A 230009-nucleotide genomic window follows, 5' to 3' on the forward strand; every position below is an offset into this window, starting at 1 on the left:
GGTTTAACCACCACCGCTTGCTCGAACCACTCGGCTATATACCGCCGGCGGAAGCTGAGGCAAACTATTACAAGCAACTGAGCGGTCAAGCCATCCCGGCCTGACTCACACTAACCGGCCTCCACGAAAGCCGGGGCGATTCAACTTTTCGATCCTATCGAGTTGTCCGCGCGGCCGAGCTCATGATAGATGCTAGATAGCGTCGCGGGAGGTTGGCATTCGCTTCTGGCCGACAGCAGATGTTCGAAACGTCTGAGTGTATTCGGAGGTCGCATCCATGGCAACCTCAGGGAATTTAGGGGTGCTAAACGTAGCCAAGGACGCTTAATAGAGTCCCTCTAATCTCAAGGCCGTAACCAGGCGCTCGCCCGCGGCAGAACCCGCCTTGTAAGCGGCCGACGTCAAAGAGGCCATCGTGGCGGCGATGAAGGCGGCGGCGCGTGGACGTGAACTGGACGGAGAACTGGGCAGCAACTAAGGGCGCCTGACAAAGCCGTTCGGCATATCATGCTCGGACCGAGCATGGGTAAGTCCGCAACCGACCCAGTGCGGACCTTTGTGTCTTCTCACCTGCCATTCTCTACGAATAGACGCGCGGTTGCCTGTGTCGGTTCATTGGGCAACACGCCCGGCGCACCGTCCACGAATCGGACGATGGCGTCGCGTGTGAGTTCCTGTCCACGAGCGTTACCCCAGACAATATGTCCAACGCCTGGAATTAGATGCGCGCGTGCCGTTGAATAGACACCGAAGTATTCCATCGCGCGCCCTCGAGGGATATAGCTGCATTCGCCGAGTAGCATCATTACCGGCGCCGCCATGTCGTGCAAGTCGGGTGTCGCTGCCTTACCGGCATCGTTCTTGATGCGGGCGTTCGCGATCAGGTTGAAACGCCCAGGATGGAAGCTGTTCAACAATGCAGTATCCCCTTTACAGAACGAATTGGATACCAGTAAGCGCTGTACGTCCGGCGTGTAATTGTTGATGAGCTCCTCCTGTGACGCCAGGCCGTTCCCCGCCGGCAGGAAGGCCGCAAGCATTGCGCGCGGCGCTAACAGCTTGCCCATGACCGCTACACTTGGCGGAAGCGTTGCGTCGGGCGCATGGGTCGTCTTTTTCGACATGGATTTATCCAACGAGAATGCTGCACCTGGGATGCTGCCGGGTTCGGTGAGGATGAGATGGGTAACCAGCTTGCGTACGTCTAGATTAGCCAGTGCCGACGTGACCAAAGTTGCGCCATACGATTGTGCTACCAGGACGGTCGGCATGTTCACTCTCGCCAGCACAGCGGCCAGATCCTTGACGTTGTTGTCGTGCGTATAGTGCTCGGGACTGAGGAGCGAGGAACGGCCGGCACCGACCTGGTCGTAGAGCACGACGTCGAACCCGGCACGCGCGAAACCGGCGAAGAAGGCGCGATCGATGTCCCTGACATACGCACCTGGACCGCCGTGCACGAACACAAGCGCAGTATGCCTGGCGCGCACTGCATCGGCCGGATAGCGATACACAGCGACGGCACGGCCTGGTCCTGTCGACCACAACTCGGCTGAGGGATCGGTAGAAAGCGGCGCCAGGGACGAAGGTGCGAGCGGCGCGAGGACATAGGCCACCGGAGCCAGGGCCAGTACCATGAGGCTGCCATGCACAATGGCGCGGCGGCGCGATGCGAGACGCGTGGATCGCCACCACAGGATACCGGCAACGGCGATGGCTATGCACAGCGCTGGAACGCCCCCTGCGCCTCCCCGGGTGGCCCACAATACGATTAGAAACGTCAGCCACACCGCCAGCATGTGGATTGGGACAGTAAGAAAGCGCACCACTTTTCTTAACGCGTTTGTCATTGTTTTAATTCCCCTAAGTCTGTGGTCAGGACAAGGAAGCGCATACGACTTCTCACGCGTTGTCACAATGAAATCATTGTAGTGATGCTGAGTTTGTAGTGCGGCGTTTTGCGACAGGCTGCAGCACGAAGGGTTTGAAATGCTTATTCCGAAGTAGTCTAGAGCGCCTAATAGAGGCCTTCCGCTTTCAAGGTCGTGACCAGGCGTTCGCCCGCGGCCGAACCGGCCTTATAGAAGACGGTCGGCTTGCCAAAGGGCGTCGCCACCTCGGTCCAGGCGCCCGCGCCGGCCTCGAAAGGCCGGCCAGTCCAGAGTTCAATCCACGTGCCGGCCGGCAGATACAGCCGCACCGATTGCGCTCCTCGCGTCACCACCGGCGCCACCATGAAGTCCGACCCCAGCATGTACTGGTAGCGCAGCCCGTAGGTAGCCGGATCAGAAGGAAACTCCAGGAACGGATGGCGCACGAGCGGCGCACCGCTGTCCGCCGCCTGCTGCATCAACCCCTGGCGATAGAAACCCAGTGCCCGAAAAATCTTGCTCATGCGCGCGAAGTGGGTGAGGGTTTCAGCATCGCTATCCACCTGCCAGCTGATCGCCGGGTTCAGCCCCTCGTGGGTGCGCAGCACGCCCGTGAACGCATTGAGCTCGACCCAGCGCATCCATAATTCCTTGTTGCGCGCGATGACGGGAACCTGCCGGCCCAGCACCGTCAGGCCGAAGGCGTTGTAGCCGCCGGTATCGCTGTGCAGCAGGCTGAAGCCCGACACGCCGCCCGACAGCATGCCGACGATCGCGGTGCGGATGCCGTCGTAGCCGTCCCAGGTCTGCAGTTGGTCGCCGAGCCAGAACAAGGTTCCCTGACCCGGACTGCGGGTGAAGCCGGAACGGTGAAAAGCGATGACGTCGCCTTCGCGTCCGGCCTCGGCCAACGCTTCACGATTCACGGCCGCCCATTCCTCGGGATAGCGATTGTGCCAAGCGGCGGGATCGTTGCCGTTGGCAAGCACCGCATCGAACGGCAGCGCCTCGCCGAAATCGGCCATCCAGCCGGAAGCGCGGGTGCGGCCGAGGAGCTCGTTCTTGATGACATTCTTGATCCAGGTCCGCGCCTCTGGGTTGCTGAGGTCCACCAGGGCGGCATCGAAATTGGTGTTGCGGATCAGGTAGGGCGTGCCGTCCTGTTTCTTGACGAGGTAGCCGGCCTGGCGCGCCTGCTGGTACAGGCTGTCGTGGCCGGCCTCGGTGCTGAGGAAAGGATTGATGTAGACCAGCATGCGGGCCCCGAGGCGCGCGAGCCGGTCGACCAGTGCGTCCCAGCGCGGATAGTAGCTTTCATCCAGCTCCCAGTTCCACCACAGCTGCTTGCCGGCGTTCGTGATGCGCACGCCCGGCCAATCCTGGATCCATAGTCCCGCGAGCGGAATGCCGGCGCGCTCGAAGGTATCGAGCTTCTTGTTGGCTTCGTCGGTGCCGCCCTGGACCGAGACGATGGCGCCGCGCCCGACCCAGTCCGGCAGGGGCGGCATGCGGCCCGCATAGGCCGTGTACTCGCGGATCAGCTCGAGCGGTGTGCGGCCGTACAGGATGCGGCCCGTCATCGCGCCCGTGAACAGTTTGATGTCCACGCGCTCGGGATGCTGGAAATTGAAGATGCTGTACTCGGTGTTTTCGAGGAATAGCGAATTGAGCTTGCTACTGAGGTAGTGGGGCGCCGGCGCGCCGGTGGACACCTCGCTGCCGCCACCGCCGCCTTCGAGCAGGTCGAACAGCTGGGTGAAGCCGGGCAGGCCGCGGCCGACGCCGTGTTCCTGCACCAGCACCGGGATGGTCTTGCCCTTCTGGTCGAACCAGGTCAGTTGCTGGCCCAGGCCGAAGTAGCGTTCGTCGGCGCTCGAGGCGTGACGCAGGAAGCTGCGGTTCAGCTGCGCCGCCTGGGGGCCGTCGAGTTGCAGGCGGAAGCGCAGCTGGTTGGCGCCGGCGGCGTCGAACGCGAGGCGGTAGCCCACGTCGCAGCCCGGACCGCGCAAGCGGCCACGCACGACCAGCGTGTCGGTCGCGGGCTCGAGCGCATCGATGCTCTGACTAAGGCATTGCGCTAGCAGGCGGTCATCGATGCGGTAGGAGCCGTCGGGCGTGCCGAACTGGCGGATGTCGGCCTGGCCTTGGGCGGCGCCGAGGAAGGCGCGGCCGGGCACGCTGGCCCACAGGATGCGCGCCGGCTCGGCCGCATGGCTGATGCGCAGGCCGTTATTGGAGAAGGACAGGGAAAAGGCGCCGACGCGATAGACGCCGTCCACGCGCGCAGCGAGTGTGTCAGGCGATTGCGCCTGCATGGCTGCCGCCGATAGCGGCAGCAGGAAGGTCAGTGCCAGGAAGGTCAGCGCCAGAACAGGCCGCAGGATTCGTGTGCGCATATCGCCTCCAACCGTGGTCGCTCGTCCGGTTGGACAGCGGCCCGGTTGGCGCGTTCACGCGCACCCGGATCAGTGGATCTCGAACTTTCTCCAGCCCAGCACCGGCAATACCTTCTGCGCCAGCTTGTAGGCGGACAGGGCGCCGGTCACCGCGCCGACTACCCACTTCGGCTTGGTGACCAAAAAGCCCAGTCCCAGGCCGGCGGCGGCCAGGACGGCGGTCTTGTGCTGCGCCACGTAGCCGGGGGCGCCGCCCAGTTCGGACGGATGACGCAGCAGCGCCACGTCATGCGCCATCAGCGCGCGCTGTTCGGCGCACTGGGCTGCCAGCAGGCGGCGGCGCGCCGCCAGGGTTTCATTGCTGCTCATGGACAGGCTCTCCTTTGACGGCTTGTGCATCCTTGCGCAGTTCGGCCAGCGTGGCGGCCATCAGCGGCGGACGCGTCACCAGGTCGCCGCGCACCTTGAAGAAGGCGAGCAGGCCGAGCAACGCGAACAACCCCGTCATGCCGCCGATCGCCAGCAGGCGATGCGTGTCCCAGAACAGGACCAGCACGAACAGGATCGCCAGCAACACCGCGACCACCGCGAAAAAGGCGGCCGCGACGCCCCAGGCCAGATAGCCGATCAGCCGGTGCGTCTCTTCCTGCAGCTCGATCGCTGCCAGTTCCAACCTGGTCCGCACCATGGCGAGCAGGTTGGATCCTATCCTTCCGACGGTCGCGGAGATCGTCATCTTATTTACGCGCGATCAGCATGCCGATCACGACGCCGATGGCGGCGCCCAGGCCGACCGACTTCCATGGGTTGTCCTTGACGTATTCGTCGGTGGCTTTGGCGGCCACCTTGGTGCGCTCGACAACGGTCTCTTCAGCGTGAATCAGGCCGATCTTGGCGGATGCCAGGGTCTGCTCGAACTTGACCTTGGCGGCCTTCAGCTCTTCGCCGGTCAGTTGGCCGCCGTTGCGCAGCCAGGATTCGGCGTCGTGGATCACGGTCTTCAGGTCGCTGACCAGTTGGTCGCGGGTGCCGGTCTGGGTCGGGATTTTTTCGATCATCGTGGGCCTCTTGTGTGTGGTGGGTGAATGCCTTTTGGACAATATTAACCTAATGCATAGTCGAGCGCGACACCAATGAACAGTGCGGCCCCCAACCAGTTGTTGTGGCGGAAGGCTTTGAAGCACTTCATGCGGTCGCGATCGCGGATCAGGGTGTAGTGGTAGAGCGCCATGCAGCCCGCCACCGCCACCCCGCCCACGAACCACCAGCGCAGGCCCAGCGACCAGCCGCACAGCAGCAGGATCGCCAGCGAGGCGCCGTAGCACAGCATGATCGCGGCCACGTCGAAGCGCCCGAAGGTGATGGCCGAGGTGCGCATGCCGAGCTTGAGGTCGTCGTCGCGGTCGACCATGGCGTAGGCGGTGTCATAGGCCACGGCCCAGAACACGTTCGCCACCAGTAGCCACCAGGCCACGGCCGGCACCTGGTTTTGCACGGCGGCGAAGGCCATCGGGATGCCGAAGCCGAAGGCGATGCCGAGATAGGCCTGGGGAATCGCGAAGAAGCGCTTGAAATAGGGATAGGTGCCGGCCACCACCACCGCCACCACCGACAGCTGCTTGGTCAGCGCGTTGAGCGGCAGGATCAGCAGGAAGGACACGATGGCCAGCACCGCCGCCACCATCACCGCTTCCTTGCCGCTGATCTTGCCGCTGGTGAGCGGGCGGTCGACGGTGCGCTTGACGTGGCGGTCGAAGTCGCGGTCGGCGTAGTCGTTGATGGCGCAGCCGGCGGAACGCATCAGCGCCGTGCCGACGACGAAGATCGCCAGCACCTGCAGGTCCGGCACGCCGCCGGACGCCATCCACAGCGCCCACAGGGTAGGCCACAGCAAGAGAAGAATGCCGATCGGCTTGTCGGCCCGGACCAGGCGGAAATAGAGCGCCAGCTTGTTCATGGTGAATCGCGTCTTGTCAGAGAAGCACTGTTGAGCAGGAAGCAGCGATTCTAGCCCCTTTGGCGGCATGGCGGCTATGTCGCCTTGTGCATACGGGCGCTATCGGTTTTGCATGACACGACCGCGTCTTTACTGCATCGCGAATGCATCAATGTTGTCATTTTATCGTCATGGATTTGACATTTTTGTTTGTTTTAATGCATCAGTCCTACCGGGGGTGGTAGGGACAGGACGGGCCTGACGCACGGGCGCCGCCAACGACACCAGACGCCGGACCACCGGCTCGATCCTAATTTGGAGCATCTAATGAACGAACACGATATGTCGCCTTCGCGGCGCAACCTGCTCAAGGGCATGGCCGGCGCCTCCGCGCTGCCTTTCGTCGGCGCCTTCGCCGCGCTGCACGCCCGCGAAGCGCTGGCGGCCAACGGTGCGACCGCCCTGGTCGACAGCCCCTACGGCCCGATCGCCCCGGTCAACGACCTGGCCACCGGCCTGCCGCTGCTGCAACTGCCGCCGGGCTTCAGCTACAAGAGCTATGGCTGGCGCGGCGACACCATGAGCGACGGCCGTCCCTGCCCGGGCGGCCACGACGGCATGGGCGTGATCGTCACGCGCAAGGTGGGTCGCAGTACGGAACAAGTGTTGGTACGCAATCATGAAATCAGCGGCAGTGCCGCTGTCAATTTCATCAATGCCTATGGCCTGTACGACACCGGCAATGTAAGCAGCAACTCGAGCAACCGTTCCTGCGGCGGCACGACCAACCTGGTGTTCCGCGACGGCGACTGGGTCAGCATGACCCCGAGCCTGGGCGGCACCCAGCAGAACTGTGCCGGCGGCATCACTCCCTGGGGCACCTGGCTGACCTGCGAAGAGATCGGCTCGGACACGGTCAGCGCCGGCGGCAAGAAGCACGGCTATGTGTTCGAGGTGACGGCCGATCCGCAGCAGGTCAGCGGCCAGGCTATCGTCAATATGGGCCGCTTCGCGCACGAAGCCGCCGCCGTCGACCCGAACAACAGCAACGTCTACCTGACCGAGGATTCCTCGGGCAAGTCGGGCTTCTACCGCTACATCCCCGACGTCAAGACCGGCGCGCCCGGTTCGCTGGCCATGGGCGGCGTGCTCGAGATGGCCAAGGTCAGGGGCCGCAACAACGTCAACCTGGCGGTGGCCTCGGTCGACGATACCTATGAGCTGGAGTGGGTGCCGATCGCCAATCCGGACGCCAATCGCGGCAGCGGCGTTGGCCTCAACGGCGAGACCATCAACAGCGCCGCCGGCCCCTTCGTGCAGGGTTGGATGAAAGGTGCGCTGCGCATGAACCGCGGCGAAGGCATCTGGTATGCCCAGGGCAAGATGTACGTGATGGACACCTCGGGCGGCCACGTCAACCGCGGCGCGATCTGGGAACTCGACCTGGCGCGCCAGACCCTGAAATGCATCTACTCGAGCCCGAGCCAGCTGGTGGGCAATATGGGCGACAACCTGACGGTCAGCCCGCGCAACGCGATCCTGATCTGCGAAGACTCGTCGAGCGCCATCACCGACCACTTCGGCTACGGCCAGCGCCTGATGGGCCTGACCGGCGCCGGCGACGCCTACATCTTCGCCAAGAACAATATCAACCTGACGGCCGCGCAGCTGCAGGGCGCCGGCAAGCTGCCTTCGCTCGCCGGAGATCAGCGCGGCAACGAATTCGCCGGCGCCTGCTTCGACCCGACCGGCCGCTACCTGTTCGTGAACATCCAGACCCCGGGCGTGACCTTCGCGATCTCGGGCCCGTGGGCCAAGGGCCCGCTGTAATCGTCATTTTTTATAAAAGGAAAACGAACATGAGCATGAACAAATTCGTCGCCGCCACCGCCGTTGCCCTGAGCGCCCTGGCCTTTTCGCACTCCGCCAGCGCCGTCGTCCTGACGAGCAGCAGCGGCGCCAATATCGTGACCGACTACAGCGAAGCCGGCGTCGTGTCCTTCGACCTTGACCTGGTCGACTTCAGCACCACTACGCTGAACTTCGTTCTGGAAGAAGCCGACCTGGCCGGCCCGCTCAGCTTCAACGCCATCATCCGCAACCTCGTGGGCCTGTCGATGCACCAGTTCAACTTCGGCCTGCAGGGCATCGGCTACGCAGCGCCGGGCAGCGTGTCCTCGTTCTCCGGCGCCCAGGCCAGCTATTCGAGCAACTACGCCGTCATCAAGTTCGCCAACGGAGAGACAGCCGATACGCTGTTCGGCAATCCGACCATGCTCGACGGCCGCAGCGACTGGCTGCTCGACACCACCGGCCTGTCGGCGGGCGACACCTTCTCGATCGTGGCGCAGGTGCCGGAACCGTCGACTGTGGCGCTGATGCTGCCGCTGATGGCGGGCCTGCTGCTGGCGCGCCGCCGCAAGCGCGACTGAGCTCCAAGGCAGGGTGTTTGACAGGCTTGTCACTTGGTGACATAGTAAACGTCACTAAGTGACAGGCATGGAGCATCATGGGAGTGCAGGACGAAGCAAGAATGGCGGTTTCACGCCATGCGGCAAGGCTGTTCGTGGAACGCGGCGTGGCCGCCACCAGCGGCGACGACATCGCCGCGGCGGCCGGCCTGTCGAAGCGCACGGTCTGGCGCTACTTCCGCAACAAGGAAAGCTGCGTCGAGCCGCTGTTCGATGCGACCTCGCTGCGCTTCATCGCCATGCTGCGCGACTGGCCGCGCGACGCATCGATCGAGTCCTGGCTACAGGCCTGCCTGGGGAGTGAGCGTGCCCCCGCCGACCTGGCCGACGACGTGCTGGCCGTGCGCCTGCTGGCCATGCTGCCGGACGAGCCGGACCTGCGCGCGTCCTGGCTGATGGCGACCCAGCGCGCCGAAGACGCGCTGGCCGCGATCGTCGCCGAGCGCCTGGAACTCTCACCCAGGGAGCTCGAGGTGCGGCTGTGCGCCGCGACCGTCATGGCCGCCATCCGCGTGGTCGACGAAACCATCAGCATCGCCGCCGTGAAGCAGCGGCAAACCTTCACCAACCAGGACGTGATCGATCGCCTGGCGCGCGCCATCCGCGTGGCCAGCACCCTGCCGATCTGCGATCCCGTCCTTGCCTGATAAGGAGATTCGTCATGCATTCCATCGTCTATCCCTCCACCCGCCGCACCGACGCCTTTGACAACCTGCACGGACAGCGGATCGATGATCCTTACCGCTGGCTGGAAGGCGATGCGCGCAGCGACGGCGAGGTCGCGGCCTGGATCGCGGCGCAGAACGCGGTGACGAGTGCGCACCTGACGAGCCTGCCGGGGCGCGAGGTCTTCCGCGCGCGGCTCGAAGCGTTGCAGAATCACGAGAAATTCACGATCCCGCGCGAACGGGGCGGGCGCTATTTCTACACGCGCAATCCCGGCCTCGAGAACCAGGCGACCCTGTTGGTTCGCGACAGCGTCGATGGCCCGGACCGCGTGCTGATCGACCCCAATACATGGTCGGACCACGGCACCCGGGCCCTGGCCGAGTGGGCGCCGTCGAAAGACGGCGCGCTGCTCGCCTACGCCGTGCAGGAAGACGGCGCCGACTGGCGCACCATCAGGGTAATCGAGGTCGCCTCCGGAAAAGTCCTCGACGATTCACTGGCCTGGGCCCGCTTCACAACCATCGCCTGGGCTTCCGATGGCGCCGGGTTTTTCTACACGCGCTATCCCGAAGCGACGGCGGGCGACGCCGCCCTTGCCAATCACGCGGTCTATTTCCATGCGCTGGGCACGCCGCAGTCGAGCGACCGGTTGCTGTATGCGACGCCCGAGCGGCCCGAGTTGCTGCACTTCGTCGAGGTGACCGACAGCGGACGCTATGCGGTGATCACGTCCACGCCCGGCACCCAGACCAATAACCTCGTCGTCATCGACCTGCACGACGAACGCTGGCAGCCGCGCACCGTGGTCAAAGGCTTCGACGCCGAATGGTCGCCGGTGGGCGACGCCGGCAGCACCTTGTACCTGCTGACCAGCGGGCGCGCCGAACGGCGCCGGATCGCGACCCTCGACCTGGCCGACCCCGGCGCCGTGCCGCAAGACCTGATTGCCGAGGACAGCGCCGTGCTGGGCGACGCGCGCCTGGTCGGCGGCCGCCTGATCGGCACCTACCTGGTCGACGTGAAAACCCAGCTGCGGCGCTTCACGCTGGACGGCCGCGCGGATGGTGTCGTGCCACTGCCCGGCATCGGCAGCGCGGGCGGCTTCCAGGGCCATCCCGACGACAACGAAGCCTTCTTCCTGTTCACCAGTTTTAACGCGCCGACGACGATCTATCGCTATGACGTGGCCGCGAACACGGCCAGCGTGTGGGCGGCGCCAACGGTCGATGCCGACCTGGACAACATCATGGTCGAGCAGCGCTTCTATGCGTCGCGCGATGGCGCCCAAGTGCCGCTATTCCTCATCCGGCGCAGCGACGTCGCGGGACCGGCGCCGACCCTGCTGCACGGTTACGGCGCCTTCGGCATCAGCATGATTTCCTACTACGAACCCAGCCTGCTGGCCTGGATCGAGCAGGGGGGAATCGTGGCGATCGCCAATATCCGCGGCGGCGGCGAGTACGGCAAGGCCTGGCACGAGGCGGCCCGCCTCGACAAGAAGCAGACCAGCTACGACGACTTCATCGCCGCCGCCGAGTACTTGCGCGCGCAAGGCATCGTGACGCCGGACGGCCTGGCCGTGCATGGGGAATCCGGCGGCGGCCTGCTGGTGGGTGCGGTCGTCAACCAGAAACCAGAGCTGTTCGCGGCGGCCTTGCCCGGTGTCGGCGTGATGGACATGCTGCGCTTTCACCGCTTTACGGGCGGGCGCCTGTGGATGGGCGAGTTCGGCAACCCGGACGATGCGGCGCAGTTCCGTACTTTGCTGTCCTATTCTCCTTACCATAACGTGGCCGCCGGCAAACCCTATCCTGCCATCCTGGTGACGACGGCGGACACCGACGACCGGGTCGTCCCGGCGCACAGCTTCAAGTACATCGCGGCGCTCCAGAACATCGATGCCGGGCCGCGTCCGCACCTGGTGCGCATCGAGACCCAGGCCGGGCACGGCGCCGGCAAGCCCACCGCCAAGGCCATCACGGAGATGGCTGATAAATGGGCATTCGCCGCGGTTTGGACGGGGTTGCGGGTGGAATAAGGGTAGAAGCCTGGCAATAGTGCGAGGGGCGGACTCTGCCGGATGCTAGACTTGCCTGAAAGCGGACATAGGATGTCCGTTTTCATTTTGAGCCCTGTTTTTTGTTCCGCATCAGCCAGATGCCCAGTCAGAGGAGTCGACTTGCTTATGCGTGCTTCGTTCAGTTTCCTGTTCCTGTTGTTGATCGCCCTGGCGGCGCCGCTGTCACCGACCGCCTTTGCCGCCGGCCAGGCCGAAGAAGCGGCGCCCGCCGAGGAAGTCATTCCCGATGCGCTCAAGCGCGAGACGCCGCGCTCGATGGTGTCGGGCCTGATCTCCGCCCTGGCCGAGCCCGATTACGATCGCGCCGCCCAGTACCTCGATACGCCCACCGGGACCAACCGGCAGCGCACCAATGCCATCTCCCAGGCGCGCAACTTCCATGCGCTGCTGGACAATGGCGGCTCGCTGTCGCCGTTCGTCGCGCTGTCGAACGAGACCATCGGCAAGATCGACGACGACTTGCCGGCCGAGCAGGAAAATGTCGGCGTCCTGACCATCCAGGACAAGAAGGTGCCGGTCCTGCTGACCCGTGGGCAGGATGGCGACCACCAGGTCTGGCGCGTGTCGCGCGAGACGATCGACCAGGTCGCGCAGGCGGCGCGCCAGGAGCCGGTGGTGCAGGCGCCCGACAAGAATGAACTCGTCGTCGCCGGCGCGCCGCTGAAGGACTGGGCGATGCTGGTCGGGCTCGGGGTGCTGCTCTTTGGCGGACTGTGGACGGTGGCGGCCCTGATCGTCGCCGCCATGCGCAGGTTGGTACCTGATGCGGGCGCCAACGGCCTGGTGCGTTTCATGGAGGCGGCGCTGCCGCCGGCCAGCCTGCTGATCGCGGTTGCCCTGTTCTACAACTGGGCCGAAGAACTGCCAGTGTCGATCGTCGCGCGCACGACCCTGCTGCGCTATACCGACATCATCTCGGTAATCGCCCTGGTATGGTTCGGCCTGCGCCTGATCGATGCGGTCGCCGAGCTGGCCACCGCGCGCATGCAGCGCAGCCAGCGGCGCCAGGTGGTGGCCGTCATCACGCTGGCGCGCCGCGCCGCCAAGATCCTGCTGCTGGCGTTCTCTGGCATCGCCATCCTCGGCACCTTCGGCATCGACGTCACGACCGGTATTGCGGCCCTGGGTATCGGCGGTATCGCGCTGGCGCTGGGCGCCCAGAAGACGGTGGAAAACCTGGTCGGCAGCGTCACCGTGATCGCCGACAAGCCGCTGCAGGTGGGCGACTTCGTCAAGGTCGGCGACGTGGTCGGCACCGTGGAAGACGTGGGCATTCGCTCGACCCGCATCCGCACCGGCGAGCGCACCGTCGTCACCATCCCCAACGGCGACCTGTCGGCGCGCCAGATCGAGAACTTTGCGGCGCGCGACCGCTTCCTGTTCAACCCGACCATCGCGGTGCCGCTCGGCACCCCGTCGGCCAAGCTGAAGGAGGCGATCACCATCGTCCAGCAGGTGCTGACGGAAGAGAAGAACATGGCCGAGGGCCATCGCGCGCGGCTGGGCAGCATCAACGATCGGGCCTTCAACATCGATGTCTGGTCGTACATCAACGTAGGCGAGTTCGACACCCAAGTCATCATCCGCGAGACGCTGCTACTGAAGATCCACGAGCGGCTGGAAGCGGCCGGCATCTCCTTCGCCTTCCCGACCCAGAAGATTGTGTTATCGCGGGAGCAGACCGGCGCCCGGGAACAGCCGGAGGGTCCTGGCGAGGGGGGAGAGGATGCTGGCCTGGTGACGCTGGATAAGACTATGCCGCAGCCTCGAGCATGACCATTTCCACGCCCGGCAGATGGCATTCGCCCACCGCGCGCACCACCGCATCGATCGCGGCGCGGCGGGTGAAGCTCTTGCGCCAGGCGATCACCACGCGGCGCGACGGCGCCGGCGGCAGGAAGGGCACATAGCTCAAGAGGCCGTTCGGGTCGCGCATATCGGCCACCGAGGCGCGCGGCAGCACGGTCAGGCCGATGCCGCTGGCGACCATGTGGCGGATCGTCTCGAGCGACGAGCCTTCGAAGGTGCGCTGCATGCCGTTGCCGGCCGCCGGCGCCGAAAAGCGCGCCATTTCCGGGCACACTTCGAGCACCTGGTCGCGGAAGCAGTGGCCGGCGCCCAGCAGCAGCATGGTTTCGCTTTTGAGGTCTTCGGCCGAGATTTCCTTGCGGCCCGCCCACGGATGGCTGCGCGGCATGGCCACGACGAAGGGCTCGTCGTACAGCGGCTGCACCGACATGCCGTGGTCGGGCAGCGGCAGCGCCATGATGGCGGCGTCCAGCTCGCCCTGGCGCAGCAGCTCCAGCAGTTTATGCGTGTAGTTCTCTTGCAGCACCAGCGGCATTTGCGGCACGGTGTCGATCAGGTTCTTCACCAGCGGTGGCAGCAGGTAGGGCCCGATCGTGTAGATCACGCCCAGCCGCAGCGGGCCGGCCAGCGGATCCTTGTTCTGCTTGGCCAGCTCCTTGATGGCGGCGGTCTGTTCCAGCACCCGCTCGGCCTGGGCCACGATCTGGGCGCCCAGCGGCGTCACGGAGACTTCGGAGCCGCCACGCTCGAACAGGGTCACGCCCAGCTCGTCCTCGAGCTTCTTGATGGCGACGGACAGGGTGGGCTGGGCCACGAAACAGGCCTCGGCGGCATGGCCGAAGTGTTTGGCGCGCGCGACGGCGACAATGTATTTCAGCTCGGTCAGTGTCATGTTTATGTGTTTCGGGTAGCGCACCGTGGCCGGCGCCGGGGCGACGGACCGGGGCGGCAGACCCGTTTTAGCCATGAAATAATAGTTTAACGAGAATCATAGTCGATATAATTGCCCGGCAGGTTAGGTTGCTGCAATTTTTGAAAGGCCCGCATGTCCTCGACGTTCGGCCCGGCACAAGCCCAGGCCTACATCCACAAGCTCCTGACGGTGATGCACCACCAGGGTGGCTCCGACCTCTTCATCTCGGCTGACTTTCCTCCAAGCATCAAACATCAGGGGGCGATGAAGGCGCTCAGCCAGCAGCGCCTGACGGGCGAAGTGACGCGCGCGCTGGCGCTGTCGATCATGAACGAGCGTCAGCGCGCCGAGTTCGAGGCCGAGATGGAGTGCAATTTCGCGATCTCGCTGCCGGGCGTCTGCCGTTTCCGCGTCAACGTCTATGTGCAGCAGCAGAGCGTAGGCATGGTGGTGCGCACGATCGCGTCCGAAATCCCCAACTTCGAAAAGCTCGACCTGCCCGAAGTGCTCAAGGACGTGGTGATGACCAAGCGCGGCCTGGTGCTGGTCGTGGGCGGCACCGGTTCCGGCAAGTCGACCACGCTGGCGGCGATGATCGACTACCGCAACAGCAACTCGGCCGGCCACATCATCACGGTGGAAGACCCGGTCGAGTACGTCCACAAGAACAAGCAGTGCCTGGTGACGCACCGCGAAGTGGGCGTCGATACGCTGTCGTGGCACCACGCGCTCAAGAACACGCTGCGCCAGGCGCCGGACGTGATCCTGATCGGTGAGATCCGCGATACCGAGACGATGGAACACGCGATCGCCTTCGCCGAGACCGGCCACCTGTGCCTGGGCACGCTGCACGCCAATAACGCCAACCAGACGATGGACCGGATCATCAACTTCTTCCCCGAAGAGCGGCGCAATCAGTTGTTGATGGATTTGTCGTCGAACCTGCGCGCCATCGTCTCGCAGCGCCTGGTGCGCACCGAGGATGGCAAGGGCCGCAAGGCGGCCATCGAGATCCTGCTGAACACGCCGACCATCGGCGAGATGATCCTCAAGGGGAACTTCCAGAACATCAAGGAGATCATGCACAAGTCGCGCGAACTGGGCATGTGCACCTTCGACCAGGCCTTGTTTGATCTGTACAACAAGGGCCTGATCGGCTATGACGAGGCGATCCGCAATGCCGACTCGGCCAATGGCCTGCGCCTGCAGATCAAGCTGTCGGGCGAGCGCCGGGAACCGGGTGGCGGCGCAGCGCGGCCTGCCGAGCTGTCGATGGCGATCGACGAAGAACCTGACGACGAACCTCCGAAACACTGACATTCGCTTTATTTTTCGCATTATTCCTGACTCATGCCTTCATTCGAAAACAAGATCTGCACGCGCGCCGAGCTGGCTGCGCGTATCGCCGCATTGCCGAAACCAGTGGTGCTGACCAACGGCGTGTTCGACATCCTGCACCGCGGCCATGTGACCTACCTGGCGCAAGCGCGCGAACTGGGAGGATCGCTGGTGGTGGCGGCGAACACCGATGCCTCGGTCAAGCGCCTGGGCAAGGGCGACGACCGTCCGCACAACACGCTGGCCGACCGCATGGCCGTGCTGGCGGCGTTGGAATCGGTGAGCCTGGTGGTCGAGTTCGACGAGGACACCGCGCTGGAAGTGGTGCAGGAAGGCCGGCCCGACATCTACGCCAAGGGCGGCGATTACGTGATGGACCAGATCCCTGAAGGCAAGGCCGTGCTGGCCTATGGCGGCCGGGCGGTGGCGATCGATTTCGAGCATGACCGCTCGACCACCAAGCTGGTGGCGCGGATTCGCGGCTGACCGGCATGCCGACGCTTCCTGCCTTGCCAACCGATCTCGACGCCCTGTGTCCGCGCGCGCCGGATGCCATCGTCAATCTCGAGCATGGCTATTTCGGGGCGATGGCGCTGCCGGTGCAGCAGGCGCTGGAGGAGGCGATTCGGTATACCAATACTCACCTGAGTCCTTTCCTGCGCGGCGAGTTCGGCCACAAGCACGCCGAAACCCTGCGCGCGCGACTGGCGCAGCTGATCAACGCCGAACCGCACGAGATCCTGCTTACGCGCAGCGCCAGCGAATCGATGCAAGTGCTGATCGGGCAGTATCGCGCGTTGGAGCCGGGCGATGCCGTGCTGTGGTCGAACCTGGACTATCCGGCCATGCGCTACGCGATGGCCTGGCTCGAAGGGCGGCGCGGCGCGCGTCCAGTCGAACTGCAATTCACCTTGCCGCTGGGCCGCGCCGCACTGCTCGACCGTTATGCGGCGGCGATCCGCGACACGCCGGGTCTGAAGCTGATGCTGCTGTCCCAGGTCTATCCGGCCAATGGCCAGCAGGCGCCGGTGCGCGAGATCGTGGCGCTGGCGCGCGAACGCGGCATCGACGTGCTGGTCGACAGCGCGCATGCGCTGGGACAGGTGGCGGTGGACGTGCAGGCGCTTGGCGTCGACTTCGCCGGCTTCAACCTGCATAAATGGATCGGCGCGCCGCCGGGACTGGGCTTCGTCTATATCCGCGCCTCGCAGCTGGACAAGATCGAGCCGCATTTCGGCGACCGCGATTACGCCGGGGACGACATCCGCGGCCGCCTGCATGCGGGCATGCCGCCGGTGAGCGCCATCATGGCGGCCCCAAGCTCGCTCGATGTCCATGAGATGCTCGGCGGAGTGGCGGCGAAGGAAGCGCGCCTGAACTGGCTGCGCTGCTACTGGATGCGGCGTGTAGCCGACTTGCCGGGATTGCGCCTGCTGACGCCGCTTGACGGCGGCACGGCGCTGGCGGCGTTCACGATCGATGGCATGGCGGCGCGCGAAGTACAGGGCGCGCTGCTGGAGCGCTTCGGTATATTCACGGTCGAGCGCCAGGTGGGAGGCACGAGCGTCGTGCGCGTCACGGTAGCGCTGACCACGACGACGGGAGAGCTGGATCGCCTGGTCGACGCCTTGAACGTACTGGCGCGCGAAGCCGCCGCACGGTCCGCTTAGACCGGCCGTTAGCTTGCCGCGGCGGGCGTGCGGTCGTATTGCACCACACCGCCCTCCGACAGCGTGAACACCAGGTCGCACTGCGCGAAGATGTCGGCGCTCACGCCATCGTGGACCGAGTCGTAGAGCCATGCGGCCATCGCGGCGTTCGTCGCCTGCATCTCGATTTCCTGGCCGGGTTTGCCGGCTTGCAGCGCATCGACCAGTTCCTGGACGAAGAAGGGAATGGCGCCCGCGGTCCATTCGGCGCCACGTTCGCGCGCCTCTGCTGCGCGCGGTTGTGCCATCGTCATCAGCGCGGTGGCGTCGACCTGCGTTTCCATGGCCAGGGTGGATTCGGATTGGTCATCGGTCGTGAAGACACGTATCAGCATGATGTTGGCTTTCGTTTCATTGGTTGGATCAGCCGGTATGGTACGCGTCCCACAGCTTGTTGCGGAACCTGTATGCCGGGTCGACCCTGCGCTTGAGCGCGAAGAAGCGTTCGGCATCCGGATAGGCGGCGTGGAATTGCGCCACGGTCGCGTGGATCTGGTAGGGCAGGTAGTAGGAGCCCCCTAGCGCCGTAGCGGCGTCGACCAGCGAGCGGGTCCAGGCGCGCACGGCGTCCCGGTCGCGCGGCGTGGTCTGCTGGCGGTAGTACAGCACGAAGGCGAACACGTCGGTGCGGGCCCAGGCCAGCAGCGTGCCCGGGTCCTTGCGCGCATGGCGGATCGAGACGTTGATCACGTTCACATGGTGCTGACGCAGGATGGCGCGCAGCCGCCCGGCGAAGCGCTCCATCGCCGCGACCGGCACGAAATACTCTTGCAGCGCGTAGGCGGTCCCGGCGCCGGCCAGCGGCGCGAGCGAATGGATGTCAAGGCCGGCCTGGTGGTTGCGCCACTCGACCGCGTCGGTCGAATAGAGGAGCGGTTCGAGGATGCGGCGGCGCAGCTCCTTGCCCCAGTGCGAAGCCGAGATTACTTCCTGCAGCCGGCGTTCGATGCGGTAGTCGCCGCCCGTGGCGGTGAGGCGGTTAGGTAGCGTCACTGCGCGGCTGGTGCGCGAGAAGGTCACGGCGCGCACCAGCGTGTAATCGTCGGGATACAAGGTCGCGTTGTGCATCACGGCGTCCGGATCGGCGCCGATGCGCCCTTCGAAGAAGCGGCGGTAGCTGGACAGCGGCATCACCTGCGAGCGCCGCTCGAGCGGGCCGTTGTCGGCCAGGCGCAGGGTCGCTTCCACGATCACGCCGATGCCGCCATAGCCGCCGATCGCGCCGTAGAAGAGTTCGCTGTTGCGGGTGGGGCTGGCGGCGAGCAGCGTGCCGTCGGCCAGCAACAGGCGGATCGCTTCCACGCTCGACACCAGCGGGCCTTGCCCGACGTAGCGGCCATGGGCGTTGACGCCGAGCGAGCCGCCGACGGTGAAATCGGCATACGACTGCATCACTTGCAGCGCCAGGTCGTGCGGGTCGATGACGGCCTGGATGCGGCGCCAGGTGATGCCCGGCTGGACCGTGATGCTGCGCTCGGCGGGCACGAAGCGCACTACCTGGTCGAAGCCGCGCATGTCCAGATGCAGCGAACGGTCGGCGGCGATCTGGCCGCCCATGCTGTAGCGGGCGCCGCCGATCGAGACCGGGCCGGCGTGAGCGCGCAGCGCGGCCGCGATCTGGTCCACCGTGCGCGGAACCAGGATGCGCTCGACATTCACCGGGTTCAGCTGCGTGGCGTCGTTGACCACCGGCTGGCGGGCAAGGGCGGGCAGGCCGAGCGAGGCGAGGGCGAGCACCAGGCGGCGGCGAGTGGGCATCGGCGATCTGGGCAAGCGCGATCTCCAGGGCAGGGCAATGGATGAGCAAACTACGCATCGACGCCGCCGGTGTCAACGCTGAGGTCCTTATAATGAGCGCTGCAAAAATTCTCCGAGGAATATCGTGATGACGCTGTCCTTCCATTCACCGATCACGCCGGAACTGGTCCATGGCGCCGTCGAACTCGAGCGCACGGAAGCGGGCCTGCTGCCGCACCGCCTGCCGGCCTGGGCACGCGCCCAGTACCAGGATCCGCAACTGGCGATGGTGGAGGCGCAGCCTTCCGGCGTGCGCCTGGCGCTGCACACTGCGGCGACGGTCGTGGAACTGGTCGTCTTGCCGACCAAGCGCCGCTACGGCGCCATGGCGCCGCGCCCGGATGGCATCTATGACCTACTCGTCGACGGCCATCTGGCGCAGCAGGCCAGCGCGCCGGGCGGCAAGATCATGGACATCGACATGCTGTCCGGCGCGGCGACGATGCGGCCGGGCGAACCGCAGCGGCTGCGCTTTGCCGGCCTGCCGCCGGGCGACAAGACCCTCGAGATCTGGCTGCCACATGACGAGACGACCGAGCTGGTGGCGTTGGATGCCGATGCGCCGGTGACCCCGCTTGCTGCATCGGGCAGGCGCCGCTGGCTGCACCATGGCAGCTCCATCAGCCAGGGCTCCAACGCGACCAACCCGACCGGCATCTGGCCGGCCGTGGCCGCGCAGTTGGCCGGCGTCGACGTGCTCAATCTGGGCCTGGGTGGCAGCGCATTGTTGGACCCGTTCACGGCGCGCACGATCCGCGACTTGCCGGCCGACGTGATCAGCCTCAAGCTCGGGATTAACCTCGTCAACACGGATGCGATGCGGCTGCGCGCCTTCGGACCGGCCGTGCACGGTTTTCTCGATACGATCAGGGAAGGGCATCCGACGACGCCTCTGCTGGTGATCTCGCCGACCTGGTGTCCGATCCATGAAACGACGCCCGGCCCGACCATGTTCGATGGCAAGGCGCTGGAAAAGGGCAAGTTGCTGTTCCGGGCAATGGGCAATGATGCCGAGCGCCGGCAGGGCAAGCTGACCCTGGGCGTGATCCGCGAGCAGTTGCAGAAGATCGTCCAGCAGCGGGCGCCGGCCGATGCGAATATCCATTACCTCAACGGCAGTGCGCTTTACGGCCCGGAGGACAATGCGCGTTATCCGCTGCCCGACGAGCTGCATCCCGAGGCAGAGGCGCACCGCCTGATCGGCGAACGCTTTTGCGCGCTGGCGTTTCGTGCCGGTGCCTTTGGCGAAGGCGGGGCCTGAATTTGGGTTTATTCTTTGTTGGAATATACCCTTTCGAGAAACTGCTACCTCTTGACCTGCGAGCCTCCCATGACGCTTGAAACCAGTTCTGACAATCTGATCTCCCTGCTGTCGCTGATGCCGCATCCGGAAGGAGGGCACTTCAGGGAGACTTACCGCAGTCAACACCGTGTGAACAGGGAGGAGGACGCAGCAAGCCGTTCTGCCTCGACTGCAATTTATTACCTTCTTCGCGGAAGGGAGAGGTCGACATGGCATCGGATTCGGTCGGACGAGATGTGGCATTTTTATGAAGGTGTGCCGATTCGAATCTACGTCCTGGAACCACATGGAGGACTCAGTGTTCTCAGGCTCGGTAATCCATTGCGGCACGAGGGCGCACAGTTCCAGGCGCTGGTCCCTGCCGGGCGCTGGTTCGCCGCGCAATGCGAGGAGCACGAGGGCTACAGCCTGGTGGGTTGTACAGTAGCCCCGGGCTTCGAGTTCGAAGAATTCGAGATCGGGGATGTGAGCGTCCTCAAGCGGGATTGGCCCGAGCATTCGGAGTCGATCGCGCGCCTGGCGTAATGCGGAGGGTATGGTGGGACTCTTAACCTTCAGTATCAATATCACCCTGGACGGCTGCGTCGACCACCAGGAAGGAATCGCCGACGACGAGACACATGCGTTCTTCACCCGTCTCATGGACGAGAGTGGGGCGATGCTGTGGGGCCGCGTCACCTACGAGATGATGGAGGGCTACTGGCCAGCGGTCGCCACGGGCGCTATGGAAGCACCGCCAGCGATGCGCGAGTGGGCGCTCAAGCTGGAAGCCAAGCCGAAGTACGTGGTGTCCTCGACACGAAGCGACTTCCCCTGGACCAACAGCCACCACATCGCCGGCAACCTGCGTGCGGGAATACAGCAGCTCAAGGACGCGACGCCAAACGGCGTGCTGCTCGGTAGCGGCAAGCTCGCGACTGAGCTGGACCGGCTGGACTTGATCGACGAGTACAAGCTACTCGTCCATCCCAGGATCGCCGGCCACGGCCCGACCCTGTATGAGAGCGGACTAGGCAGGACGCGACGGCTTGAATTGATCTCGGCGAAACCACTACTTAACGGTGCGGTCGCCATGCACTACCGACGCGCGCGCTGACATCTATGCCCCGCCCTGGTATCCGTTCTGCCGCCAGGCCTCGTACACCACGATCGCCACCGTGTTCGACAGGTTCAGGCTGCGGTTATCGGGCCGCATCGGCAGCCGGATGCGCTGTGCCGCGGGGAAGGTTTCACGAAACGCCGGCGCCAGGCCGCGCGACTCCGGTCCGAACACGAACACGTCTCCCGCCTGGAAGCTGGCTTCGGCGAATGGCGACGAGCCATGCGTGGTCAACGCGAACATGCGCGACTGATCGGGCTTGACCGCCTCCAGGAAGGCATCCCAGTCCTTGTGCACCTTCATATTGGCGTACTCGTGGTAATCCAGTCCGGCGCGGCGCATCTTGGCGTCGTCCAGCGGGAAACCGAGCGGTTCGATCAGGTGCAGCTGGGCGCCGGCGTTGGCGCACAGGCGGATCACATTGCCGGTATTCGGCGGGATTTCTGGTTCGACCAGGACGACGTGAAACAAGGTACTTTCTCCTCAGTGATCTCAGTGGTAGTTCATGCATGCGGCGGCGTGCGCGCAAACACGAAGTTCGTGACGCGCGCGGCGCCGGCCCGCTTCAGGACGGCGGCAACTTCGTCGAGCGTATGCCCACTCGACATGACGTCGTCGACCACGCCCACATGGCGCCCGCGTACGTCGCACATGGCGTCCACCCCGAACGCCCCGCGCACATTCTTCTTGCGTTCTCCCGGCGCGGCATTCGACTGCGCCTGTGTTTCCCGCACCCGCTGCAAGAGCCGCGGCGCTACGGCCACGCGCAAGGCGCGGGCCAGCGGCCGCGCCACCTCGAGCGCCTGGTTGTAGCCGCGCTCGACCAGGCGGGCGGAGCCCAGCGGCACCGGGCACAGCAGGTCGGGCAACCCTGGCGCTGCAAGTGCGACGGCATCCCGTAGCACGCGCGCCATCCACGGCGCCAGCGCCAGCTGGGCCCCGAATTTCAGCTGCAGCACCAGGCTGTCGAGCGGCGCCGCGTAATCGCAGGCGGCCACGGTGGCGTCGAAGGCGGGTTGCGCTGCCAGGCAGGCGCCGCAATGCCGGCCGAGATCGGGCGCGCCGACCGGATTGGCGCAGCACGGGCAGCGCGTCACGGGCAGGACGTAGGCCTGCTCGCAGGCCGCGCACACGGCTCGACCCGAATAGCCTCCGCACAAGGCGCAGGCGGACGGCAGCATGGCGCCCAGCAGGCGGCCGGGCAGTGCGCGAAGGTCCAGCATCGGCTTGACTTCCCACAACCGGTTAAACTGCCAACATTATCTCATCTCGACTTGCATCCCATGGCTTCTCCTCAATCCTCGTCCAGGCTGAGCGCCCCGATCGACCTGTCCCGCGTGCGTGAGCTGTTTGCGCGTCCCGAACGCATCGCGCCATCGGATTTCCTGCGCCGCGAGATCGCCGCACGGATGCATGAGCGCCTGAGTCTCGTCAAACTCGTTCCGAAGCAGGTGCTGGACGCCGGTTGCGGCGCCGGCGCCGACCTGGCCCTGTTGCAGAAGACCTATCCGGCTGCCCAGATCCTGGGCCTCGATGGGGCAGGGGCCATGGCGCGCGCGGCGAAAGGGCCGGTGGCGCAGGGCGGCGCGCTGAATCAGCTGCTGACGCGCCTGATGCCGGCCAAGGCCGGTGTCGACGTGCTGTGCGGCGACTATGGCAACCTGCCGTTCGGACCAAACTCGCTCGACCTGCTGTGGTCGAACCTGGCGCTGCACTGGCACCCGCTGCCCGACCGCGTGTTCGCCGAATGGCGCCGCGTGCTGCGGGTGGAGGGCCTGCTGATGTTTTCCTGCTTCGGCCCGGACACCTTCACCGAGGTGCGCAGCGCCTTCGCCGCGCTCGATGCCTACCCGCACACCTTGCCCTTCGTCGACATGCACGATTTCGGCGACCAGCTGGTCGCGGCCGGGTTCTCGACGCCCGTCATGGACATGGAGCGCATCACCGTCACCTACGACACACCGCAGGCGCTGCTGGCCGACGTGCGGGCACTGGGCGGCAATCCGCTGGAATCGCGCCGCCGCGGCCTGATCGGCCGCGCGGCCTGGCAGCGCATGCTCGACGCCCTCGAGGCGCAACGCCGCCCGGACGGCAAGCTCAGCCTGACGTTCGAAGTCATCTACGGGCACGCCTTCCGCCCGGCGCCGCGCACCACGGCAACCGGCGAATCGATCGTGCGCTTCCAGCCCCGCAAGCCCTGATATCCACCTTGCATGGCTTATATGGCAATAAGCCCGATTTTCCTTGAATAAAAATTAGTGCTTTAGATATAATCAATTGCTATTTTTTTCGTCCGGCCAATAGAATCGCTTAAAAAAGCGGCAGATTCAGACGAAAAGTAGAAAAAAGAATTGCAGCAGTCGTAGAGTCGTCCACCCTGGCAGCAACGTATTGCCAGGTGGGCGAGATGGTTTCCCACCATTCCGCAGCGCAATTTCGCGGGACGACCCGGCAAGCCCTCTGCGATCAGTAGGAGCGGGCACGGTTCGTTCACGAAATTGCTGGGCCCGTTTAAAAATATTCTTATTTTTAGGGTGGTTGGGGACAATACATGACATATGCAACGCGACTTCAGGCCGTGCTGTACGGCCTTGCCGTACTCGCAGTAGCCGGCGCCACGCCAGCCCTGGCGCAGCAACAGCCGATCACAGGCCGGCCTCTCGAGCACCAGCTCAATATGCAGGCCCCCGTCACTGCCGTCGGCGCCGACATCTATAGTTTGCACAACTGGATGATGATCGTCTGCCTGGTGATCTTCGTCGCTGTATTCGGCGTCATGTTCTATTCGGTGTTCAAGCACCGCAAATCGCTGGGCCACAAGCCCGCCACCTTCCACGAATCCACCGCCGTCGAGATCGCCTGGACCGTGGTGCCGTTCCTGATCGTCATCGGCATGGCGCTGCCCGCGACCAAGACCGTGGTCGCCCTGAAGGACACCTCGAACGCCGATCTGACCATCAAGGCCACCGGCATGCAGTGGAAGTGGGGCTACGATTACCTGAAAGGCGAGGGCGAAGGCATCTCGTTCCTGTCGAACCTGTCAACCCCGCGCTCCCAGATCGGCGAGCCGGGCGTCAAGCCCACCGAGGCGCGCACCGAGAACTACCTGCTCGAAGTCGACAACGAGATGGTGGTCCCGGTGAACAAGAAAATCCGCATGGTGTTCACCGCCAACGACGTGATCCACGCCTGGACGGTTCCGGCGTTCGCGATCAAGCAGGACGCCATCCCCGGTTTCGTGCGTGACGGCTGGTTCCGCGCCGAGAAGACCGGCGTCTACCGCGGCAACTGCGTCGAGCTGTGCGGCAAGGACCACGCCTTCATGCCGATCGTGGTGCGCGTCGTGACCGACGCCGAGTACACCGCCTGGGTCGAAGGCAAGCAAAAGGAAATGGCGGCCCTGGCCGACGATCCGACCAAGACCTGGACCATCGACGAACTCAAGGTCCGCGGCGAGCAGGTCTACGCCGCCAACTGCGTGGCCTGCCACCAGGCCAACGGCAAGGGCGTGCCGGCCGCGTTCGCGGCGCTGGACGGTTCGCCGAACGTGCTGGGCGAGAAGGCGCACCAGATCGACATCCTGCTCAACGGCCAGAAGTCCGGCAAGTTCCCGACCGAAATGCCGGCGTGGAAACAGTTGTCCGATACCGAGATCGCCGCCGTGATCACCTATACCCGCAATACCTGGTCGAACAAGGCTGCGGAAAATATCGTTCAACCGGCCGAAGTCCTGGCCGCACGCAAATAATGCAGGGGTAACGACATGAGCACCACGACGATCGACCACGGCCACGATCACGAACACGGCCACGACCACGCCCACGACGAGCACCACGACCATCCACACGGCTGGCGCCGCTGGCTGTTCGCCACCAACCACAAGGACATCGGCACGCTATACCTCTGGTTCTCGTTCATCATGCTGCTCTCGGGCGGCGTGCTGGCGCTGATGATCCGCGCCGAGCTGTTCCAGCCCGGCCTGCAATTCGTGCGTCCCGAATTCTTCAACCAGCTCACCACCATGCACGGCCTGGTGATGGTGTTCGGAGCGATCATGCCGGCCTTTGTCGGCTTTGCCAACTGGATGCTGCCGCTGCAGGTGGGCGCCTCGGACATGGCGTTCGCGCGCATGAACAACTTCTCGTTCTGGCTGCTGCCGCCGGCCGCGCTGCTGCTGGCCGGTTCCTTCCTGGTGCCGGGCGGCGCCACCGCGGCCGGCTGGACCCTGTATGCGCCGCTGTCGACCCAGATGGGCGTCGGCATGGACATGGCGATTTTTGCCATGCACATCATGGGCGCCTCGTCGATCATGGGCTCGATTAACATCATCGTCACCATCCTGAACATGCGCGCGCCGGGCATGACCCTGATGAAGATGCCGATGTTCTGCTGGACCTGGCTGATCACCGCCTACCTGCTCATCGCCGTGATGCCGGTGCTGGCCGGGGCCATCACCATGACCCTGACAGACCGCCACTTCGGCACCTCGTTCTTCAACGCCGCCGGCGGCGGCGACCCTGTGATGTACCAGCACATCTTCTGGTTCTTCGGCCACCCCGAGGTCTACATCATGATCTTGCCGGCGTTCGGCATCGTCTCGCAGATCATCCCGGCCTTCGCAAGGAAGCCCTTGTTCGGCTACGCCTCGATGGTGTACGCCACCGCCTCGATCGCGATCCTGTCGTTCGTCGTCTGGGCCCACCACATGTTCACCACCGGCATGCCGGTGACCTCGCAGCTGTTCTTCATGTACGCCACCATGCTGATCTCGGTGCCGACCGGCGTGAAGGTGTTCAACTGGGTCGCCACCATGTGGAAGGGCTCGATGACCTTCGAGACCCCGATGCTGTTCGCGGTCGGCTTCATCTTCGTGTTCACCATGGGCGGCTTCACCGGCCTGATCCTGGCCGTGACCCCGATCGACATCCAGGTCCACGACACCTATTACGTGGTGGCCCACTTCCACTACGTGCTGGTGGCCGGCTCGCTGTTCGCGCTGTTCGCCGGCTTCTATTACTGGGCGCCGAAATGGACCGGCCATATGTATCCTGAAGGCCGCGGCAAGATCCACTTCTGGCTGTCGCTCATCACCTTCAACATCACCTTCTTCCCGATGCACTTCCTGGGGCTGGCCGGCATGCCGCGCCGCTATGCCGACTACGCGGTACAGTTCACCGACTTCAATATGATCGTGTCGATCGGCGCCTTCGGCTTCGGTTTCAGCCAGGTGTACTTCCTGTTTGCGGTGGTGCTGCCGACCATCCGCGGCGGCGCCAAGGCCCCGGCCAAGCCGTGGGAAGGCGCGGAAGGCCTGGAGTGGACCGTGCCGAGCCCGGCGCCATTCCACACCTTCGAGCATCCACCGCTGGTGAAATGATGAGCGCGCGCAAACCGAACAATCTGCGGACCGCCCTGCTGGTCGGCGGCCTGGCGCTGTTCTTCTTTGTCAGCGTGTTCGTCAAGTTCACCTTGTTGAGCTGAGGCCGGCCATGAGCAGCAAGTTGCTACGCTTGAATCGCACCATGCTCGGCAAGCTGGTGGTGGTGGCGATCGGGATGTTCGGCTTCGGCTATGCGCTGATCCCGGTGTACCGCCAGGTCTGCGAGGTGCTCGGTATTAATGTGCTGACCCAGAAGGGCGAGTTCGTCGCCGCGCCGACCAATACTCAGGTCGACAGGTCGCGCACGATCACGATCGAGCTGGACGGCAATTCGCAGGGCCCGTGGCGCTTCCGCCCGACCACGCGCAGCATCGACGTGCATCCGGGCGAGCTGGCCACCGTCATGTACGAGGTGGTCAACACCCAGGGCAGGGCGGTCAAGGCCCAGGCGATCCCGAGCTATGCGCCGCAATCGGCCACGCCGCATTTCATGAAGGTGGACTGCTTCTGTTTCCAGGAGCAGACCATGGGGCCGAACGAGGCGCGCCAGATGCCGGTGGTGTTCTTCATCGACCCCAAGCTGCCGCGCGAAGTGAAGAACATCACGCTGTCGTACACCTTCTTCGAGATCGGCGGCGCGTTCAAGGCGGCGGCAGCGCCACCCGGATCGGGAAAGAATGGATAAGCCACACCAGCGCAAGGCGAATTTTCTCGCCACCATGAAGGCCGTGTTCTGGTCCTTCTTCGGCGTACGCAAGCGCAAGGACTACGAGAACGATGCCGCCAACCTGAACCCGGTGCACGTCATCATCGCCGGCTTGATCGGCGTCGCGATCTTCATCGGCCTGATCATGCTGGCAGTAAGGTTCGCTGTTTCATCGGTATAGTTTGCACGTCGTCCCCGCGAAGGCGGGGACCCAAGGTAATCAGCACAGACGCACAATAATAGAATCACAGAGGAGATAGACATGAGTTCGTCACCAGTGAGTTCCCCAGGCACCGCGCCTTACTATTACGTCCCCGGCCCATCGCGCTGGCCCCTGCTGGCCGGCATCTCGATGCTGGTGACGATGGCCGGCGCGTCCGGCTGGGTCAACAGCATGTCGTGGGCGCCGGCCGTGTGCCTGGCCGGCATCGCCGCCATGCTGGTGGTGCTGTATTTCTGGTTCGGCGACGCGATCCGCGAATCCGAAGCCGGGCTCTACGGCAAGCGCATCGACCTGTCCTACCGCTGGTCGATGAGCTGGTTTATTTTCTCTGAGGTGATGTTCTTCGGCGCCTTCTTCGGCGCGCTGTTCTATGCGCGCGCGATCTCGATGCCCTGGCTGGCCGACCTCGACCACCAGATCCTGTGGCCCGACTTCTCGGCCCAGTGGGGCAATACCGGCCCGGCCAATATCGTCGACGGTTTCCGCACCATGGGACCATTCCCGATCCCGACCATCAATACCGCGCTGCTGCTGACCTCGGGCGTGACGCTGACCATCGCCCACCACGCGCTGCGCGCCGGGCATCGCAACAAGACCGCGATCTGGCTGGCGGCGACGATCCTGCTGGGCGCCGTGTTCATGGGCTTCCAGGCTTACGAATACATCCACGCCTACCGCGACCTGAACCTCAAGATGACCTCGGGCATCTACGGCTCGACCTTCTTCATGTTGACCGGCTTCCACGGCTTCCACGTGACCATGGGTGCGATCATGCTGGCGGTGATCCTGTATCGTGTCATGAAAGGGCACTTCACTGCGGACAACCACTTCGGCTTCGAAGGCGCCGCATGGTATTGGCACTTCGTCGACGTGGTGTGGCTGGGGCTGTACGTGGTCATCTACTGGTTGTAAGGTTCAACGCAAGCCGGTTGGGGCGATCCACCCCAACTGGTAGGCCGCCAGCAAACACAGAAACAGGACGATCGACAAACCGACCCGCATCGCCAGCGCATTGACGGTGCGGTTGCTGCGCCCCTTGTCGCGCATCAGGAAGAACAGGGCCGACCCAAGGCTGGCCAGGATCAGGACGAAGGCGATGGCGACGAAGATTTTCATGGTGGACCTGCGAAAGGTTGAGGCTTCATTGTAATGCGGTTCGGCTTCCGTTTTCGCCCCATCGCCTTTGCCGCGGCCGTGGTCGTGGCCATCATCGGCATCCTGCTCGGCAACTGGCAACAGGGCCGGGCCGCCTATAAAACCGAGCTGCAGGCGCGCCAGCTGGCGCGCGCCGCCGAGCCGCCGCTCGATCTCGCCCCCTCCACCCGGTTCGGCCCTGACGCCGAATTCCGCAGCGTGCGCGTGCAGGGCGAGTTCGTCGCCGGCTGGCCGGTCTTCCTCGCCAATCGGCCCATGGGAAGCCAGTCCGGGTTCTATCTCGCAATGCCGTTTAGAATAGCGGGTTCGGACACGCACGTGCTGGTGTTGCGTGGCTGGCTGCCGCGGCCCGCCGGGGCCGAATATGGCAAGCTGCCTGCGTTCGCCACGCCCGCCGGCCCGCTCCTGCTCAAGGGCCGGATCGTATCGGGCGCCGGGAAGGTGATGGACCTGGGTGAGGGGGCCCCGCTGGCGCCCGGCGCCATGGTCCAGAACCTGACGCCCGAGGCCCTCGCCGCTGCCAGCGGCCTGAAGCTGCAGCCCTTCCTGGTGCAGCAGACCCAGGCCGCCGGCCGCCGCGACGCGCTCGCCCGCAACTGGCCCGCGCCCGATGCGGGCATCGACAAACACCGCGGCTACGCCTTCCAGTGGTACGCACTGGCGGCGCTGGCCCTACTTTTTTATGTGATAACGGGATTCCGACGTGGCTCAAGAACAAATCGCTGACCCAAAACCTCCGAGCGACCCCAACGCAGCGCGCCGTCGCGGCCGCATGAAGCTGATGATCGTGCTCCTGATCTGCGCGCTGCCGATCATCGTGTCGTACATCACCTTCTATATCGTCAAGCCGGATGGCCGCACCAATTACGGCACCATCCTCGACGCGCGCAGCCTGCCGATCCCCGAGATGGCCACCACCACGCTCGACGGCAAACCGCGCACCCTGGCCGATCTCAAGGGCAAGTGGGTCATGCTGCGCGTGGGCGGTGGCGTCTGCGAAGACGAATGCCAGCGCCAGCTGTATGCGATGCGCCAGTGGCGCACCATGCAGGGCAAGAACATGGAACGCATGGAGCGGGTCTGGCTGATCACCGATAAGGAGCCGCTCGACACCGTGCTGATGCGCGAGTACGACGGCATGGAACTGCTGCGTGCGCCCGCCGCGACGGTGGCGCAATGGCTGCCGGTCGAATCCGGCCAAAAGATGGGCGACCACATTTACCTGATCGACCCGCTCGGCAACCTCATGATGCGCTTCCCCTACCAGCCGGAACCGGGTCGCGTGTACAAGGACATCGCCAAGCTGCTCAAGGCCTCGTCGATCGGTTGAGCCTCCAAGGTTGAGCTTCATAGTCACAGTTAAAAGAAATACATGGATCTGTCTTCACTGCTTCACCTGCTCCTGATGGGCCTGCTCGTCGCCAGCCTGCCGCTGGCGATCGTCTGGATGTCGACCGACCCCAATAAATACCGCAAGCTGGTGTGGGTGATGGTGTTCCTGACCTTCGACCTGATCGTGTTCGGCGGCTTCACCCGCCTGACCGACTCGGGCCTCGGTTGCCCGGACTGGCCGGGCTGCTATGGCGAAGCGAATCCCTTCCTGGCCCACGAACACATCGCCGCCGCCGAGGCCGCGATGCCGACTGGCCCGGTGACGGTCGCCAAGGCCTGGATCGAGATGATCCACCGCTACCTGGCGATGGGCATCGGCGCCCTGATCCTGGCGCTGCTGTTCACGTCGGTCAAGCAATGGCGCCGCACCCACAACGAGGTCTTCAAGCCGGGCATGCCGCTGGCGCTGCTGGCCTCGGTGCTGGTGCAGGGCGCCTTCGGCGCCTGGACCGTCACGCTCAAGCTGCAGCCGGTGATCGTCACCATCCACCTGTTGCTGGGCATGATGCTGCTGGCGATGCTGGTCTGGATGGGCTGCCGCGAAGACTATCTGCTGAAACCGCCGTTGCTGGCGCGTGGGCTTGACCTGGTGCGCCGCCTGCGCGGCCTGCGCATCCTGTCGCTGCTGGCCGCCATCGTCCTGACGGCGCAGATCGCGCTTGGCGGGTGGGTGAGTACCAACTACGCCACCATGGCCTGCGACACCTTCCCGCTGTGCCAGGGCGCGCTGGTGCCGGACCTCGATTTCGAGCACGGCTTCCACCTGTGGCGCGAGCTGGGCATGACCAAGGAAGGGCATTACCTGCCGTTTTCGGCGCTGGTGGCGATCCACTGGGTGCACCGGGCGTTCGCGCTGGCGGTGGTGCTGGTGCTGGGCCTGGCGGCCTGGCGCGCCTGGCACCTGCCGGAAGTGGGCAAGACCGCGCGCCGGCTGCTGCTGGTAATGGTCGTGCAGCTGTTCACCGGCATCGCCACCGTGTATTTCGACTTCCCGCTGGCGATCGCCGTCATGCATAACGCCGGGGCGGCCCTGCTTGTCATTCTGGTGACCATGTTAAACTACCGGGTGAAGTTCCAACTCGACGCGGCCCGCGCCACCCCGGCGCCAGAAGTTGCCGCGTCTGCTAGCGCCCCCAGATGACGATCCAGACAGCCATCCCTAAAACCTCGAGCCGGTTCTCGCAATACTGGACCCTGACCAAGCCGCGCGTGACGCAGCTGGCGGTGTTCTGCGCCGTGATCGGGATGTTCCTCGCCACCGACGGTTTCCCGGGATGGCAGACGCTGGTCGCCGGCACGGCCGGCATCTGGCTGCTGGCCGCCGCCGCCTTCGCCGTGAACTGCCTGGTCGAGGCCGAGGTCGACGCGCGCATGGCGCGCACCGCGCGCCGCGCCACCGCATCGGGCGAACTGAGCCAGTCGCAGACGATCACCTTTTCGCTCGTGCTGGGCGGCCTGGGCATGTACATCCTGTACGCCTTCGTCAATCCGCTGACCATGTGGCTGACCTTCGTCACCTTCGTCGGCTATGCCTTCATCTATACCCTTTTGCTCAAGCCGAACACCTCGCAGAACATCGTGATCGGCGGCCTGTCGGGCGCGATGCCGCCGGCGCTGGGCTGGGCCGCGGTGGCCAACGAAGTGCCGATGGAAGCCTGGCTGCTGGTGCTGATCATCTTCATGTGGACCCCGCCGCACTTCTGGGTGCTGGCCATGTACCGCCGCGACGACTATGCCCGTTCGGGCCTGCCGATGCTGCCGATCACCCACGGCATGAAGTTCACCGGCCTGCAGGTGTGGCTGTACACGATCGGCCTGGCCGCGACCACCTTGCTGCCGTTCGCGGTCGGCATGAGCGGCCTGATCTACCTGGCGGCGGCGGTGCCGCTCAATGCCATCTTCCTGCGCCACGCGTGGCGGGTGCACCGCAACTACAGCGATATGGCGGCGCGCAAGACCTTCACCTGGTCGATCGTCTACCTGTCGCTGCTGTTCGCGGCCTTGTTGGTCGACCATTACTTCAGGTTCTGACATGAGAAAAATCCTGGGCGTACTCGGATTCGCGGCCGTGGCATTGCTGGCTGGTTGCGACAAACTCGGCGACAAGCCGCCGGCCTTCCACAACACCGACGTCACCGGCGTCGACTACGCCAAGGGTTTTGCGCTCACCGACCATACCGGCAAGCCGCGCACCCTGGAGGATTACAAGGGCAAGGTGGTGGTGATCTTCTTCGGCTACACCCAGTGCCCCGACGTCTGCCCGACTACGATGGCCGAGATGGCCACCGTGATGAAGGAACTGGGCCCGTCGAGCGCCGACGTGCAGGTGCTGTTCATCACCGTCGACCCCGAGCGCGACACCCAGGAGCTGCTGTCGCACTACGTGCCGGCCTTCGACCAGCGCTTCGTCGGCCTGTACGGCGACGCCGCCGCGACGGCCAAGGTGGCCAAGGAATTCAAGGTCTTCTACGCCAAGGTGCCGGGCGCCGACCCGGGCAGCTACACGGTGGACCATACGGCCGGCAGCTTCGTGTTCGACAAGCAGGGCCGGCTGCGCCTGTTCGTGCGCCACGGCCAGGGCCCGGCGCTCATCGCCCACGACCTGCGCCAACTGCTATGATGGTGTAAACACCATCGGCACAGGACGGCATGGAAGCGCGACCAGGAAGAAACTACACCCGCATCGCCATCGTCGTCCTGCTGACGCTGGGCTGCCTCTACGTCCTGCGTCCCTTCCTGCCGGCCATCCTGTTCGCCGCCGCGGTCGCCATCTCGACCTGGCCCCTGTACCTGCGCCTGCTGCGTGAGCTGCGCGGCCAGCGCACGATCGCGGCGCTGACGATGACGCTCACCCTGACCCTGCTGTTCATCATCCCGCTATCGATGGTGGCCTACAATCTGGCCGACGACGTGGCGCGCGGTTTCGGCGAGTTGCGCCTGCTGATCGAGCACCGCGAACTGGCGCCGCCCGCCTGGCTGGCCGACATTCCCCTGGTCGGCCCTACCCTGGTCGACTACCTGCACGACCTGATCGCCAGCCGCGAGCAGATGCTGTCCCTGGCCCAGCGCATGCTGGAACCGGCGCGTCACTGGCTGGTGGCGGGCGGGATCATGCTGGGCACCGGCGTCGTGCAGATGAGCCTTGCGGCCTTCGTCAGCTTCTTCCTGTACCGCGACGGCAATGCGTTGCTGGCGGTGATCGCGGTGACGATGCGCAAGGTAATGGGCGAGGGCGCCGAATCGATCCAGCACACGGTCAGCCAGACCGTGCGCGGCGTGATGTACGGTTTGCTGGGCACGGCGCTGGCCCAGGCGCTGGTGGCGGCGGTCGGGTTTGCGATTGCCGGCGTGCCGGCGGTGCCGCTGCTGTCGGTGCTGGTGTTCCTGACGTCCCTGATCCCGCTCGGCCCGCCGCTGGTGTGGGGCGGCGCCACAGTGTGGCTGTTCGCCCATGGCGAGACCGGCTGGGCGATCTTCATGGCGATCTGGGGTACGGTGTTGATCAGCGGCGTCGACAACGTCGTGCGGCCGATGCTGATCAGCCGCGGCAGCAGCCTGCCGTTCCTGCTCACCCTGCTCGGGGTGCTGGGCGGCGTGATCGCCTTCGGCTTCGTCGGGATGTTCATCGGGCCGGTGCTGCTAGCGGTGGGCTATTCCCTGATGAGCGAGTGGACCGGGACCGAGGATCCGATCGTCAAGCATGACGACGAGACCGCGCCGGGCTAGCAGCTCAGCAGCTGCCCAGCTTCCACACCAGCTTGTCCCTGCCTGTTTCCAGCAGCTGCACCTCGACACCATCCTTCACCGAACGCGTGATCGTTACCGCGCGCCCGAAGTAGCCATACTCGGTCTTGAGCGCGTCCTTGCTCTCGGTCTGCTTGACCTCGGCGCGGTCGATCTGCAGCCGCAAGTTCTGCAGGATCTGCGCGTCCGGCCAACGGGCCGACAGGGCGACGTGGCGGGTGCGGTCGTCCTTGTTGGCTTCGGGATAGCGCCGCTCGCAGGCGGCGACCGCGCTCACGTGCGCCAGCGAAGCCAGGCACAACAGGCCTGCCGCCAGCCGGGGAAGCATCGAAAACTGGATGGTCATGGATCGTGCCGGAAGTTCACAAGCGCTCATCGTAGCAGCAAGCGCAGCTGCTCGAAATCGATCGGCTTGGTCAAATGATGATCGAAGCCCGCGTCCAGCGCCAGCGTGCGGTCCTTGTCCTGGCCCCAGCCGGTAGCGGCGATCAGCGTCGTGTCCAGCCCGCGGGGCAGGGCGCGCAGGCGCCGCGCGAGTTCGTAGCCGTTGTAGTCGGGCAGTCCGATGTCGAGCAGGGCGACGTCGGGTGCGAATTCGGCTGCCACTTCCAGCGCGGCGGCCGCGGTGTGCGCCATGCGCGTCTCGCAGCCGAACAGTTCCAGCGCCAGCGCCATGGTCTCGGCGGTATCGAAGTTGTCGTCCACCACCAGCACCCGCCTGGGCGAGACCAGCGCGCTCGGGGCCGCCGTCGCTTCCGGCGCGGCGCAGCCGGCGACCAGCGGCAGGCGCAGCGTGAATTCGCTGCCCAGGCCGGACCCGGCGCTCTCGACCAGGATCGCGCCGCCATGCAGGTCGACGATGCCGCGCGCCAGCGCCAGCCCGATGCCCAGCCCGCCCCTGGCCCGGTCGAGGGCGGGTTCGAGCTGGGCGAACATATTGAAGACCGCGCCCAGCGCGTCCGGCGGAATGCCGATGCCGTTGTCACGTACGCGCAGCTCGGCGTGGCCGTCCGCGCAGGCGAGTTCGACGTCGATCAGGCCGCCATCCGGCGTGTACTTGGCGGCATTGGCCAGCAGGTTGATGACGACTTGCGCCAGGCGGGTGGCGTCGCCGTCGACCACCAGCGCCGCATCCTGCACCGACAGGCGCAGCGTATGGCGCGCCGCCGCCATGGCCGGCGCCATGTCCTGGGCCGCGCCGCGCACCAGCGGCGCCAGGTCGATCGGCGTGCGCCGCAGCCGCATGCGGTTCTGGGTGATGCGCGAGACGTCCATCAGGTCGTCCACCAGCCGCGTCAGGTGGCGCAACTGGCGGTCGAAGGCCTGCAGCAGGCGCTCGTCGGCGTTGCTGCCGTACTTGAGCTTGAAGACGTCGACCGCGCTGCGCATCGGCGCCAGCGGGTTGCGCAGCTCGTGCGACAGGGTGGCCAGGAATTCGTCCTTGCGGCGGTCGGCCGCCGTCAGTTGCAGGTTCAGCGCCTGCAGCTGCAGGTCGGTCGCGCGCTGCGCCTCGAGCGCTTCCTCGGCCACCTTGCGCGCGCCGAGCAGGGCGTGTTCGTAGGCGTGGCGTCCGGTCGACCTGAACACGGCCCAGTGGTCGAGCCAGCCGCCATCGGCGCCGGGATGGCGCACGATATTGAGCAGCACCGGCAGTTGCCGGCCGTCCAGCGTGTGCAGGTCGACCTGGACCTCGTTCACCGCGCCTTCGAGCTGCAGCAGCGGCACGCAGCGGGTGTGATGGAACAGGCGGGCGCCGACCGATAGCAGGTCGCAGAAACGCAGCTTGCCGGTCAGGGCATCGGCCTGCGCGCCGAGCCAGGCGTGGATGGTGGCGTTGGCGCGCACGATTATGCCAGCTGCATCGGTCGCCAGCAGCCCGCACGCCGCCTGCTCATAAAAGGCATCGACGGCGGGCAGGGCGGCGTTCATCGAAGGCTAGCGCAGCGTCTGCGCGAGGAAGACGTCGATCGCGCGCGAGCTGGCGGTCGGCGCGCTCATGTGCGGGCAGTGGCCGACGTTGTCGATCACGGCCAGGCTGCTGCTGGGCAGGTTGCGGTGCAGCCATTCGCCGACCGTGCGCGGCGCGATCAGGTCGTCGCTGCACTGCAGGACCAGGGCCGGCACGCTCGACCTGGCCACGTCGGTCCGGTGGTCGGACAGGAAGGTGACGCAGGCGAAATGGCGCGCGATCTCGGGATCGTTGCGGCAGAAGCTGTTGGTCAGTTCCTCGCGCAGGTCGGGCCGGTTGGGGGCGCCCATGATGGCCGGGGCCAGGCTCTGCGCCCAGCCCAGGTAGTTCGCGTCCATGGTGTCGAGCAGCTCGCCGATGTCTTCGCGGCTGAAGCCGCCGACATAGTCGCCATCGTTGATGTAGCAGGGGGAAGGGCCGATCATGGCCTGCGCGGCGAAGCGCCCGGGCGCCGCGATGGTGGCCAGCATGCCGATCATGGCGCTGACCGAGTGGCCGACCACCACGACCGGTCCGGTGGCGAATTCCTCCACGATCTCGAGCAGGTCGTCGGCGTGGCCGTGCAGCGACGCGTATTTGGCGCGGTCGTAGGCCGCCAGGTCGGAGCCCCCGCAACCCGTCAGGTCATAGGTGATGACGCGGAACCGGTCGTGGTAGGTGGGCGCGAGAAAGCGCCACATGGTCTGGTCGCAGCCGAAACCGTGGGCAAACACCATCGTGGCCGCTCCTTGGCCGGTCACATGGACGTTGTTGCGAGTCTTGACGGACATTTAATGCCTTCTAATTGGTATGCGGCACCCCATGCACTGAAAATAACATTTTTCAGCTGCAAAGTCAGCAAAAGCGGTCATGCAATAAGGGTGGAAAGCCTCAGTCGCGCTCGTCGTTCTCATTTGTGCGGGTCAATTGCGGTATGACTTTGACCAGCAAGATGCGTGGCCCGTTCATTTTCTTGACGAACACGTCGAAATGCGGGAACCCGATGCGCTGGCCCTGCTTCGGGATATCGCCCAGTTTTTCCATGAGCAGGCCGCCGACCGATTCCACGTCTTCCAGCCCCATCTGCTCGTTGTCGATGTCGATGCCGAGCAGGCGTTCGAGCGAGAAGATCGGCAGGCTGGCCTTGCCAATATAGGTGCCGTCGGTCTGCTTGAGCCAGTCGTTTTCGTTCATCCGGAACTCGTCGCGGATCTCGCCCACCATCGCCCCCAGCAGATTGTCCAGGGTGACGAAGCCGACCGGGCGCTTGCCCTTCTCTCCGATCAGGGCGAAGTGCGGCGCGCCGCCGCGGAAGCGCCGGAAGATGTCCTGGGCCGGGGTGCGCGCCGAGATCGACTCGACCGGGCGCAGGAACTGCGTCAGGTCGGTGACCGGGCGGCCCGCCTGCAGCGCGAAATACAGGTCTTTCAGGTGGATGATGCCCAGCACCTCTTCACCTTCTTCATCGAAATACGGGTAGCGCGAAAAGCGGTTGCGGCGCACGGTTTCCAGGTTTTCTTCCAGCGAGCGGCTGGCGTACAGGGCGCTGACCTCGTTGATCGGCCGCATCAGCTCGGACACCTGCAGCGTGCTGAAGTCGAGCGACTGGGCCAGGATGTTGCGGTCGTCCTGGGTGATCTTCTCGCCCGGCGTGGTGGTGTTGGTATTGGTGCGCAGGATGAGTTTGAGCTCGTCGAGCGAGTAATGGGTGTCGTGGCCGCCGGCGCCGGCCAGACCGGCCATGCGCAGCACGGTGTTGGCGCTGGCGTTCAGGACGTAGATCGCCGGGTACATCGCCCAGTAGAAGGCGTACAGCGGCATGGCGCACCACAAGGCCACCGATTCCGGCAGCCGGATCGCCAGCGACTTGGGCGCGAGCTCACCGACCACGATGTGCAGGAACGAGATCACCGAGAAGGCGACGACGAAGGACACGCCGTGGATCAACTCTTCGGAGGTGACGCCGAGGAAGGCGAACACCGGCTCGAGCAGGCTGGCGAAGGCCGGTTCGCCGACCCAGCCCAGGCCCAGCGAGGCCAGGGTGATGCCGAGCTGGCAGGCCGACAGGTAGGCGTCGAGCTGGCCGTGGACCTTGGTCAGGATGCGTCCGCGCAGGCCCGTGGTCTTGGCGATCGCGCGCACGCGGGTCTTGCGCAGCGTGACGATACTGAACTCGGCCGCCACGAAGAAGCCGTTCAGCGCCACCAGGAAGAAGGCGAGAACGAGGAATAAAATGTTTTCCATACTGGTTTTGTATTAACAAAAGGCAAAGCCAAGGGTCATTGTACAACCTGGCCCGTCTTTACTCCGCGCTGAGGGATTCCTTATGCACGGCGGCCAGGATGGCCTCGACCGCCGGATGCTTGATCTTGCGTTCGTTCGAGATCGCATAGAAGTGCTCGCGCACCTCGGGCACCCGGCCCACCAGCTCGGCGCCGAGCTGGATCTTGATGTCGGCCACCGGCGCCGCCGGGGTGAAGAACAGGCCCAGCCCGCGCCGGCCGAAGGTGTTCAGCAGGGCGTTGTCCTCAAACTCGCCGACCACGTCGGGCCGGATCGCGTGGCGTTCGAACCAGTCGTCGATCTTGCCGCGCAGGGCATTGTTGCGGGTCGGGAGCAGGATCGGGGCGCCGTGCAGCGAGGCCGGGAAATCCTTGCGGTAGTTCCTGGCCAGGGCCGGGGCGCCGACCACGAACATCTCGTTCTCGGACAGCAGGTGGCTGAACACGCGCAGGGTGGTCCCGGTCGGCACCGCGCGGTCGGTCAGCACCACGTCCAGCTTGTGCAGGGCCAGGTCGCCCAGCAGCGCTTCGTACTCGTCCTCATGGCAGACCAGGCGCACCGGGATGGCGAGCTGGGTGGTCACCTCGAGCAGGCGGTAGGCGGTGAACTTGGGCAGTGAATCCGAGATGCCCACCGCGAGCCGGATGCGGGCGCTGTCCGAGGCGTCCAGCGCTTCCTGCATCTGCTCCCCGAGCAGGAAGATCTGGTCGGCATAGGACAGCGCCAGGCGGCCGGCCTCGGTCAGGTTCAGGCGCCGGCCTTGCTGGTTAAACAATGCCTTGCCAAAAGCCTGCTCAAGCAGGGTAAGCTGTGTACTGACAGTCTGGATCGCCAGGCCAAGGCGCTCGGCGGCGCGCGTGATGCTGCCTTCCTTGGCGACCACCCAGAAGTAATACAGGTGGCGAAAATTGGGTGGCGAGTGATTCATGTCTTCTGTTTTTCGGAAGTAATATTTCGATTATCTTCGCTTTTTCAATATATTGCCAGCGGCTACAATGCATCGGCCGACACCATTGGCATACAACTTATAAGAGGGAAAAACTAATGAAGTACTTTACCTGGTCATTCATCGTGACCGCAGTCTGCCTGACACTGGCCGCCTGGTGGGGCTACGAGCATGGCGGCATGGCTGGCGCGATCACCGCGCTGGGCGTGGCCGCCATCCTGTCGGTGATGGAAGTCTCGCTGTCCTTCGACAATGCCGTGGTCAACGCCTCGGTGCTCAAGGGCTGGGACGAGTTCTGGATCAAGCTGTTCCTGGGCGTCGGCATCATCATCGCCGTGTTCGGCATGCGCCTGGTGTTCCCGCTGGTGATCGTGGCCGTGGCTGCGGACCTGGGCGCCATGGAAGTGTGGAACCTGGCGCTGTCCGATCCGAAGGCGTTCTCGACCCACCTGACCAACCACCACGCCGAAGTGGCGGCCTTCGGCGGCATGTTCCTGCTGCTGGTGTTCCTGAACTTCATGCTGGACGACGAGAAGGAAACCCACTGGCTGGGCAACTTCGAGCAAAAGATTGGCGCGCTGGGCAAGGTGTCCTCGATTGCCGTGATGATCGCAATCGCCGCGCTGCTGTTCAGCATGACCTATGTTGACGAAGCGCAGAAGATGGTTGTCCTGATCGCAGGCATGTGGGGCATCCTGGTCTATGTGGGTGTCGATATGCTCAGCAGCATGCTGGAAAAGAGCGAGTCGGACGGCGGCAGCGTCGGCGACGCGGTCAAGAAGGGCGGTATCGGCGGCTTCCTGTACCTCGAAGTGCTGGATGCCTCGTTCTCGTTCGACGGCGTGATCGGCGCCTTCGCGATCACCAGCGACGTCGTGATCATCATGCTGGGCCTGGCGATCGGCGCGATGTTCGTGCGTTCGATGACCGTGTTCCTGGTGCGCAAGGGCACGCTGGACGAATACGTCTACCTGGAGCATGGCGCGCACTACGCGATCGGCATCCTGGCCGTGATCATGCTGGCGAGCATGAAGTGGCACGTGCCAGAGCTGATCACCGGCGGCGTCGGCGTGGCCTTCATCCTGGCTTCGCTGTGGAGTTCGCTGCAGTACAAGAAAAAGCACGCGGCGCTGGAAAGCGGCGTGTGATGAATAGCCGCTCCCGCCGGGAGCGGTGCAGGATCCGCGGCGAGCGGCAGAACACCAGCTCGCTGCGTTTGCAACCGGTGTTCATTTATTAGGAGATTTTCATCATGGCAATCAGTCTGCAAAAAGGCGGCAACGTCAACCTGTCGAAAGAAGCGCCAGGCCTGACTTCGCTGAAAGTCGGCCTCGGCTGGGACACTCGCGCCACCGACGGCGCAGCGTTCGACCTCGACGGCGCCGTGTTCCTGCTGAACACGTCCGGCAAGGTGCGTTCGGACAGCGACTTCATCTTCTACAACAACCTGAAATCGGCCGACGGCTCGATCGTCCACTCGGGCGACAACACCACCGGCGCCGGCGAAGGCGACGACGAATTCGTCACCATCGACCTGGCCAAGGTGCCGGCCGACATCGACAAGGTCGTGCTGGGCGTGACCATCCACGACGCCGAAGCGCGCCGCCAGAACTTCGGCATGGTCGGCAAGGCCTTCATCCGCTGCGTCAACAACACCACCAACCAGGAAGTCGCCCGCTACGACCTGTCGGAAGACAGCTCGACCGAAGCGGCGATGATCTTCGGCGAGATCTACCGCAACGGCGCCGACTGGAAGTTCCGCGCCATCGGCCAGGGCTTCAACGGCGGCCTGGGGCCACTCGCCCGCAACTACGGCGTGAACGTTTAAGGTAATGTAGGGGCGGTCCGTTGGGGACCGCCTCATGAAAGGGAGCCAAATGCCAGTATTTACCGTGACCGGGGACGTCGATCCCTTCCTGCATGTGTCGATGAAGCAGGGCGAGACCATCTATTGCGAATCCGACGCGATGGTGATGATGGAATCGACCCTCGATCTCAAGGGCAAGATGAAGGGTGGACTCGGTAGCGCGTTGATGCGCACCTTCGCCAACGGCGAGTCGTTCTTCCAGCAGCACATCGAAGCGACCCGCGGCGAGGGCGACTGCCTGCTGTCGCCGACGCTGCCGGGTGCGATGCAGGTGGTCGACGTCGGTCCGAACAACTACATCATCAGCGATGGCGCCTTTGTCGCCGCCACCTCGGGTGTGGAGTTGAAGGTCCGCACGCAAAGCCTGGGCAACGCCCTGTTTGCGCAGAGCGGCGGCTTCTTCGTCACCGAGACGAGCGGCCAGGGCCAGGTGGTGGTGTCGGGCTTCGGTTCCATGTCGGTGCTCGACGTCGAACCGGGCAAGGACGCGATCATCGACAACTCGCACGTGGTGTGCTGGGACAGCACCCTGCGCTACGAGATCTCGATCACGACCGGCACCAGCGGCGGCTTCCTGGGTAACCTGATCAACAGCCAGACCAGCGGCGAGGGCATGGTCCTGCGCTTCTCGGGTCGTGGCAAGGTCTATGTCTGTTCGCGTAACCGTACTGCATTCAAGGCCTGGATGCAGGCGCCCGCAAAATAAGGAGCTATAACGATGTCAGTCAATCTGCAAAAGGGACAGAAGATTTCCCTGGACAAGGAAGGCGGCGGTGGTTTGAGCCGCGTCACCATGGGTCTCGGCTGGGATGCGATCAAGTCGAAGGGCTTCTTCGGTTTCGGCGGCGGCAAGTCCGAGGCCGTCGACCTGGACGCCTCGGTAGTGATGTTCGACGAATCGAACAATGCGATCGACACGGTCTGGTTCCGCCAGCTCAAGAGCCGTGACGGCAGCATCGTCCACACGGGCGACAACCGCACCGGCGCCGGCGATGGCGACGACGAGCAGATCAGCGTCGACCTGAACGCCGTGCCGGCAAACGTCAAGGCGCTGGTGTTCACGGTGAACAGCTTCACCGGCCAGAATTTCTCGACCGTCGAGAACGCGTACTGCCGCCTGATCAATGCCGCGAACCAGCAAGAGGTTGCGCGCTTCAACCTGTCGGTGACCGGCACGCACTCGGCCCAGATCATGGCCAAGCTGTACCGCCACAACGGCGAGTGGAAGATGCATGCGATCGGCGAGAACGGCAATGGCCGTACCTTCGACGATCTGATGCCGCAGATTACGGTACACCTGTAATCCGCTGTATTGCGTGATACGAGAAACCGGGGCTGCGTGCCCCGGTTTTTTCATCCCGGCCTGGCGCTATTCCTCGCAAATGTGGCTGCAGAACTGCTCGCCTTTGTCCTCGAGATCCGCAAGCAGGTCCTCTTCTTCTTCAGCCAGCCGTTTCAATGCTTTCGGATCGGTTTCCTGGCTTTTCTTCTGGCGCAGCTCGGCCATCTTTTGATCGAACCACGCCTTGTGCTCGGGTATCGGGCTGACCTCCGCGCAGCGCCGCATGCATTCCTTGGCGACGAATGGACCGGACGCCGAAACGCCCGACATCGCGCTGGCCAGCAGGCAGAGGACGAGTATCTTTTTCATGTGCTTCCTTTTCGGATCATAGACTGGTTTCGAAACGCACCACGATGCGCGCGTGGTTCGCGTTCCAGGCCGAGAGCCGGACGGTGCTGTCCTGTTCCAGGTATTCGTCGATGCGGGCCTTGCGCCTGGCCAGCAGGTTGTCGAGGTTGAGCCGCAAGACCGTGGTCTTGCTGACGTTCCAGCTCGCATTCAGGTTCAGCGTGCGCCGGCTCGATTCGTAGATGCGCTGGCTGGCGCTGCTGCGCACCCAGTCCTCGGGCAGGTAGCTGGCATCGAAGCCCAGTTTCAGCGGCAGCGACTGCAGCGCGTAGCTGCCGCCCAGCTTGGCGTGCCAGGGCGACTGCCCGACAATGTGGTTGTCGGGACCGGGCAGGTCGCTGAGGGTCGAATCGGCCAGGCCGATGCTGCCGGAGAGTTCCAGGTTCGCCAGCGTGGGCGAGAAATCCTTGCCCGCCAGGCGCGCTTCCAGGTCCAGGCCGCGTATCCGCGCCTGGCCCAGGTTGGCCTGACGGATCACGTAGCGCGGCGTGCTGGCCCAGGGTACGTCCACCAGCGCGATCTCCTGACCGTTCTTGTCGCTGATGTCGCGCGCGTAGAGTTCCAGGCTGAGCTCGCTGTCGCGGCCGAACCCGTGTGCATACGACAGGTTCAGGCCCAGCGCGCGTTCCGGCCGCAGGGCGGGATTGCCGCTGCTGTCGGCCAGGTCGATGCCATTGGGTCCGCACAGCCCCTGTGCCGGGCAAGGCGCATACGGATTGATCGTGGGACGCAGCAGCATGTCGTCGAAGAAGGGCGCCTGGTAGCTGCGCGCCAGCGAAGCCCTGAGCTGGCGCTTGCGATTGCCCTTGACGCGGTGCGACACGTGCGCCGACGGCGACCACAGGTCGAATCGCGGACGGTTGCTGGCCGGGCCCTCGACCAGCTGGTAGCGGCGTCGTTCGCCGGATGCGCCCAGGTTGACGGCCCAGCGCCGGTTGATCCGCCATTCGTCCTGGATGAACAGCCGGGCGCTCGTCACGCGGGATGCCGTATCGGGCCCCAGCACGGCCAGGCTGGGGTCCGGACGGCCGTCGACCAGGTCGGTATGGCTGCCATCGCTTTCATTGCGCGCGAACTTGGCGCCGGCGCTGATCCGGTGGCCATCTTCGGTCTCGATAACATAGTCGAGGTCGAGCAAGTAGTTGCGCGTGCTTCGGTCCTGGTCATTGACACGCTGGCGCGGGCCGCCCGGCGACCACACCTCGTCCCTGCGCTGGCGGCTGTCCGAACGCGAGCCGCTGGCGACCAGCTTGACGGCCAGGCTGCTGTCCGGGTCGATCTTCCAGTTCCACAGCAAGGGCAGGTGCAGATTGTTCGTGGGGCTCGTCGCGGTCTGGTTCGCCAACGAGGTCAGGCCGGACAGCCAGCGCCGTTGTTCCTGGCTGTCGTTGTCGGAGTTGGCGCGGGCGATTTCCGGGCTGAAGGTGAGCGTGTGATTGGCGTCCAGGGTCCAGGCCAGCACGCTGCTGGCAATGAGCGACTCGTACAGGCCCGGGGCATGGATCTCGCCTTCGTATTCACGGACCAGTCCCGCACCTGGCCGTTCACTGGTCTGGACATATTCGCTATGCGTAGTGGACAGCCTGCGCCAGCGCGACAGCATGAAGGTATGGCTGAAGCTATCGCTCACGGCCGTGCCCGACCAGGTCAGGTCCATGCCCTTCCTGCCGCCCTCGGTGCGCACATTGCCGTGCAATTTGGACGAGGCCTTGCGCTGCGCCTTGCGCAGCACGATGTTGATGGTGCCGGCGATCCCGAATGGCCCGGTGGCGGCAGTGGTGGTCTTGGCGATCTCGATGCTCTCGACGCGCATCAGGTCGATGTTCATGTAGTCGCCGGTCTGCGCCTGGCCATCGACCAGCACCTGGGTGTAGCCGGGCAGGCCGAGCAGGCCGATGCGGCCGCTCTTGTCGACGCTGATGGCGGGCTCGCGCCGGAGCAGTTCACCGGTATTCTGCAGGCCGCTGTCGGCGATCTTCTTCTGGCCGATGATGATTTTTCCGGCGACGAAATCCTGGCCCGCCTCGACGTCGGTCTGGGCGCCGCTGATGACGACTTGCTGGGGTGGCGCGCTTGCCTCGGTCTGGGCGTGGGCGCACGTGCTACAGATGGCTAACAGGCAGGCGAGACGACGGTGCATCCGATGAAATCCAATACCAAACCGGTCGATCCTATCAACTAAAGTTCGCTGAAAATGCGCCAAATGTCACTCTGGCGCTCACACGTTTCCACGCTTGACAAAGACGGTGGATGGCTTTAGTGTATTAATCAACTAATACACTGATACGCCATGGCGCCCCAACCATCTCAACTGTTCTCGATCGTCCCCGGATCGACCGAGCCGATCTACCGGCAACTGGTCGACCAGGTGCGCCGGCTGGTGGCCGGCGGCCAGCTGGCGCCGGGCGATGCGCTGCCATCGGTGCGCGAGGTCGCGCTGCAGCTCGCCGTCAATCCGATGACCGTGTCCAAGGCCTATGGCCTGCTCGAGCTCGAAAGCCTGCTCGAGCGGCGGCGCGGCATCGGCATGATCGTCGCCGACCGGCCGGCCGGCAGTGGCGGGGCGAGCGCCGCCGGCGAGCGCCTGGCACTGCTGCGTCCGACCCTGGAACGCGCGGCACGCGAGGCGCGCGAACTCGAACTCGATCCCGACACCGTCCTCTCTCTCTTTAAAACCATCTTGAAGGAATCACCGTGACCGCACTCCCGATCCTGATGCGCGGCGTCGCCAAGCGCTTCGACAGCAAGCCCGTCCTCGATGGCCTCGACTGGGAAGTCGGGCCGGGCCAGGTGATCGGCCTGCTGGGGCGTAACGGCGCCGGCAAGTCGACCCTGATGGAATGCATGCTGGGCCTGCGCGAGATCGACGGCGGCAGCATCGCGCTGTTCGGCGAATCGCCCGACGCGCTGTCGGACGCGACCCGCGCGCGCATCGGCTACGTGCCGCAGAAGTCCGACCTGTTCGACTGGATGACGCCGTTGCAGATGCTGGACTACTTCAAGGCGCTGTATCCGCGCTGGAACGACGCCAAGGTCGAAGGCCTGCTGGGCCGCTGGGGCATCGATCTCGCCATGCGCAACAAGCCGATCCGGCGTTTGTCGGGCGGCGAACAGCAGCGCCTGTCGATCGTCCGCGCGCTGGCCCACGATCCCGAGCTGCTGGTGCTGGACGAACCGGTGTCGGCGCTGGACCCGGCCGGCCGGCGCGACTTTCTCACCGAACTGATCGACGGCGTCATCGAGCGCGGCACCACGGTGGTGTTCTCGACCCACATCCTCACCGACCTGGAGCGGGTGGCGCTGGACGTCGCCTTCCTTAAGAACGGCCGCATCGTGCTCGAAGGCGACCTGGACGACCTGCTCGATGGCGCCGCCGGCCACGTGCCGCCGGGTGCGCGCGTGCCGTCGAACCTGGAAGACCTGTTCATCGAGGTGACGCGGTGAGCGCGCGCCTGGCCTTGTATGGCCTGCTGTGGCGGGCGGCGCTGGCGCAGACGCATCCGTATGCCCACCGGATCGTCCTCTGGCTGACGCCAGTCCTGTCGCTGGCGGCGGCGGCGCTCGCCTGGAAAGTGTATGGCCTGGCCACTGCGGCAAGCTGGGGCGTGAATGCGCTGTGCAGCATGGTCCTCCTCACCTGGACCTGGGGTTTCCTGCCCGGCGCCTTCAAGCTCAATTCCCCCGCCAACGCCCAGCTGACACCCGTGATGCGTGGGCGCCTGCTGGAACTGGCCATGGCAGTGTGGTTGCCCTGCATCGCCGGCCTGGCGCTGGCCAATGCAGGCAGCGCGTCGGACGTCGTCCTGCGCGTGGTCTGGTGGATGTTGGCATCGCTGGGACTGGCGCTGGCGGCCACCGGCAGCGGCGCCGGTTCAGTAGTGTTCCTCGCAATCTGGCCCCTGATGGGATTGCCATCCTTCATACCGGGCTGGGCGCACGCCATGATGGCCCATCCGGCCTTCCTGCCGCTGTTCGCGGCGCTGCTGGTGGCGCCGGGCCTGGCAACCATCCGGACGATCTTTCCGCGCGCGGGCGACCGCCATTGGCGCCAGCTGGAAAAGCGCAATATATGGCGTGACAAGGATGCGCTGCGCAATCGCGAGGATGGCCGCTTCATGCGCTGGTGGCATGCCCGCTCGTTGCGCCGGGCGAGCGGCCGCCGCGACCTGGGCGCCATGCTCCTGCAAGGCAGCGGCCCCGGCCTGCAGGTAGGCGGCATCGTGCTCGGCATCGCGGGCGTGGGTCTGCTTGGCCTGGTGCTGGTGGGTCTCATGCACCTGGGGGGCTATCGCCATGCAGCCGAACTGGCGCTGAAGATGGGCTGGATGTGGGGCCTGCTGCCGCTGGTCCTGTTCCAGATGCACGCGCTGCTGCTTGCGAACCTGACGGAGGCGCCCGCCGGCCAGTCCCTGCTCAGGCTGACGCCAGCCATGCCCGCCACTGCGCCGCAGTTCAATCGCCTGCTGGCATCGAAGGTGTTGCGCAGCAGCATGGTGGCCTGGGCGATGGCGGCGGCCACGGCGCTCGCATGCAGCGCTCTCACCGGCGCCGGCGTGGACGAGTTGCTGATGGTGGCTTGCCTGAGCGGCCTGGTCCTGCCGACCCTGATTCTGCCGCTGCGCGACCATGCGCGCCGGTCGCGCTTGAATTCGGTCCTGCAATGGCTGCTCGTGCTGGCGATCGCCGGGGCATGCCTGCTGGTGGGCGTGTTCGGGCGCGCCATCCTGGGATTGCCGGTTTTTTCGACTGCTGCGGTATTTGCGGTATTGCTGACCGTCGTCCTGGCGGCGCGCCGCTACCGCGCCATGATTCGGTCCCCATTCGCACTTCCGGCAGGACGGCTGGATTGACGGTCGAAAGTCATGGTGCGTGATGTGATCTTTTCATTAAGCGAGTTGTCGACAAGGATAGATCGGTCGTTCTCTTTGTTGCTGCGCAACAACCGCTATTCTGCAATTCTGATACCGAACTTCGGTTTTTGCTGAAAAATTGTCGCACTGGAGATAAGGTTTCGTTGTTGTGCTTTCTCACGAAAAAAACCTTCATCTTCAGGGCAACCATGCTTTTCAAATTGACACTGCGAATCCGGCTCATCGCCACGATGGCCATGCTTGGCTTCCTCATCACCGCCGTCGGCCTGCTCGGCATCTACGGCATGCGTGAAGACCACGGCACGCTCGAGCAGGTGTACTCGAACCAGCTGGCGTCGAGCATCGCGATCAATAATTCCAAGAACTTCCTGAACCGCGCCCGCTTCGGCCTGGACCGCGCGGTGTTCCATCCGGACGCGGCCGACGTCGGCAAGACCCTGAGCCGCGCCAAGGGCTTCATCGACGATTCGAACAAGGAATGGCAGCGCTACCTGGCCCTGCCGCGCGACGGCGAGGAAGCGGAACTGGCCAAGACCCTGGAAGTCGAACGCAACCGCTACATCAACGACGGCATGCTGGCGCTGGCCACCGCCGTCGAGCAGATGAACGTCGAGCGCATCGAGGCGCTGTCGATGAAGGAAATGACGGCCTTGTACGGCACCTTCGACAAGGCATCGGTGGCGCTGGACGATTACCAGCTGAGCACCGCCAAGCAGGGGTACGACGAGAGCGGCCGCCTGTTCGACGTGCTGATGTGGGTCTCCGGCGCCAGCGTGGTGCTGGGCGTGCTGCTGGCGGCGGTGTCGTCGTGGCTGCTGCTGCGCGCCATCATGCGTCCGCTCGACCATGCGCTCGGCCACTTCGACGCGATGGCCCATGGCGACCTGTCCACCCGCGTCGTGGTCGACCGAGACGACGAAATGGGCGCACTGCTCAAGGGCCTGGCCACCATGCAGCAGCAGCTGGCCGCCACCGTGCGCAGCGTGCGCGACAGCAGCATGTCGATCGCCAGCGCCAGCAGCGAGATCGCGGCCGGCAATATGAACTTATCAAGCCGGACCGAGGCCCAGGCCAGCGGCCTGGAAGAAACCGCTTCCTCGCTCGAAGAACTCACCACCACCGTCCAGCACAATGCGGACAATGTGCGCCAGGCCAATAACGTGGCGCGTACGGCGTCCGAAGTCGCTGTGCGCGGCGGCCAGCTGGTGTCCGAAGTAGTGCAGACCATGGGCGCCATCGACGCCTCGTCCAAGCGCATCGTCGACATCATCTCGACCATCGACGGCATCGCCTTCCAGACCAATATCCTGGCGCTGAACGCGGCCGTCGAAGCGGCCCGTGCAGGCGAGCAGGGCCGTGGTTTCGCGGTCGTGGCGGGTGAGGTGCGCAACCTGGCGCAGCGTTCGGCGGCGGCGGCCAAGGAGATCAAGGAACTGATCAGCACCTCGGTCAGCAATGTCGAGGCGGGCACCGCCCTGGTCGACAGCGCCGGCACCACCATGGACGAGATCGTTGCCAGCGTGACCCGCGTCAGCGACATCATGGCCGAGATCCTGGCTGCCGGCGAAGAGCAGACCGCCGGCATCCAGCAGATCAACGAAGCGGTGAGCCATATGGACCAGGCGACCCAGCAGAACGCCGCCCTGGTCGAGGAAGCGGCCGCCGCCACCGGCGCGCTGCAGGATCAGGCGCATGCACTGCAGCAGATGGTGGGCGTGTTCAAGGTCGATGCGCAGGCTGGTGTGGCGAACCAGGCGCAGGCGCCGGTGCGCTCGCGTGCCGGCCACGAACGCATGGCCCTGGCCGCGTAACCATGCACGTCGTTCCCGCGGAGGCGGGAACCTAAGCTTGCTCGCTCAGTGCCTGCGGTTGAAGGTACCGTCAGCGCGAAGGACTTAGGTTCCCACCTGCGTGGGAACGACGTGCTTGAGCTAACGATTCTGTCGTCAGCTCAGCTCGTCGCCGCCACCTTCACGCCAGCCCCGTGTCGCCGCAGCACCAGCACCCCAAACGCCGTCGCCAGCACATACATGCTGATCGAATAAATCGCCGCCGGCACCATCAGCTGGAAGTCGCCCAGCACCGACACCGCCACGAAAATCGCCAGGGTCGAGTTATGGATCCCGATCTCGTAGCCGATCGCCACCGCGTTCGGCTTGTCGAGGCCGGCGATGCGCGGCGCGTAGTAGCCCAGGCCCAGGCTGGCCGCGTTGAACAGCACCACCGCCAGCCCGATCGTGGCGAACGAGCCGGTCAGCGCATCCCATTCCTTGGCGAAGGCGATCAGCGCCAGCGCCGCCAGTACCGCCATCGAGAAGATCTTCATCGGCTTGTCGGTGCGCGCCGCGAAGCCCGGCGCGACCCGCTTGACCGCCATTCCGATCGCCACCGGCACCAGCACGATGCCGATCACTTCCATCACCTTGGCGGTCTGCATCGGCACCACCTGGCCGCTCTGTGAAAAGCTGGCGATGGCGAAGTTGGCGATCAGGGGCAGTGTCACGATCGATAGCAGAGTGTTGATCGCCGTGAGCGAGATATTCATCGCCACATTGCCTCCGAACAGGTGGCTGAACAGGTTCGCGGAGACGCCGCCGGGCGAGGCGGCCAGCAGCATCAGGCCGATCGCGAACACGGGCGGCACGTCCAGCAGCACGATCAGGCCGTAGCACAGCGCCGGCAATGCCAGCGCCTGTAGCGCCAGCGCCAGCAGCACCGCCTTCGGATGCCCGAGCAGGCGCCGGAAGTCGCCGATGGTCAGGGACAGGCCCAGGCCGAACATGATCAGGGCCAGCGCCGCGATCAGGAGGGTGGGGAGGAGGGTTATGAAATCGGTCATTGCGCGTCTCCTTCGTGGTGTTCTTATGGGATGTCGGCGCGCCGGACTGCGCATGCGCGCCGTCCTGCCAGTGTAGTCGAGTGCGCGGCAAAAAATCGCCCGGCGGCGCCTATATCGCGGCGCGGTAGCGTTGCAGGGCGTGCAATAATGCCGCATGAATGCGCGCAACCACGTCCTGGAACCCCATCAGGCACACGATCGATTCCATGGGTAATCCAGCAGTGTTTCCCGCTTCCGGCGCCGCCATGGCTGCGGCAATCCGTGGCCATGACTGGTCCGCCTCGCCGCTGGGCCCGATCGCATCCTGGCCCGCCACGCTGCGCACCAGCATCAATATCGTGCTGGACTCGGCCTTTCCGGGCTTTATCGTCTGGGGGCCGGAGCAGATCCTGCTCTACAACGACGCCTACGCCGAGATCCTGTGCAACAAGCACCCGGCCGCGCTGGGGCAGCCGTTCCAGGCCGTCTGGCACGAAATCTGGGACGTGCTCGGGCCGCTGGTCGAGCGCACCCTGGTGGGCGGCGAATCGCACAAGATGAACGACATCGCGCTCGTCATGCAGCGCAAGGGCTATGCCGAGCATACCTGGTTCACCTATTCCTACGGTCCGGTGCGCGACGACGCCGGCAGCATCCTCGGCCTGCTGTGCACCTGCATCGAAACCACCGACGCCGTGCTCAGGCAGCGGCGCCAGGCGGCCGACGAGGCGGTGCTGCGCGAGCACGAATCGGCGTCGCGCGTCGATGCCGAGCGGGTCCAGCTGGCGCTGGAGGCCGGCGCCATCATCGGCACCTGGTTCTGGCACCTGCCGACCGACCGCTTCACCGTCGACGAAGCCTTTGCGCGCGCCTTCGGCCTCGACCCGGCCATCGGCCGCACGGGCCTGTCCCTGGCGCAGGTGGTCGCCACCGTGCATCCCGACGACCAGGCCGGCCTGGCCCAGGCCATCAACACGGTGATCGCACGCGGCGGCCACTATGCCCACCAGTATCGGGTGCGGCGCGCCGACGGCCATTATTACTGGATCGAAGCCAATGGACGGGTCGACCTGGCGCCGGACGGCACCGGCCTGCGCTTCCCGGGCGTGCTGATCGACGTCGAGGGACGGCGCGCGGTGGAGGCCGAGCGCGACGGGGCGATCCTCAAGCTGCGCGCGCTGAACGAGCAGCTGGAACAGAAGGTGCTGGCCCAGGCGCTGGCGCGCGGGCGCACCTGGCAGCTCAGTCCCGACATCCTGGGCGTGCTCAATGCCGACGGATTCATGGAGAGTTCGAACCCGGCCTGGCAGGCCGCGCTGGGTTGGAGCGAGGAAGAGGTCGCCGGCACGCCCTTCCTCGACTTCATCCACCCCGACGACCGCGCCCGCACCGAGGCGGTCTGGCGCGACGCGCTGGAGCGCGGCATTCCCGCGCTGCGCTTCGAGAACCGCTATTGCCACAAGGCCGGCGGCTGGCGCTGGCTATCGTGGGTGGCGGTGCCGGACGAGCGCAAGGTGTACTGCTCGGCGCGCGACATCAGCGTCGAGCGCGAACGCCAGGCCGAGCTGGAGCGCGCGCACGAACAGCTGCGCCATTCGCAGAAGATGGAGGCGGTGGGCCAGCTTACCGGCGGGCTCGCGCATGACTTCAACAACCTGCTGGCCGGCGTCGCGGGCAGCCTGGACCTGGTCAAGTTGCGCCTGAAGCAGGGCCGCGTGGACGAGATCGAGCGCTACGTCGCGGTGGCGCAAGGCGCGACCAGGCGGGCGGCGGCGCTCACCCACCGGCTGCTGGCATTCTCGCGGCGCCAGACGCTGGCGCCGCGCGCCATCTGCGTCAACAGCATGGTCGACGGCTTGCTGGACATGATCCGGCGCACGGTGGGCCCCGGCGTGCGGGTCGAGCCGGACTACAGCGGCGTGCCGTGGACGGCGCTGGTCGACCAGTCGCAGCTCGAGAACGCGCTGCTGAATCTGTGCATCAATGCGCGCGACGCCATGCCGGAAGGCGGCCGCATCGGGATCGCGACCGCCAACCGCGTGCTTGACCCCGAGGCCGCGCGCGGCCACGAGCTGCCGCCCGGCGACTATCTCGTGCTGTCGGTTGCCGACAGCGGCACCGGCATGGCACCTAGCGTGCTGGCCAAGGCCTTCGAACCCTTCTTCACCACCAAGCCGCTGGGCCAGGGCACGGGGCTGGGACTGTCGATGATCTACGGCTTCGCCAAGCAATCGGGCGGGCAGGTGGCGATCGACTCGCAGCTTGGGCAGGGCACCACGGTCAGCATCTTCCTGCCGCGCCACCGCGGTGAGGCCGACGAGCGCGATGCGGCGCCGGCCGCTGACGCCGCGCCGCCGAGCGGCCAGGGGGAGACGATCCTGGTGGTGGACGACGAGCCGAGCGTGCGCATGCTGGTGGTCGATGTGCTCGAGGAGCTGGGTTACACGGTGCTGGAAGCCGAGGACGGCGCCGGCGGCCTGGCGCTGCTGCAATCGGATGCGCGCATCGACCTCGTGGTCTCGGACGTCGGCCTCCCGGGCATGATGAATGGACGCCAGATGGCGGATGCGGCGCGCATCAAGCGTCCCCTGCTGAAGGTATTGTTCATCACCGGCTATGCCGAAACCGCCTTGCTCGACCACGGACAGCTCGCGCCCGGCATGTCGGTGCTGACCAAGCCGTTTTCGATCGACGCGATGGCGCAGCGGGTGCGCGAACTGGTCGCGCGCTAGGAGCCTGCGCCGGGCCAGGTCGACAGCGCCTGCTCGACCACCGCATCGAGCATCTCACGCTCGAAGCCGGCCTTGGCCTGGATCGCCATGCCGTGCAGCAGCGCCATCACATAGGCCGCCAGCGCGGCGGGCCGGGCCGAGGCGGGCAGGTCGCCTTCGGCCTGGGCGCGCTCGAAGCGCTCGCGCAGCTGCTGTTCGCCGATCGCGCGGAAACCGATCAGGGCCTGGCGCACCGGTTCCGATTCGTCCGAACCGGCCACGGACCCATTGATGCCAAGGCAGCCGGTGCGGTCGGGATAGCGGGTATTCAGTTCCACCGAGCTGTACAGCATGTGGGCGGCCACTTCGCGCGACGTCGGCTTGGCCAGCGCCTCGGGGATGTGGGTCATGAAGCGCTCGTGGTAGCGCTCCAGCACCCGCTTGAACAGGGCTTCCTTGTTGCCGAAGGCCGAGTACAGGGCCGGCCGCTCGACGCCGGCGGCCTCGGTCAGGTCGGCGTACGAGGCGCCCTCATAGCCCTTGCGCCAGAACACGCATAGCGCGGCATCGAGCACCTTGTCGGCGTCGTATTCGCGATGGCGACCCATCAGCAGACCCCCGCTTTTTCAATAACGTTCATTACAAAAAATGCTTGACAGTCCATCCGTGGATTATATACTCATCGTTATCGTAACGGTCGTTACGAAACAAACGCTGATCTGGAGAGACGGTATGTCGAATGGTTTGAAAGGCAAGGTCGCGCTGGTGACCGGGGGCTCGCGCGGGCTGGGTGCGGTGATCGCCGAGGCGCTCGCGGCGGAAGGCGCCGACGTGGCGATCACCTATGTAGCCTCGGGCGCCAAGGCCGAGGCGGTGGTGGAGAAACTGAAAGCGAAGGGTGTGCGGGCGCTGGCCATCCGGAGCGACCAGGCCGACCTGGCGGCGGCCAGGCCGCTGGTCGATGCGGTGGTGGAGCATTTCGGCCGGCTCGACATCCTCGTCAACAATGCGGCAGTGGTGGCCAAGGGCCAGCAGGTCGACGATCCCGCACTCGACACCGCCAAACTGGACCATCAATGGCAGGTCAACGTCATGGGAACGATCGCGACCACGCGGGCGGCGGCGGCGGCCCTGTCCGATGGCGGCCGGATCATCTTCATCGGCTCACTCAACGGCACCCTGGCGCTGATCCCCGGCGTGGCCGACTATGCCGGCACCAAGGCCGCCCTGATCGGCTATGCCAAGGGCGTGGCGCGCGACCTGGGGCCGCGCAACATCACCGTCAACGTGGTCCAGCCCGGCGCGATGCCGACCGACATGATGGTCGAGGCCCTGGGCAGCACGACGGCGCCCGACGCCTTCCTCGACATGCACCCGATCCGCCGCATTGCGACGCTCGAAGAGGTGGCGGCGCTGGTCAATTTCCTGGCCGGCCAGAACGGCGGCTACATCACCGGCGGCGTCATCGACGTGGCGGGTGGGCTCGGCATCTGACTAGTGCCCGCGGCGCTGCACCAGCGCAGTGCCGACGCCATGGCGCTTGCCCTCGCTGACGGCGGTGACGGTGCCGTCCGGGTTGAACACCAGCGCATTGGCGGCGCCGATTTCTTCGGCCGGGCTTTCCCAGCGCTGGCCGAAGCCCGCTAGGGCGCGCGCCTGCGCCGTGTCCGCGAAGCCCGGCTCGACCGACGTCTCCGCCGCATTGCGCTGGCTGATGCGCAGCGCACCGAGCGCCTGGTCCATCGGCATGCCGAAGTCGACGTGGTTGACGATGGTCTGCAATACCGTGGTGATGATGGTCGAGCCGCCGGGGCTGCCGATGCTGAAGGCCGGCTTGCCGTCCTTGAGCGCGATGATGGGCGCCATGCTCGAGCGTGGCCGCTTGCCGGCTTCCGGCACGTTCGGATGCGGGCCGCTGGTGTCGAAATCGAAGTCGGTGAGTTCGTTATTGAGCAGGAAGCCGTAGCCCGGCACCACGATCCCGCTGCCGCCCCAGGATTCGATGGTGAAGGTGTACGCCACCACATTGCCGTCCTTGTCCGACACCGTCAGGTGGGTGGTGTGCGCGCTCTCGGGCGCCAGCTTGATGGTGGCGGCCGGCTGGGTGCGCAGAGGGATGCTCGGATCGTTCTGGTAGCGGTAGGGATCGCCCGCCGCCACCGCGCCCGGCGCGGCCTTCTGCGGATCGATCAGCGCGCGGCGCTCGGCCGCATATTTTTTCGACAGCAGGCCGGTGAGCGGCGCATCGACGTATTCGGGGTCGGCCAGGTAGGCATTGCGGTCGGCGAATGCCAGGCGGCTGGCTTCGATATACAGATGCTCGGCCTGGGCGCGCGGCAGCGATGCCAGGTCAAAGCCTTCGAGGATGTTGAGCGCATGCGCCACCGTCGGGCCGCCGCTGCTGGGCAGGGGCATGCCATATAGCTCGTAGCCGCGATAGCTGCTGCGCAGGGCGGGGCGGATGCGCGCCTCGTAGTTGGCGAGATCCGCCATGGTCATCGCGCCGGGACCCACGGCATACCCTTTCGCGACCGGTGGCCGGTTGACGCTGTCGACGATCGCGCGCGCGATCGGTCCTTCATAGAACGTCTTCACGCCGCCTTGCGCGATCTCGCGGTAGGCGCGCGCCATGCCCGGATTGCGAAGCAGGGTGCCGGCGGGGAGGGCCTTGCCCTTGTGCAGATAGAGCTCGCTCGTCGGCGCGAACTGGCGGAATTTCTTTTCGTTCTGTCCCACCAGCTGGCTGAAATTCGCGTTGACCCGAAAACCCTTGTCGGCCACCGCGATCGCCGGCGCCAGCACTTGCGAAAAACGCATGCTGCCATAGCGTTCGAGCGCCTCATGCCAGCCGCGCACGGTGCCCGGCACGCCAACCGCCGCGCCGCTGGCCACCGCCGTCTCGAAGTCGAGCGGTTTGCCATTTTGCTGGAATAGTTGCGGGCCCACGCTGGCAGGGGCCGTCTCGCGGTGGTCGATGGTGATCACGCGTTTGTCCCTGGCCAGGTAGATCACCATGAAGCCGCCGCCGCCGATGCCGCAGCTGAAGGGATCGGTGACGCCCAGCGTGGCGGCTGCGGCCACTGCCGCGTCGACCGCATTGCCGCCCGCGTTCAGGATGGCCAGCGCCGACTGCGAAGCCTGTGCGCTGATCGTGGCGACGGCGCCGCCGGTGCCGGTCGCGACCGGCGCAGCCGCAACGCCGTGGACAGAAACGGCAAGGACCAGGCCGCACGCCAGTGCGGTCCGCGGCAGGCGGCCCGGCGCCATCAGGTGCCGTACATATTGAAGACCACCGGATACGACGCCGGTTTTTCTTCGGCCATGCCGCGCGGCGGCGGCACGAACGAGGGATCGAGTTCGACGCGCGCGCCACGCAGGCCGGGTGAGGTAAAGCCGGGTTTGCCCTGCACCAGCCAGAAGCCCTGCGCCACATTGTTGGTGCGCAGGGTGAAGCGATAGGCGAGCTGGCCGGCCCACATGCAGCGCGCATTGTCCGGGCAGCGGCTGTCGTCGGCGCCCTCGTAGGTGAGGGTCAGGCGCGAATCCACCGGCAGCTGCGGCAGGGTCAGGGTCTGGCGCTCGCTCAGCGTGTACTGGGCGTCGGGCAGGTGGTCGGGCGTGGCGCAGGCCGACAGCAGGCCGGCGGCGGCGATGGAGAGGACGCAGGGCAGGGTGCGCATCGGTGTCATCCAGGGTTTGACGGGAAACCCATGATAGCAAAACCGCAAGCAGCCAGTCGCGTGACATCGAAAAGACAGGGCATGGTCAAGTCATAAACAGGTCATATTCGGCAGCTATTCTTTTTCCTGTAGTCCAAAACATACCCCTTAACCAAAGTTAGGAATAACAATGCTCAAGAAGATCCTCGCCGGCGCTGCCGCCACGCTCGTGATGACGACCTCGTTCGCCGCCGACATTACCGGCGCGGGCGCGACCTTCCCGTACCCGATCTACGCCAAATGGGCTGAGAGCTACAAAGCCGCCACCGGCACCGGCCTGAACTACCAGTCGGTTGGCTCGGGCGCCGGCATCAAGCAGATCAAGGCGAAGACCGTGGACTTCGGCGCGTCGGACATGCCGCTGAAAGCGGAAGAGCTGGACAAGGAAGGCCTGATGCAATTCCCGGCCATCATGGGCGGCGTGGTTGCCGTGGTCAACGTCGAAGGCGTGACCCCAGGCCAGCTGAAGATGACCGGTCCACTGCTGGCCGACATCTACATGGGCAAGATCACCAAATGGAACGCGGCTGAAATCGCCGCCCTGAACCCAGGCGTGAAACTGCCAGCCGCCGACATCACCGTCGTGCACCGCGCCGACAGCTCGGGCACCTCGTTCCTGTTCACCGACTTCCTGGCCAAGACCAGCCCGGCATGGAAAGAGAATATCGGTTCGGGCACCACCGTGAAGTGGGCCGTGGGCGTGGGCGGCAAGGGCAACGAAGGCGTCGCCGCCAACGTGCAGCGTATCAAGGGCGCGATCGGCTACGTCGAGTGGGCCTACGCCAAGAAGAACAAGCTGTCGCACACCCAGCTGCGCAACAAGGAAGGCGTCGACCTGCAACCGTCGGACGACGTGTTCAAGGCCGCTGCCGCCAATGCCGAGTGGACCAAGGCCCCAGGCTTCGGCGTGGTGCTGACCGACGGCGCCGGCAAGCAAAGCTGGCCGATCACCGGCGTGTCGTACATCCTGATGCACAAGACCCAGGCTGACGCCAACAAAGGCCAGGAAGTCGTGAAGTTCTTCGACTGGTCGTTCAAGAACGGCGCTCCTGCAGCCGCCGAACTGGACTACGTGCCGATGCCTGCCAGCGTCGTCAAGCAAGTCCAGGACGCCTGGAAAGCCAACCTGAAGGACGCTTCGGGCAAGGCCATCATGTAAGACGCCTGTGTGGCGACCAATCCGGCAGCCACGCTGCCGGATTTTCTTTGGTGCGGTCGCGGCACCGCTGACCGCACCAATGTAGTTCCTCTTTTTGGGCATCCCATGACAACGGCGAACACGATCGTCCTGGTGATCGACGACAAGCCGGCCATTGCCGAGCTGCTCAAGTTCTCGCTGCACGAGGACGAGTGGGTCTGGCATGACGTGCCGAGCCTGGCGCAAGCCTGGGACTTCATCGGGCGCGAGCGCCCCGAACTATTGCTGCAGGAATCGATGCTGCGCAACGAAGGCGGCATGCGCCTGCTGGCGCGCCTGCGCGGCGACCGCCGCCTGCGCGAGCAGCCGGTGATCCTGCTGGCGGCGCAATGCGCGGAAGGCGAGCGTCCCGCCAGCCTCCCGGCGCCCGTCCCCCATCCCGAATTCATTCCCCAGGCCCCGGCCGACCAGGTACGTGAACTGTCGCCCGAATCGCGCCTGTTGCGCTCGGGCCGCCTGGTGCTCGATCCGCTCAGCTGCAGCGTGCGGGTCGGCAACCACAAGGTCGAGGTCAGGCACGCCGAATACCGGCTGCTGCGCTTTTTGCTGTGCCATCCGGGCCAGGTGTTTTCGCGCAGCCAGCTGCTGGAGCAGCTGTGGGAAGCCCACGCCTCGCTCGACCAGCGCACGGTGGACGTGCACGTGCTGCGCCTGCGCAAGGCGCTGGGACGGGCCAAGTCGCTGATCAAGACCGTGCGCGGCGCCGGCTACATGCTGTCGCCGACCTGAACGGCGCTGGGGCCCGCCGTAGCGGGCCTCAGGAAAAATTACGCATGTCACAACGCTGACATGTTTGCTATCTAGACTTGCGGCAACTAGTCCTGATCGTCCGCAATGAGCAAACATCCCGGCCTCGCCCCTTATCTGGACCCCTCACGCGGCAACCGCTTCCTGGTCCCGCTATGGCCGCTGCTGGCCGTGCTGGTGTGCTGCGCGCTGTGGGCCGCGACCCTGCTGCGGGTCGAGGCCGAGCAGGAGCGCGTGGCCGGCCAGGCGCGCAAGGACGTGGCGGCCTACGCCGAAGCCTACGAGCAGTACATCACGCGCTCGGTGGCGCAGATGGACCAGATCACGATGCAGCTGAAGTTCAGCTGGGAGAATTCGCGCCAGGCTGGCCTGCTCGACGAGATGCGGCGCGACGGAATGTTCACCGACAGCGCCTTCCACATGGTGGCGGTGCTCGACCGCGGCGGCATCGTGCGCTCCAGCACGCGCGCCGGCCTGATCGGAGCCGACCTGGCCTCTGGCGCCTATTTCAACCACCACCGCGACAATAATTCGACCGCCCTGCGGGTCGGCACCGCGCCGACGCAGTTCGGCAGCGCCGACGACGTGGTGCTGTTCACGCGCCGCCTCGAAACCCGAGAGGAGGAATTCGACGGCCTGGTGCTGATGGCGATCGACGCCCGCTACTTCACGTCCTTCGTCAGCCCGGCCACCATCGGCGCCGGCGGCATCGTGGCGCTGGCCGGCAGCGAAGGGCGCTTGCGGGTCGAGCAGCGCAGCAACGGCGCATCGTTCGTGGACGCTGTCGCGCTGCCGCGCCGTGGCGCGATCTGGTCGGGCGAGCAGGGCGTGCGCCTGGTCGAGGGCGTCGACGGCTTCGCCGACGGCCAGTCGCGGGTGCTGGGCTGGCGCCAGTCGACCGCGTATCCGCTGGTGGCCCTGGTCGGCCTGCCGCAGCACGATGCGCTGGCGGCCAACAACGGCTACTGGATCGAAAGCCGCGACCGCGCCATCGTCGCCACCCTGTGCCTGCTGCTGCTGGGCGCGGTCGGGGCGGTGCTGGCGCGCCGCGCCGTGGCGCGCGACAAGGAACAGGACGAAGTGCGGCGCGCCTACCGCACCGCCACCGAGAGCGGCAACGATGGCTTCTACATGGCCTCGGCGGTGCGCGCGCGCGACGGCCAGATCACGGATTTCCGCATCGTCGACTGCAACGAGCGCGGCGCCTTCTTCTACGGCGTGACGCGCGACGAACTGGTCGGGAGAAGCCTGACCGAGATCGACAGCGGCCTGTTCGGCGAAGAACTGCTGTCGACCTACCGCAAGGCGATGGACAGCGGCTTTTATGAGGACGACCGCAAGATGCCGAGCGATAACCGGCTCAACATCAGCTGGGGCAGGCGGCGCCTGGTACGGGTCGGCAACGGCCTGGCGGTGACCCTGCAGGACATCAGCGAGCGCAAGGCGCATGAAGACCAGCTCGAACGCCTGGCCAACGAAGATACGCTGACCGGCCTGGCCACCCGCCACGCCTTTTTGGAGCGCATGCCGGCCATGCTGGCCGGGGCCCAGGGCGCAAACACCCACGCCGCGCTGCTGTTCATCGACCTCGACGAATTCAAGTATGTGAACGACACCCACGGCCACGCCACCGGCGACCAGCTGCTCAAGGCCGCCGCCGGGCGCCTGCTGTCCCTGCTGCGGCCGAGCGATCAGGTGGCGCGCTTCGGCGGCGATGAATTCGTGGTCTTGCTGTCGCCCTGCGATGGCGAGCGCCAGGCCGCTTCGGTGGCTTCGCGCATCGTGGAAGCCTTCGGCGTGCCGTTCCTGATCGGCGACGAGCTGCATGCCGTGGGTTCCTCGATCGGCATCAGCATGTACCCGCGCGACGGGCTGGATGCCGAGACCCTGGTCAAGCACAGCGACATCGCCATGTACGTCGGCAAGAACGAAGGCAAGGGGCAGTATCGCTTCTTCGATCCCTCGCTGTCGTCGACCCTCAACTCACGCGCGCGCCTGAAGCAGAACATGCTCGAAGCGCTGGAGGCCGACCAGTTCGTGCTGCACTACCAGCCGCGCGTGGATGCGCGCAGCGGAGAATTGCTGAGCATGGAAGCGCTGGTGCGCTGGCGCCATCCGTCGCTGGGCATGGTGGCGCCGGGCGAATTCATCCCGCTGGCCGAAGCCACCGGGCTGATCGTGCGCATCGGCGAGACCGTGATCGACAAGGCCTGCGCGCAGCTGGCCGCCTGGCGCGAGGCCGGCGTGGCGCTGGTGCCGGTCTCGATCAACGTCTCGCCCAAGCAATTCCTGCGCGGCGGCGTGCAGCGCCAGCTGAGCGCGGCGCTGGTGAGGCACCGGGTGCCGGCCAGCCTGATCGAGGTCGAGATCACCGAGTCGGCGATGATGGGCGACCAGGACGACATCCTGGCCGAACTGGCGGCCCTGCGTTCACTGGGCGTGAAACTGCATGTGGACGATTTCGGCACCGGCTATTCGTCGCTGTCGCAGCTGCAGCGATTGAAGATGGACGTGCTGAAGGTCGACCGCGCCTTCACCACCGAGCTGGCCAACTCGAAAGAGGGCAAGGTGTTCTTCCAGGCCATCGTGTCGATGGCGCACGCGCTGGGCATGTCGGTGGTGGCCGAGGGCGTCGAGACCGCGGAGCAGCTGGCGATATTGCGCCACCTCGATTGCAACGAGGTGCAGGGTTATTACATCGCGCGCCCGGTGCCGGCGGACGAGATGGCGGCGATGATGCAGCGGCGCTATTTGCTCGATGCCGCGGTGGCGTAGTTTAGTAAAGCGCCTAAACTGCGCCGCTTTCGGGCCGGTTGGCGCGATGGTGCAGGCGGGTTGTGCTTAACTTGTCACGGTATCCACTTTCCCGCCCCTGGACCATGAAGATCGTCTTGTCACTTTTCACCGCGCTGGCCGTCCTGGTCGGCAGCGCCGTCGCTGCCGCGCCGATGAACGTCGCCAGCTTCAACCTGCGCTACAACAATCCCCAGGATGGCCCCAATGCCTGGCCGGCGCGCAAGAAGATGGTCAAGGCGCTGATCCGCCATCATGAGTTCGACATCGTCGGCACGCAGGAGGGGCTCGCCGGCCAGGTCGCGGATCTGGCACGGATGGAAGAATTCGACCACGTCGGCATCGGCCGCGACGATGGCAAGCAGGCCGGCGAGCATTCGGCCATCTTCTATCGCAAGAGCCGCTTCGCGCTGCTGGACAAGGGCGATTTCTGGCTCAGCGAAACGCCCGAGCGCCCATCGCTCGGCTGGGACGCCACCTGCTGCAACCGCATCGTGTCATGGGCGAAGCTGCGCGAGCGCGACAATGGCCGCGTGTTCTACGTCTTTTCGGCGCACTTCGACCACGAGGGCGTCGTCGCGCGCCGTGCCTCGGCCGACCTGCTGCTGCGCAAGATCGCGGAAATCAGCCGCGGCGAACCGGCGATCTGCGTGGGCGACTTCAATTCGACGCCCGATACGCCGCAGATGCAGGTGATGGCGAAAGCCATGCGCGACGCCTTCCAGGTGAGCCAGACGCCGCCTTACGGCCCGGTCGGCACCTACCACGGCTTCCGCTTCGACGCGCCCATGCTCGATCGCATCGACTACCTCTACGTCGACCGCCATTTCGAGGTGCTCAAATACGCGGCCCTGGGCGATTCGCTCCACGGACGCTTCCCGTCGGACCACCATCCGGTGGTCGCGCGCGTCGAATTCCGGTAGTCGCTCAGTCGAGGTCGGCCGCGGCGTGCCGCTCATGCACCTGATCCTGCTCGGGGCCGAATGAACGGTTGACCTTGCGTCCGCGGATGACGGCCGGCCGCGCGGCGATCTCGTCGGCCCAGCGTTTCACGTGCTTGTATTCGTGCACCGACAGGAATTCCGCCGCATCGTACAGCTGGCCCAGTACCAGGTCGCCATACCAGGGCCAGATCGCCATGTCGGCGATCGTGTATTCCTCGCCCGCGACGAAACGCTTGTCGGCCAGGTGGCGGTCGAGCACGTCGAGCTGGCGCTTGGCTTCCATCGCGTAGCGGTCGATCGGGTATTGCAGCTTTTCCGGCGCATAGGCATAGAAGTGACCGAAACCGCCGCCCACAAAAGGAGCCGAACCCATCTGCCAGAACAGCCAGTTCATCGTCTCTGCACGGGCCACGCCGTCCTTGGGCAGGAAGGCGCCGAATTTTTCGGCCAGGTAGACCAGGATCGAGCCGGATTCGAACACGCGCACCGGTTCGGCGCCACTGCGGTCGACCAGGGCCGGAATCTTCGAATTCGGATTGGCCTCGACGAAACCGCTCGAGAACTGCATGCCTTCGTTGATGCGGATGAGCCAGGCATCGTATTCGGCGCCGCTGTGGCCCGCCGCCAGCAATTCTTCCAGCAGGATCGTCACCTTCACGCCGTTCGGCGTGGCCAGCGAATACAGTTGCAGCGGATGCTTGCCGACCGGGAGTTCCTTGTCGTGGGTCGGGCCTGCGACCGGGCGGTTGATGCTGGCGAAGGCGCCGCCCGACGAGGCGGGTGGGGTCCAGACTTTCGGTGGGACGTAGGATGCTTGGTCAGCCATGTGCTCTCCTTGAACTTGCCGTGACAAAGAATTCATTCTAGCCAATGGCAGAAAAATGCGTTGGAGCAGCCTCGAAAAGGTTCGGCCAGCCTGCTACTTGCTACAAGATTCGTACAACTTTCCGCATTCACATGGGGAAAAGTCGTCTAACGCTGGCGTCGGCACGGGCGATTTCCTATCCTGTCCGGTCTACCACGAGAAAGACCAGGACATGACCAACCCTTCGCGTCGCGACGCCTTCAAGATCCTGCTGGCCGGCGCCAGCCTGCCGGCGCTGCCCGCGGCGGCGGCATCATCGACCGACTGCCCGGCTGGCGGCCAGGCTTGGCGCCGTGGCATCGAAGGCCAGCGTCAGGCCGACCAGGGCGACGGCACCTACCTGAATCCCATCATCGCGGGCGACCATCCCGATCCCACCGTCCTCAAGGACGGCAAGGATTACTACCTGACGTATTCCTCCTTCTATTCCTACCCCGGCCTGGTGATCTGGCACTCGACCGACCTGGTCAACTGGCGCCCGGTCGCGCCGGCGCTGAAGAAACCCCTGGGGACGATCTGGGCGGTCGACCTGTGCAAGCACGACGGCCGCTATTTCATCTATATCCCGGCCGCGCCGGACGGCAAGCCGTGGTCGATTTACGCGATCTGGGCCGACCGCATCGAGGGGCCGTGGAGCGACCCGGTCGACCTCAAGATCGCCGACTGCATCGATCCCGGCCACGTGGTGGGCGAGGACGGCAAACGCTACCTGTTCGTCAACGGCATCCGCAAGATCCGCCTGAGCGACGACGGCCTGGCCACCGACGGCAAGCTGGAAAAAGCCTATGAACCGTGGCGTTATCCGGCCGACTGGGTGGTCGAGAACTTCGCGCCCGAGGGGCCGAAGCTGCTGCGGCGCGGCAAATGGTTCTATCTGGTGACGGCGGTCGGCGGCACCGCCGGCCCGGTCACCGGCCATATGGTGATCGCGGCGCGTTCGGCCTCGGTCCACGGGCCGTGGGAACACTGCCCGCACAATCCGCTGGTGCGTTCCCTGAGCACCGCTGAGCCGTGGTGGTCGCGCGGCCATGCGACGCTGATCGAAGGGCCGGCCGGCGACTGGTGGATGATCTATCACGGCTACGAAAACGGCTACCGCACGCTGGGCCGGCAAACCCTGCTCGAACCGATGGAGTGGACCGCCGATGGCTGGTTCCGCGCGCTGGGCGGCGACCTGTCCAGGCCCCTGCCGATGCCCAGGGACGGCAAGAAAGGGACGGCCGGTTTCGCCCTGTCCGACGATTTCAGGCGCGATCGTTTCGGTGTCCAATGGAGTTTCCACGATCCGGCGCCGGACGAGATGACGCGCGTGCGCTTCACGCAGGACGGCCTGCGCATCGCGGGGCGCGGCACGTCGCCGGCCGACAGCCGCCCGCTGACCTGTTCGGTGGGCGACCGCACCTACGAGGTAGAGGTGGATCTCACCCTGGAGGGAGAGGCCGAGGCCGGTCTGCTGCTGTTCTACAGCCAGAAAGCCTTCGTCGGCATCGGCTTCACGCCGGACACCGTCAAGACCTTCCAGTATGCGGACGAACATGGCTGGGCCCGGGTCCAGCGCGCGACCTCGCGCGTCAGGGTGCGCCTGACTAATGACGACCATGTGGTCACGCTGCGCTATTCCCACGACGGCGGCAAGACCTGGACCCTGCACGGCACGCGGATGGAGGTCTCCGGCATCCACCACAATGTGTTCGGCGGCTTCCTGAGCCTGAAAGTGGGCATCTACAGCGCGGGGAAGGGCGCGGTCACGCTGGGCGATTTCCGCTACCGGGCGCTGCCGGCGTAACTACGCGGCTTGACCTGCCGGATCGGGCGGCCCTACTATAGCTGACCTCGTCGTATCCACGGCGGGTAAGGCCCATCCAGCATACATGAACCTGCCTCTCACGCCAGCGGCGCCGCGCCAGGCGCGCCTCGTCCTGTTCGTCGGCTTCCCCGGCATGTGCATGCTCGACATCGCCGGGCCGCAGACCGTGTTCTGGTGCGCATCGAAAGTGATGCAGGAGCGCGGCCTGCCGGGCTATGTGCGGCACACGGTCAGCCTCGACGGCGGCCTGGTGCAGACCCTGGAGGGCGTCGCGATGCAGACCGAGCGGCTGGACGGTTTCGCGCCCACCGAGGTCGATACCGTGGTCGTGCCCGGCTCGGCGGACATCGTCACCGCCGTCCGCGAACAGCAGGCGCTGGTCGCCTGGCTGCAGCGCCATGCGGGCGAGGCGCGCCGCATGTCCTCGGTGTGCACCGGCGCCTTCGTGCTCGCCGCCGCTGGCCTGCTCGACGGCAAGCGCGCGGCCACCCACTGGCTGACTTATGACCTGCTGCGCGATACCTATCCGCTGGTCGAGGTGGACCGTGAAGCGATCTTCGTCCAGCATGGCGACACCTGGACCTCGGGCGGCGTCACCGCCGGCATCGACCTGGCGCTGGCGATGGTGGAAGCCGATTGTGGCCGCGAAGTGGCGCTGGCCGTCGCGCGCGAGCTGGTGGTGTTCGTCAAGCGCCCCAGCAAGCAGCCCCAGCTCAGCCGGATGCTGCAGGCCCAGGCCGGCGACGGTCCGCTGTTCGACGAGCTGCATATGTGGATCCTGGCCAATCTCGAACGGACCGACCTGAGCGTCGAGGTGTTGGCAACGCAGATGCGCATGAGCCCACGCAACTTCAGCCGCGTGTACAAGGACAAGACCGGCCAGACGCCGGCCCTGGCGGTCGAACGCTTCCGCCTGGAGACGGCTTGCCGGCTGCTCGAGGACTCCGGGCGCCACCTCGACGGCATCGCCCAGCTGTGCGGCTTCGGCGACGAGGGGCGCATGCGCAAGACCTTCCAGCGCCACCTGCACACCTCGCCGAGCGCCTACCGCCAGCGGCTGGCGCCAGTCCCTAGCGCGCCGCCTGCGCCTTGAGCCAGTCGTCGACCTTCACCGTGCCCAGGCGCGCACCCGGCCCCGGCACCAGCGTGTCCTCCTGCAGCAGGGCGCCGAAGTAGCGCGCCTGGTCGTCGGCCACGACCTTGCGCTGATCTCCCTTGGCTTGCAGGTAGTGCTGGACCAGGTCGGCCAGGCGCACGCGCTCGGGCCCCGCGATCTCGACCACGCCGTTGCGCGGCGCGCCGAGGGTGTAGTCGGCCATGGCCAGCGCCACGTCGTCCGACGAGATGGCCTGGATATTGGCGGGCGACAGGCGGATCGCATCGCCTTCCGTGCCCGAGGCCGCGATCCCGCCCAGGAACTCGAAGAACTGGGTCGAATGCACGATGGTGTAGGGCAGGCCGGACTCGCGGATCAGCGCCTCTTGCGCGATCTTGCCGCGAAAGTAGCCGCTCTCGGCCAGGCGATCGGTGCCCACCACCGACAGCGCGACGTGGTGCCTGATGCCGGCCTTCTTCGCCGCCCCCAAGAGGTTGCGGCCCGAGGTGGTGAAGAAGTCCATCACCGCGTCGTCGGCGAACGAGGGCGAGTTGGCCACGTCCACCACGATGTCGGCGCCGGCAAGCGCCTCGTCCAGGCCCTTGCCGCTCATGGTGTCGACGCCGGTGTTCGGGGAAGCGGCCACGGCTTCGTGGCCGCGCTGCTTGAGGATGGCGACCAGTTTGCTGCCGATCAGGCCGGTGCCGCCGATGACGATGATGTTCATGATGTCCTTTCAGATCCCAGTGCGGCTGGGTGCCGTGTGCGACGATTCGCCTCGGTATCGAGTGTAGGAGCGTGCCTGGCGCGGCGGTAGGCCCATCCGGGGCGGCACGCTGGTGCATGCCAGGCACCAATCATCGGCCTGCCCTCAGCGCACCAGCGCCACCACGCACACGATGCCCTGGCGCGCCATCTTGGCGTAGGGGCAGATGCGCTCGGTATTGCGGATGAGTTCCTCGGCGGTTGCGCGCGGCACCCGCGGCAGGTCGATGCGGATCTCGGCCATCAGGGTGTACAGGCCGTCGACCGGGTCGCGGCCGAAGGTGACCGCGGCGTCGACGGTGGCGTCCTCGAGGGCGATGCCGGCGCGCGTCGCCAGCAAATTGAGCGCGCCATGGAAGCAGGCAGCGAAACCAGCGGCGAACAGCTGCTCGGGATTGGTGCCGCCGCCGGGACCGCCCAGCGCGGACGGCAGGCGCAGGGCCAGTTCGAGGTTGCCGTCGTCGGAGCGGGCGATGCCGGACGCGCGTCCGTGCGCCGCCTCGCCGCCGCTGACCCGCACCGTGGTCGAGTACAGGGGGTGGAAGTCATCGCCGACGTATTTGTCGAGCAAGGTGATGGGCGGGGGCGCCAGCCGTTTTTTCAACGCGGTCTCCTGGAATGGTTTCGGCCAGTGTAGGAAGGCGCGGCGCCGGCTGCTAGCGCCGCGCCGGTCACCGTCATGTATCCCGTCGCGCAACAATCGCGCCGGGCATCAGGCGCCCAAGCCGGTCAGGCAGTGCAGGTCGAGCGCGCGGATGCGCGGGGTGATGTAGTCGATGAAGACCCGCGTGCGCAGCGGCAGGTGGTGCCGGCTCAGGTAGCAGATGTAGTGGCCGCGGTCGTCCGGCGCGTGCTGGGGCAGGCAGGCGACCAGGCGGCCCGCGCGCAGGTGCTCGCACACCTGGTAGCCGGCCATCTGCGCCAGGCCGGCGCCGTCCAGCACCGCCTGCAGCACCAGCTCGGCGTCGTTGAAGCTGTGGTTGGCCATGGGCAGCAGCGTGCGGCGCCGGCCGTCTTCCTTGAATTCCCATTCGCATACCTGGCCCGAGGGCAGGCGCAGGTTGACGCAGCGGTGCCGCGCCACGTCGTCGATCGTCTGCGGCAGGCCATGCGCGCTGGCATAGGCCGGCGCGGCGCACACCAGCATCTGCATCGGGATCAGCTGGCGCGCGACCAGCTGGCTGTCGTCCAGGCGGCCGTTGCGGAACGACACGTCGATGCGGTCGGCGATGAAGTCGAGCGGGCTGTCGTCGAGGATCAGGTCGAGCCGGATGTCCGGATAGCCGGCGTGGAAGCCGCGCAGCAGCGGCGCCACGATCTTGCGGCCGAAGTCGCTCGCCGCGTGCAGGCGCAGCTGGCCGCGCGGCACGCCGCAGCGCAGCTCGCGCATCTCTTCCACCGATTGCACGATCCGCTCGACGCCCGGCTTGCAGTTGGCGTAGAACAGCTCGCCCTCGCTGGTGAGCGAGGTGCTGCGGGTGGTGCGCAGGAACAGGCGGGTATCGAGCTGCGCTTCCAGTTTCTGCACGCTGCGGCTGACGGCGGAGCGGCCGATGCCGAGGCGCTCGGCGGCCCGGGCGAACGAGCCTTCGTGGACCACGGCGATGAAGGCGAGCACGCCGGCGTAGGTGGTGGAAAAGCTCGATGCCAGGCCATCCATTTCAGGCGTGGCCGGTGTCAGTGGTGGTGATGGCTGGATGAACTCACCGATCGCGAAGCGTTCGTTCTTCATGGCTTCTCTCAGTTGGTACTCGTTGCTACTTAGTTGCTCATGTGACTAATGCCATGGTAGTTGCGTGCGATCTTTTTCGTAAATGACAAATAACAGCCGAATCCCGCCAAGGCTTGGCGAACGGCGCCTGGCGCGGATTGTTGCGTTTGAGGCAGCAGCATGGGGACCGGCGCACGCCTGTTGCGCCCGCAGCATGCGCCCTACACTGGCTTCATATCCACCCATGTACTGAAGGAGAGACCATGTCACGCCTGAGAAAATTCGCCGGCGCCGCCGGCCTGTTGATGACCCTGCCGCTGGCGGCGCCCGTCTGGGCCGCGGCGCTAGATCCGGTCGTCAACGAGCTGTTCAGCAAGGCGCTGGACGACCATCCCGGCAAGGAAGTCCTGATGATCACCGTGGTGTACCCGCCGGGCGGCGGCGACCCCGTCCACCGCCACGATGCGCATGGCTTCATCTATGTGCTGGAGGGGACGATCGTGATAGGCGTGAAGGGCGGGAAGGAGCAGACACTGGGGCCGGGCGAGACCTTCTATGAAAACCCGCGCGACCTGCACACGGTGGGGCGCAATGCGAGCAAGACCAAGCCGGCCAAGTTCCTGGTCTTCCTGCTCAAGGACAAGAACAAGCCGTTCTTCATGCCGGTGCATTGAGTTGACGTAAACGCGTCGTCCCCGCGGAGGCGGGGACCCAAGTACTGCATGCGTAGACTGAGCGCTTGCAAACTTGGGTCCCCGCCTGCGCGGGGACGACGGTGGCTGGGGCTGGGTCGCTTACACGTAAGCCGCCAGCGCGCCTTTCATCTTCTTGAGCGCTGCCGATTCGATCTGGCGGATGCGCTCGGCCGACACGCTGAACTCTTCGGCCAGCGTATGCAGCGTGGCGCCCGAGCCGTCGTCGTTGGCCAGCCAGCGCGCCTCGATGATGCGGCGCGAACGCGGGTCGAGCTTGCCCAGCGCGGTTTCCAGGCCTTCAGACTGCAGGCGGGTGACCTGCTCGGCCTCGAGCACCTTGGTCGGTTCCTGCTGATCCGACGACAGATAGGCGATCGGCGAGAACTTGTCGTCTTCGTCGTCGGTCGGCGACTCCAGCGCGATGTCGCGGCCCGACAGACGGGTTTCCATCTCGATCACTTCTTCGCGCTTGACGCCCAGCAGCTTGGCCAGGTCGTCGACCTGGGTCGGCGACATCGCGTCCAGGCCGGTCTTGTTGCTGCGCAGGTTGAAGAACAGCTTGCGCTGGGCCTTGGTCGTGGCGACCTTTACGAGACGCCAGTTCTTGAGGATGTATTCATGCATCTCGGCCTTGATCCAGTGCATGGCGTACGACACCAGGCGCACGCCCTGGTTCGGGTCGAAACGCTTGACTGCCTTCATCAGGCCGATATTGCCTTCCTGGATCAGGTCGGCGTGCGGCAGGCCATAGCCCAGATAGCCGCGCGCGATCGATACCACCAGGCGCAGGTGCGACAGCACCAGTTTTTGCGCCGCGTCGAGATCGTGGTCGTCGCGCAGCCGCTTCGCCAGCGAAACCTCTTCTTCGTGCGTGAGCATCGGCAGGCGGTTGACGGCCGAGATATAGGCGTCGATATTGCCCAGATTGCCGGTGAAACCCAGTCCCAGAGCACGACTGCCGGTCGGAACCAATGCGGATTGTGCGGACATATTCATTTCCCTCGTAGTAATCTTGCTGCATCCTTAATGTGCCATAACTTATTGCCTTGAGGCACTGCTGTTACGGCTTGTTACCTGGACGCGTGACTTGAATTTCGATTGCCTTGGACCATATATTAGCACTCCCCCGGGGAGAGTGCTAGAAGTGGTCCAGGCGCTTAAGATTGTTCAAAGTATTGCTCCAGGGAATTAAATTGCCGACGGTTCCACTGTAGAGCAGCTCTTGCATGTTCAGTTGATTCGGCTCAAAAGTGAGCCAGGAATGACTGGAATAACGTTAGACACAGCTTACGGCCGGTGAGGCGCGTATTCTGTTGAATGGCGCACGTAGCCACAGCGCAGCCTGTAGGACTTTTGCGCGTGGAAGCGTAGGGGATGGCAGCTAGGCCGTAGGATTCATTGCGGTGTCAAGCGACGTGGTCTTGTCCAGTAGAGGGGCAGGCAGCCACACAGGAGGGCCGCCTCGCCCTGTCAGCAGAGATGGTGATGCTTATCGCGTTTTCAATACCATCTCGACTATTTTTTTCACTGCAACTCTGTAGGACCGCCGTTCAACGCTGGCGCGCCAGGTGACGCCGCACCGACAGCAGGGCGCCGACCAGGCCGAGCCCGGCGCTGACCGCCAGCAGGCCGGCAATCTCCAGTCCACCCAGCGCCGTCAGCTGGAAATTCGAGCCGTACAGCCGGGCGAATTCCCCGATCGCGCCGTTCAGCGGGCGCAGCGCCAGGGTCACCGCGCCCAGCGCCACCGCGCCGGCGCACAGGCCGAGCAGGGCGCCGGTATAGAAGAACGGACGGTGGATGAAATCGTTGGTCGCGCCCAGCAGTTGCGAGACCGAGATCTCTTCTTTCTGGGTCAGCACCTGCAGGCGGATCGTGTTGAACACGACCGCGATCACGACGATGCCCAGGGTGGCCGCCAGCAGCAGCAGCGCCAGGCGCAGGATGGCCAGCATCGCGGCCAGGCGCTTGACCCAGGCCGAATCGACCTGCACCGTCTCCACGCCCGGCAGTTCGGCCAGGCGCTCGGTGATCAGGTCCACCTGGCCGGCGGCGCCGGCGCTGGCGAAGCCGCCCAGCTTCATCACATAGCTGTCGGGCAGGGGATTGTCGCCCAGGGTTTCCAGCACGTCGCCCAGGCCGCTGCGCTCCTTGAGCGCGGCGAGCGCCTGCTCGCGCGGGACGAAGGCGATCTCCGCCTCGCCCTTGCCCTGCTGTGCGACGAGCTGGCGGATGCGCGGCGCCAGCGCCTCGGCATCGGCGCGGCTGGCGTCGTCGCGCATGAACAGGCTGATCTCGGGATCGACCGATAATTGCTCGGACAGCGGACGCACATTGTCGAGCAGGGTGATGCCCGCGAACGGCAGGGTCAGCGCTAGCGCGACCACCAGCACGTTGAACAGGAAGCTGCCGGGCGACTTGCGCACCGTCGACAGTGCGGCCCCGAGGGCGAAGCGGTGCTGGCGCAGCCACGGGCTCATGCCGCACCTCCGACCAGTTGGCCTTGTTCGAGGCGGATCACGCGCGTGCTGCCTGCCAGCACTTGCTCGTCGTGGGTCGAAATGACGCAGGTGACGCCGGCGGCGTGGAAGGCGCGTAGCGCATCCAGCACCTTGTCGGCCGCCACGCGGTCGAGATTGGCGGTCGGTTCGTCGGCCAGGATGATCTGCGGCCGGTTGACGATCGCGCGCGCGACCGCCACCCGCTGCTGTTCGCCGCCCGACAGTTCGAGCGGCATCGCCCTGGCGCGGTCGAGCAGGCCGACCCGGTCGAGCGCGGCGCGGGCGCGCTGCGCGGCGTCCGCGGTGCGGGCGCCCGTCACCAGCAGTGGCAGCATGGTGTTGGCCAGGATGTTGCGGTCATTGAGCAGGCGCTGCTGCTGGAAGATGATGCCGATATTCCGGCGCAGGAAGGGAATCCCGGCCGGCTTGATGCGGCCGATGTCCTGGCCGTTGACGATCACCTTGCCGCTGCTGGGACGCTCGACCGCCGCCACCATCTTCATGAGGGTCGACTTGCCGGCGCCCGACGGGCCGGCCAGGTAGACCAGCTCGCCCTTGGCGATGTCGAGCGAGACGTCGTGCAGCGCATACGCGCCGCGCGCATCGCCGTGGGTGTACTGTTTGGATACCGACTGGAATGCGATCATGGGTCCCCGTTCCGTCATCCGAGCAGCGCTTCGACGAATTCTTCGGCGTTGAATGGCTGCAGGTCTTCCAGCTTCTCGCCCACGCCGATGAAGTACACGGGGATCGGTCGGGTGCGGGCGATCGCCGCCAGCACGCCGCCCTTGGCGGTGCCGTCCAGCTTGGTCACGACGAGGCCGGTCAGCTGCAGGGCGTCGTCGAAGGCCTTCACTTGCGCCAGCGCGTTCTGGCCGGTATTGCCGTCGATGACGAGCAGGGTCTCGTGCGGCGCGCCGTCCATTCCCTTGCCGATCACGCGCTTGATCTTCTTGAGTTCTTCCATCAGGTGCAGCTGGGTCGGCAGGCGGCCGGCGGTGTCGACCATCACGACGTCGGTGCCGCGCGCCTTGCCCGACTGCACCGCGTCAAACGCGACCGCGGCCGGGTCGCCCGAGGCCTGCGAGATCACGGTGACGTTGTTGCGCTGGCCCCAGACCATCAATTGCTCGCGCGCGGCGGCGCGGAAGGTGTCGCCGGCGGCCAGCAGCACCGACTGGTCGAAGCCTTGCATATGCTTGGCCAGCTTGCCGATGGTGGTGGTCTTGCCGGCGCCGTTGACGCCCGAGATCATCATCACCAGCGGTTCGTGGCGGCCCAGCTCCAGCGGCTTCTGCAGCGGCAGCAGCAGGTCGATCATCAGCTCCTTGAGCGCGGCCTTGACGGCGGCGGCGTCCAGCAGCTTGTCTTCCTTGACCTTGCGCCGCAACTCGCCCAGCAAGTGCTCGGTGGCGTCCATGCCGGCGTCCGACATCAGCAGCGCCGCCTCGAGTTCCTCGTACAGGTCTTCGTCGATGCGGGCGCCGACGAACAGCAGGGACAGATTGCTCGAGGTCTTGGACAGGCCGGCCTTCAGGCGCGTCATCCACGAGGTCTTCTTTTCAGCCTCGCTGGTCGGGCGTTCAGCGGTTTCGGGGAACAGGTTGGCGCCTTCGTGCAGGACGCTGGCTTCGGCGACCACCGGGGCTGCGGCGATCGGCGCCGGGACAGGCGCGCGGACGGGCGTGGGGGCGGGTGCGGGCGCAGGCGGCGCGGCCGGCACGACCGGTTCCGGCGCCGATGCGTCGGGCGCTTTTTTTCTCTTGAAGAAGCTAAACATAGTGTCTGGTGGCGGGACTGCGTGCGGACGCCGGCGGGGCCGGCGATGAAAAAACTAGCGAATATTTTACCAGAGTAGCAATACAGAGCCCGATTGCACACACGCGTTCAGCTGCCGGACCTCGCGCTTTCCGCCTGCTTGCGGATCGTCTCCAGCGTGGCGTTCGGGGTGATCAGGTTGCCGTCGTAGCGCAGCTCGATCACGGCCGGCAGCTGGTGCTGGTCGGCGTGCTCGAGGGCGCGCTGCAGGGCCGGCGCGAAATCCTCGGTCTGGTCGACGACTTCCCCATGGCCGCCGTAGGCGCGCGCCAGGGCGGCGAAGTCCGGATTGTGCAGGCCGGTGCCCGACACGCGGCCCGGATAGCTGCGTTCCTGGTGCATGCGGATAGTGCCGAACATATTGTTATTGAAGACCAGGATCACGACGCCGGCGCCATACTGGACGGCGGTCGCCAGTTCCTGGCCCGTCATCATGAATTCGCCGTCGCCGGCGAAGGTGACCACGGCGCGCTCCGGCCACACGATCTTGGCCGCCACGCCGGCCGGCACGGCGTAACCCATCGCGCCATTGGTCGGCGCCAGCTGGGTGCGCATGCCGCCGTAGCGATAGAAGCGATGCGCCCACGAGGCGTAGTTGCCGGCGCCATTGGTGATGATGGCGTCGTGCGGCAGCTGGTCCATCAAGTCCTGCACCACCTGCCACAGGTCGAGCGGCACGCCTTGCTTGAGCAGCGCGGGCTGGGCCTGCCAGGCGGCCAGTTCAGCCTTGGCCTCGGCCACGCTGTCTTGCCAGGCCGTGGCGTCGCTTAGTTCCATCGCGGCCAGCATGGCGCAGGCTTGCGGCATGCCGCTGGCGATCATGAGTTCGGCCTGGTAGACGCTGCCCAGTTCTTCCGGGTCCGGATGGATGTGGACCAGGCGCTGGCGCGGTACCGGCGAATCGAGCAGCGTGTAGCCGCCGGTCGTCATCTCGCCCAGGCGCGGGCCGATGGCGATCACCAGGTCGGCCTCTTTCACGCGCGCGGCCAGCTTGGGGTTGATGCCGATGCCGACGTCGCCGACGTAGTTCGGGTGCGCGTTGTCGAGCAGGTCCTGGAAGCGGAAGGTGCATCCCACCGGCAGGTGGTTCGCTTCGGCGAAGCGGGCCAGGTCGGCGCAGGCCTGCGCGTTCCATGTGCCGCCGCCCAGCAACACGATCGGCCGTTGGGCTTCTTGCAGCATGGCGCGCAGGCGGGCGATCTGCTCGCCGGACGGCGCGCCGTGCGATGGCTGGTAGGGGCGGGTGTCGGCGACTGCCGCCGTCGAGACCAGCATGTCTTCCGGCAGCGCCAGCACCACCGGACCGGGGCGGCCGCTGGTGGCCACCTGGAAGGCGCGCGCCATGTATTCGGGGATGCGGTCGGCGCGGTCGATCTGGGCCACCCATTTCGCCATCTGGCCATACATGCGGCGGTAGTCGATTTCCTGGAAGGCTTCGCGGTCGACGAAGTCGTTGCCGACCTGGCCGATGAACAGGATCATCGGCGTGGAGTCCTGGAATGCGGTGTGCACGCCGATCGAGGCATTGGTGGCGCCGGGACCGCGGGTGACGAAGCAGATGCCGGGTTTGCCGGTCATCTTGCCGTAGGCCTCGGCCATGAATGCCGCGCCCCCTTCCTGGCGATTGATCACGAAGCGGATGTTCGAGTCGTGCAGCGCATCGAGCACGTCCAGGTAGCTTTCGCCGGGGACACCGAAGGCGGTGTCGACGCCGTGGACGTGGAGCGCATCGACCAGGAGCTGGCCACCGGTGCGGGAAGGGTGCTGGGAAGTGGAGGGCATGGGGTGCGTCATCCTTGTCAAAGAGGCTTTCCGGGCATTCTAGGCGAGCGGCCCGGGAACGGCTTTTGAAATGGCGACATCAAATTACAGAAACGGCAGGGCCATGGCAGCGCGACGCACGGTGCGACCCCGCATCGGGTACAATGCGCCCGTGAAGCAGGCCAGGCAGTCGCTGGTCCACGCCGCAAGGTCGTGGACGGGAGGAAGGTCCGGACTCCACAGAGCGGGGTGACGGTTAACGGCCGTCCGCTGAAAGCCGTCTGGCGCAAGCCAGCGGTATAAGGCGAGGAATAGGGCCACAGAGACGAGCGTATTAAGTTACGGTGAAACGCGGTAACCTCCACCTGGAGCAATTCCAAATAGGCACGCGTTGATGTTGCTCGCGGAGCGTGCGGGTAGGAAGCTTGAGCGCTGGAGTAATCCAGCGCCTAGAGGAATGACTGTCCATGCGTCACCGCAAGGTGGCGTTACACAGAATCCGGCCTATCGGCCTGCTTTACTTATAATTCCCGAGGCACGTGATCCACGCGCCTTGTCGACGGTCGTCCCGGACCGCTGAGCCCTGGCGTTCCGCACGGCTGAGAGTCCGGAGACGCCATTGAAGCAATACATCCTCGCCCTCGACCAGGGCACGACCAGCTCGCGCGCCATCCTGTTCGACCGCGTCGGCCTGCCGGTGGCCAGCTGTCAACGAGAGTACCCCCAGCATTTTCCCCAGCCCGGCTGGGTCGAGCACGATCCTCGCGACATCTGGCACAGCCAGCTCGCCTGCGCGCGCGACGCGCTGGCGCAGGGCGGCGTCCAGGCCGCGCAGGTCGCCGCGATCGGCATCGCCAACCAGCGCGAGACCACGCTCCTGTGGGACCGCGCGACCGGCGAACCGGTGGCCAATGCCATCGTGTGGCAAGACCGGCGCACCGCCGGCGCCTGCGATCGCCTGCGCGAGGCGGGCAAGGCTACATTGATCCAGGAACGCTCGGGGCTCGAACTCGACGCCTATTTCTCCGCCACCAAATTGCAATGGCTGCTCGACCACGTTCCCGGCGCGCGCAGCCGGGCCGACAGGGGCGAGCTGGCCTTCGGCACCGTCGACAGCTGGCTGGTGTGGCGCTTGTGCGGGCGCCACGTCACCGATACCAGCAATGCCGCGCGCACGATGCTGTTCAACATTCACACGCTGGCCTGGGACGATGACTTGCTGGCGCTGTTCGACATCCCGCGCGCGCTGCTGCCCGAGGTCGTCCCCAGCGCCGGCGTCGTCGGGCTGGCCAATGAGGAATGGTTCGGCCACGCGATCCCGATCGCGGGCATTGCCGGCGACCAACAGGCCGCCACCTTCGGCCAGGCCTGCCATCGCAAGGGCCTGGTCAAGAATACCTACGGCACCGGCTGCTTCATGCTGATGCATGCCGGTGACTCCCCCCCGGTGTCGCGCAACCGCCTGCTGGCGACGGTCGGCTGGACCGTCGCGGGCCGCACCGATTACCTGCTCGAGGGTAGCGTGTTCATGGGCGGCGCCACCGTGCAATGGCTGCGCGACGGCCTGGGCATCATCCGCCAGTCGCATGAGGTGGAGGCCCTCGCCACCAGCGTGCCCGACAGCGGCGGCGTGATGCTGGTGCCGGCCTTCACCGGCCTCGGCGCGCCGCACTGGGATCCGTATGCGCGCGGCACCATCCTCGGCATGACGCGCGGCACGGGCGCCGCCCATATCGCGCGCGCCGCGGTCGAGGCCATCGCCTACCAAAGCGCCGAACTGCTGGCGGCGATGCAGAAGGACGCCGCTTGCGCCGTCACCGAGCTGCGCGCCGACGGCGGCGCCGCCCGCAACGACTTGCTGATGCAGTTCCAGGCCGACCTGCTCGGCGTCGAGGTGGTGCGCCCGCGCGTCACCGAGACCACGGCCCTGGGCGCGGCCTACCTGGCCGGCCTGGCCTGCGGCTATTGGGAATCGCTGAAGGCGATCGAGGCGCAATGGCAGGTCGAACGCCGCTATGCGCCGTGCATGGATGCCGGCCGCCGCGCCGAATCGATGGCGCGCTGGGGGCGGGCGGTGGCGCATGCGCGTTCCTGGGCCACGCCGGAATGAGGCCATTTGTAGCGTTTTCACCACGCTGTTGCATAAAACCAGCAAAATTGAAATAGTCGGCAAAAGTGATGAAAAGCATTTGGTTCCGTACGGAAACGATGTATCATATTTTCCGAGTTGAGCAATTCTGTGTGCGTCATGGTGATCGCGCCCTCAACGACTGGAGAAATGAAAATGATGTCGACCTCGAACCGTAACCGCGCATTGGCTGCTGTCCTGGCTGCCGTCATGCCTTTCACCAGCGTCTACGCCGCCAGCCCGGCCACCACCAAGTTCGACGTGACGATGAGCGTCGTGGCCGACTGCACTGTCACCGCCACCAGCCTCGATTTCGGCCAGACCGGCCTGATCACGTCGGCCAAGAACGGTCAATCGAACTTGACTGTGACATGCACCAACACTACGCCTTACAATGTGGGCCTGGATGCCGGTACCGGCGCCGGCTCGAGCGGTACGACGCGTTTCCTGTCGGGCAGCAGCGGCGCCAACACCGATAAAGTGAAGTTCAACCTGTACCGTTCGCCGGGCGCGGGCCTGTGGGGCAATACCCAAGGCACCGACACCCTGGCCGGCACTGGAAACGGCGACAAGCAGACCTTGACCGTGTACGGCGAGATCCCGGTGCAGAATGCGCCGACGCCGGACAGCTACAAGTCGTCGATCACGGCATCCGTTTATTTCTAAACTGGAGTGTGCATGCGGAGTCTTCGCTGCGCCGCAAACGCTGCGGCCCGCTTTACAGCCTTGTCCATGGTCCTGGGGACGGCTGGCCTGATGGCCGGTCCGCTGGCGCATGCCGCCAACCTGCAGATTTCGCCGGTGTCGATCAGCTTCCAGCCGGGCCAGAACGCGGCCGGCATCCAGCTCCAGAACAATGGCGATACGCCCCTGTACGGCCAGGTGCGGGTCTACGCATGGGACCAGCGTGATGGCAACGACGCCCTGACCCCGACCACCCAGCTGGTGGCCAGCCCGCCGGTGATCGAGGTCGCCCCCAACAGCACCCAGACCATCCGCCTGGTGCGCCGCGCGGGTGCGCAGGCCACCCCCGCCGGCGCCGCCGAGCAGACCTACCGCATCCTCATCGACGAACTCCCGCGCGGCGACAGCCAGCAGGGCAACGTCGCGATCCGCCTCCAGTATTCGGTGCCGGCCTTCGTGCTGCCGGCCGACGGCCAGGCCGCGCCCAAGCTCGAATGGAGCACCTTCCAGCGCGACGGCGCCTGGCACCTGCGCGCCTTCAACGCCGGCACCCTGCACGCCCAGATCGGCGCCACCAGCGTGCGCATCGGCGCGCGCGACGTCGAGCTGTCCAAGGGCCTGCTGGGCTATGCGCTGCCGGGCCGAGCGCGCGAATGGGCTTTGCCGCCCGACGTCGCATCCGGCATGCCGGCGCCCCTGGGGATCCAGGCCACGGTGAACACCCGGCCCGAGTCCGCCAGCGCCGTCGTCGCCAGGGACTAAGTCCTCGTGCAGCACTTGACCCGCCGCCCGCCATGGCGGGCGCTGCGCTCGTCCTGCCTGCTCGCCCTGTGCCTGACGCCGATCGCCGCCGCGGTGGCCCAGGTTGTTTCCACGCCTGCATCCACGTCGGCATCCATGCCGGCAGCGGCGGTGGCCGACCAGGCGGTCGAACTCTTCCTCGAGACCAGCATCGACGGCCAGCCGACCGGCCAGATCGTTTCCGTCATTCAGCTGGGGTCCACCTTGCGCATGACGGTCGAGTCCCTGCGCGAGCTGGGCCTGGACCCGGCCCGCTTCGGCGTGGCCGGGCGCAGCGATTTTTCGCTGGACGAGGTGCGCGGCATGCGCTGGGCCTACGACCCCGCCCGGCAAGCCCTGGCCCTGACCCTGACCGACGCCCTGCGCGAGCAGCGCGTGCTGAGCGCACGCACGGTACGCCAGGCCGGACCGGCCCAGGCCAGCCGCGGCATGCTCCTCAACTACAATCTGTTCGGCCAGAGCAGCTCGCGCTCGCTGGCCGGCACCCTCGACCTGCGCTATTTCGACCGTCATGGTTCGCTCAATAGCACCGGCGCCGCCATATTGCGCGGAGAAGGGCGGGGGTATATCCGCTACGACACGAGCTGGGTGCGCTCGTCGCAAGACCGTCTGTCGACCTGGCAGGTGGGCGACACCGTCGCCCCGGCGCTCAGCTGGACCCGCGCCATGCGCCTGGGCGGCATCGAATGGCGCCGCAATTTCGAATTGCGGCCCGATCTCGTGACCTATCCGGTGGCCTCGGTCGCCGGCTCGGCCGTGGTGCCCAGCAGCGTCGACCTGTACGTCAACGGCGTGCGCCAGTTCAGCGCCGCCGTGCCCACCGGCCCGTTCGTGGTCGACCAGGTGACGGGCCTGAACGGCGCCGGCCAGGCCACCGTGGTCACCCGCGACGCCCTCGGGCGCGAAGTGGCCACCACCTTGCCGCTGTACGTCGACACCCGCCTGCTGGCGCGCGGCCTGAGCGATTTCGCGGTCTCGGTCGGCGCGCTGCGGCGCGACTACGGCCTGCACTCCTTCAGCTACGGCAACGCGGCGGCGCTCGCGTCCTGGCGCCACGGCTGGAGCGATACCATGACGCTCGAGGGGCATGCCGAGGCGGGCAGCGGCCTGGTGCTGGCCGGCGCCGGCGTGCTCAAGCGCATCCCGAACGCGGGCGTGTTCAGCGCCGCGCTGGCCGCGAGCAGCGGCCGCCATCGCGGCGGCCAGGCCAGCCTCGGCTATCAATACGTGTCGCCGCGCTTCGCCTTCGACGTGCAGTCGGTGCGCGCCAGCCGCAACTACGGCGACCTGGGCGTGCTCGAAGGCGTGCCGGTGCCGCGCGCCACCGACCGCGCCACGCTGAGCACTTCGTACCGCGGCAATGGCCTGAGCGTGAGCCTGATCCAGCTGCGCCTGCCGCCCGAGAACGGCCTGGGCCTGGCGCCCGACCCGCTGGGCCCCGGCGCCGGCGGCGGCACCCCGATCGGCCCGGTCGAAGAGACGCCGGGCGTCACGCGCAACCTGTCGCTGGCCTGGTCGCGCAGCGTGGGGCTGCGCGGCAACCTGAGCGTCAGTGCGTTCCAGGACCTCAAGCGCAGCGCCGAGCGCGGCATCACGTTCACGTTCAGCATGGCCTTCGATTCGCGCATCGCGTTCAATACCAACGCCGGCCGCCAGCGCGGCGACACGGCGGCCTCGATGTCGCTCGGCCGCGCGCCGGACTTCGAGGGCGGCCTGGGCTGGGGGCTGCAGTCCGGCATGGCCGGCGCCCAGCGCTACCACCAGGCGCAAGTCCAGTATCTCGGCTCGCACGGCCGCGCCGCCATCTCCACGCAACACGTGAATGGCGGCAGCAATACCAGCCTGGACTTCAGCGGCGCCCTGGTGGCGATGGATGGCACCGTGGTCGCCGCGCGCCAGGTCGGCAACGGCTTTGCGCTGGTCTCGACCGGCGCGCCGGACCTGCCGGTGTTGCATGACAATCGCGTGATCGGCCGCACCGACAGCAAGGGACGCCTCTTGGTGCCGGACCTGCAACCGTACGCCGCCAACCGGATCGCGATCGATCCGTCGTCGCTGCCGCCCGATACCCGCATCGCCGGCAGCAGCCAGGACGTGGTGCCGCGCGAATACGCCGGCGTGGTGGCGCGCTTCGAGATCGAACGCTATGCGGCCGCGACCCTGATGGTGCTCAGGCCGGACGGCACGCCGCCCGAGGTCGGCACCCCCGCTCGGCTCGACGGCGCCGGGCCCCGCGCCGAGGCCGGCGCGGTCGTGGGTTACGATGGCGTGCTGTTCGTGGAAGGATTGCGGGCGCACAACCGGGTAACGGTCGGGACCGGTGCGGAAGCCTGCGAGGTGCGCTTCGACTACAAGCCGGTGGCGGGCGAACTGCCGACCATCGGACCGCTGGTATGCCAGCCCGTGCAAGGAAAACAACCATGATGAAGATGACGACCATGAACGTCCGGCTGCTGCGGGCCCTGCTTGCAGCGGCGCTGCTGTGGCTGCTCGCCATTCCCGGCGCGCGCGCCGACACCTGTGCCGTCACCATGACCGACATCGACTTCGGCGTGGTCAGCCCGATCGCCAACACCGACTACACGGCGACCGGCACCCTGAACGTGACCTGCTACTGGACCCTGCTGCTGGGCCAGTCGGCGCTGCTGCTGCCGGCCGCCAACGTCTGCGTCAACCTGGGTCCGGGCAGCGGCGGCGGCACCGGCGATCCACGCTACCTGATGAGCGGTTCGCGGCGCCTCGGCTTCAACCTGTATGCCGACCCGTCGGCCACCTCGGCCTGGCTGTGGGGCGGCAACACCAGCACCATCGGCGCCAAGCCGATCTCCGGCACCCTGGTCGGCCTGCTGTCGCTGGGCGGGGTGACGCAGAGCGTCACGATCTATGGCCGCATACCGGCTGCCAGCCTGTCCGGCGTCGGCACCTCGGGCAATACCGACACCCTGTACACGGCCAATTTCGCCGGCCATGGCACCTTGCAGTACTCGTTTGGACTCGGCAAGTCGTGCACCGCCGGCGTCACCGAGTCGTTCGCCTTCCAGGCGCGCGCCACCGTGACCAATAACTGCCTGATCAGCGCCAGCAACCTGGTGTTCGGCTCGGGCAGCCCCTTGAGCGAACGGCGCGCCAGCGCGCCGCTGAGCGTGACCTGCACCGCCAACAGCAGCTACCAGGTCTCGATGAACGGCGGCCTGTCCGGCAACCCGGCGGCGCGCACCATGAAGAACAGCCTGACCGGCGAAACCCTGGGCTACCGGATCTCGTCCACGCCGGACGGCGCGATCTGGGGCGACGGCACTGGCGGCACCGTGGTGTACACCGGCACCGGGAACGGCGGCACGCAGAGCGTCATGATGCATGGCCTGGTGCCGCGCCAGCGCGCGCCGACGCCGGGCAACTACCGCGATACGATCACGGTGCAGCTGACGTTCTAAAAAAAATCCCCGCTCGGTGGCGGGGATCGCAGGGCCGGTCAGCGCAGCGGATCGGACGGCACCGAATGCAGCCAGCGCGCGTGCACGAAGCGCGCCGCGTAGTCGAGCGCATAGCCGAGCAGGCCGATCAGGATGATCGCGGCCGTCAGTTCCGAATACGCCAGGCGGTCGCGCGTATCGAGGATGAAGTAACCGAGGCCGGCGGACACGCCCAGCATCTCGGCCGGCACCAGCACGATCCAGATGATGCCGATCGCCAGGCGCACGCCGGTCAGGATCTGCGCGGTGATCCCTGGCAGCACCAGGCGCCAGATCACTTCCCATTTGGTGGCCGACAGCGAGCGCGCCAGCAGCATCCAGTTGGGGTCGAGCTGGGCCACGCCGGCGGCGGTGCTGAGCATCAGCGGCCACACGGCGGCAAAGGCCAGCAAGAAGTAGACCGGTGCGTCGCCGACGCCCAGCACCATCACCGCCAGCGGCATCCACGACAGCGGCGAGACCATGCGCAGCAGCTGGAACAGCGGCGTGCTGGCCTGGCTGAAGGCCTTCGACATGCCGACCAGGATCCCGAGCGGCACGCCGAACAGGATCGCGAAGCCCAGGCCCACGGCCACGCGCTTCAGGCTGGTGACCACGTGCAGCCAGATGTCCGGTCCCAGCACCATCACGTGCAAGGCCTTGAAGGTCTCGACTGGCGCGAACATCGTCGCGATCGGCGTGGTCTCCTCGAGTCCCTTGACGCCCCAGGACCACAGCAGCAGCGCGATCGCAAAGCCGGCGACCGGCCACAAGAAACGTCCCAGCATCGTCAGACCGCGATCGCTTCAAGGCGCAGGAGGTTGGCCGGCAATCCGAACTTGGCCGGGCCGCCCACTGCCTGGATCGATTTACGCACGAAGCGGTCGTCGACCAGGTCGCGCGCCACGAACTTCGGATCGAGCTTGGCCAGGAAGCTGATGTCGCCTTCGACCTTGGTCTGGCCGATGGCGCGCACCAGTTCCTCGGTGTACGAGGCGAAGGGGAACGGCTGGAAGTCGATGCGGCGCTGGTTCCACGCCGGGTGGGCCACGATGCGGCGCTTTTCGTAGTCCGAATAATCGGTGGTGGCCAGCACCTTGGTCAGCGCCTGCAGATTGTGCGGGGTGTACTTGTTGGGGCCGGTCGCGGCCAGCAGCTTGGCCGTTTCCACCTGGTTCGAACGCGACCACAGCTGGGCGTTGACGATGGCATTGGTCACGCGCTGCGACCACTCCGGCTTGTCGTTCAGGTCGCGCTCGGCCAGGAAGGTCACGCAGCAGGCGTGGTTTTTCCAGACGTCGCCCGAGAAGCGCAGCACCTTGCCGATCTTCGCATTCTCGGCCGCCGCATTGAACGGCTCGGCCACGATGTAGCCGGCGATCGACTTGGTCGCCAGCGCCGACACCATCTCGGACGGCGCCAGCACAATCAGGTTAACCTCGTTAGGCTTGAGCGCGGCGCCGCGTGCGCGGGTGACCACGCTCAGCTTGTTCGCGGTCAGGATCTTTTGCAGCAGGATGTTGTGGATCGAGTACCAGAACGGGATCGCGACCGTCTTGCCGCCCAGCTCAAGCACCGAATTGATCTCGTTCTGCACCGTCAGCGCTGAACCGTTGACGTGGTTCCAGGCCACCACCTTGGCCGGGAATTTCGAACCGTAGCGCACCCACAGGGTCGCCGGCGACAGCAGGTGGATCACGTTGACCTGGCCGGCCACGAAGGCCTCGATGATCTGGGCCCAGCTGCGGAACAGGCGCGGCGTCTCGACCTTCAGGCCCTGCTGCTCGAACAGCTTGCGGCCGTGCGCCACCAGCAGTGGCGCGGCGTCGGTGATCGGCAGGTAGCCGATCTTGACCGGCTGGTCGTCGCCCTTGAAGTTCTGCGCCGCGGCGTCGCCCGCGAACAGCAGCGGCGACGCCGCGGCGGCGCCGGTCAGGGCCGACATGCGCAGGAAGTCGCGCCGGGTCATGCCGCAATCGCAGTCGGAAGAAGCGCAGATGTGGATCGAGTCGTTCATGGGTTTTCCTTTTATTTATTGTGCTTGCGTGGTTCGAAACGTCAGGCGCCTTCGCGCAGCGCCTTGATGATGTCCAGGCGCAGCCCGGCCACGCCCTCGGCGTATTCGTGGCGTGGCCGCGGCAGGTCGACCTTCCATTCGCGGACGATTTTGCCTGGCTGGCCGGGCTGGACCGCCATCAGCAAAATGCGGTCGGCGACCAGGATCGCTTCGTCGATATCGTGGGTCACCAGCAACACGGCGGTATGCCAGCGGTGCACCAGGTCGACCAGCAGGGTCTGCATCTCGGCGCGCGTGATCGCGTCCAGCGCCGAGAACGGCTCGTCGGCGAACAATAGCTCGGGCTGGCGCGCCAGGGCGCGCGCCAGCGCGACGCGCTGGGCCTGGCCGCCGGACAGCTGGGCCGGATAGGCATGCGCGCGCGCCGCCAGGCCGACCGCCTCGATGGCCTCGACCACCCGCTGCTTGCGCGCGTCGCGTGCGATCGCCGGCTGGCGCGCGAAATCCAGGCCGAAGCCGACATTGCCTTCGACGTTCAGCCAGGGCAGCAGGCTCGGTTGCTGGAACACCAGCGCCGCGCGCGGGTGTGGTTCAAGCAGCGGCTCGCCCAGGAAGCTGACGTTGCCGCTTTGGGCCGGGGAGAGGCCGGCCAGGCCGCGCAGCAGGGTCGATTTGCCGCAGCCGCTGCCGCCCAGCAGGCAGACGATCTCGCGCTTGTCGATGGTGAGTGAAATATCGTCGACCACGGTCTTGCCGCCGTAGCCGATGCGCAGGCCGGAGGCCGACAGCGCGGTTGCGCCTTGTTCGAGCACTGGCGCCGTCATGCCGCGGCGTGCTTCGCAAGTTCGACCTGCAGCTGGGTCAGGCTCGGGGTGACGATCGGGATGAAGGCCGATTCGCGCCAGCGGCGCGCGAAGCTGCGGTCGCGGTCGACCAGGTAGGCGCGGCCGCCGCTGGCCTGCAATTCGAGCATCACGGCTTGCTGGACGGATTCGGCCAGCGCGATGCGCAGCCGGAACATCGGCGCCGCGGCGGTCTTGAAGCGGCCATCGGCCACGCCATCCTTGAGCTGCGTCACCAGGTCTTCGAGCGCGACCTGCTGGGCCACGATACGTTCGAGCAGTGGGCCGCGCATGGCGGTCGACAGCGCATGCGCCGCGCGCAGGCTGGCGCGCGCCAGACCGATCGACAGGCCGCACTGCAGGCCCAGGAAGGACGGACGCACGCCCGGCAGCCAGGCGCGCGCGTTCGGATGCAGCACTTCGCCTTCGCCGATCTGCACGCCCTCGATCTTGACGGCGGCGGTATTGCTGCCGCGCAGGGCCATCAGTTCGAGGTCGGGGCTGCGCGTGACGCCGGCGCTGTCGCTGATGAAGGCGACCACCGCGGGCGGCAGGTCGCCGGCGGAATTGACGGCGGCGGCGGCGATGAAGCCTTCCTTGCGCAGGTTGGTGATCCAGGCCAGCGAACCGTCGAGCTGCCAGCCGGCGTCGTTCGGGGTGGCCGTGATCTGCAACGACTCGATCCCGGACAGGAATTTCATCGCGTTCGACAGGCCGGTGGCGCCGGCGAATTCACCGCGCATCAGGGGGCCGATCCAGCGCGCGCGCATGGCCTCGTTCGGGCTTTGCAGCAGGTATTCGATGAAGGTGCGCTGGCCCCAGAACACGAAGGCGGCGGTGACCGAATGCTCGGCCACGGCGGCGATGGCGTCGATCGCGTCGATCGTGGCGCCGCCGCTGCCGCCCAGGTCTTGCGGTACGCCGACGGCGAACAGGCCGGCGCCGGCCAGGCGCGGCACGACTTCGCTCGCCAGCGCGGGCGTGCTGTCCAGTTCATCCGCATTGGCCTGCAGCCACTCGGCCAGGGCTGGCGGCAGCGTCGTTTGTTCGCCGTTCGCCATCAGATGGCTCCGCTGGCGAAGGGTTGCAGCTGCGGGTTGATCGCGCTGCCGGCCAGGGTGTTGGCGAAGTTGCACAGGGTGGCCAGGCTGATGCCCAGCACGACTTCCAGCGCCTGCTGGTCGTTGTAGCCGGCGGCCTTGAAGGCGGCCAGCGCGTCGTCGCTCACGCCGCCGCGGGTGGCGATGACGGCTTCCGAGAACTGGCGCACGGCGTCGAGTTTCGCATCGCCGGTATCCTGGCCTTGCTGCATCGCGCGCACGGTCTCGACCGGCAGCTGGGCCTTCTTGAGGGCGATGGCGGTGTGGCCGGCGATGCAGAAGTCGCAGCCGTGGATGCGGGCGGCGGTGATCTGCACGACTTCGCGTTCCGGCAGGGTGAGGCTGGTCTCGGCATTGATGCCCGACACCGTCATATAGGTCTGCAGCGCCTGCGGCGAATTGGCCAGCACGCCGATCAGGTTCGGCAGGAAGCCGTTGTTGGCGACGGCCTTGTCCACGAAAGGACGGCTGCCTTCAGGCGCGGTTTCTTGGGTATGCAGGGTCAGGCGGGACATGGCGGATCTCTCTATTAAAGCGTTGGGTCCGTCATTTTAGCGGCGAATGAAAAACACGTTTGGACACGCCCGTCCTTGTTTTCTGCTCGATCGTCCGAATCGGCCCGATCGGCGACGTCTTGACGTGGACGTGGCGGCCGCGCCGGAAGGTGCCCGGATGCTCGCCCATCACCTTATGGAAGGCGCGTGAGAAAGCGGCATACGAGTTGTAGCCGACGTGGCCGGCGGTACGCTCGACGGTCTCGCCGCCGTGCAGGCGCTGGGCCGCGATTTTCATGCGCAGCAGCAATAGGAACTGCGCCGGCGCCTGGCCGCTGGCCTCGCTGAAGTGTTTATAGAAGCTCGAGCGCGACATATGGGCCGCGCGCGCCATGTTCTCGGTCGACCAGTCCGATCCGGGCTCCTGCATCATGCGGTCGAGCAGGGGCGAGAACTCGGGGCGGCTGGCCACGGCCAGCAGGCCGGTGGCGATGTCCTGCTGGCGCGCCACGTGACGGATGACATAGAAGAACATCAGCTCGGCCAGGCGCGCTACCAGCGGCGACGGTGCGTCGGGATCGCGCGCCGGTTCCAGCAGGATCAGTTCGAACAGCGCGTTCAGGGCCTGCAACGACGGGTCGTCGGCGCGCAGCACCAGGCTGTCCGGGAAGGAGTCGGCGATCAGCGTGCTGAGCGCGCTGCGAAAGTGGAAGAAGCCGCAGGCCAGGGCGGTGGCGTCCGGCGCGGCCTGGCCGAGCTGCTGCATCGGCAGGCCGGGACAGGCGCTGGCGGGGTCTGGGTCGGGGCTAAGGAAATGCGGTGTATCGCGCAGCATGAACACGCCGTCGCGCGCCCGCAAGTGGACCGGCGCGCGGCCCTCGGCGTGCAGATAGCACTCGCCATGCAGCACCAGGTGGAAGCTGCCCAGGCCGCGGCCGGCGGTGGACGCCTGCCAGCGGCCGCAGTACTGGCCGAGGTGGAACACCGTCGCTTCCAGCTGCACGCTGTCGATCAGCCAGTGCACCAGGCGGTCGGCATTGTCCGCGGCTGCGTGGGTGTCGAGAGTAGGGGCGGAATGATTCACTCAGCCATTATCGACGGCGCCTGCCCAGCGACCTACGAAGAAAAGCTGATATGCAAATAAGGAAAACGTCTTAGAAGTAGACGGTGACGCGGCGTGCGTCCAGGTCGGCGCTGCGCTGGGAAGGTGCGGCGCTGGAATCGAGCAGGTAGGGCGTGCCCGGGCTGGCGCAGGCGACGTCCACCGAGCGGGCGACGCTGACCGAGCAGGTGGCGACGATCTCGAAGCGCGCCTCGAAGCTGGCCGACGCCACGCGCGCGTCCGCCACGGCCGGCAGGGCCAGGGTAGCGGCGGCCAGGCTGGCCGCGAGGAGACGGGATGCGCGCAACATGATGGTGGAAGCCGAGAATTGCCGGGTAAATATATGATGAACCCATCATAACGGCTTTGTCGGCGGACTGCGCGCAGCCGCGCCGGCACCGGCGCGACTGATATCAATTGTGTATTTTTGCTTTTGCGGGATTGTTCAACAGATTATGGACGCCGCAAGATGCCGGTGGCGCCAAAGCACGCGTTTGCGTTATCGTATTATTACGAATGTGTTCGGATTTACGGAATTGGCAGTGAAATTAGAGAAGTGTCTCTAAAGGAAATATTTGTTTCTCAATGACAACGTTTCAGCCCAGCAGGCCGTGTACCGCGTCGAGCAATTCCAGCGGACTGAACGGTTTGACCACGTACAGGTCAGCCCCGGCCGCCATGCCGGCCGCGATATCGCTTTGCTGGCCGCAGGCCGACAGCAGGATGACTTTGGTTGTTGCATGGCGCGGATCGCGCCGAAGTTCGGCGCACACGTCGAGGCCGCTGGCGCCGGGACCGAGCCAGATGTCGAGCACGACCAGGTCGGGGGCTTCATCGGCGACCCGGGCCAGGGCCTGCTCGGCATTGGACGCTTCGACGATGCGTCCCAGCGGCTGCAGGGTGAGCGAGATCAGCAGGCGCAGTTCGTCCTGGTCGTCGACGACGAGGATCGTCCTGCTCATGGTTTCGTGCGCGCCTCGACGGGCGGATGGGGTGTTGCTTGCGGTGACGGGAATGCGGACATGACAGCTCCCTGATAGGCCGGACGCGCGCTGCGCCGGTGGGTCAGCATAGCAGTTTAAGCTTACGCGCGCACCAGGCCGTTCTCGACGGCGCTGCGCAGTTCGCCGAAAGGCACCGGCTTGGGGAAGACCGGAATGTCGGTTGGCAGGCCCATGGCCTTGATCGTCGCACGGTCCAGGCCGCTAACGACGATCATGTTCATCCCGGCCGTGCCGCTGTCTTCGCGCAGCGTGCGAATCATGCGGAAGCCGTCCATGCCCGGCATGTTCAGGTCGCTCACGAGAAGGTCGGGGCGCTGTTCGCCGATGCGGATCAGGGCTTCGAAGCCATTGTTCGCCTTGACCACCTCGAAGTCCAGGCCCCAGCCCGCCATCTCGAGTTCGTACAGGCGCAGCATCAGGGGATCGTCGTCGACCACCAGCACCCGCGGCTTGCCCGGCGCCGGCGCGCTGGCTGGCGCCGGAGACGCACCGATGGCGATGCGCCGGCCGTCGACCAGGCGGTTCACCGACTCCACCGTGATGCGGCGATGGCCGCCGGCGGTGCGCCAGGCCTGCAGCGTGCCGTTTTCCACCCACAGCTGCACCGTGCGGTGCGAGACGCCCAGGGTGGCCGCGGCCTCCTTGGTCGAGCAATAGTCCGCGGCATTGTAGGTCGATGCCGGCTGCAGGTTGGTTGGGGTGTTCATATTTTCCGATCTTACGTTTTTAGTTTCCCAAAGTCAAAATAGTTAACTGTGGATAGTGCGTAGTGCGCCACAGTTGTAAGCATCCGCCGGCTGCAGTCGGCGGCGCCGATAACCATAACTTCGATGGCTGGATGCCCATACAGTGGTCTGCTAGACCCAATAGTTGTTTCTTTACGTCAATATTTTTCTTCTCATTGACGTTGCTCAAACGTAAACATCGTCTGTACAACTCAGGCCTTTCATTCACTCCTACGGCTAAGTCCCTAATTTTAAGGGACATTTTGTTGAGCCGGGTGCCGCGCACCTGCGCCTAAGTCCTTGGTTTCATTGGAAAAAGTCGGATTCGTCAATCGTGAATTCGCTTGACCGTCAACATTGCTTCCACTAAAGTGGGAAACGGTGTGAAAAAGTGTCGATTTGTGGGAGGGTTGTGGGGTAACTCCTTCGGCTCCCGGCGTCCGGCAAACAACGACAAACAACTCTCCAAAGCTAGGTAAATACGTGTTCCAGGGCGCGTCCGCGATCAATCTCGATGCAAAAGGCCGAATGTCGATTCCGGCCAAGCACCGTGACGCCCTTACGCTTCAGTGCGAGGGCCGCATGACCTTGACCAAACACCCCCATGGCTGCCTCCTCTTCTTCCCGCGCCCGGTATGGGAAGAGCACCGCAAGCAGATTGCTGCCTGGCCCATGTCGGCCCGTGCGTGGCAGCGCATTTTCCTCGGCAACGCCGTCGATGTCGAGCTCGACAGCGCCGGCCGTGTGCTGGTCTCGCCCGAACTGCGTGCCGCGGTCGGGCTCGAGAAGGAAGTGATGATGCTCGGCATGGGTACCCACTTCGAAATCTGGAATGCCGCCAAGCTGGCCGAGGACGAGGCCGAGGCCGTCGCCGGTGGCATGCCCGATGTCCTTTCCAATTTCTCTTTCTGAGGCGCCGATGACGGATTCCTTAACGGTGCCTGTGTACCAGCATCGAACGGTGCTGCTTGACGAAGCGGTCGATGCGCTCAACCTCGCGGGCGCACGCGCTGACGGCATCTATATAGACGGCACTTTCGGACGGGGCGGCCACAGCCGCCTGTTGTTGTCGCGCCTGGGCCTGCAAGGGCGCCTGATCGCGTTCGACAAAGATCCGCAAGCGATTGCCACTGCATCACACATCGACGATCCACGCTTCACGATCGTCCACGACAGCTTTGCAACGATGCACGACGCGCTGGCCGCGCGCGGCATCCCCCGGGTCGACGGCATCCTGCTCGACCTGGGTATCTCGTCGCCCCAGGTGGACGACGCCAGCCGCGGCTTCAGCTTCCGCAACGATGGCCCGCTCGACATGCGCATGGATACCACGCGCGGCATGTCGGCTGCCGAGTGGATTGCGACCGCGGAGCAACCTCAATTGGAAAAGGTGATACGCGATTATGGAGAAGAGCGGTATGCTTTTCAGATTGCAAAGGCGATTGTTGCTCGCCGCGCAGTCGAACCAATTTCAAGCACACGACAGTTTGCCGCAATCGTGGCAAGCGCGGTCAAGGGCTGGGAAAAAGGCAAGGATCCGGCAACCAGGACCTTTCAGGCTGTCCGGATTTTCATCAATAAAGAGCTTGAGGACCTCGAGGCAGGGCTGATCGCGGCCTACGGCATGCTGGCGCCGGGCGCGCGCATGTCCGTGATTTCCTTCCACTCGCTGGAAGACCGCATGGTCAAGCAATTCCTCGCCTCCAAGGCCAAGGTCGAGCAACCCGATCGCCGCCTGCCGATCCGCGCCGTCGACCTGCCGCAACCCGAGATGAAGCTGATCGACAAGATCAAGCCGTCCGCGACGGAAGTGTCGGAAAACCCGCGCGCCCGCTCGGCGGTGCTGCGCGTGGCCGAACGCCTGGGGACGCCTGCATGAGCGTCAAGCTGAACGTGCTCCTGACCGCCTTGCTGGTGGGATGCGCGCTATCGGTGGTCAATGCCCGCTACCAGGCGCGCCACCTGCTCATCGAGTTCGAGCGCCTGCAGCAGCACGCGCGCCAGCTCGACATCGACTGGGACCAGCTCCAGCTCGACCAGTCGCGCCTGGCCAAGAACGAACGCATCGAGCAGATCGCCCGTTCCCAGCTCGAGATGGCGCCATTGAGCCCGGCCCGGACCCAATACCTGACGGAGGGCGCCCCATGATGCGTGGCGGCGCCAAGAACAGCAATGCGCGGGTGGCCGCGTCGAAAGGCGTGGCTTTCTCGAAGAGCCCGGTGCTGGCGGTACGCCTGCCCGACTGGCGTTCGCGCCTGGTCCTGTTCGTCCTGTTCGCGGCCTTCGCCGCGCTGGCCGTGCGCGCGGTCTGGCTGCAGGGCGTATCGAACCAGTTCCTGCAAAAGCAGGGCAAGAGCCGCTACGAGCGCACGCTCGAGCTGCCGGCCACGCGCGGCCGCATCCTCGACCGCAACGGCGCCGTGCTGGCCACCTCGCTGCCGGTGCGCGCGATCTGGGGCATCCCCGAAGACGTGCTGCAGGCGCCGCCGGAAAAGCTGCGCGCGCTGGCGAACCTGCTCGAGATGCCGGAAACCGAGCTGCGCAAGAAGCTCGACTCCGACCGCAGCTTCGTCTATCTCAAGCGCCAGGTCGAGATGCCGATCGTGGACCAGATCCTGGCGCTCAAGATCGACGGCATCGACACGCGCAAGGAATACAAGCGCTTCTATCCGCAGGGCGAAGTGGTGACCCACCTGGTGGGCTTCACCAATGTCGAGGACAAGGGCCAGGACGGGATGGAGCTGCAGCACCAGAAGACCCTGATGGGCGTGGCCGGCAGCCGCCGCGTGATCAAGGACCGCCTCGGCCACATCGCCGAAGACCTGGGCATGTTCCGCGAACCGCACCAGGGCCGCGACCTGACCCTGTCGGTCGACAGCAAGCTGCAGTACATCGCCTTCACCAGCATCAAGAACGCGGTCGAGAAGTTCAATGCCAAGGCCGGCGCCGCCGTGGTGCTCGACGTGCAAACGGGGGAAGTCCTTGCTCTGGCCAACTACCCGACCTACAACCCGAACGACCGCTCCAAGCTGACCGGTGAGCAGCTGCGCAACCGCGTCATCACCGACACCTTCGAGCCGGGTTCGACGATCAAGCCGCTCACCGTGGCGCTCGGCCTGGAGACCGGCCGCGTCACGCCCGACACCGTGTTCGACAACAATCCGGGCTATATGATGGTGACCGGCCGCCGCATCCGCGATTTCCACAACTACGGCGTGCAGACCGTCAGCGGCATCATCCAGAAATCGTCGAACCTCGGCGTGGTCAAGATAGCCCAGATGATCCCGCAGCAGGAAATGTGGGAGCTGTACACCAAGGTCGGCTACGGCCAGGCGCCGCGCTTCGGCTTCCCCGGCGCCGCCGCCGGCCGCGTGCGTCCCTATAAAACCTGGAAGCCGGTGGAATACGCCAATATGGCCTTCGGCCACGGCCTGTCGGTGTCGCTGCTGCAGATGGCGCGCTCCTATATGATCTTCGCCCGCAACGGCGACATCATCCCGCTGTCCTTCGTGAAGGTGGACGAACAGCCGGTGGGCCAGCAGGTGATCTCGGCCAAGACCGCGGCCCAGGTGCGCACCATGCTCGAATCGGTGGTGGGCCCGGGGGGCACCGCCTCGCGCGCCCAGGTCGCCGGCTACCGCGTCGGCGGCAAGACCGGCACCGCCGAGAAGATCGTCAACGGCCGCTACTCGCGCACCAACAATATCGGTTACTTCGCCGGCATCGCGCCGATGTCCAAGCCGCGCTTCATCATCGCGGTGATGGTCGACGATCCGAGCGGCGCCTTGCGCACCGGCGGCTATGTCGCCGCGCCGACCGCGGCCGACCTGTTTTCCAATGCGCTGCGGGCCGCCAACGTGCCGCCCGATTCATCGATCACGGACATCATCATTCCGGAAGTTCCTCTAGAGGAGAGCATGTGATGGCCCCGAGCCTGCACGACACCATCGAATGGATTCGCGCCGCCGCCCCAGGCGGCCGTCTCGTTTCCGACTCGCGCCGCGTCAAGCCCGGCGACGTGTTCTTCGCCTACCCGGGCGAGGCCGCTGACGGTCGTCGCTACATCGAAGCCGCCATCGAAGCCGGCGCCGCCGCCGTGGTGCACGAAGCAGCCGATTTCACCTGGGACGCCGCCTTTAGCGTGCCGCACCTGGCCGTCAGCGGCCTGAAACAGAACGCCGGCCCGATCGCGCACGCGGTGCTGGACTATCCGGACCGCGCCATGTTCACCGTGGCCGTCACCGGCACCAACGGCAAGACCTCGTGCGCGTTGTGGACCGCGCAAACCCTGGCGCGCCTGGGCGAAGCTGCCGCCGTGATCGGCACGCTGGGCGTGGGCCTCATCAAGGGCAAGACTTCGAGCGAGCCGCAGTTCGACGTCACCGGCTACACCACGCCGGACGCGGTGCTGCTGGCCCAGAAGCTGGCCGACCTGAAAAAGGCGGGCGCCGGCGCGCTCGCCATCGAAGCCTCGTCGATCGGCCTGGTGCAGGAGCGCACGGCCGGCATGCACGTCGACGTCGCGATCTTCACCAACCTGACGCGCGACCACCTCGACTTCCATGGCGACATGGAAAGCTACGAGGCGGCCAAGATCAAGCTGTTCGAATGGGATGGCCTGAAACACGCAGTGGTCAACCTCGACGATCCGGCCGGGCAGCGCCTGGTTGCCCACCTGCGCAACAACTTCCCGGCGCTGGCGGTCACCGGCTACACCATCGCCGCCGCCGGGGCGCCCGAAGGCGTGGCCGTGCTGCGCGCCGGCGGCATGCGCAGCAAGAACGCCGGCACCGAGTTCCAGGTCGAAACAGCGCAAGGCAACGCGACCGTGCGCACCCAGCTGGTGGGCAACTACAACGTCAGCAATACGCTGGCGGTGCTGGGCGCGCTGCTGGCCAAGGGCGTGGTGCTCAAGGCCGCGGTCGATGCGATCGAGACCCTGGTCCCGGCGCCGGGCCGCATGCAGCAGATGGGCGGGTCGGATGCGCCGATGGTCGTGATCGACTATGCGCACACGCCGGACGCGCTGGAAAAAACCCTCGACGCCCTGCGCCAGGTCGCGACGGATCGCGGCGGCCAGCTGTGGTGCGTGTTCGGCTGCGGCGGCGACCGCGATCCGGGCAAGCGCCCGCAGATGGGCCGCATCGCGCAAGGCGCCGACCAGGTGCTGGTCACCAGCGACAACCCTCGCAGCGAGGAGCCAAGCAGCATCATCGCCCAGATCGTGGCCGGCATGGACACCTCGCAGCCTGCGCGCGTGCAGACGGTCGAAGACCGCGCGGCCGCCATCCTGCTGGCGGTGAAGCAGGCTGCCAAGCAGGACGTGATCCTGCTGGCAGGGAAGGGCCATGAGCCCTATCAGGAAATCAAGGGTCGCAAGATGCCGTTCTCGGATGCGGACCACGCCTCGCTGGCATTGACGGCGCGGCTTACCATGTTGAGGACGCATTGATGCGCGGATCGTTGCAACAGCTGGTCGAAGCGATTCCGGGCGCACGCCTGGTCGGGCTTGACGCGTCCTTCGAAGGCGTGTCGACTGACAGCCGCAAGGTCGATGCCGGCGCGCTGTTCGTCGCGCTGGTGGGCGAGACCTTCGACGCCCATGACTTCCTCGACCAGGTTGTCGCACGCGATGTCGCTGCGGTCGTGGTGTCGCGCCTGCCGGAAGGCTGGAACCTGCCGGCGATCGTGGTGCCTGACACGCTGGTGGCGCTGGGCCGCATCGCCCACGCCTGGCGTGCGCAGTTCGACATCCCGCTCATTGGTGTCACCGGCAGCAATGGCAAGACGACGGTCAAGGAAATGATCGCATCCATCCTGGCCGCCGCAGTGGGAGAAGAAGCACGCTTGGCGACCCAGGGCAACCTGAATAACGAGATCGGTGTGCCATTGACCTTGTTCCGCCTGGATGCCTCGCACCGCGCGGCGGTGGTGGAGCTGGGCATGAACCATCCGGGCGAGATCGGCCGCCTGAGCGTGATCGCGACGCCGACCGTGGGCCTGGTGAACAACGCCCAGCGCGAGCACCAGGAATTCATGCACACCGTCGAAGCGGTGGCGCGCGAGAACGGTTCGGTGCTGCAGGCGCTGTCGAACGATGGCGTGGCCGTGTTCCCGGGCGACGATATTTATACGGACCTGTGGCGCGGCCTGGCCGCCTGCGAAGTCATCACCTTCGGCCTGTCGGACGCCTGCGACGTGCACGCGACCTATACCAGTAATGGTTTTGGCAGCGACCTGCAGGTCAGGGCGCGCGGCGCGCAATTCGGCATCGCGCTGGCCGCGGCCGGCGAACACAATGTGCGCAATGCGCTGGCGGCGATCGCGTGCGCGCTCGGCGCCGGCATCGAGCAGGCCGCCATTGTGCGCGGGCTGGAAGCCTTTGCCCCGGTCGGCGGTCGCCTGCAGCGCAAGACCGCTGCAAACGGCGCGACCGTCATCGACGACACCTATAACGCGAACCCCGATTCGATGCGGGCCGCGATCGACGTGCTGGCGGCATACCCGGCGCCGCGCATCCTGGTCGTGGGCGATATGGGCGAAGTCGGCGCGCAAGGAAAAGAGTTTCACGAAGAAATCGGTGCTTACGCAGCTACGCGTGGCATCGACACCGTGCTCGCGACGGGCGAGCTGGCGCGCCACCTGGTCGCGTCGGGAGCGCGGCATTACGAGCAGTTCGACGAATTATTGGCAGCACTGGATGAAAAACTGGGCGGCAATACCAATTCGACTGTGCTGGTGAAGGGCTCGCGTTTCATGAAGATGGAGCGCGTAGTCCAGCACCTGACCGGATCAACCACCATTGGCAAGGGCGCCCACTAATATGCTTCTCTGGCTCGCACAATACTTCCAGGACTATATCGGTCCTCTACGCGTGTTCAACTACATCACGTTCCGCGCGGTGTTCGCCACCATCACCGCCATCACGATCGGCCTGGTCGCCGGCCCGATCGTCATCCGCAAGCTGACCGAACTGAAGGTCGGCCAGGCGGTGCGCACCTATGGTCCGCAAAGCCATCTGACCAAGCACGGCACCCCGACCATGGGCGGCGTGCTGGTGCTGATCGCGATCGGCGTCTCGACCCTGCTGTGGTGCGACCTGTCGAACCGCCTGATCTGGCCGGTGCTGGTGGTGACCTTCGGCTTCGGCGCGGTGGGCTGGGTCGACGACTACCGCAAGGTGGTCTATAAAGACCCGGAAGGCATGCGCTCGGGCGAGAAATACTTCTGGATGTCGCTGGTCGGCATCACGTCGGCGCTGTACCTGGCGTTCGCGCTGTCGGCCGCCTCGCCATGGGAAGCGATGGGACTGTTCTATGCATGGGTGCAGTCGGGCTTCTCGATGGACTTGCCGCCCAAGGCCGACCTGATCGTCCCGTTCTTCAAGAGCATCAGCTACCCGCTGGGCGTGTGGGGCTTCATCGCATTGACGTATTGCGTGATCGTCGGATCGTCCAACGCCGTCAACTTCACCGACGGCCTCGATGGCCTGGCCATCATGCCGACCGTGATGGTGGGCGGCGCGCTGGGCCTGTTCGCCTACCTGACCGGCAGCGTGACGTTCTCCAAATACCTGCTGATCCCGTACATCCCGGGCGCGGGCGAGCTGTTGATCTTCTGCGGCGCGATGGCCGGCGCGGGCCTGGCCTTCCTGTGGTTTAACGCGCACCCGGCCCAGATGTTCATGGGCGACGTCGGCGCGCTGGCGCTGGGCGGCGCGCTCGGCACCATCGCCGTCATCGTGCGCCAGGAAATCGTGCTGTTCATCATGGGCGGCATCTTCGTGGCCGAGACCCTGTCGGTGATCATCCAGGTCAGCTACTTTAAATACACCAAGAAGCGCTACGGCACCGGACGCCGTGTATTCCTGATGGCGCCACTGCACCACCATTTCGAACAAAAGGGCTGGAAGGAGACCAAGGTCGTGGTCCGCTTCTGGATCGTGACCATGGTGCTGATCCTGGTCGGTCTGTCGACGTTGAAACTGCGCTGAGATGAACTACGACGGCAAACACGCATTGGTACTGGGCCTGGGTGAATCCGGGCTGGCGATGGCGCAATGGCTGGCGCGGGCCGGTGCACGCGTGCGCGTGGCCGATACGCGCGATGCACCCCAGCGCCTGGCGGCGCTGCGCGCCGCCGTCGCGGATGCCGAATTCGTCGCGGGCGATTTCAATGCCGCGCTGCTCGATGGCGTCGACTTCGTCGCCGTCAGCCCTGGCCTGGCGCCGGACCGCGAGCTGGTCGACATCATCCCGGCCGCTGGCGAGCGCCGCGTGCCGGTGTGGGGCGAGATCGAATTGTTCGCGCAGGCGCTCGCGCACCTGCGTGAAACGAGCGGCTACACGCCGAAGGTCATCGCGATCACCGGCACCAACGGCAAGACCACGGTGACCAGCCTGACCGGCCTGCTGTGCCGCCGCGCGGGCCTGACCACGCGCGTGGCCGGCAATATCAGCCCGGCCGCGCTGGACGTGCTGCGCGAGGTGATCGATGCCAACGAGCTGCCGCAGGCCTGGGTGCTGGAACTGTCCAGCTTCCAGCTGCACACCACCTTCAGCCTGCAGGCCGACGCCGCCACGGTGCTGAACTTGAGCCAGGACCACCTGGACTGGCACGGCAGCATGGACGCCTATGCGGCGGACAAGGCGCGCATCTTCGGCGCCGACACGGTGCGCGTGCTGAACCGCGACGATGCGCGCGTGATGCGCATGACGGCGGTCGATACTCCTTCATACACCTTCGGCACCGGCGAGCCGGTGGACGCCAACAGCTTCGGCCTGCTCGAAGAGCGCGGCATGTTGTGGCTGGCCAATGCCGTGCCGGGTGAAGAGATCGAGAAGAAACGCAAGAAAGGCGAAGTGGCCGAGCCAGTGGACGCCATCGTCAACCGCCTGATGCCGGCCGATGCGCTGAAGATTCGCGGTCTGCACAACGCGTCGAACGCGCTGGCCGCGCTGGCCCTGTGCCGCGCCTGCGGCCTGCCGCTGGCGCCGCTGTTGCATGGTCTGCGCGAGTACGCGGGTGAGCCGCACCGGGTCGAACTGGTCGCCACCATCGACGGCGTCGACTACTACGACGACAGCAAGGGCACCAATGTCGGCGCCACCGTGGCCGCCTTGACCGGCCTGGGCAAGGCCTTCACCGGCGCCGACCAGCAAATCCTGCTGATCGCCGGCGGCGACGGCAAGGGCCAGGACTTTTCGCCGCTGGCGCATCCGGTCGCGGATCATGTGCGCGCCGTGCTGCTGATCGGCCGCGATGCGCCGGCCGTGCGGGCCGCCATCGAGCCGACCGGCGTCCCGGCCTTCGACCTGGACGACCTGCCGCAGGCGGTGCGCCGCGCCGCGGGTCTCGCGCGCGCCGGCGATGCCGTGCTGCTGTCGCCGGCCTGCGCCAGCCTCGACATGTTCACCAATTACGCGCACCGCGCGCAGGTGTTCGTCGAGACGGTGCGCGAGATCGCGCTGGACAAGGGACAGGAGATCTGATGGCCTTCCAGCTTCCGTTCAAGTTCTCCGGCCTTGCTTCCGACGCCACCGTCGACGGCCGCAGCAAGCCGTCGAAGATGATGGACTACGACCAGCCGCTGGTCTGGGTCACCTTGCTGCTGATGCTGCTCGGGATGGTGATGGTGTATTCGGCCTCGATCGCGCTGCCCGATTCGCCCAAGTTCCGCTACCTGGAAGACCGTAACGAATACTTCCTGTACCGCCAGGCGATGTACATCATCGTCTCGATGGTCGCGGCCGCGGTGGTGTTCCGGATTCCGATCGCGGTGTGGCAGAAATACGCGCCGATGCTGTTCATCGGCACCCTGGTCATGCTGGTGCTGGTCCTGATCCCGGGCCTGGGCGTGTCGGTCAACGGCGCGCGGCGCTGGCTGTCGCTGAAAGTCATGAACCTGCAGCCGTCCGAGATCATGAAGATCGCGGTGGTGCTGTACGCGGCCGACTTCACGGTGAGGAAGCAAGAATACATGCACAAGCTCACGAAAGGCTTCTTGCCGATGATGGTCGCGATCGGCCTGGTCGGCGCCTTGCTGCTGCTCGAGCCCGACCTGGGCGCCTTCGGCGTGATCGTCTGCATCGCCATGGGCATCCTGTTCCTGGGCGGGATCAATATCGTCTGGTTCGGCGGCATCGGCGCGCTGCTGGTGGTGATCTTCAGCGCGATCATCGCGCTGTCGCCATTCCGCCGCGCGCGCATGTTCGCCTACCTCGACCCGTGGGAAGAGGGCAATGCGCTGGACAAGGCCTATCAGTTGACGCACTCCCTGATCGCCTTCGGGCGCGGCGAATTCTTCGGCGTGGGCCTTGGCGCCTCGGTCGAGAAGCTGCACTACCTGCCGGAGGCGCACACCGACTTCATCATGGCCGTGATCGGCGAAGAGCTGGGCCTGGTCGGCGTGCTGGTGGTGGTGGCCATGTTCTACTGGCTGGTCAAGCGCGCCTTCGATATCGGCCGCCAGGCGATCGCGCTGGACCAGACCTTCGCCGGCCTGGCCGCGAAGGGCATCGGCATCTGGATCGGCGTGCAGACCTTCATCAATATGGGCGTGAACCTGGGCCTGTTGCCGACCAAGGGCCTGACCCTGCCTTTGATGAGCTTTGGCGGCTCGGGCGTCATGTTCAACTGCATCGGCCTGGCGATCCTGCTGCGGATCGATTACGAAAACCGGGTGCGGATGCGCGGAGGCAGGACATGACCAAGCGTTTGATGATCATGGCTGCAGGAACGGGTGGCCACATCTTCCCCGGCATCGCGATCGCGCAGACCATGCGCGCGCGCGGCTGGGAAGTGAGCTGGCTCGGTACCGCCCACGGCATGGAAACGGATCTGGTGCCGAAGGCCGGCATCCCGATGGACACCATCGACTTCGCCGGCCTGCGCGGCAAGGGCCTGGCCCACACCGTCAAGGGCGCCTTCAAGATGGTGGCCAGTTTCATTACCTGCCGCCGCTATCTTGGCAACCGTCGTCCCGACGTGGTGCTGGGCATGGGCGGCTACGTCACCGTCCCGGGCGGCATGATGGCGCGTTCGCGCGGCATCCCGCTGGCGCTGGTGAACGCCGACGCCGCACTGCTGTTGTCGAACAAGACGCTGGCGCCGGTCGCGCAGCGTGTGCTGTTCGGCTTCCCGGCCGATTTCGGCAAGGCGGCCGGCAAGGCGGTGGTCACCGGCAACCCGGTGCGCCAGCAGATCCTCGACCTGCCGGGACCTGGCGAACGCTTCGCCGGCCGCAGCGGCCCCTTGCGTGTGCTGGTCGTGGGCGGCAGCCTGGGGGCGAAGGTCCTGAACGACAGCGTGCCGGCGGCCCTGGCCCTGATCGACCCGGCCACCCGTCCGATCGTGACCCACCAGTCGGGCAAGAAGAATATCGATGCGCTGCGCGCGTCTTATTTGCAGGCTGGTGTCAACGCAAACGTGGTCGACTTCATTGATGACATGGCCGCGGCTTATGCGAACGCCGACCTGGTGATCTGCCGCGCCGGCGCGATCACGGTGTCGGAGCTGACGGCGGCCGGCGTGGCCAGCGTGCTGGTGCCCTTCGTCGCCAGCACCACCAGCCACCAGCGAGACAACGCGGTGTGGATGGACAAGCAGGGCGCGGCTTGCTACCAACCGCAGGGTGAACTCAATCCGCAGCGGCTGGCGAGCCTGCTGCAAGACACGACGCGCGAGCGTTGCCTGGCGATGGCGCAGGCGGCATATGGCGTGGGCAAGCGCGACGCCAACGAGGCGATCGCGCAAGAACTGGAAACATTGGCAGAAGCGGGCAGGGCAAGTTAAATGAAACACAAGATCAAGAACATCCACTTCGTGGGCATCGGCGGCAGCGGCATGAGCGGCATCGCCGAGGTGCTGCTCAATCTCGGCTACCAGGTGTCCGGCTCGGACCTGGGCAGCAATGCTGCCACCCAGCGCCTGGCCGGCCTGGGCGCGACCGTCCACCTCGGCCACCTGGCCGACAATGTGAGCGGCGCCGACGTCGTCGTGACCTCGACCGCCGTGAATGAAGCCAATCCCGAGGTGATCGCCGCGCGCTCGAGCAAGATTCCTATCGTGCCGCGCGCGATCATGCTGGGCGAACTGATGCGCCTGAAGCGCGGCATCGCGATTGCCGGCACCCATGGCAAGACCACCACCACCAGCCTGGTGGCGTCGGTGCTGGCCGCCGGCGGACTGGACCCGACTTTCGTCATCGGCGGACGCCTGACGGCGGCCGGCGCCAACGCGGCCCTGGGCAGCGGCGAATACATCGTGGCCGAAGCCGACGAGTCGGACGCCTCGTTCCTGAACCTGTCGCCGATGATCGAAGTCATCACCAACATCGACGCCGACCACATGGACACCTACGAACACGACTTCGAGAAACTGAAGGCCGCGTTCGTGAACTTCACGCACCGCATGCCGTTCTACGGCCGTGTGATGCTGTGCATCGACGACGCTCACGTGCGCTCGATCCTGCCGCAGGTGACCAAGCCGGTCACCACCTATGGCTTCTGCGAGGAAGCCGAAGTGCGCGCGCTGGACGCCTATGCCGAAGGCACGCAGATGCATTTCACGGTGCGCCAGGAAGGCTATCCGGATACCAAGTTCGTGCTGAACCAGCCCGGCATGCACAATGTGCTCAATGCCTGCTCGGCGATCGCGATCGCGCGCGAGATCGGCATCGAGGACGCCGCCACCGCCCAGGGCCTGCTGGAATTTGGCGGCGTCGGCCGCCGCTTCACCCGCTACGGCGAAGTGCCGCTGGCGGCCGGCGGCAGCTTCACCCTGGTCGACGACTTCGGTCACCACCCGGTCGAGACCGAGGTGACCCTGGCCGCCGCGCGCGCCGCCTATCCGGGCCGGCGCCTGGTGCTGGCCTTCCAGCCGCACCGGTTCAGCCGCACGCGCGACCTGTTCGAAGACTTCGTGAAGGTGCTGGCCACCCCCGACGTGCTGCTGCTGGCCGAGGTGTATCCGGCCGGCGAGGCGCCGATCGTGGCCGCCGACGGCCGCGCGCTGGCGCGCGCGCTGCGCACCGCCGGCAAGACGGAACCGATTTTCGTGGAGGCGATTGCCGATATGCCGGCCGCCATCCTCAATGTGGCGCGCGACGGCGACGTCGTGCTGACCATGGGCGCCGGCTCGATCAGCGGCGTGCCCAACCAACTGACCAATGCAAAAGGCTAACATCGTGACCACCACTCCTACCCTTGATGCAGCCGCTTTCGGCAAGGTCGGCGTGCTGTTCGGCGGACGCTCCGCCGAGCGCGAGATCTCGCTCATTTCCGGCAACGGCGTGCTGCAGGCCCTGAAAAGCCGCGGCATCGACGCCCATGCCTTCGACCCGGGCACGCAAAGCCTGGCCGACCTGGCCGCGCAACAATTCGATCGCGTGTTCATCGCGCTGCACGGCCGCTACGGCGAAGACGGCAGCCTGCAGGGCGCCCTCGAACTGCTGGGCATTCCCTACACCGGCAGCGGCGTGATGGCGTCCAGCGTCGGCATGGACAAGATCACCACCAAGAAGATCTGGCTGCAGGAGAACGTGCCGACCCCGCGCTACGTGACCATCGATGCGGACACCGACCTGGATGCGGTGGTGGCCGGCCTGGGCCTGCCGCTGATCGTCAAGCCGCCGCTCGAAGGCTCCAGCATCGGCATCACCAAGGTCACGCAAGCCGACCAGTTGAAGGAAGCGGTCGCGCTGGTGACCAGCATGGACGAGGCGGTGCTGGCCGAGGAATTCGTCACCGGCCGCGAATTCACCGTCGCCGTGCTGGGGCAGGGCGCCAGCGCCCGTGCGCTGCCGATCGTCGAGATCGTGGCCCCGGAAGGCAAATACGACTACCAAAACAAGTACTTCACCGACGACACCGTGTATCACTGCCCGGCGCCGCTGCCGGAAGAGCTGACCCACGAGATCCAGCACCATGCGGTAAACGCCTACCGCGCCCTGGGTTGCGAGGGCTGGGGCCGGGTCGACGTGCTGGTGCGCGAAAGCGATATGCGTCCCTTCCTGCTGGAGGTGAACACCTCGCCCGGCATGACGACCCATTCGCTGGTGCCGATGGCGGCGCGCGCGGTCGGCATCCCGTATGAAGACCTGTGCGTCGAGATCCTGCGTTCGGCGCGGCTCAAGATGGGCCAGAAGGCTAAAGGATAAATCCAGATGTGGCATGACGTCCGGGCCCTCAACGCGACCGCCAGTTTCATGACGGCGGTGACGGTGCTCGCCGCCCTGATCTCGGGCGTGTGGTGGCTGTCGCAGCGCCCGATGTTCTCGCTCGGCTCGGTGACAGTGGAGAGCATGTACGGGATCGAGTTGAAGCACGTGAATGAACTCACCGTGCGCAACGGCGTGCTCGGCAAGATTCGCGGCAACTTCTTCACCGCCGACCTGGAACAGGTGCGCGCGACTTTCGAGACCGTGCCCTGGGTGCGCCGCGCCACCGTGCGCCGCGAGTGGCCCAATGCGCTGGTGGTCGAGGTCGAGGAACACGAGGCCCTCGGCACCTGGGGCGAGGATGGCCGCCTGTTGTCGGTGAAGGGCGACGTGTTCACCGCCAACGTGGCCGAGACCGAGGATGAACAGGCGTTGCCGGCCTTCGACGGTCCGGTCGGCAGCGAAAAGGAAGTGCTGGCCCGCTTCAACGAACTGCGCACGGCGTTCGCGCAGGTGGAGCTGGTGCCGCAGGAGCTGTCGCTGTCCAACCGGTATGCCTGGACCGTAAGGCTGGACAACGGCATGAGCGTCGCACTGGGACGCGAGCAGGATCGCAACACGCTGAGAAAACGCGTGCAGCGCCTGGTCGGCGTCTATCCGCAGCTGGTCGCCCGGCTGCAGGAGGGCCGTATCGACACCATCGATATGCGCTATCCGAACGGACTGGCCCTGTCGTCGGCGGCACTGACCGTGCCGCTCGATGCGACGAAGCCGGTCAAGGCGGCGAAGAAGCCCAAGGAATCACCCAAACATGCAACACCCAATAAAACAACCAAGCAAATCTGAAGCAGGCGAACAGCAATGACAAAAGACGCGAAAAACCTGATCGTCGGCCTCGACATCGGCACCTCCAAGGTGGTGGCCGTGGTCGCCGAGGTGATGTCCGACGGACGCCACGAGGTGATCGGGCTGGGTCAGCACGAGTCGAAAGGATTGAAGAAGGGCGTGGTCGTCAATATCGAGGCCACGGTCGAATCGATCCAGCGCGCGCTCGAGGAAGCCGAGCTGATGGCGGACTGCAAGATCCGCAACGTCTACGCTGGCATCGCCGGCAGCCATATCCGCTCGTTCAATTCGAGCGGGATGGTGGCGATCAAGGACAAGGAAGTGACGGCCACCGACGTGGCGCGCGTGATCGAGACCGCCAAGGCGGTCAACATCCCGACCGACCAGCAATTGCTGCACACGGTGCCGCAGGAATTCATCGTCGACAACCAGGAAGACGTGCGCGAGCCGATCGGCATGAGCGGCATTCGACTGGAAGTACGGGTGCACATCGTCACCGGTGCGGTGTCTGCGGTGCAAAATATTGTAAAGTGCGTGCGCCGTTGCGGGCTCGAGGTCTCGGACCTGATCCTGCAGCCGATGGCGTCCGCCGACGCGGTGCTGACGGTCGACGAAAAAGAACTGGGCGTGGTCCTGATCGACATCGGCGGCGGCACCACCGACATCGCGGTGTTCTCGGACGGCGCGATCCGCCATACGGCGGTCATCCCGATCGCCGGCGACCAGATTACCAGTGACATCGCAATGGCCTTGCGCACTCCGACCGGCGAGGCGGAGGACATCAAGATCCGCTACGGCGTGGCCAAGCAGGTATTGGCCGATCCGGGCGAGACACTCGAAGTGCCAGGTCTCGGCGACCGCGGCCCACGCGCATTGTCGCGCCAGGCCCTCGCAGCCGTGATCGAGCCTCGGGTGGAAGAACTGTTCGCCATGGTCCACCAGGCCGTGCGCGAATCCGGCTACGAAGGCGTGCTGTCCTCGGGCATCGTGCTGACGGGCGGCAGCTCGATCATGCCGGGCATGATCGAGATGGCGGAAGACATCTTCCTCAAGCCGGCGCGCCTCGGCACGCCGGACTACCGCGGCCAGCTGGCCGACGTGGTGCGCAGCCCGCGCTATGCGACGGTGCTCGGCCTGCTGCTCGAAGCGAAGAAACAGTACCTGCGCGGGCATATCGTCACGCGCCAGGACGGCTCGGTGAAGGCAGTCTGGCAACGAATGAAGGAGTGGATCGCTGGGAACTTCTGATTCAGCCACAAATAAAGCACTTGGTAACAAATTAGGTAGCGAAAATTCATCACGGGTTACAAGTTTTTACATACAATCGCAGTTACCGGTTTGAGGCAGCGAACCAGCAACGCCAAGGCCTCTTCCCTGGAACCGCATTCTGAGAATAGGGAGTTCATCATGGAGTTCGATATGGTCGATAACGCAGCACTGGGAACCGTGATCAAGGTCGTTGGCGTCGGTGGCGCCGGCGGCAACGCGGTTCAGCACATGATCAATAAAGGTGTGTCCGGTGTCGAGTTCATCGCCGCCAACACGGACGCACAGGCGCTGGCTGTTTCCAGCGCCAACAACATCATCCAGATCGGCGATTCCGGCCTGGGCGCAGGGATGCGTCCGGAAGTCGGCCGCCAGCTGGCCGAGCAGTCGCGCTCGCGCATCGAGGATGCCCTGCGCGGCGCGCACATGGTCTTCATCGCCGCCGGCATGGGCGGCGGCACCGGCACCGGCGCTGCGCCAATCGTGGCCGAAGTGGCCAAGACCATGGGCGCCCTGACCGTGGCCGTGGTCTCCAAGCCGTTCTCCTACGAAGGCCAGAAGTGCATGGACGTGGCCGAGGAAGGCCTCGAAGAACTGACCAAGCACGTCGACTCCCTGATCGTCATCCTGAACGAGAAGCTGGAAGACATCTACGAAGACGAATCGATGCTCGACTGGATGCAGCACGCCGACGATGTGCTCAACAACGCGGTGGCCGGTATCGCCGAGATCATCAACGTGCCGGGCCACATCAACGTCGACTTCAATGACGTCAAGACCATCATGGGCGAGCAGGGCAAGGCCATGATGGGCACCGCGACCGCATCGGGCGTGGACCGCGCGCGCATCGCGGCCGAACAGGCTGTCGCATCGCCGCTGCTGGACGGCATCGACCTGTCGGGCGCCAAGGGCGTGCTGGTCAACGTGACCGCCAGCCGTGGCCTGAAAGGTAAAGAGATCAAGGAAGTCATGGCCGCCGTGCGCGCCTTCGCGGCGCCTGACGCCTCGATCGCCCAGGGCATCGCCTACGACGACGCGATGGGCGACGAGATCCGCGTGACCGTGGTCGCGACGGGCCTGGGCAAGAACAAGAAGTCGATCCAGCTGGTCCAGCCGCAGCAACAGCTGCGCACCGGCACCTACGACGCGCCGGTGATGCAGGGCGCCGCGGCGGTGGCAGGCGGCCTGACCGCGGGCAAGGCCAGCGCCGACGCCCTGGGCGGCATGAAGCAGCCGGCCGTGTGGCGCCGCGAGCAGGCATCGGAGCAGGTGCAGGCGATGCAGCGCAATGGCGTCGAGACCTACGACATTCCGGCGTTCCTGCGCAAGCAGGCTGACTGATTCGGTCGGTCGTTCGTGAAAAGGGGGCCAGCGCAAGCTGGCCTTTTTGTTTGCACAGCACGAAAATCACCCACGATCCGCACCGCCAGCACGTCGTACCCGCGGAGGCGGGTACCCGAGGCCGATGAGCAGCCGCTACGCTCGACGCAAGAGGCAGCGCACGCAAACTTGGGTACCCGCCTTCGCGGGTACGACGTGCAGAAGCCGCGGGTCGCAAGTTGTCGTCACCGCCAGCACACCCACTCCAGATCAGCGATAATGGCAAGATTCACAAAACATCAACAGGAGAACAGCATGACCATCCAGATCGGCGACCGCCTGCCGGAAGGCACCCTCGCGGAATTCATCGAGAACGAGACCGAGGGCTGCAGCCTGGGCCCGAACACCTTCCAGGTGGCGGACCTCGTCAAAGGCAAGAAGATCGTGATCTTCGGCCTGCCGGGCGCCTTTACCCCGGGCTGCTCGGTGCAGCACGTGCCGGGCTTCGTCAAGCATGCCGACGACATCCGCGCCAAGGGCGTCGATGAAATCTGGTGCATCTCGGTCAACGACGCCTTCGTGATGGGCGCCTGGGGCCGCGACCAGAAGGCCACCGGCATCGTGCGCATGATGGCCGACGGTAACGCCACCTTCACCAAGGCCCTCGGCCTGGACAACGACTTCTCGGCCCACGGCATGGGCACGCGCTCGAAGCGCTACTCGATGCTGGTCGAGGATGGCGTGGTCAAGACCCTGGACATCGACGCCAAGGGCATCGACGCCTCGAGCGCCGAATCGATGCTGCAGAAACTGGGCTGATTCCCGGTCGTATCCGCACTTGACGAACGGCGCCGCGGCGCCGTTTCTTCCTTATGATTATCAATACCGAAACCCCCGACCAGCCCGAAGTCCGGGCCATGCTGGACAAGCTGGACGCCTATTGCGCCGCGCTGTACCCGGCCGAGAGCAACCACCTGCTGGACATCGACGCGCTGCTGGCCGGCGACGTGCTGTTCCTGGTGGCGCGCGACATCGACGGCGCGGCGGTCGGCTGCGCAGCCTTGGCCAATCGCGGCGCCTATGGCGAAGTGAAACGCATGTACGTGGACGAGGCGCGTCGCGGCCTGGGGACGGGAAAGAAGCTCCTGGAACACCTGGCGATGTTCGCGCGTATGTCGGGCCTGGGCGAATTGAAGCTCGAAACCGGCATCCACCAGCCGGCGGCGATCGCGCTGTATGAAGGTTTCGGTTTCAGCCGCTGCGAGCCGTTCGGCGATTACCGGCCCGACCCCTTGAGCCTGTTCATGGAAAAACGGCTATGACAGCGAGAGGGGGCAACCTGTACAGCATCTACGCGATGCTGCTCGCCGTCTTCATGTTCGCCCTGATGGACACGGCGATGAAGCTGCTGGCGGCGCGCTACCCGGCGATGCAGGTGGCGGCGCTACGCGCCATGTGTTCCTTGCCGCTCGTTGCCGCCTACGTGGCCTGGCGCGGCGCCTTCACGGGCGTGTTCCAGGTGCGCTGGCCGATGCACTTCCTGCGCGGCGTGCTCGGGATCCTGATGCTGGCCCTGTTCGCGTTCGGCCTCAAGAGCCTGTCGCTGGCCGAGGCCTATTCGATCTTCTTCATCGCGCCGGCCCTGATCACGGCGTTGTCGGTCCTGTTATTAAAAGAGCGGGTCAACCTGGCGCGCTGGGTGGCGATCGCGGTAGGCCTGGGCGGCGTGCTGGTGGTGCTGCGCCCGAGCGGCGCCGGCTTTTTCACCGTCGGCGGCCTGGCGGTGCTGGGCGCGGCCGCCTGCTACGCGGTGTCGGCGATCACGGTGCGGGTGCTCGCGCGCAGCGACCGCAGCGAACATACGGTGTTCTGGCTGATCGTCATGATCGCGGTCGGCGCCGGCCTGCTGGCGGCGCCGTCCTGGGTGCCGATTCCCGCCAGCGAGATCCCGCTGCTGTGCGGCCTGGCGGTGTCGGGCTTCATCGGCCAGCTGGCGATCACCGAGGCGTTTTCGCGCGGCGAAGCCTCGAGCGTGGCGCCGTTCGAGTATTCGGCCCTGGCCTGGGGCGTGGGCCTGGACTGGCTGCTATGGCGCGCGTTGCCCGACGGCTGGACCATGGTGGGCGCGGCCATCATCATCGGCAGCGGTCTGTATCTGATCCGGCACGAAAAAGAGCACGTCGAAGCCGAGCATCCATGATGTGTCGCTCGCGCGCCACCACGGCCGGGCCAATCGGGGGAGGCGGCAGCAAGGGTGTATGCGCTGGGCTATAATCGGCCCATGCTGAAACAACGAACCATCAAGGAACTGGTCCGCACCACGGGTGTCGGCCTGCACTCCGGCCGCAAGGTCGAGCTGACCCTGCGCCCGGCCGCGCCCGATACCGGCATCGTGTTCCGCCGCGTCGACATGGACCCGATCGTGGCCATCCCGAGCTCCGCCCACGTGGTGGGCGATACCCGCATGGCCTCGGTGCTGATCAAGGACGACGCCCGCGTCTCGACCGTCGAGCACGTGATGTCGGCCTGCGCCGGCCTGGGGATCGACAACCTGCTCATCGACGTCACGGCCGAGGAAATCCCGATCATGGACGGTTCGGCATCGTCCTTCGTGTTCCTGCTGCAGCAGGCTGGCGTCGAAGAGCAAGCCCCGCTGCGCAAGTTCATCCGCGTGCTCAAGGACGTCGAAGTGCGCCAGGGTAGCGGCGCCAACGAGAAATGGGCCCGCCTGTCGCCGCACAACGGCTACAAGCTCGATTTCTTCATCGAATTCAACCACCCGGCGGTGGACGGCACCATGCAGCGCGCCACCGTCGACTTCGGCGACATCACCTATGTGCGCGACGTGGCGCGCGCCCGCACCTTCGGCTTCATGCAGGACGTCGAAAGCCTGCGCGGCATGGGCCTGGCGCGCGGCGGCTCGTTCGAGAACGCGATCGTGATGGACGAATACCGCATCCTGAACACCGACGGCCTGCGCTACGAGGACGAGTTCGTGCGCCACAAGATCCTCGACGCGATCGGCGACCTGTACCTGGTCGGCCATCCGCTGCTGGCCAGCTATACCGCGCACAAATCGGGCCACGCGCTCAACAACGAGCTGCTGCGCGCACTGCTGGCCCAGCCGGATTCGTACGAGATCGTCACCTTCGACGAGCTGGGCACGGCGCCGCCGTCCTATGTGCGGCAGATGACGCGGGAGTGGGCGCAGAGCTGAGGTTGTCGGCTGTGCACAGGACTTGGATTCCCGCCTGCGCGGGAATGACGTTCTGAAGCACAGGGCCGACCATCAACGTATCAGCTTGCTACTAGCTACGAAACCGTCGTCCCCGTGAAGGCGGGGACCCAAGTTCCCCCACTAACACCCCTACCTCCTCTTCGCCGCCAGCGCCTTGAGCGCCGCCACCAGATCGCGGTTCTGCTGCGTATCCGGCAGCGACTCCGCCAGTTCCTCGAAGGCCTGCACCGCGCGCGGCGGCAGCTCGAGCGTGCGCATCTCGGGCCGGTCGGGCAGGGCGCGCGTCACCTGCAGCTTGATCTTGGTCGATTCCACCTGCCAGCCCTTCTGCAGCAGGGTCGCCTGCAGCTTCGGCATCAGCTGCTTGAGGCGGGCCGCCAGCGCCGAGCTGGGCACGGCCAGGGTCAGGACCCCCTCCTGGAACGACAGCACGTCGCAGTTATGAAAGATCGCCGGCAGCGCCGCGGCGCAGTCGGCCTGCAGGCGCGCCATGCGGCCGACGGCCGGCAGCAGGCTGGCCATGCGGTCGTTGGCGCGCAAGAAGTCGGTGGCGGCGTGCGAGGTCTGCCGGGTGCTGGTCCCGAAAATATGGAAGGGACGCTTGGGAGGAGATTGCTGCATGCTTGGAACATACCACAGCGCCCGCGCTTTGGGCGGACCGGGTGGCGGATCTGCCGCCGCGGTAGCGCCGTCGAAGCCAGTTTGATAACGTTTCTGGCTCGGCAGGACTTGTTATCCTGCCTACGATCCCCAAGTGTGGCCGGATCGCATGATAAAATCAGTGGTTATTTGCCTAACGCGGTCTTTGGTGCTTATCGCTTTGATATCATCTTGGCTTCTCTTTGCGGCGTATTTTTCTAGAACACAGCATGTCATTCCTGACCCAGATTTTCGGCAGCCGTAACTCGCGTCTGCTCAAGCAGTACCAAAAGACCGTGCGTCAGATCAACGCGCTCGAGCCACAAATGGAGCAGCTTTCGGATACCGAGCTGCAAGCCAAGACGCCTGAATTCAAGGATCGCCTCGCCAAGGGCCAGACCCTGGACGACATCCTGCCAGAGGCCTTCGCCGTCTGCCGCGAAGCGGCCAAGCGTGTCCTCAAGATGCGCCACTTCGACGTGCAGCTGATTGGCGGCATGGTCCTGCACCAGGGCAAGATCGCCGAGATGGGCACCGGTGAGGGTAAAACCCTGATGGCGACCCTGCCGGTCTACCTGAACGGTCTGTCGGGCAAGGGCGTGCACGTCATTACCGTCAATGATTACCTGGCCCAGCGCGATGCGGACCAGATGGGCCAGCTGTACGGCTGGCTGGGCCTGTCCACCGGCGTCAACCTGTCGCAGCTCGACCACGACAGCAAGCAGAAGGCCTACGGTTCCGACATCACCTACGGCACCAATAACGAATTCGGCTTCGACTACCTGCGCGACAATATGGTCTACGAGGCGCGCGAACGCGTGCAGCGTAGCCTGAATTTCTCCGTGGTCGACGAGGTCGACTCGATCCTGATCGACGAGGCGCGCACCCCGCTGATCATTTCGGGCCAGGCCGAGAACCACACCGACCTGTACCACCGCCTGAACGAAGTCCCGCTCAAGCTGATCCAGCAGATCGGTGAAGAAACCCCGGACGGCAAGGGCAAGATCGAAGTCCCGGGCGACTACCTGAAGGACGAGAAGGCGCACACCGTGCTGCTGACCGAATCGGGTCACGAGCATGCCGAAGCGATCCTGACCGAGATGGGCCTGCTGCCCGAAGGCGCCTCGCTGTACGACGCCGCCAACATCACCCTGATCCACCATCTGTATGCGGCGCTGCGCGCCCACGTCCTGTACCACAAGGACCAGCACTACGTGGTGCAGAACAACGAAGTCGTGATCGTCGACGAATTCACCGGCCGCCTGATGACGGGCCGCCGCTGGTCGGATGGCCTGCACCAGGCAGTGGAGGCGAAAGAAGGCGTGCGCATCCAGAACGAGAACCAGACCCTGGCCTCGATCACCTTCCAGAACTACTTCCGCATGTACGCCAAGCTGGCGGGCATGACCGGCACCGCCGACACCGAAGCCTTCGAATTCCAGGACATCTACAAGCTGGAAACCGTGGTCGTGCCGCCGAACCGACCATCGCAGCGCAAGGACCGCCAGGACCAGGTCTACAAGACCTCGGACGAGAAGTACAACGCGATGGTCAACGACATCCGCGATTGCTACGAACGCGGCCAGCCGGTGCTGGTCGGCACCACCTCGATCGAGAATTCCGAGATGCTGTCCGGGATCCTGACCAAGGCCGGCCTGCAGCACAACGTCCTGAACGCGAAACAGCACGCCCGCGAAGCGGAGATCATCGCCCAGGCCGGCCGGCCGAAGATGATCACCATCGCCACCAATATGGCCGGTCGCGGTACCGACATCGTCCTGGGCGGCAATGTCGGCAAGCAGATCCAGCTGATCGAAGCCGACGGCAACCTGTCGGACGCCGACAAGGCGACCCAGTCGCAGAAACTGCGCGACGAATGGCAATCGCTGCACGACCACGTGGTCAATGCCGGCGGCCTGCACATCATCGGCACCGAGCGCCACGAATCGCGCCGGGTCGACAACCAGCTGCGCGGCCGTTCGGGCCGCCAGGGCGACCCGGGTTCCTCGCGCTTCTACCTGTGCCTGGACGACGCGCTGCTGCGCATCTTCGCCGGCGACCGCGTGCGCGCCATCATGGACCGCCTCAAGATGCCGGAAGGCGAACCGATCGAGGCGGGCATCGTGTCGCGCTCGATCGAGTCGGCCCAGCGCAAGGTCGAAGCCCGCAACTTCGACATCCGCAAGCAACTGCTCGAGTACGACGACGTCGCCAACGACCAGCGCAAGGTGATCTACACCCAGCGTAACGAACTGCTGGAGTCGACCGACATCAGCGAGATGATCAACTCGCTGCGCGTGGGCGTGTTCACCGACCTGGTGCGCGACTACGTGCCGGCCGAATCGGTCGAGGAACAGTGGGACGTCAAGGGCCTGGAAACCGCGCTCTCGTCCGAATGGAGCCTGGACGTGCCGCTGCAGCAGATGCTGCAGGACGAGCCGAACCTGAACGACGACGACATCCTCGAGCGCGTGCTGGCCGCGGCCGACGCGTCCTACGGCGCCAAGGTCGGCGTGGTGGGCAAGGAATCGTTCGGCGGCTTCGAGCGCAACGTCATGCTGCAGAGCGTGGACACCCACTGGCGCGAACACCTTGCGGCGCTGGACCATCTGCGCCAGGGCATCCACCTGCGCGGCTACGCGCAGAAGAACCCGAAGCAGGAATACAAGCGCGAAGCCTTCCAGCTGTTCAGCAATATGCTGGACCTGATCAAGAACGAAGTGATCCGGACCGTGATGACCGTGCGCATCCAGTCGCGCGAAGAAGTCGAGGCGGCCGAGGCGGCGATGGCGGCCCAGGCGGCGCAGCTGGAAAACGTCAACTACCAGCACGCCGACTTCAACCCGTCGGCGGCGCCGGAAGAACTGCTCAATCCGAACCCGAACCGCAGCGGCGAAGGCGAAGCCGTATCGGCCGAAGACCACAGCAGCTATATGGGCGTGAAGGTCGGCCGCAACGATCCATGCCCTTGCGGCAGCGGCAAGAAGTTCAAGCAGTGCCACGGCAAGCTGGCGTAATCAGCCACTAGCCAGCATGCGAAACGGCCGGGGCGACCCGGCCGTTTTCATTCGTCCATCACCATCCGCCGGTAGCGTTCCCAATCCCAGCCCGCGCCCGGATCGGTATGCGTCTGCCCGGCATGGTTCACATGCCCCTTTATGTTGTAGTCGGCCTCCGGCAGCACCGCGTTCCAGCCACGGCTGCCGTCGTACACCTGCGGCGTCATGTTGTGCGCCGCCAGGATGGTGCGCGCCAGCCGGCTCGACGCCAGCAGCATCGACTCCGAATACCAGGCGTCCGGCTGCTCGACGAAGCCTTCATGTTCGATCCCGACCGTATGGCCGTTGGCGCTGCCCGCATGCCATGCCTTGTCGCTTTCCCTCACCATCTGCGTGATCTGGCCGTCCGACGAGCGCACCAGGTAGTGGGCGCTCACGCCGGCGCTACAGTTGCGGAACCACGAGATGGCGCCCGCGTACGAGCCCTGGGTCGTGTGGATGGTCACGTGGCTGACAGCCAGCGTGCGGCCAGAATAATTGCAGCTGGCGGCCGGCAGCCATAGCGCGTCCGGATAGTCGGCCAGCGTCAGCACGCGCGCTGACAGCACATCGAGCCGCGCCTGGCCATAGATCCGCGCCAGGTCGACCGGATGCTGCGTCACCGCGAAATCCGGGCCCTGGCGGCCTTCGCGGATCGCCATATAGATGTCGTAGGTGTGGATCTGCGCGATGTCGCGTTGCGCGATGCCGGACAGGCGCGCCAGCGCGGCCTCCCAGGCTTCCAGCGGCGACTGCCGGGTCAGTCCCGGACCATACAGCGCGAGCAGGGCAGCCGCGCCGCGGATATTGCTGGGCGTGTCGAACGCCAGCTGGCGCGACGGCATGCCGAGCAGGGCCGCGGCCAGGCGCAGCGAGCGGCCGAAATACGGGTCATCGCGCAAGCCCATGATGCCGTGGCGCAGCGGCATGCCATGGTGCGATTCGGACTGCGGCGATGGCGAATGCCAGCGCGTTTCGGTCCAGGCGACTGCTTCGAGCAGCGCGTGGGGGACGTCAAACTCGCGCGCGGCGTCCTCGAATATCTGGTGGTGGCGCCGGGCGGTGGCATTCAATTCGGTCGGCATCGCCCATGTTTTTCCTAAAGGCATCTGCACACGTTGATGTGCAGCAGAAACCTCGCAGCATCGCCAGGTCGCTGGCGTTACAATAACGAATTCGACAATTTTTCCAACGAGATCACCATGGCCGTCAATTCCCCCCTGCCAGTCGCCGCCGACCTGAAGCCCGTCAACGGTGTCGAGATCGGCTTCGCCGAAGCCGGCATCAAGAAGCCGAACCGCAAGGACATCCTGATCATGAAGCTGGCCGAGGGCGCGACCGTCTCCGGCGTGTTCACCCTGAACCGCTTCTGCGCCGCGCCGGTGCAGGTGAGCAAGGCCAACCTGGAAGCCGTCAAGAACGGCGGCGCGCCGATCCGCGCGCTGGTGGTCAACACGGGTAACGCCAATGCCGGCACCGGCGAGCAGGGCCTGGCCAACGCCAACGTCACCTGTGCCGAAGTGGCCAAGTTACTGGGCCTCGAGGCTGGCCAGGTGCTGCCATTCTCGACCGGCGTGATCCTGGAACAGCTGCCGATGCCCAAGCTGCTGGCCGGCCTGCCTGCCGCCGCCACGAGCCTGAAGGCGGACAACTGGTTCAACGCCGCCGAGGCGATCATGACCACCGACACCCAGCCGAAAGCCGCCTCGCGCACCGTCACCATCGGCGGCCACGCCGTGACGATGACCGGCATCAGCAAGGGCGCCGGCATGATCAAGCCGAATATGGCGACCATGCTCGGCTACCTGGCGATCGACGCCAAGGTCGCCCAGCCGGTGCTGGACGAGCTGGTGAAACACGCGGCCGACCACTCGTTCAACGCCATCACCATCGATGGCGACACCTCGACCAACGATTCCTTCATCGTGATCGCCACTGGCACTGGCAGCCTGTCGATCGACGCTGCGAGCGGCGCCGACTACGAAGCGCTCAAGGAAGCCGTGACCGACATCTCGCGCAACCTGGCGCAGCAGATCATCCGCGACGGCGAAGGCGCGACCAAGTTCATGACCATCACGGTCGACGAAGGCAATGACGTGGCGGAGTGCCGCAAGATCGCCTACGCGATCGCCCACTCGCCGCTGGTCAAGACCGCCTTCTTCGCCTCCGACCCGAACCTGGGCCGCATCCTGGCGGCGGTCGGCTACGCCGGCGTCGACGACCTCGACGTGACCAAGCTCGACCTGTACCTCGACGACGTCTGGGTGGCGAAGGCGGGCGGCCGCAATCCAGACTACAAGGAAGAAGATGGCCAGCGCGTGATGAAGCAATCCGAGATCACGGTGCGCGTCAAGCTGGCCCGCGGCGACGCCACGGCCACCGTCTGGACCTGCGACCTGTCGCACGACTACGTCTCGATCAACGCCGACTACCGTTCCTGATCGATGACGCCGCTCGATCAGTTTCTGCGCCGCGCCGAGGGCCTGCTCGAGCGCCTGGAGGCGGTGCTGCCGCCGGCCACCGCGCGCGAGCCGGATTGGAAGCGCAGCTTCGCCTTCCGCTGGCGCCGGCGTCCGGCAGGGGGCGGCAACTACCTGCAGCCCGTGCTGCACGCCTCGACCATCAAGCTCGAAGACCTGCACCACGTCGCGGCCCAGAAGCGCCAGATCGAGCAGAACACGCGCCAGTTCGTGGCGCGCCGTCCGGCCAATAACGTGCTGCTCACCGGCGCGCGCGGCACCGGTAAGTCGTCGCTGATCAAGGCCTGCCTGAACGCCTTCGCCGACCAGGGCCTGCGCCTGATCGAGGTCGACAAGGCGGATCTTGCCGACCTGCCCGACATCATCGACCTGGTCGCCGGCCGGCCCGAGCGCTTCGTGGTCTTCTGCGACGACCTGTCGTTCGAAGAGGGCGAGGCCGGCTACAAGGCGCTGAAGGTGGCGCTCGACGGCAGCATCACGGCGCAGTCGGACAATGTGCTGATCTACGCCACCTCGAACCGGCGCCACCTGATGCCCGAGAAAATGTCGGACAACGCCAGCTACCGCCATGGCGAGGACGGCGACCTGCACCCGGGCGAGACGGTCGAAGAAAAGATCTCGCTGTCCGAACGGTTCGGCCTGTGGCTGTCGTTCTATCCGTTCCGCCAGGACGACTACTTGGACATCGTCGGCCACTGGCTGACCGACTTCGGCTGCACGCAACAACAGATCGAGGCCGCGCGGCCGGAAGCCCTGCAATGGGCCTTGCAGCGCGGCTCGCGCTCGGGCCGCGTGGCCTGGCAATTCGCGAAGGACTATGCCGGCAAGCTGCCGGATGCATCATCGAATGACTGAAACGCATACCAATAAACCGCCGGTCGACGTCGCCGTCGGCGTCCTGATGCGGCCCGACGGCGACGTGCTGCTCGGCCAGCGTCCCGACGGCAAGCCGTATGCCGGCTACTGGGAATTCCCGGGCGGGAAAGTCGAAGCCGGCGAAGACATCTTCGCCGCCCTGCAGCGCGAGTTCATGGAAGAACTGGGCGTGCAGGTGGTGAGCGGCGAGGCCTGGTGCTGCGTCGAACACGTGTACGAACACGCCCACGTGCGCCTGTATTTCTACATCTGCCGCGAGTGGCTGGGGGAGCCGCAGAGCCTGGAAGGCCAGGCCTTCGCCTGGCAGGGCGCCTTCGGCGTGAGCCCGCTGCTGCCGGCCACCATCCCGCTGCTCGAATGGCTCGACCTGGTCCGCTATCCAGGACGTCAAGCGGACCGTCTATCTTAAGGAGAACGTGTGAAGGTCATCATCCTCGGCAGTGGCGTCATCGGAACCGCATCGGCGTATTTCCTGGCCAAGGCCGGGCATGACGTCACCGTGATCGAGCGCCAGCCAGGCGCGGGGATGGAGACCAGTTTCGGCAATGCCGGCGAGATCTCGCCCGGCTATGCCACGCCCTGGGCCGGCCCCGGCGTGCCGATGAAAGCCCTCCGGTGGCTGGCGATGCGGCACAGCCCGCTGGTGATCCGGCCGAGGATGGATCCGCAACAGTGGCGCTGGATCCTGCAGATGCTGGCCAACTGCAATACCCGTAACTACCAGGTCAACAAGGGCCGCATGGTGCGCCTGGCCGAGTACAGCCGCGACGTGCTGGTCCAGCTGCGGCTTGACACCGGCATCGCCTACGACGAGCGTAGCAAGGGCACCCTGCAGCTGTTCCGCACCCAGAAGCAGTTCGATGGCGCGCACACCGATACCGAGGTGCTGGAGCGTTCCGGCGTGCCCTATCAACTGCTCGACCGGCAGGGCTGCACGCGGTACGAACCGGCGCTGGCGCGCGTGCCCGGCAACTACCTGGGCGGCCTGCTGCTGCCCAACGACGAGACCGGCGACTGCTTCAAGTTCACCCAGGCGCTGGCAGGCTTGGCCAAGGGCCTGGGCGTCAAGTTCAGGCACGAGGTCAAGATCGCGCGCCTGAACGTCGAGGGCGACCGGGTAGTTGGCGTCGTCACCGACAAGGGCGAACTGAAATCCGAGGCCTTCGTGCTGGCGCTGGGCAGCTACTCGCCGCTGATGCTCAGGCAGATCGGCATCCATATCCCGGTCTATCCGGTGAAGGGTTATTCGATCACGGTGCCGATCACCGATGCGTCGGGCGCGCCCGAATCGACCGTGATGGACGAGACCTATAAGGTGGCGATCACGCGCCTGGGCGACCGCATCCGCGTCGGCGGCACGGCGGAGCTGTGCGGCTACGACCTGCGCCTGCACCAGGCGCGGCGCGATACGCTCGAACATTCGGTGACGAACCTGTTCCCAGACGGCGGCGACGTGCGCCAGGCCTCGTTCTGGTGCGGCCTGCGGCCGATGACGCCGGACGGCACGCCGGTGATCGGGCCGACGCCGTATCGCAACCTGTTCCTGAACACGGGGCACGGCACGCTCGGCTGGACCATGTCGTGCGGGTCGGGCCGGGTGCTGGCGGATATCCTGTCGGGACGCCAGCCCGAGATCGGGCTGGAAGGGCTGTTCATGGACCGCTATGGGCGGCGCAACAGGCCGGTCGTGGTGCCGGCGGGGATCAGCCGCTAGCGCCTCGTCGTTCCCGCGCAGGCGGGAACCCAAGTTTGCCGGCGCTACGGTGTAGTTTGAAGGAGTCGCAGCGCGAAGGACTTGGGTTCCCGCCTCCGCGGGAACGACGTACGTGGTGAATCAGCGCTCGGGTGGCGGTTCGTCGAGCGGGTCGGCCGGCGCAGCGCCGGGGATCACGAATTTCTCTTCGGCCCAGGCGCCCAGGTCGATCTTCTTGCAACGCTCGGAACAGAACGGGCGAAACTTGTTTGTGTCGATCCATTCGACTTGTTTGCCGCAGGTGGGGCAGGCTACGACGGTCATCGGTACTACCAATCAAAAATCAGAAATTGCAGAGGGTCAGGTCGAACGGCACGTCTTCTTCCAGCGGCTTGGGCTTGCAATCGCCGTCCTGGGTGGTGAAGCGTACCCACAGCATGTACTTGTTGGCCGAGATCTCAGGGATCGCTCCCGCCGATTCGTCCAGGGTCAAGCGCAGCATCTGGTAGATTTTACCCTGTAACATCTGTTGATAGCTGCCCGCCGAGGCGAACATCTTGACTGGCGCGCCCGAATTGCGCAGCAGGCGCAGCACCAGGGACAGCGCCTCGAGCAGCGGGGCGAGCGGCCCGAACCAGCCCATGATGTCGGCATGGCGCTGCTCGGCCGGACGCTTTTGCCAGGCGTAGTACGAGGGCAGGTCGAATTCGCAGGCGCCGCCCGGGATGATGGTGCGGCCGCGGATGCTCATCAGCCATTCGTTTTCGCGCACGTTCTGGCCGGTCTTGCCCTGGCTGGTCACCAGCGCGCTGCTGGCCTTGTCGAGTTCGGCCAGGACGGCGTCGAGCGTGTCGGCCGCGACCGCGGGATTGCTGCGGTAGGCCAGCAGCGATTGCTTCTGCCGTTCGAGTTCCTGCAGCAGGTCGGATTTCAGGTCGGCGCGGCCGGCCACTTCCAGCATGTCGAAGATCGTCGCGAGGGCGACGTGATGCTGCATCGGGTGTTCCTGCTGCACGAAGAACTTGAACTTCTCGTACAGGTCCTCCAGCCGCAACAACGTGCGAATCCTCTCGTTGAAAGGGTATTCGTAGACGATCAAAATGACATTCCTCTGAATGTAGGCTGGGGAGCAACTTGGTGATTCTGAACCATACGAAGCAAAATTACAAACACTGCATCAATCTTGTTACATACTCAATGACAGATACCGCTCGTGCAAGCGTTTTACCTGGGGGAACAGGGCTTCCAGGCCATCGTCATTGTCGATCACGTCGTCGGCCGCGGCCAGGCGCTGGGCCCGCGTGACCTGGGTCGCCATGATGGCGCGCACCTGGTCGGCGGACAGGCTGCTGCGCTGCATGACACGGGCGACCTGGGTGTCTTCCGAGCAGTCCACGGCCAGCACGCGCGACACCCGCTCGGCCCAAGTACCCGATTCGATCAGCAGCGGCACCGCATAGATCACGTAAGGGCCGGTAGCGATGGCCGCCGCCGCCGCGGTGGCGTCGCGGATGCGCGGATGCAGGATCGCTTCCAGCCGGCCGCGCGCTCCGGCATCGGCAAACACCAGGCTGCGCATGCGCGCGCGATCCAGCGCGCCGTCCGGCGTGGCGAAGTCGGGTCCGAATTCGGCCAGGATGGCCGGCATCGCCGCGCCGTGCGGGGCGGTCAGGGCATGGGCGATGGCGTCGGTGTCGACGATCGTCGCGCCCAGGCTGGCGAACAGATCGGCCACGGTGCTCTTGCCGCAGCCAATGCCGCCGGTGAGGCCGACCGAGAACGCCGCACCGCGCGCCGTGTTCATGCGCCGCCCAGCAGGCCGGCGCTGAAGCGGCCCAACTGCTCGCCATACAGCATGGCGATCAGGCCGGCCGCCGCCAGGTAGGGGCCGAAGGGAATCGGCTTGTCGCGGCCGCGCTTGGCGAACACGATCAGGCTGATGCCAACGATCGCCCCCACCACCGACGACAGCAGGATGATGGTCGGCAGGGCAGTCCACCCCAGCCAGGCGCCGAGCGCCGCCAGCAGCTTGAAGTCGCCATATCCCATGCCTTCCTTGCCGGTGGCGAGCTTGAACAGCCAATAGACGGCCCACAGCACCAGGTAGCCGGCTGCGGCGCCGATCACGGCGTCCTGCAGCGGCACGAAGGTGGCGTTGATGTTGATGAGCAGGCCCGCCCACAGCAGCGGATAGGTCAGGTCGTCCGGCAGCAGTTGGGTATCGAAGTCGATGAAGGTCATCGCGATCAGCAGCCAGGCGAACAGCAGGCTGCTCATGCCCGCCGCGCCGCTGCCGAAGGTCCACACCAGCAGGCCCGAGAAGATGGCGGTGAACAGCTCGATCGCCGGATAGCGCGCCGAGATGCGCGTCTTGCACTTGCGGCACTTGCCGCCCAGGGCGAGCCAGCTGACGACCGGGATGTTCTCGATGGCCGTGATCTGGTGGCCGCAGCAGGGGCAGGCCGAGCGCGGCACCATCAGGTTGAAGCGGTCGGTATGCGGCGGCTCCTTACCGCTTTCCTGCGCCACGTAATTGTCGGACTCGCGCTGCATCATCTTCGGGATGCGGTAGATGACCACGTTCAGGAAGCTGCCGACCAGGAGGCCAAGCAGGGCGGCCACGAGGGTGGGGCCCAGCAGGGCGGGTGGCGCAAACAACAACGATTCCAGGGGCATGTCGATCCGGTCCGAGACGAAAAGGCGGCGCCATCCGGGTACCGACGGCCTGCCGCAGAGTGATTCCTTACATCAACCTCATTGTAGGGGTTTTCCTCGCATTTGGCGAAGGCGTTCTCCCGACACTGCTGCATCGCAAAAATCATACGCATATATGTTATATCGAAAGATTTCGAAAGTTATTTGATATTTCGAAAGCCTTCCATTACTATCTGCTTATAACGAAGAAACCTGAGGAGGACGACGACGATGAAAACCCACTGGCTTGGCTACGCCCTGGTGACCACCCTGCTATGGGGCGTGTGGGGCGCCTTCGCCGGGCGTCCGGTGCAGAACGGCTTTCCCGAGACCCTGGTGTATGTGGTGTGGGCGCTGACCATGATTCCGCCGGCGCTGTTCGCGCTGGCGCGCATCGACTGGCGCGTGCGGCGCGACGGTCCGGCGATCGCGCATGGCCTGGCCATCGGCCTCTTGGGTGCGGGCGGACAGATGATCCTGTTCCACGCGGTCAAGGAAGGCCCCACTTACCTGATCTTCCCCCTGATCTCGCTGTCGCCGGTGATCACGATCGCCCTGTCGTATGCCTTTCTGCGCGAACGCACCGGCGCCATGGGCGTGGCCGGCATCGTGCTGGCGCTGTGCGCGCTGCCGCTGTTCGACTACGCGCCGGAACAGGGCGGCGTGGCCTATGGCTGGTGGTTCGTGCTGGCGCTGGGCGTGCTGGTGGCCTGGGGCCTGCAGGCCTATTTCATCAAGCGCGCCAACGCCATCATGGATGCCGAAAGCATCTTCTTCTACATGGCCGTCAGCGCACTTGCCTTTATTCCTGTAGCGCTGCTCATGACCGACTTCTCGCAGCCGATCAACTATGGCCTGGATGGCCCGTGGCTGGCCGCGATCACACAGGTGCTCAATGCCGTCGGCGCGCTGACCCTGGTGTACGCCTTCCGGCATGGCAAGGCGCTGGTGGTGTCGCCCCTGGTCAATGCCGGCGCGCCGCTGCTGACCACCATCATTTCGGTGGCGATGGCGGCGACCCTGCCGAACGGTTTCAAACTGGCCGGCATCGGCCTGTCGCTGGCGGCGGCGCTGTTCCTGGCGCTGCAGCCCGACGAGCCGAGCGCCGCCTGAAGTCCCTCTATCTGGAGTCAACGACAATGCAAGTGCTTCTCGACCTCGTCCAACGGCATCATGCGGGCCAGCCCGCAGGCATCCATTCAGTGTGTTCGGCGCACCCGCTGGTGATCGAGGCCGCCTTCGAGACCGGCTTGGACGCCGAAGGTCCGGTGTTGATCGAGGCGACCTCGAACCAGGTCAACCAGGATGGCGGCTATACCGGCATGACGCCCACCGCCTTCCGCGACTTCGTGTTCGGCATCGCCGACAAGGTGGGCTTCCCACGCGAACGCATCCTGCTGGGCGGCGACCACCTGGGCCCGAACTGCTGGCAGGGCGAGCCGGCCGCCAGCGCGATGGCCAAGTCCGAGGTGCTGATCGACCAGTACGTAACCGCGGGCTTCCGCAAGATCCACCTCGATTGCTCGATGTCGTGCGCGGGCGATCCGGTGCCGCTGCCGGATGAGGTGGTGGCCGAACGCGCCGCACGCCTGGCCGTGGTGGCCGAGCGGGCCTGGCAGCGCGCGGGCGGCGAGGCGCCGGTGTATATCGTCGGCACCGAGGTGCCGGTGCCGGGCGGCGCCCACGAAGAGCTGGCCGAACTGGCCGTGACCACGCCCGATGCGGCGGCGCTGACCATTGCGGCGCATCGGGCTGCATTCAATGCGGCCGGCCTGGAAGCCGCGTGGCCGCGTGTGATCGGCCTGGTGGTGCAGCCGGGCGTGGAGTTCGATCACCACAAGGTAATCGACTACCGCCCGGAAAAGGCACAGGTGCTGAGCCGCTTCATCGAGGGCGAGCCGACCATGGTGTTCGAGGCCCACTCGACCGACTACCAGACGCCCGGCCTGCTGCAGGCGCTGGTGCGTGACCACTTCGCCATATTGAAGGTCGGCCCCGGCCTGACCTTCGCGCTGCGCGAGACCTTGTGGGCGCTGGCCGACATCGAGACTGAAATGGGAATGCAAGGCGAGAGCGGCTTCAAGGAAGTGGTGCTCGACGTGATGCGCTCCGAGCCGGACTACTGGCGCAAGTACTACCACGACGCCGGCAGCCTGCTGTTCGACCAGCAGTACAGCCTCTCCGACCGGATCCGCTACTACTGGCCGCATCCGCGCATCCAGGCCGCCCAGGCGGCGCTGGTCGCGAACCTGGAACGACGGCCGGCGCCGCTCACCTTGCTGAGCCAGTACCTGCCATTCCATTACGAAGCCGTGCGCGAGGGCCGGGTGCGCAACGCACCGCTCGCGCTGTTGAAAGAAGGGGTAGCCCGCGTGCTGCGCCAGTATATGCGCGCCTGCCAGCCGGGCGCCGAACCTAGGGAGCAGTGAACATGCAAGCAGTACAGGATGCCGTGCAAGGCGGCAGTGAATTATTTGGACAGGATCTGGCCCGCCTCGATGCGCTGGGCGGCGGCGTGACGGCGCGCGAGATCGCGCAGCAGCCGGCCGTGTGGCCGCAGATCGATGCGCTGGTGACGGCGCAGCGCGCGCAGATCGACGCCTTCCTGGCGCCGCTGCTGGCGCGCCCGGAGCTACGCATCGTGATGGCCGGCGCCGGCACTTCGGCCTTCATCGGCGAATGCCTGGCGCCCGGCCTGCTGCGCCAGGGCCGGCGCGCCGACGCCGTGCCGACCACCGACCTGGTGTCGGGGCCGGACCGCTATTTCCAGCGCGGCGCGCCGACCCTGGTGGTGTCGTTCGGCCGTTCGGGCAGCAGCCCGGAAAGCGTGGCGGCGGTGCAGCTGGCCGACCAGCTGGTGGACGACGTCTATCACCTGGTAATCACCTGCAATGAAGAGGGCCAGCTGTACCGCATGACCCAGGACCGCGCCAATGCGCTGGCGATCCTGCTGCCCGACGCCACCCACGACCGCGGCTTCGCGATGACGACCAGCTTCACCTCGATGCTGCTGGCCGCGGCGCTGGCATTCCGGGTGCTGGCGCCTGACGTTGGAGCTCGTATAGCGCCGGCGGCGACGCAGGTGGGCGAGCGCGCACTGCCGCTGCTGACGCAGCTGGTGGCGCAGGACTTCAAGCGCGTGGTCTACCTCGGCAGCAACGAGCTGCGCGGCCTCGCGCGCGAGGCCTCGCTCAAGCTCTTGGAGCTGACCGACGGCCAGGTGGTGGCGATCCACGATTCGCCGCTGGGCTTCCGCCACGGTCCCAAGACCATCGTCGACGACCAGACCCTGGTGGTGGTGCTGCTGTCGAACGATCCGCAGGCGCGCCGCTACGATCTCGACCTGCTGCGCGAGCTGCGCGGCGACCGCCGCGCCGGCCGCGTGCTGGCCTTGAGCGCCCAGGGCGATGCGGCGCCCGACGACGACACCTTCGTGTTCACGGGGGCGGACGCTGCGCAAGACCTCGAACTCGCGCTTCCCTACGTCGTGTTCTGCCAGGGCTTCGCGTTCCTGCGCTCGCTGTCGATGGGTGTGCGCCCGGATACCCCGAGCATGTCCGGCACCGTCAACCGGGTGGTGCGCGGCGTGACCATCTATCCCTTCATGTCCCCCGTCGATAGCGAGGCCGTCCATGTTCCTCGGGGTTGACGGCGGCGGCACCAAAACCGCGTTCGCGTTGATCGACGCGCACGGCAGCGTGCTGGCGCGCCATGAAGAAGGCAGCACCTACCACGTCGACCACGGCATGCCCGCCGTGGCGGCGACCCTGCAGCGCGGTGTCCAGGCGCTGCTGTCCACGGCAGGCGTCGATGGCGGTGCGGTCACCTACGCCTTTTTCGGCCTGCCGGCCTATGGCGAGGATCGCGCGGCCCAGCGCGAGCTCGATGCTGCGGCGGGCGCCATTCTCGGCCCTGAACGCACCCTGTGCGGCAACGATATGGTGTGCAGCTGGGCCGGATCGCTGGCCTGCATGGACGGCGTCAGCGTGATCGCCGGCACCGGCTCGATGGCCTATGGCGAAGTCGCCGGCCGTCAGGCGCGCGCCGGCGGCTGGGGAGAGCTGTTCAGCGACGAAGGTTCGGCCCACTGGATCGCACGCGCCGGCCTGACCCTGTTCTCGCGCATGAGCGACGGCCGCGCGCCCAGGGGCGCCCTATACGGCCTGATGCGCGAGCGGCTGGCGCTGGAGGACGATCTCGACCTGTGCGCCGTGGTGTACGGCGAGCTAGGCGGCGACCGCAGCCGCATCGCCCAGCTGGCGCGCCTGGTGTCCGAGGCGGTGGCCCTGGGCGACGAACAGGCGCGCGCCATCTTCGTCGACGCGGCGCGCGAACTGGCCGCGATGGTCGATGCGGTGCGCGACCGGCTCGACGTCGATCCGACCTTCACGCTACCCGTGTCCTATACGGGCGGCCTGTTCGGCGACGGCAGCCTGCTGCGCGCGCCATTCGAGCAGGCGCTGGCCGCCTGCGCCAGGCCCTATCGCCTGCAGGCGCCGCGGCTGGCGCCGGTGCTCGGCGCCGCCCTGTACGCCGCCCGCAGCGCCAGGCAGCCATTGAGCGAGGCCGCGCTGGAGCGCCTCGCCGCCCAGACCCGATAGACGAAAGACAGGAGAACGACATGCGCATCCGCCTTCTTTGCACCATCTTCCTTGCCGCACTGGCAGCGCCAATCGGCGCGCTGGCTGCCGACAGCTACACCATGCAGGATTACGAGAGCGTGGCCAAGATCGACGCCCACCTGCACTTGCACGGCCTCGAGCAGGGCCCGTTCCTGGAACTGGCGCGCAAGGCCAATTTTCGCGCGCTGACGATCAACGTTGATTACCCGGTGTTCCCCGCGCTGGAGCAGCAGCAGCGCGTGGCCAGCAAACTGCACCACGAGCATCCGGCCACGGTCGGCTGGATCGCCAGCTTCAGCGCCGATAACCTCATGCGGCCGGCCTGGATCCCGGCGACCCTGCACCGGCTGGATGCGGCGCTGCAGGATGGCGCGGTGGGCGTCAAGGTGTGGAAGAACATCGGCATGTCGGAGCGCGATGGAGAGGGCAAGCTGGTGATGGTCGACGACGTCCGCATCAAGCCGCTGTTCGACGCTTTTGAAGAGCGCGACGTGCTGCTGGTCGGGCACCAGGGCGAGCCGCACAACTGCTGGCTGCCGCTCGAGAAGATGACGACCAAGAACGACCGCGAATACTTCAAGAACCACCCGCAGTACCACATGTACAAGCAGCCGAAGATGCCGAGCTACGAAGACCAGATGGGCGCGCGCGACCGCCTGCTGGCCAGCCATCCGCGCCTGCGCTTCGTCGGCGTGCACATGGCCTCGCTGGAGTGGAACGTGGACGAGCTGGCGCGCTTCCTGGACCGCAATCCGACGGCCAACGTGGACATCGCGGCGCGCATCGGCCAGATCCAGTACCAGTCGCAGCGCGACCGCGAGCGGGTACGGCAGTTCTTCATCAGCTACCAGGACCGCCTGATGTACGGCTCCGACCTGGCCCAGTCGGCGCAGCAGAGCCAGGCCGATTTCGTGGCCGACCTGGATGGCGTATGGCGGCGCGACTGGCGCTACTTCAATACCGACGACGAACTCACCACGCCGGACCTGGACGGCGTCGTGCGCGGCCTGGCGCTGCCGAAGGCGGTGGCCGACAAGCTGTTCCGCCTGAACGCCGAGCGCGTGTTCCAGGGCGCCTGGAAGGCATGATCATGCCAGCTTCATACGGGGCTTCCTACCGGGCTTCCTACGTAAGTGAGAAGGGGAGCAAAAAATAGTCTGAACTTTCGTTTCTTGCATTTTCATCCTGTATCATCGATCCGTTAATGAAGCAATGATCACGTATATAACGGAACCGCGGCGGCGAACCGGCGCGGAAGGATGAAAATGAAGCAGACAAAAAAAACAGAAACGAAAGTTTCGAACGATAACGAAGGCAAGCCCCCGGAACCGGTGGCCGACCAGGATCTGCTGGTGGCGGAACGGCGCCGCAAGATCCGCGAAATGGTGGCCGAGCGCGGGCGGGTGACGGTGGCCGAGCTGTCCGAGATGTTCGGCATCTCGCTGGTGACGGTGCGCGCCGACCTGAACGTGCTGGCGGAGATCGGCGCGGTGGTGCGCACCCGCGGCGGGGCCCTGGCCCAGCGCGCCGACGAGGACTTGCCGATCGGCGTCAAGCAGTCGCTGCACCGCGCCGAGAAGGTCCGCATCGCGGAAGAAGCGGTCAAGCTGATCGGGGAAGGGCAGACCATCGTGCTCGACTCGGGCACGACGACCGCCGAAATCGCCAAGCAGATCCGCGGCCTGAAGCTGCAGTCGGTGAACGTGATCACCAATGCGTTGAACATCGCCGTGTTGCTGGCCGGCGCGCCGCACGTGACCCTGATCATGCTCGGCGGGGTGCTGCGTCCCAGCTCGTATTCGCTGGGCGGTCCGCAGGCCGAGCAGGGGCTGGAAGGCCTGCATGCCGACATCCTGTTCCTGGGCTTCGACGGCCTGGATCCGGAGATCGGCGTGATGACGCCGCACCTGCTCGAAGCGCGCCTGAATTCGCGCATGCTGGGCATCGCCCGCCGCGTGGTGGCGGTGGGCGACTCGTCGAAGATCGGACGGCGCAGCCTGTCCATGATCGCGACGATCGAACAGATCGACCAGATCATCACCGATGCCGGCGTGCCGGCGGAGATGGTCGAGGCGCTGCGCTCGCGCGGCGCGCAAGTGGTGCTGGTGTAGGGCGGCTCGGCCGGCCGGCGCCGGCTGTGTAGTCCTACTAAGCAAGGAGACAAGATGACCGAAGTGCATAGCGAGCGTCGCCGCACCCTGTTGCAGTGGCTGGCCGGATCGGCCGTGGCAAGCGGCATGGGCGCCGGCGCCGGCGTGGCGGTGGCCGCACCTCAGGGGAAAGAAGCGGGAAAAAACGTGGCGCGCATCGGCGACGCCGCCCTGGGACTCGAGTTCGACGGCCAGATGAAGAGCCGCCTGCTGGCGCGCAAGGGCGGCGCGACGGTCGCGGTCACGGGCTTCCACGCCAGCGAACGGCTGCGCGTGACGGGCGGGCGCTGGATCGACAGCTTTGCGCTCGGCGCGCAGGCGGTCGACCGCGTCGACGGCCCGCACGGCGCGGGCGTGCGCCATCGCCTGACGGGCGCGTCGAAGGACGGCATCGAGAAGACCGTGATGGTCACCTTCTACGAGCGCCACCCGGGCCTGGCCCTGCTGCGCGTGAGCTACCGTAACAATGGCCAGACCGCGCTGCCGGTCGAGGCCTGGTCGAACAGTGGCTACACACTGCTGCCGGCCAAGCGCGCGCCAGGGCGCGGCTTCTGGACTTTCTCGGGCTCGTCGCACGCCGACCGGCGCGACTGGGTGCAGCCGCTCAAGGACGGCTTCGAGCAGCGCAACTTCATGGGCATGAATTCGTCCGACTACGGCGGCGGCACGCCGGTGGCCGACGTCTGGCAGCCCGAGCACGGCATCGCCGTGGGCCATCTCGACACCGTGCCGCGCCTGGTGGCGCTGCCGGTGCAGCAAGTGAAAGCCGGCGCCGCGCTGGCGATCGAGTTCGACCAAGCCGTCGTGCTGCAGCCGGGCCAGGAGCTGACGACGCTGGACACCTTCGTCACCGTGCACACGGGCGACTACTTCGCGGCCCTGGACCGCTACCGCCTGGTGATGGCCGAGCGTGGCCTGGCGGCGCCGCAGGCGGGCGATGAATCGTACGAGCCGATCTGGTGCGCCTGGGGCTATGAGCGCGACTTCACGATCCCCCTGATGACCGGCACCCTGGCCAAGGCCAAGGAACTGGGCCTGGAATGGGCGGTGCTGGACGATGGCTGGCAAACCAACGAAGGCGACTGGAAGATCGACCGCAAGAAGTTCGCGCGCGGCGAAGAAGACATGAAGAAGCTGGTGGACGACATCCATGGCGCCGGCCTGAAGGCGCGCCTGTGGCTGGCGCCGCTGGCGGCCGATCCGGGCACCGACCTGCTGCACCAGCACACCGACCAGCTGCTGCTGGACGCGAACGGCGCGCCGCAATTCGTCACCTGGTGGAACGCCCTGACCCTGTGCCCGGCCTATGAGCCGGTGATCGAGCAGACCCGCGCGCTGGTGCGCAAGATCATCGGCGAGTGGGGCTACGAGGGCCTAAAGCTCGACGGCCAGCACCTGAACGGCGTGGCGCCATGCTACAACCCGGCGCACAATCACGCGCGTCCTGAAGAATCCTTCGAAAAACTGCAGGACTACTGGAAGATGGTGTACGACACCGCGCGCGAGATCAATCCCAAGGCGGTGGTCGAGTTCTGCCCCTGCGGCACCTCGTATGCCTTCCATACGCTGCCGTATACAAACCAGGCGCCGTCGTCCGATCCGCTGTCCTCGTGGCAGGTGCGGCACAAGGGCAAGACCCTGAAAGCCCTGATGGGGCCGACCGCGGCGTATGCCGGCGACCACGTCGAACTCAGCGATGGCGGTGACGATTTCGCCTCGTCGGTGGGCATCGGCGCGGTGGTCTCGACCAAGTTCACCTGGCCCGAAGACCCGAAGCCGAAGGACAGCTACCTGCTGACGGCAGTGAAGGAAGCCAAGTGGCGCAAGTGGATCGGCATTTACAAGGACAAGATGCTGCCCAAGGGCCAGTATCGCGGGGAACTGTACGACATCGGCTTCGACAAGCCGGAAACCCATGCGGTCGAAAAGGATGGCCGGCTGTACTTTGCCTTTTATGCGAAGGAATGGTCGGGCCAGGTCGAGCTGCGCGGCTTGAAGGAAGGCCGCTACCGCGTGCGCGACTATGTGGAAGACCGCGACCTGGGCGAAGTGAGCGCGGGCAGCAACAAGCTCAAGATCGGGTTTGAGCAGGCGCTCTTGCTCGAGGCAATTCCGGTCTGATCTTGCGTAGACGGCATCGCAACACGATTGCGGTGCCTCATGGATGGCGCATGGCGAGGGACTAGGCTGAAGCCGAGCCTACCGCAGCCATGCCGCCATGCCGAGTCCGACCTTCACCTTCCTGAACCACGCCGGCTTCCTGCTGCGCACCGATAATGCGCTGCTGCTGGCCGACCCCTGGCTGGACGGCACGGTGTTGAACGATGCATGGAGCCTGCTCGACCGTTCCACCAGCAGCGCCCGGCTGATCGCGGAGCTCAATGCGAGCGGCCTGCCAGTGTTTATCTGGTGTTCGCGCGCCCAGCCCGACCGCCTGTCGACGCCTTTCTTGCGCCGCTTTCGCGCCGAGTTCCGCGGCATCGCCACCTTCCTGTATCGCCAGGGCCGCGACTGGCGCCTGCACGGTGAGCTGCGGCGCAACCGCTTCGCCATGGCCGAGTGCCCCGATGGGCAGCCGCGCACCCTGGCGCGCGACCTGCGCCTGACGGCGTTTGCCAACGGCGAGGGCGACTCCTGGTGCCTGGTCCGCTGCGGCCGGCGCACGCTGCTGCACCTGGGCGAGCGCGCGCTCGCCACCCGCGCCGCCTGCCACGCCGCCGCCGAGCGCCTGCGCAGGGCCAATGTTCGCGTCGATGTGTTGTTGACGGGCTTCGCCGACATGGCCTGGTGCGGTAATCCCGACGATTTTTCCCGGCGCGAAGCGGCGGCCGGGCAGGGCATCGAGCGCCTGGCCTTGCAGGCCGAGACCTTCAGGCCGCGCCTGATCGTGCCGGTCGCGTCCTTTGCCCGCTTCAGCCGGGTCGACAATGCCTGGCTCAACCACGGCCGCCGCACGCCGCTGGGCGTGCTGGAGGCGCCGCGGCTGGAAGCGCAGCGCGGCCTCATCCGCTTCTTGCAGCCAGGCGCGCGCTTCGACCTCGAATTCGACAGCCCGGCCAGCCTGGCGGCCCGGCACGAGCAGGCGCTGGCGCACTGGATGGGCTGCTGGCGCGACCGGCCCGAGCCGCTGGCGCGACCGGCGCAGGCGACGGTGGCGGAGTTGAAGGAGGCTTTCCTCAGGTATCGCGAGCGGGCGGGGGAGCGGTTGCACGGCTTGCCGCGGGTGCTGGAGCGATTGCGTTTTCTGCGGCCGCTGGTGCTTGCGTTGCCCGATCTGCGGCAGACGCTCGAGTTGTCTTATCTGCGAGGCCTGCGGTTGCTGGCGCGCGATGCGCAGGCCGATGTGGCGATGTGTTCGGGGACGGCGCTCTACCTGCTGCGGGCGGAGGATGGGTTTGATACGACGTATGCGGGAGGGTGTTTCTGGGTCATGCGGGGGAGTGGGTTGTCGGCGTTCGGGCGGTTTTTCCTGCCGCAACGCATGGGGCGGCGGGGGCTGGATCGGCAGCGGCCATGGGCCATGGGCAATGTGTTGCTGAGGGCGACTCTTGAATGGGCGGCGCGGGGAATCAGGACAGTGCTGAGGTAAGTAAATCCTGCAGTTCAGGGCTGCCCCGGTAGCGCGTCGCCGTCGAGTGAGAGTGTTTGTTGGGCGAACGCACTTTGGTAGGCGAGCTCAATTCTGTTGAGTTCGGCGTCGTCGAGTTCCTGGTAAAGGTGTCGTTTGGACTTTGACAGGGCGCCCCGGTTTTGATGCAGTAGCTTGATCAGCTTATCGAGACGCCGGTCCGGCATATCGATGACTTCCCTGATTGCCTCGCGAGCCTGATCATAATTGCGAATGAATAAAATTTCTGATGCAAGTTCGGTGGTGATCGTTTCCTGGACAGCGTATAGCAGGTAGCCTGCTTGCGTCGTCAAGTCGGGATAACGATAGTAACCGCCAGCTTCGTCCGGGTTGACGATCGTGAGCATCTCGTCATCGTCGAGCTGGAAGCGTACCACGCGACGTAGAGGCTTGGAAAATGCTTCCAGCGCCCGTTCATACTCGCGTGGATGGTGCAGCATATATGCCGACACAGGCAGGATCATCCCCTCGGGAACCAGTCCTCCACGAGTCAGGAAATCGTGGATCAGGAAGCGATGGATGCGTCCGTTTCCATCCTCGAAAGGATGGACAAAGACGAAACCGAATGCGATCAACGCCGCACGTACGATAGGATTGAGTCCGTCTGTTCTCTTCGCACAGTCGAGCAAGCCGGTCATCAGGCTTTCCACCAGCTCGCCAGGAGGGCAGACGTAATGCACGATAGTCGGCCTGCCTGGCGGTGACTCGCCAACATAGTTCTGATGTCGGCGAAACCCTTGCTGTGCATAACGCGGTTCGACGATCAGGTTTTGTAGCTGGGTGAGCGAGGTTTCAGACAGTACTTGCGTAAGGGTATCGTTGCCTGCGTTGCGCAAGGCAGCAACGAAGCGTTGCTCACGATCCGGCGAAGGCGTTTCGCGTTCGATATCGTACGACGACCGCGTTTCCTTAAAGTAAAGGTAGTCCACCGCCCGTTGAAATAGGACCGGTTCGACCTGTTGCTTGAACGATTGAAGAGCTTCAGTGAAATCTTTTATCAATAGGCTATTGATCTCTGCATTCCTTCGTACAACCGGCGCAAAATGCCTCGATCCTAGAAGATTGTCTGTGACCCGCCACCGACTGTCCCGTTGTGGGTGTGCACTCACTAGATAGTTATCGGAACTTAGCAGTTCGACGTAAGTTCCGCCCATCGTGACCGACAAAGGCAGTGTCGTGTCACTCAAGAATTCATAGAGATAGCCGATCTGCCGTGTGTATTTGCCGTTGGGTTGCTTTTCGACGTAGTCCAGAACCTGCTCGGGACCAAGCTTCGCAAAGACTTGCCGCAACATGTCCAAATGCAAATGATCGTATTTCAGCGCAAAGACGATATGTTCAAACGGATCGTCGCCCGGCCAGTAGGATGGAACGAATACTTCCTGAAGAACGCCGTGTTCGGTCGCAACAGAGCTCGCTCGCCCACCTATATAGGACTCATGCGATATCGGAGAGGTCGATATCTTGAATTGCTGCCTGAGCCAGGTGTAGCCAACAGGACGATTACTGGTATCCATGCTTTTTGCCGAGACCCGCTCAAAAGTGTTTAAACAGGCTGAGTCTCGCACAAAAACGTTTTTGCTACAAAAAAAACGTTAAAAAAACGGTGTGATTGATCAAAAACGTTCAGAGCTTGGGACTGCCCTTCGCTCCGTCCGTGCGCTACAGGTGGCTTTTGCCTACACCACCGAGCCCAATTTAAAGATCGGCAAATACATCGCAATCACCAACCCGCCAATCAACACCCCAAGGATCACCATAATGAGCGGTTCCATCAACGACGACAATGCCGCCACCGCCTCATCGACCTCATCCTCGAAGAAATCCGCCACCTTGCCCAGCATCGCATCGAGCGACCCCGACTCTTCGCCGATCTGCACCATCTGGATCACGAGATTCGGGAACACATCCGCATTCTGCATCGACGCAGTCAGGCTGGTGCCCGTGCTGACCTCGTTCTGGATCTTGCGCGTGGCTTCCAGATAAACCGCATTGCCCGACGCCCCGCCGACCGAGTCGAGCGCCTCGACCAGCGGCACGCCGGCCGCGAACATCGTGGCCAGGGTGCGCGTCCAGCGCGCGATGGTGGCCTTGCGGATCACGCTGCCGAAGATCGGCAGGCGCAGCAGCAGGCGGTCCATCACCTGCTGCATCTTGAGCGAGCGGCGCCAGGCCTGGAAGAACAGGTACAGCCCGGCGAACAGCGAGCCGAAGATGATGTACCACCATGCCACCACGAAGTCCGAGATCGCCATCACCACCACGGTAGGGGTCGGCAAGTCGGCGCCGAAGCTCGAGAACACCTGCTTGAAGGCCGGCACCACCCAGATCATGATCACGGCGGTGACGACCAGGGCCACCGCCAGGATCGCGATCGGATAGGTCAGGGCCGACTTGATCTTGCCCTTGAGCGCCAGCGTCTTTTCCTTGTAGATCGCCAGGCGCGTGAGCAGGTCTTCCAGGATGCCGGCCTGTTCGCCGGCGCCGACCAGGTTGCAGAACAGCGGGTCGAAGTACAGCGGGAACTTGCGGAAGGCGCGGTTCAGGCTGGTGCCGGTCTCGACGTCGTTGCGCAGGTCCTGGATCAGCTTGGCCATCGACGGGTTGCTATGTCCCTTGCCGACGATGTCGAACGATTGCAGCAGCGGCACGCCGGCCTTCATCATGGTCGCGAGCTGGCGCGTAAACATGGTCAGGTCCTTGTCGGTGATTTTCTTGCCGCTGCGGTAGACCTTCTTCTTGACCTTGGTGACCATGATGCCCTGGCGGCGCAGGGTCACGTTGACGATCGCCTCGCCGCCGGCGCGCACTTCGCCGCGCACGACGCGCCCGGTCTTGTCCTTGCCTTCCCAGGCGTACACGTTCTCCTTGACCTGCGCGCCGCGGCTCTTTGGTTGGTGGGAAGTTGCCATGTATTCGTGTTCCTGTTTGCAGTTTGACTGCGGTCTTATTCGTTGGTGCAGCCAAGCACTTCTTCAACGCTGGTCAGCCCCTGTTTCACTTTCAGCAGGCCCGAGCGGCGCAAGGAGTTGACACCTTCCTTCTCGGCCTGGGCCGCGATCTCCATGGAATTGCCGTTGGCTAGGATCAGTGCCTCGATACTAGGGGAGATCGGCATGATCTGGTAGATGCCGACGCGCCCCTTGTAGCCCGAACCCAGGCAGCGGTCGCAGCCGACCGGGCCATACGGACGCCAGTCGCCGTCCAGGTCGCTCTCGCGGTAACCGGCGGCCAGCAGGGCCTCGCGGCTGGTCTCGAGCGGCTGCTTGCAGCTGCACAGGCGCCGCGCCAGGCGCTGGGCCGTGATCAGGATCACCGACGAAGCGATGTTGAACGGGGCCACGCCCATGTTCATCAGGCGCGTCAGGGTCGATGGCGCATCGTTGGTGTGCAGGGTCGAGAACACCATGTGGCCGGTCTGGGCGGCCTTGATCGCGATGTCGGCCGTTTCCAGGTCACGGATTTCGCCGACCATGATGATGTCGGGATCCTGGCGCAGGAAGGATTTCAGCGCCACCGGGAAGGTCAGGCCGGCCCTGTCGTTGACGTTGACCTGGTTCACGCCCGGCAGGTTGATCTCGGCCGGGTCTTCCGCAGTCGAAATATTAATGCCTGGCTTGTTCAGCAGGTTCAGGCAGCTGTACAGCGACACGGTCTTGCCCGAACCGGTCGGTCCTGTCACCAGCACCATGCCGTAGGGACGGGTGATCGCGTCCAGCAGCAGCGCCTTCTGGTCCGGGTCGTAGCCGAGCGCGTCGATGCCCATCTGGGCCTGGGTCGCGTCCAGGATACGCATCACGGTCTTTTCGCCGAACAGCGTCGGCAAGGTGCTGACACGGAAATCGATGGCGCGCGTGGCCGACAGGATCAGCCGCATGCGGCCGTCCTGCGGCACCCGCTTTTCGGCGATGTCGAGGCGCGCCAGCACCTTGATGCGCGACACCAGCTTTTCGCGGATCGACAGCGGCGGCATCGCGTGGTCGCGCAGCACGCCGTCGACCCGCAGGCGGATCCGGTAATACTTTTCGTAGGGCTCGAAGTGGATGTCCGACGCGCCCATCTGCACCGCATCCATCAGGATCTTGTTCAGGAAGCGCACGATCGGCGCGTCCTCGACGTCGCTGGCGGCCTCGGCCGGTGTTGCCGACTGCTGGTCTTCCTCGGCGAATTCGATATCGGCGTCGTCGCCTGCCAGCTCGCTCAAATCCTGTTCGGCGCCCTTGGCGATCGCGGCCAGCAGATTCAATAGCGCGTCGTGCGGCACGATCACCGGCTCGACCGTCGCCTCGCTCTGGAACTTGATCTGGTCCAGGGCCTGGGTATTGGTCGGGTCGGACAGCGCGACTGACAGCTTGTTGCCGCGCTTGGCCAGCGCGATCACGCGCTGGGCCTGCATCAGCCTGGCGTCGATGGCGCTGGTGGGCAGGAACTCCGGCGCGAAGGCCGACAGGTCGAACAGCGGATAGCCGAAGGTCTCGGCGCAGAAGGCGGCCAGTGCGCGCGGCTCGATCGCGCCGCTGGCGAGCACGGCGTCGATGAAGGCGGTCTTCTCCAGGACCGCCTTCTTGTGCAGCATGTCCGCCTGCGCGGCGCTCAGGCGATTGGCCTGTACCAGCGCGCGCGCCAGGCCCGACAGCGGGGTGCCGGTGGTCGTGTTGGGGAGGACTGCTGCCATATGCGCCGTGTGTGGGAACCTCAGGGGAAACGACAAGGGCGCCGGGCGGGCCGGCGGACCAACGGATCATGCCTATAGGCACTTACTTTGTAAAGGATTTGGTGCTGCCCAGATGCGTCCATACCACGTGGACGAATTGGCATTCCGGGCAGGATCGCCCGGAATGGATGGGCCGGTATTGCGGTGCTTCGCGTGTTGGGCGTTAAGCTCGATGTAACAGTCTTGGCAAAGCTTTCACGGTCGTGGTCGGTTCGGAAACCTGCAGCCTGAACACCGCCAGCGCGTCGGTCAGTTGCCCGGTCTGGTCGGTCAGCGACTCTGCCGCCGCCGACGCCTCTTCGACCAGGGCCGCGTTCTGCTGGGTCATCTCGTCGATGCTGCCGATCGCGCGGCCGATGTCTTCGATGCCCGCATGCTGGCGCGCGCCGGCATCGGCGATCTCGCGCATGATGAGCTGCACCTTGCGCACCGCATCCACGATCTGTTCCATCGTGGCCCCGGCTTCGCCCACCAGCGCGCTGCCGGCGCCGACCTTCGCCACCGAGTCGCCGATCAGTTCCTTGATTTCCCTGGCCGCCGCCGCCGAGCGGTGGGCCAGCGTGCGCACCTCGCTGGCCACGACCGCGAAGCCGCGGCCCTGTTCGCCGGCGCGTGCCGCTTCCACCGCCGCATTCAGCGCCAGGATATTGGTCTGGAAGGCGATGCCGTCGATGGTGGCGATGATCTCGACGATCTTCCTTGACGAGGCGTCGATGTCGCCCATCGTGGTCACCACGCCGCCCACCACGGCGCCGCCGCGGGTGGCGATATCGGTGGCCGTGGCCACCAGGGCATTGGCCTGGCCGGCGTTGGCGGCGTTCTGGCGCACGGCGCCGGTCAGCTCTTCCATCGCGCGCGTGGTGCGGTCCAGGCTCGCCGCCTGCGATTCGGTGCGCCGCGCCAGGTCGGCGTTGCCGCTGGCGATCTCGGTGCTGGCGCTGGCGATGGTGTCGGCCGAGCCCTTGATGCCCGCCACCAGCGTTGCCAGGCGTTCGCGCATGTCCTTCAGCGCCACCAGCAGGCTGTCGTTGTCGCCTGCTTCGATCCGGATGTCCATCGACAGGTCGCCGGCGGCCACCGCCTGCGCGATCTCGCGCGCATAGGCCGGCTCGCCGCCCAGCTGGCGCCAGATGGTGCGCACCACGAACCACGACGTGATCGCCAGCGCGGACAACACCGCCAGGGCGCTGGCGACCATCGCCACCAGCGTGTTGCGCACGCTATCCTGGCTGGCGGCGATGCCGGCCGCGAACTGGCGCTGGGCGCCATCGACGGTCTTGGCCAGGTCGGCGTTCAGGGACGCCAGCGCCGCCTGCATCTTGCCGACCGTCGCCTGCGGGTCGCCCTGTTCCATCTCGAGCATGATGCGGGCGGACGACAGGGCAGGCGCGTAATAGGCGTCGAATTCTTGTTTGAGGCGTGCGCCGGTGGCCGCATGGCCGGGGATCTGGCCGAGCTTGTCGAGGTCGGCGCGCACCTTGGCCGCCTGCGTGCCGACCTGCTCGATGCGCGCCTTGTCGCCTTCGGTGACGGCATCGGTCAGGCCTTCGGTGACGGCGGCGATGTCGAGGGTGACGGCCTTGACAGCATCCATCAGCGGATAGTCCACGGTTTCGGTGGTGGTGATCGACGCCAGCGCACCGTTGGCGATCGTCACGCTGGCGCCGGCCCCGAGGCCGAAGATGATGGCGGAAATGACGGGCAGTGCCCAGATCCTGCGCTTGATGCTCATGTTGTTCTTCCGGATATGCGAGACCCGCCGGCGGCGCTTGCCGCGGCGGGTCGACTGGGCAGCGCGGCGATGCCGGCTGCCTGGTAAATACCGCTTACTGCGCGGTGTGGACGACCTTGACCGTCGCGTCGACCGCGCTCTTGTCGATATAGCCGATCGCTTTCGGGTTTGCGGCAACGGCCGCCTTGACGGCCGCGTTGTCGGCGACTTCCTTCGGCATCGTGGCCTTGCCGGTGAACACCAGCTTGGACCACAGGGCCTTGGCCTGGGCCGCGTCCTTGTCAGCCACCTTCTTGTAGAAGTCCGCGCGGAGCGGCGCGCCATCCGGCTGGTCGATCGGCGTCATGGCCGTCGATTTACCGAGGAAGAACTGGGCGACTTGCTCCTTGGTCATGCTGCTCTCGGCCGCCTTGGGATTGACGACCACGACCACCTGGGCCAGCGCCGGGACGGCGGTGAAGCTTGCTGCCGCGCATGCGGCAAGTATCCATTTATTCATGCTCGCTCCCTTAGAACACGAAGTCGAGGGCCACCGCGCCCACGGTCACGGGACCGGAGAAGCCCGGCTGTGCATTGATGAACAGGCCGTTTCCGCTTGGCTTGACGCGGTCGACCTGGACCTTGAGCGCCACCGAGCTGGCGAAATCCCAGCGCACGCCGATGGTGTCGGTGGTCTGCTCGCCCTGGCCCACGCCCGAGAACGGGATGCGGCGCACCGCGCCACCCAGCTGCAGGAGAGTCGGGGTGCAGGCTGCGGGATAGCCCGCCGGGCAGGCCGCAGGCACGGTATTGTTGATGGCGCCGTCGATCTTCAGTTCAGACCGCGTGTAGTAGGGCAAGAATTTGCCGATGCGGTAGCCGCCCATCACGTACCAGGAGGTGGTGTCGTTGATATAGGTCTCGGTCTTGCGCTTGGCGAACTCGGTCTGGAGCACGAAGTTGTTCCAGTCGGCGGTCAGGCCGATCGAATTGAAGGTGCCTTTGGCATCCTTGGCTTCGATCCGGCCGGCCAGGTCGGTCAGCTGTGGCAGGCGGTAGCCGGCGCCGGCGGCGCGCAGCGAACCGACCAGCGTGTTGAGCGTTGCCAGGTCGTCCACCGTGATCTTGGTGCGGGCGTGGCCGATGCGCAGGGTGAACGGGCCGTTTTCGGCCACGACGTTCAGCGCCAGGATGTCCTTGCCGCGCACGTGGAAGTTGCCGACCGGTGTCTTGATCTTGCCAGCCGCCAGTTGCGAGGTGATGCTGGTGTTGCCGTAGTCGTGGCGCCAGGTGATGTCGGCGCCATCGACGCTGTTGAACGGCACTTGCGAGTACAGCTCGGACGGCGGGCGCAGCATGGTGTTGGCGTAGCCGACGTTGCGGTAGTCCGAGATCATGAAGACCGGCAGGCCGACGCGGCCGACGCGCACGCTCAGCTCGTCCGAGATGCGGAACTTGGCGAATGCCCAGCTCAGCTCGGCGCCGTAGTGCTCTTCGGCATCCTGGCGCACCAGGCCCTGGGCGGTCAGGGACAGCCAGTTGTTGACGGTGTAATCGGCTTGCAGGCCGAGGTTGGAATCGACGCCGGTGCGGAAGTTGTCGGCGGCGCCGCTGGCCTGGTTCGGGCGGCCGAACTGTGCGCGGTCATCGTCCGACCAGGTCAGGGCGGCGGTGCCGAAACCACTGACTTTGACGGCATTATCTTGCGCCTGGGCCATCGCAGGGACGACCAAGGGGAGCGCCAGCAGGCTGGCGAGAATCTTTTTGTTCATTACGGAGGTGTGACTGAATCTGTTACGTGAGCTGCTAGGGAAGATGCGCTTGCAAGGGCAGCAGGCATGGGCGCTGGAAATTATTCTATCCAGACGGGAATTTTCGCAGCAACAGATTTATGACAATTGGAGAGATTTCCAGATGTAATGACGTTTTTTGTGGCTGGATTGACACATAGCGTTGTCAGTATCAGTTCCACCAATGACAAGTCGGTCCCGCTGTCGGCAATCTGGCCTGCACCGCTTCGTGGACGATGCCGGCGCCGACCGCCTCTTCGGCGGTATAGATCCGGGCCTGGCCGGTCAGGTGCGGCCGGATGTCGGTTTCATGGCCTGCCTCGCGGGTGGCCTCGCGGAAGATGCTGGCATAGCGTTCGGCATCGAAATCCAGGCACTCGCGCCACTCCGACACGCGCGCATGGTCGGCCGCCACCATGTTGCCGAAACCCCAGTGCATTGGATGGACCAGGAAGCGCGTCCCGGGGCAGGCATAGCGCTTCTGGCCGGCCAAAAAGATCACCACGCCGACCGATTCGACGCTGCCGATATTGTGGGTGGTGAGCGGTATCGGCAGGGACTTCAGGAAGAAGTAGAGCGCGAAGCCGGCCGTCATATTGCCGCCCTCGGTCGACATATGCAGCGCGATCTCGGTCGCGCCTTTTTGCAACGCCTCCAGGCAGCAGTTGCGCACCGTGCAGGCGGAGTTGTGGTTGATCGGGCCGATGAAATGAACGATGTGCAATGCCATGTGCGCGCCTCTCCTCCAGCGGTAGTATCCGGCACCCAAGCATAGCAATTTTCGTCAGCGTGGCGCGTCTTCCTGAGCTTTGGACACTTCGGACACTTCGGCCGCTTTGGCCGCCTGTCCGTACATGGCTGCGCAATCGGGCCTGGTAGCGGACCGCTCGAGCGGGACGTGCCGGCCGCCGATGTCGAGGTCGGCCAGCGGTGGCGGCGCCGCGCGCACCCGGCCCGCGCGCAGGGCGTCCAGCATGGGCGCGCAAGCGCTCAGCGATGCGGGCAGGCTGCCGGCGATTTGCCATCCGCCCTGGTCGTCCTGGCGCAGCACGGCATTGCCGTGGTCGGGGGCGCCGACCACGATCACTTCGAGCCTGGCGTCGCCGCCGAGATCGATCATGTAGGCGTCGCATGGCGTCTGCTGGCTTCGCAGGCAGAGCGGCAGGTCGTAGTGCGCCTCGACCTTCTTCCAGTCGAATTGCGCGAAGCCGGCGGGCAGGGCGGCCCCGGCCGGCCAGACCTTCAGGTTGCGCTCGATCTGCGCCGGGGTGTCGGCATCGAGTGGGCGCGGCTGGCGCAGGCGCGCCAGTTCGGCGCGCAGCCAGTCGGCGTCGGGACCGGTGGCGCTTTCCTCCAACTGTGCCAGCGCGGCGCGGCCATGGCGTGCGCCATGGTGATGGAGGTAGGCCACGTCCAGCTGGCGCAGCGCGATCTGGCCGGACGCCAGGCGCGCCAGCTGGCTGTTCACCGCGATGCGGCCCGGATCGAGGACGGGCGACAGCAGCAGCGCCAGCACGGCCAGCACCACGAAGGCGGCGGCGATATTGACGCCGGCCAGGGCGCGCAGCCAGCCGCGGCGCAGCGCCGCTGCCGTATAGCCGCCGGCATAGCAGGCCGCGACCAGCAGGCTGGCGGCGGCGATGACGCGGTCGGCCGACCAGCCGTGGTCCGCAACACGCAGCGCGAGGGCATAGGCGGCGAGCAGGGTCAGCGGCACCAGCAGCAGGCAGGCGATGCGCGCGGCGGCGGCCAGCACGCGCGCCGGCGGGCTGGCGCCGTCCTGGTAGGCGGCATTGATCAACACGACGAAGGCGGCTGCGGCGCTGAGCAGGATGCCGCCGGCGCTGCGCGTGGCCCATAGCGGATCGAGCCCCGTGAACGGCAGGCTGGCCAGGAAGCCGCCTACCAGCAGGGTGAGCACCGGCAAGATCCAGGACAGCAGCACGTGCAGCAGGTTGCGGATACCGCGCACGATGGCGGGCTTGACGTCGGTCAGGTGCATCGCCACCGAAAACGCGAAGGCGGTGACGGGAATGAAGAACCAGGCTTTGCCGATGGCCTTGCTCAGGAAGTCGAGCTTGACCAGGTCGAACAGCGCGGCGCCCAGTTGCAGCACCATCCAGGTGGCGCCCACGAACACGAGGCAGAACAGGATCTGCAGGTTGAGCTTCCAGGCGACTTCGAAGTAGCTGGCGTAGGCCGCGATGCGGCGTCCCTCGCGGCTGGCCGCCAGCACCAGCGCATGGGCGATGAAGAAGCCGACCGCCAGGCAGAAGGTGAGCATGCCGGACGGCTTGCCGCCCTCCCACGAGGTCCCGCCGAGCCGGCGCCACATATCGTAGGCGGCCAGCAGCGCGATAACGGCGGCCGCGCCCAGCGCCCACGCGGTCAGCTGGCGGCGCGACAGGTGGCCAAGGCCGCTGATCAGGATCACCGGCAGCAGCAGGCCGAGCATGGCGAGCGGCCCGAACAGCAGCGGGACGGTGGCCGGCCAGGACTTGTCCTGCGCCGCCGTGTACAGCAGGTAGAGCAGCAGGCCCTGGGCCAGGCCGATGACTATGCGCGTGGGGCCGAGCCAGGTCGGGACGAGGTCGTCGTCCGGCGAAGTTGCGGGAAAAGCGGCGGCGGGCGTGGGCTGCTGCATGGGCGTCAATCCTTGATCGTGGTCTTGACGGGTATCTTACTTTTAATTTACTTCCGATCAACGAAAAATGACGCCCACAAGTCTGCTAGCTACCGCGGTAAGTCGAATACGACCACGGCGTCATCACCAGCGGCACGTGGTAGTTCTGGGCGGGGTCGGCGATGCCGAAGCCGAGCGCGATGCGGTCCAGGAAGCGGGGAGATGGAAGGTCGACGCCGCGCGCCGCGTAGTAGTCGCCGGCGTGGAATACCAGTTCGTACTGGCCGGCCAGCAGCGCGGCGCCTTCCAGCAAGGCTTCAGCGCAGCGGCCGTCGTCGTTCGTCAGCGCACTCTTGAGCAGCGTGCGGCCGTCGGCGCCGATCGCGTACAGCTCGACCCGGATACCGGCGCCAGGGCAGCCGTGGGCGGTGTCGAGTACGTGGGTGGTGAGTTTTCCCATCGTGGTCCTTGTCAGCAGATGTGGGTGGAAGCCCATCATAACGCCAGTACGGGCAGATATAAGCGCCAGCTGGTTCTGGATATCACCCGCGTGATTTCGTGATGCGAGGCTTGACTTCATACTCACGAAATATTGCATCTTTAGGCTATCGGCTTGCCAAATCCGCATTCAAAAGCGCGGAACGCGGCAGCTCTTTCATCCAACCTGAAGACCGCAATGATCATCAAACGACATCAGATCGCCAGCGCCGCCGCGCTGTGCGTGACCCATGCACTGGTTGGCGTGCATGCCCAGACTACCTCCACCGCAGCGGTGCCCATGCTGGCCGCCGCCGAACCGCAAGCCGTGATCGTCACCGGCACCCGCGCCAGCAATTGCACCCAGTTCGACACCCTGGCGCCGGTCGACGTCTTCAGCCGCGAAGAGATCGCGGCCGTCGAGTCGGACGACCTGAACGACGTGCTGGCGCAGCTGGTGCCGTCCTATGTGGTACAGCGCCTGCCGATGGCCGACGGCCAGGTCTTCGTGCGGCCCGCCACCCTGCGCGGGCTGTCGCCGGACCAGACCCTGGTGCTGGTCAACGGCAAGCGCTTCCACCGCAGTGCCTTCCTTGGCGCACGTGGCTCGCAGGCGGCCGATATGGCGCAGATCCCGACCAGTGCGATCAAGCGCATCGAGGTGCTGCGCGACGGCGCCTCGGCCCAATATGGTTCCGACGCGATCGCCGGCGTCATCAACATCATCCTCGACGACACGACCGGCGGCGAAATCAACGCCCAGCATTCGCAATATGGCGAAAACGACGGCAAGACGAATACCGTTCGCGCCAAATACGGCTTCACGTTCGGCGAATCGGGCCGGATCAACCTGTTCGCCGAAGCGGCGGACGCCGACCCCACCTCGCGCACCCGCCAGCGCCAGGACGCGATCGACTTCCAGGCGGCCCACCCCGAGCTGCAGGTACCGAACCCGGTCCAGCGCTGGGGCCAGCCGGAGCTGGAAAGCCAGCGCATCGGCTACAACGCCAGCGTGGGCCTTGGCGGCGAGCTTGAAGCCTACAGCTACGGCCTGTTCGGCCGCAGCGAAGGCGTGTCCGACTTCAACTGGCGCAACCCAGACACCAGCGGCAGTGTTTATAACAAAACCGCAGCATTCCCCGGCTGGGACGTGCGCAGCATCTACCCGACCGGCTTCAGCCCTCAGTACACCAACGAGCAGGACGACCTGCAGGTGCTGGCCGGCGTGCGCGGCCGCTTTACCGATGCGCTGGGGTGGGACCTGTCTGCCTCGTATGGCCGCAACCGCATCGACTACGGCCTGCACAATTCGATCAATGCCTCGCTGGGCCCGAGCAGCCCGACGTCGTTCGACCTGGGTCGCCTGACCCAGGAAGAAAAGCTGGTCAACGCCAATTTCAATTACGAGTGGAGCGTGGCGGCGCTGGCGCGGCCGGTCAACGTCGGCTTCGGCCTCGAGTACCGCAACGAACGCTATGGCGTGCGCGCCGGCGAGGCGGCATCGTACGCGGTCGGCCCCGGCGCCGCCTACGGCCTCGACCCGAGCGCCAACGGCGCCCCGGGTTTCAGCGACCGCCAGGCCGGCCGCTGGGACCAGGACAGCTACGCCGCCTATGTCGATGTCGAAGCGCCGCTCACCGAGCGCTTCTCGGTCGGCGCCGCGCTGCGCTACGAAGACTTCTCGGAATTCGGCGACAGCGTCAACGGCAAGCTGTCGGCGCGCTATGAGGTCACGCCCGACCTCGCCGTGCGCGGCTCCTTCTCGACCGGCTTCCGCGCCCCGACCCCGGGCCAACTGAATACCAGCAGCACCAGCCAGGGCCTTGACACCCGCACCCTGCTGGTGTTCACCAGCGGCCGCCTGTCGACGGGCGATCCGATCGCCGTGGCGCTCGGCGCCAAGGCCCTGACGCCCGAGGAATCGGACAACCTGTCGCTGGGCCTGACCTGGAAGGGCGCCATGGGCCTGTCGGGATCGGTCGACCTGTACCAGATCAAGCTGCGCGACCGCTTCAGCACCTCGGCCTCGTTCCCGGTGCCGGCCGGGATGGCCAATCCGCTGCGCTACACCTCGGTCAACTACTTCACCAACGACTTCGACACCACCACCCAGGGCATCGATATCGTGGCGAACCACCTGAGCCGCGTCGCCGACGGCCGGCTCAACCTGACCCTGGCCTACAACTACAACAAGACGCAGGTCGACGACGGCAGCACCGCGGTCGCCTCCAACCTCACCCAGCGCACGATCTTCGAAGACCGCCTGCCGCGCCAGAAGGCCACCATCGGCGCGACCTACGAGCGCGGCGCCTGGAGCGCGCTGGGACGGATGCGCCACTACGGCGCCTGGACCGACAGCACCGGCAACGCGACCGGCGACATCTTCCAGCGCTTTGGCGCGATGCGCTTCTTCGATGCGGCGCTGAGCTACAAGCTCACGCCGAAACAGACCTTGCGCTTCGGCGTCGACAATGTGTTCGACAAGTATCCCGACGAAGCGGTATTCCAGGCCAGCCGCGGCCTGATTTACTCGCGCAACGCGCCGTACGACACCGATGGCCGTAACCTGTACGTCGACTACACGGTGAAGTTTTGAGTCGGCCCGACCCGCAGCGGCGGGCCTGGCTGCGGGCCGGCCTGAGCTTGCCGCTGGTGCCGGGGAGCGCGCTGGCGGCGGCGCCCGCGCTGCCCGACATTGCGCCGCCGGCGCTGACACCGGCCGCGTTGGCGCGTGACAACGCCTATTGGGCCCGCGTGGCGGCGCACTACGACGTCACCGACGAAGTAGCGATGCTCGACAACGGCTACTGGGGCTCGATGGCGCGCCCCGTGGTTGCGGCCTACCAGCGTCAGGTGGCCGAAGTCAACCACGGCAACGCCTACTACGGCCGCCTGCGCTTTCCGCCCGAGTACGAGGCGGCGCGCGCCGCGGTCGCCACGGCGCTGGGCGTGGAGCGCGACGAGATCGTGCTCACGCGCGGCGCCACCGAGGCGCTGCAGGCGCTGATCGGCGGCTACAACCGGCTGCGGCCTGGCGACACCGTGATGTGCGCCGACGTCGACTACGACAATATGATCACGACCATGGGCTGGCTCAAGGAGCGGCGCGGCGTCGAGGTGGTCAAGATCGCGGCGCCGGACGCCGCCACGGCGACCGTCCAGTCGCTGGTCGACTGCTATGCGCAGCCGATGGAGCGCCATCCGAAGCTCAAGATGATGCTGCTCACCCACGTCAACCACCGCAACGGCATGGTCATGCCGGTGGCCGAGATCACGCGCATGGCGCGCGAGCGCGGCATCGGCGTCATTGTCGACACCGCGCACGGCTTCGGCCAGCTCGATATGCGCATTCCCGACCTGGGCTGCGACTATGCCGGCATCAACCTGCACAAGTGGATCGGGGCGCCGGTGGGCGTGGGCGCGATCTACATCCGGCGCGGCAGGGTGGCCGACATCGATCCGTATATGGGAGAGAAGGACGGCATTGATATCCGCACCCGGGTGCATACCGGCACCGTCAACTTCGCCGCCTACCTGGCGCTGCCGCTGGCGCTGGACATCCACGCGCGGATCGGCGTGGCCAACAAACAGGCGCGCCTGCATCACCTGCGCACCCGCTGGGTGGAAGCGGCGCGGGGGATCGACGGCATCGAGGTGTTGGCCTCACCCGACCAGCGCCTGACCAGCGCGATCGCCTCGTTCCGCCTGCGCGGCAAGACCTCGGTGGCCGACAATGTCGCGTTGTCGAAGCGGCTGCTGCAGGAGCATGGCGTGTTCGCCGTCATGCGCGACGGGTTGGCGTCCGGCGCCTGCGTGCGGGTGACGCCGGCGATCTTCACGCAAGAGGCGCAGGTCGATCGCCTGGTGTCGGCCTTGCGCGCCTGAGTCCTATATCGACGCAATGAGCCGGCGTATGCGTCCGGTCATATACTGTTGTGGTCGTTGCAATATATGATCGGACGTATTCTTCCTTGTAAAGGGACGCCATGGCAGCTTCCTATCCGCGCGACCTGGCCGGCTACGGCCGCAATCCGCCACATGCGCGCTGGCCCGGCGGTGCACGCATCGCCCTGCAGTTCGTCCTAAACTACGAAGAGGGCGCCGAGAACTGCGTGCTGCACGGCGACCCGGCCTCCGAAACCTTCCTGTCCGAGATCGTCGGCGCCAGCGCCTTCCCGGCGCGCCACATGAGCATGGAGTCGCTCTACGAATACGGCTCGCGCGCCGGCCTGTGGCGTTTGCTGCGGCTGTTCGAGGAGCGCAGGCTGCCCCTGACCGTGTTCGGCGTGGCGCAGGCGCTCGAGCGCCATCCCGAGGCCGTCGCCGCGTTTCGCGAACTGGGGCACGAGATTGCCTGCCACGGCCTGCGCTGGATCTCCTATCAAAACGTCGACGAGGCGCTTGAACGCGCGCACATGAAAGAGGCCGTCGAGATCATGCGCTCCCTGACCGGCGCGGCGCCCCAGGGCTGGTACACGGGACGCGACTCGCCCAATACGCGCCGGCTGGTGGTCGAGCATGGCGGTTTTACCTATGACGCCGACCACTATGGCGACGACCTGCCGTTCTGGCAGCGGGTCGAGGCGGCCGGACCGGATGGCGCCGTGCGCAGCACGCCGCACCTGGTGGTGCCGTACACGCTCGACACCAACGACATGCGCTTCGCCACCACCCAGGGCTTCAATTCCGGCACCCAGTTCTTCGACTACCTGAAGGACGCCTTCGACGTGCTCTACGCCGAAGGCGACCCCGCCGGCCTGGATCGGCCCAAGATGCTGTCGGTTGGCCTGCACTGCCGCCTGGCGGGGCGGCCCGGGAGGACGGCGGCGCTGGCGCGCTTCCTCGACTATGTGATACAGCATGACCGTGTCTGGGTGACGCGCCGCATCGATATCGCCAATCACTGGAAAGCGGTACATCCTTACGTGGAATGACGAGCGAAAGCGCGTGCCTTAGATATGCGAAATTGATGATAATCAATATAAGAAGTTGATGATATGAGGCGGGCTGCCGGATGGTAGCCTTCCGCCCTTGGCGAACACTAAAGTTCTACTTTAAGACAGGCATGTCAGAACCGATCCGATTCCTCTTCCGTGGCGAGGTGCGCGAACTACGCGAGGCGCCGCCGACGCAAACCATCCTGCAGCACCTGCGGGAGGACTTGCACTGCACGGGCACCAAGGAAGGCTGCGCCGAAGGCGACTGCGGCGCCTGCACCGTGGTGGTCGGCTCGCTGGAAGACGGCCACCTTGCACTCAAGTCCATTAACGCCTGCATCCAGTTCACCCCGACGCTGGACGGCAAGGCGCTGTTCACGGTCGAAGACCTGGCCGCGGCCGACGGCGCGCTGCATCCGGTGCAGCAGGCGCTGGTCGAGTGCCACGGTTCGCAATGCGGCTTCTGCACGCCGGGCTTCGCCATGTCGCTGTGGGGCATGTACATCAAGCAGGAGGGCCGCGTGCCGGCGCGCTGCGAGATCATTGACGCGCTATCCGGCAATCTGTGCCGCTGCACCGGCTACCGTCCCATCATCGACGCCGCGCGCCGCATGGTCGAACTGCCGCCTGTTGCTTTCGATAAACCTGCGCTGGCCGAGCGCCTGCGCGGCCTGCAGCGCAGCCACGGCTTCAGCTACACGGCCCACGGCCAGCGTTTCCACGTGCCGCGCACGCTGGACGAGCTGGTGGCCCTGCGCGCCGCGCACCCTGATGCCGTGCTGCTGGCCGGTTCGACCGACGTCGGCCTGTGGGTCACCAAGCAGCTGCGCACGCTGGGCGACGTCATCTACCTGGGTCAGGTCGAGGCGCTCAAGACGGTGAGCGAAGACGCTGGCATGCTGGAGATCGGCGCCGGCGTATCGCTGCAGGATGCCTATGCGGCGCTGTGCGAACGCTATCCGGCCGAATTGTCCGAACTCTGGCAGCGCTTCGCTTCGCTCCCGATCCGCAACGCCGGCACCCTGGGCGGCAACGTCGCCAACGGTTCCCCGATCGGCGATTCTATGCCGTGGCTGATCGCGCTGGGCAGCCAGGTGGTCCTGCGCAGCAAGGAGGGCCCGCGCGTGCTGGCGCTCGAAGATTTTTATCTGGGCTACCAGCAGAAAGACCTGCGCGCGGGCGAATTCGTGCAAGCCGTGCGCGTACCGCTGCCGGCCGCTGGGCTGCGGTTCCGTACCTATAAACTCGCCAAGCGCTTCGACCAGGACATCTCGGCCGTGTGCGCCGCCTTTGCCGTGATGCTCGACGGCGACACCATCGTCGATGCGCGCATCGCCTTTGGCGGCATGGCGGCCACGCCGAAGCGTGCGCACGAAGCCGAAGCCGTCCTGCGCGGCCAGGCCTGGAGCGAAGCCACGCTGCGCGCGGCGATGGCGGCGCTCACGCGCGACTATGCGCCGCTGAGCGACGCGCGCGCCTCCGGCAGCTACCGCATGCGCACTGCGCAAAACCTGTTGCACCGCTTCTGGCTGGAGACGCGCACGGAAAATCCGCTGCCGGCCAGCGCCGTCAACGCCTTTGCCAGCCTGTGAGGGATTGATCATGAACGATGCAGGCTTGAACCGCGTGGATGCCTGGGCCGAAGTCGGCCGCGCCCGCAAGCATGAATCCGCCGAGCTGCACGTGCGCGGCCAGGCCACCTATACTGACGACATCGCCGAACTGGCCGGCACCCTGCACGCGGCGCTGGGTCTCTCGGCGCGCGCGCATGCGCGCGTCAAAGGGATCGACCTGGCGCCGGTCCGCGCCAGCCGCGGCGTGGTCGCGGTGCTGACGGCGACCGACATTCCCGGCCTGAACGATTGCGGACCGATCGTCCACGACGATCCGATCCTGGCCGATGGCCTGGTCCAGTACGTGGGCCAGCCGATCTTCATCGTCGTCGCCGACAGCCATGACAACGCGCGCCGTGCGGCGCGCCTGGCCGTGGTCGACTACGACGATTTACCCGCCATTCTCACGCCGCAGGCGGCGCGCGCCGCCGCATCGTACGTGCTGCCGCCGATGCGCCTGGCCCGCGGCGATGCGGCGCAGGCCTTTTCTCGCGCGCCGCACGTCGTCAAGGGCGAGCTGCACGTGGGCGGCCAGGAACAGTTCTACCTCGAAGGGCAGATCGCCTATGCGATCCCCGGCGAAGACCGCGGCATGCACGTGTATTGCTCGACCCAGCACCCGAGCGAGATGCAGCACGTGGTGGCGCATGCGCTGGGCCTGCACTCGCATCACGTGACGGTCGAGTGCCGCCGCATGGGCGGCGGCTTCGGCGGCAAGGAATCGCAGTCGGCGTTGTGGGCAGCGGCGGCATCCATCGCTGCGGTGCGGTCGGGGCGCCCGGTCAAGCTGCGCGCCGACCGTGACGACGACATGCTGGTCACGGGCAAGCGCCACTGCTTCCACTACGAGTATCAGGTCGGCTACGACGACGAGGGCCGCATCCTGGCGGCGAAGGTCGACATGGTCACCCGTGCCGGCTACTCGGCCGACCTGTCTGGCCCCGTCGCCACGCGCGCCGTCTGCCACTTCGACAACGCCTATTACCTGTCCGACGTCGAGATTCGCGCCGCCTGCGGCAAGACCAACACCCAGTCGAACACGGCATTTCGCGGCTTCGGCGGACCGCAGGGCGCGATTGCCATCGAATACGTGCTCGACGAGATCGCGCGCAATCTTGGACGCGATGCGCTTGACGTCCGGCGCCTGAATTTGTATGACAAGACGGAGCGCAACGTCACGCCCTTCGGCCAGGAAATCGTCGACAACGTGCTCCCCGAGCTACTCGCCGAGCTCGAAGCCGACAGCGATTACCGGGCCCGGCGCGCGGCGATCGGCGAGTACAACCGCGCCAGCGCGGTGCTCAAGAAGGGCCTTGCGCTCACGCCGCTCAAGTTCGGCATTGCCTTCAACGTCACCCACCTGAACCAGGCCGGCGCGCTGGTACACGTGTATGTCGACGGTTCCATCCTGGTCAACCATGGCGGCACCGAGATGGGGCAGGGCATCAACACCAAGGTGATGCAGGTGGTGGCGCACGAGCTGGGCGTGGAACTGGGGCGGGTGCGCGCCACCGCCACCAATACGTCCAAGGTCGCCAACACCTCGGCCACGGCGGCGTCCACCGGCGCGGACCTGAACGGCAAGGCGGCCCAGGATGCGGCGCGCAAGATCCGTGCGCGCCTGGCCGATTTCGCGGCGGCGCAATACGGCGGCCTTGCGAGCGAAGTGCGCTTCGCCGCCGGCGCCGTGTTCGTCGCGGGCCTGACGCTGCCGTTCGAGGAACTGGTGGCGAAAGCCTACCTGGCGCGGGTGCAGCTGTGGTCCGACGGTTTCTATGCGACGCCCGGCCTGCATTGGGACGCGAAGACGATGACCGGCCGGCCATTCTCCTACTTCGCCTATGGCGCGGCGGTGTCCGAAGTCGTGATCGACACGCTCACCGGCGAATGGAAACTGCTGCGCGTGGATGCGCTGTACGACGCCGGCCGCTCGCTCAATCCCGCGATCGACATCGGCCAGGTCGAAGGCGCCTTCATCCAGGGCATGGGCTGGCTGACGACGGAAGAACTGTGGTGGAACCCGGCCGGCAAGTTGATGACGCATGCGCCGTCCACCTACAAGATCCCGGCCGTCTCGGATTGTCCCGAAGATTTCCGGGTGCGCCTGTTCGACAACGCCAACGTCGAGGACAGCATCCACCGCTCGAAGGCGGTCGGCGAGCCGCCGCTGCTGCTGCCGTTCTCGGTCTTCTTCGCGATCCGCGACGCCATTTCGAGCGTGGGCGATCACAAAATCAATCCGCCGCTAAATGCGCCGGCGACGTCGGAAGAGATCCTGGATGCGATCGCTTTTGTCGAGGCGGCGCGCGCATGACGAACGACTGGCTGCACCCGCACGCAGGCACGGCCGCCGTCCTGGTCACGGTCGCGGCCGTGAAAGGCTCCGTGCCGCGTGAACCGGGGGCGAAGATGCTGGTGCGGGCCGGGGATTTCGACGGCACCATCGGCGGCGGCCACCTCGAGCATCGCGCCCTGGACATCGCACGTGCGATGTTGCAGCTCGGCGAAGCGCGCCGCTTCGAACGCTTTCCACTTGGCCCAAGCCTGGGCCAGTGCTGCGGCGGCGTGGCCTGGCTCGCATTCGAGCGCATGGAAGTTGAACAGATGGACATCCTGCGCGCGCGCCGCCACCAGGACACGTGGCGCCTGGTCGCCCTCGACGGCGCCAGCGAATGGACGCTGCTCGACGAAGCGGGCCGTCACCTCGCCGGTGCGGTCACGACGCCAGCCCTGGCAGCGCAAGGCGACACGCGCGTGGTGGAAGGCGAGGGCGGTCGCCGCTGGCTGCTCGATGCTATCCTCGCGCCACGCGATCACCTGATGCTGTTCGGCGCCGGCCACGTCGGCGCCGCCATCGTGCGCGCGCTGGCGCCCTTGCCCTGCCGCGTGACCTGGGTCGACGAGCGCGACGACCTGTTCCCGTCCGACATCCCCGCCAATGTGACGGTGGAAGCGACCGACACCCCGGAAGCACTGGTTGAGAAAGCCGCCCCGGGCACCAGCTTCCTGGTCATGACCCATAGTCACGCGCTGGATCTGCGCCTGTGCCACGCAATTTTGTCCCGCTCACGCAGCGATTCCTGCAAGGATTGGTTCGGCCTGATAGGATCGAGTACCAAACGCAGCCAGTTCGAGGCGCGCCTGCGCGAACGCGGCATCGATGCCGCGCGCATCGACGATATGGTGTGCCCGGTCGGCCTGCCCGGCATCGAGGGCAAGGCCCCAGCCGTGATCGCCGCCTCCGTCGCGGCCCAGCTGCTGTCCGTCTGGGAAGCAGCTCACCACCCTGAAGAACAACCGGAACTCTCGTAATGTCCACCGCATCACCCAATCTGCAAGCCTACCGTGCCAGCTTGCTGCACTTTCGCGCCGACCCGGCCTTTGACGACCAGGCCGCGCTGTGGCACGAAGACGGCCTGCTGGTCGTCGAAGATGGCCGCATCAAGGCCGCCGGCGACTACGCCGCGCTGGCGCCGACCCTGCCGCCCGGCCTGGAGCCGGTCGACTACCGCGGCAAGGTGATCGCCCCCGGCTTCATCGACACCCACCTGCATTACCCGCAGACCGACATGATCGCCTCGCCGGCGCCCGGCCTGCTGCCATGGCTGGAGACCTATACCTTCCCGACCGAGCGCCGCTTCGAGGACCCGGCGCATGCGCGCGCGACCGCCGAGTTCTTCCTGGACGAGCTGCTGCGCTGCGGCACCACCACCGCCGTGGTGTACTGCACCGTGCATCCGCAATCGGTCGATGCCTTCTTCGAGGCCAGCGAAGCGCGCAACTTGCGCATGGTGGCCGGCAAGGTGCTGATGGACCGCAACTGCCCGGACTTCCTGCGCGACCTCGAGGGCGACCTGGGCCAGAGCGAAGACCTGATCAATAAATGGCACAAGCGCGGACGCTCGCTGTACGCGATCACGCCGCGCTTCGCCCCGACCTCGACCGACGTCCAGCTGCGCCTGACCGGCGAGCTGGCGGCGCGCCACCCGGACACCTTCATCCAGACCCACGTCTCGGAAAACAAGGACGAGTGCACCTGGGTGAAAGAGTTGTTTCCGCAGGCGCGCAGCTACCTCGACGTCTACGAACGCTTCGGTTTGATGCGTCCACGTGCGCTGTTCGGCCACTGCATCTGGCTCGACGACGAAGACTTCGCGCGCATGGCGGCCACCGGATCGGCCGCCGCCGTGTGCCCGACCTCGAACCTGTTCCTGGGCAGCGGACTGTTCGACTTCGAACGCGCCGACAGCGCGCGCGCGCTGCTCTCGCTGGGCACCGACGTCGGCGCCGGCACTTCGTTCTCGATGCTGCAGACCATGAATGAAGCCTATAAGGTAGCGCGCCTGAAGGGCAGCTATCTGCCGGCGCTGCGCATGTTCTACCTCGCCACCCTGGGCGCCGCGCGCAGCATGCGCCTGGAAGACACGATCGGCAGCTTCCAGCCGGGCCTGGAAGCCGACTTCGTGGTGCTCGACCGCGAGGCAACGCCGCTGCTGGCGCGCAGGACGGGTCACTGCGACTCGCTGGAGGAACTGCTGTTCGCGCTGGCGCTGCTGGGAGACGACCGCACGATCGCCGCGACGTATTCGGGCGGACGCAAGGTGCACCACCGTTGATCTAGCAATATTGCCATTGATGAACGAAGCAGTTAGAGTGGCGCGATTCAATATCCACCCAGAAAGCACACCATGCACAAGACATTGACCGGCAGCGCGCTGCTGGCGCTGGCCGTGGCCGGCGCCCCGGCCTGGGCCAAGGAGCCCGCCGCCAACGCCAATGAAGCGGCCACCGCCCGCCACTACGCGAGCCTGATCGCGGGCGAGCAGCCGAAGCTGTCCGAGCTGACGATGTTCTTCACGCAGATGCCGAAGGGCGGCGACCTGCACCACCATTATTCGGGTTCGGTGTATGCCGAGACCTATACCGAATTCGTCGACAAGCAGGGCTTCTGCATCAACACGCAGACCTACCGCATCGAGACCGACAAGGCCGTGGTGGCGCGTGAACTCGCGCGCCCGGCCGCCCAGCGCACCTGCAAGTCGGGCGCCGAGGTGCGGGCCGACGAAGACACCTGGCGCGAAGTGGCCAAGCGCTGGTCGAACAAGGATTTCCACAATCACACCAATCTGCAGCCGGCGCCCGACCAGCGCTTCTTCCAGACTTTCGGCTACTTCGGCCCGGTGGCCAACGACAACCTGCGCGAAGGCCTGCAAGAGATCAAGCAGCGCGCGATCGCCGAAAACGTCGGCTACATCGAGACGATGTTCCTGCTGTCGCCCTTCATCGCCAACCCGGATTTCGACAGCCAGGCCTGGGCCAAGGTGAGCGACGACAAGGCGCTCGACAATGCGCTGCGTGCGAAACTGGCTGCACTGGATAAGGATGCTGCTTTCAACAAGTCGATCGACGATTTCGTCCAGCAGATCCACGTTGCCTCCGAAGGCATCGATGACGAGCGCTTCACCATGCGCTACCAGAACTACACGCTGCGCCTGTTGAATCCGTCGCAGGTGTTCTCGGCCATGGTGTCGAGCTTCAAGGCGGCAGCCAAGGGCGGGCGCGTCGTCGGACTGAACATCGTGGGCCAGGAAAGCACCCACGTTTCGATGCGCGACTACACCCTGCACATGAAGATGTTCCGCTTCCTGAAGTCGGTCTATCCGGACGTGAAGGTGGCGATGCATGCGGGCGAGCTGGCGCTGGGCGACGTGCCGCCGGAAGGCCTGCAGTTCCACATCGACCAGGCGCTGGCGGTGGCGGGCGCCGACCGCATCGGCCACGGCCTGGACCTGGCGCACGAGGCGAATGCCTTGGGCATCATGAAGACCATGCGCGAGAAGGACATCCCGGTCGAGATCAATCTGACCTCGAATGCCTTCATCAGCGGCGTGTCGACCACGAACCATCCGCTGAACCTGTACCGCAAGTATGGCGTGCCCTACGTGATCTCGACCGACGACACCGGTGTGACCCGCCATACGCTGTCGCATGAATACATGCAGTTCGCCAGCCAGTTCAAGCCGAGCTACGCGGAAGTGAAGAAGGCGTCCTACAACAGCATCCGTTATGCTTTCCTGCCCGTGGCGGAAAAGCAACGACTGACCCGGCAGCTGGACCAACGTTACATGGAATTCGAAGCAAAGATCGCGGCGCTCGGCGCCTCGGCGGTCCGCGGTAAATAAAGTGTGACATCCGCGGCCCGGCGCCCGCCGGGCCGCTACCTTGTCATAATTCCCCAGTGACTCTTTGGTAATAAGTTAATGCAAAATTAACTTATGTCGCCTTCTCGCTACAAAAATCTTCGTTCCCTACGCACTTCCACTGAATTTTTATCAAAAAAATTCCGTGGGAGAACGCCGCACATATAATCCCGCCTTGTCATATTCCGGCCGGCAGCACTCCGATTATGTCGCGTACAGACAACACTTGGGCGGTGATTTATACGCAAAAGCTCTGAATAGCTAAGCCAAATCGAATTTGTCGGCTTGTTCAAAGCTCATGCATATTGGCGGAATTCCGCTGTATCTCATCACTCCGGCGTGTCACTTTGTTGAAACATTGTAACGATACAATCGCAGCCGCTTGCCGGCTGAAGCGCTGCCGCACCAAGCAAAAAATTCAAGCTGTAAATCGTAGGGGAGGGCGTCCGCCCGGGCGTCCAACAATAAATTGAAGTTCTTTTTGGGGTAATCAATGATCACTCAACAACAGATCCGGCTCACCAAGTTGGCGCTGGCTTTGTCGGTTGCGTTGGCGGCTGCGCCGTCGTTCGCACAGAACACCACTTCGGCCATCGGCGGCCGTATTTCGAACGCTGCCGGCGCACCAGCTGCCGGCGCACAAGTGCAGATCCTGCACGTCGAGTCGGGTTCTGTCAGCAATGTCGTCACCGACACCGAAGGCCGCTACACCGCGCGCGGCCTGCGCGTGGGTGGTCCTTACACCATTACCATCACCAAGGATGGCGTCACCGAGACGCGCAATGACGTCTTCGTCGAGCTGGCGCAGACCGCGACCGTCGACGCGACCGTCGGCATCCAGACCGTGACCGTGGCCGGCTCGGCCGTTCGCTCGGAGATCTTCTCGAGCAACAACATGGGCGCGGGCACCTCGATCAGCAATACCCAGCTGCAGACCCAGGCGTCGATCAACCGCAACCTGCAGGACTACGCCCGCGCCGACCCGCGCGTGTCGCAGACCGACAAGGACCGCGGCGAAATCTCGGTCGCCGGCCAGAACTCGCGCTACAACTCGATGACCATCGACGGCGTCGCCATCAACGACACCTTCGGCCTTGAGTCGAACGGCAGCCCGACCGCACGCCAGCCGATCTCGATCGAAGCGATCCAGTCGGTGCAGGTCAACGTCGCCAACTACGACGTGACCCAGAAGGGCTACACCGGCGCCAACATCAACGCCGTGACCAAGTCGGGTACCAATACCTACAAGGGCGGTGTCTACTACGTGTTCCGCAACGACACCATGGCCGGCGACCGCTACGACGTGGTCACCGACAAATACAGCGACGCGCCGAAGTCGAAGGAAACCACCAAGGGTATCTGGGCATCGGGTCCGCTGATCCAGGACAAGCTGTTCATCTTCGCCCTGGCCGAAAACTTCGAGAGCTCGCGTTCGAGCCCTGACTTCGGACCGATCGGTTCCGGCGCCGGCACCACAGTCGGCATCACCCAGTCGTCCATCGCTGGCGCGCAGCAGATCGCCCAGGGCTATGGCCTCGACATCGGCACCCCGGCCGTCCCGACCGGCGCCATGCTGACCTCGAAAGAGCGCATGGTGAAGTTCGACTGGAACATCACCGACGACCACCGCGCCAACCTGCGCTACGCCAAGACCACTCAGGGCGAGCCGTTCTTCCCGGGCTTCTCGAACACCGGCGTCGGCCTGTCGTCGAGCTTCTACAACCAGGGCAAGGAAATCGAGACTGTCGTCGCCCAGGTGTTCTCGGACTGGACCCCGAACTTCTCGACCGAGTTCAAGTACTCGACCCGCGACTACGATTCGGCCCCGGTCAACGCAACCCGTACGCCATCGATGGCCCTGCAGTTCTCCGGCGCGCTGCCGGCCGACGCACCGGCCGGCCTGGCCAGCGGCAACCGCTTCCTGAACTTCGGTACCGAGCGTAGCCGTCACAACAACGTGCTGGGCAACAAGACCACCGACCTGTACGCCGGCGCCAACTGGATCAAGGGCGATCACGAGATCAAGTTCGGTGTCGACCACACCAAGACCGAGATCTACAACGCCTTCCTGCAAGGCGTGTTCGGCGAATACACCTTCGCCTGCCTGGATTCGGCCGACGCGAACTTCTACAGCTTCGGCGCGCTGCCGAGCTGCGCCCGCGCCACCAACGCGCAGGTCGAAGCCGCCGTGCTCGAGAACTTCCGTCGTGGCCGTCCGCTGAGCTACAGCGTGCAGCGCGCCCTGCCGGGCGCATCGATCGAAGACGCGATCGCCCAGTTCGAGACCAAGAACACCGGTCTGTTCCTGCAGGACACCTGGGCCGTCAACGACCAGCTGACCCTGACCTACGGCGTACGTTACGACCGTAACGACATCGGCAACCGTCCGCTGTACAACGCCGCAGCGGCCCAGCCTATGGTCGCAGGCAACCCTGCAACCGGCGCGCGCCAGTCGGGCGGCTTCGGTCTGGACAATACCCGGACCATCGACGGCACCGACCTGATCCAGCCGCGTTTCGGCTTCAACTACCGCTTCGACAAGTCGCCGCGTCCTACCCAGCTGCGCGGCGGTTTTGGCCTGTTCCAGGGCGCTGCTGCTGCCGTCTGGATGTCGAACCCGTTCTCGAATCCGGGCGTCGCCGCCGCGACCATCAGCTGCTCGGGCGTCGGCGCAACCCGTTGCCCGACCACCGGTGGCCTGATCAGCACGGATCCGGACAACCAGCCGAACGTGTCGGGCGCCGTGCCTGCCGCGAACGTCGACTTCCTGGATCCGGGCTTCCGCCAGCCGGCGATCTGGAAGACCAACCTGGCCTTCGATACCGAACTGCCATGGGGCGGTCTCGTGTTCGGTGGTGAGCTGCTGTACACCAAGAACAAGCACGCCATCTATTACGAGCACCTGAACCTGGGTGCACCGACCGCGATCGGCGCCGCCGATGGCCGTCAGCTGTTCTGGAACGCAGCCGGCCTGGCAGCTACCAGCTACGGTGTGTCGAACAATGCAGCGACCCTGATCAGCAACAGTGGCGCAACCAACCGCGCACTGAGTAACCGCAGCTACAACAACGTGCTGGTGGCGCGCGATACCGACAAGGGCGACGCGAAAGTGATCACCATGTCGCTGTCGCAGCCAATGCAGAAGGGCCTCGGCTGGTCGGTGTCGTACACCTACACCGATGCGACCGAAGTCTCGCCGCTGACCTCGTCGGTGTCGAACTCGAACTTCAACGGCCGTTCGGTGTTCAATCCGAACGAAGAAGTCGCCGCGAACTCGAGCTACGCCATCAAGAACCGTGTGAACGCGTTGCTGAACTTCCAGAAGAAGTTCTTCGACAACTACAACACCCGTTTCGGCGTGTTCTACGAAGGTCGTGAAGGCCGTCCATACAGCTGGACGTTCAACAACGACATGAACGGCGACAACCTGGCCGGTAACGACCTGATGTACATCCCGACCGCGTTCGGTTCCGGCGAAGTCGTGTTCCACGGCGACACCGCAGCCAACCGTTCGAACGAGCAGCGCTTCTGGGACGTCGTCAACGCCAACAAGGGCCTGCATGGCGCCGCCGGTGGTGTCGTGAAGCGTAACAACAGCACCTCGGAATGGGTCAACACCTTCGACCTGCGCATCAGCCAGGAAATTCCAGGTCTGTTCAAGCGCAACAAGGCGACCTTCACGCTCGACTTCATGAACTTCGGCAATCTGCTGAACAAGAAGTGGGGCCGTACCGAAGAAGTCGCGTTCCAGTCGGCCGGTGGCCAGGCGCGTAGCTTCGTCGACTTCGCCGGTACCGATGCACAAGGCCGTTACATCTACGTCGTGCGTAACGACGTCGAGCGTCAAGACCTGAAGCAGTCGAAGGGCGAGTCGCAGTGGGCAATCCAGGCAACCCTCAAGTACGAATTCTAAGTATCGGGAATTCGTAGCGTGAGCTAGTCAAGAACGGCCGGTGGAAACACCGGCCGTTTTTCTTTAAAAAATGCGTAGCCCAGCAGCCGTAAGGATTTCCTGCACACAAGCCGCGTGGGATAATGTTGGCTGTCGAGCTAGCTCGAACTCCGTTTTTCCGGACCCGCCGTTCGCGCCGGTCCGCATCCAGTAAAGGTGTTCCCATGATCGTTTCGCGCCGCGCATGCGCCAGTCTTTCCACCCTCACCATGGCGCTGCTGCTGGCCGGCTGCGTCAGCGCGCCCCAGGGCCCGGTGACCCTCAATCTCGTGTCGCTGAACGACTTCCACGGCAACCTCGAGCCGAGCCGCTACGTCCTCAAGCATGCGGATGGCAAGGAAGAAGTCATGCGCGCCGGCGGCGCCGAGGCGGTGGCGGCGGCCCTGCAGGCTTGGCGCAAGGACGACAAGGACTTGCTGCTGGTCTCGACCGGCGACATCGTCGGCGCCAGCCCGGCGCTGTCCTCGCTGTGGGCCGACGAGCCGACCATCGAAGTGATGAATATGCTGAACCTGCGCGCCAGCGCGGTCGGCAACCATGAATTCGACGGCGGCCGCAAGGAACTGCTGCGCCAGCAGAACGGCGGCTGCGATTCGCCGCATCCAACCAAGGCGTGCAAGTTCACCCCGAACTTCGGCGGCGCCAAATTCACCTACCTCGGCGCCAACGTGATCGACTCGGCCACCGGCAAGCCGGTCATCCCGGGCTTCAGGATCGAAGACGTCAAAGGCATCAAGGTCGGCCTGGTCGGCGTGGTGCTGAAGGACACGCCGAACATGGTGGTGGCGTCGGGCATCGCCGGCCTGCGCTTCGGTGACGAGGCCGAGGCGATCAATGCCGCGCTGCCGGCCATGCGCGCCGCCGGCGCCCAGGTCATCGTGGCGCTGGTGCACCAGGGCGGCCGCACGGTGGAGTCGCCGCTGCAGGCCGGCTGCTCGCAGCTCAAGGGCGACATCGTCGACGTGGTCAAGAAGATCGACCCGTCGGTCAAGCTGGTGCTGACCGGCCACTCGCACCAGGGCTACCTGTGCGACGTCGATGGCCGCACCGTGACCCAGGCCGACACCGCCGGCCACCTGCTCACCCGCGTGTCGATGCAGGTCGAGCCGAAGACGGGCGCGGTCAGCAACCTGGTCGTCAAGAACGTGGTGATGAAGCCGGGCGAGTATCCGGCGGACGCGAAGATGACGGCTTTCGTGGCGCAGGTGAAGGAGCGCAGCAAGGAAGCGCTGAATCGTCCGATCGCCAAGGTGGCCGGTGCGCCGGTGCTGCGCAAGACCAATGACTCCGGCGAGTCGGTGCTGGGCAATATGATCGCCGATGCGGCGCTCGATTCGGTCCGTGACATGGGCGCGCAACTGGCCTTCATGAACAATGGCGGCATCCGCCGCGACCTCGAGGCCGGCCCTGACGGTATGGTGGCCTTCGGCCAGGTCCAAGTGGTGCTCCCGTTCGGTAATACGACGGTCGTGATGGACCTGACCGGCGCCCAGATCCGCGCCCTGCTGGAACGCCAGTGGGCTGACGGCGTCGATTCGAATTCGTCGGTGCTGCAGATTTCCGAAGGCTTCAGCTATGCCTGGGACCCGAAGCGTCCTGCGGGCAGCCGCCTGGTGCCGGGCAGCCTCAAGCTGAACGGCAAACAGATGCAGGACGGCGCCACCTACCGCATTGCCACCAATAACTTCCTGGCTGAAGGCAGCGACGGTTATCCGGAGTTCGGCAAGGGCACGGCACGCGTCGACACCGGCTTGCGCGACCTCGATGGTTTCATCGCTTACCTGAAGAAGATCGAAGGGCAGGGCGCCGCAGTGGCCCCCGGGGTTGCCAACTCGACGCCGCGTATCGTCAAGGTCAACTGAATCAACAAGGAATCACCATGAAAAAACTCGTATGCGTGCTGGCGCTCACCGGCGTCTTCGCATCGGTGGCCGCGCCTGACGCCGCCGCCTGGGGCCGCGACGGCCACCGCGCCATCGGCGCCATCGCCGACCGGCTGCTCAAGGGCAGCAACGCGCAAAAGGAAATCGCGCAGCTCCTGTTGCCGGGCGAATCGCTGGCGTCGATGGCCAACTGGGCCGACTGCGTCAAGGGCACTTTCTGCGGCCCGCAAACGCCCGAGATGGTCGAGTACGTGGCCGGCAATCCGCGCCACAGCGAATACCACTACACCAATGTGCCGTTCCAGCTGGACCACTACCATGCGCATGGCGTGGGCACGAGCGACGTCGACATCGTGCAGACGCTGGAGCAGTGCATCGCTGTCTTGCAAGGCAAGACCGACCCCGCCCTGAACCCGCACAGGTTCACCAAGCGCCAGGCCCTGATCCTGCTGGCCCACTTCGCCGGCGACATCCACCAGCCGCTGCACGTGGGTTCGGCCTTCGTTTCCAAGGATGGCAAGTTCGTGGTGCCGAAAGACCGCGCCGAGATCGACGAGACCCTGGTCTTCGATTCGCGCGGCGGCAACAACCTGCTGCTGGATAACGAGCGCCTGTCGGCCCTGTCGGCCGGCGTGATTCCGGCCGGCGAGCCGGTTGTGGTCAAGGAAGGCGTGCCGGCGGCGCTGACCAAGCCGTTCCACTCCTACTGGGACACTACCACGGTCGATTACGCCTTCCGCCGCATCAAGACCCGCACGCCGGAGCAGTTCGCCGACGTGGCGGTCGCCAGCCAGCCGCAGCTGAAAAAAGCGCAGGGCGACGTGTCGACCTGGCCGGTGCAGTGGGTCGAGGATGGCCTGGTCTCGGCGAAGCTGGCCTACAAGGACGTGGTGCCGGGCAAGCTGACCCCGCAGACCAGCAAGAAGGGCGAGACCTATTACACCTTCGCGCTGGAAGTGCCGCAGAACTATCCGGTGCCGAGCTCCGAGATCGCCAAGACCCAGCTGATCAAGGGTGGCTACAACCTGGCGGCGATGCTACAGGCGATCTGGCCGTAACAGCTGCATGCGCGCATGGGCGGTGTAAAGCCTAGCGCGTCGCCTGGCCGCGCAGGCCAGGCGCTTGTTTCACCGCGTCGAAGAACACGCCCTTCCAGAGGACTACGATATGATCGTGACCCTTGACCAGCGCTTCGGTGCAGGACAGGTCGATGACCGTCACGGTCAAGGGCAAGCCCAGCTTCCACGATGAGGCGTGCGCTTCTTCGCGCAGGTAGCGCACCGCGTCTTCATAGTGGCGCGTGAACTCGGGCTCGTCGCAAGCTTCGCCATCCATCGACACTCTGCCCGGCTCGACCACAAAAAGCTTACCGATCAGGCGGGCGGCCTGCCTGTCATCCAGCGCAGTGACGTTCGATGCATCGAGCATTTTAGTAATGCGCCATTGTCCGAGGATGTCATCGTTTGGTTGGATGGGCCGGGCTGCGATTGCAGGGACGAGTGCGGTTGCAACGAGTACGAGTGTTGCTGCAGGCCTCAGGCAGGCGAGGATGCGTGAGCGACTCATGCGGGATCCTTGTTCTATCGGGATGGAGCCAGGAATGGCTCTGCTTCTTCGGCACGGCGTGAGACCAGGCCGCGTGCGACGACCAGCCTGCCATTGATCGTGGTCTTGGTCATTTTTCTGATGTTGATGGCTGCCCCTGTCATATCGCCTTTTTCGACGAGCTTCCAGGTGCCCCTGCTGCCGCGCGCGCCGGCGTTGTAGGCCAGGCTGACCACGGCATCGAACTGCGCCTGGTTGAGCGACTGCTTGCGTACGCCGTTGCGCACTTCGCGTTCGGACCGCGCGACCCGGCGCGCGAACTCGGCATCCATCTCGGCCTGGCCGACGGGGCGCCCAAGTTCTTCCCTGGTACACGGCCCCCTGTGGGCAAGAATGCCCGGACCCCAGGTGCAATGGCCTACCCCTGGTCGGCCGCCGTCATCATAGTAGCGATAGACGTCCACTTCTCGCTTACGCATGCGGGCACGCGCGCCAGCGCTCATGCCGAGATGGTCGTTGGCGCCTGCCGTGCCTTGTCCTGTGTTTCCGTTCCACATGATCGCCCCTGCCAGTCCGGAGACCCTCAATCTACCGGCTGGTCGTTCGAGTACGGTTGAGTGCACTCAACCGATGGGCACTGGGACCGCTGAATAATGAGCGCTCAAACGAGGAGATTGACATGGCAATCGACGTGTATCTGCAAATCGACGGCATCAAGGGCGAGTCGCAAGACGACAAGCACAAGGACTGGATCGAGTGCGTTTCCGTGAACTGGGGGATCCGCCAGCCCCGTAGCGCAACCGCGTCGACCGGCGGCGGGCACACGGCTGAACGCGCCGAACTGCGCGAGATCGCTTTCAGCAAGCTTGCTGATCTGTCGAGTCCCATCCTCATGCAATATTGCGCGATGGGGAAAACCATCCCCAAGGCAAAGCTCGAATTCATGCGCGCCGATGGCAGCGGCAATCCGATTCGCTACTTCGAAATCGAACTCGAGAATGTGCTGATCGGTGCCGTCGAGCCCAGCATCGAGCCGGGCACGATCCTGGATGAGCACGTCAGCTTGAAATATTCCAAGATCAAGTGGCGCTACACGCAGCAGAAAATCGGTGGTGGCGGTGGCGGCAGCACGGTCGGTGGCTGGGACCTGGCTGCCAACCGCGTCACGGCATAATCGCGCGTCTCTGGGCCGGTGTCAGCTAGAATCCGGTCAATCCCGACCAGATTCCGAGGCCCCATGCATCCCACCTTCAACGCCGTGATCGCGGCCGCGTGCCTGATTCCCTCCTTCCATGCCAACGCCCAGTCACCCGAGCCGGCCGGCTTGCCGCTTTGGGAATTCGGCGTGGGCGCCTTCGGCCTCACCGCGCCGGCCTATCCCGGCTCCGACGATCGCAACAACCGCGTCCTGCCATTGCCCTACCTGCTGTATCGCGGCGAGATCCTGCGCGCCGACCAGTCGGGCATCGGGGCGCGCCTGTTCCGTTCCGACCGGCTCGAATTCGACGTCGGCCTGGCGGGCGCCTTGCCATCCGATTCGGACGACGTCGAGATCCGTGCCGGCATGCCCGACCTGGGCGCCCTGTTCGAATTCGGCCCGCGCCTGAAGATCCGGGTGGCCGATTTTGACGATCGCAGCCGCCTGCGCGCAGAACTGCCGCTGCGCGCCGTGATCGAGGCGAGGGGAGGATTGCGGCGCCAGGGCTGGACCTTCGAGCCCAAGCTGGCGTATGAGACGCGCGGCGAGCGCGGCTTGTGGAGCGTCGAGGGCAATGTCTCGGTCGTATTCGGCGACAAGCGCATCAACCGCTACTTCTACGAGGTGCAGCCTCAGTATGCTAATGCGTCGCGCGCCGCGTATGGCGCTGACGCCGGCCTGATGCTCACCCGCGTCGGCCTGTTCGCCACGCGCCAGCTCAATCCCGACCTACGCCTGTTCGGCTTCGTACGCTTCGAATCGTATGCGGGCAGCGCCAATCGCGACAGCCCGCTGCACCTCAAGAACACCGGTACCTCGGCCGGCATCGGCTTCGCCTGGACCCTGGCGCGTTCCAGCCGCCGCGCGGCGGGTTATTAACAGTTAGATGAGAACTTGTTTGAATTTATGCAGTCTTATGCATGATGAACAAGTTCGTTTCCATCAGCACGGCTGCACAAGCCTTGGGCGTCTCGACCAGTACCTTGCGTCGCTGGGAGGCCAGCGGTCGGCTCACTCCTGTGCGAACAGAAGGAGGTCAGCGCCGGTACGACTTGACCGCTTTGCGACCTGACGCTCGCAGCAGTGCTCAGGCGGTGCGCAAGACTGTTGCCTATGCTCGGGTGTCCAGTCATGATCAGAAGGCGGACCTGGAGCGGCAAAAGCGGGTACTTGAATTGTACTGCGCGAGTCATGGATGGGCGTTCGATATGATTGCCGACCTTGGGTCGGGCATGAACTATCGCAAGAAGGGCTTGAAACGTTTGCTCGACGGGATTGTCGAAGATGAGGTGGGACGCCTGGTATTGACGCATAAGGATCGACTGCTGCGTTTTGGCGCGGAGCTGATATTCGCCCTATGCCAGACAAGACAGGTCGAAGTGGTCATCATCAACCAGGGCGAGGACACCAATTTCGAAGGAGAGCTAGCCAGCGATGTGCTCGAGATCATCACCGTCTTTTCGACCCGTCTCTATGGAAGCCGCAGTCACCGCAACCAGAAGCTGATCGATGACGTGCGCGCAGCAGTCAAGGAGTCACAATGTACCTAGCCCATCGCATCCGACTCGATCCGAACAATGTCCAGGCGACGTATCTGGCGCGTGCGGCCGGCACTGCACGTTTCGCCTATAACTGGGCTTTGATCGAATGGAAGCGGCAGTACGAGGCAAGCAAGGTCGACCCGGAGGTGGAGAAGCCAAATGAGGCGGCATTGCGGCGCCAGCTCAACGCAATCAAGCGCAAGCAATTCCCCTGGATGCTAGAAGTGACCAAGAACGCACCGCAGATGACGATCATGCAGTTGGGGCGAGCATTCGAGAATTTCTTCAAAGGGCGTGCCCGCTATCCCACCTTTCGCCGCAAGGGCCGTGACGATCGATTTACATTAAGCAATGACCAGTTCCGTGTCGAGGAAAAGCGCATCCGCATTCCTATACTGGGATGGGTCCGCATGCACGAATCCCTGCGTTTCTTCGGGCGCATCGTCTCGGCCTCGATCAGCCGGATTGCAGATCACTGGTACGCGAGTATCACCGTTGACATCAAGGATCAACTTCAACCGCCAGCCGAAACCCAAGGCGCGGTGGGAGTCGACTTCGGTGTCTCGCTGGCCACACTGTCGACCGGTGAAGTGTTTACAGGCCAGAAGGCGTTGAGCACACTACTCGCCCGTGTACAGCGCCTGTCGCGCGAGGTTTCGCGCAAAGTCAAAGGATCGCGCAATCGTGCAAAGGCGAAAGCCAGGCTTGCCCGGCTATACGCCAAGATCGCCGATCTGAGGCGCAATGGCCTGCATCAGTTGAGCACCTATATCACCCGCCATTTCCACACCATCGGTATCGAAGACCTGAACGTAAAGGGCATGCTCGGAAATCGATGTCTGGCGCGGGCGATCGCCGACATGGGATTTGGTGAGCTGCGGCGCCAGCTGCAATACAAGGCGGCGCGGCGCGGCGGTCAGGTCGTCGTGGTGGATCGCTGGTACCCGAGCAGCAAGACATGCTCGTGCTGTGGCTACCGGATGGAGGTGCTCCCACTGACGGTGCGCCATTGGCGTTGTTCTGGCTGTGGCGCACTGCACGACCGGGACGTCAACGCTGCAATCAACCTGAAAAACATGGCGGTGAGTTCCACCGCATCGGCCTGTGGAGGGGCAGGCGCTGGCCTCGCGCGTCAAGTGCGAGGTGAAACCGGCCCCTGTGAAGCAGGAATTCAACAGCAAAGTTAACTATGGACGGCTTCGCGTAAGTTTGAAGGAACGGTTACGAGCCGGTCGATCCGGTCACGCCATAAAAAACGCCGGGACCAGCCCGGCGTCAAGAGGAGACAACTTGTTCGCGTCAGGCTGCCTGGCGCATCGTCAGTGCGGGACGGCCGGCATTCTTGAGCGAGGGACGGCTTGCCGCCGAGCTCTCTTCGAAACGGAAGGTCGACACCAGCTGCGACAGCAATTGCGCCTGTTCGCGCATCGAGGTCGAGGCGGCGGCCGCCTCTTCCACCAGCGCCGCGTTCTGCTGCGTCACCTGGTCCATCTGGGCGATCGCCTGGTTCACCTGCTCGATACCGGCCGACTGCTCCTGGCTGGCCATGGCGATGCCCGACATGATCGCCGTGACACGGCCGATGCTGTCCACGATTTCCTGCATGGTGCTGCCGGCGTCCGACACCAGGCGGCTGCCTTCTTCGACCTTGGCGCTCGAGTCGCCGATCAGGGTCTTGATTTCCTTGGCCGCCGCTGCCGAGCGCTGGGCCAGGTTGCGCACTTCGCTCGCCACGACCGCGAAGCCGCGGCCCTGCTCACCGGCGCGCGCCGCTTCCACGGCCGCGTTCAGCGCCAGGATATTGGTCTGGAAGGCGATGCCGTCGATGACCCCGATGATGTCCGAGATTTTCTTCGACGAATCGGTGATCGCATCCATGGTCTGCACCACGCGGCCGACGGTCTCGCCGCCGCGACCCGCCACTTGCGAGGCGGTCTGCGCCAGCGCATTGGCTTCGCGCGCATTGTCGGCGTTCTGCTTCACGGTCGAGGTCAGTTCTTCCATCGACGACGCGGTCTCTTCCAGCGCGCCGGCCTGCTGCTCGGTGCGCGACGACAGTTCGAGGTTGCCGGCCGAGATCTGGTCGGCTGCTTCGACGATGGTCTCGGTGCCGCTGCGCACCTGGCCGACGATGCCCACCAGGTTGTCGTTCATGTCCTTCAGGGCGCCCATCAGCGCGCCGGTTTCATTGCGGCCCCTGGCCACGATGCGGCTGCTCAGGTCACCGGTGGCGACGGTTTGGGCGACGGCCACGGCTTCTTCCAGCGGCGCGGTGATGCGGCGGCCGATCCACCAGGCGAACACGCCGCCGGCCACCAGGGCGATCGCGGCCAGGGTCAGTTGCAGGTTCAGGCTGGTCTTGAAGCCGTCGTCGATCATCTGGGCATCGGCTTCGACCACGTTCTGCTGGAACTGGACGATTGCACGCAGGCTCTCGATATAGGCTTTCACGCGCGGAAGCATGTCGGTCGCCAGGAACTGGCGCACCGCCTCGTCGTCGCCCGCAGCCTTTTTCTCCAGCACGCTCTTGCGCGCTGCGCGATAACCTTCGCGTTGCTCGTCGACCTTGTCGAACAGCGCCATTGCTGCTGCGTCATCCTTCAGGCTTTCGATCAAGCCCTTGTGCAGCACGTCCGAGCGCTTGGACGACGAGGCGATATCGTCCAGGAAGTATTTCTCATCCGCCGGATCGGCCATCTTGATGGCGGCAATCGTGCGCGCGGCATTGGTCTCGATGATCGCCTGCCATTCCTGCAGCATCGCCAGACGCTCCATACTCTGGTTGGTCAGTTTGTCGGTCAAGTCTTCAGCCTTCTTGGTCTGGACCATGCCGATGCCGACCAGGATTAACATTGCCGCCAGCAGGGTAGCGAAGCCGCCCAGCAGAAGGCTGCGCAGCTTGATATTCTCGATTGCCATAAGTTCCCTTTACAGAAAATTTGCATGACAACGACGAATGTCGGTGCGTTGCCATACGGAAAGTCGGTATTTTCTCAGACTTGGGGCGTGTTGCCGAACAAGATTGCATTTTGTATGCCAAATTTGTATCGATATGTGGTCATCCATCGACGTTTGGCAGAAATCTACGTGGTTTTACGTAGTCGGGAGGAGGGAACTGCAGGGAGGAGAACCTGCCCGCGAGCGCGGGCAGGTGAAGGTATAGCTTAACGCGACTTGACGAAAGGCTTGCCCAGCGCCTTCGGCGCTACCGACTTGGCCATCAGGCCGGCCAGCACCACCACGGTGACGATATACGGGATCATCTGGATCAGCGAACCCGGGATGCGGCCCACGACCGGCAGGTCGACGCCTTCGATCTGGATTTGCACGGCCGAGAAGAAGCCGAACATCATGCAACCCAGCACCGTGTACAGCGGACGCCAGTTGCCGAACACCAGGGCGGTCAGCGCCAGGTAGCCGGCGCCGGCCGACATGTCGCGCAAGAAGAAGCCGCTCTGGACGATCGACAGGTAGGCGCCCGAGAACGAGCACAGCACGCCGGCGATGATCATCGCCATATAGCGGGTGCGCTGGACCGGGATGCCGGCGGCGTCGGCCGCGTGCGGGTTTTCTCCGCAGGCGCGCAGGCGCAGGCCGAAGCGGCTGTGGAACAGCACCCAGTGCACGATCGGTAGCAGCGCGAAGGCGAAGTACACCAGCGGCGAATGGCCGCCGATCAGGCGCGTCCAGACCCAGCCCAGACCGGGAATGTCGGCCACCAGTTCGGAACCGGGCAGCACCACGGTCGACAGGCGCGCCTCGCCCAGGTCCGGCGTGCGGCCGCCCTGCTGGAAGAAGTACTGGGCCACGACAAAAGTAAGGCCGCTCATCGCGATATTGATGGCGATGCCCGCCACCAGCTGGTTGCCCTTCTGGGTGATCGAGACGAAGGCCTGGATCAGGGCCAGGGCGCAGGAGGCGAGGATGCCGGCGGCGATGCCGATCCACGGGTCCTGGTAGGTGTAGGCGACGCCGGCCGAGACGAAGGCCGAGGCCAGGATCTTGCCCTCGAGGCCGATATCGACCACGCCGCTGCGCTCGGCGAACAGGCCGGCCATGGCCGCGAAGATCAGCACCGGCGCATTGCGGATGGTGGAGACGACGATGCTGGCGAACTGGAAGTCTTCCATGGCTTATCCCTTGCTGCTACGAGTGGCGTTGATCAGTTTCAGCAGCGCCGGACCATACATGTTTTCCATGGCGCCGCAGAACAGGATGATCAGGCCCTGGATGAAAATGAAGGTCTCTTGCGGGATGTTCGGCTTCTCCAGCGACAGGTCGAAACCGCCCTGGATCAGCGCGCCGAACAGCACCGACGACAGCAGGATGCCGACCGGATGCTGGCGGCCCATCAGCGCGATCGCGATGCCGATGAAGCCGGCGCCGGCCGGGAAGTTCAGGCTCAGGTAGTGGGTCGAACCGAGGATCGAGTTCACCGCCGCCAGGCCGGAGAGGGCGCCCGAGATCAGCATCGCGACGATGATGGTGCGGCTGATGCGCACGCCCGCGTAGTGGGCGGCGTGGGCATTCAGGCCGGTCGCTTGCAGCTTGTAGCCCCAGCTCGAGCGCGACACCGCCACCCAGTAGACCACCAGGGCGATCAGGGCCAGGATGAAGGCGAGGTTGAGCGGGGTGTTCTCGCCGAAGAACGGCAGCCAGGTCGACAGCTGCGGGATCATGGCGGCATCCGAGAACACGCGGCTGGCCGGGTTCTGGTCGCCCTCGGGGATCATGTACTTGACGATGATGAAGTTCATCAGGCCGGCGGCGATGAAGTTGAACATGATGGTCGTGACCACCACGTGGCTGCCGCGCTTGGCCTGCAGGTAGCCGGGCAGGAAGGCCCAGCCCGCGCCGAATACGGCGCTGGCGACGATCGCCAGCGGGATCAGGAGCCAGGCCGAGAGGCTGGCGTCGAATGCCAGCATGGCCAGGGTCAGGCCCAGGCCGCCCAGGTACATCTGGCCTTCGGCGCCGATGTTGAACAGGCCCGCCTTCATCGCGATCGACACGGCCAGGCCGGTGAACACGAAGGTCGACGCGTAGAACAGCGTATAGGAGAGGCCTTCCGGATTGATGACAGCGCTGTTGACGAGGATCTGCAGCGATTCGACCGGGCTCTCGCCCAGCAGGTGGATGACCAGCGCGGCGACCAGCAGCGCGGACAGCAGGTTCAGGACCGGCAGGACGAAGCCCGAGGCCCAGCGTGGAAGTTCAGTCGTTTTCATGATTTGTGCATCCCGCCCATCAAGAGGCCAATGCGGGTGGTGTCGAATTCGTCAATATGGAGTTCGCCGGTGACGCGGCCGCCCGACATCACGACGATGCGGTCGGCGAGGGCGCGCACTTCTTCCAGCTCGGTCGACACCAGCAGGATGGCCACGCCTTCGTCGCGCAGGCGCAGCAGCTGGGTGTGGATGCTTTCAATGGTGCCGATGTCGACGCCGCGGGTCGGCTGGCCGACCAGCATCAGCTTCGGCGCGGCCGACACTTCGCGCGCGATCACGACCTTCTGCTGGTTGCCGCCGGAGAGCAGGCCGATGCGCACATTGGGGTCTTTCGGACGCACGTCGAATTGCTCGAGCAAATGGGCGCAGCGCTGGGCGATGGCGTCGAAGTCGAACAGGCCGCGCTTCGTGACGCGGTCCTGGTAGCCGAACACGGTGTTCTGCATGACCGAGAAATCCTTGATCACGCCATCGCGCAGGCGGTCTTCCGGCACGTGGCCGATGCCGAGGTCACGGAAGGTGGCGGGCAGGCCGTCGGCGTTCGAGCGGCTGGCGAAGGGCAGCGGTGCGCCTTCCATCGTCACGGTGCCGGAGGTCGGCAGGCGCATGCCGGACAGGATTTCCATCAGCTCGCTCTGGCCATTGCCCGACACGCCGGCGATGGCGACGATCTCGCCGGCGCGCACGTTAAGAAAGATGTCGGCCAGCAGCTGGACGCCGTTGGCGTCCTTCAGCTCTAGGCCCTCGACCTGCAGCACCGGCGCGCCGGGGGCGTGCGGTTTGCGCGGCAGGTTGCCTTCGATCGGGCGGCCCACCATCATGTTGGCCAGCTGCTCCTTCGAGGTGTCGCGGGTGGCGACGGCGCCGGCCACGCGGCCTGCGCGCATCACGGTCACCTGGTCGGTGATCTCCATGATCTCGCCCAGCTTGTGGGTGATCAGGATGATGGTCTTGCCCTGTTCCTTGAACAGCCGCAGGATGTCGAACAGCGAGGCGATTTCCTGCGTGGTCAGCACCGCGGTTGGCTCGTCCAGGATCAGGATCTCGGCGCTGCGGTAGATCTGCTTGAGGATCTCGACGCGCTGCTGGGCGCCGACCGACAAGGTCGAGATGACGGCCAGCGGATCGACGTCGAGGTGGTAGCGGGCGCAGATCTCGCGCAGCTTCGCTTCCGTCTCAAGGCGCTTCTTCGACAATTTGAAGCCGCCCTCGGCGCCGAGCATCACGTTATCGAGCACGGTCATGTTCTCGACCAGCATGAAGTGCTGGTGGACCATGCCGATGCCCAGCGCGATCGCTTCCTGGCTGGAGCGGATCTTCTGCTCGGCGCCGTTGATGACGAGCTGCCCGCTGTCGGCATGATAGTAGCCGTACAGGATGCTCATCAGGGTGGATTTGCCGGCGCCATTTTCGCCGATCACGCCATGGATCGAGCCCTTGGCGATCGAGAAGCTGACATCGGCATTCGCCTGCACCGGCCCGAAGGCCTTGCTGATATTGCGAAATTCTACGGCTGGCTGCATTGCGATCTGTCGTAAATATGTGTGTGCTTATCATTCAAAAGCGCGCCGGGCCGGGATCAACCGGCGCGGCGCGCTTCGAATGGGAATGGGTCGATCAGACCGGGCAGCTGCTGCCTGCGCGGTAATCGATGACCTTGATCTTGCCGTTGATGATGTCGGTGCGCACGGCGTTGACGCGCTTTTCGATCTCCGGCGTGACGACCTTGCGGTTGTCCTTGTCCAGCACCCAGTCGACGCCGCCTTCCTTCAGGCCCTTATAGTGCACGCCCGATTTCCAGGTGCCGTTCTTGACGCCCATGAAGGAGTCGTACACGGCCACGTCGACGCGCTTGATCATCGAGGTCAGCATGGTGCCCGGGTGCAGGTAGTTCTGGTTCGAATCGACGCCGATCGCCAGCTTGCCTTGTTCCTTGGCCGCCTGCAGCGTGCCCATGCCGCTGCCGCCCGCCACTGCGAACACGACGTCGACGCCGCGCGCGAACTGCGCGCGCGCCAGCTCGCCGCCCTTGGCCGGGTCGTTCCAGGCGGCGGCGGTGGTGCCGACCATGTTCTGGATGATCTCGATCTTCGGCGCTTGCGCCTTGGCGCCCTGGTTGTAGCCGCAGGCGAAGGCGCGGATCAGCGGGATGTCCATGCCGCCCACGAAGCCGAGCTTCTTGGACTTGGAGGCCATGGCGGCAGCGACGCCGACCAGGTAGGAGCCTTCCTGTTCCTTGAACATCACCGATTCGATGTTGGCGCCTTGCGCCACGCTGTCGATCAGCACGAAGCGCACGTTCGGGAATTCACGGGCGACTTTTTGCACGGCCTGGGTTTGCGAGAAACCGATGGCGGCGATCATGTCGACCTTCTTGCGCGCCAGGCCGCGCATGACTTGCTCGGCCTGGGTATCGCTATTGGCCTGGACCTCGAACACCTTGACGCCGGTCTCTTTCGAGAAGCGCTGCAGGCCTTCGAAGGCCGACTGGTTGAACGATTTGTCGAATTTGCCGCCCGCATCGTAGACCATGCCGAGCTTCGGCTGCGCGATCGGACCTGCTGCCGGCGCGGCGAAAGCACTGCCGGCGACGCACAGCGCCGCAATGGTCATGCTGAGTTGCTTAAATTTCATCAATGGGCTCCTGGAATAGCGGTATTGTACCCGCGGCATGGCGTCCGATGGGCAAGGGCTGCGCATTTGCGACTTCGAGCGCGATGGCGGGGATGGCACTTCGCGCTGTGCGATTGTGTCAGTCCGGCGATCCGCAGGAAGTTACGGTTTGTATCTGGCGACTATTTTCTCAGCAGAAGGGCATGCGTGTAGCACGGCCACAACAGGCTGAACCGGCAAAATGGGCAAAGTCGGGCGATTTTGTGAGCAAACTCACGCCATCTCAGCGCAAGCTGTCAAATATGCATCAACCTACAAGTTGATGACAAATACGATTTTACTTGCCAATTTATTCGTTGGAAATATAAATGCTGACAACTTTCAGCAATTATTTTGTCACGAGGTCGAAATCGGCGGGAGTTGGGACCGCCTCGGCGGGCGGCTCGGCGTTCGCCACCGCATCCGCGACGGCTGCCGCGGCGGCCGGCGTCACCGGTTGGCTGAACTGGCGCGTGAGGAAGCCGGCGATCAGGTCTTGCGTCGCTTCAAGGTAGGGGATGTTCATGTGGTCGGAGTCGGGCACGACGTCGTCCGCCACCAGCTGGCCCAGCTTGGCCACCAGCAGGTCGGTATGCGTGTGCGGCACCACGTCGTCGCTGGCCGCGCGCAGCACATAGGTCGGCGCCTTGAGCGAAGGCGCGTACTTGATCGACTCGAAGCGGTGCTGCAGCATGTATTCGATGGGCATCACGCGGAAGCGCCGCTTGGCGATCGCCAGGATCGAATCGTAGGGCGTGATCAGGACCACGGAATGGGCGGGGCGCTCCTTGGCCACCTGCACCGCGACGCCGGAGCCCAGGCTGCGGCCGACCACGGCGATCCGGTGCGGATCGACCTGGCCGCGCGTGGCGAGCCAGTCGTACAGCAGGCAGCCGTCTTCGATCATGTGGATCTCGGCCGGCACGCCCTGCGATTCGCCATAGCCGCGGTAGTTCATCGCCAGCACGGTCATATTGGGGAACAGCTTGCCCGCATCGCGTACGACCCAGGACACTTCTTCGGAACGGCCGCCGAAATACAGCACCGCCGGGCGCGGGCCGGGAATGGTCGGCGTCATCAGCCAGCCGGAGAGGCGGGTGCCGTCGTTGGCGCGCAAGACCACCGGACGGGTGCGGTGGCCGCTGCTGCGCGGGCTTTTGACTTCGCGCTCGAGCGTCGGATTGAAGACCAGGCGGCGCTGGTTGGCGGCGACGGCTGCCGTCAGCCCCAGCCACAGCATGCTGGCAAAGCCCGTGATCCCCGCCGCCATTTTCTTCGACATATCCATGACTGATAGTCTACGCCAGCCGCTGAGTTTTGTTCTGTGTGACAGCTCTCACTGTTGGGTAGCCCATGCGAAATGGGTTAAAAAGTTGTTTTAAACCAACATCGAGCGCTGCCGTTGTGCTGGTGTTCCGATTGCACGATTGCGGTTACGATGTGTATCCGCCTTTATCTAACGCCAGCCTGGAGACGCCGTGCATTACCTGCTCACCTATGACCTCGCCCCCGACTATCTCGAACGCCGCGGCGAATTCCGCGATGTACACCTGAAGCTGGCCTGGGAGGCGCAGGAACGCGGTGAGCTGGTCCTGGCCGGCGCGCTGGCCGAACCGGCCGATCACGCGGTGCTGATTTTCAATTGCGAGACGGCCGAACCGGTCCAGCTGTTCGCGGCACGCGACCCCTACGTGACGAACGGCCTGGTGCGCGCCTTCCACGTGCGCCAGTGGAATACGGTGGTGGGTGACCTGGCGAGCAATCCCGTACGGCCGGGCTGAATTCTTGCCTAAGTTCTTGCCGGATTAACACACCAGATCGGGTAACATCCTCGGCTTGTCGAATATTGCCGGGGAATCCATGCAATCTGCTGTCAATCTGTGGCCACTGCTCGGCGTGGTCGTCGTCGTCGCGGGCTTCCTGCTGCGCGCCAATCCGGTGCTGGTCGCCGTCGCCGCCTGCGGCGTGACCGGCGTCGCGGCCGCCATGCCCGTCATGGCCCTGCTCGAGTCACTCGGCACCGCCTTCGTCAAGACGCGCAACCTGCCATTGATCCTGCTGCTGCCGCTGGCCGCGATCGGCCTGCTGGAGCGCTTCGGCCTGCGCGAGCAGGCGCAATCGGTGATCGCCAGGGTGCGCTCGGCCACCGCTGGCCGCCTGTTGATCGTCTACCTGTTCGCGCGCGAGAGCACCGCAGCGATGGGCCTGACCAGCCTGGGCGGCCATCCGACGATGGTGCGGCCGCTGGTCGCGCCGATGGCCGAGGCGGCTGCGGAAACGCAGCATGGCAAGCTGCCCGAACGCGTGCGCCACCGCATCCGCGCGATGTCGGCCGCCACCGACAATATCGGCCTGTTCTTCGGCGAAGATATCTTCGTCGCCTTCGGCGCCATCGTCCTGATGCACACGATCCTGCAGGCCGAGGGAATCGAGGTCAATCCGCTGCATATCGCGCTGTGGGGCATCCCGACCGCGATTACCGCCTTCGTGATCCATGCCTGGAACCTGCGCCGGCTCGATGCCGAGATCCGCCGTGACGTGGCGGCGGCGAAGGAGGCGGCATGACCCTCACCATCGACCACTTCTACATCCTGGTCGGGCTGCTGTTGTCCGCCGTGGCCATCATGAACCTGGTGGACCGCAGCAATCCACGCCGTGTCACCACCGCGCTGTTCTGGGGCCTGTATGCCTTGCTTTACCTGGCCGGCGAGCGCATGCCGCCGGCGGCGGTCGGCGCCCTGATGATCGTCATGGCCTTGCTGGCCGGCTTTGGCGGCGTCAAGGCCGGCGCGCCGAAGGCCCTGGAGCCGGAGGCGCGCCGCGCCAGCGCCGCGCGCCTGGGCAAGCGCATCTTCATTCCGGCGCTGCTGCTGCCGCTCGTGACCGTGATCGGCGCCACCGTGCTCAAGGACGTGCAGATCGGCGCTCTGCCGATGCTCGATCCGGCCCACCTGACCCTGGTCAGCATGGGTTGCGGCGCCATCGTGGCCCTGATCGCAGCCTGCTGGCTGACGCGCGCCACGCCGCTGCAGGGCGTGCGCGAGGCGCGGCGCCTGATCGACGCCATGAGCTGGGCGGTGGTGTTGCCGCACATCCTGGCGGTGCTGGGACTGCTGTTCTCGGAAGCCGGCGTCGGCAAGGCGGTGGCGCACCTGACGACCACGTATATCGGCCTGGATTCTGCATTCGTCGCGGTAGCGGTGTACTGTATCGGCATGGCGCTGTTCACCATCGTGATGGGCAACGGTTTCGCCGCCTTCCCGGTGATGGCGGGCGGCGTCGGCATCCCGGTGCTGATCGGCGTGTATGGCGCCAATCCGGCCGTGATGGCGGCGATCGGCATGTTCAGCGCCTACTGCGGCACCCTGATGACGCCGATGGCGGCGAACTTCAATATCGTGCCGGCGGCGCTGCTCGAGCTGCCCGACAAGAACGCGGTGATCCGCGCACAGATACCGAGCGCGCTGCCGATCCTGATAGCGAATATCTTCCTGCTGTATTTTTTGATGAACCTGTGAGGCCGCGATGATCAAGACCGTACTGCTTACCGGCTTCGAGCCGTTCAATGGCGCCAGCATCAACCCGGCCTGGGAAGCGGTGCGCGCGCTCGAGGGCTGGCGCGGCGAACACTTCCGGGTCGAGGTGCGCCAGCTGCCCTGCGTGTTCGGGCAGGCGATCGAAGACCTGGTGGCCATGGTCGACGAACTGCATCCGGACGTGGTGATCGCGGTCGGCCAGGCCGGCGGGCGGCCCGACATCTCGGTCGAGCGCGTGGCGATCAACGTCGACGATGCATCGATTCTCGACAATGGCGGCCAGCAGCCGGTGGATGCGGCCATTGCTTCGGATGGTCCCGCCGCCTATTTCTCGACCTTGCCGATCAAGGCCATCGTGCGTGCGCTGCGTGAGAAGGGGCTCGTGGCCGGGGTGTCGCAGACCGCCGGGACCTTCGTGTGCAACCACGTATTCTATGGGCTGATGCACCATGCGGCAACGCAGCCGCAGCCGATCAAAGCCGGCTTCATTCACGTCCCATTCCTGCCGGAACAGGCCGCAGCGCGGCCCGATGCGCCGCCGTCGATGGCGCTGGACGACATCATTGCCGGCATCAAGCTGGCGGTGGAAACGACCGTGAGCGTCGATGCCGACGTGCGCGAAACGGGCGGCGCCACGCACTAGTTCAACATCGGCCGGCCATCATGCTCAAGTCGCTCGCACTGACCGCGCTTACTGTATTGACGGCCTGGCTGCTCATCCCGGTCTTCGTCCTGCCGCCGCTGGCGTTTTATTACGGCTACCAGGGCTACCGACGGCGCCACGATGGCAGGACGCGCACGAGTGTTGGTGCGAAGATCCTGTCGTCGATTCCGATGCTGCTTGCCGCAGCTGTATTCTGCTTCGGGATATTCCTGATCACGACCCAGTACCGGGCTTGAGCGCCTGACGATCGTTATGCGCTGTGAGTACGAGAAGTCCGACAAGCGGACAGTCTTCGCGCTGGCACTATTGCTGAGCACTCGGTGAATAGAATACGTTCACTGTGTGCTCAAGCGAGGGATGATGCCGTTGCGGATACCAAACCAATCGAGAAGGCGGAGGGAGGGCTGTTACTGTGGCCGATGCAGCGCCCTCAGCGGCCAGCGAAAGCACGTGCGCAGCAAAACCTGCGCCGGTCATCCTCCCGGGTCGGGAAGCGCCGAGCTGGAAGTGATCTGCCGGAGAATCCGTCGCGAACAAACCGAGTGATGCCTGCGTAATCCCGATCGCAGAAACCATCTAGCCTGAAGGACGGTCCCACCCAAAAAAAATTTCCCTGATTGTTGACCTCTGGAATTTTAAGGAGCATCATAAATGCATGTTTTCGGCACTGGCCGGATACAGCAAGTCGATAGATGTTCAACATATAGACAGGGAGCCTGCAATGAAAGCGATTGATAAAACCAAGGCCGTGGATGACCACCGCGCTGCCCGCAATCTTTCCGACCACGTCGCGCTCGGCCTGACGCTGATGCTGCGCTTTTTTGCGGACACATTTTTTGCCAAACGCTATGGCAACCGGGCGATCGTGCTGGAAACCGTGGCCGCCGTGCCAGGCATGGTTGGCGGAATGCTGGTGCACCTGCGTTGTTTGCGCTGGATGGTCGAGGACCAGGGCTGGATCCGCACCCTGCTCGATGAAGCGGAAAATGAACGCATGCACTTGATGACCTTCGTGCAGATTGCAAAGCCGAACTGGTTCGAGCGTCTGGTCATCCTGATGGTGCAAGCCCTGTTCTTCGTCGCGTTCTTCCTGCTGTACCTGACTTCACCAAAAACCGCGCACCGCCTGGTGGGGTATTTCGAAGAGCAGGCAGTCATCAGCTACACGCTGTACCTGGCGGAGATCGATGCCGGCCGCGTGGAAAATGTCGCGGCGCCCGAGATCGCGATTGCGTACTGGAACCTGCCTGCCAATGCCCGCTTGCGTGACGTGGTGCTGGTCGTGCGCCAGGATGAGATGGGCCATCGCGATGTCAACCACGGATTCGCCGATGCCCTTACGCCGGTCGAGGCCAGCCAGAACGCATGACCCTGCGACGCGCGGCTGGCACCGGATCAGCGCAATTTGATATAGCTGACCGCCTTCTCGTCACGCAGCACGAAGGCCGCATCCTCGAAGCTCGGCGGCCCGAAGCGGCCGCGCGCATCGCGGCTGAACGCATACCTTTCCTTCGGAATGCCCAGCGCATTGCGGTCGAGCTTTCCATTGTCGTTCTCGTCCTGGAACGACAGCACCGCCCAGGTGCCGGGCGGCAGGTCGTCGACGGTGACCACGGTCTCGCCCACGCGCGCCGCGGCCGATGCCGCATAAGGGCAATCCTTCAGGAAGGTCGCCTTGTCGCAGATCGCGACCCGCACCGTACCCTTGGTACTCGTAATGCCCTGGACCCTCACCTCGATCGACGCGGCAGAAGCGAGACCGGCGGCGCCCACGCTTGATGCCAGCAAAAGGGAAACACCCAGGGTGCGAAAGATCGACTGCATGAAAACTCCATTAGGTTAAGTGTGAATCGTGTTTGACCGCTTTTCACCGGTATAGGGCAGCGCCGCGCAACCGTGCGCATGGGCCGCCATGGTAGGCTGTTGGCATCCCGTCAACGCTCTCGCAGCCTTCATTATGCTTTCCAACGCGCTCATCGTATTGGCCACCATCGCGTTCATGGAAGTGTTCTCCATCGTCGCGCACAAGTACGTGATGCACGGCTTCGGGTGGGGCTGGCACCGCTCGCACCACGAGCCGCGCACCGGCTGGTTCGAAAAAAACGACCTGTACGCCGTGGTGTTCGCCGGTGTCGCCATCGCCCTGATCTGGTTCGGCACGCGCGGCTACCACCCGCTCGAATGGATCGGCGCCGGCATGACTGCCTATGGCGCCCTGTACTTCATCGCCCACGACGGCCTGGTGCACCAGCGCTGGCCGTTCCGCTACGTCCCCAAAAGCGGCTACCTCAAGCGCCTGTACCAGGCCCACCGCATGCACCATGCGGTGGAAGGCAAGGAGGGCGCCGTGTCCTTCGGCTTCCTGTACGCGCCGCCGGTTGCCCGGCTCAAGCGCCAGTTGCAAGCGCAGCAGGGCCAGGTGCGCCGCCCGCGCGGCCAGGACGCAGCCACAGATCGCGCCGCCGCGGCGCCATCGCTGCCCGAGCAGGGCTGAGGCGCGAGGCCAGCGCCTGGAACCCTCCCAGGGCCAATAAACGCAGCTTGGCCGCCTTCGAAGTGCCCACCCGTTCGTCCCAGGCGTGCGCCCCGCGCCGTTTGACTTCGATCCCGATCTGCCGGTACACATTGCGCGCGGTGGCGATCGCCCAGGCCGAGCGCAGGGGCAGGGCGGCGATGCCCAACGTGGCCGACTCATAATACGGCTCGGCGTGATCGACCAGGCGCGCCGCGACGCGCGCCAGCGCCGCGCGGTGGCGCGGCAGGGCCACGTGGTCGGGCGGGATGCCGGCCTCCAGCAGCCATTCAGCCGGCACGTAGAAGCGCCCGATCTTCGCGTCGTCGATGATGTCGCGCGCGATATTCGTCAGCTGGAAGGCCAGCCCGAGGTCGCAGGCGCGGTCCAGCACCAGTTCGTCGCGGGCGCCCATGATCGAGGCCATCATCAGGCCGACCACGCCGGCTACGTGGTAGCAGTAGCGCATGGTGTCGTCGATGGTGGAGTAGCGCGCCTCGTTGACGTCCATCGCGAAGCCGGCCAGGTGGTCGAAAGCATAGCGCGGCGCGATCGCGTGGCCCAGCGCCACTTCCTGGAAGGCGGCGAAGGCCGGGTCGCGCATCGGCTCGCCAGAATAGGCGCGCCGGGTGTCGTCGTACAGGCGATCAAGCTCGAAACCGGCGCCGTAGGCGCTCGGCGCGGCGGCGGCGAAGCCCAGTTCCTGGCCGTCGACCACGTCGTCGCAATGGCGGCACCAGGCGTACAGCATCAGCACGCTGCGCCGGGTGGCGGGCGGGAACAGCCTGGCGGCTGCCGCGAAGCTCTTGGACCCGACCGCGATGGTCTGGGTCGCGTGTTCCATCAGCTTGGTGCCGGCATAGGCGCTCATGCGTGCACCCCCGCATGTACACCCTCCAGCATCAGGCCGGCGGTCGCCTTGGCCGAGCCGATCACGCCCGGCACGCCGGCGCCGGGATGGGTGCCGGCGCCGACCAGGTACAGGTTGGGTAGCTCGGCATCGCGGTTGTGCGGGCGGAACCAGGCGCTCTGGGTCAGGATCGGCTCCAGCGAGAAGGCCGAACCCAGGTGGGCATTGAGCTGGTCGCGGAAGTCGTGCGGCGTGAAGATGCGGCTGGTGACCAGCTGGCTGCGCAGGCCCGGCATGTAGCGCCGTTCGAGGTAGTCGAAGATGCGGTCGCGGTAGCGCGGGCCTTCGGTCTCCCAGTCAATCGGCGCGTTGCCCAGGTGCGGCACCGGCGCCAGCACGTAGTGGCTGCCGCAGCCGGGCGGCGCCAGCGAAGGATCGGTGACGCAGGGGGCGTGCAGGTAGAGCGAGAAATCGTCGGCCAGCGTCTGGCCGTGGAAGATGTCCTTGATCAGTTCACGGTAGCGCGGGCCGAAGCAGACCGTATGGTGCTGCAGCTGCTCGTGGTGTTTGTCCAGGCCGAAGTACAGCACGAACAGCGAATTGCTGAAGCGCTTCTTTTTGAGCGCCTCGCCGTTGCTGCTGCCGCGGCCGTGGTTCTTCAGCAGGTCGGCATAGGTGTGGACCACATCGGCATTCGACGCCACCGCGTCGGCTGCGAACCAGCGGCCGTCTTCCAGCCGCACGCCGCTGGCGAGATTGCCGGCGGTCTCGATGCGCGCCACCGATGCGTTCAGTTCCAGCTTGCCGCCCATGTCCTCGAACAGGCGCACCAGGCCTTTCACCAGGGCTCCGGTGCCGCCGCGCGGGAACCACACGCCCCAGCGCCGTTCCAGTGCGTGAATGAGGGTGTAGATCGACGAGGTGGCGAACGGGTTGCCGCCCACCAGCAGCGAGTGGAAGGAGAAGGCCTGGCGCAGCTGCTCGTCCTTGACGAAGCGCGACACCATGCCGTACACGCTCTTCCACGCTTCCAGCCGCGCCAGTTGCGGGCCGGCCTGGATCATGTCGCGGAAAGAGAGAAACGGCACGGCGCCCAGCTTCAGGTAACCCTCGTCGAATACCGCCTTCGAATACGCCAAAAAGCGCCGGTAGCCGGCGACGTCGGCCGGGTTGCGCGCGTGGATCTGGCGGTCCAGCGCCTCCTGGTCGTTGGCGTAGTCGAAGTGGCTGCCGTCTTCCCAGCACAGGCGGTAGAAGGGAGCCACCGGCAGCATCTCGACGTAGTCACTCATCTTTTTACCGCACAGGGTGAACAGCTCCTCGATCGCCGTCGGATCGGTGATCACGGTGGGGCCGGCGTCGAATACGAAGCCCTGGTCTTCGTAGACGTAGGCGCGGCCGCCCGGCTTGTCGCGTTTTTCGAGCAGGGTTGTTTGCATGCCGGCGGCCTGCAGGCGGATGGCCAGCGCCAGGCCGCCGAATCCGGCGCCGATCACGACGGCGCGTTTCGGTTCGATTCTCGGCTTGAAATTCATCTGGTTCATTCTGCGGTCCTGATCTGATAGGGGTGGGTCTTGCGTACGGCGTCAAACGCTTCCATGACGGGCACCGGCGGCTTGCCGGTCAACAGGCGTACCTTGTCGCCCAAGGTGGGGCGGCCGGCGTAGAAGCGCGCGATCAAGGGCGCGGGCAGGCCATAAAAACGCTGCATCACGCGCCAGCGGTGGTCGGGGCTGCCGGCCAAAAACAGCATGCGGTTGAGCATGCGGAAGAAGCGTTGTTCGTCCCAGGCTTGCCGCGCCTGCTCGCGAATGGCGGCGAACAGCGTCGGGGCCGACAGCTCGGGCAGGCGCGCGATGCGCTCGGCCAGGCGCACCGCATGCGGCAGCGAATAGCCGGTGGTCGGATGGAACAGGCCGGCGCGCAGGCCGACGCTCGGCTGGCCGTGCAACTCGTCCCAGAAGCCGTCGAAGTCGCCGGCCAGCACGATCGGCAGCGAGCCTTGCTCTTCGCGCAGCATGTCGCGCACGCGCCAGCCGCGCGCGGCCACGTAGGCGGCGATGTTGGCGCGCAGCCGCTCCGGTTCCCAGGCGGCGCTGTCGACGTAATGGGTGTCCTCGACCAGCACGCGGTCGGGCCCGAAGGGCAGCAGGTAGACGAAGCGGTAGCCGCCCTGCTGGGGCACGCTGGCGTCCATGATCACCGGCGCCGTCAGGCCGTGGGCGGCGTCGAGCCGCAATTCCTGGCCAAGGAAGGTCTGGTAGCCGAGCGCGAGATGGCTGCTGGTGCGCATGCCGCGGCCGTCGATGACGGCGCGCGCTCGCAGGGTTTCGCCATCGGCCAGCCGCACGCTGGTGGGCGTGACGTCGTCGATCCAGACCCCGGTGCGCAGCGTGGCGCCCAGCGCCGGTTCGACCACGTGGGCCAGGTCGAGCGCGGCGATGCTGGCGTAGCCGCCCGCCAAGGTGCGGGCCAGGTCGGGAAACACCACGTCGTAGCGCGGCCAGCGGTGTGTGACCAGCGGCGCGATCCAGCGCAGCTGCGCGGGATCGAGATCGCTGTCGTGGAACGACCAGGTATGGTTGCCGCCCAGGCGCTTGCCTTGCTCGAGCACCAGGATGCGCAGCTCGGGACGCTCGCTGCGCACGCGCCACGCGATCAGGCTGTTGGCCAGTCCGCCGCCGGCCAGGATCAGGTCGTAGTCGACCTTGTAGTGCTCATTGCTATGCTCATCCATGGCTGGCCAGGCGTCGGGATTCGGGGGCCAATCCGAGCGCGGCCTCGATGACGTCGGCCGCGCGCGGCGCGCCACCGGCTTGCCGGATCTGCTCCGCCAGCGGTTCCATGCGCTGCCGGAAGCCTGGCTCGTCCAGCAGGCGGCGCAGCTTGCGCGCCAGATCGGCGACGGTCGCGAGGCGCGGCGAGGCGCGCAGGCCTACGCCGGCATATTCCACCCGGGCGGCGGCGCCCGGATGGTCGAAGGCGATCGGCAGCGCCAGGATCGGCGTGCGGGTGGCGATGGCCTCCATCACGGTGTTGGCGCCGGCGTGCGAGATAACGGCGTCGGCGCGCGCCAGCACGGCCAGCTGGGGCACGAAGGCGTGCACGCGGGTGTCGCCGATGCGTTCGAGCGCGCGCACCTGCGAGTCATCCAGGCCGCCACAGTGGGCGACCAGCAGTTGCGCGTCCTGGCGCGCGCAGGCGTGCGCGATGCGCTTGAACAGGCCGAAGCGCTGGCTGACCAGGGTGCCGAGCGAGGCGTAGACAAAGGGGCGCGTGCTCGATGCGGGCGGCAGCATTGCGGCGAGTTCGGCAGGCGACTGGGCCGATACTGCGGCTCCGCTGTGCAGCGGCCCGACATGATGAAAATGCGGCGGCAGCGCGCGCCGTGGAAAATCGAAGCCCGGCACGATCTGGCCGACCTGGGCCAACGGCGACAGGCATTCGTGCAGTTTTGCGCGCGGACGCAGTCCGAGCTGTTGGGCCGCGGCGGAGATCGCGCGCTCGTGCGGCCGCATCATCCAGTCGTAGACCATGGTGCTGCCTTCGACCATCTTGAAGGCGCGCTCGCTGTCTTCATACATGAAGGGCATGACGGGCAGCGGGATGCCCGGCTCGCGGTTGACCGGCAGGGCGCAGGCGACCGAGACGAAGGGCATGCCGATACCTTCGGCCACCAGGCCGCCGGCCGCTTCCATCTGGTCGGCGACAATAAAATCGACCTGCAGCCGGCGCAGCGCGGCCGGCAGTTCGCGGCACAGCATCGTGGTGCTGGCCGCCATGTCGAGGATCACGCGGCGCAGGCCCAGCGGCGAGCCGGGATTGGCGACCCGCGCCAGCATCGCCGGCAGCGAGCCGGCCGGATGGGTGTCGAGGCCGACGGCGTGGAAGCCAATTCGCTCGTCCTTCACATAGGCGGCGGCATCCGGGCGATGTACGAAGGTGACGCGGTGCCCGCGGACGACCAGTTCGCGCGCGAGCACGGTCAAGGTATTGAAGTGGCTGTAGAGCGCCGGGGCCACGACCGCGAAATGCGCCATGCGAAGCGCCGTCCTCAGGAAAGGCGCAACTCGGCCAGGTGCGCGCCCGGACGCACCTCGCGCGCCTTGGCCAGCTCGGGCACGAAGCGCTTGCCCTTTGCTTCCTTCGCGAACAGCGCGCCGACGAAGCGGCGTGTGCGGCCGTGGGCGCCGACGGCGGCGCCGAGGCAGCGGTCGGCTTCGACCAGGCAGGCTGCCAGGCGGCGCTGGGCTTCGTCGCGGCCCAGTGTGTTGATCAGAGTGGCCTTGCCGACGTCCTTGCCGGTGTCCTTGCCGGTGACGGCGCTGTCGTTGCCGGCGCCGTCGAGGAAGTCGTCCTTGATCTGGAAGGCCTGGCCGGCCGCCAGCGCGAAGGCGCGCAGCTGCTGCGCAACCGACTCGTCGGCATGGCAGACGATGCAGGCCATGTCGACGGCCACGCCCAGCAGCAGGCCGGTCTTGAGTTCATTGGTGGTGGCGATCGCCTCGGGCGAACGCGCGCCGCCGTGCAGGTCTTCGAACTGGCCGCGCACCAGGCCCTGGTCGCCGACCGTCTGCGCCAGCGTTGCGACCAGGCGCGCGCGGGTGGCGGGGGCGATGTCCTGGGCCTGCGACAGCACGCCGAAGGCGCGGCTGAGCAGGGCCACCGAAGCGAGGATGGCGACGTCTTCGCCATACTGGATGTGGATCGCGGGCTTGCCGCGGCGCAGGCTGGCGTCGTCCATGCACGGCAGGTCGTCGAGGATCAGCGATGCCGCATGCACCAGTTCGATCGCGCAGGCGACGTCGATCAGGGCGGGCGATTTGCAGCCGAGGTCACGCGCGACCAGCATCAGGAGCAGGGGACGCATGCGCTTGCCGGCGCTGAGCGCGGACGAGCGCATGGCCTTGGTGAGGCGGTCGTTGGGGCCGCCGGACAGCAACTGGTCGATCCGTTCGTCCACCGCCCGGCGCAGCGATGCGATGTCATCGAAGGCGGCGTCGTCGCCCGTTTCCACGCCGATCCCATCGTACCGCCGCGTCGCTGTAGTCATACGGAATCCTGTAGAAATTGATGAACTTGATAACCATCATACCGGAGGCAAAGTTGAGAAATAGTTAATTGAACTCAATCGTGCGGGGGTTTTTTGCTCAAAAGGTGCGCAATTTACGCTAGGACTCGTGAGAAGGCGGTACAAAAACGGTTCGGCCCGCACATGGCGGGCCGAGCGGGAAAAGATAACCGGAAGTCGTCAGGCCGGCTGCTCTTCCGGGAACAGGATCTTGAGGAAGGCGCGCACAACCGGCGCATCGTCTTGCGCCGGGTAGCTGATATACAGGTTGGCCGATGGCGCGTGGGCGTGGATCGGCAGGAAGCGCACGCCCGGCCAGCCGATGCGGCTGGTGGTTTCCGGCATCAGGGCCACGCCCAGGCCGGCGCCGACCATGGCCAGCAGGGTCTGCGGCTCGGCCGCCTCCTGGAAGATGGTCGGCTGGAAGCCGGCGTTCACGCAGCATTGGATCAGGTAGCGCGGCTCCGCCGACTGGTCCAGGTGCAGGGTCAGCATGGGTTCGCCCGCGATTTCGGGCAGGGCGATGGAATCGCGTTCGGCCAGCGGATGGCGGGCATTGACCGCCACGCAGAACTGCTCCCTGAAACAGAGTTCCTGGCGCAGGTTGGCCTGCTTGAGCACGTCCTGCTCGATGCGCGGCTCGCGCCAGAAGCCGACGTCGATCTGCTTGCTGCGCAGCGCTTCCCACTGGTCGTTCGGGCCCAGCTCGTGGATGGTCCAGGTCACGCGTGGAAACTGGCTCTGGAACTGCTCCAGCAGGCCGGGGATCGGGCCCCACATCGCCGAGCCGACGATGCCGACCCGCAGCCGCCCGACCTCGCCGCGGTCGATCTGGCGGATCGTGTCGATGGTCATGCGCATCTTGCCCAGCAAATCGGCCGCCTCCACCATCAGCGCGCGGCCGGCCACGGTCAGCTCGAAGCTGCGCGTGGTGCGGGTGAACAGCTTCACCCCCAGCTCGCTCTCGAGCTTCATGATCTGCTGCGACAGCGGCGGCTGCGAGATGTGCAGGCGCTCGGCGGCGCGGCTGAAGCTTTTTTCTTCGGCTACCGCCAGGAAGTATTTGAGCTGTTTGAGGTCGATCGACATGGCGGCCCGGTCTGGTCAGGCGGCCTTGTGGTGCAGCGCCACGGCCAGGCGCGCGCCGACCAGGGCGTTGTGCTTGACCAGCGCGATATTGGTGGCCAGGCTGCGCCCGCCCGTCAGCTCCTTGATGCGGGCCAGCAGGAAGGGTGTGACCTGCTTGCCGGTCACGGCCTGCTGCTGCGCCTCTTGCAGGGCTTGGTGGATGATGGCGTCGATCTCGTCGGGCGCCATCGCCGACTCGGCCGGGACCGGGTTGCTGACCACCACGCCGCCTTTCAGGCCGAGCTGCCACTTGGTGCGGATGAAGGCGGCCTGCTCCTCGGGCGAATCGAGCTGGAAGTCGGCCTTGAAGCCGCTGTCGCGCGTGAAGAAGGCGGGGAAGCCCGGCTGGCCGACGGCCAGCACCGGCACGCCGTGGGTTTCGAGGTATTCGAGCGTCAGGCCGATGTCGAGGATCGACTTCACGCCGGCGCACACCACGGCCACGCTGGTCTGGGCGAGTTCCTGCAGGTCTGCCGAGATGTCGAAGCTCGTTTCAGCGCCGCGGTGCACGCCGCCGATGCCGCCGGTGACGAAGACCTCGATGCCGGCCAGTTCGGCGCAGATCATGGTGGCGGCGACGGTGGTCGCGCCCAGGCGGCCCTGCGACAGCACGTAGGGCAGGTCGCGGCGGCTGACCTTGATGGCGTCCGGCGAGGAGCCCAGCGTTTCGAGCTGGTCTTCCGACAGGCCGACACAGATCTTGCCTTTGATGATGGCGATGGTGGCCGGCACGGCGCCGGCGTCGCGGATGACCTGCTCGACTTCGCGCGCGGTGTGCACGTTCTGCGGGTAGGGCATGCCGTGCGAGATGATGGTCGATTCTAGGGCGACGATCGGCTTGCCGGCGGTGCGGGCGGCCGCCACTTCGGGCGAAAACAGGAGGAAGGAATGCATGGTCGAGTCTCTATTCAGTCGGTAACGATGTCCTGGACCGGGGCGTCGAACAGCCCCGGGACCAGTTGCGGGCAGACGGTCTGCGTGCAGGCGATGGTCATGGCGGCCAGCATCTGGCCGCGGCGGCAGGCCAATTCCAGGTCTGGCTCGGGCTGGCCGCTGTACAGGGTCCAGCAGACGGCGGCGGCGAAGGCGTCGCCGGCGCCGGTGACGTCGACCACGTCGGCAGCCTGGCCCTCAAGCAGCCCGATGCCGGTGGCGGTCGTAAACATGACGCCCAGGGCGCCGCGCGTGACGATCACGTCCTGGACGCCGGCGCGCCGCAGTTCGGCGCAGGCCGCGGCGATGTCGGCGTCGGTCTCCAGCGGCCGGCCGACGCGCGCCGCCAGTTCGCCCACGTTCAGGATCAGCAGGCGCAGGCCGGTCAGGTCGCGCGGCAGGCGGTCGATCTTGGGTTCCGAAACGGCGACGATCACCATCGGCACCCCGTCGCGACGGCTACCTTCCAGCAGGGCGGCGACCGCCTCGCGCGGCAGGTTCAGGTCGGCGATGATCAGGGCGGCGCCGGCGCGCTGCTGCTCGCGGGTCGCGAAGAACTCGGGCGTGAGCGACTCGTTGATCTCCATGTCGGCCAGCGCCACGCGCATGTCGCCGTCCTCGTCGAGCACCGCGGTATAGGTGCCGCTGGCGGCGCCGTCCACGCGCAGCGCGCCGCGGGTATCGATGCCGGTTTCGTCGGCGTAGGAGAGCAGGGCGCGGCCGGACGAATCGCCGCCGACCGCCGTGACCAGCGCCGTGGGGACGCCCAGGCGCGCCAGGTTCTCGGCGATGTTACGTGCGACGCCGCCGAAGGATTCGGTCTGGCGCGCCGGGTTCGAGGTGCCGAGCGCCAGCCTGGCCGTCGTGCGCAGCTTGCGATCGAGGTTGGCCGCGCCGATGCACAGCACCGGCCGGTGGTCAGGTAGCACGTAGGCACGGCCGAGGATGCGGCGCTCGCGCACCAGGGCGGCGATGTAGTTGGCGACCGCGGAGCGCGACAGGCCGAGATGGCCGGCCAGGTCTTGTTGCGAGATGAAGGGGTTGGAACGGATCAGCTCGTATAACTGTTCTTTTTTCGGCATCGCGTTCGTATGCGCTGTCAGGCGCCAAGGACAATTGTTCTATAATGCTAGACAATTGTTTGGAGCCTGTCAACGAATCTTTCCCTCAGTGTAAGCAGCTCTGTAGCGCTTCGCGTGATTTATCTACAAAAGATATAAATCGGGAAGAAAAAGTGTATTTGCCATACATATCGGCATTCATGCATAGTTATAATATCCAGTTGTCCAAATGCGCTGCACTCGCGCGCGTTGGGCACTTGCCTCTCTCATCCGCGACCCACATCACCCAGTTTTCAACAAGGAATATCATGTCCAGCAATACCCCATTCGAAGCCGCCGACATCATCCGTGCCCGCAAGCCGGGTTTCGCCCCGCGTGTGGCGCTGATCCTCGGTTCCGGACTGGGCGTGCTGGCCGAACAACTGGTCGATGCGGTGTCGATCGGCTATGCCGACCTGCCGGGCTTCCCGATCTCCACCGTGCACGGCCACGCCGGCGAACTGGTGCTGGGCACCCTGGCCGGCGTGCCGGTCGCCTGCATGAAGGGCCGCGGCCACTTCTATGAAGGCTATGGCCCGGGCGTGATGACCTCGGCCATCCGCACGCTCAAGGAAATCGGTTGCGAACTGCTGTTCGTCACCAATGCCGCCGGCTCGCTGCGCGTGGAAGCCGACGCCGGCAGCCTGGTCGCAATCACCGACCACATCAACTTCCTGCCGGGCAGCCCGATGTCCGGCCCGAACGACGAACGCTTCGGCCCGCGCTTCTTCAGCATGTCCAACGCCTATGACGCCCAAACCCGCGAGCAGGTCAAGGCTGTCGCTGCGGAGAAGGGCATCGTCCTGCACGAAGGCGTGTACCTGGCCGCCGCCGGTCCGCACTTCGAGACCGTCGCCGAAATCCGCGCCTTTAAAACGCTGGGCGCCGATGTAGTGGGCATGTCGCTGATCCCGGAAGTGATCGCGGCGCGCCACTGCGGCCTGAAGGTCACCGCCGTCTCGGCCATCACCAACCTGGCCGAGGGCCTGTCGCCGTTCGCGCTGTCGCACGAGCAGACCCTGAAGTACGCGGCGATCGCGGCCAAGGATATGGTCACGCTGATCCACGCCTACATCGAGCGCGTCGGTTCGACCCCACGCGCGGACGCTTAAACCCTTATTTGAAGAGCGAAGACCATGTCACGCGCATTCATCCTCCTGCTTGATTCCTTCGGCCTCGGCGCGCTGCCGGACGCCGACAAATACGGCGACACGGGCGCCAATACCTTCGGCCACATCGCCGAGTGGGCGGCCAAAGAGGGCAAGCCGATGTCGCTGCCTAACCTCGAGAAACTGGGCCTGGCCGCTGCTGCGCACAAAGCCAGCGGCGAATGGGCGCCCGGCTTCGACCTGCGCGACGGCTTCACCGGCGCCTGGGGCGTCGCCCGCGAGCAGTCGACCGGCAAGGACACGCAGAGCGGCCACTGGGAAATCGCCGGCGTGCCGGTGCTGTTCGACTGGGGTTACTTCCCCAAGACCGTGCCGTCGTTCCCGCAAGAGCTGACCGACAAGCTGCAGGAATTGACCGGCGTGCCGGGCTGGCTGGGTAACTGCCACGCCTCGGGCACCACCGTCATCAACGAGCTGGGCGACGAGCACGTCGCTACCGGCAAGCCGATCCTGTACACCTCGGCCGACTCGGTGCTGCAGATCGCGGCGCACGAAGAACACTTCGGCCTCGAGCGCCTGTACGAAGTGTGCGAAGCCGCCTACGAGCTGGTCAAGCCCTACAATATCGGCCGCGTGATCGCGCGTCCTTTCGTGGGCGCCAACGGCGACTACAAGCGCACCGCGAACCGTCACGACTACGCCGTGCCGCCGATCGCACCGACCCTGCTCGACCACGTCAAGGACGCGGGCGGCGAGATGATCGCACTGGGTAAAATCAGCGACATCTTCGCGGCGCAAGGCGTGACCCGCCTGGTCAAGGGCCCGGACAATATGGCGCTGTTCGACCGCCTGCTCGAAGTGGCCGACGAGGCGGGCGACAAGTCGCTCACTTTTGTGAACTTCGTCGACTTCGACATGCACTTCGGCCACCGCCGCGACGTCGCCGGCTATTCGAACGCGTTGCACGAGCTGGATGCGCGCCTGCCGGAATTCATGGCCAAGCTGAAGGACGGCGACCTGGTCGTGATCACCGCCGACCACGGCTGCGACCCGACCGCGCCTGGCTCGGACCACACCCGCGAGCACATCCCGATGATCTTCTTCGGCCCGAACGTCAAGGCGCAGGAACTGCCGACCGCCGACACCTTCTCGAGCATCGGCGCCACCCTGGCCAAACACCTCGGCGTCAAACCACTTTCGAACGGAACCGCACTGCTATGACCCAGCCCCTGGATTTCAAACGTAATGCCGGCATGGCGCTGGACCTGGGCCTGGTCAACAGCGTCAAGGTCAACCGCAATGCGGCCGACCGCCGCGCCGCCAGCCTGGCGAACCGCCGTACGGTCAAGAAGGAATACCAGGCCGCCTGGCTGGTGCGTGCGATCGAATGCATCGACCTGACCACCCTCGGCGGTGACGACACCCCGGGCCGCGTCGAGCGCCTGTGCATGAAGGCGATGCGCCCGCTGCGCGCCGACCTGATGCAAGCCCTGGGCCTCGAGACGCTGACGACCGGCGCGGTCTGCGTGTACCACGAGATGATCACCCCGGCCGTCAAGGTGCTGAACGGCCGCCTGCCGATCGCCGCCGTGTCGACCGCGTTCCCGGCCGGCCTGTCGAGCATGGAAACCAAGGTGCGCGAGATCGAATTGTCGGTGGCCGCCGGCGCGACCGAGATCGACATCGTCATCACCCGCCAGCATGTGTTGACCGGTAACTGGCAAGCGCTGTACGACGAGATGGTGGCCTACCGCCAGGCTTGCGGCGAAGCGCACGTCAAGGCGATTCTCGCCACCGGCGACCTGGTGACCCTGGAAAACGTGGCCAAGGCATCAATGGTCTGCATGATGGCAGGCGCGGACTTCATCAAGACCTCGACCGGCAAGGAAGGCGTCAACGCCACCATCCCGGTGTCGCTGGTGATGGTGCGCGCGATTCGCGACTATTACGAATTGACCGGCTTCCAGGTCGGCTACAAGCCGGCCGGCGGCGTCTCGAGCGCCAAGTCGGCGCTGCAATACCTGACCGTGATGAAGGAAGAACTGGGCAACGACTGGCTGCAGCCGCACCTGTTCCGCATCGGCGCTTCCAGCCTGCTGACCGACATCGAGCGCCAGCTGGAGCACTACGTGACCGGCAACTACTCGGCCGCTCATCGCCACGCGCAACCTTAATTTCGGACTTCGTCATGCCAACAATCAAAGAGATTCTTAACACCATGGATTACGGTCCTGCACCAGAGAGTACCAAGGAAGCGCTCGCGTGGCTGGACCAGCATGGTCGCCGTTTCGGGCTGTTCATCGACAACGCATGGTCGGACGCCGCCGAGACCTTCGCCACCAATAATCCTGCCGACGGCAGCGAACTGGCACAGGTCACGCAGGCGAGCAACGACGACGTCGAACGCGCCGTCGCCGCCGCACGCCGCGCCCAGCCGGGCTGGGTTGCACTCGGCGGCCATGGCCGCGCAAAAATCATGTACGCGCTGTCGCGCCTGCTGCAGAAGCATGCGCGCCTGTTCGCGGTGCTCGAAACGCTGGATAACGGCAAGACCATCCGCGAAACCCGTGATGCCGACCTGCCGCTGGCCGCGCGTCACTTCTATCATCACGCCGGCTGGGCGCAATTGCAGTCGGAAGAATTCGCCGACTACCGCGCCGTGGGCGTGGTGGGCCAGATCGTGCCGTGGAACTTCCCGCTGCTGATGCTGGCATGGAAGATCGCACCGGCGCTGGCCGCCGGTAACACCGTCGTGTTCAAGCCGGCCGAGTACACGCCGCTGACCGCGCTGCTGTTCGCCGAGATCTGCCAGCGCGCCGGCGTGCCGGCCGGTGTCGTCAACATCGTGACCGGCGACGGCCGCGTGGGCGAAGCCATCGTGAATCACCCCGGCATCGACAAGATCGCCTTCACCGGCTCGACCGAAGTCGGTCGCCTGATCCGCAAGGCCACTGCCGGTAGCGGCAAGAAGCTGTCGCTGGAACTGGGCGGCAAGTCGCCGTTCATCGTGTTCGACGATGCCGACCTGGATGCGGCGGTCGAAGGCCTGGTCGATTCGATCTGGTTCAACCAGGGCCAGGTCTGCTGCGCCGGTTCGCGCCTGCTGGTGCAGGAATCGGTCTATGAGCGCTTCATCGGTAAAGTGAAGGCGCGCATGCAGAACCTGCGCGTCGGCTCGCCGCTGGATAAATCGAACGATATCGGCGCGCTGGTCGATCCGGTGCAGCAGCAACGCATCCACGGTCTCGTGGAATCGGCGCGCGCCGAGGGTTGCGAAGTGTGGCAGCCGAATGTGGAACTGGCAGCGACCGGTTCGTGGTACCTGCCGACCCTGATCACGGGTGCTTCGACCTCGGCCGCCGTGGCCCAGGCCGAAATCTTTGGCCCAGTCTTGGTGGCGATGAGCTTCCGCACCCCGGCCGAAGCCGTTCAACTGGCGAACAACACCGTGTACGGCCTGGCCGCCTGCGTGTGGAGCGAGTCGATCAGCCTGGCGCTGGACGTGGTCCCGCAGATCAAGGCCGGCGTGGTGTGGATCAACACCGCGAACCAGTTCGATGCCGCTTGCGGCTTCGGCGGCTACAAGGAATCGGGTTATGGCCGCGAAGGCGGCAAAGAGGGCATGTACGAGTACCTGACGCCGCTGGCAGAAGATGCGCGTCCATCGGCGCCGGTCGTGGCCGACAAGGCCAAGGCCAAGCCGGCGCAGGAAGACAGCCCGTTCGCGGTCGACCGCACCGCCAAGCTGTACATCGGCGGCAAGCAGGCCCGCCCTGATGGCGCCTACAGCCGCGCCATCAACGGCGCCAATGGCGACTTCCTGGCCGATATCGGCGAAGGCAGCCGCAAGGACATCCGCAACGCCGTGGAAGCGGCGCACAAGGCCGCCGGCTGGACCAAGGCGACCGCGCACAACCGCGCGCAGGTGCTGTACTACATCGCCGAGAACCTGGCGATCCGCGCCGACGAATTCGCCCAGCGCATCGCGCAGCAGACCGGTTCGAAGGATGCGGCGCGTGAAGTGGAAGCCTCGATCGAGCGCCTGTTCTACTGGGCGGCGTGGGCCGACAAGTACGACGGCGCGGCGCACCAGCCGCCGATGCACGGCATCACTGTGGCGCTGAATGAAGCGGTCGGCGTGATCGGCATCGTGTGCCCGAACGAGAACCCGCTGCTGGGCTTCATCTCGCTGGTGGCGCCGGCGCTGGCGCTGGGCAACCGCGTGGTGGCGGTGCCGTCGGAACAGCATCCGCTGTCGGCGATCGACCTGTACCAGGTGCTGGATACGTCCGACCTGCCGGGCGGCGCGCTCAACATCGTCACCGGTTCGGCCGACGAGCTGGCGCGTACGCTGGCGACGCATGGCGATATCGATGCGGTGTGGCGGCATGATGGTTCGGCGGAAGGCTGCGCTGAAGTCGAGCGTTTGTCGGCCGAATCGCTCAAGCGCACCTGGACGGGTGGCGCGAAGGGCCGCGACTGGTTCGATCCGAAGCAGGCCTGCGGCCGCACGGTGCTGCAGCATGCGAGCCAGGTCAAGAATGTCTGGATTCCGTACGGCGTGTAATTAAACAGCCCGGAACCTCAAAACCCCGTCATTCCCGCGCAGGCGGGAATCCAAGTCGTTCGCGTTACGCTAGCTCACTTGGATTCCCGCCTCCGCGGGAATGACGTTTTCAAGCTATTAGTGAGAACGGACACAATCATGTTCCTCCCCCAAGAAATCGTCCGCAAGAAGCGCGACGGTGGCGTCCTCTCCGCCGAAGAGATCCAGTTCTTCGTGCGCGGCATCCCTGACGGCAGCGTCACCGAAGGCCAGATCGCGGCGTTCGCCATGGCGGTCTACTTCAACGACATGACGATGGACGAACGCGTTGCCTTCACCCTGGCGATGCGCGATTCGGGCCAGGTCATGGAATGGAAATCCCTGAACCTGCCCGGCCCGGTGGTCGACAAGCACTCGACCGGCGGCGTCGGCGACGTGGTCTCGCTGATGCTGGGACCGATGATCGCGGCCTGCGGCGGCTTCGTGCCGATGATCTCGGGCCGCGGCCTGGGCCACACCGGCGGTACGCTCGACAAGTTCGATTCGATCCCGGGCTACAGTACCGTGCCGGAACCGGAAAAATTCCGCCAGGTGGTGCAAGACGTGGGCGTGGCCATCATCGGTCAGACCGCCCAGCTGGCGCCGGCCGACAAGCGTTTCTACAGCATCCGCGACACCACGGCGACCGTGGAATCGGTGGCCATGATCACCGGCTCGATCCTGTCCAAGAAGCTGTCGGCGGGCCTGGACGCGCTGGTGATGGACGTGAAGGTCGGCAGCGGCGCCTTCATGCCGACACCGGCGAAATCGCTGGAGCTGGCCGAATCGATCGTCAACGTCGGCAACGGCGCCGGCACCCGCACCTCGGCCATCCTGACCGGCATGAACGAATCGCTGTGCCACGCCGCCGGCAATGCCGTCGAAGTGCGCGTCGCGATCGACTACCTGAGCGGCAAATCGCGCCCGGCGCGCCTGCACGAGGTGACGATGGCGCTATGCGCCGAGATGCTGGTCATCTCCGGCCTGGCGTCGAGCGAGCAGGAAGCGCGCGCGAAGCTGCAGGCAGCCCTCGATTCGGGCGAAGCCGCCGAGCGTTTCGCACGCATGGTCAGCGCCCTGGGCGGCCCGGCCGACCTGATGGACAAGCCCGACGCGCACCTGGAAACGGCGCCGGTCATCGTGCCCGCGCCTGCGCTGCAGGCCGGCTATGCGAGTGCGGTCGATACCCGCGAACTGGGCCTGGCCGTGGTGGCGCTGGGCGGTGGCCGCGTGCGTCCGCAGGATGCGATCGACTTCGCCGTCGGCCTGACCGGGCTGGTGGAACTGGGCGACGCGATCGCCGTCGGCCAGCCGCTGGCGATGGTGCATGCGCGCTCCAGTCAAGCCGCGGAGCAGGCCGTCCGCCAGGTGCAGGCCGCCTACCGTATCGCGTCTGAAAAGCCGGCCGTCGAGCCGATGATCCACCGCACCGTTCGTCCGTGAGCCACACCATGAAATACGCGAAACTGATCGATGAAGCACGCGCCGCGCGCGAGCTGGCCTATGCCCCGTACTCGAAATTCAAGGTGGGCGCCGCGCTGGAGTGCAAGGACGGCCGCATCTTCCGCGGCTGTAATGTGGAGAACGCCGCCTATGGACTGTGCAACTGTGCCGAGCGCACCGCCTTGTTCAGCGCCATCGCCAGCGGCTACCAGCCGGGCGATTTCGCGGCCCTGGCCGTGATCGGCCAGACCGAGGGGCCGATCGCGCCCTGCGGCGCCTGCCGCCAGGTGATTCTGGAGCTGGGCGGCAACGAATTGCCGGTGGTGCTGACTAATCTGAACGGCGATGTATTCGAGACCACCGCGGCGGCGCAGTTGCCGAATGCCTTCGGGGGCCGTGACCTGGGCGTGTAAGCAGGCCTTGTGATCCGGGATTCGGGCACCACCATGATGTCATCCTTATATGCTTAACCTGGAATTGGAGGTAGTCATGAAGAAAGTCATCGTGCTGTTGAGTGGTGTGATCATCGCGGCGAGCGCCGCGGCCCAGGCGGACAAGACCAGTTCGAATACAACCCAGGCTGAACGGACGGGAACTGTCGATCGGCAGATCCCGGCCAATACCGACCGCGACAAGCGGGAGAACCCGGCCGCGGAAGGGCCGGAAAGCGCGAACATCGTCGACCCTGACTTCCAGGGCAGCAGCAAGCAGGAGACGACTGCATCCGGCATGGGGCAGCCGAAGAAAGAGGACGAGCGGTCCAAGGACAAGACACGTTCGGACGTGCAGGAAGTTGAAAACAAGACGAAGCAATAAGCGTTCGTCTGGCGGCCCCGTCTGGATATCGGCGGGGCCGCCTTTCGATTACCACATCAGATCGTCCGGAATCTTGTAATCCGCGTACGGATCGTCTTCTTCCACTTCCTGCACCTTCTTCTTGATCTGGACCACGATCGAGGCATCGCGCTGGGCGATCTTCTCGCCGATCACGCGCGGCACCAGTTCGAAGCTGCCATTCATGTGGACGATCACCAGGCGTCCCGCCACCAGGTGCTCGACGATCTGCGACGTCACGTGGATGCGCTCGATCTTGGTGCCGAAGGTAAAGTTGTAGGGCACGTCGCCCTTGCCCTTCGACTGTTTATTCTGCTGCACCAGCTGGGCGATCTGCGCCAGGATGGCCTTCTGGGCGGCGTCGGCGTCGCGCTGGGCGTTCAGCTCGCGCGCCCGCTCCGCGTTCTTGCGCTGCATCTCGAGCGCCGCTTCACGCGACTGGTTAACCTTTTCCACGCCGGTGCGCAACACTTCCTTGTGTTGCTTGCTCTTGTCCTGGTTGACCTGCCTGACCTTCTTCTTGTCGACCAGGCCGGCTTTTAGTAACTGCTCTTGCAGCGAGACCATGTTGTGCTTCCTTGAAATGATGAATGCCGCTCGCGGCAAATAGCGAGCGGCGACCGGTCGCTAGCATAGCAAACTAGCAGTCCATGAGCGAGCATCAGGCCTGCCAGGGATTATATGTGCCGACCTGCCACACATGGCCTTCCGGGTCCCGGCACGCAAAGGCCCGGCCACCCTGGGGCACGTCGTCGATCTGCATAATGATGGTCGCGCCGCTCTCCACCACACGCGAATAGACGTCGTCGGCACTGTCGATGTGGATCCAGATGGTCTGCGTCTGCAGGCCGCCGGACTGCTCTGGCGTTGTCAGCAGTTGACCGTAAGAATCATCTGCGTGGCTACCGATCATGACCATGCCGTCACCGAGGGTGAGTTCGGCGTGGCTGATCTCTGCATTCTTGCCAGGTATCACCAGTCGTTTTTCGAAACCTAGATTTTTGCAGAGCCATTCTATGATTGCGGGCGCATCGCGGTAGCGCAGGCAGGGCACAACGGTTGAGCTCATTGCAATCTCCTGTGAGGTGGCAGACCTCCGATGGTAACGCAGGTGGCGTTGGCGCTTGAAATTTGGATAACTGATCCACAACATAAGGGATAGCCATTCTTCAAACAGGAGCCCGTTATGAATCCGTCAGACGAAAAAACCTTGCAGGACTTCCTCGGCCAACTCGTCCAGGCCAGGGGCGTCACCAAAGACCCCGATGCCGACGCGCTGATCCAGCGTGCCGTGGCCCAGCAGCCGGACGCCGCCTACCTGCTGGTGCAGCGCGCGCTGCTGGTGGAGCAGGCGCTGGGCAATGCCAAGACGCGCATCGCCGAGCTCGAAAACCAGGGCGGCAAGGGCGGCGGGGGCTTCCTCGACGCCAATCAATGGGGCAACTCCGCGCAAGGCCAGCCTTCGAATCCCGTCCCGGGCGTCAAGCAGGGGGCGTACCAGCAAAACGGACCGACAGGCTCCGCACCGCATGCCCAGCCGGCGAAAAGTGGCGGCTTCCTGGGCGGCGCCGGCGGCAGCATGCTGGGCACGGTGGCGGCCACGGCGGCCGGCGTGGCGGCGGGCAGCTTCCTGTTCCACGGCATCGGCAACCTGCTGGGCAATGACGGGCAGGGCGCTTCGAACCATCTGCTGGCCGACAATGCGGCCGACGGCGGCGCCGCCGAGGCGGCAGGGGGCGGGGCGCTGGCGGACCAGGCCGGCATTGGGGCGATCGACGAACCGGGTGGCGGCGACAGCTTGGCCGACAACAACGACGACAGCCTGGGTGGCTTCTTCGACGGCGACGGCTCGGACGAGGGATTATTCGGCTAACCCAGCATGACGCCTGCCGCCGCCGACAGGATCACGACGATCCACGACGGCGCTTTCCAGACCGCCAGCAACAGGAAGCCGGCCAGCACGATGCCAGCATCGCATACGTCGAACACGGCGCTCGTCCACACAGGGTTGGCCAGCGCGGCGGCCAGGATGCCGACCACGGCAGCGTTCGCACCCATCATCGCGTGACGCGCGGTGGCATGACGGCGGAGACGGTCCCAGAACGGTAGCGTCCCGTAGACTAGCAGCAGGCCAGGCAGGAATAGCGCCAGGAGGGCAATCGCGGCGCCAGCGAGCGTGCTCGCCGTCATGCCGGCCTGAGCGCCGAGGAAAGCGGCAAACGCGAACAGGGGCCCGGGCAGCGCTTGGGCAAGTCCATAGCCGGCCAGGAAAGTCTCGTTCGGGATCCAGCCGCTGGCGACTGTCTCGGCCTGCAGCAGTGGCAGCACCACGTGGCCGCCGCCAAAGACCAGCGCGCCGGAGCGATAGAAGGCATCGAACAGCGCCAGCGGGCGATGTTCCGTCAGGCCGGCCGACAGCGGCAGCCCAATCAGCAGGACGCCGAACAGCACGAGCGCCATCACGCCGGCATGGCGGCCAACCAGCATGGACAGCTCCGCATCGGGCTGTGCAACCGGACCCTGGCACAGCCAGTATCCCGCGCCAGCGCCCGCGGTGATGGCGGCCAGTTGCCCGGCCGGCCCATCGACCAGAACCACGATCGCAATGGCCGCGAGCGCGATCGCGATGCGCCGGCGGTCCGGCGTGAGCGTGCGCGCCATGCCCCATACCGCCTGCGCCACCACGGTCACCGCCACCAGCTTGAGGCCGTGCACGACGCCCGCCGCAGTCGGTCCTGCAAGCGTTGCGGCGCCCAGCGCGAAAGCGAACATCAGCAGCGCTGAAGGCAGCGTGAAGCCGATCCATGCCGCGAGGCCGCCGCGCAGCCCGCCGCCGCGCAGGACTCCCAGTGCAAAACCGACCTGGCTCGACGCCGGTCCGGGCAGGAACTGGCACAGCGCCACCAGGTCGCCATAGCGCGCATCGTCGAGCCACTGGCGGCGCAGGACGAACTCGTTGCGAAAGTAACCTAGATGGGCGGTCGGACCGCCGAATGATGTCAGGCCGAGTTTCAGGAAGATCCAGAAGATGGGCCACACAGAGGAGGCAGGAGCTGCTGGGTGTGGTGGCATGGGCGGACCGAGGGCAGGAGCGGCCCAGCATAGCAGCAAACGATGTCGCGCCCATGACGCGGCCGAGGGATTGCCCAAGCCGGCGCAAACTGGATAAGATGGCGGCCATCATGCCAATCGCTCCCTACCTCGACGCCCTCCCGCAACTCGCCGACGGCGTCTACCTCCACGCATCGGCCCAGGTCATCGGCAACGTACGCATCGGCGCCGATTCCTCCATCTGGTGCAACGCCGTGCTGCGCGGCGACGTCAACGACATCGTCATCGGCAGTTGCACCAATATCCAGGACCTGACGATGGGCCACGTTGCCCACCGCACGCCGCACAAGCCGCAGGGCTCGCCCCTGGTCATCGGCGACTACGTCACGGTCGGCCATTCGGTCATCCTGCACGGCTGCCGCATCGGCAACGATTGCCTGATCGGCATGGGCAGCATCGTGATGGACGATGTGGTGGTCGAAGATCTGGTGATCCTGGGCGCAGGCAGCCTGGTCCCGTCGGGCAAGCGCCTGGAAAGCGGATTCCTGTATATGGGCCGGCCGGCCGAGAAGGTGCGTCCGCTGACGGATGCCGAAGAGACTTGGTTGCGCTACTCGGCCGAGCACTACGTGCGGGTCAAGAACAACTACCAGAACACGCCGGCGCAGCCCTGAGAAGCTTTACATCTGCTGGAACAGCGCGCCGTGGTTGCGGCTCACTTCCAGCTCTTCCGGATAGCCGCGCAGGCTGAGCATCTGGCGTCCGCGCAGGTCGCGTCGCACCTCTGCGATCGCATCCACGCGCACCAGCGTCGAGCGGTGGATGCGCCAGAACTCGTCCGGGTCCAGCTCTTCTTCCAGTTCCTTGAGCGTCTTGCGGATCAGGTGCTGGGCGGTGGCGGTCTGCACCCGCGTGTACTTGTCGTCCGACTGGAAGAACAGCACTTCGCGCGTGCTCACCATGCGCAGGCTGTTGCCTGACTGGGCCTGGATCCAGCGCATATAGGCCGGTTTGGCGGCAGTAGTCCCGTTCCGTACCAGCAACTGGTCGCCCAGCTGCGCCAGGCGGGCCAGTTGCGCGCCGATGTCCTGCGGCGTGTGCTCCAACCGGCGGCGCAGGCGCGCCACCGTGGTTTCCAGGCGCGCCAGGGTGACGGGCTTGAGCAGATAATCGATGGCGCCCTGCTCGAAGGCCTCGACCGCGTACTGGTCGTAGGCGGTGGCGAACACGATGTGGCAGTGCTCGTACATCTGGCGCGCGGCATCGATGCCACCCATGCCCGGCATGCGGATGTCGAGGAAGGCGATGTCGGGTTTGTGCTCGAGCGCCAGCGCCACCGCTTCGGCGCCGTTGGCCGCCTCGGCCACGATGCGCAGCTCGGGCCAGGCCTCATGCAGGCGCGCGCGCAACTGGTCGCGCATCGGCGCTTCGTCATCGGCGATCAGGGCCGTCGGTTGCGGGTGCGCCATCAGCCGTCTTCCGTCATGCGATAGGGCAGGTGGATCGACACGCAGGCGCCGCCGCCGGGCAGGGCTTCGATCACGAGTTCGGCATCCTTGCCGTACAACAGCGCCAACCGCTCGCGGATATTGGCCAGGCCGACGCCGCTGCCGGCATGCAGGTTGAAGCCGACGCCGTCGTCGCACACGTCGACGCACAGGGTAGCGCCTTCGACTCGCGCGCGCACCGTGATCGTGCCGCCGGCAACCTTCGGCTCCAGGCCGTGCTTGATCGCGTTTTCGATCAGCGTCTGCAGCATCATCGGCGGGAACGGCGCGCTGCCGAGGAAGTCGGGCACCTCGAAGCGCACCGCCAGCCTTTCCTTCATGCGCGCCTGCATGATGGACAGGTAGGCACGCGACAGCTCGACCTGTTTGCCCAAGGTACCACCGGCGCCTTTGGTGTTGCGCATCTGCGGCAGCGAGGCGCGCAGGTATTCGATCAGGTGGCCGTGCACGCGCGCCGCTTCTTTCTGGTCGGTCTCGATCAGCTGGCCGATCAGGGCCAGCGTGTTGAACAGGAAGTGCGGCTCGACCTGGGCCTGGAGCGTGGCCATCTGCGCCTCGGTCAGGCGCCGCTCGAGATTGGCGACGTCGGCCTTGGTCGAGGCGTCGCGCGCCAGCAGCTCGGCGCGGCGCTTGCCGCCGGCCAGCACCTTGACCCCGAACGAGATCAGGATGAACCAGATCGCCGGCTCCGTCAGCTTGACGAACATGCCGGTGACGAACACCAGGAACCAGACCAGGTAGAGCTGGCGCCACTCGATCAGGGCGAGCCAGTCGAAGAAGCGCCACCACAGCACGCCCGCTTCGCGGAAAGCGTCGCGGACGAAGTCGAGTGCGCGGTTGATCTGGGCGGCGGCCATGGTTTTACTCTTGCGTGTAGTGCTTGATACGGCGCGGCTCGCGGCCGAAGATGGCGATGGCGAGGAATTTGAGCAGCAGCAGGCCGACGAACAGCGCAAGCACGATCGGCACGATGGTGATCAGGGCCGCCAGTACGATCGCGATCACCAGCAGCACTGGCCACGGCATGCGGCGCAGCGAACGGGCGCTGGACTTCGCCAGGCGCCAGGTAGTGCGGCCAGCAACTTCCATATTACGCAGGATCGATTGGAAGCGACTGGTAGGCGTATGAATGGTTTTCATTCGTGCAAGTCCTTTCTAACAATGATGACCCTACTGTAGGGATGCACCCATGTTACGCCAAGAGCGATCCGATAAACGGGGCGAATCCGGGGACGAGCAGTCGTGAGGGCGGATGAACGGGGACGCTTTCGGCCCCGTCAATACGCCTTGTTGCTCAATTTATTGCTCGATCAGCTTGAGCGCTTCTTGCCGCATTACGTCGAGCATGCCGGCCTCGGGCGTGCGCGCGCAGGCCGCCACTGTGGCGTTCAGCACGGGTTCCATGGCCGGAAAGGCCTGGCGCGCCGAGCCTTCGCGGTGCATGCTGTAGATCAGCGTGCCGATGCTTTCATAGGTCACCGGCAACTCGCGCAGGCTGCGTTCCGGGAAGGTGGCGGCCTGCCAGGCGGCATCGACGTTGAAATCGGCGCAGCTCTTGGTGGCGATGGTGGTGCTGTGGTCTTTCTTGAACTTGAAGATCACCAGGCCGTTGCGGTGTTCGCCGCTGGCGGGGATGTCCAGCCGCCTTGCCATGGCCAGCGCCAGCGCATCGAGTTCGGCCGAGCGCGAGGAGTCGCGCACCGAAACCACGCCTTTGCGGCCCTTGTCGTCGAGGGCCAGTTCGACCGTCACATTGCCCTGTACGCCGCGCTGCGCGAGCACCGCCGGATAGCCGGCGTCGGTCGCATAGATCATGATCTCGCGCCAGGTCGGCAGCGTGGCCTGGGCCGCGGCCGATTGCGGCGCCATGGCCAGCAGGGACAGCGCCAGGGTCGAGCCTGCTGCCAGGGCCTTCATCGTGTGATTCCGTGTTGCCATCAGTGGGCCGTCCTGTCGTTCCAGTAGTCGCGCAGCAGGCCGTAAAAGACGGTGTCGGCATACTCGCCGTGCACCAGCCAGCGCTGCGGCATGTAACCCTCCTTGCGGAAGCCCAGTTTTTCCAGCAGGCGGCCTGATGCCTCGTTGCGTGGATCGATGTCGGCCTCGACCCGGTTCAGGCCGACCTCGCGGAAGCCATGGTCCAGCGCGGTCCGCAGCGCTTCGAAGGCATAGCCCTTGCCCCAGTGCGCGCTACCCAGCGCGTAGCCGAGTTCGCAGCGATTGTTCTGATTGAAGAAGTGGTGCAGGCCCACGGTGCCGATCAGTTCGCGGCTCGAGGCGAGCTCGATCGCAAAGCGCAGCTCGGTTTCGTCGCGGTAGGCCTCCTGCGCGCGGGCGATGGCGGCTTCGGCGAAGGAGATGTCGGTCCACGACTCGGTGCTCCAGTAGCGCACCACGGCCGGGTCGGAAAAGATGGTGTACAGGGCCGGCGCGTCGCTCGCGGCCAGCGGGCGCAGCACCAGGCGTTCGGTGGTCAGGACAGGGGTGATATAAGTCGACATGGTTCGCATTGCCAGTGTGATAAGCGCTAGCATACCACTGCCGTGAGGCTTGTAGACAGGGCTGGGACTCATGGCCTTTCCCGCCGCCGACACGATGCGCCATGCATGTTTTTTGCGGATGCGCATGCCGCCAACCGTGTGCCTGTTGCAAGACGCGTCATTCTTGTTCAAACTTCAATGCTTCAGAGCGCCATCGAGAGGGGGAGCGCATCATGTATGAATCCAGGCCTTCCGCGATGTCATCCTTCTGGATGCCATTTACCAATAACCGCGACTTCAAGCGCGATCCGCGCCTGCTGGTCTCCGCCAAAGGCATGTATTACCGCGACGTCGACGGCCGCGAGCTGCTCGACGGCGCCGCCGGCCTGTGGTGCGTGCCCTGCGGCCACGGCCAGCCGAAGATCGCCGAAGCCATCGCCGCCATGGCCGGTCAGCTCGACTACGCACCCACTTTCCAGATGGGCCACCCGGCCGCCTTCGAACTGGCCGAACGCCTGATGGAGTTCAGTGGCCACCGCTTCGGCCACGTGTTCTATACGGGGTCGGGATCGGAAGCCGTCGACACCGCGCTCAAGATGGCGCTGGCCTACCACCGCGCGCGCGGGGAGGGCGGACGCACGCGCCTGATCGGCCGCGAGCGCGGCTACCATGGCGTGGGCTTCGGTGGCATCTCGGTCGGCGGCATCGGCGCCAACCGCAAGCATTTCGGACCGCTGCTGCCGGGCGTCGACCACCTGCGCCACACGCATGACCTGGAGCGCAATGCCTACGCACGCGGCGAGCCGGAACACGGCGTCGAACTGGCCGAAGACCTCGAACGCATGGTGACGCTGCACGACCCGTCGACCATCGCGGCGGTGATCGTCGAACCCGTATCCGGCTCGACCGGCGTGCTGATTCCGCCCAAGGGCTATCTCAAGCGCCTGCGCGAGATCTGCGACCGCCACGGCATCCTCTTGATCTTCGACGAAGTCATCACCGGCTTCGGGCGCCTGACGACGCCGTTCGCCGGCGACTGGTTCGGCGTCGAACCCGACCTGATGGCCACGGCCAAGGGCATCACCAATGGCGCGGTGCCGATGGGCGCGGTGTTCAGCAAGGCTTTCATCCATGACGCCTTCATGGAAGGGCCGGCCGGGATCGAGCTGTTCCACGGCTATACCTATTCCGGCCACCCGCTGGCCTGCGCCGCAGCGCTGGCCACACTGGACGTGTTCCGCGAACAGGGAGTGATTGAGAACGCGGCGCGCATGCAGCCATATTTCGAGGAAGCGCTGCAATCGCTGCGCGGCCTGCCGCACGTGATCGACCTGCGTTCGATCGGCATCATCGCCGCCATCGAGCTGGCGCCGATCGCGGGCCAGCCTGGTGCGCGCGGCTATGCGGCGCTCAAGCAGGCCTTCGCCGACGGCCTGCTCATTCGCATCACGGGCGACATCATCGCGCTGTCGCCGCCGCTGGTACTTGAGAAACACCACGTCGACGAATTGTTCGGCAAGCTGGCCAAGGTCTTGACGCAACTGGCCTGAGTGAGTGTCCTGACTGAGTGTCCCGAGATACCCAAGAGGGCGCACCACGCCCCGCCTGAGAAGAAAGAGAGACCGATGACCGCCACCACCGACGCCCTGGACCTGTCCGCATCCGAAGAATCTTCCCTCCTGGCCGGCGAACCGGCGCCGCCGACCGGCAAGCAGGTGGCCGTGGTCGGCGCCGGCATGGCCGGCATGGCCTGCGCCATCCGCCTGGCGCTGCTCGGCAATGGCGTCGTGCTGTACGAAGCGCGCTCACGCGAGCGCATGTATGAAACGCTGCCAGCGAGCGCCTCCGAACACGCGCTGTTCGAGCGCCTGGTGGCGCAGGGCCGCATCCGCTGCGAATACGGCCGCAAGCTGGGCGTCGACCTCGAGCTGGCCGACCTGCACCTGTGGCACGACGCGATCTTCCTCGGCGTCGGCCTGGCGTCCAGCCGCGTGCTGGCGCTGTCCGGCAGCGATCCGGCCGGCCTGGTCGATGCCGGCCGGCGGCTCGCCGCCGTGTATGCGCTGGACGACCTGCTGGCGCTGCCGGTGCCGCAACGCGCCATCGTGATCGGCGCCAGCCGCGGCGCGGTCGGCATGGCGGCGCGCCTGAAGCAGCTGGGCGCCCAGGACGTGACCCTGGCGCTGCGCCACGCCCTGACGCCCGACGGCCGCGAAGAAGAAGTCGCGCGCGCCTGCTTCGTGCGGGTGCGCGGCTGGGTCGCGCCGCTCGAGGTGTTGCGCGACGAACGCGGCGCGGTCGGGTCGGTGCGCTTCGAGCAGACCCGCCTCTTGGGCGACCGCGTGGTCGATACCGGCGGCTTCACCGAGATCGCCGCCCACGCCGTGTTCAAGGCGGTGGGCCGCGCCGCCGGGGCCGAACGCGATTCGCTGGTGCGCCAGCAGTCGCGCGAGGGCGACCGGGTCGAGGTCGACGGGTGCTTTCGCACCGCGCTGCCGGGCATCTATGCCGGCGGCGACTGCGTGGCGGCGCGCCTGGAATCGACGCAGGCGCGCCGTCACGGCCTGCAGGCGGCGCAGGCGATCCATGCCGACTTGCAGGCCTGAGGTTTTCGCGCCGTATTGACGTTTGCGTTACACTCGCGCGCATCGATTCAACCGAAGCGCACCGTGACTCATCCGACCTTTACCGGCAACGACCTGTGGAACGACGACCTCGCTCCGACCACCGCAGCGCAGCGCACCTGGCGCTGGTACCACTTCGCCGCTCTGTGGGTGGGCATGGTCATGTGCATCCCCGCCTACACGCTGTCGGCCAGCCTGGTGGAGGCGGGCATGTCGGGCTGGCAGGCGGTGCTGACCGTCTTTTTGGCGAATGCCATCGTGCTGGTTCCGATGCTGCTGATCGGCCATGCCGGCGCAAAATATGGCATTCCGTATGCGGTGCTGGCGCGCACCTCGTTCGGCACCAAGGGGGCCAAGCTGCCGGCGCTGATGCGCGCCATCGTCGCCTGCGGCTGGTACGGCATCCAGACCTGGTTCGGCGGCAGCATGATCCATACCTTGCTGGGCGTGATGAACGGTGCCCCGATCGGCGGCGAAGTGCTCGGCTGGCTAGGCATCAACCTGGCGCAGCTAGCCTGTTTCCTCGCGTTCTGGGCGATCCAGCTGTACTTCGTGGTGCACGGCATGGAATCGATCCGCCAGCTCGAGACCTGGACCGCGCCCTTGAAAATCGCGATCTGCTTCGTGTTGCTGTGGTGGGTGCACAGGCAGGTCGGCGGCGACGGTTTCGGTCCGCTGCTCGAGCAGCGCTCGCAGTTCGTGCCCGGCGGGCCGAAGGAGGGGCAGTTCTGGTCTACCTTCTGGCCGTCGCTCACCGCCATGATCGGCTTCTGGGCGACCCTCGCGCTGAATATTCCCGACTTCACCCGCTTCGCCAAATCGCAGCGCGACCAGGTGATCGGCCAGACCGTCGGCCTGCCGCTGCCCATGGGCCTGCTGGCGGCGCTGGCGGTGATCGTCACCTCGGCCACCGTGGTCCTGTACGGCAAGGCGCTGTGGGACCCGGTCGATCTGGCCAGCCGCATGACCGGCATCGCGGTGCTGGTGGCCCTGATCGTGCTGCTGGTCGATACGGTCAGCGTGAACCTCGCGGCCAACCTGGTCGGCCCGGCCTACGATTTCTCGGCGCTGGCGCCGCGCCGCATCAGCTATCGCACCGGCGGCTACATCACGGCCGGGCTGGCGCTGCTCATGATGCCGTGGAAGATCCTGGAGTCGACCCAGAACTACATCATGACCTGGCTGGTCGGTTACTCGGCCTTGCTGGGACCGATCGCCGGCGTGCTGGTCGTCGACTACTACCTGGTGCGCAAGACCGCGCTCGATGTCGACCAGCTGTATCGCCACGATGGCATCTACGGCTATGGCAATGGCTGGAACAAGGCGGCGCTGGCGGCCTTCGTGCTGGGCGTGCTGCCCAATATCCCGGGCTTCCTGAATGCGGCTTTCCCGGCCAGTTTCCCCGATGTCGGCGATGTCTTCAAGACGATCTACACCTATGCGTGGTTCGTCGGCGTCGCGATTGCCGCCGTGGTCTATGGCCTCATGATGAGGGGGCGGGGCGCGCACTAGATTGCCATTTTTCATAACGAGGAGGGGTGCATGCGCAAGTTTCTTCGATGTGCGATTGTCGTGGTCTATGCCGTGGCGGCGGGCGGCGCCGGCGCAGCAAGTTTCGACGCAGTTACCACCGAGATCAAGGCCGGCAACTTCAAGCAGATCACGAGCGTGGTGGTGGCGCGCCACGGCAAGGTGCTCTACGAGCAGTATTTCGACGGCGAAGGCGCGCAAGGGCTGCGCAATACGCGTTCGGTGACCAAGACCGTGGGCGGCCGTCGAGCGCAAGCTGCTCACGGTCGATGCGCCGGTCATGCCCTTCTTCAAGGACAAGATGCCGGTCGCGCATCCCGACCCGCGCAAGGACCGCATCACGGTCGAAGACCTGCTCACCATGAGTTCCATCGTCGAATGCGACGATTTCAACGAGTTCTCACGCGGGCACGAGGAACGCATGTACCTGATCGAGGACTGGAGCCGCTTCTATCTCGACCTGCTGGTGCGCGGCTTCCCGGAATGGACGCCGCCGCCCGCCAAGCAGCCCTATGGCCGCGCCTTCAGCTACTGCACCGCGGGCACGGCTCTGATCGCGCCGCTGCTGGAGCGCGCGACGGGACGCAGCGTACAGGACTTCGCCGACGAGGTGTTGTTCAAGCCGCTGGGCATCGAGCCGGTCAAGTGGCAGGTGCAGCCATCGGGTGCGGCGATGACCGGCGGGAGCCTGAGCCTGCGCAGCCGCGACCTGTGGAAGCTGGGCCAGCTCTACCTGGACGGCGGCAAGTGGGCCGGCAGGCAGGTGCTGCCGCAGGCTTGGGTCGAGCGCTCGATCAAGCCGCATGCGCAGGTACGCGAGGGCGTCGATTACGGCTATCTGTGGTGGCTGCAGCCGTTCACCGTGGGCGAGCGGAAGGTGGCCACCTATGCGATGTCGGGAATGGGCGGCAACAAGGTCTACGTGCTGCCGGAGTGGGATACGGTGGTGGTCATCACCACCACCAACTTCCGCGTGCCGGGGCCGCATCCGTTGACCGAGAAGTTGCTGACCACGCTGATCCTGCCGGCGCTGCCGGACGACTGAGGCGCGGCTAGGACGCGTCGTCGCGTGCCAGGTAACCGCGCGCTGTCGCCGCATCCTGGTCCTCGAAGATCGCCATCGCGGTGCTCATGCGGCGAAACCCCAGGCCGGCATAGAAACCTTCCTTGCCGGGCACCGAGTACAGGAAGATCTTCTTGTGCCCGCGCGCCAGGTCGAGGAGTTCGCCCACGATCTGCTTGCCCAGCCCCTGTCCCTGGTGGCTGGGCAGCAGGGCGACGTCGCACAGGTAGGCAACGTCTACGCCGTCCGCCAGCACCCGGCCGGCCGCCACCAGCTTGCCGTTCTCGAAGGCGAAGCGCCTGAACATGCTGTTGGCAAAGGCCTTGCGCAGATCGTCTGGCTCCTTGCGCGCCAGCGGCGCGACCAGGTACAGCGCGGCCAATTCGTGCCAGTCGATGTGGTCGATCGAATCGGTCCAGGTCAGCGGCATGCCGTTCCCTATCAGTGAAAGCCGTGGAAGAAGTCGAGCAGGACCTGCGCCGTGATCTCGGCATCGTCGGCGGTCATGGTCTCGAGCGGATTGTGGCTGATGCCGCCGTTGCTGCAGCGGACGAACAGCATGGCGACCTCGGTCAGCTGCGCCATCCGCATCGCGTCATGGCCGGCGCCGGAGGGTAGCTCGAAGGACGGCAGGCCGGCGCGTTCGACCGCGGTCCCCAGTTGCGCCATCAGCCGCGGCGCGCAGGGCACGGCATCGATCTCGAGCAGCTTGTACAGTTTTTCCTGGATGCCGCGCCGCGCGCAGATGGCGCTGATCCCCGCGAGTATCTCGTCCACCGCCGCCAGCCGGGTTGCGTCGTCGGCGGCGCGGATGTCGAGCGACAGGCGGCAGGCGCCGGGTATCACGTTGACCGAGCCGGCCGGCACTTCCAGCTGGCCGACCGTGCCCACCAGTGACGCCGGACCGCTGCAGCGGCTTTCCACCAGCAGCACAATTTCAGCGGCGGCGGCGGCGGCATCGCGCCGCATGCCCATCGGCGTGGTGCCGGCGTGGCTGGCCACGCCCTTCAGTTCGACCAGGTAGCGCGAGCTGCCCGCGATCGCGCTCACCACGCCCAGCGGCAGGCCGCGCTCGAGCAGCACCGGTCCCTGCTCGATGTGCACCTCGACGAAGCCGAGCACCGTAGCGGGATCGCGTGCGATGGCAGGGATGGTGGCCGGATCGTGGCTGGCGGCCGCCAGCGCGTCGCGCAGAAGGATGCCGTCGGCGTCGCGCGCATCGAGCAGGGCCAGGTCGAAGCCGCCGGCCACCGCGCTGCTGCCGAGGAAGGTGCTGCGATAGCGCACGCCTTCTTCTTCAGCGAAGGCGATCACTTCGAGGTCGTAGGGCAGGCGCTCGCCGCGCTCGTGCAGCCGGCCGACCAGCGCAGTGGGCAGCAGGATGCCGAGCCGGCCGTCGTACTTACCGCCGTTGCGCACGGTGTCGTAGTGCGAGCCGGTGATCAGGGTCCTGGCGCCCGGCCGCGCGGCGGCGTAGCGGCCGACCACATTGCCGACGGCGTCGATGAGGACCGCCATGCCGGCCTCGCGCATCCAGCCGGCGATGGTCGCGGCGGTGCGCTGGTGGGCCGGCGTCATGTAGGCGCAGGTCAGGTCGGCGTCGCTGTCGCTGATGGCGCCGAGGGTTTCGCACCAGTCCATCACGGTGACGCCGATCGAGGGCTCGATGCCGAGCAGGGCATTGAGCCGGATCTCGGCGATGCGGTGCACCTGGCGCAGCGCTTCGCGCAGCTCGTCATCAAGCGTGTTGTCGAGGCGGCGCACGAAGGTGTCGATGATGGCTTGCCGCGTCAGGCCGCGTCCCGTCGGGCCTTTCACGGCCAGGATGAAGGGGAAGCCGAAACGTTCGTTGTACTGGGCGTTGAGCGCGTGCAGCCGGGCGTATTCGTCGGGTGTGCAGCGATCGAGGCCTGAACTGGCCTGTTCGCCGGTCGATTCGAGCGTCAGCTCGCCGGCGATGGCGGCCTTGCCTGCCAGCTCGGGGTGGGCGCGCAGCAGGCACAGCCTTTGCGCATCGGTTGCGCCGTCGACCGCCGCCTGCAAGGCCAGCTTGAGCGCTGCCAGGGTAGCGAAGGGGCGGGCGGCGGCGGCGCGCGCCGCGATCCAGGGTGAATGCTCGTAGATGCCATGCAGCGCATTGGTGAAAGCGTCGGCATCGAGTTCGTTCAGCTCCTGGATCGTCGGCATCGTCTATTCCTGGCTATTCTTGATTGAGGGCCCTGGCCGCGCTGCTTACCTGGTCGCGCAGCCATTTGTGTTCGGTCGACTGGTGCACGCGCTGGTGCCACAGCTGGTAGAAGCGCATCGGCGGAAATTTGACCGGCACCGTGAAGCTCTTGAGCGGCAGCGTCTTTTCGAAGGCGCGGATGAACTGGCGGCCGGTCGTCAGCACCAGGTCGCTCTGGGTCAGCATATAGGGAATCACGCCGAAATAGGGCGACTCGACCGCCACCCGGCGCTGCAGGCCATGGCGCTCGAGCCAGGCGTCGATCACGCCGTGGTAGCCCGGAAGCATCTGGGTCGGGGCCACGTGGGGCAGGTCGAGGTAATCCTCGAGCGTCATCGCGTCCGGCGCCGTGCGCCTGGCGTAGGGGCTGTCGGCGCGCATGGTGCAGATGATCGGGTCCTCGAACAGCTTGGACATGTGCAGGTGGGCGGGCGGCTCGTCCCAGTTGGCGATGACCAGGTCCATGTCGCCGTCGGACATCATGCGCAGGTAGTCCAGGCCAGGGCCGAGGGCGTGGATGACGACCTTGCTGCCGGGCGAGCCGCGCCGCAGCAGCGCCACCACGTTCGGCAGGAAGCGCGCGTCGAGATAGTCGGGGGCGGCGATGTGGAAGGTGCGCGTCGCCTGCTCGGGCACGAACGGCGCCTTGCGCACGAACAGGCTCTCGGCTTCGTCGAGGATGCGCTTGGCCGGCTTCAACAGGCTCTCGCCGTGCTGGGTCGGCACCATGCCGCGCGCGCCGCGCACCAGCAGCGGATCTCCGGTGAGCTCACGGAGTTTACGCAGCGAGGCCGAGATCGAGGGCTGCGGCTGGTTCAGCTTGAGCGCCACCCGCGAGACGTTCTTCTCCACCAGCAGCAGGTAGAGGATGCGGATCAGGTGCAGGTCGAGGTTGCGGGGCAGGCTGGACATCGCAAGCGGCCGAGGTGGCACGTATATCAAGGAGGATATGTTGAATATACGCTAAATTTCATGTCGCAGAAATTGGAATCAGCGTATCTTCGATCCATCTCAGCTGCACCGCGTTCATTCTCAAGGGAAGCCCATGTTCGACACCGGATACCTGGCGCCATATGCTTTGGAGTGGTTCAACCTGCTGCTGCGCTGGCTGCACATCATCACCGGCATCGCCTGGATCGGCGCCTCCTTCTATTTCGTCTGGCTCGACAACACGATCAAGCCGCCGGCGCCCGGCTCGGACCTGGAGCGCAAGGGCGTGTCCGGCGAACTATGGGCGGTGCACGGCGGCGGCTTCTACAACCCGCAGAAATACCTGGTGGCGCCCGCCGAGCTGCCGCCGGAACTGCACTGGTTCAAGTGGGAAGCCTATTCCACCTGGCTCTCGGGATTTGCGCTGCTGGTGGTCGTCTACTACCTGAACGCGAAGGCGATGATGGTCGACCGCAGCGTGGCCGACCTCACGAGCTGGCAGGCGGTCGGCATCGGCATCGGCAGCCTGGTGGTCGGCTGGATCGTCTACGACCTGCTGTGCCGGTCGAAGCTGGTGCAGCACCAGCTGGCGTTCGGCGCCACCGTCTGGCTGCTGCTGGTCGGCAGCAGCTGGGTGCTCACCCACCTGCTCAGCGGCCGCGCCGCCTACCTGCACGTGGGCGCGATGATCGGCACCATCATGGTGGCCAATGTGGCGATGCTGATCATTCCCGGCCAGCGCAAGATGGTGAACGCCATGCTGGCGGGCGAGAAGCCCGACCCGAGCCATGGCATCAAGGCCAAGCAGCGCAGTGTCCACAACAATTATTTCACCCTGCCGGTGCTGTTCATCATGATCAGCAACCACTATGCGATGACCTACAACCATCCGCATGCCTGGGCGGTGCTGGGCGTGATCATGCTGGCTGGGGTCTTGATCCGTCACTTCTTCAACCTGCGCCACAAGGGCCGCATCGAATGGCGGTATCCGGCCGCGGGCGTGGCGCTGCTGCTGGCATTGGCGGTCGTGCTGGCGCCGGCGCCGCGCGCCAGCGCCGATCCCGCAGCGGCGGCCGGCGTGGACGCCGCCGCGCGCTTCGCCGCGGTGCGCACGATCATGGACCAGCGCTGCGTGTCCTGCCATGCGCAGCAGCCGACGCAAGCCGGTTTCGCCGCGGCGCCGGGCGGCGTGATGCTCCACACGCCGGAGCTGGTGAGCCAGCATGCGGCCCGCATCTACCAGCAGACAGTGCAACTGAAGGCCATGCCGCTGGCGAATCTCACTCACATGACCGATGCCGAACGCGCCCAGGTGGGGGCCTGGTTCGAGGCCGGCGCTGGCACAGGAAAGGCTCCATGAACAATCCCTTGCATGACCGCGTCACCGGCTGGATCGACGCGCACTTCGACGAACAGGTCGCCTTCTTGCAGGAGGTGGTGCGGATTCCAACCGATACGCCGCCGGGCAATAACGCGCCGCATGCCGAGGCGGTGGCGGACATGCTGGAGGCCGCCGGCTGGCCGGTCGAGCGCCACGCGGTGCCGGCGCCGGACGTGCGTGACCACGGCCTGGAAAGCATCACCAACCTGATCGTGCGCCGTCCGTACGGCGCCGGCGGCCCGACGCTGGCGCTGAACGCCCACGGCGACGTGGTGCCGCCGGGCGAGGGCTGGACCCGGCCGCCGTATGGCGCAGTGATCGAGGACGGCTATCTGTACGGGCGCGCGGCGGCGGTTTCGAAGAGCGACTTCGCCACCTATGTGTTCGCGACCCGCGCGCTGGAGGCGCTGGGAGTGCCCTTATCGGGCGCGGTCGAACTGCACTTCACCTACGACGAGGAAGTCGGCGGCCTGCTGGGGCCGGGCCGGCTGCTGGCCCAGGGCCTCACCCGGCCCGACTACGTGATCGCCGCCGGCTTCGGCTACGGCATCGTCACCGCCCACAACGCCTGCCTGCAGCTGGAAGTGACCGTGCACGGCAGGGCGGGGCATGGCGCGATGCCGGAAACAGCGGTCGACGCGCTGCAGGCCGCGAGCAAGGTACTGAATGCGATTTACGATGAGTTGCCGGCGCTGAAGAAGATCCGCAGCGCCGTGGCAGGCATCGGTTCGCCGACCATGATCGTCGGCCGCATCGACGGCGGGACCAATACCAATGTGGTGCCGGGAAAGGTCGTGTTGCGCATGGACCGACGCATGATCCCGGAAGAAGACCCGGCGACGGTGGAGGCACAGGTGCGCGCCCTGATCGAGGAAGCGGTGCGTGGCTTGCCCGGAATTCGCCTCGAGATCCGGCGCCTGCTGCTGTCGCAGGCGCTGCGGCCCTTGCCGGGCGTGGCGCCATTGGTGGAAAGCCTGCAACGTCATGGTCGCGCGATCATGGGCGAGGAGATTCCCGCGCACGGCACGCCGCTGTATGCGGATGCGCGGCTGTACGGCGAATATGGCATCCCGGCGGTGCTGTATGGCGCTGGACCGCGCACGGTGGAAGAGTCGAATGCCAAGAAGGCCGACGAGCGGTTGCTGCTGGAGGATTTGCGCAAGGCGACCAAGGTGGTGGCCTTGACCCTGCTGGATTTTCTCGGCCCACGGCCCTGAAAAACCGCCGACCTGATTCTATCGCTGGCTCCAAAACGTCGTTCCCGCGGAGGCGGGAACCTAAGTCATTTAGCGCGCCACATAGTCAAGCGAAGCGGCAAAGCTGAAGACTTGGGTTCCCGCCTGCGCGGGAACGACGGATCAGCGGTGCGGATTACTTCTGCTTGAGCGAACGCTCAAACAGCTCATGAATCCGGCGGTACTGGTCATACCACGCTTCCGGCTGCACATAGCCGTGACGTTCCAGCGGATAGCTCGCTAGTTCCCACTTGTCCTTCTTCATCTCGATCAGGCGCTGCGCCATGCGCACCGAGTCCTGATAGAACACGTTATCGTCGATCATGCCGTGCGAGATCAGCAGGTGGCCTTTCAGGTTCTGCGCGTACTCGATCGGCGACGACTTCTTGTACGCCTCGGGATCGATGTCCGGGGTGTTCAGGATGTTGGCGGTGTACTCGTGGTTGTAGGTGGTCCAGTCGGTCACCGGGCGCAGCGCGGCGCCGGCCTTGAAGGTGTCCGGTGCGCGCATCAGGGCCATGAAGGTCATGAAGCCGCCGTAGCTGCCGCCATAGATGCCGACGTTGGCGGCGTCGCCCTGGTGCTGATTCACCATGTACTTGACGCCGTCGACGTAGTCTTCCAGTTCCGGATGGCCCATCTGGCGGTAGATCGCGGTGCGCCACTTGCTGCCGTAGCCTTTCGAGGCGCGGAAGTCCATGTCGAGCACCACGTAGCCGTTCTGCACCAGCAGGTTGTGGAACATCTGCTCGCGGAAGTAGTTCGGATAACGCTTGCTGACGTTCTGCAGGTAGCCGGCGCCGTGCACGAACATCACGACCGGATACTTCTTGCCCGGCTCGAGCTGGGCCGGACGATACAGCTTGGCCCACACCGGATCGCCGCCGGCGCTGGAAGGCACGGCCACGTACTGCGGCTCGATCCACTCGCGCGCCTTGAATTCCGGGGTGCGGGTGTCGGTCAGCTTGCTGGCCTCGCCGCCCGAGACTGGCACGGTCGCGATCTGGATCGGGGTGTAGCTGGACGACCAGTGCACCAGCAGCTTCTTCTCGTCCGGCGACAGCGCGAACTTCTCGACGCCATCGAGCCTGGTCACTTCGCGTACGTTGCCGCCGTTGGCGTTGACTGCGCAGACTTCGTAGTCGCCCGGGGTCTCGCGGTTGCACAGCATGTAGGCGGTGCTGCCGTCATAGGTCCAGCGCACGTCGCTGGCTTCCCACTTGCCCGTGGTCAGGGCGCGCGGCGCGGCGGCCGTGGCGCTGTCCTTGGTGTACAGGTGCGAGTAGCCGCTTTCTTCGGACAGGTACCACAGCGTGCGGTTGTCCGGCAGCCAGCCGAATTCGGCGTTGTCGTAGTTGACCCAGGCGCCGTCGGTCAGGCGATGCAGGGGTTTCAGGGTCGCAGCACCCAGGTCGACGCTGGCGATCCAGCGGTCCTTGTTGTCCACCGCGCGCAGCATGACGGCGACGTTGGCGCCATTGGCGCTCCAGTCGATCGCGTTGCGGCCGCCCGAGACGACTACAGGGCGGTTGCCCTTGAGCGGATCTTTCTTGGCGGCGGCGCGCAGCTCGGCCAGCGGGTCGGTGGTGATGCCCGGCAGGACGTCGAAGGCGATGTCCTGCAGCTTGTTGGTGCGCAAATCGACCAGTTTCAGTGCGTGCGGCACCGGCATGTTGCGTCCGACGCGGGTGCGCACGTCTTCGGTCTCCTCGAAGCCCGACTCGTTCACGTAGCGCGGCATCTTGCCGGCGCGGCCTTTGTCGGCGCCTTTGGCGGCGGTGACCACCAGCAGCCAGCGGCCGTCGGGCGACAGCGAGCTGCCTTCGATGGTGACCTTGTCGCCCAGGTAGATCTGGTTCGGCGCCATTGAGGCGTCGGCGCGGCGCAGTTCATCGGTGCGGGCGCGCAGGGCGTCGCGGTCATCCTTCTGGCGCTTGAGGTGCTCGATCAGGCGCAGTTCGGTCGAACGGTAGGGATCTTCTTCAGGCGCGTTCGGGTCCTTGGCGGCGCGCGGCAGGGCGGCCGGGCCGGTAACCTTGCTGGTGCGGTCCCACACATACCAGTCATTGCCGACGCGGTACTGGACCGCGCGTTCGTCCGCCGTGTACTGGGCGGCGGTGATGCGGCTGGCGCCGCGCGTCACCTGGACCAGCTGGCCCGACTTGAGGTCGCGCTCGAACAGGTCGTTATTGCGCAGGACCAGCATGCGGCTGTTGTTGCGGTTGTAGACGACCTCGGCGCTGTCGACCTTCGGCAGCTCGGCGTCCTTTACCAGCTGGGCCTTGCCGGCCGCGACCTGGAACACGTCACGCACCGGCGAACCGGTGCGCTTCTGCTTGTAGTACACCTGCTTGCCGTCCCAGCTGAACCAGGCGTCTTCCACCGGGGTGCCGATCCAGTCTGGATGGCTCATGGCCTGGTCGAGGGTGATTGGAGTGGATGCCGCCGCCGGCAGCGCGATCAGTGCGGCGAAGGAGGCCGCAAACAGGGTAAGTGCAGGTGTTCGCATGTAGAGTCTGATGAGTGAAGAGTGGCTTGGTTGCCAGTAATGCTCGCGAGAAATGCGCATGCATTCTAGCGCAGGCACTCATCAGGACTGCGGAATGTGACAGGTTTTTTTTGCTGTAAAGACAAGCGCCGGCGGTGCGTAAGTACGGCCGGCGCTGGATATGGAGCGGGTTTCGCGACGCTAGTGCGCCGCAATGAGCCCCTGTATTACATGGCCTTGAACGGGCCTTTTGGCGGACGCGGCAGGAACATGGAGACGCGTGCGGCCACGGCGACGACGGCTAGGGCGATGGTAATGTATTCGAGCGGATGCATGGATTAACCCCGCACTGCCGGAGCGTAGCCGCCGTGAGCGACGTACAGGTCTTGCGAGAAGCTGCGGATGGCCGAGATGGCTGCCGCGAAGAAGCTGGTGCGTTGGATAGCTGCAGTCATAATTGTTCCCCTGAGATAAATACTTCGATGTTGCGTTGCAGTATAGGGGTGCCGTCGTCATAAACAAACTTTAGATTTGTGATTCCAGCGATTCACGGCGTGAATGGTTATGAAGTTGCCTCTATGCAAGATATTCGAAATACGTATACCTTGGGCATCGGGCTTTGCATAAGAGGGGCTAGAGCATTCAGCGGCCGCAACGCTGGTGCGAATCTTGCATGTCGTAAGCACATGAAATCGCGAGACAGTGCTTCACCACACCTGCGGATCGTCGTCGTGCTTTCCGCCACAGCACCCGGCATCGACCCGGATGCCGCCCAGGCTGCGCAGACCCGGCGCAGCACGGCGCTGCGCATCGGCCTGCTCGAATCGGGCTACGACCTCATCGCGTCGCTGCCGGCCGACGTCTTCCTGCCCGAGCGCATCGCCCAGTTGCAGCCCGACCTGATCATCGCCGACAGCGAGTCCGACGCGCGCGACGTGCTCGAGCACATCGTGATCGCCACCCGCGACGCGCGGCGGCCGATCGTCCTGTTCACCGAGGACGATGCGCCGGCCAGCATGGACGCGGCGATGGATGCCGGCGTCTCGGCCTATATCGTGGCCGGCCTGCAGGCCGAGCGCGTCAAGCCGGTGCTGGACGTGGCGCTGGCGCGCTTCCGGCGCGAGCAGAAGCTGCTCGATGAGCTGAGCGATACGCGCCAGAAGCTCGCGGAGCGCAAGACCGTCGACCGCGCCAAGGGCCTGCTCATGAACCGCTACAGCCTCACCGAGGAGCAGGCCTACCAGCGCCTGCGTACCCTGGCGATGAACAAGAACCTCAAGCTGGCGGAAGTCGCACAGCGTTTGATCGACGTGGAAGACCTGCTGGGCTAGGCCACGCTTCACTATATAAAAGGACAAGGAGACGTATGACATTGGCAGGCAGAGGCGCCTGGATCGCCGGCACCGACCGCCCTGAGATCGAGACCGTCCGCATCGGCTTCATGCCGCTGGCCGATTGCGCGCCGCTGGTGATGGCGTCGGTGCTGGGCTTCGACGAACAGTACGGGGTGCGCTTCGAGCTCACCCGCGAGCTGTCCTGGACCGCCATGCGCGACCGCCTGATCGGCCAGCAGCTCGACGCGGCCCATGCGCTGTACGGGATGGTCTACGGCATCCAGAACGGCATCGGCACCCAGCAGTGCGATATGGCAGTGTTGATGAACCTGCACCAGAACGGCCAGAACATCACGCTGTCGCGCGCGCTCGCCAACGCCGCCCTCGACCCCGGCATGCTCAGGCGCGAGGTGGACGAGAAAGGGCGCAAGCTCACCCTGGCCCACACCTTCCCGACCGGGAACCACGCGATGTTCCTGTATTACTGGCTGGCCGCGCACGGCATCGACCCGCTGGTGGACTGCCAGGCGGTGACGGTGCCGCCCGGGCAGATGGCGGCCAGCCTGGCGGCCGGCCATATGGATGGCTTTTGCGCGGGCGAACCGTGGGGCCAGCGTGCGCAGCGCGACGGCGCCGGGGTGCAGGCCGCGTCCAGCGAACAGATATGGCCGAACCACCCGGGCAAGGCGCTCGGCACGCGCGCCGACTTCGCCGCCAGCCACCCGAACACCTGCCGCGCGATGATCGCCGCGCTATTGGAAGCCGCGCGCTGGCTCGATGCCTCGCGCACCAACCGCGAAGCCGCGGCCGAGGTACTGGCCAGTCCTGCCTACGTCAATGCCAGCCGCGAGACGCTCCAATTCTGCCTGGCCGGCAGCCATATCGACGAGCATCGGGAAGGCGGCGCCTGGCGCGGCCACAACGGCCTGCGCTTCCATGCCGACGGCGAGGCCAACTTCCCGTGGCTGTCGGACGGCATGTGGTTCATGACCCAGCACCGGCGCTGGGGCTTGCTGCGCGAAGCACCCGCCTACCTGGCGCTGGCGGCCCAGGTCAACCGCATCGACCTGTATCGCGAGGCGGCCGAACGCACCGGCACCATGCTGCCCAGCTCCCCGATGCGCAGCTCGACCCTGCTCAATGGCCGGGTATGGGACGGCAGCGACCCGCAAGCCTGGGCCGGCGCACCATCCGGATCTTGAACGCGGTGCAGGCGGGTGCATCATCCTGGGGAGCGATGCACCGCAATGCAGCATCCGGATCCGCCCGGCTTGCGTACGCCCCCTGAAGCCCTGGTGGCACGCCTCTTGCTCATACCAATGACAGGATCAATGGCGATTCTTCTCACGAACATTTTCACTTAGCTGGCCCAACGCGGGGACGGCAACAGGACAACGGCGTCCGCAGCTACTGCCCCCGGCAGCAAGCGCGGACGCCTTTTCGTTTTCCAAAGGAAGAACAATGGCCAGCAAAGCAGACAGCATCAAGCTCTTTTCCTTCGAGGGGGCGCCCATGCGCGCCTTCCACCTGACCTGGGTCGCCTTCTTCATCTGCTTCTTCGCGTGGTTCGCCTGCGCGCCGCTGATGCCGGTCATCAAGGGCGAGTTCGGGCTCTCGATGGAGCAGATCGCCAACATCAATATCGCGGCGGTCGCGATCACCATCTTCGTGCGTCTGCTGGTCGGCCCGCTGTGCGACCGCTACGGCCCGCGCAAGACCTATACGGGCTTGCTCCTCATCGGCGCGATTCCCGTGCTGGGCGTGGCGATGGCGCAGAGCTACGAGGCCTTCCTGCTGGCGCGCCTGGGCATCGGCGCGGTCGGCGCCAGCTTCGTCATCACCCAGTACCACACCTCCGTCATGTTCGGACCGAAGGTGGTCGGCACCGCCAACGCGGCGGCCGCCGGCTGGGGCAATGCCGGCGGCGGCGCCGCACAGGCGCTCATGCCGCTGATGCTGACGGCCATCGTGATGCTGGGCGTGAGCCAGTCGCTGAGCTGGCGCCTGGCGCTGGTGGTGCCCGGCGTGATGATGATCGTGATGGCCTTCTTCTACTGGCGTTACACGCAGGATTGCCCGGCCGGTAACTACGACGACTTGCGCAAGACCGGCCTGATGCCGGAGGGCGGCGGCAAGGGCGGCTGGGCGAGCTTCGTTGCCGGTTGCCGCAACTACCGCGCCTGGCTGCTGTTCGTCACCTATGGCGCCTGCTTCGGCATCGAGATCTTCATCCACAACATCGCCGCCGTGTATTACGTCGAGCACTTCGACCTGTCGCTGGCGCAGGCCGGCATGGCGGCCGGCAGCTTCGGCCTGCTGGCGCTGTTCGCCCGCGCGCTGGGCGGCTGGCTGTCGGACAAGGCCGCACTCTCCGGTGACCTGAACCGCCGCGTGACCGTGCTGTTCGTGCTGATGATCGGCGAAGGCCTTGGTTTGCTGTGGTTCGCCCAGGCCGAGGGCGTCGTGTTCGCCGTGGTCGCGATGCTGGTGTTCGGCCTGTTCACCCACATGGCCTGCGGCGCCACCTATGCGCTGGTGCCGTTCATCGCACCGAAGGCGCTGGGCGGCGTGGCCGGCATCGTCGGCGCCGGCGGCAACGTCGGCGCGGTGGCGGCCGGCTTCCTGATGAAGGGTACGGGCGACATCAAGCAGACGCTCACGATCCTCAGCGGCCTGGTGCTGGTCGCCAGCGTCTGCGCCATCGCAGCCCGATTCACCGCGACCAGCGCCGACACGGCGCCGGCAGCCGCAGCAGCTTAAATTAGGAGCAGCAAATGCATATCGTCGTCATCGGCCACGGCATGGTGGGCCACAAATTCCTCGAAACCCTGGCCGCCAGCGGCCGGCAAGACTTGCGCATCACGGTGCTGGGCGAAGAGCCGCGGCCGGCCTACGACCGCGTGCACCTGTCGGAATTCTTTGCTGGTAAAAGTGCGGAAGACCTGTCGCTGGTTGCGCCGGGCTTCTTCGAACGTGAAGACATGGTGCTGCGCCTGAACGCGAAGGTGGTCGGGATCGACCGAGCGGCGAAGACGGTGACGCTGGCCGACGGTGCCTCTGTCGCTTATGATCGCTTGGTGTTGGCGACCGGTTCCTATCCATTCGTGCCGCCGGTCCCGGGCGCCGATCGCAAGGACTGCTTCGTCTATCGCACCATCGAAGACCTGGAAGCGATGCAGGAATGCGGCGCACGCTCGAAGTCGGGCGTCGTGATCGGCGGCGGCCTGCTGGGCCTCGAATGCGCCAAGGCGCTGCGCGACCTGGGTCTTAACGCCCACGTGGTCGAATTCGCGCCGCGCCTGATGGCGGTGCAGGTCGACGATTCCGGCGCGCGCGTGCTGCGCACCCGCATCGAGGAGCTGGGCGTTGGCGTCCATACGGGCAAGAATACGCTGGCCATCGTGGATGGCGAAGACACCACTCACCGCATGCAGTTCGCCGACGGCAGCCACCTGGATACCGACATGATCGTGTTCTCGGCCGGCATCCGCCCGCGCGACGAACTGGCGCGTGTGTCCGGACTGGAGATTGGGCCGCGCGGTGGCATCGTCATCGACGACCGCTGCCAGACCTCGGACCCGCACGTCTACGCCATCGGCGAATGCGCCTTGTGGAACGGCCAGCTGTATGGCCTGGTCGCGCCGGGCTACGATATGGCGCGTACCGCGGCGCGGCATCTGCTGGGCACCGAATGCGGTTTTGTCGGCGCCGACATGAGCACCAAGCTGAAACTGATGGGCGTGGACGTGGCCAGCATCGGCGACGCCCATGGCGCCACGCCGGGCAGCCGCAGCTATCAATTCATGGACGAGCGCAAGCAGGTCTATCGCAAGATCGTCGTCTCCAGCTGCGGCAAATACCTGCTGGGCGGCGTGCTGGTGGGCGAGGCGTCCGCCTATGGCGCGCTGCTGCAGACGATGCTCAACAAGATCGAGCTGCCGGAAGCGCCGGAATACCTGATCCTGCCCGAGAGCGGCGGCGCGGCCCGTCCGGCGATCGGCGTCGACAAGCTGCCGGCAACGGCCCAGGTCTGCTCGTGCAACGATGTCAGCAAGGGAGCGTTGTGCGAGGCGGTCGCCGGCGGCGCCACCACCATCGGCGCCCTCAAGAGCTGCACCTCGGCCGGCACCGCCTGCGGCGGCTGCGTGCCATTGGTAACCCAGGTCCTCAACGCCGAGCTGAAGAAACTGGGCGTGGCGGTCAACAACCACCTGTGCGAACACTTTCCCTACTCGCGCCAGGAGCTGTACCACCTGGTGCGGGTGGAAGGCATCAAGGATTTCGGCGAGCTGCTGGCGCGCCACGGCAAGGGGCTCGGCTGCGACGTCTGCAAGCCGACCGCCGCTAATATCCTGGCCTCGGTGTGGAACGATTTCGTCCTGAAACCGAAGCACGCCAGCCTGCAGGATTCGAACGACTACTTCCTCGGCAATATCCAAAAGGACGGCACGTACTCGGTGGTGCCGCGCATGCCGGGCGGCGAAGTCACGGCCGACGGCCTGATCGCGGTGGGGATGGTGGCCAAGAAGTACGGCCTGTACACCAAGATCACCGGCGGCCAGCGGGTCGACCTGTTCGGCGCCCGCGTGGACCAGCTGCCCGCGATCTGGGAAGAGCTGATCGCGGCCGGCTTCGAATCGGGCCACGCCTACGGCAAATCGCTGCGCACCGTGAAATCCTGCGTCGGCTCGACCTGGTGCCGCTTTGGCGTCGGTGACAGCGTGGGCTTCGCCATCGCGCTGGAGAACCGTTATAAAGGTTTGCGCGCGCCGCACAAGATCAAGTTCGGCGTTTCTGGCTGCACCCGCGAGTGCGCCGAAGCCCAGGGCAAGGACGTCGGCCTGATCGCCACCGACAAGGGCTGGAACCTGTACGTGTGCGGTAACGGCGGCATGAAGCCGCGCCATGCCGAACTGATAGCCTCGAACCTCTCCGAAGAAGAAGTGGTGCGCCTGACCGACCGCTTCCTGATGTTCTACGTGCGCACCGCCGAACGCCTGCAGCGCACCAGCACCTGGCGCGAAAACCTGGAAGGCGGTCTCGATTACCTCAAGGCCGTGGTAATCGACGACAGCCTCGGCATTGCGCAGGAACTGGAAGCGCAGATGCAGCACGTGGTCGACACCTATGCCTGCGAGTGGAAGGAAGCCGTCACCGATCCGAACGTGCGCCGCCGCTTCCGTCACTTCGTCAACAGCCCGCAGGTAGACGAGAACGTCGTGTTCGTGCCCGAGCGCGGCCAGGTGCGTCCGGCCACCTTCGACGAGCGTCGCCGCGTCATTCCCATCGCCACCGCAGCCTGAAGGAGCCATCATGCACCGTGATCTTCAACTCGAACGCTGGACCGCCGTCTGCCTACTTTCCGACATCGTGCCCGATACCGGCGTGTGCGCCTTGCTGAACGGCCACCAGGTGGCCGTGTTCCGCGTCGGCGCCGATGAGCCGAGGGTATTCGCCATCGATAACTACGATCCCAATTCGCAGGCCGCCGTGCTGTCGCGCGGGCTGGTGGGCAGCATCGGCGAGCGCATCGTGGTCGCGTCACCGATCTACAAGCAGCATTTCGACCTGCAGAGCGGCGAGTGCCTGGAAGCGCCGGCGCAATCGGTCGCCAGCTATCCGGCGCGGATCGACGGCGGGCAGGTGTGGGTCGCCGCATGAAGCCCTCTTTGGTCGTAGTCGGCAACGGCATGGCCGGCATGCGCACCGTCGAGGAGCTGCTGGCGCTGGCGCCCGACCTCTACGACATCACCGTGTTCGGCGCCGAACCGCGCGTAAACTACAACCGCATCATGCTGTCGCCGGTGCTGGCAGGCGAGAAGACAGCGGACGAGATCGTGCTGCATCCGCGCAGCTGGTATGAGGAGCACGGCATCACTCTGTACGCGGGCGATCCGGTGGTGGCGATCGACCGCAAGCGGCGCATCGTACGCGCGCGTTCTGGCAAGGAGGTGCAGTACGACCGCCTGCTGCTGGCCACCGGTTCGCAACCGTTCATCGTGCCGGTACCGGGCGCCGATCTGCCAGGCGTGGTGGGCTTTCGCGACCTGGACGACGTCGACACCATGTTGCAGGCCGCGCGTGACGGCAAGCACGCGGTCGTGATCGGCGGCGGCCTGCTCGGACTGGAAGCAGCCAACGGCCTGCTTCGGCGCGGCATGGACGTCACCGTGGTGCACCTGACGGGGAGCCTGCTCAACCAGCAGCTCGACGTCGACGCCTCGCTGCTGCTCAAGATCGCGCTGGAGGGCCGCGGCCTGCGCATCCTGCTGGGCGCCGAGACCGAGGCCATCCTCGGCAATGGCAAGGTGGAGGGCGTGCGCTTCAAGGACGGCAGCGAGGCGCCGGCCGACCTGGTGGTGATGGCGGCCGGCGTGCGTCCGAATGTGGCGCTGGCGCGCGCCGCGGGCCTCCACGTCGAGCGCGCCATCGTGGTCGACGACACCTTGCAGAGCTATGACCCGCGCGTGTACGCGGTGGGCGAATGCGTCCAGCACCGCAAGGCGACCTTCGGCCTGGTGGCGCCGATCTGGGACCAGGCGCGGGTGTGCGCCGCCCACCTGGCCGGCCTGGGCCATCGCCGCTACGTGCAGCAGGCCACGGCCACCAAGCTGAAAGTCACCGGCATCGACCTGTATTCGGCTGGCGACATCGTCGGCGGACCGGGCACGCAAGACCTGGTGCTGCGCGACCGCCGCGCCGGCGTCTATAAGCGCCTGGTGCTCGAAGGGAACCGCATCACCGGCGCCGTGCTGTATGGCGACGTGCTCGACGGCCCCTGGTATTTCGACCTGATCCAGCGTGGGGCCGACGTGTCGGCGCTGCGCGATCGATTGTTGTTCGGGCCTGCAATGTGTGAAGCGCAGGCCGCGTAGAAGAGAGTCACTTATGTCACACATGCCGATCCCGCTGCAAGAAGTCCGCACCACCTGTCCTTATTGCGGCGTCGGCTGCGGCGTGAAGGCCACGCCGCTGGGCGATGGCGGCGCGCTGATCGAGGGCGACGCCGATCATGTGGCCAGCCGCGGCCGCCTGTGCGTCAAGGGCTCGGCCCTGGGCGAGACGCTGGGCCTGGACGGGCGCCTGTTGTATCCATCCATGCGCCGCGACGGCGTCATGACGCGCGCCAGCTGGGACGAGGCGCTGGACACCGTCGCCGACGGCTTCAGGCGCATCATCGCCGAGCACGGACCGGATGCGGTGGCGCTGTACGTTTCGGGCCAGATCCTCACCGAGGATTACTACGTCGCCAACAAGTTCATGAAGGGCTACGTCGGCAGCGCCAATATCGACACCAACTCGCGCCTGTGCATGTCGTCCGCCGTGGCCGGCCACAAGCGCGCCTTCGGCGAAGACGTGGTGCCGGGCTGCTACGAGGATTTCGAACTGGCCGACGCGATCGTGCTGGTCGGCTCGAACGCCGCCTGGTGCCATCCGACGCTGTTCCAGCGCATCGTCAAGGCGAAGGAGGCGCGCCCCGAACTGCAGATCGTCGTGCTCGACCCGCGCCGGACAGCGACTTGCGAGCTGGCCGACCTGCACCTGCCGCTCAAGCCGGGCAGCGACGTGCGGCTGTTCAACGGCCTGCTGGCCTATCTGGCGCGAGAGGGCGCTGCCGACCGGGACTTCGTTGCGGCGCACACGCATGGGCTGGAGGCGGCGCTGGAAGTCGCCGGGGTGGATGGCGAGGTGGATGACGTGGCGCGCGACTGCGGCGTCGATCCGGACCAGCTGCGCGCTTTCTATGAGCTGTTTGCGCGCACCGAAAAAGTGATGACGGCGTTCTCGATGGGCGTGAACCAGTCCTCGAGCGGCACCGACAAAGTCAACAGCATCATCAACTGCCACCTGCTCACCGGCCGCATCGGCCGTCCCGGCATGGGCCCGTTCTCGCTGACCGGCCAGCCGAACGCGATGGGCGGACGCGAAGTGGGCGGCCTGGCAAATATGCTGGCGGCCCACCTCGACCTGGACAACGCCGGCCACCGCGACGCGGTGCGCAGCTTCTGGGGGGCGCCGCGCATCGCCGACAAGCCAGGGCTGAAGGCGGTCGACCTGTTCCGCGCGGTGGAGGCGGGCAAGGTCAAGGCTGTCTGGATCATGGCCACCAACCCCGTGGTCAGCATGCCGGACGCCGACCAGGTGCGGCGCGCACTGGCCGCCTGCGAACTGGTGGTGGTGTCGGACGTGGTGGCGAACACCGACGTCGGCGCGTATGCGCACGTGGCATTGCCGGCGCTGGCCTGGGGCGAGAAGGATGGCACGGTGACCAATTCCGAGCGCTGCATCTCGCGCCAGCGCGCCTTTTTGCCGGCGCCGGGAGAGGCCCGCGCTGACTGGCAGGCGCTGTGCGAGGTGGCCAGGCGCATGGGCTTTGCCGGCTTCGATTACGACGGCGCGCACGCGATCTTCGACGAGCACGCGCGGCTGTCGACCTGGAAGAACGGAGAGGACGGCTATCGGCGCGCTTTCCGGCTCGATCCGCTGGTCGGCATTGACCGCGCGGCCTACGATGCGCTGGAGCCGATCCAGTGGCCGCTGCGTTCGCCGACCGAGGGCACCGCACGCCTGTTCGGCGACGGCCGCTTTTCTCATCCCGATGGCAAGGCGCGCTTCATCGCGGTCACGCCGCGCGGGCCCGTGCACGCGCCGGGCGGCGAGTTCCCGTTGGTGCTCAACACGGGGCGCATGCGCGACCAATGGCACACTATGACGCGCACCGGCAAGTCGCCGCGCCTGGCCGGCCATGCGCCCGAACCTTTCGTCGACCTGCATCCGCACGACGCGCTGCTGGCTGGCGTGCGCGAGGGAGAGCTCGCCCGCGTGAGTTCGCAGTGGGGCGCGATGGTGGCGCGCGTGGCGCATGGCGGCGGCATCGCGCGCGGCGCGGTGTTCGTGCCGATCCACTGGAATGGGCAGACCGCCTCTGACGCGCGCGTCGGTGCGCTGGTCAATCCGGAGGTCGATCCGGTGTCGGGCGAGCCCGAGTTCAAGCACACGCCGGTGCGGGTGGAGCCGTTCGGCGTGGCCTGGCATGGCTTCATCCTGAGCCGCACGGAACTGAACCTGGAACGGGTGGCGCACTGGACCCGCGTGCGCGGCAGCGGCTTCCTGCGCTATGAGCTGGGCGGCCGCGAGCCGGTGTCGCCCGCGATGGCGCGCGCGCTGCTCGGTGCGGATGAAGACGCCGACTGGATCGAATACGAGGACAAGTCGGAAGGCATGCTGCGGGCGGCGCTCGTGGTCGATGGGCGCCTGGAAGCCTGCCTGTTCGCGTCACGCCGGCCCGACCTGCCGGCGCGCGCCTGGCTCGGTGGATTGTTCGCACAACCCGAACTGAGCGCACGCGAACGCGCGACCTTGCTGGCCGGCCGCGCGCCGACGCTGGGGCCGGACCCCGGGCCGACCGTCTGCTCCTGCTTCGGCGTCGGCCGCAACACGATCTGCGCGGCGATCGAGAAACAGGACCTGAAGACGCCGGCCGAGGTGACCGCCTGCCTGCGGGCCGGCGGTAATTGTGGATCGTGCCTGCCCGAGATCAGGTCGCTGTTGCAGGAGGTGCGCTCAGCCGTGGTGTGACCGGATCACGACGCCCCGTCACGGCACTCAGGATGCAAACCGCGCGAGCGCACCACCGGCGCCTCGGTGCCGAACAGCGGCAGCTCGATATACGGCCGCTCGGTGGCCGACACCGCCAGCACGTACGCCTGGCGCTCGAGCCGGTGCTGCAGGACGACCTGCGCCACGTAGGCCGGCGCCAGCACGCGCTGGGCCTTGCGCTTGCCCA

General features: G+C 65.7%; 207 protein-coding genes, 1 other RNA gene and 1 pseudogene (1 of these 209 running past the window's edge). 123 read left to right on the plus strand and 86 right to left on the minus strand.

The genetic code is table 11. From position 1 onward, the window contains the following. Positions 1 to 566: 566 nt before the first annotated feature. The 6 genes from FVD38_RS04110 to ubiA all read right to left on the minus strand — a co-directional run bounded on the left by FVD38_RS04110 (position 567) and on the right by ubiA (position 6224). On the minus strand, positions 567 to 1850 hold the full coding sequence (locus FVD38_RS04110) for an alpha/beta hydrolase (protein WP_147933650.1): 1284 nt from the start codon (positions 1848 to 1850) through the stop codon (positions 567 to 569). A 167-nt stretch (positions 1851 to 2017) separates the two neighbouring features. Next, the gene (locus tag FVD38_RS04115) at positions 2018 to 4267 is read right to left on the minus strand and encodes an alpha-glucosidase (RefSeq protein WP_147933651.1); all 2250 of its coding nucleotides are present in this window, start codon (positions 4265 to 4267) and stop codon (positions 2018 to 2020) included. A 69-nt stretch (positions 4268 to 4336) separates the two neighbouring features. After that, complete coding sequence (locus FVD38_RS04120; RefSeq protein ID WP_147933652.1) at positions 4337 to 4636, minus strand: hypothetical protein; 300 nt, start codon at positions 4634 to 4636, stop codon at positions 4337 to 4339. Next, a complete protein-coding gene (locus FVD38_RS04125) occupies positions 4623 to 5003 on the minus strand; it encodes a phage holin family protein (RefSeq protein WP_147933653.1) in 381 nt (126 codons plus the stop codon). The genes FVD38_RS04120 and FVD38_RS04125 overlap by 14 nt, the downstream gene beginning before the upstream one ends. A gap of 1 nt (position 5004) precedes the next feature. Further along, on the minus strand, positions 5005 to 5325 hold the full coding sequence (locus FVD38_RS04130) for an ElaB/YgaM/YqjD family protein (protein ID WP_147933654.1): 321 nt from the start codon (positions 5323 to 5325) through the stop codon (positions 5005 to 5007). A 44-nt stretch (positions 5326 to 5369) separates the two neighbouring features. Beyond that, the gene (gene ubiA, locus FVD38_RS04135; RefSeq protein ID WP_147933655.1) at positions 5370 to 6224 is read right to left on the minus strand and encodes a 4-hydroxybenzoate octaprenyltransferase; all 855 of its coding nucleotides are present in this window, start codon (positions 6222 to 6224) and stop codon (positions 5370 to 5372) included. Positions 6225 to 6530: 306 nt separating this feature from the next. Here ubiA and FVD38_RS04140 point away from each other — a divergent pair, with 306 nt between their 5' ends. The 5 genes from FVD38_RS04140 (at position 6531) to FVD38_RS04160 (ending at position 13199) form a co-directional block, all read left to right on the plus strand. Continuing rightward, a complete protein-coding gene (locus tag FVD38_RS04140) occupies positions 6531 to 8033 on the plus strand; it encodes a PhoX family protein (RefSeq protein WP_147933656.1) in 1503 nt (500 codons plus the stop codon). A gap of 29 nt (positions 8034 to 8062) precedes the next feature. Beyond that, complete coding sequence (locus FVD38_RS04145) at positions 8063 to 8635, plus strand: PEP-CTERM sorting domain-containing protein (RefSeq protein WP_147933657.1); 573 nt, start codon at positions 8063 to 8065, stop codon at positions 8633 to 8635. A gap of 101 nt (positions 8636 to 8736) precedes the next feature. Beyond that, positions 8737 to 9321: a TetR/AcrR family transcriptional regulator gene (locus FVD38_RS26755; RefSeq protein ID WP_370660626.1), complete on the plus strand. Its 585-nt coding sequence runs from the start codon at positions 8737 to 8739 to the stop codon at positions 9319 to 9321. A gap of 14 nt (positions 9322 to 9335) precedes the next feature. Continuing rightward, the gene (locus FVD38_RS04155) at positions 9336 to 11381 is read left to right on the plus strand and encodes a prolyl oligopeptidase family serine peptidase (protein ID WP_147933659.1); all 2046 of its coding nucleotides are present in this window, start codon (positions 9336 to 9338) and stop codon (positions 11379 to 11381) included. Positions 11382 to 11528: 147 nt separating this feature from the next. Continuing rightward, complete coding sequence (locus FVD38_RS04160; protein WP_147933660.1) at positions 11529 to 13199, plus strand: mechanosensitive ion channel family protein; 1671 nt, start codon at positions 11529 to 11531, stop codon at positions 13197 to 13199. Here the strand turns inward: FVD38_RS04160 and FVD38_RS04165 are convergent. Further along, complete coding sequence (locus tag FVD38_RS04165) at positions 13177 to 14124, minus strand: hydrogen peroxide-inducible genes activator (RefSeq protein ID WP_147933661.1); 948 nt, start codon at positions 14122 to 14124, stop codon at positions 13177 to 13179. The two genes, FVD38_RS04160 and FVD38_RS04165, sit on opposite strands and share 23 nt — an antisense overlap. A gap of 153 nt (positions 14125 to 14277) precedes the next feature. Here FVD38_RS04165 and FVD38_RS04170 point away from each other — a divergent pair, with 153 nt between their 5' ends. From FVD38_RS04170 to FVD38_RS04180, 3 genes are read left to right on the plus strand one after another with little or no spacing between them, the layout of a single operon-like run. After that, the gene (locus tag FVD38_RS04170) at positions 14278 to 15462 is read left to right on the plus strand and encodes a PilT/PilU family type 4a pilus ATPase (protein WP_147933662.1); all 1185 of its coding nucleotides are present in this window, start codon (positions 14278 to 14280) and stop codon (positions 15460 to 15462) included. A gap of 33 nt (positions 15463 to 15495) precedes the next feature. After that, the gene (locus FVD38_RS04175; protein ID WP_147933663.1) at positions 15496 to 15969 is read left to right on the plus strand and encodes an adenylyltransferase/cytidyltransferase family protein; all 474 of its coding nucleotides are present in this window, start codon (positions 15496 to 15498) and stop codon (positions 15967 to 15969) included. Between the two features lie 5 nt (positions 15970 to 15974). Continuing rightward, positions 15975 to 17153: an aminotransferase class V-fold PLP-dependent enzyme gene (locus tag FVD38_RS04180; protein ID WP_147933664.1), complete on the plus strand. Its 1179-nt coding sequence runs from the start codon at positions 15975 to 15977 to the stop codon at positions 17151 to 17153. 8 nt (positions 17154 to 17161) lie between these two features. On the opposite strand, the gene FVD38_RS04185 is transcribed toward FVD38_RS04180, so the two are convergent. Both FVD38_RS04185 and FVD38_RS04190 read right to left on the minus strand, forming a co-directional pair. Continuing rightward, on the minus strand, positions 17162 to 17527 hold the full coding sequence (locus FVD38_RS04185) for a hypothetical protein (protein ID WP_147933665.1): 366 nt from the start codon (positions 17525 to 17527) through the stop codon (positions 17162 to 17164). Between the two features lie 28 nt (positions 17528 to 17555). Beyond that, entirely contained in the window at positions 17556 to 18950 is a 1395-nt protein-coding gene (locus FVD38_RS04190; RefSeq protein WP_229493403.1) for an FAD-binding oxidoreductase, read from the minus strand. Positions 18951 to 19077: 127 nt separating this feature from the next. On the opposite strand from FVD38_RS04190, the gene FVD38_RS04195 reads away from it, so the two are divergent. The 3 genes from FVD38_RS04195 to FVD38_RS04205 all read left to right on the plus strand — a co-directional run bounded on the left by FVD38_RS04195 (position 19078) and on the right by FVD38_RS04205 (position 21388). Continuing rightward, complete coding sequence (locus FVD38_RS04195; RefSeq protein WP_147933666.1) at positions 19078 to 20250, plus strand: GDSL-type esterase/lipase family protein; 1173 nt, start codon at positions 19078 to 19080, stop codon at positions 20248 to 20250. A 69-nt stretch (positions 20251 to 20319) separates the two neighbouring features. Beyond that, the gene (locus FVD38_RS04200) at positions 20320 to 20817 is read left to right on the plus strand and encodes a cupin domain-containing protein (protein WP_147933667.1); all 498 of its coding nucleotides are present in this window, start codon (positions 20320 to 20322) and stop codon (positions 20815 to 20817) included. Positions 20818 to 20827: 10 nt separating this feature from the next. After that, a complete protein-coding gene (locus tag FVD38_RS04205) occupies positions 20828 to 21388 on the plus strand; it encodes a dihydrofolate reductase family protein (RefSeq protein WP_229493405.1) in 561 nt (186 codons plus the stop codon). 3 nt (positions 21389 to 21391) lie between these two features. Here the strand turns inward: FVD38_RS04205 and trmL are convergent, their stop codons facing one another. Beyond that, on the minus strand, positions 21392 to 21862 hold the full coding sequence (trmL, locus tag FVD38_RS04210; protein ID WP_147933668.1) for a tRNA (uridine(34)/cytosine(34)/5-carboxymethylaminomethyluridine(34)-2'-O)-methyltransferase TrmL: 471 nt from the start codon (positions 21860 to 21862) through the stop codon (positions 21392 to 21394). A gap of 32 nt (positions 21863 to 21894) precedes the next feature. Beyond that, positions 21895 to 22614, minus strand: coding sequence for a ComF family protein (locus tag FVD38_RS04215; RefSeq protein WP_147933669.1), 720 nt, complete (start codon positions 22612 to 22614; stop codon positions 21895 to 21897). 60 nt (positions 22615 to 22674) lie between these two features. Between FVD38_RS04215 and FVD38_RS04220 the strand changes: the two genes are divergently transcribed. The 6 genes from FVD38_RS04220 to FVD38_RS04245 all read left to right on the plus strand — a co-directional run bounded on the left by FVD38_RS04220 (position 22675) and on the right by FVD38_RS04245 (position 28612). Next, entirely contained in the window at positions 22675 to 23592 is a 918-nt protein-coding gene (locus FVD38_RS04220; protein ID WP_147933670.1) for a methyltransferase domain-containing protein, read from the plus strand. 350 nt (positions 23593 to 23942) lie between these two features. Then, a complete protein-coding gene (gene coxB / locus FVD38_RS04225) occupies positions 23943 to 25139 on the plus strand; it encodes a cytochrome c oxidase subunit II (protein ID WP_123069181.1) in 1197 nt (398 codons plus the stop codon). A 15-nt stretch (positions 25140 to 25154) separates the two neighbouring features. Next, positions 25155 to 26768: a cytochrome c oxidase subunit I gene (gene ctaD / locus FVD38_RS04230; RefSeq protein ID WP_147933671.1), complete on the plus strand. Its 1614-nt coding sequence runs from the start codon at positions 25155 to 25157 to the stop codon at positions 26766 to 26768. Between the two features lie 112 nt (positions 26769 to 26880). Beyond that, on the plus strand, positions 26881 to 27456 hold the full coding sequence (locus FVD38_RS04235; protein WP_147933672.1) for a cytochrome c oxidase assembly protein: 576 nt from the start codon (positions 26881 to 26883) through the stop codon (positions 27454 to 27456). Next, the gene (locus FVD38_RS04240; RefSeq protein ID WP_147933673.1) at positions 27449 to 27658 is read left to right on the plus strand and encodes a DUF2970 domain-containing protein; all 210 of its coding nucleotides are present in this window, start codon (positions 27449 to 27451) and stop codon (positions 27656 to 27658) included. The genes FVD38_RS04235 and FVD38_RS04240 overlap by 8 nt, the downstream gene beginning before the upstream one ends. A gap of 81 nt (positions 27659 to 27739) precedes the next feature. Next, positions 27740 to 28612 carry a cytochrome c oxidase subunit 3 gene (locus tag FVD38_RS04245; RefSeq protein WP_147933674.1) on the plus strand — a complete coding sequence of 291 codons (873 nt, stop codon included), beginning with the start codon at positions 27740 to 27742 and terminating at the stop codon, positions 28610 to 28612. A gap of 3 nt (positions 28613 to 28615) precedes the next feature. Here FVD38_RS04245 and FVD38_RS04250 read toward each other — a convergent pair whose 3' ends face one another. Further along, positions 28616 to 28816, minus strand: coding sequence for a twin transmembrane helix small protein (locus FVD38_RS04250; RefSeq protein WP_123069972.1), 201 nt, complete (start codon positions 28814 to 28816; stop codon positions 28616 to 28618). Positions 28817 to 28849: 33 nt separating this feature from the next. Between FVD38_RS04250 and FVD38_RS04255 the strand changes: the two genes are divergently transcribed. From FVD38_RS04255 to FVD38_RS04280, 6 genes are read left to right on the plus strand one after another with little or no spacing between them, the layout of a single operon-like run. Continuing rightward, positions 28850 to 29581 carry an SURF1 family protein gene (locus FVD38_RS04255; RefSeq protein ID WP_147933675.1) on the plus strand — a complete coding sequence of 244 codons (732 nt, stop codon included), beginning with the start codon at positions 28850 to 28852 and terminating at the stop codon, positions 29579 to 29581. Between the two features lie 46 nt (positions 29582 to 29627). After that, complete coding sequence (locus FVD38_RS04260) at positions 29628 to 30185, plus strand: SCO family protein (protein WP_147933676.1); 558 nt, start codon at positions 29628 to 29630, stop codon at positions 30183 to 30185. A 42-nt stretch (positions 30186 to 30227) separates the two neighbouring features. Next, positions 30228 to 31388 (plus strand): COX15/CtaA family protein, encoded by a 1161-nt coding sequence (locus FVD38_RS04265; protein ID WP_147933677.1) that lies wholly within the window; start codon positions 30228 to 30230, stop codon positions 31386 to 31388. After that, positions 31385 to 32278: a heme o synthase gene (gene cyoE / locus FVD38_RS04270; protein WP_147933678.1), complete on the plus strand. Its 894-nt coding sequence runs from the start codon at positions 31385 to 31387 to the stop codon at positions 32276 to 32278. The genes FVD38_RS04265 and cyoE overlap by 4 nt, the downstream gene beginning before the upstream one ends. Position 32279: 1 nt before the next feature. Next, on the plus strand, positions 32280 to 32867 hold the full coding sequence (locus tag FVD38_RS04275) for an SCO family protein (protein ID WP_147933679.1): 588 nt from the start codon (positions 32280 to 32282) through the stop codon (positions 32865 to 32867). A 29-nt stretch (positions 32868 to 32896) separates the two neighbouring features. After that, the gene (locus FVD38_RS04280; protein WP_147933680.1) at positions 32897 to 33973 is read left to right on the plus strand and encodes an AI-2E family transporter; all 1077 of its coding nucleotides are present in this window, start codon (positions 32897 to 32899) and stop codon (positions 33971 to 33973) included. Positions 33974 to 33977: 4 nt separating this feature from the next. Here FVD38_RS04280 and FVD38_RS04285 read toward each other — a convergent pair whose 3' ends face one another. From FVD38_RS04285 to nhaR, 5 genes are all read right to left on the minus strand, one after another. Beyond that, complete coding sequence (locus FVD38_RS04285; RefSeq protein ID WP_147933681.1) at positions 33978 to 34337, minus strand: hypothetical protein; 360 nt, start codon at positions 34335 to 34337, stop codon at positions 33978 to 33980. A 26-nt stretch (positions 34338 to 34363) separates the two neighbouring features. After that, positions 34364 to 35920, minus strand: coding sequence for a hybrid sensor histidine kinase/response regulator (locus FVD38_RS04290; RefSeq protein WP_147933682.1), 1557 nt, complete (start codon positions 35918 to 35920; stop codon positions 34364 to 34366). 6 nt (positions 35921 to 35926) lie between these two features. Then, positions 35927 to 36730 (minus strand): alpha/beta fold hydrolase, encoded by an 804-nt coding sequence (locus FVD38_RS04295; protein ID WP_147933683.1) that lies wholly within the window; start codon positions 36728 to 36730, stop codon positions 35927 to 35929. A gap of 100 nt (positions 36731 to 36830) precedes the next feature. Continuing rightward, entirely contained in the window at positions 36831 to 38183 is a 1353-nt protein-coding gene (locus FVD38_RS04300; RefSeq protein WP_147933684.1) for a hemolysin family protein, read from the minus strand. A 58-nt stretch (positions 38184 to 38241) separates the two neighbouring features. Then, positions 38242 to 39150, minus strand: coding sequence for a transcriptional activator NhaR (gene nhaR / locus FVD38_RS04305; RefSeq protein WP_147933685.1), 909 nt, complete (start codon positions 39148 to 39150; stop codon positions 38242 to 38244). 116 nt (positions 39151 to 39266) lie between these two features. Between nhaR and FVD38_RS04310 the strand changes: the two genes are divergently transcribed. From FVD38_RS04310 to FVD38_RS04325, 4 genes are all read left to right on the plus strand, one after another. Continuing rightward, complete coding sequence (locus FVD38_RS04310) at positions 39267 to 40316, plus strand: DUF475 domain-containing protein (RefSeq protein WP_147933686.1); 1050 nt, start codon at positions 39267 to 39269, stop codon at positions 40314 to 40316. Between the two features lie 104 nt (positions 40317 to 40420). Then, complete coding sequence (locus tag FVD38_RS04315) at positions 40421 to 40996, plus strand: TerD family protein (protein WP_147933687.1); 576 nt, start codon at positions 40421 to 40423, stop codon at positions 40994 to 40996. A gap of 49 nt (positions 40997 to 41045) precedes the next feature. Continuing rightward, a complete protein-coding gene (locus FVD38_RS04320; protein WP_147933688.1) occupies positions 41046 to 41741 on the plus strand; it encodes a TIGR00266 family protein in 696 nt (231 codons plus the stop codon). A 12-nt stretch (positions 41742 to 41753) separates the two neighbouring features. Next, positions 41754 to 42338, plus strand: coding sequence for a TerD family protein (locus FVD38_RS04325; RefSeq protein ID WP_147933689.1), 585 nt, complete (start codon positions 41754 to 41756; stop codon positions 42336 to 42338). A 66-nt stretch (positions 42339 to 42404) separates the two neighbouring features. On the opposite strand, the gene FVD38_RS04330 is transcribed toward FVD38_RS04325, so the two are convergent. Beyond that, the gene (locus FVD38_RS04330) at positions 42405 to 42686 is read right to left on the minus strand and encodes a hypothetical protein (protein ID WP_147933690.1); all 282 of its coding nucleotides are present in this window, start codon (positions 42684 to 42686) and stop codon (positions 42405 to 42407) included. A gap of 16 nt (positions 42687 to 42702) precedes the next feature. Next, positions 42703 to 44865, minus strand: a complete 2163-nt coding sequence (locus FVD38_RS04335; protein WP_147933691.1) for a TonB-dependent receptor plug domain-containing protein — start codon at positions 44863 to 44865, stop codon at positions 42703 to 42705. A gap of 150 nt (positions 44866 to 45015) precedes the next feature. On the opposite strand from FVD38_RS04335, the gene FVD38_RS04340 reads away from it, so the two are divergent. The 4 genes from FVD38_RS04340 (at position 45016) to FVD38_RS04355 (ending at position 49407) form a co-directional block, all read left to right on the plus strand. Beyond that, positions 45016 to 45423 (plus strand): GntR family transcriptional regulator, encoded by a 408-nt coding sequence (locus FVD38_RS04340; protein WP_147933692.1) that lies wholly within the window; start codon positions 45016 to 45018, stop codon positions 45421 to 45423. Continuing rightward, a complete protein-coding gene (locus tag FVD38_RS04345; RefSeq protein WP_229493407.1) occupies positions 45420 to 46169 on the plus strand; it encodes an ABC transporter ATP-binding protein in 750 nt (249 codons plus the stop codon). Before FVD38_RS04340 ends, FVD38_RS04345 begins: the two co-directional genes overlap by 4 nt. Beyond that, positions 46166 to 47575, plus strand: coding sequence for a hypothetical protein (locus tag FVD38_RS04350; protein WP_147933693.1), 1410 nt, complete (start codon positions 46166 to 46168; stop codon positions 47573 to 47575). Before FVD38_RS04345 ends, FVD38_RS04350 begins: the two co-directional genes overlap by 4 nt. A gap of 209 nt (positions 47576 to 47784) precedes the next feature. Further along, the gene (locus FVD38_RS04355; protein WP_147933694.1) at positions 47785 to 49407 is read left to right on the plus strand and encodes a methyl-accepting chemotaxis protein; all 1623 of its coding nucleotides are present in this window, start codon (positions 47785 to 47787) and stop codon (positions 49405 to 49407) included. A gap of 140 nt (positions 49408 to 49547) precedes the next feature. On the opposite strand, the gene FVD38_RS04360 is transcribed toward FVD38_RS04355, so the two are convergent. Next, the gene (locus tag FVD38_RS04360) at positions 49548 to 50435 is read right to left on the minus strand and encodes a bile acid:sodium symporter family protein (RefSeq protein ID WP_147933695.1); all 888 of its coding nucleotides are present in this window, start codon (positions 50433 to 50435) and stop codon (positions 49548 to 49550) included. A gap of 206 nt (positions 50436 to 50641) precedes the next feature. On the opposite strand from FVD38_RS04360, the gene FVD38_RS04365 reads away from it, so the two are divergent. After that, the gene (locus tag FVD38_RS04365; protein WP_187271472.1) at positions 50642 to 53146 is read left to right on the plus strand and encodes a PAS domain-containing hybrid sensor histidine kinase/response regulator family protein; all 2505 of its coding nucleotides are present in this window, start codon (positions 50642 to 50644) and stop codon (positions 53144 to 53146) included. On the opposite strand, the gene FVD38_RS04370 is transcribed toward FVD38_RS04365, so the two are convergent. Beyond that, on the minus strand, positions 53143 to 53733 hold the full coding sequence (locus tag FVD38_RS04370; protein WP_147933697.1) for a TetR/AcrR family transcriptional regulator: 591 nt from the start codon (positions 53731 to 53733) through the stop codon (positions 53143 to 53145). The two genes, FVD38_RS04365 and FVD38_RS04370, sit on opposite strands and share 4 nt — an antisense overlap. A 124-nt stretch (positions 53734 to 53857) precedes the next feature. Between FVD38_RS04370 and FVD38_RS04375 the strand changes: the two genes are divergently transcribed. Continuing rightward, on the plus strand, positions 53858 to 54619 hold the full coding sequence (locus tag FVD38_RS04375) for an SDR family NAD(P)-dependent oxidoreductase (protein WP_147933698.1): 762 nt from the start codon (positions 53858 to 53860) through the stop codon (positions 54617 to 54619). On the opposite strand, the gene ggt is transcribed toward FVD38_RS04375, so the two are convergent. Both ggt and FVD38_RS04385 read right to left on the minus strand, forming a co-directional pair. Then, the gene (gene ggt, locus FVD38_RS04380; protein ID WP_147933699.1) at positions 54620 to 56392 is read right to left on the minus strand and encodes a gamma-glutamyltransferase; all 1773 of its coding nucleotides are present in this window, start codon (positions 56390 to 56392) and stop codon (positions 54620 to 54622) included. Then, a complete protein-coding gene (locus FVD38_RS04385; RefSeq protein ID WP_147933700.1) occupies positions 56392 to 56805 on the minus strand; it encodes a hypothetical protein in 414 nt (137 codons plus the stop codon). The genes ggt and FVD38_RS04385 overlap by 1 nt, the downstream gene beginning before the upstream one ends. 169 nt (positions 56806 to 56974) lie before the next feature. Here FVD38_RS04385 and pstS point away from each other — a divergent pair, with 169 nt between their 5' ends. The 4 genes from pstS to FVD38_RS04405 all read left to right on the plus strand — a co-directional run bounded on the left by pstS (position 56975) and on the right by FVD38_RS04405 (position 62505). Beyond that, a complete protein-coding gene (gene pstS / locus FVD38_RS04390; protein WP_147933701.1) occupies positions 56975 to 58003 on the plus strand; it encodes a phosphate ABC transporter substrate-binding protein PstS in 1029 nt (342 codons plus the stop codon). Between the two features lie 105 nt (positions 58004 to 58108). Next, positions 58109 to 58771, plus strand: coding sequence for a winged helix-turn-helix transcriptional regulator (locus tag FVD38_RS04395; RefSeq protein WP_123070113.1), 663 nt, complete (start codon positions 58109 to 58111; stop codon positions 58769 to 58771). A gap of 105 nt (positions 58772 to 58876) precedes the next feature. Next, positions 58877 to 61564 (plus strand): bifunctional diguanylate cyclase/phosphodiesterase, encoded by a 2688-nt coding sequence (locus tag FVD38_RS04400; protein WP_147933702.1) that lies wholly within the window; start codon positions 58877 to 58879, stop codon positions 61562 to 61564. 116 nt (positions 61565 to 61680) lie between these two features. Continuing rightward, the gene (locus FVD38_RS04405) at positions 61681 to 62505 is read left to right on the plus strand and encodes an endonuclease/exonuclease/phosphatase family protein (protein ID WP_229493411.1); all 825 of its coding nucleotides are present in this window, start codon (positions 61681 to 61683) and stop codon (positions 62503 to 62505) included. A 4-nt stretch (positions 62506 to 62509) separates the two neighbouring features. On the opposite strand, the gene yghU is transcribed toward FVD38_RS04405, so the two are convergent. After that, positions 62510 to 63352 carry a glutathione-dependent disulfide-bond oxidoreductase gene (gene yghU, locus FVD38_RS04410; RefSeq protein ID WP_147933704.1) on the minus strand — a complete coding sequence of 281 codons (843 nt, stop codon included), beginning with the start codon at positions 63350 to 63352 and terminating at the stop codon, positions 62510 to 62512. A gap of 211 nt (positions 63353 to 63563) precedes the next feature. Between yghU and FVD38_RS04415 the strand changes: the two genes are divergently transcribed. Together FVD38_RS04415 and FVD38_RS04420 are read left to right on the plus strand one after the other, a co-directional pair. Next, a complete protein-coding gene (locus FVD38_RS04415; RefSeq protein WP_147933705.1) occupies positions 63564 to 65177 on the plus strand; it encodes a family 43 glycosylhydrolase in 1614 nt (537 codons plus the stop codon). Between the two features lie 85 nt (positions 65178 to 65262). After that, positions 65263 to 66291 (plus strand): GlxA family transcriptional regulator, encoded by a 1029-nt coding sequence (locus tag FVD38_RS04420; protein WP_147933706.1) that lies wholly within the window; start codon positions 65263 to 65265, stop codon positions 66289 to 66291. On the opposite strand, the gene FVD38_RS04425 is transcribed toward FVD38_RS04420, so the two are convergent. The 3 genes from FVD38_RS04425 to FVD38_RS04435 form a co-directional block, all read right to left on the minus strand. Further along, positions 66269 to 67021, minus strand: coding sequence for an SDR family oxidoreductase (locus tag FVD38_RS04425; RefSeq protein ID WP_147933707.1), 753 nt, complete (start codon positions 67019 to 67021; stop codon positions 66269 to 66271). The genes FVD38_RS04420 and FVD38_RS04425 overlap by 23 nt on opposite strands. A gap of 144 nt (positions 67022 to 67165) precedes the next feature. Further along, positions 67166 to 67663, minus strand: coding sequence for an Ohr family peroxiredoxin (locus FVD38_RS04430; protein WP_147933708.1), 498 nt, complete (start codon positions 67661 to 67663; stop codon positions 67166 to 67168). A 108-nt stretch (positions 67664 to 67771) separates the two neighbouring features. Beyond that, the gene (locus tag FVD38_RS04435; protein WP_147934018.1) at positions 67772 to 68719 is read right to left on the minus strand and encodes a LysR family transcriptional regulator; all 948 of its coding nucleotides are present in this window, start codon (positions 68717 to 68719) and stop codon (positions 67772 to 67774) included. Between the two features lie 314 nt (positions 68720 to 69033). On the opposite strand from FVD38_RS04435, the gene FVD38_RS04440 reads away from it, so the two are divergent. Next, complete coding sequence (locus FVD38_RS04440; RefSeq protein WP_147933709.1) at positions 69034 to 69444, plus strand: cupin domain-containing protein; 411 nt, start codon at positions 69034 to 69036, stop codon at positions 69442 to 69444. 120 nt (positions 69445 to 69564) lie between these two features. Here the strand turns inward: FVD38_RS04440 and rpoH are convergent, their stop codons facing one another. The 5 genes from rpoH to FVD38_RS04465 form a co-directional block, all read right to left on the minus strand. Beyond that, the gene (rpoH, locus tag FVD38_RS04445) at positions 69565 to 70455 is read right to left on the minus strand and encodes an RNA polymerase sigma factor RpoH (protein ID WP_147933710.1); all 891 of its coding nucleotides are present in this window, start codon (positions 70453 to 70455) and stop codon (positions 69565 to 69567) included. A 560-nt stretch (positions 70456 to 71015) separates the two neighbouring features. Next, complete coding sequence (gene ftsX, locus FVD38_RS04450) at positions 71016 to 71945, minus strand: permease-like cell division protein FtsX (RefSeq protein WP_147933711.1); 930 nt, start codon at positions 71943 to 71945, stop codon at positions 71016 to 71018. Next, positions 71942 to 72613, minus strand: a complete 672-nt coding sequence (locus FVD38_RS04455) for a cell division ATP-binding protein FtsE (RefSeq protein ID WP_147933712.1) — start codon at positions 72611 to 72613, stop codon at positions 71942 to 71944. The genes ftsX and FVD38_RS04455 overlap by 4 nt, the downstream gene beginning before the upstream one ends. A 14-nt stretch (positions 72614 to 72627) precedes the next feature. Then, on the minus strand, positions 72628 to 73746 hold the full coding sequence (gene ftsY, locus FVD38_RS04460; protein WP_147933713.1) for a signal recognition particle-docking protein FtsY: 1119 nt from the start codon (positions 73744 to 73746) through the stop codon (positions 72628 to 72630). A gap of 107 nt (positions 73747 to 73853) precedes the next feature. Beyond that, entirely contained in the window at positions 73854 to 75566 is a 1713-nt protein-coding gene (locus FVD38_RS04465) for a thiamine pyrophosphate-binding protein (RefSeq protein ID WP_147933714.1), read from the minus strand. A gap of 153 nt (positions 75567 to 75719) precedes the next feature. On the opposite strand from FVD38_RS04465, the gene rnpB reads away from it, so the two are divergent. The 6 genes from rnpB to FVD38_RS04495 all read left to right on the plus strand — a co-directional run bounded on the left by rnpB (position 75720) and on the right by FVD38_RS04495 (position 82592). Then, positions 75720 to 76068, plus strand: an RNA gene (gene rnpB / locus FVD38_RS04470) — RNase P RNA component class A. A 96-nt stretch (positions 76069 to 76164) separates the two neighbouring features. Then, positions 76165 to 77655 carry a glycerol kinase GlpK gene (gene glpK / locus FVD38_RS04475; protein ID WP_147933715.1) on the plus strand — a complete coding sequence of 497 codons (1491 nt, stop codon included), beginning with the start codon at positions 76165 to 76167 and terminating at the stop codon, positions 77653 to 77655. Between the two features lie 174 nt (positions 77656 to 77829). Further along, positions 77830 to 78339 carry a Csu type fimbrial protein gene (locus tag FVD38_RS04480; RefSeq protein WP_147934019.1) on the plus strand — a complete coding sequence of 170 codons (510 nt, stop codon included), beginning with the start codon at positions 77830 to 77832 and terminating at the stop codon, positions 78337 to 78339. Positions 78340 to 78405: 66 nt separating this feature from the next. Beyond that, entirely contained in the window at positions 78406 to 79119 is a 714-nt protein-coding gene (locus FVD38_RS04485) for a fimbrial biogenesis chaperone (RefSeq protein ID WP_147933716.1), read from the plus strand. Positions 79120 to 79125: 6 nt separating this feature from the next. Continuing rightward, entirely contained in the window at positions 79126 to 81582 is a 2457-nt protein-coding gene (locus tag FVD38_RS04490; RefSeq protein ID WP_147933717.1) for a fimbria/pilus outer membrane usher protein, read from the plus strand. Then, the gene (locus tag FVD38_RS04495) at positions 81579 to 82592 is read left to right on the plus strand and encodes a Csu type fimbrial protein (RefSeq protein WP_187271473.1); all 1014 of its coding nucleotides are present in this window, start codon (positions 81579 to 81581) and stop codon (positions 82590 to 82592) included. Before FVD38_RS04490 ends, FVD38_RS04495 begins: the two co-directional genes overlap by 4 nt. 38 nt (positions 82593 to 82630) lie before the next feature. Here the strand turns inward: FVD38_RS04495 and FVD38_RS04500 are convergent, their stop codons facing one another. From FVD38_RS04500 to FVD38_RS04540, 9 genes are all read right to left on the minus strand, one after another. Continuing rightward, positions 82631 to 83398 carry an ABC transporter permease gene (locus FVD38_RS04500; protein WP_187271474.1) on the minus strand — a complete coding sequence of 256 codons (768 nt, stop codon included), beginning with the start codon at positions 83396 to 83398 and terminating at the stop codon, positions 82631 to 82633. A gap of 2 nt (positions 83399 to 83400) precedes the next feature. Next, positions 83401 to 84627 (minus strand): ABC transporter substrate-binding protein, encoded by a 1227-nt coding sequence (locus FVD38_RS04505; protein ID WP_147933719.1) that lies wholly within the window; start codon positions 84625 to 84627, stop codon positions 83401 to 83403. Positions 84628 to 84668: 41 nt separating this feature from the next. Next, positions 84669 to 85451 (minus strand): ABC transporter ATP-binding protein, encoded by a 783-nt coding sequence (locus FVD38_RS04510; protein ID WP_147933720.1) that lies wholly within the window; start codon positions 85449 to 85451, stop codon positions 84669 to 84671. Then, a complete protein-coding gene (locus FVD38_RS04515) occupies positions 85448 to 86530 on the minus strand; it encodes an acyl-CoA dehydrogenase family protein (protein ID WP_123069402.1) in 1083 nt (360 codons plus the stop codon). The genes FVD38_RS04510 and FVD38_RS04515 overlap by 4 nt, the downstream gene beginning before the upstream one ends. After that, positions 86530 to 87084: a carboxymuconolactone decarboxylase family protein gene (locus FVD38_RS04520; protein WP_147933721.1), complete on the minus strand. Its 555-nt coding sequence runs from the start codon at positions 87082 to 87084 to the stop codon at positions 86530 to 86532. Before FVD38_RS04520 ends, FVD38_RS04515 begins: the two co-directional genes overlap by 1 nt. 31 nt (positions 87085 to 87115) lie before the next feature. Continuing rightward, positions 87116 to 88147 (minus strand): AraC family transcriptional regulator, encoded by a 1032-nt coding sequence (locus FVD38_RS04525; protein WP_147933722.1) that lies wholly within the window; start codon positions 88145 to 88147, stop codon positions 87116 to 87118. A 70-nt stretch (positions 88148 to 88217) separates the two neighbouring features. Beyond that, positions 88218 to 88475: a hypothetical protein gene (locus tag FVD38_RS04530; RefSeq protein WP_147933723.1), complete on the minus strand. Its 258-nt coding sequence runs from the start codon at positions 88473 to 88475 to the stop codon at positions 88218 to 88220. A gap of 286 nt (positions 88476 to 88761) precedes the next feature. Beyond that, a complete protein-coding gene (locus tag FVD38_RS04535) occupies positions 88762 to 89127 on the minus strand; it encodes a response regulator transcription factor (protein ID WP_147933724.1) in 366 nt (121 codons plus the stop codon). Positions 89128 to 89249: 122 nt separating this feature from the next. Beyond that, complete coding sequence (locus FVD38_RS04540) at positions 89250 to 89876, minus strand: response regulator (RefSeq protein WP_147933725.1); 627 nt, start codon at positions 89874 to 89876, stop codon at positions 89250 to 89252. 501 nt (positions 89877 to 90377) lie between these two features. Between FVD38_RS04540 and mraZ the strand changes: the two genes are divergently transcribed. The 19 genes from mraZ to lpxC all read left to right on the plus strand — a co-directional run bounded on the left by mraZ (position 90378) and on the right by lpxC (position 110701). Continuing rightward, entirely contained in the window at positions 90378 to 90806 is a 429-nt protein-coding gene (gene mraZ, locus FVD38_RS04545; protein ID WP_147933726.1) for a division/cell wall cluster transcriptional repressor MraZ, read from the plus strand. Then, positions 90793 to 91773, plus strand: coding sequence for a 16S rRNA (cytosine(1402)-N(4))-methyltransferase RsmH (gene rsmH / locus FVD38_RS04550; RefSeq protein ID WP_187271485.1), 981 nt, complete (start codon positions 90793 to 90795; stop codon positions 91771 to 91773). The genes mraZ and rsmH overlap by 14 nt, the downstream gene beginning before the upstream one ends. Then, on the plus strand, positions 91770 to 92042 hold the full coding sequence (ftsL, locus tag FVD38_RS04555) for a cell division protein FtsL (protein WP_147933727.1): 273 nt from the start codon (positions 91770 to 91772) through the stop codon (positions 92040 to 92042). Before rsmH ends, ftsL begins: the two co-directional genes overlap by 4 nt. Continuing rightward, a complete protein-coding gene (locus FVD38_RS04560) occupies positions 92039 to 93817 on the plus strand; it encodes a peptidoglycan D,D-transpeptidase FtsI family protein (protein WP_147933728.1) in 1779 nt (592 codons plus the stop codon). Before ftsL ends, FVD38_RS04560 begins: the two co-directional genes overlap by 4 nt. Next, positions 93817 to 95346 (plus strand): UDP-N-acetylmuramoyl-L-alanyl-D-glutamate--2,6-diaminopimelate ligase, encoded by a 1530-nt coding sequence (locus tag FVD38_RS04565; RefSeq protein ID WP_147933729.1) that lies wholly within the window; start codon positions 93817 to 93819, stop codon positions 95344 to 95346. Before FVD38_RS04560 ends, FVD38_RS04565 begins: the two co-directional genes overlap by 1 nt. After that, positions 95346 to 96716 (plus strand): UDP-N-acetylmuramoyl-tripeptide--D-alanyl-D-alanine ligase, encoded by a 1371-nt coding sequence (locus FVD38_RS04570; protein ID WP_147933730.1) that lies wholly within the window; start codon positions 95346 to 95348, stop codon positions 96714 to 96716. Before FVD38_RS04565 ends, FVD38_RS04570 begins: the two co-directional genes overlap by 1 nt. A gap of 1 nt (position 96717) precedes the next feature. Beyond that, entirely contained in the window at positions 96718 to 97887 is a 1170-nt protein-coding gene (mraY, locus tag FVD38_RS04575; RefSeq protein ID WP_123069390.1) for a phospho-N-acetylmuramoyl-pentapeptide-transferase, read from the plus strand. A 1-nt stretch (position 97888) separates the two neighbouring features. Further along, positions 97889 to 99385, plus strand: a complete 1497-nt coding sequence (gene murD / locus FVD38_RS04580) for a UDP-N-acetylmuramoyl-L-alanine--D-glutamate ligase (RefSeq protein ID WP_147933731.1) — start codon at positions 97889 to 97891, stop codon at positions 99383 to 99385. Then, entirely contained in the window at positions 99385 to 100602 is a 1218-nt protein-coding gene (ftsW, locus tag FVD38_RS04585; protein WP_147933732.1) for a putative lipid II flippase FtsW, read from the plus strand. The genes murD and ftsW overlap by 1 nt, the downstream gene beginning before the upstream one ends. After that, a complete protein-coding gene (gene murG / locus FVD38_RS04590) occupies positions 100599 to 101687 on the plus strand; it encodes an undecaprenyldiphospho-muramoylpentapeptide beta-N-acetylglucosaminyltransferase (protein WP_229493416.1) in 1089 nt (362 codons plus the stop codon). The genes ftsW and murG overlap by 4 nt, the downstream gene beginning before the upstream one ends. Next, positions 101688 to 103076 (plus strand): UDP-N-acetylmuramate--L-alanine ligase, encoded by a 1389-nt coding sequence (murC, locus tag FVD38_RS04595; protein WP_147933733.1) that lies wholly within the window; start codon positions 101688 to 101690, stop codon positions 103074 to 103076. Then, positions 103063 to 104052: a D-alanine--D-alanine ligase gene (locus FVD38_RS04600; protein ID WP_147933734.1), complete on the plus strand. Its 990-nt coding sequence runs from the start codon at positions 103063 to 103065 to the stop codon at positions 104050 to 104052. The genes murC and FVD38_RS04600 overlap by 14 nt, the downstream gene beginning before the upstream one ends. Before the next feature lie 6 nt (positions 104053 to 104058). Further along, the gene (locus FVD38_RS04605) at positions 104059 to 104898 is read left to right on the plus strand and encodes a cell division protein FtsQ/DivIB (RefSeq protein ID WP_147933735.1); all 840 of its coding nucleotides are present in this window, start codon (positions 104059 to 104061) and stop codon (positions 104896 to 104898) included. A gap of 15 nt (positions 104899 to 104913) precedes the next feature. Beyond that, positions 104914 to 106146: a cell division protein FtsA gene (gene ftsA, locus FVD38_RS04610; protein WP_005668243.1), complete on the plus strand. Its 1233-nt coding sequence runs from the start codon at positions 104914 to 104916 to the stop codon at positions 106144 to 106146. Between the two features lie 159 nt (positions 106147 to 106305). After that, a complete protein-coding gene (ftsZ, locus tag FVD38_RS04615) occupies positions 106306 to 107505 on the plus strand; it encodes a cell division protein FtsZ (protein WP_123069384.1) in 1200 nt (399 codons plus the stop codon). A 294-nt stretch (positions 107506 to 107799) separates the two neighbouring features. Beyond that, entirely contained in the window at positions 107800 to 108303 is a 504-nt protein-coding gene (locus FVD38_RS04620) for a peroxiredoxin (RefSeq protein ID WP_147933736.1), read from the plus strand. A 53-nt stretch (positions 108304 to 108356) separates the two neighbouring features. Next, positions 108357 to 108806, plus strand: a complete 450-nt coding sequence (locus FVD38_RS04625; protein ID WP_147933737.1) for a GNAT family N-acetyltransferase — start codon at positions 108357 to 108359, stop codon at positions 108804 to 108806. Continuing rightward, positions 108803 to 109684, plus strand: a complete 882-nt coding sequence (locus tag FVD38_RS04630; protein ID WP_229493418.1) for a DMT family transporter — start codon at positions 108803 to 108805, stop codon at positions 109682 to 109684. The genes FVD38_RS04625 and FVD38_RS04630 overlap by 4 nt, the downstream gene beginning before the upstream one ends. 81 nt (positions 109685 to 109765) lie before the next feature. Beyond that, the gene (lpxC, locus tag FVD38_RS04635; protein ID WP_147933738.1) at positions 109766 to 110701 is read left to right on the plus strand and encodes a UDP-3-O-acyl-N-acetylglucosamine deacetylase; all 936 of its coding nucleotides are present in this window, start codon (positions 109766 to 109768) and stop codon (positions 110699 to 110701) included. Between the two features lie 150 nt (positions 110702 to 110851). Here lpxC and FVD38_RS04640 read toward each other — a convergent pair whose 3' ends face one another. Further along, complete coding sequence (locus FVD38_RS04640; RefSeq protein ID WP_123070162.1) at positions 110852 to 111343, minus strand: DciA family protein; 492 nt, start codon at positions 111341 to 111343, stop codon at positions 110852 to 110854. Between the two features lie 248 nt (positions 111344 to 111591). On the opposite strand from FVD38_RS04640, the gene secA reads away from it, so the two are divergent. Continuing rightward, positions 111592 to 114378 (plus strand): preprotein translocase subunit SecA, encoded by a 2787-nt coding sequence (gene secA, locus FVD38_RS04645; RefSeq protein ID WP_147933739.1) that lies wholly within the window; start codon positions 111592 to 111594, stop codon positions 114376 to 114378. Positions 114379 to 114425: 47 nt separating this feature from the next. Here secA and FVD38_RS04650 read toward each other — a convergent pair whose 3' ends face one another. Beyond that, positions 114426 to 115484, minus strand: a complete 1059-nt coding sequence (locus FVD38_RS04650) for an N-acetylmuramoyl-L-alanine amidase (RefSeq protein WP_187271475.1) — start codon at positions 115482 to 115484, stop codon at positions 114426 to 114428. Between the two features lie 117 nt (positions 115485 to 115601). Between FVD38_RS04650 and argJ the strand changes: the two genes are divergently transcribed. Genes argJ through FVD38_RS04670 form a run of 4 tightly spaced genes read left to right on the plus strand, consistent with a single transcriptional unit; the run spans position 115602 to position 119469 of the window. Beyond that, on the plus strand, positions 115602 to 116840 hold the full coding sequence (gene argJ, locus FVD38_RS04655) for a bifunctional glutamate N-acetyltransferase/amino-acid acetyltransferase ArgJ (RefSeq protein ID WP_147933741.1): 1239 nt from the start codon (positions 115602 to 115604) through the stop codon (positions 116838 to 116840). 3 nt (positions 116841 to 116843) lie between these two features. Beyond that, positions 116844 to 117734 carry an ATP-binding protein gene (locus FVD38_RS04660; protein WP_123068284.1) on the plus strand — a complete coding sequence of 297 codons (891 nt, stop codon included), beginning with the start codon at positions 116844 to 116846 and terminating at the stop codon, positions 117732 to 117734. Further along, the gene (locus FVD38_RS04665; protein ID WP_147933742.1) at positions 117727 to 118164 is read left to right on the plus strand and encodes an NUDIX domain-containing protein; all 438 of its coding nucleotides are present in this window, start codon (positions 117727 to 117729) and stop codon (positions 118162 to 118164) included. The genes FVD38_RS04660 and FVD38_RS04665 overlap by 8 nt, the downstream gene beginning before the upstream one ends. A 9-nt stretch (positions 118165 to 118173) precedes the next feature. Then, on the plus strand, positions 118174 to 119469 hold the full coding sequence (locus FVD38_RS04670) for a D-amino acid dehydrogenase (RefSeq protein ID WP_147933743.1): 1296 nt from the start codon (positions 118174 to 118176) through the stop codon (positions 119467 to 119469). A 120-nt stretch (positions 119470 to 119589) separates the two neighbouring features. Here the strand turns inward: FVD38_RS04670 and FVD38_RS04675 are convergent, their stop codons facing one another. The 4 genes from FVD38_RS04675 to FVD38_RS04690 form a co-directional block, all read right to left on the minus strand. Beyond that, complete coding sequence (locus FVD38_RS04675; protein WP_147933744.1) at positions 119590 to 119772, minus strand: DNA gyrase inhibitor YacG; 183 nt, start codon at positions 119770 to 119772, stop codon at positions 119590 to 119592. Positions 119773 to 119791: 19 nt separating this feature from the next. Further along, on the minus strand, positions 119792 to 120547 hold the full coding sequence (gene zapD / locus FVD38_RS04680; protein WP_147933745.1) for a cell division protein ZapD: 756 nt from the start codon (positions 120545 to 120547) through the stop codon (positions 119792 to 119794). Positions 120548 to 120634: 87 nt separating this feature from the next. Further along, complete coding sequence (gene coaE / locus FVD38_RS04685; protein ID WP_147933746.1) at positions 120635 to 121252, minus strand: dephospho-CoA kinase; 618 nt, start codon at positions 121250 to 121252, stop codon at positions 120635 to 120637. Next, positions 121249 to 122124 carry a prepilin peptidase gene (locus FVD38_RS04690; RefSeq protein WP_147933747.1) on the minus strand — a complete coding sequence of 292 codons (876 nt, stop codon included), beginning with the start codon at positions 122122 to 122124 and terminating at the stop codon, positions 121249 to 121251. The genes coaE and FVD38_RS04690 overlap by 4 nt, the downstream gene beginning before the upstream one ends. Before the next feature lie 249 nt (positions 122125 to 122373). Between FVD38_RS04690 and FVD38_RS04695 the strand changes: the two genes are divergently transcribed. From FVD38_RS04695 to FVD38_RS04730, 8 genes are all read left to right on the plus strand, one after another. Beyond that, positions 122374 to 123255 (plus strand): DMT family transporter, encoded by an 882-nt coding sequence (locus tag FVD38_RS04695; RefSeq protein WP_147933748.1) that lies wholly within the window; start codon positions 122374 to 122376, stop codon positions 123253 to 123255. A 26-nt stretch (positions 123256 to 123281) separates the two neighbouring features. Beyond that, complete coding sequence (locus FVD38_RS04700) at positions 123282 to 124571, plus strand: D-tagatose-bisphosphate aldolase, class II, non-catalytic subunit (protein WP_147933749.1); 1290 nt, start codon at positions 123282 to 123284, stop codon at positions 124569 to 124571. 2 nt (positions 124572 to 124573) lie between these two features. Further along, the gene (locus FVD38_RS04705) at positions 124574 to 125791 is read left to right on the plus strand and encodes an SIS domain-containing protein (RefSeq protein ID WP_147933750.1); all 1218 of its coding nucleotides are present in this window, start codon (positions 124574 to 124576) and stop codon (positions 125789 to 125791) included. Continuing rightward, complete coding sequence (locus tag FVD38_RS04710) at positions 125775 to 126743, plus strand: N-acetylglucosamine kinase (RefSeq protein WP_147933751.1); 969 nt, start codon at positions 125775 to 125777, stop codon at positions 126741 to 126743. Before FVD38_RS04705 ends, FVD38_RS04710 begins: the two co-directional genes overlap by 17 nt. Before the next feature lie 20 nt (positions 126744 to 126763). Beyond that, complete coding sequence (locus FVD38_RS04715; RefSeq protein ID WP_147933752.1) at positions 126764 to 127852, plus strand: amidohydrolase family protein; 1089 nt, start codon at positions 126764 to 126766, stop codon at positions 127850 to 127852. A 177-nt stretch (positions 127853 to 128029) separates the two neighbouring features. Then, positions 128030 to 128875: a DeoR/GlpR family DNA-binding transcription regulator gene (locus FVD38_RS04720; RefSeq protein WP_147933753.1), complete on the plus strand. Its 846-nt coding sequence runs from the start codon at positions 128030 to 128032 to the stop codon at positions 128873 to 128875. A 54-nt stretch (positions 128876 to 128929) separates the two neighbouring features. Then, positions 128930 to 131035, plus strand: a complete 2106-nt coding sequence (locus tag FVD38_RS04725; protein ID WP_147933754.1) for a glycoside hydrolase family 36 protein — start codon at positions 128930 to 128932, stop codon at positions 131033 to 131035. A gap of 97 nt (positions 131036 to 131132) precedes the next feature. Further along, on the plus strand, positions 131133 to 132503 hold the full coding sequence (locus tag FVD38_RS04730; RefSeq protein ID WP_147933755.1) for an MBL fold metallo-hydrolase: 1371 nt from the start codon (positions 131133 to 131135) through the stop codon (positions 132501 to 132503). A 14-nt stretch (positions 132504 to 132517) separates the two neighbouring features. Here the strand turns inward: FVD38_RS04730 and FVD38_RS04735 are convergent, their stop codons facing one another. The 9 genes from FVD38_RS04735 to uraH form a co-directional block, all read right to left on the minus strand. Further along, on the minus strand, positions 132518 to 134059 hold the full coding sequence (locus FVD38_RS04735) for a Fic family protein (RefSeq protein WP_147933756.1): 1542 nt from the start codon (positions 134057 to 134059) through the stop codon (positions 132518 to 132520). A gap of 162 nt (positions 134060 to 134221) precedes the next feature. After that, positions 134222 to 135454: a type II secretion system F family protein gene (locus FVD38_RS04740; protein WP_147933757.1), complete on the minus strand. Its 1233-nt coding sequence runs from the start codon at positions 135452 to 135454 to the stop codon at positions 134222 to 134224. 35 nt (positions 135455 to 135489) lie between these two features. Next, a complete protein-coding gene (gene pilB, locus FVD38_RS04745) occupies positions 135490 to 137217 on the minus strand; it encodes a type IV-A pilus assembly ATPase PilB (protein ID WP_147933758.1) in 1728 nt (575 codons plus the stop codon). A 202-nt stretch (positions 137218 to 137419) separates the two neighbouring features. Beyond that, positions 137420 to 138988 carry a methyl-accepting chemotaxis protein gene (locus FVD38_RS04750; protein ID WP_147933759.1) on the minus strand — a complete coding sequence of 523 codons (1569 nt, stop codon included), beginning with the start codon at positions 138986 to 138988 and terminating at the stop codon, positions 137420 to 137422. A 94-nt stretch (positions 138989 to 139082) separates the two neighbouring features. Further along, complete coding sequence (locus FVD38_RS04755) at positions 139083 to 139487, minus strand: hypothetical protein (protein WP_147933760.1); 405 nt, start codon at positions 139485 to 139487, stop codon at positions 139083 to 139085. A gap of 10 nt (positions 139488 to 139497) precedes the next feature. Next, complete coding sequence (locus tag FVD38_RS04760) at positions 139498 to 140739, minus strand: hypothetical protein (protein WP_147933761.1); 1242 nt, start codon at positions 140737 to 140739, stop codon at positions 139498 to 139500. 190 nt (positions 140740 to 140929) lie between these two features. Continuing rightward, the gene (locus FVD38_RS04765) at positions 140930 to 141487 is read right to left on the minus strand and encodes a ClpP family protease (RefSeq protein ID WP_147933762.1); all 558 of its coding nucleotides are present in this window, start codon (positions 141485 to 141487) and stop codon (positions 140930 to 140932) included. A gap of 54 nt (positions 141488 to 141541) precedes the next feature. Next, positions 141542 to 143401, minus strand: coding sequence for a DUF4153 domain-containing protein (locus FVD38_RS04770; RefSeq protein WP_147933763.1), 1860 nt, complete (start codon positions 143399 to 143401; stop codon positions 141542 to 141544). Positions 143402 to 143486: 85 nt separating this feature from the next. After that, complete coding sequence (uraH, locus tag FVD38_RS04775) at positions 143487 to 143840, minus strand: hydroxyisourate hydrolase (protein WP_147933764.1); 354 nt, start codon at positions 143838 to 143840, stop codon at positions 143487 to 143489. Between the two features lie 216 nt (positions 143841 to 144056). Here uraH and FVD38_RS04780 point away from each other — a divergent pair, with 216 nt between their 5' ends. The 12 genes and pseudogenes from FVD38_RS04780 to FVD38_RS04830 all read left to right on the plus strand — a co-directional run bounded on the left by FVD38_RS04780 (position 144057) and on the right by FVD38_RS04830 (position 163500). Beyond that, a complete protein-coding gene (locus FVD38_RS04780) occupies positions 144057 to 146453 on the plus strand; it encodes a TonB-dependent receptor plug domain-containing protein (RefSeq protein WP_147933765.1) in 2397 nt (798 codons plus the stop codon). Then, positions 146450 to 147742 carry an aminotransferase class V-fold PLP-dependent enzyme gene (locus tag FVD38_RS04785; RefSeq protein ID WP_147933766.1) on the plus strand — a complete coding sequence of 431 codons (1293 nt, stop codon included), beginning with the start codon at positions 146450 to 146452 and terminating at the stop codon, positions 147740 to 147742. The genes FVD38_RS04780 and FVD38_RS04785 overlap by 4 nt, the downstream gene beginning before the upstream one ends. A gap of 101 nt (positions 147743 to 147843) precedes the next feature. Beyond that, positions 147844 to 148791 (plus strand): allantoinase PuuE, encoded by a 948-nt coding sequence (gene puuE / locus FVD38_RS04790; RefSeq protein ID WP_147933767.1) that lies wholly within the window; start codon positions 147844 to 147846, stop codon positions 148789 to 148791. Between the two features lie 131 nt (positions 148792 to 148922). Then, complete coding sequence (xdhA, locus tag FVD38_RS04795; protein WP_187271476.1) at positions 148923 to 150386, plus strand: xanthine dehydrogenase small subunit; 1464 nt, start codon at positions 148923 to 148925, stop codon at positions 150384 to 150386. 10 nt (positions 150387 to 150396) lie between these two features. Beyond that, positions 150397 to 152721, plus strand: coding sequence for a xanthine dehydrogenase molybdopterin binding subunit (gene xdhB / locus FVD38_RS04800; RefSeq protein ID WP_147933769.1), 2325 nt, complete (start codon positions 150397 to 150399; stop codon positions 152719 to 152721). Further along, positions 152718 to 153719 carry a xanthine dehydrogenase accessory protein XdhC gene (gene xdhC / locus FVD38_RS04805; protein WP_147933770.1) on the plus strand — a complete coding sequence of 334 codons (1002 nt, stop codon included), beginning with the start codon at positions 152718 to 152720 and terminating at the stop codon, positions 153717 to 153719. The genes xdhB and xdhC overlap by 4 nt, the downstream gene beginning before the upstream one ends. After that, positions 153719 to 155023 (plus strand): guanine deaminase, encoded by a 1305-nt coding sequence (gene guaD / locus FVD38_RS04810; RefSeq protein WP_147933771.1) that lies wholly within the window; start codon positions 153719 to 153721, stop codon positions 155021 to 155023. The genes xdhC and guaD overlap by 1 nt, the downstream gene beginning before the upstream one ends. A 72-nt stretch (positions 155024 to 155095) precedes the next feature. Then, positions 155096 to 156589 carry an amidohydrolase family protein gene (locus FVD38_RS04815; RefSeq protein ID WP_147933772.1) on the plus strand — a complete coding sequence of 498 codons (1494 nt, stop codon included), beginning with the start codon at positions 155096 to 155098 and terminating at the stop codon, positions 156587 to 156589. Positions 156590 to 157100: 511 nt separating this feature from the next. Next, complete coding sequence (locus FVD38_RS04820) at positions 157101 to 160520, plus strand: TonB-dependent receptor (RefSeq protein ID WP_147933773.1); 3420 nt, start codon at positions 157101 to 157103, stop codon at positions 160518 to 160520. Positions 160521 to 160768: 248 nt separating this feature from the next. Further along, a pseudogene (locus tag FVD38_RS27305) lies at positions 160769 to 161566 on the plus strand (metallophosphoesterase); the annotation flags it as partial. Positions 161567 to 161743: 177 nt separating this feature from the next. Beyond that, complete coding sequence (locus tag FVD38_RS27310; RefSeq protein ID WP_502572592.1) at positions 161744 to 162421, plus strand: bifunctional metallophosphatase/5'-nucleotidase; 678 nt, start codon at positions 161744 to 161746, stop codon at positions 162419 to 162421. A 17-nt stretch (positions 162422 to 162438) separates the two neighbouring features. Beyond that, positions 162439 to 163500 carry a S1/P1 nuclease gene (locus FVD38_RS04830; RefSeq protein WP_147933775.1) on the plus strand — a complete coding sequence of 354 codons (1062 nt, stop codon included), beginning with the start codon at positions 162439 to 162441 and terminating at the stop codon, positions 163498 to 163500. A 31-nt stretch (positions 163501 to 163531) separates the two neighbouring features. Here FVD38_RS04830 and FVD38_RS04835 read toward each other — a convergent pair whose 3' ends face one another. Both FVD38_RS04835 and FVD38_RS04840 read right to left on the minus strand, forming a co-directional pair. After that, entirely contained in the window at positions 163532 to 163870 is a 339-nt protein-coding gene (locus FVD38_RS04835) for a hypothetical protein (RefSeq protein WP_147933776.1), read from the minus strand. 152 nt (positions 163871 to 164022) lie between these two features. Next, a complete protein-coding gene (locus FVD38_RS04840; protein WP_187271477.1) occupies positions 164023 to 164466 on the minus strand; it encodes a glycoside hydrolase family protein in 444 nt (147 codons plus the stop codon). Between the two features lie 200 nt (positions 164467 to 164666). On the opposite strand from FVD38_RS04840, the gene FVD38_RS04845 reads away from it, so the two are divergent. The 4 genes from FVD38_RS04845 to FVD38_RS04860 all read left to right on the plus strand — a co-directional run bounded on the left by FVD38_RS04845 (position 164667) and on the right by FVD38_RS04860 (position 167913). Next, positions 164667 to 165161 carry an Hcp family type VI secretion system effector gene (locus FVD38_RS04845; RefSeq protein WP_147933778.1) on the plus strand — a complete coding sequence of 165 codons (495 nt, stop codon included), beginning with the start codon at positions 164667 to 164669 and terminating at the stop codon, positions 165159 to 165161. Between the two features lie 63 nt (positions 165162 to 165224). Continuing rightward, the gene (locus tag FVD38_RS04850; protein ID WP_147933779.1) at positions 165225 to 166064 is read left to right on the plus strand and encodes a MipA/OmpV family protein; all 840 of its coding nucleotides are present in this window, start codon (positions 165225 to 165227) and stop codon (positions 166062 to 166064) included. Between the two features lie 44 nt (positions 166065 to 166108). After that, positions 166109 to 166735 (plus strand): IS607 family transposase, encoded by a 627-nt coding sequence (locus tag FVD38_RS04855; RefSeq protein ID WP_147934024.1) that lies wholly within the window; start codon positions 166109 to 166111, stop codon positions 166733 to 166735. Continuing rightward, positions 166726 to 167913 (plus strand): RNA-guided endonuclease InsQ/TnpB family protein, encoded by a 1188-nt coding sequence (locus tag FVD38_RS04860; protein ID WP_147933780.1) that lies wholly within the window; start codon positions 166726 to 166728, stop codon positions 167911 to 167913. Before FVD38_RS04855 ends, FVD38_RS04860 begins: the two co-directional genes overlap by 10 nt. Before the next feature lie 112 nt (positions 167914 to 168025). Here the strand turns inward: FVD38_RS04860 and FVD38_RS04865 are convergent, their stop codons facing one another. The 6 genes from FVD38_RS04865 to FVD38_RS04890 all read right to left on the minus strand — a co-directional run bounded on the left by FVD38_RS04865 (position 168026) and on the right by FVD38_RS04890 (position 175894). Then, positions 168026 to 169645 (minus strand): methyl-accepting chemotaxis protein, encoded by a 1620-nt coding sequence (locus FVD38_RS04865; RefSeq protein WP_147933781.1) that lies wholly within the window; start codon positions 169643 to 169645, stop codon positions 168026 to 168028. A 245-nt stretch (positions 169646 to 169890) separates the two neighbouring features. Beyond that, the gene (locus tag FVD38_RS04870) at positions 169891 to 170856 is read right to left on the minus strand and encodes an ABC transporter permease (RefSeq protein ID WP_123071613.1); all 966 of its coding nucleotides are present in this window, start codon (positions 170854 to 170856) and stop codon (positions 169891 to 169893) included. Between the two features lie 3 nt (positions 170857 to 170859). Then, the gene (locus tag FVD38_RS04875; protein ID WP_147933782.1) at positions 170860 to 171954 is read right to left on the minus strand and encodes an ABC transporter permease; all 1095 of its coding nucleotides are present in this window, start codon (positions 171952 to 171954) and stop codon (positions 170860 to 170862) included. After that, positions 171951 to 173477: an ABC transporter ATP-binding protein gene (locus FVD38_RS04880; protein ID WP_147933783.1), complete on the minus strand. Its 1527-nt coding sequence runs from the start codon at positions 173475 to 173477 to the stop codon at positions 171951 to 171953. Before FVD38_RS04880 ends, FVD38_RS04875 begins: the two co-directional genes overlap by 4 nt. Positions 173478 to 173571: 94 nt before the next feature. After that, a complete protein-coding gene (locus FVD38_RS04885) occupies positions 173572 to 174588 on the minus strand; it encodes a BMP family lipoprotein (protein WP_147933784.1) in 1017 nt (338 codons plus the stop codon). 367 nt (positions 174589 to 174955) lie between these two features. Next, a complete protein-coding gene (locus FVD38_RS04890; protein WP_147933785.1) occupies positions 174956 to 175894 on the minus strand; it encodes an alpha/beta hydrolase in 939 nt (312 codons plus the stop codon). A 190-nt stretch (positions 175895 to 176084) separates the two neighbouring features. Between FVD38_RS04890 and FVD38_RS04895 the strand changes: the two genes are divergently transcribed. The 6 genes from FVD38_RS04895 (at position 176085) to FVD38_RS04920 (ending at position 180175) form a co-directional block, all read left to right on the plus strand. Next, positions 176085 to 176387, plus strand: coding sequence for a YciI-like protein (locus FVD38_RS04895; RefSeq protein ID WP_147933786.1), 303 nt, complete (start codon positions 176085 to 176087; stop codon positions 176385 to 176387). 79 nt (positions 176388 to 176466) lie between these two features. Further along, positions 176467 to 177171, plus strand: coding sequence for a DUF969 domain-containing protein (locus FVD38_RS04900; RefSeq protein WP_147933787.1), 705 nt, complete (start codon positions 176467 to 176469; stop codon positions 177169 to 177171). Then, complete coding sequence (locus FVD38_RS04905; protein WP_147933788.1) at positions 177168 to 178124, plus strand: DUF979 domain-containing protein; 957 nt, start codon at positions 177168 to 177170, stop codon at positions 178122 to 178124. Before FVD38_RS04900 ends, FVD38_RS04905 begins: the two co-directional genes overlap by 4 nt. A 10-nt stretch (positions 178125 to 178134) precedes the next feature. Further along, positions 178135 to 178785, plus strand: coding sequence for a pyroglutamyl-peptidase I (gene pcp, locus FVD38_RS04910; RefSeq protein ID WP_441294923.1), 651 nt, complete (start codon positions 178135 to 178137; stop codon positions 178783 to 178785). 20 nt (positions 178786 to 178805) lie between these two features. Beyond that, positions 178806 to 179042, plus strand: a complete 237-nt coding sequence (locus tag FVD38_RS04915; RefSeq protein ID WP_147933790.1) for a hypothetical protein — start codon at positions 178806 to 178808, stop codon at positions 179040 to 179042. Between the two features lie 485 nt (positions 179043 to 179527). After that, on the plus strand, positions 179528 to 180175 hold the full coding sequence (locus tag FVD38_RS04920; protein WP_147933791.1) for an alternative oxidase: 648 nt from the start codon (positions 179528 to 179530) through the stop codon (positions 180173 to 180175). 26 nt (positions 180176 to 180201) lie between these two features. Here FVD38_RS04920 and FVD38_RS04925 read toward each other — a convergent pair whose 3' ends face one another. Continuing rightward, positions 180202 to 180630, minus strand: coding sequence for a DUF2141 domain-containing protein (locus tag FVD38_RS04925; RefSeq protein ID WP_147933792.1), 429 nt, complete (start codon positions 180628 to 180630; stop codon positions 180202 to 180204). Between the two features lie 133 nt (positions 180631 to 180763). Here FVD38_RS04925 and FVD38_RS04930 point away from each other — a divergent pair, with 133 nt between their 5' ends. Then, on the plus strand, positions 180764 to 181300 hold the full coding sequence (locus FVD38_RS04930; protein ID WP_147933793.1) for a sterol desaturase family protein: 537 nt from the start codon (positions 180764 to 180766) through the stop codon (positions 181298 to 181300). Here the strand turns inward: FVD38_RS04930 and crtB are convergent. The 8 genes from crtB to FVD38_RS04970 all read right to left on the minus strand — a co-directional run bounded on the left by crtB (position 181194) and on the right by FVD38_RS04970 (position 190382). Beyond that, on the minus strand, positions 181194 to 182189 hold the full coding sequence (gene crtB / locus FVD38_RS04935) for a 15-cis-phytoene synthase CrtB (protein ID WP_147933794.1): 996 nt from the start codon (positions 182187 to 182189) through the stop codon (positions 181194 to 181196). The genes FVD38_RS04930 and crtB overlap by 107 nt on opposite strands. Then, positions 182186 to 183712, minus strand: coding sequence for a phytoene desaturase (locus FVD38_RS04940; RefSeq protein WP_147933795.1), 1527 nt, complete (start codon positions 183710 to 183712; stop codon positions 182186 to 182188). The genes crtB and FVD38_RS04940 overlap by 4 nt, the downstream gene beginning before the upstream one ends. After that, entirely contained in the window at positions 183709 to 184905 is a 1197-nt protein-coding gene (crtY, locus tag FVD38_RS04945) for a lycopene beta-cyclase CrtY (protein ID WP_147933796.1), read from the minus strand. Before crtY ends, FVD38_RS04940 begins: the two co-directional genes overlap by 4 nt. Beyond that, positions 184898 to 186208 carry a glycosyltransferase gene (locus FVD38_RS04950; protein WP_147933797.1) on the minus strand — a complete coding sequence of 437 codons (1311 nt, stop codon included), beginning with the start codon at positions 186206 to 186208 and terminating at the stop codon, positions 184898 to 184900. The genes crtY and FVD38_RS04950 overlap by 8 nt, the downstream gene beginning before the upstream one ends. 14 nt (positions 186209 to 186222) lie before the next feature. Continuing rightward, entirely contained in the window at positions 186223 to 187221 is a 999-nt protein-coding gene (locus tag FVD38_RS04955; protein WP_147933798.1) for a polyprenyl synthetase family protein, read from the minus strand. 198 nt (positions 187222 to 187419) lie between these two features. Next, positions 187420 to 188328, minus strand: coding sequence for a LysR family transcriptional regulator (locus FVD38_RS04960; protein ID WP_147933799.1), 909 nt, complete (start codon positions 188326 to 188328; stop codon positions 187420 to 187422). Positions 188329 to 188343: 15 nt separating this feature from the next. Then, positions 188344 to 189261, minus strand: a complete 918-nt coding sequence (locus FVD38_RS04965; protein WP_147933800.1) for a pseudouridine-5'-phosphate glycosidase — start codon at positions 189259 to 189261, stop codon at positions 188344 to 188346. 14 nt (positions 189262 to 189275) lie between these two features. Beyond that, a complete protein-coding gene (locus tag FVD38_RS04970) occupies positions 189276 to 190382 on the minus strand; it encodes a carbohydrate kinase (protein ID WP_147933801.1) in 1107 nt (368 codons plus the stop codon). A gap of 287 nt (positions 190383 to 190669) precedes the next feature. On the opposite strand from FVD38_RS04970, the gene xapA reads away from it, so the two are divergent. The 7 genes from xapA (at position 190670) to FVD38_RS05005 (ending at position 198353) form a co-directional block, all read left to right on the plus strand. Next, complete coding sequence (gene xapA, locus FVD38_RS04975) at positions 190670 to 191512, plus strand: xanthosine phosphorylase (protein ID WP_147933802.1); 843 nt, start codon at positions 190670 to 190672, stop codon at positions 191510 to 191512. 24 nt (positions 191513 to 191536) lie between these two features. After that, entirely contained in the window at positions 191537 to 192730 is a 1194-nt protein-coding gene (locus FVD38_RS04980) for a phosphopentomutase (protein ID WP_147933803.1), read from the plus strand. Then, on the plus strand, positions 192727 to 193683 hold the full coding sequence (gene deoC, locus FVD38_RS04985; RefSeq protein ID WP_147933804.1) for a deoxyribose-phosphate aldolase: 957 nt from the start codon (positions 192727 to 192729) through the stop codon (positions 193681 to 193683). The genes FVD38_RS04980 and deoC overlap by 4 nt, the downstream gene beginning before the upstream one ends. A gap of 14 nt (positions 193684 to 193697) precedes the next feature. After that, a complete protein-coding gene (locus FVD38_RS04990; protein WP_370660627.1) occupies positions 193698 to 196076 on the plus strand; it encodes an aldehyde dehydrogenase family protein in 2379 nt (792 codons plus the stop codon). A 138-nt stretch (positions 196077 to 196214) separates the two neighbouring features. Next, complete coding sequence (gene deoA, locus FVD38_RS04995) at positions 196215 to 197537, plus strand: thymidine phosphorylase (RefSeq protein ID WP_147933805.1); 1323 nt, start codon at positions 196215 to 196217, stop codon at positions 197535 to 197537. Positions 197538 to 197545: 8 nt separating this feature from the next. After that, a complete protein-coding gene (locus tag FVD38_RS05000) occupies positions 197546 to 197950 on the plus strand; it encodes a cytidine deaminase (RefSeq protein WP_147933806.1) in 405 nt (134 codons plus the stop codon). A gap of 76 nt (positions 197951 to 198026) precedes the next feature. Beyond that, complete coding sequence (locus FVD38_RS05005; RefSeq protein WP_147933807.1) at positions 198027 to 198353, plus strand: hypothetical protein; 327 nt, start codon at positions 198027 to 198029, stop codon at positions 198351 to 198353. 48 nt (positions 198354 to 198401) lie between these two features. On the opposite strand, the gene FVD38_RS05010 is transcribed toward FVD38_RS05005, so the two are convergent. Together FVD38_RS05010 and FVD38_RS05015 are read right to left on the minus strand one after the other, a co-directional pair. Next, a complete protein-coding gene (locus tag FVD38_RS05010; protein ID WP_147933808.1) occupies positions 198402 to 198938 on the minus strand; it encodes a DUF2058 domain-containing protein in 537 nt (178 codons plus the stop codon). 94 nt (positions 198939 to 199032) lie between these two features. Further along, positions 199033 to 199440 (minus strand): VOC family protein, encoded by a 408-nt coding sequence (locus FVD38_RS05015; RefSeq protein WP_147933809.1) that lies wholly within the window; start codon positions 199438 to 199440, stop codon positions 199033 to 199035. A gap of 117 nt (positions 199441 to 199557) precedes the next feature. On the opposite strand from FVD38_RS05015, the gene FVD38_RS05020 reads away from it, so the two are divergent. Beyond that, on the plus strand, positions 199558 to 200244 hold the full coding sequence (locus FVD38_RS05020) for a DUF2076 domain-containing protein (RefSeq protein ID WP_147933810.1): 687 nt from the start codon (positions 199558 to 199560) through the stop codon (positions 200242 to 200244). On the opposite strand, the gene chrA is transcribed toward FVD38_RS05020, so the two are convergent. Beyond that, a complete protein-coding gene (chrA, locus tag FVD38_RS05025; protein WP_147933811.1) occupies positions 200241 to 201443 on the minus strand; it encodes a chromate efflux transporter in 1203 nt (400 codons plus the stop codon). The two genes, FVD38_RS05020 and chrA, sit on opposite strands and share 4 nt — an antisense overlap. 110 nt (positions 201444 to 201553) lie before the next feature. On the opposite strand from chrA, the gene FVD38_RS05030 reads away from it, so the two are divergent. Further along, the gene (locus tag FVD38_RS05030; protein WP_147933812.1) at positions 201554 to 202096 is read left to right on the plus strand and encodes a gamma carbonic anhydrase family protein; all 543 of its coding nucleotides are present in this window, start codon (positions 201554 to 201556) and stop codon (positions 202094 to 202096) included. 6 nt (positions 202097 to 202102) lie between these two features. Here FVD38_RS05030 and FVD38_RS05035 read toward each other — a convergent pair whose 3' ends face one another. From FVD38_RS05035 to FVD38_RS05055, 5 genes are all read right to left on the minus strand, one after another. Further along, positions 202103 to 202891 (minus strand): LytR/AlgR family response regulator transcription factor, encoded by a 789-nt coding sequence (locus tag FVD38_RS05035; protein WP_147933813.1) that lies wholly within the window; start codon positions 202889 to 202891, stop codon positions 202103 to 202105. Then, positions 202891 to 203787 carry a sensor histidine kinase gene (locus tag FVD38_RS05040; protein WP_147933814.1) on the minus strand — a complete coding sequence of 299 codons (897 nt, stop codon included), beginning with the start codon at positions 203785 to 203787 and terminating at the stop codon, positions 202891 to 202893. Before FVD38_RS05040 ends, FVD38_RS05035 begins: the two co-directional genes overlap by 1 nt. Before the next feature lie 4 nt (positions 203788 to 203791). Further along, entirely contained in the window at positions 203792 to 204070 is a 279-nt protein-coding gene (locus FVD38_RS05045) for a hypothetical protein (protein WP_123071649.1), read from the minus strand. Positions 204071 to 204229: 159 nt separating this feature from the next. Then, positions 204230 to 204868 (minus strand): TonB family protein, encoded by a 639-nt coding sequence (locus tag FVD38_RS05050; RefSeq protein ID WP_147933815.1) that lies wholly within the window; start codon positions 204866 to 204868, stop codon positions 204230 to 204232. Further along, positions 204868 to 205431 carry a GNAT family N-acetyltransferase gene (locus FVD38_RS05055; protein ID WP_147933816.1) on the minus strand — a complete coding sequence of 188 codons (564 nt, stop codon included), beginning with the start codon at positions 205429 to 205431 and terminating at the stop codon, positions 204868 to 204870. Before FVD38_RS05055 ends, FVD38_RS05050 begins: the two co-directional genes overlap by 1 nt. 212 nt (positions 205432 to 205643) lie before the next feature. On the opposite strand from FVD38_RS05055, the gene aptA reads away from it, so the two are divergent. The 4 genes from aptA (at position 205644) to FVD38_RS05075 (ending at position 210609) form a co-directional block, all read left to right on the plus strand. Continuing rightward, the gene (gene aptA, locus FVD38_RS05060) at positions 205644 to 206960 is read left to right on the plus strand and encodes an omega-aminotransferase AptA (protein ID WP_147933817.1); all 1317 of its coding nucleotides are present in this window, start codon (positions 205644 to 205646) and stop codon (positions 206958 to 206960) included. Between the two features lie 75 nt (positions 206961 to 207035). Further along, positions 207036 to 208016 (plus strand): FAD-dependent oxidoreductase, encoded by a 981-nt coding sequence (locus FVD38_RS05065; RefSeq protein WP_147933818.1) that lies wholly within the window; start codon positions 207036 to 207038, stop codon positions 208014 to 208016. Between the two features lie 63 nt (positions 208017 to 208079). After that, complete coding sequence (locus FVD38_RS05070; protein ID WP_147933819.1) at positions 208080 to 209546, plus strand: NCS1 family nucleobase:cation symporter-1; 1467 nt, start codon at positions 208080 to 208082, stop codon at positions 209544 to 209546. A gap of 298 nt (positions 209547 to 209844) precedes the next feature. After that, on the plus strand, positions 209845 to 210609 hold the full coding sequence (locus tag FVD38_RS05075) for a serine hydrolase domain-containing protein (RefSeq protein ID WP_229493421.1): 765 nt from the start codon (positions 209845 to 209847) through the stop codon (positions 210607 to 210609). A gap of 7 nt (positions 210610 to 210616) precedes the next feature. Here FVD38_RS05075 and FVD38_RS05080 read toward each other — a convergent pair whose 3' ends face one another. From FVD38_RS05080 to FVD38_RS05090, 3 genes are read right to left on the minus strand one after another with little or no spacing between them, the layout of a single operon-like run. Continuing rightward, complete coding sequence (locus FVD38_RS05080) at positions 210617 to 211057, minus strand: GNAT family N-acetyltransferase (RefSeq protein ID WP_147933820.1); 441 nt, start codon at positions 211055 to 211057, stop codon at positions 210617 to 210619. 11 nt (positions 211058 to 211068) lie between these two features. Next, complete coding sequence (locus tag FVD38_RS05085; RefSeq protein ID WP_147933821.1) at positions 211069 to 212814, minus strand: allantoate amidohydrolase; 1746 nt, start codon at positions 212812 to 212814, stop codon at positions 211069 to 211071. 13 nt (positions 212815 to 212827) lie between these two features. Further along, the gene (locus FVD38_RS05090) at positions 212828 to 213766 is read right to left on the minus strand and encodes a LysR family transcriptional regulator (protein ID WP_147933822.1); all 939 of its coding nucleotides are present in this window, start codon (positions 213764 to 213766) and stop codon (positions 212828 to 212830) included. A 133-nt stretch (positions 213767 to 213899) separates the two neighbouring features. On the opposite strand from FVD38_RS05090, the gene FVD38_RS05095 reads away from it, so the two are divergent. Both FVD38_RS05095 and FVD38_RS05100 read left to right on the plus strand, forming a co-directional pair. Beyond that, entirely contained in the window at positions 213900 to 215144 is a 1245-nt protein-coding gene (locus FVD38_RS05095) for a urate hydroxylase PuuD (RefSeq protein ID WP_147933823.1), read from the plus strand. Next, positions 215141 to 216382, plus strand: a complete 1242-nt coding sequence (locus FVD38_RS05100; RefSeq protein ID WP_147933824.1) for a M20/M25/M40 family metallo-hydrolase — start codon at positions 215141 to 215143, stop codon at positions 216380 to 216382. The genes FVD38_RS05095 and FVD38_RS05100 overlap by 4 nt, the downstream gene beginning before the upstream one ends. Positions 216383 to 216536: 154 nt before the next feature. Here the strand turns inward: FVD38_RS05100 and FVD38_RS05105 are convergent, their stop codons facing one another. Next, positions 216537 to 218909 (minus strand): S9 family peptidase, encoded by a 2373-nt coding sequence (locus tag FVD38_RS05105; RefSeq protein WP_147933825.1) that lies wholly within the window; start codon positions 218907 to 218909, stop codon positions 216537 to 216539. Between the two features lie 665 nt (positions 218910 to 219574). On the opposite strand from FVD38_RS05105, the gene FVD38_RS05110 reads away from it, so the two are divergent. The 7 genes from FVD38_RS05110 to FVD38_RS05140 all read left to right on the plus strand — a co-directional run bounded on the left by FVD38_RS05110 (position 219575) and on the right by FVD38_RS05140 (position 229801). Beyond that, on the plus strand, positions 219575 to 220219 hold the full coding sequence (locus tag FVD38_RS05110) for an ANTAR domain-containing response regulator (protein WP_147933826.1): 645 nt from the start codon (positions 219575 to 219577) through the stop codon (positions 220217 to 220219). Positions 220220 to 220254: 35 nt separating this feature from the next. After that, a complete protein-coding gene (locus FVD38_RS05115) occupies positions 220255 to 221424 on the plus strand; it encodes a CmpA/NrtA family ABC transporter substrate-binding protein (RefSeq protein WP_147933827.1) in 1170 nt (389 codons plus the stop codon). A 259-nt stretch (positions 221425 to 221683) separates the two neighbouring features. Then, positions 221684 to 222982 (plus strand): MFS transporter, encoded by a 1299-nt coding sequence (locus FVD38_RS05120; RefSeq protein WP_147933828.1) that lies wholly within the window; start codon positions 221684 to 221686, stop codon positions 222980 to 222982. A 14-nt stretch (positions 222983 to 222996) separates the two neighbouring features. Further along, positions 222997 to 225525, plus strand: coding sequence for a nitrite reductase large subunit NirB (nirB, locus tag FVD38_RS05125; protein WP_147933829.1), 2529 nt, complete (start codon positions 222997 to 222999; stop codon positions 225523 to 225525). Positions 225526 to 225535: 10 nt separating this feature from the next. Continuing rightward, entirely contained in the window at positions 225536 to 225883 is a 348-nt protein-coding gene (gene nirD / locus FVD38_RS05130; protein WP_147933830.1) for a nitrite reductase small subunit NirD, read from the plus strand. Then, on the plus strand, positions 225880 to 227097 hold the full coding sequence (locus FVD38_RS05135; RefSeq protein WP_147933831.1) for an NAD(P)/FAD-dependent oxidoreductase: 1218 nt from the start codon (positions 225880 to 225882) through the stop codon (positions 227095 to 227097). The genes nirD and FVD38_RS05135 overlap by 4 nt, the downstream gene beginning before the upstream one ends. A gap of 13 nt (positions 227098 to 227110) precedes the next feature. Further along, a complete protein-coding gene (locus FVD38_RS05140; RefSeq protein ID WP_147933832.1) occupies positions 227111 to 229801 on the plus strand; it encodes a nitrate reductase in 2691 nt (896 codons plus the stop codon). Between the two features lie 5 nt (positions 229802 to 229806). Here FVD38_RS05140 and FVD38_RS05145 read toward each other — a convergent pair whose 3' ends face one another. Continuing rightward, positions 229807 to 230009, minus strand: partial view of a hypothetical protein gene (locus FVD38_RS05145; RefSeq protein ID WP_147933833.1) — the final stretch only. It continues 742 nt past the right edge of the window; only the last 203 of its 945 coding nucleotides appear in the window; the start codon falls outside the window, past its right edge — the gene reads right to left on this strand; the stop codon is at positions 229807 to 229809.

It is taken from the genome of Massilia arenae, assembly GCF_008014745.1.
Classification (GTDB): Bacteria; Pseudomonadota; Gammaproteobacteria; order Burkholderiales; family Burkholderiaceae_D; genus Telluria; species Telluria arenae.

Coding starts and splice junctions, on each gene's coding strand:
- deoC (WP_147933804.1), top strand. CDS start 192,727: ATGACCCAGCCCCTGGATTTCAAACGTAATGCCGGCATGGCGCTGGAC.
- FVD38_RS05120 (WP_147933828.1), top strand. CDS start 221,684: ATGGCCAGCAAAGCAGACAGCATCAAGCTCTTTTCCTTCGAGGGGGCG.
- crtB (WP_147933794.1), bottom strand. CDS start 182,189: ATGAGCGCCTATGCCGGCACCAAGCTGATGGAACACGCGACCCAGACC.
- FVD38_RS04425 (WP_147933707.1), bottom strand. CDS start 67,021: ATGAACATCATCGTCATCGGCGGCACCGGCCTGATCGGCAGCAAACTG.
- FVD38_RS04990 (WP_370660627.1), top strand. CDS start 193,698: ATGCCAACAATCAAAGAGATTCTTAACACCATGGATTACGGTCCTGCA.
- FVD38_RS04915 (WP_147933790.1), top strand. CDS start 178,806: ATGCTCAAGTCGCTCGCACTGACCGCGCTTACTGTATTGACGGCCTGG.
- FVD38_RS04175 (WP_147933663.1), top strand. CDS start 15,496: ATGCCTTCATTCGAAAACAAGATCTGCACGCGCGCCGAGCTGGCTGCG.
- FVD38_RS04955 (WP_147933798.1), bottom strand. CDS start 187,221: ATGACTACAGCGACGCGGCGGTACGATGGGATCGGCGTGGAAACGGGC.
- FVD38_RS04540 (WP_147933725.1), bottom strand. CDS start 89,876: ATGAACACCCCAACCAACCTGCAGCCGGCATCGACCTACAATGCCGCG.
- FVD38_RS04965 (WP_147933800.1), bottom strand. CDS start 189,261: ATGCATTCCTTCCTCCTGTTTTCGCCCGAAGTGGCGGCCGCCCGCACC.
- FVD38_RS05080 (WP_147933820.1), bottom strand. CDS start 211,057: ATGCCGCTGACCTGGACCGATTCGATCGACCACATCGACTGGCACGAA.
- aptA (WP_147933817.1), top strand. CDS start 205,644: ATGTATGAATCCAGGCCTTCCGCGATGTCATCCTTCTGGATGCCATTT.
- FVD38_RS04240 (WP_147933673.1), top strand. CDS start 27,449: ATGGATAAGCCACACCAGCGCAAGGCGAATTTTCTCGCCACCATGAAG.
- FVD38_RS04110 (WP_147933650.1), bottom strand. CDS start 1,850: ATGACAAACGCGTTAAGAAAAGTGGTGCGCTTTCTTACTGTCCCAATC.
- FVD38_RS04520 (WP_147933721.1), bottom strand. CDS start 87,084: ATGTCCCGCCTGACCCTGCATACCCAAGAAACCGCGCCTGAAGGCAGC.
- argJ (WP_147933741.1), top strand. CDS start 115,602: ATGGCCGTCAATTCCCCCCTGCCAGTCGCCGCCGACCTGAAGCCCGTC.
- FVD38_RS04535 (WP_147933724.1), bottom strand. CDS start 89,127: ATGAGCAGGACGATCCTCGTCGTCGACGACCAGGACGAACTGCGCCTG.
- FVD38_RS04690 (WP_147933747.1), bottom strand. CDS start 122,124: ATGCCCCTGGAATCGTTGTTGTTTGCGCCACCCGCCCTGCTGGGCCCC.
- FVD38_RS04170 (WP_147933662.1), top strand. CDS start 14,278: ATGTCCTCGACGTTCGGCCCGGCACAAGCCCAGGCCTACATCCACAAG.
- FVD38_RS04530 (WP_147933723.1), bottom strand. CDS start 88,475: ATGTTGCGCGCATCCCGTCTCCTCGCGGCCAGCCTGGCCGCCGCTACC.
- FVD38_RS04940 (WP_147933795.1), bottom strand. CDS start 183,712: ATGAACCAGATGAATTTCAAGCCGAGAATCGAACCGAAACGCGCCGTC.
- FVD38_RS04510 (WP_147933720.1), bottom strand. CDS start 85,451: ATGACGGCGCCAGTGCTCGAACAAGGCGCAACCGCGCTGTCGGCCTCC.
- FVD38_RS04235 (WP_147933672.1), top strand. CDS start 26,881: ATGAGCAGCAAGTTGCTACGCTTGAATCGCACCATGCTCGGCAAGCTG.
- FVD38_RS04760 (WP_147933761.1), bottom strand. CDS start 140,739: ATGAACAAAAAGATTCTCGCCAGCCTGCTGGCGCTCCCCTTGGTCGTC.
- FVD38_RS04455 (WP_147933712.1), bottom strand. CDS start 72,613: ATGATCGCATTCCAGTCGGTATCCAAACAGTACACCCACGGCGATGCG.
- guaD (WP_147933771.1), top strand. CDS start 153,719: ATGTCCACCGCATCACCCAATCTGCAAGCCTACCGTGCCAGCTTGCTG.
- FVD38_RS04290 (WP_147933682.1), bottom strand. CDS start 35,920: ATGAACGCCGCCCTGCCCGCCGTCGATGCCTTTTATGAGCAGGCGGCG.
- FVD38_RS04120 (WP_147933652.1), bottom strand. CDS start 4,636: ATGAGCAGCAATGAAACCCTGGCGGCGCGCCGCCGCCTGCTGGCAGCC.
- ftsL (WP_147933727.1), top strand. CDS start 91,770: ATGAGCGTCAAGCTGAACGTGCTCCTGACCGCCTTGCTGGTGGGATGC.
- FVD38_RS05055 (WP_147933816.1), bottom strand. CDS start 205,431: ATGTCGACTTATATCACCCCTGTCCTGACCACCGAACGCCTGGTGCTG.
- FVD38_RS04280 (WP_147933680.1), top strand. CDS start 32,897: ATGGAAGCGCGACCAGGAAGAAACTACACCCGCATCGCCATCGTCGTC.
- FVD38_RS04330 (WP_147933690.1), bottom strand. CDS start 42,686: ATGAAAAAGATACTCGTCCTCTGCCTGCTGGCCAGCGCGATGTCGGGC.
- FVD38_RS04605 (WP_147933735.1), top strand. CDS start 104,059: ATGTGGCATGACGTCCGGGCCCTCAACGCGACCGCCAGTTTCATGACG.
- FVD38_RS05015 (WP_147933809.1), bottom strand. CDS start 199,440: ATGAGCTCAACCGTTGTGCCCTGCCTGCGCTACCGCGATGCGCCCGCA.
- nirB (WP_147933829.1), top strand. CDS start 222,997: ATGCATATCGTCGTCATCGGCCACGGCATGGTGGGCCACAAATTCCTC.
- FVD38_RS04925 (WP_147933792.1), bottom strand. CDS start 180,630: ATGCAGTCGATCTTTCGCACCCTGGGTGTTTCCCTTTTGCTGGCATCA.
- FVD38_RS05090 (WP_147933822.1), bottom strand. CDS start 213,766: ATGTCCAGCCTGCCCCGCAACCTCGACCTGCACCTGATCCGCATCCTC.
- FVD38_RS04155 (WP_147933659.1), top strand. CDS start 9,336: ATGCATTCCATCGTCTATCCCTCCACCCGCCGCACCGACGCCTTTGAC.
- ftsZ (WP_123069384.1), top strand. CDS start 106,306: ATGGAGTTCGATATGGTCGATAACGCAGCACTGGGAACCGTGATCAAG.
- xdhA (WP_187271476.1), top strand. CDS start 148,923: ATGTCAGAACCGATCCGATTCCTCTTCCGTGGCGAGGTGCGCGAACTA.
- FVD38_RS04435 (WP_147934018.1), bottom strand. CDS start 68,719: ATGGATGGCCTGGCATCGAGCTTTTCCACCACCTACGCCGGCGTGCTC.
- coxB (WP_123069181.1), top strand. CDS start 23,943: ATGACATATGCAACGCGACTTCAGGCCGTGCTGTACGGCCTTGCCGTA.
- FVD38_RS05045 (WP_123071649.1), bottom strand. CDS start 204,070: ATGAAAACCATTCATACGCCTACCAGTCGCTTCCAATCGATCCTGCGT.
- FVD38_RS04900 (WP_147933787.1), top strand. CDS start 176,467: ATGCAATCTGCTGTCAATCTGTGGCCACTGCTCGGCGTGGTCGTCGTC.
- FVD38_RS04125 (WP_147933653.1), bottom strand. CDS start 5,003: ATGACGATCTCCGCGACCGTCGGAAGGATAGGATCCAACCTGCTCGCC.
- ftsW (WP_147933732.1), top strand. CDS start 99,385: ATGGCCTTCCAGCTTCCGTTCAAGTTCTCCGGCCTTGCTTCCGACGCC.
- FVD38_RS05050 (WP_147933815.1), bottom strand. CDS start 204,868: ATGGCAACACGGAATCACACGATGAAGGCCCTGGCAGCAGGCTCGACC.
- FVD38_RS04285 (WP_147933681.1), bottom strand. CDS start 34,337: ATGACCATCCAGTTTTCGATGCTTCCCCGGCTGGCGGCAGGCCTGTTG.
- FVD38_RS04905 (WP_147933788.1), top strand. CDS start 177,168: ATGACCCTCACCATCGACCACTTCTACATCCTGGTCGGGCTGCTGTTG.
- crtY (WP_147933796.1), bottom strand. CDS start 184,905: ATGGATGAGCATAGCAATGAGCACTACAAGGTCGACTACGACCTGATC.
- FVD38_RS04860 (WP_147933780.1), top strand. CDS start 166,726: ATGTACCTAGCCCATCGCATCCGACTCGATCCGAACAATGTCCAGGCG.
- FVD38_RS04260 (WP_147933676.1), top strand. CDS start 29,628: ATGAAGCTGATGATCGTGCTCCTGATCTGCGCGCTGCCGATCATCGTG.
- FVD38_RS04495 (WP_187271473.1), top strand. CDS start 81,579: ATGATGAAGATGACGACCATGAACGTCCGGCTGCTGCGGGCCCTGCTT.
- FVD38_RS04700 (WP_147933749.1), top strand. CDS start 123,282: ATGCAAGTGCTTCTCGACCTCGTCCAACGGCATCATGCGGGCCAGCCC.
- FVD38_RS04650 (WP_187271475.1), bottom strand. CDS start 115,484: ATGCCGACCGAATTGAATGCCACCGCCCGGCGCCACCACCAGATATTC.
- FVD38_RS04755 (WP_147933760.1), bottom strand. CDS start 139,487: ATGAATAAATGGATACTTGCCGCATGCGCGGCAGCAAGCTTCACCGCC.
- mraY (WP_123069390.1), top strand. CDS start 96,718: ATGCTTCTCTGGCTCGCACAATACTTCCAGGACTATATCGGTCCTCTA.
- FVD38_RS04560 (WP_147933728.1), top strand. CDS start 92,039: ATGATGCGTGGCGGCGCCAAGAACAGCAATGCGCGGGTGGCCGCGTCG.
- FVD38_RS04780 (WP_147933765.1), top strand. CDS start 144,057: ATGATCATCAAACGACATCAGATCGCCAGCGCCGCCGCGCTGTGCGTG.
- FVD38_RS04515 (WP_123069402.1), bottom strand. CDS start 86,530: ATGGCGAACGGCGAACAAACGACGCTGCCGCCAGCCCTGGCCGAGTGG.
- FVD38_RS05135 (WP_147933831.1), top strand. CDS start 225,880: ATGAAGCCCTCTTTGGTCGTAGTCGGCAACGGCATGGCCGGCATGCGC.
- FVD38_RS04180 (WP_147933664.1), top strand. CDS start 15,975: ATGCCGACGCTTCCTGCCTTGCCAACCGATCTCGACGCCCTGTGTCCG.
- FVD38_RS04165 (WP_147933661.1), bottom strand. CDS start 14,124: ATGACACTGACCGAGCTGAAATACATTGTCGCCGTCGCGCGCGCCAAA.
- FVD38_RS04980 (WP_147933803.1), top strand. CDS start 191,537: ATGTCACGCGCATTCATCCTCCTGCTTGATTCCTTCGGCCTCGGCGCG.
- FVD38_RS04295 (WP_147933683.1), bottom strand. CDS start 36,730: ATGTCCGTCAAGACTCGCAACAACGTCCATGTGACCGGCCAAGGAGCG.
- FVD38_RS04640 (WP_123070162.1), bottom strand. CDS start 111,343: ATGCAGCAATCTCCTCCCAAGCGTCCCTTCCATATTTTCGGGACCAGC.
- ggt (WP_147933699.1), bottom strand. CDS start 56,392: ATGGCGCCGGGCCGCCTGCCGCGGACCGCACTGGCGTGCGGCCTGGTC.
- FVD38_RS04880 (WP_147933783.1), bottom strand. CDS start 173,477: ATGCAGCCAGCCGTAGAATTTCGCAATATCAGCAAGGCCTTCGGGCCG.
- FVD38_RS04870 (WP_123071613.1), bottom strand. CDS start 170,856: ATGGAAGACTTCCAGTTCGCCAGCATCGTCGTCTCCACCATCCGCAAT.
- FVD38_RS04485 (WP_147933716.1), top strand. CDS start 78,406: ATGGTCCTGGGGACGGCTGGCCTGATGGCCGGTCCGCTGGCGCATGCC.
- FVD38_RS04830 (WP_147933775.1), top strand. CDS start 162,439: ATGAAAAAACTCGTATGCGTGCTGGCGCTCACCGGCGTCTTCGCATCG.
- FVD38_RS04275 (WP_147933679.1), top strand. CDS start 32,280: ATGAGAAAAATCCTGGGCGTACTCGGATTCGCGGCCGTGGCATTGCTG.
- FVD38_RS05110 (WP_147933826.1), top strand. CDS start 219,575: ATGAAATCGCGAGACAGTGCTTCACCACACCTGCGGATCGTCGTCGTG.
- FVD38_RS04300 (WP_147933684.1), bottom strand. CDS start 38,183: ATGGAAAACATTTTATTCCTCGTTCTCGCCTTCTTCCTGGTGGCGCTG.
- xdhC (WP_147933770.1), top strand. CDS start 152,718: ATGACGAACGACTGGCTGCACCCGCACGCAGGCACGGCCGCCGTCCTG.
- FVD38_RS04325 (WP_147933689.1), top strand. CDS start 41,754: ATGTCAGTCAATCTGCAAAAGGGACAGAAGATTTCCCTGGACAAGGAA.
- FVD38_RS05000 (WP_147933806.1), top strand. CDS start 197,546: ATGAAATACGCGAAACTGATCGATGAAGCACGCGCCGCGCGCGAGCTG.
- FVD38_RS04930 (WP_147933793.1), top strand. CDS start 180,764: ATGCTTTCCAACGCGCTCATCGTATTGGCCACCATCGCGTTCATGGAA.
- FVD38_RS04340 (WP_147933692.1), top strand. CDS start 45,016: ATGGCGCCCCAACCATCTCAACTGTTCTCGATCGTCCCCGGATCGACC.
- FVD38_RS04130 (WP_147933654.1), bottom strand. CDS start 5,325: ATGATCGAAAAAATCCCGACCCAGACCGGCACCCGCGACCAACTGGTC.
- FVD38_RS04765 (WP_147933762.1), bottom strand. CDS start 141,487: ATGGCATTGCACATCGTTCATTTCATCGGCCCGATCAACCACAACTCC.
- yghU (WP_147933704.1), bottom strand. CDS start 63,352: ATGGCTGACCAAGCATCCTACGTCCCACCGAAAGTCTGGACCCCACCC.
- murG (WP_229493416.1), top strand. CDS start 100,599: ATGACCAAGCGTTTGATGATCATGGCTGCAGGAACGGGTGGCCACATC.
- FVD38_RS04140 (WP_147933656.1), top strand. CDS start 6,531: ATGAACGAACACGATATGTCGCCTTCGCGGCGCAACCTGCTCAAGGGC.
- lpxC (WP_147933738.1), top strand. CDS start 109,766: ATGCTGAAACAACGAACCATCAAGGAACTGGTCCGCACCACGGGTGTC.
- FVD38_RS04200 (WP_147933667.1), top strand. CDS start 20,320: ATGACGCTTGAAACCAGTTCTGACAATCTGATCTCCCTGCTGTCGCTG.
- FVD38_RS04320 (WP_147933688.1), top strand. CDS start 41,046: ATGCCAGTATTTACCGTGACCGGGGACGTCGATCCCTTCCTGCATGTG.
- FVD38_RS05105 (WP_147933825.1), bottom strand. CDS start 218,909: ATGCGAACACCTGCACTTACCCTGTTTGCGGCCTCCTTCGCCGCACTG.
- FVD38_RS04740 (WP_147933757.1), bottom strand. CDS start 135,454: ATGGCAACTTCCCACCAACCAAAGAGCCGCGGCGCGCAGGTCAAGGAG.
- FVD38_RS04440 (WP_147933709.1), top strand. CDS start 69,034: ATGTCACGCCTGAGAAAATTCGCCGGCGCCGCCGGCCTGTTGATGACC.
- FVD38_RS04820 (WP_147933773.1), top strand. CDS start 157,101: ATGATCACTCAACAACAGATCCGGCTCACCAAGTTGGCGCTGGCTTTG.
- FVD38_RS04750 (WP_147933759.1), bottom strand. CDS start 138,988: ATGAGCATCAAGCGCAGGATCTGGGCACTGCCCGTCATTTCCGCCATC.
- xapA (WP_147933802.1), top strand. CDS start 190,670: ATGTCCAGCAATACCCCATTCGAAGCCGCCGACATCATCCGTGCCCGC.
- FVD38_RS05035 (WP_147933813.1), bottom strand. CDS start 202,891: ATGGCGCACCCGCAACCGACGGCCCTGATCGCCGATGACGAAGCGCCG.
- FVD38_RS04705 (WP_147933750.1), top strand. CDS start 124,574: ATGCAAGCAGTACAGGATGCCGTGCAAGGCGGCAGTGAATTATTTGGA.
- FVD38_RS04730 (WP_147933755.1), top strand. CDS start 131,133: ATGCCGAGTCCGACCTTCACCTTCCTGAACCACGCCGGCTTCCTGCTG.
- FVD38_RS04360 (WP_147933695.1), bottom strand. CDS start 50,435: ATGACCGATTTCATAACCCTCCTCCCCACCCTCCTGATCGCGGCGCTG.
- FVD38_RS04625 (WP_147933737.1), top strand. CDS start 108,357: ATGATTATCAATACCGAAACCCCCGACCAGCCCGAAGTCCGGGCCATG.
- FVD38_RS04465 (WP_147933714.1), bottom strand. CDS start 75,566: ATGCCCTCCACTTCCCAGCACCCTTCCCGCACCGGTGGCCAGCTCCTG.
- FVD38_RS04335 (WP_147933691.1), bottom strand. CDS start 44,865: ATGCACCGTCGTCTCGCCTGCCTGTTAGCCATCTGTAGCACGTGCGCC.
- murC (WP_147933733.1), top strand. CDS start 101,688: ATGAAACACAAGATCAAGAACATCCACTTCGTGGGCATCGGCGGCAGC.
- FVD38_RS04250 (WP_123069972.1), bottom strand. CDS start 28,816: ATGAAAATCTTCGTCGCCATCGCCTTCGTCCTGATCCTGGCCAGCCTT.
- FVD38_RS04600 (WP_147933734.1), top strand. CDS start 103,063: ATGCAAAAGGCTAACATCGTGACCACCACTCCTACCCTTGATGCAGCC.
- FVD38_RS04630 (WP_229493418.1), top strand. CDS start 108,803: ATGACAGCGAGAGGGGGCAACCTGTACAGCATCTACGCGATGCTGCTC.
- uraH (WP_147933764.1), bottom strand. CDS start 143,840: ATGGGAAAACTCACCACCCACGTACTCGACACCGCCCACGGCTGCCCT.
- FVD38_RS04855 (WP_147934024.1), top strand. CDS start 166,109: ATGAACAAGTTCGTTTCCATCAGCACGGCTGCACAAGCCTTGGGCGTC.
- FVD38_RS04815 (WP_147933772.1), top strand. CDS start 155,096: ATGCACAAGACATTGACCGGCAGCGCGCTGCTGGCGCTGGCCGTGGCC.
- ctaD (WP_147933671.1), top strand. CDS start 25,155: ATGAGCACCACGACGATCGACCACGGCCACGATCACGAACACGGCCAC.
- FVD38_RS04865 (WP_147933781.1), bottom strand. CDS start 169,645: ATGGCAATCGAGAATATCAAGCTGCGCAGCCTTCTGCTGGGCGGCTTC.
- FVD38_RS04375 (WP_147933698.1), top strand. CDS start 53,858: ATGTCGAATGGTTTGAAAGGCAAGGTCGCGCTGGTGACCGGGGGCTCG.
- FVD38_RS04310 (WP_147933686.1), top strand. CDS start 39,267: ATGAAGTACTTTACCTGGTCATTCATCGTGACCGCAGTCTGCCTGACA.
- FVD38_RS27310 (WP_502572592.1), top strand. CDS start 161,744: ATGACGGCTTTCGTGGCGCAGGTGAAGGAGCGCAGCAAGGAAGCGCTG.
- coaE (WP_147933746.1), bottom strand. CDS start 121,252: ATGAACACGGCGCGCGGTGCGGCGTTCTCGGTCGGCCTCACCGGCGGC.
- FVD38_RS05020 (WP_147933810.1), top strand. CDS start 199,558: ATGAATCCGTCAGACGAAAAAACCTTGCAGGACTTCCTCGGCCAACTC.
- FVD38_RS04480 (WP_147934019.1), top strand. CDS start 77,830: ATGATGTCGACCTCGAACCGTAACCGCGCATTGGCTGCTGTCCTGGCT.
- FVD38_RS04365 (WP_187271472.1), top strand. CDS start 50,642: ATGGGTAATCCAGCAGTGTTTCCCGCTTCCGGCGCCGCCATGGCTGCG.
- FVD38_RS04220 (WP_147933670.1), top strand. CDS start 22,675: ATGGCTTCTCCTCAATCCTCGTCCAGGCTGAGCGCCCCGATCGACCTG.
- FVD38_RS04415 (WP_147933705.1), top strand. CDS start 63,564: ATGACCAACCCTTCGCGTCGCGACGCCTTCAAGATCCTGCTGGCCGGC.
- FVD38_RS04500 (WP_187271474.1), bottom strand. CDS start 83,398: ATGCTGGGACGTTTCTTGTGGCCGGTCGCCGGCTTTGCGATCGCGCTG.
- FVD38_RS04970 (WP_147933801.1), bottom strand. CDS start 190,382: ATGCCGAAAAAAGAACAGTTATACGAGCTGATCCGTTCCAACCCCTTC.
- FVD38_RS04835 (WP_147933776.1), bottom strand. CDS start 163,870: ATGCTCGATGCATCGAACGTCACTGCGCTGGATGACAGGCAGGCCGCC.
- FVD38_RS04265 (WP_147933677.1), top strand. CDS start 30,228: ATGGATCTGTCTTCACTGCTTCACCTGCTCCTGATGGGCCTGCTCGTC.
- FVD38_RS04660 (WP_123068284.1), top strand. CDS start 116,844: ATGACGCCGCTCGATCAGTTTCTGCGCCGCGCCGAGGGCCTGCTCGAG.
- FVD38_RS05065 (WP_147933818.1), top strand. CDS start 207,036: ATGACCGCCACCACCGACGCCCTGGACCTGTCCGCATCCGAAGAATCT.
- nhaR (WP_147933685.1), bottom strand. CDS start 39,150: ATGAATCACTCGCCACCCAATTTTCGCCACCTGTATTACTTCTGGGTG.
- FVD38_RS04185 (WP_147933665.1), bottom strand. CDS start 17,527: ATGCTGATACGTGTCTTCACGACCGATGACCAATCCGAATCCACCCTG.
- ftsX (WP_147933711.1), bottom strand. CDS start 71,945: ATGAGCCCGTGGCTGCGCCAGCACCGCTTCGCCCTCGGGGCCGCACTG.
- FVD38_RS04735 (WP_147933756.1), bottom strand. CDS start 134,059: ATGGATACCAGTAATCGTCCTGTTGGCTACACCTGGCTCAGGCAGCAA.
- FVD38_RS04395 (WP_123070113.1), top strand. CDS start 58,109: ATGACAACGGCGAACACGATCGTCCTGGTGATCGACGACAAGCCGGCC.
- chrA (WP_147933811.1), bottom strand. CDS start 201,443: ATGCCACCACACCCAGCAGCTCCTGCCTCCTCTGTGTGGCCCATCTTC.
- FVD38_RS04355 (WP_147933694.1), top strand. CDS start 47,785: ATGCTTTTCAAATTGACACTGCGAATCCGGCTCATCGCCACGATGGCC.
- FVD38_RS05100 (WP_147933824.1), top strand. CDS start 215,141: ATGAACAATCCCTTGCATGACCGCGTCACCGGCTGGATCGACGCGCAC.
- FVD38_RS05005 (WP_147933807.1), top strand. CDS start 198,027: ATGAAGAAAGTCATCGTGCTGTTGAGTGGTGTGATCATCGCGGCGAGC.
- pilB (WP_147933758.1), bottom strand. CDS start 137,217: ATGGCAGCAGTCCTCCCCAACACGACCACCGGCACCCCGCTGTCGGGC.
- FVD38_RS04215 (WP_147933669.1), bottom strand. CDS start 22,614: ATGCTGGACCTTCGCGCACTGCCCGGCCGCCTGCTGGGCGCCATGCTG.
- FVD38_RS05075 (WP_229493421.1), top strand. CDS start 209,845: ATGCCCTTCTTCAAGGACAAGATGCCGGTCGCGCATCCCGACCCGCGC.
- FVD38_RS04950 (WP_147933797.1), bottom strand. CDS start 186,208: ATGGCGCATTTCGCGGTCGTGGCCCCGGCGCTCTACAGCCACTTCAAT.
- FVD38_RS05085 (WP_147933821.1), bottom strand. CDS start 212,814: ATGCCGACGATCCAGGAGCTGAACGAACTCGATGCCGACGCTTTCACC.
- FVD38_RS04315 (WP_147933687.1), top strand. CDS start 40,421: ATGGCAATCAGTCTGCAAAAAGGCGGCAACGTCAACCTGTCGAAAGAA.
- FVD38_RS04715 (WP_147933752.1), top strand. CDS start 126,764: ATGCGCATCCGCCTTCTTTGCACCATCTTCCTTGCCGCACTGGCAGCG.
- FVD38_RS04255 (WP_147933675.1), top strand. CDS start 28,850: ATGCGGTTCGGCTTCCGTTTTCGCCCCATCGCCTTTGCCGCGGCCGTG.
- puuE (WP_147933767.1), top strand. CDS start 147,844: ATGGCAGCTTCCTATCCGCGCGACCTGGCCGGCTACGGCCGCAATCCG.
- FVD38_RS05030 (WP_147933812.1), top strand. CDS start 201,554: ATGCCAATCGCTCCCTACCTCGACGCCCTCCCGCAACTCGCCGACGGC.
- nirD (WP_147933830.1), top strand. CDS start 225,536: ATGCACCGTGATCTTCAACTCGAACGCTGGACCGCCGTCTGCCTACTT.
- murD (WP_147933731.1), top strand. CDS start 97,889: ATGAACTACGACGGCAAACACGCATTGGTACTGGGCCTGGGTGAATCC.
- FVD38_RS05040 (WP_147933814.1), bottom strand. CDS start 203,787: ATGGCCGCCGCCCAGATCAACCGCGCACTCGACTTCGTCCGCGACGCT.
- deoA (WP_147933805.1), top strand. CDS start 196,215: ATGTTCCTCCCCCAAGAAATCGTCCGCAAGAAGCGCGACGGTGGCGTC.
- rpoH (WP_147933710.1), bottom strand. CDS start 70,455: ATGTCCGCACAATCCGCATTGGTTCCGACCGGCAGTCGTGCTCTGGGA.
- FVD38_RS26755 (WP_370660626.1), top strand. CDS start 8,737: ATGGCGGTTTCACGCCATGCGGCAAGGCTGTTCGTGGAACGCGGCGTG.
- ftsY (WP_147933713.1), bottom strand. CDS start 73,746: ATGTTTAGCTTCTTCAAGAGAAAAAAAGCGCCCGACGCATCGGCGCCG.
- FVD38_RS04190 (WP_229493403.1), bottom strand. CDS start 18,950: ATGCCCACTCGCCGCCGCCTGGTGCTCGCCCTCGCCTCGCTCGGCCTG.
- FVD38_RS04570 (WP_147933730.1), top strand. CDS start 95,346: ATGCGCGGATCGTTGCAACAGCTGGTCGAAGCGATTCCGGGCGCACGC.
- FVD38_RS04770 (WP_147933763.1), bottom strand. CDS start 143,401: ATGCAGCAGCCCACGCCCGCCGCCGCTTTTCCCGCAACTTCGCCGGAC.
- FVD38_RS04850 (WP_147933779.1), top strand. CDS start 165,225: ATGCATCCCACCTTCAACGCCGTGATCGCGGCCGCGTGCCTGATTCCC.
- FVD38_RS04960 (WP_147933799.1), bottom strand. CDS start 188,328: ATGTCGATCGACCTCAAACAGCTCAAATACTTCCTGGCGGTAGCCGAA.
- cyoE (WP_147933678.1), top strand. CDS start 31,385: ATGACGATCCAGACAGCCATCCCTAAAACCTCGAGCCGGTTCTCGCAA.
- FVD38_RS04890 (WP_147933785.1), bottom strand. CDS start 175,894: ATGGATATGTCGAAGAAAATGGCGGCGGGGATCACGGGCTTTGCCAGC.
- FVD38_RS04885 (WP_147933784.1), bottom strand. CDS start 174,588: ATGAAATTTAAGCAACTCAGCATGACCATTGCGGCGCTGTGCGTCGCC.
- FVD38_RS04370 (WP_147933697.1), bottom strand. CDS start 53,733: ATGGGTCGCCATCGCGAATACGACGCCGACAAGGTGCTCGATGCCGCG.
- xdhB (WP_147933769.1), top strand. CDS start 150,397: ATGAACGATGCAGGCTTGAACCGCGTGGATGCCTGGGCCGAAGTCGGC.
- FVD38_RS05010 (WP_147933808.1), bottom strand. CDS start 198,938: ATGGTCTCGCTGCAAGAGCAGTTACTAAAAGCCGGCCTGGTCGACAAG.
- FVD38_RS04245 (WP_147933674.1), top strand. CDS start 27,740: ATGAGTTCGTCACCAGTGAGTTCCCCAGGCACCGCGCCTTACTATTAC.
- FVD38_RS04400 (WP_147933702.1), top strand. CDS start 58,877: ATGAGCAAACATCCCGGCCTCGCCCCTTATCTGGACCCCTCACGCGGC.
- FVD38_RS04385 (WP_147933700.1), bottom strand. CDS start 56,805: ATGCGCACCCTGCCCTGCGTCCTCTCCATCGCCGCCGCCGGCCTGCTG.
- FVD38_RS05140 (WP_147933832.1), top strand. CDS start 227,111: ATGTCACACATGCCGATCCCGCTGCAAGAAGTCCGCACCACCTGTCCT.
- FVD38_RS04115 (WP_147933651.1), bottom strand. CDS start 4,267: ATGCGCACACGAATCCTGCGGCCTGTTCTGGCGCTGACCTTCCTGGCA.
- FVD38_RS04420 (WP_147933706.1), top strand. CDS start 65,263: ATGAACCTGCCTCTCACGCCAGCGGCGCCGCGCCAGGCGCGCCTCGTC.
- FVD38_RS04720 (WP_147933753.1), top strand. CDS start 128,030: ATGAAGCAGACAAAAAAAACAGAAACGAAAGTTTCGAACGATAACGAA.
- FVD38_RS04840 (WP_187271477.1), bottom strand. CDS start 164,466: ATGCGTAAGCGAGAAGTGGACGTCTATCGCTACTATGATGACGGCGGC.
- ftsA (WP_005668243.1), top strand. CDS start 104,914: ATGACAAAAGACGCGAAAAACCTGATCGTCGGCCTCGACATCGGCACC.
- FVD38_RS04725 (WP_147933754.1), top strand. CDS start 128,930: ATGACCGAAGTGCATAGCGAGCGTCGCCGCACCCTGTTGCAGTGGCTG.
- FVD38_RS04160 (WP_147933660.1), top strand. CDS start 11,529: ATGCGTGCTTCGTTCAGTTTCCTGTTCCTGTTGTTGATCGCCCTGGCG.
- FVD38_RS04145 (WP_147933657.1), top strand. CDS start 8,063: ATGAGCATGAACAAATTCGTCGCCGCCACCGCCGTTGCCCTGAGCGCC.
- FVD38_RS05115 (WP_147933827.1), top strand. CDS start 220,255: ATGACATTGGCAGGCAGAGGCGCCTGGATCGCCGGCACCGACCGCCCT.
- pstS (WP_147933701.1), top strand. CDS start 56,975: ATGCTCAAGAAGATCCTCGCCGGCGCTGCCGCCACGCTCGTGATGACG.
- FVD38_RS04695 (WP_147933748.1), top strand. CDS start 122,374: ATGAAAACCCACTGGCTTGGCTACGCCCTGGTGACCACCCTGCTATGG.
- ubiA (WP_147933655.1), bottom strand. CDS start 6,224: ATGAACAAGCTGGCGCTCTATTTCCGCCTGGTCCGGGCCGACAAGCCG.
- FVD38_RS04205 (WP_229493405.1), top strand. CDS start 20,828: ATGGTGGGACTCTTAACCTTCAGTATCAATATCACCCTGGACGGCTGC.
- FVD38_RS05095 (WP_147933823.1), top strand. CDS start 213,900: ATGTTCGACACCGGATACCTGGCGCCATATGCTTTGGAGTGGTTCAAC.
- FVD38_RS04675 (WP_147933744.1), bottom strand. CDS start 119,772: ATGACCGTCGTAGCCTGCCCCACCTGCGGCAAACAAGTCGAATGGATC.
- FVD38_RS04710 (WP_147933751.1), top strand. CDS start 125,775: ATGTTCCTCGGGGTTGACGGCGGCGGCACCAAAACCGCGTTCGCGTTG.
- FVD38_RS04195 (WP_147933666.1), top strand. CDS start 19,078: ATGACGCTGTCCTTCCATTCACCGATCACGCCGGAACTGGTCCATGGC.
- FVD38_RS04875 (WP_147933782.1), bottom strand. CDS start 171,954: ATGAAAACGACTGAACTTCCACGCTGGGCCTCGGGCTTCGTCCTGCCG.
- FVD38_RS04620 (WP_147933736.1), top strand. CDS start 107,800: ATGACCATCCAGATCGGCGACCGCCTGCCGGAAGGCACCCTCGCGGAA.
- FVD38_RS04505 (WP_147933719.1), bottom strand. CDS start 84,627: ATGAACGACTCGATCCACATCTGCGCTTCTTCCGACTGCGATTGCGGC.
- secA (WP_147933739.1), top strand. CDS start 111,592: ATGTCATTCCTGACCCAGATTTTCGGCAGCCGTAACTCGCGTCTGCTC.
- FVD38_RS04665 (WP_147933742.1), top strand. CDS start 117,727: ATGACTGAAACGCATACCAATAAACCGCCGGTCGACGTCGCCGTCGGC.
- FVD38_RS04845 (WP_147933778.1), top strand. CDS start 164,667: ATGGCAATCGACGTGTATCTGCAAATCGACGGCATCAAGGGCGAGTCG.
- FVD38_RS04920 (WP_147933791.1), top strand. CDS start 179,528: ATGAAAGCGATTGATAAAACCAAGGCCGTGGATGACCACCGCGCTGCC.
- FVD38_RS04565 (WP_147933729.1), top strand. CDS start 93,817: ATGGCCCCGAGCCTGCACGACACCATCGAATGGATTCGCGCCGCCGCC.